General features: G+C 39.2%; 241 protein-coding genes, 1 riboswitch and 1 other annotated feature (2 of these 243 only partly in view). Of the genes, 14 read left to right on the top strand and 227 right to left on the bottom strand.

Features of this window, described 5'->3' with window-relative positions; translation table 11 throughout:
• From rseP to ACFX4R_RS17695, 73 genes are all read right to left on the bottom strand, one after another.
• Nucleotides 1–1,105 carry the 5' portion of an RIP metalloprotease RseP gene (rseP, locus tag ACFX4R_RS18055; protein WP_043976513.1) on the bottom strand. The gene continues 155 nt to the left of window position 1, outside the view, so only the first 1,105 of its 1,260 coding nucleotides appear in the window; the start codon lies at nt 1,103–1,105; its stop codon lies beyond the left edge, outside the window.
• Between the two features lie 78 nt (nt 1,106–1,183).
• Nucleotides 1,184–2,332 carry a 1-deoxy-D-xylulose-5-phosphate reductoisomerase gene (gene dxr, locus ACFX4R_RS18050; protein WP_162214901.1) on the bottom strand — a complete coding sequence of 383 codons (1,149 nt, stop codon included), beginning with the start codon at nt 2,330–2,332 and terminating at the stop codon, nt 1,184–1,186.
• 35 nt (nt 2,333–2,367) lie between these two features.
• Complete coding sequence (locus ACFX4R_RS18045) at nt 2,368–3,159, bottom strand: phosphatidate cytidylyltransferase (RefSeq protein ID WP_014458463.1); 792 nt, start codon at nt 3,157–3,159, stop codon at nt 2,368–2,370.
• A gap of 18 nt (nt 3,160–3,177) precedes the next feature.
• Entirely contained in the window at nt 3,178–3,960 is a 783-nt protein-coding gene (locus ACFX4R_RS18040) for an undecaprenyl pyrophosphate synthase (RefSeq protein ID WP_028410833.1), read from the bottom strand.
• 134 nt (nt 3,961–4,094) lie between these two features.
• Nucleotides 4,095–4,652 (bottom strand): ribosome recycling factor, encoded by a 558-nt coding sequence (gene frr, locus ACFX4R_RS18035; protein ID WP_013058847.1) that lies wholly within the window; start codon nt 4,650–4,652, stop codon nt 4,095–4,097.
• Nucleotides 4,653–4,654: 2 nt separating this feature from the next.
• Nucleotides 4,655–5,377, bottom strand: coding sequence for a UMP kinase (pyrH, locus tag ACFX4R_RS18030; protein ID WP_013058848.1), 723 nt, complete (start codon nt 5,375–5,377; stop codon nt 4,655–4,657).
• 76 nt (nt 5,378–5,453) lie between these two features.
• Nucleotides 5,454–6,335, bottom strand: a complete 882-nt coding sequence (gene tsf, locus ACFX4R_RS18025) for a translation elongation factor Ts (RefSeq protein WP_013058849.1) — start codon at nt 6,333–6,335, stop codon at nt 5,454–5,456.
• Nucleotides 6,336–6,442: 107 nt separating this feature from the next.
• Nucleotides 6,443–7,162 (bottom strand): 30S ribosomal protein S2, encoded by a 720-nt coding sequence (rpsB, locus tag ACFX4R_RS18020; protein WP_013058850.1) that lies wholly within the window; start codon nt 7,160–7,162, stop codon nt 6,443–6,445.
• Nucleotides 7,163–7,320: 158 nt separating this feature from the next.
• The gene (locus ACFX4R_RS18015; protein WP_043976509.1) at nt 7,321–7,848 is read right to left on the bottom strand and encodes a hypothetical protein; all 528 of its coding nucleotides are present in this window, start codon (nt 7,846–7,848) and stop codon (nt 7,321–7,323) included.
• A 15-nt stretch (nt 7,849–7,863) separates the two neighbouring features.
• Nucleotides 7,864–8,625: a FliA/WhiG family RNA polymerase sigma factor gene (locus tag ACFX4R_RS18010; protein ID WP_043976506.1), complete on the bottom strand. Its 762-nt coding sequence runs from the start codon at nt 8,623–8,625 to the stop codon at nt 7,864–7,866.
• Nucleotides 8,626–8,674: 49 nt separating this feature from the next.
• On the bottom strand, nt 8,675–9,169 hold the full coding sequence (locus ACFX4R_RS18005) for a chemotaxis protein CheD (RefSeq protein ID WP_016765382.1): 495 nt from the start codon (nt 9,167–9,169) through the stop codon (nt 8,675–8,677).
• Nucleotides 9,170–9,219: 50 nt separating this feature from the next.
• Nucleotides 9,220–9,648, bottom strand: coding sequence for a chemotaxis protein CheW (locus ACFX4R_RS18000; protein WP_323617738.1), 429 nt, complete (start codon nt 9,646–9,648; stop codon nt 9,220–9,222).
• A 30-nt stretch (nt 9,649–9,678) separates the two neighbouring features.
• Entirely contained in the window at nt 9,679–11,658 is a 1,980-nt protein-coding gene (locus ACFX4R_RS17995) for a chemotaxis protein CheA (RefSeq protein ID WP_165575839.1), read from the bottom strand.
• A gap of 14 nt (nt 11,659–11,672) precedes the next feature.
• Nucleotides 11,673–12,716: a protein-glutamate methylesterase/protein-glutamine glutaminase gene (locus tag ACFX4R_RS17990; protein ID WP_043976501.1), complete on the bottom strand. Its 1,044-nt coding sequence runs from the start codon at nt 12,714–12,716 to the stop codon at nt 11,673–11,675.
• Nucleotides 12,717–12,725: 9 nt separating this feature from the next.
• On the bottom strand, nt 12,726–13,595 hold the full coding sequence (locus ACFX4R_RS17985; RefSeq protein ID WP_322552398.1) for a MinD/ParA family protein: 870 nt from the start codon (nt 13,593–13,595) through the stop codon (nt 12,726–12,728).
• Nucleotides 13,588–14,685 carry a flagellar biosynthesis GTPase FlhF gene (flhF, locus tag ACFX4R_RS17980; RefSeq protein WP_377570024.1) on the bottom strand — a complete coding sequence of 366 codons (1,098 nt, stop codon included), beginning with the start codon at nt 14,683–14,685 and terminating at the stop codon, nt 13,588–13,590. The genes ACFX4R_RS17985 and flhF overlap by 8 nt, the downstream gene beginning before the upstream one ends.
• On the bottom strand, nt 14,685–16,721 hold the full coding sequence (gene flhA / locus ACFX4R_RS17975; RefSeq protein WP_377570022.1) for a flagellar biosynthesis protein FlhA: 2,037 nt from the start codon (nt 16,719–16,721) through the stop codon (nt 14,685–14,687). The genes flhF and flhA overlap by 1 nt, the downstream gene beginning before the upstream one ends.
• A 30-nt stretch (nt 16,722–16,751) precedes the next feature.
• A complete protein-coding gene (gene flhB, locus ACFX4R_RS17970; protein WP_043976493.1) occupies nt 16,752–17,834 on the bottom strand; it encodes a flagellar biosynthesis protein FlhB in 1,083 nt (360 codons plus the stop codon).
• Between the two features lie 2 nt (nt 17,835–17,836).
• Nucleotides 17,837–18,613 (bottom strand): flagellar biosynthetic protein FliR, encoded by a 777-nt coding sequence (fliR, locus tag ACFX4R_RS17965; protein WP_025750309.1) that lies wholly within the window; start codon nt 18,611–18,613, stop codon nt 17,837–17,839.
• A 2-nt stretch (nt 18,614–18,615) separates the two neighbouring features.
• Nucleotides 18,616–18,885, bottom strand: a complete 270-nt coding sequence (gene fliQ / locus ACFX4R_RS17960; RefSeq protein WP_016765390.1) for a flagellar biosynthesis protein FliQ — start codon at nt 18,883–18,885, stop codon at nt 18,616–18,618.
• A 10-nt stretch (nt 18,886–18,895) separates the two neighbouring features.
• Nucleotides 18,896–19,564 (bottom strand): flagellar type III secretion system pore protein FliP, encoded by a 669-nt coding sequence (fliP, locus tag ACFX4R_RS17955; RefSeq protein WP_013084783.1) that lies wholly within the window; start codon nt 19,562–19,564, stop codon nt 18,896–18,898.
• Complete coding sequence (locus ACFX4R_RS17950; protein ID WP_377570020.1) at nt 19,557–20,207, bottom strand: flagellar biosynthetic protein FliO; 651 nt, start codon at nt 20,205–20,207, stop codon at nt 19,557–19,559. Before ACFX4R_RS17950 ends, fliP begins: the two co-directional genes overlap by 8 nt.
• A gap of 63 nt (nt 20,208–20,270) precedes the next feature.
• A complete protein-coding gene (locus tag ACFX4R_RS17945; RefSeq protein ID WP_028410821.1) occupies nt 20,271–20,633 on the bottom strand; it encodes a response regulator in 363 nt (120 codons plus the stop codon).
• 21 nt (nt 20,634–20,654) lie between these two features.
• Nucleotides 20,655–21,785, bottom strand: a complete 1,131-nt coding sequence (gene fliY / locus ACFX4R_RS17940) for a flagellar motor switch phosphatase FliY (protein ID WP_377570018.1) — start codon at nt 21,783–21,785, stop codon at nt 20,655–20,657.
• A complete protein-coding gene (gene fliM / locus ACFX4R_RS17935) occupies nt 21,775–22,776 on the bottom strand; it encodes a flagellar motor switch protein FliM (protein WP_377570016.1) in 1,002 nt (333 codons plus the stop codon). Before fliM ends, fliY begins: the two co-directional genes overlap by 11 nt.
• A gap of 20 nt (nt 22,777–22,796) precedes the next feature.
• A complete protein-coding gene (gene fliL, locus ACFX4R_RS17930) occupies nt 22,797–23,228 on the bottom strand; it encodes a flagellar basal body-associated protein FliL (protein WP_377570014.1) in 432 nt (143 codons plus the stop codon).
• Nucleotides 23,229–23,231: 3 nt separating this feature from the next.
• Nucleotides 23,232–23,441: a flagellar FlbD family protein gene (locus ACFX4R_RS17925; RefSeq protein ID WP_025750317.1), complete on the bottom strand. Its 210-nt coding sequence runs from the start codon at nt 23,439–23,441 to the stop codon at nt 23,232–23,234.
• Nucleotides 23,442–23,476: 35 nt separating this feature from the next.
• Nucleotides 23,477–24,292 carry a flagellar basal body rod protein FlgG gene (flgG, locus tag ACFX4R_RS17920; protein WP_377570012.1) on the bottom strand — a complete coding sequence of 272 codons (816 nt, stop codon included), beginning with the start codon at nt 24,290–24,292 and terminating at the stop codon, nt 23,477–23,479.
• A gap of 25 nt (nt 24,293–24,317) precedes the next feature.
• Nucleotides 24,318–24,746: a flagellar hook assembly protein FlgD gene (gene flgD, locus ACFX4R_RS17915; RefSeq protein WP_162214908.1), complete on the bottom strand. Its 429-nt coding sequence runs from the start codon at nt 24,744–24,746 to the stop codon at nt 24,318–24,320.
• A 9-nt stretch (nt 24,747–24,755) separates the two neighbouring features.
• On the bottom strand, nt 24,756–27,263 hold the full coding sequence (locus tag ACFX4R_RS17910) for a flagellar hook-length control protein FliK (RefSeq protein ID WP_377570009.1): 2,508 nt from the start codon (nt 27,261–27,263) through the stop codon (nt 24,756–24,758).
• A gap of 17 nt (nt 27,264–27,280) precedes the next feature.
• A complete protein-coding gene (locus ACFX4R_RS17905; protein WP_162214910.1) occupies nt 27,281–27,898 on the bottom strand; it encodes a magnesium transporter MgtE N-terminal domain-containing protein in 618 nt (205 codons plus the stop codon).
• A 9-nt stretch (nt 27,899–27,907) separates the two neighbouring features.
• A complete protein-coding gene (gene fliJ / locus ACFX4R_RS17900; protein ID WP_013058874.1) occupies nt 27,908–28,351 on the bottom strand; it encodes a flagellar export protein FliJ in 444 nt (147 codons plus the stop codon).
• A gap of 2 nt (nt 28,352–28,353) precedes the next feature.
• Nucleotides 28,354–29,667, bottom strand: coding sequence for a flagellar protein export ATPase FliI (fliI, locus tag ACFX4R_RS17895; protein WP_377570006.1), 1,314 nt, complete (start codon nt 29,665–29,667; stop codon nt 28,354–28,356).
• Nucleotides 29,642–30,430, bottom strand: coding sequence for a flagellar assembly protein FliH (gene fliH, locus ACFX4R_RS17890; protein WP_043976479.1), 789 nt, complete (start codon nt 30,428–30,430; stop codon nt 29,642–29,644). Before fliH ends, fliI begins: the two co-directional genes overlap by 26 nt.
• Entirely contained in the window at nt 30,423–31,442 is a 1,020-nt protein-coding gene (gene fliG, locus ACFX4R_RS17885) for a flagellar motor switch protein FliG (RefSeq protein ID WP_025750326.1), read from the bottom strand. Before fliG ends, fliH begins: the two co-directional genes overlap by 8 nt.
• An 11-nt stretch (nt 31,443–31,453) precedes the next feature.
• Nucleotides 31,454–33,046 (bottom strand): flagellar basal-body MS-ring/collar protein FliF, encoded by a 1,593-nt coding sequence (fliF, locus tag ACFX4R_RS17880; protein ID WP_377570004.1) that lies wholly within the window; start codon nt 33,044–33,046, stop codon nt 31,454–31,456.
• A 49-nt stretch (nt 33,047–33,095) separates the two neighbouring features.
• Nucleotides 33,096–33,386, bottom strand: a complete 291-nt coding sequence (gene fliE / locus ACFX4R_RS17875; RefSeq protein ID WP_162214913.1) for a flagellar hook-basal body complex protein FliE — start codon at nt 33,384–33,386, stop codon at nt 33,096–33,098.
• Between the two features lie 12 nt (nt 33,387–33,398).
• Nucleotides 33,399–33,848: a flagellar basal body rod protein FlgC gene (gene flgC, locus ACFX4R_RS17870; RefSeq protein WP_280158678.1), complete on the bottom strand. Its 450-nt coding sequence runs from the start codon at nt 33,846–33,848 to the stop codon at nt 33,399–33,401.
• 2 nt (nt 33,849–33,850) lie between these two features.
• Nucleotides 33,851–34,240, bottom strand: a complete 390-nt coding sequence (flgB, locus tag ACFX4R_RS17865; protein WP_043976473.1) for a flagellar basal body rod protein FlgB — start codon at nt 34,238–34,240, stop codon at nt 33,851–33,853.
• Between the two features lie 441 nt (nt 34,241–34,681).
• On the bottom strand, nt 34,682–35,461 hold the full coding sequence (gene codY / locus ACFX4R_RS17860; protein ID WP_013058882.1) for a GTP-sensing pleiotropic transcriptional regulator CodY: 780 nt from the start codon (nt 35,459–35,461) through the stop codon (nt 34,682–34,684).
• Between the two features lie 28 nt (nt 35,462–35,489).
• The gene (gene hslU, locus ACFX4R_RS17855; RefSeq protein ID WP_013084801.1) at nt 35,490–36,890 is read right to left on the bottom strand and encodes an ATP-dependent protease ATPase subunit HslU; all 1,401 of its coding nucleotides are present in this window, start codon (nt 36,888–36,890) and stop codon (nt 35,490–35,492) included.
• A gap of 16 nt (nt 36,891–36,906) precedes the next feature.
• Nucleotides 36,907–37,449, bottom strand: a complete 543-nt coding sequence (gene hslV / locus ACFX4R_RS17850) for an ATP-dependent protease subunit HslV (RefSeq protein WP_013058884.1) — start codon at nt 37,447–37,449, stop codon at nt 36,907–36,909.
• Nucleotides 37,450–37,463: 14 nt separating this feature from the next.
• Nucleotides 37,464–38,366 carry a tyrosine recombinase XerC gene (gene xerC / locus ACFX4R_RS17845; RefSeq protein ID WP_014458427.1) on the bottom strand — a complete coding sequence of 301 codons (903 nt, stop codon included), beginning with the start codon at nt 38,364–38,366 and terminating at the stop codon, nt 37,464–37,466.
• 65 nt (nt 38,367–38,431) lie between these two features.
• A complete protein-coding gene (gene trmFO / locus ACFX4R_RS17840) occupies nt 38,432–39,736 on the bottom strand; it encodes an FADH(2)-oxidizing methylenetetrahydrofolate--tRNA-(uracil(54)-C(5))-methyltransferase TrmFO (protein ID WP_028410805.1) in 1,305 nt (434 codons plus the stop codon).
• A 206-nt stretch (nt 39,737–39,942) separates the two neighbouring features.
• On the bottom strand, nt 39,943–42,018 hold the full coding sequence (topA, locus tag ACFX4R_RS17835; protein ID WP_028410804.1) for a type I DNA topoisomerase: 2,076 nt from the start codon (nt 42,016–42,018) through the stop codon (nt 39,943–39,945).
• A gap of 154 nt (nt 42,019–42,172) precedes the next feature.
• Nucleotides 42,173–43,054, bottom strand: coding sequence for a DNA-processing protein DprA (dprA, locus tag ACFX4R_RS17830; protein WP_043976470.1), 882 nt, complete (start codon nt 43,052–43,054; stop codon nt 42,173–42,175).
• 63 nt (nt 43,055–43,117) lie between these two features.
• Nucleotides 43,118–44,020: a succinate--CoA ligase subunit alpha gene (gene sucD, locus ACFX4R_RS17825; protein WP_013058889.1), complete on the bottom strand. Its 903-nt coding sequence runs from the start codon at nt 44,018–44,020 to the stop codon at nt 43,118–43,120.
• Between the two features lie 18 nt (nt 44,021–44,038).
• Complete coding sequence (gene sucC, locus ACFX4R_RS17820) at nt 44,039–45,199, bottom strand: ADP-forming succinate--CoA ligase subunit beta (protein ID WP_013058890.1); 1,161 nt, start codon at nt 45,197–45,199, stop codon at nt 44,039–44,041.
• Nucleotides 45,200–45,568: 369 nt separating this feature from the next.
• Entirely contained in the window at nt 45,569–46,336 is a 768-nt protein-coding gene (locus ACFX4R_RS17815; RefSeq protein ID WP_043976467.1) for a ribonuclease HII, read from the bottom strand.
• A gap of 107 nt (nt 46,337–46,443) precedes the next feature.
• Nucleotides 46,444–47,310, bottom strand: a complete 867-nt coding sequence (gene ylqF, locus ACFX4R_RS17810) for a ribosome biogenesis GTPase YlqF (protein WP_028410801.1) — start codon at nt 47,308–47,310, stop codon at nt 46,444–46,446.
• Between the two features lie 21 nt (nt 47,311–47,331).
• Nucleotides 47,332–47,883, bottom strand: a complete 552-nt coding sequence (lepB, locus tag ACFX4R_RS17805; protein ID WP_013058893.1) for a signal peptidase I — start codon at nt 47,881–47,883, stop codon at nt 47,332–47,334.
• Nucleotides 47,884–48,063: 180 nt separating this feature from the next.
• The gene (gene rplS / locus ACFX4R_RS17800) at nt 48,064–48,408 is read right to left on the bottom strand and encodes a 50S ribosomal protein L19 (RefSeq protein WP_013084808.1); all 345 of its coding nucleotides are present in this window, start codon (nt 48,406–48,408) and stop codon (nt 48,064–48,066) included.
• Between the two features lie 161 nt (nt 48,409–48,569).
• Complete coding sequence (gene trmD, locus ACFX4R_RS17795; protein ID WP_097824512.1) at nt 48,570–49,310, bottom strand: tRNA (guanosine(37)-N1)-methyltransferase TrmD; 741 nt, start codon at nt 49,308–49,310, stop codon at nt 48,570–48,572.
• Nucleotides 49,310–49,822, bottom strand: a complete 513-nt coding sequence (gene rimM / locus ACFX4R_RS17790) for a ribosome maturation factor RimM (RefSeq protein ID WP_340446960.1) — start codon at nt 49,820–49,822, stop codon at nt 49,310–49,312. Before rimM ends, trmD begins: the two co-directional genes overlap by 1 nt.
• Before the next feature lie 12 nt (nt 49,823–49,834).
• Complete coding sequence (locus tag ACFX4R_RS17785) at nt 49,835–50,218, bottom strand: YlqD family protein (RefSeq protein ID WP_097824513.1); 384 nt, start codon at nt 50,216–50,218, stop codon at nt 49,835–49,837.
• A gap of 151 nt (nt 50,219–50,369) precedes the next feature.
• The gene (locus ACFX4R_RS17780) at nt 50,370–50,600 is read right to left on the bottom strand and encodes a KH domain-containing protein (RefSeq protein ID WP_013058898.1); all 231 of its coding nucleotides are present in this window, start codon (nt 50,598–50,600) and stop codon (nt 50,370–50,372) included.
• Between the two features lie 11 nt (nt 50,601–50,611).
• Nucleotides 50,612–50,884, bottom strand: coding sequence for a 30S ribosomal protein S16 (rpsP, locus tag ACFX4R_RS17775; protein WP_013058899.1), 273 nt, complete (start codon nt 50,882–50,884; stop codon nt 50,612–50,614).
• A gap of 136 nt (nt 50,885–51,020) precedes the next feature.
• On the bottom strand, nt 51,021–52,364 hold the full coding sequence (gene ffh / locus ACFX4R_RS17770; RefSeq protein WP_013058900.1) for a signal recognition particle protein: 1,344 nt from the start codon (nt 52,362–52,364) through the stop codon (nt 51,021–51,023).
• A gap of 12 nt (nt 52,365–52,376) precedes the next feature.
• Nucleotides 52,377–52,709: a putative DNA-binding protein gene (locus ACFX4R_RS17765; protein ID WP_025750337.1), complete on the bottom strand. Its 333-nt coding sequence runs from the start codon at nt 52,707–52,709 to the stop codon at nt 52,377–52,379.
• Between the two features lie 273 nt (nt 52,710–52,982).
• Nucleotides 52,983–53,981 (bottom strand): signal recognition particle-docking protein FtsY, encoded by a 999-nt coding sequence (gene ftsY, locus ACFX4R_RS17760; protein ID WP_013058902.1) that lies wholly within the window; start codon nt 53,979–53,981, stop codon nt 52,983–52,985.
• A 25-nt stretch (nt 53,982–54,006) separates the two neighbouring features.
• Nucleotides 54,007–57,567: a chromosome segregation protein SMC gene (smc, locus tag ACFX4R_RS17755; RefSeq protein WP_322552407.1), complete on the bottom strand. Its 3,561-nt coding sequence runs from the start codon at nt 57,565–57,567 to the stop codon at nt 54,007–54,009.
• 77 nt (nt 57,568–57,644) lie between these two features.
• Nucleotides 57,645–58,391 carry a ribonuclease III gene (rnc, locus tag ACFX4R_RS17750; protein WP_013058904.1) on the bottom strand — a complete coding sequence of 249 codons (747 nt, stop codon included), beginning with the start codon at nt 58,389–58,391 and terminating at the stop codon, nt 57,645–57,647.
• A gap of 181 nt (nt 58,392–58,572) precedes the next feature.
• Nucleotides 58,573–58,806: an acyl carrier protein gene (gene acpP, locus ACFX4R_RS17745; RefSeq protein WP_013058905.1), complete on the bottom strand. Its 234-nt coding sequence runs from the start codon at nt 58,804–58,806 to the stop codon at nt 58,573–58,575.
• Nucleotides 58,807–58,944: 138 nt separating this feature from the next.
• Nucleotides 58,945–59,685, bottom strand: a complete 741-nt coding sequence (gene fabG, locus ACFX4R_RS17740) for a 3-oxoacyl-[acyl-carrier-protein] reductase (protein WP_013058906.1) — start codon at nt 59,683–59,685, stop codon at nt 58,945–58,947.
• Nucleotide 59,686: 1 nt separating this feature from the next.
• Nucleotides 59,687–60,631 (bottom strand): ACP S-malonyltransferase, encoded by a 945-nt coding sequence (gene fabD / locus ACFX4R_RS17735; RefSeq protein WP_340446966.1) that lies wholly within the window; start codon nt 60,629–60,631, stop codon nt 59,687–59,689.
• Between the two features lie 3 nt (nt 60,632–60,634).
• Nucleotides 60,635–61,639: a phosphate acyltransferase PlsX gene (plsX, locus tag ACFX4R_RS17730; protein ID WP_028410795.1), complete on the bottom strand. Its 1,005-nt coding sequence runs from the start codon at nt 61,637–61,639 to the stop codon at nt 60,635–60,637.
• Nucleotides 61,640–61,659: 20 nt separating this feature from the next.
• Entirely contained in the window at nt 61,660–62,223 is a 564-nt protein-coding gene (fapR, locus tag ACFX4R_RS17725) for a transcription factor FapR (RefSeq protein WP_013058909.1), read from the bottom strand.
• Between the two features lie 501 nt (nt 62,224–62,724).
• Nucleotides 62,725–64,773 carry an ATP-dependent DNA helicase RecG gene (gene recG / locus ACFX4R_RS17720; RefSeq protein ID WP_025750343.1) on the bottom strand — a complete coding sequence of 683 codons (2,049 nt, stop codon included), beginning with the start codon at nt 64,771–64,773 and terminating at the stop codon, nt 62,725–62,727.
• Nucleotides 64,766–65,653, bottom strand: coding sequence for an L-serine ammonia-lyase, iron-sulfur-dependent, subunit alpha (gene sdaAA / locus ACFX4R_RS17715; protein WP_013084817.1), 888 nt, complete (start codon nt 65,651–65,653; stop codon nt 64,766–64,768). The genes recG and sdaAA overlap by 8 nt, the downstream gene beginning before the upstream one ends.
• Before the next feature lie 98 nt (nt 65,654–65,751).
• Nucleotides 65,752–66,414, bottom strand: coding sequence for an L-serine ammonia-lyase, iron-sulfur-dependent subunit beta (gene sdaAB, locus ACFX4R_RS17710; RefSeq protein ID WP_013058911.1), 663 nt, complete (start codon nt 66,412–66,414; stop codon nt 65,752–65,754).
• Nucleotides 66,415–66,626: 212 nt separating this feature from the next.
• Complete coding sequence (locus ACFX4R_RS17705; protein ID WP_016765419.1) at nt 66,627–67,655, bottom strand: PTS sugar transporter subunit IIC; 1,029 nt, start codon at nt 67,653–67,655, stop codon at nt 66,627–66,629.
• Between the two features lie 196 nt (nt 67,656–67,851).
• Nucleotides 67,852–69,519, bottom strand: a complete 1,668-nt coding sequence (locus ACFX4R_RS17700) for a DAK2 domain-containing protein (RefSeq protein ID WP_377570000.1) — start codon at nt 69,517–69,519, stop codon at nt 67,852–67,854.
• A gap of 16 nt (nt 69,520–69,535) precedes the next feature.
• Complete coding sequence (locus tag ACFX4R_RS17695; protein ID WP_013058913.1) at nt 69,536–69,898, bottom strand: Asp23/Gls24 family envelope stress response protein; 363 nt, start codon at nt 69,896–69,898, stop codon at nt 69,536–69,538.
• Between the two features lie 314 nt (nt 69,899–70,212).
• Here ACFX4R_RS17695 and rpmB point away from each other — a divergent pair, with 314 nt between their 5' ends.
• Entirely contained in the window at nt 70,213–70,401 is a 189-nt protein-coding gene (gene rpmB, locus ACFX4R_RS17690; protein WP_013058914.1) for a 50S ribosomal protein L28, read from the top strand.
• A gap of 57 nt (nt 70,402–70,458) precedes the next feature.
• Here the strand turns inward: rpmB and spoVM are convergent, their stop codons facing one another.
• The 17 genes from spoVM to ACFX4R_RS17605 all read right to left on the bottom strand — a co-directional run bounded on the left by spoVM (nt 70,459) and on the right by ACFX4R_RS17605 (nt 88,331).
• Nucleotides 70,459–70,539, bottom strand: coding sequence for a stage V sporulation protein SpoVM (spoVM, locus tag ACFX4R_RS17685; RefSeq protein WP_016765421.1), 81 nt, complete (start codon nt 70,537–70,539; stop codon nt 70,459–70,461).
• 79 nt (nt 70,540–70,618) lie between these two features.
• Nucleotides 70,619–71,266 carry a thiamine diphosphokinase gene (locus tag ACFX4R_RS17680; protein ID WP_043976450.1) on the bottom strand — a complete coding sequence of 216 codons (648 nt, stop codon included), beginning with the start codon at nt 71,264–71,266 and terminating at the stop codon, nt 70,619–70,621.
• 116 nt (nt 71,267–71,382) lie between these two features.
• Nucleotides 71,383–72,039 carry a ribulose-phosphate 3-epimerase gene (gene rpe, locus ACFX4R_RS17675; protein WP_013084822.1) on the bottom strand — a complete coding sequence of 219 codons (657 nt, stop codon included), beginning with the start codon at nt 72,037–72,039 and terminating at the stop codon, nt 71,383–71,385.
• 2 nt (nt 72,040–72,041) lie between these two features.
• Nucleotides 72,042–72,923, bottom strand: a complete 882-nt coding sequence (rsgA, locus tag ACFX4R_RS17670; protein ID WP_013084823.1) for a ribosome small subunit-dependent GTPase A — start codon at nt 72,921–72,923, stop codon at nt 72,042–72,044.
• Nucleotides 72,924–72,936: 13 nt separating this feature from the next.
• Nucleotides 72,937–74,982 carry a Stk1 family PASTA domain-containing Ser/Thr kinase gene (gene pknB / locus ACFX4R_RS17665; RefSeq protein ID WP_028410789.1) on the bottom strand — a complete coding sequence of 682 codons (2,046 nt, stop codon included), beginning with the start codon at nt 74,980–74,982 and terminating at the stop codon, nt 72,937–72,939.
• A gap of 5 nt (nt 74,983–74,987) precedes the next feature.
• On the bottom strand, nt 74,988–75,731 hold the full coding sequence (locus ACFX4R_RS17660) for a Stp1/IreP family PP2C-type Ser/Thr phosphatase (RefSeq protein ID WP_013084825.1): 744 nt from the start codon (nt 75,729–75,731) through the stop codon (nt 74,988–74,990).
• 4 nt (nt 75,732–75,735) lie between these two features.
• Entirely contained in the window at nt 75,736–76,827 is a 1,092-nt protein-coding gene (gene rlmN, locus ACFX4R_RS17655; protein ID WP_028410787.1) for a dual-specificity RNA methyltransferase RlmN, read from the bottom strand.
• 2 nt (nt 76,828–76,829) lie between these two features.
• Nucleotides 76,830–78,170: a 16S rRNA (cytosine(967)-C(5))-methyltransferase RsmB gene (rsmB, locus tag ACFX4R_RS17650; RefSeq protein WP_162214918.1), complete on the bottom strand. Its 1,341-nt coding sequence runs from the start codon at nt 78,168–78,170 to the stop codon at nt 76,830–76,832.
• Nucleotides 78,163–79,101: a methionyl-tRNA formyltransferase gene (gene fmt / locus ACFX4R_RS17645; protein ID WP_043976445.1), complete on the bottom strand. Its 939-nt coding sequence runs from the start codon at nt 79,099–79,101 to the stop codon at nt 78,163–78,165. The genes rsmB and fmt overlap by 8 nt, the downstream gene beginning before the upstream one ends.
• Nucleotides 79,102–79,111: 10 nt before the next feature.
• Nucleotides 79,112–79,585, bottom strand: coding sequence for a peptide deformylase (gene def / locus ACFX4R_RS17640; protein WP_013084828.1), 474 nt, complete (start codon nt 79,583–79,585; stop codon nt 79,112–79,114).
• Between the two features lie 70 nt (nt 79,586–79,655).
• A complete protein-coding gene (gene priA, locus ACFX4R_RS17635; protein WP_377569997.1) occupies nt 79,656–82,070 on the bottom strand; it encodes a primosomal protein N' in 2,415 nt (804 codons plus the stop codon).
• Nucleotides 82,067–83,284, bottom strand: a complete 1,218-nt coding sequence (coaBC, locus tag ACFX4R_RS17630) for a bifunctional phosphopantothenoylcysteine decarboxylase/phosphopantothenate--cysteine ligase CoaBC (protein WP_013058925.1) — start codon at nt 83,282–83,284, stop codon at nt 82,067–82,069. Before coaBC ends, priA begins: the two co-directional genes overlap by 4 nt.
• 180 nt (nt 83,285–83,464) lie before the next feature.
• Nucleotides 83,465–83,686 carry a DNA-directed RNA polymerase subunit omega gene (gene rpoZ, locus ACFX4R_RS17625; protein ID WP_013058926.1) on the bottom strand — a complete coding sequence of 74 codons (222 nt, stop codon included), beginning with the start codon at nt 83,684–83,686 and terminating at the stop codon, nt 83,465–83,467.
• A gap of 2 nt (nt 83,687–83,688) precedes the next feature.
• Nucleotides 83,689–84,303 (bottom strand): guanylate kinase, encoded by a 615-nt coding sequence (gmk, locus tag ACFX4R_RS17620; protein WP_013058927.1) that lies wholly within the window; start codon nt 84,301–84,303, stop codon nt 83,689–83,691.
• 13 nt (nt 84,304–84,316) lie between these two features.
• Complete coding sequence (locus ACFX4R_RS17615) at nt 84,317–84,577, bottom strand: DUF370 domain-containing protein (RefSeq protein WP_013084831.1); 261 nt, start codon at nt 84,575–84,577, stop codon at nt 84,317–84,319.
• Nucleotides 84,578–84,623: 46 nt separating this feature from the next.
• Complete coding sequence (locus tag ACFX4R_RS17610) at nt 84,624–85,499, bottom strand: YicC/YloC family endoribonuclease (protein WP_016765431.1); 876 nt, start codon at nt 85,497–85,499, stop codon at nt 84,624–84,626.
• A 153-nt stretch (nt 85,500–85,652) separates the two neighbouring features.
• On the bottom strand, nt 85,653–88,331 hold the full coding sequence (locus ACFX4R_RS17605) for a calcium-translocating P-type ATPase, SERCA-type (protein WP_043976440.1): 2,679 nt from the start codon (nt 88,329–88,331) through the stop codon (nt 85,653–85,655).
• Between the two features lie 141 nt (nt 88,332–88,472).
• On the opposite strand from ACFX4R_RS17605, the gene ACFX4R_RS17600 reads away from it, so the two are divergent.
• Nucleotides 88,473–90,185: an Rqc2 family fibronectin-binding protein gene (locus tag ACFX4R_RS17600; protein WP_043976438.1), complete on the top strand. Its 1,713-nt coding sequence runs from the start codon at nt 88,473–88,475 to the stop codon at nt 90,183–90,185.
• Nucleotides 90,186–90,234: 49 nt separating this feature from the next.
• On the opposite strand, the gene pyrE is transcribed toward ACFX4R_RS17600, so the two are convergent.
• The 42 genes from pyrE to ACFX4R_RS17390 form a co-directional block, all read right to left on the bottom strand.
• Nucleotides 90,235–90,873 (bottom strand): orotate phosphoribosyltransferase, encoded by a 639-nt coding sequence (gene pyrE / locus ACFX4R_RS17595; protein WP_013058931.1) that lies wholly within the window; start codon nt 90,871–90,873, stop codon nt 90,235–90,237.
• Complete coding sequence (gene pyrF / locus ACFX4R_RS17590; protein WP_013058932.1) at nt 90,870–91,592, bottom strand: orotidine-5'-phosphate decarboxylase; 723 nt, start codon at nt 91,590–91,592, stop codon at nt 90,870–90,872. The genes pyrE and pyrF overlap by 4 nt, the downstream gene beginning before the upstream one ends.
• Nucleotides 91,564–92,505, bottom strand: coding sequence for a dihydroorotate dehydrogenase (locus ACFX4R_RS17585; RefSeq protein ID WP_016765435.1), 942 nt, complete (start codon nt 92,503–92,505; stop codon nt 91,564–91,566). Before ACFX4R_RS17585 ends, pyrF begins: the two co-directional genes overlap by 29 nt.
• Nucleotides 92,502–93,275 carry a dihydroorotate dehydrogenase electron transfer subunit gene (locus tag ACFX4R_RS17580; RefSeq protein WP_013084838.1) on the bottom strand — a complete coding sequence of 258 codons (774 nt, stop codon included), beginning with the start codon at nt 93,273–93,275 and terminating at the stop codon, nt 92,502–92,504. The genes ACFX4R_RS17585 and ACFX4R_RS17580 overlap by 4 nt, the downstream gene beginning before the upstream one ends.
• Nucleotides 93,272–96,484: a carbamoyl-phosphate synthase large subunit gene (gene carB, locus ACFX4R_RS17575; protein WP_097824522.1), complete on the bottom strand. Its 3,213-nt coding sequence runs from the start codon at nt 96,482–96,484 to the stop codon at nt 93,272–93,274. Before carB ends, ACFX4R_RS17580 begins: the two co-directional genes overlap by 4 nt.
• On the bottom strand, nt 96,484–97,569 hold the full coding sequence (locus ACFX4R_RS17570) for a carbamoyl phosphate synthase small subunit (RefSeq protein WP_043976434.1): 1,086 nt from the start codon (nt 97,567–97,569) through the stop codon (nt 96,484–96,486). The genes carB and ACFX4R_RS17570 overlap by 1 nt, the downstream gene beginning before the upstream one ends.
• Nucleotides 97,554–98,843 (bottom strand): dihydroorotase, encoded by a 1,290-nt coding sequence (locus tag ACFX4R_RS17565; protein WP_043976431.1) that lies wholly within the window; start codon nt 98,841–98,843, stop codon nt 97,554–97,556. Before ACFX4R_RS17565 ends, ACFX4R_RS17570 begins: the two co-directional genes overlap by 16 nt.
• Nucleotides 98,806–99,744 (bottom strand): aspartate carbamoyltransferase catalytic subunit, encoded by a 939-nt coding sequence (locus ACFX4R_RS17560; protein ID WP_013058938.1) that lies wholly within the window; start codon nt 99,742–99,744, stop codon nt 98,806–98,808. Before ACFX4R_RS17560 ends, ACFX4R_RS17565 begins: the two co-directional genes overlap by 38 nt.
• A gap of 148 nt (nt 99,745–99,892) precedes the next feature.
• Nucleotides 99,893–101,200, bottom strand: coding sequence for a uracil-xanthine permease family protein (locus tag ACFX4R_RS17555; protein WP_043976427.1), 1,308 nt, complete (start codon nt 101,198–101,200; stop codon nt 99,893–99,895).
• Between the two features lie 156 nt (nt 101,201–101,356).
• Nucleotides 101,357–101,899, bottom strand: coding sequence for a bifunctional pyr operon transcriptional regulator/uracil phosphoribosyltransferase PyrR (pyrR, locus tag ACFX4R_RS17550; protein WP_013058940.1), 543 nt, complete (start codon nt 101,897–101,899; stop codon nt 101,357–101,359).
• A gap of 191 nt (nt 101,900–102,090) precedes the next feature.
• Nucleotides 102,091–103,005 (bottom strand): RluA family pseudouridine synthase, encoded by a 915-nt coding sequence (locus ACFX4R_RS17545; protein ID WP_013058941.1) that lies wholly within the window; start codon nt 103,003–103,005, stop codon nt 102,091–102,093.
• Nucleotides 103,002–103,469 (bottom strand): signal peptidase II, encoded by a 468-nt coding sequence (gene lspA, locus ACFX4R_RS17540; RefSeq protein WP_013084844.1) that lies wholly within the window; start codon nt 103,467–103,469, stop codon nt 103,002–103,004. The genes ACFX4R_RS17545 and lspA overlap by 4 nt, the downstream gene beginning before the upstream one ends.
• An 80-nt stretch (nt 103,470–103,549) precedes the next feature.
• Nucleotides 103,550–103,837, bottom strand: coding sequence for a conjugal transfer protein TraR (locus ACFX4R_RS17535; protein ID WP_013084845.1), 288 nt, complete (start codon nt 103,835–103,837; stop codon nt 103,550–103,552).
• Between the two features lie 170 nt (nt 103,838–104,007).
• Nucleotides 104,008–106,773, bottom strand: coding sequence for an isoleucine--tRNA ligase (gene ileS, locus ACFX4R_RS17530; protein ID WP_013058944.1), 2,766 nt, complete (start codon nt 106,771–106,773; stop codon nt 104,008–104,010).
• 71 nt (nt 106,774–106,844) lie between these two features.
• Nucleotides 106,845–107,065: a binding site (T-box leader), on the bottom strand.
• Nucleotides 107,066–107,134: 69 nt separating this feature from the next.
• A complete protein-coding gene (locus ACFX4R_RS17525; protein ID WP_013058945.1) occupies nt 107,135–107,629 on the bottom strand; it encodes a DivIVA domain-containing protein in 495 nt (164 codons plus the stop codon).
• Nucleotides 107,630–107,713: 84 nt separating this feature from the next.
• A complete protein-coding gene (locus ACFX4R_RS17520) occupies nt 107,714–108,487 on the bottom strand; it encodes a YlmH family RNA-binding protein (protein ID WP_043976422.1) in 774 nt (257 codons plus the stop codon).
• 51 nt (nt 108,488–108,538) lie between these two features.
• The gene (locus tag ACFX4R_RS17515) at nt 108,539–108,808 is read right to left on the bottom strand and encodes a YggT family protein (RefSeq protein WP_013058947.1); all 270 of its coding nucleotides are present in this window, start codon (nt 108,806–108,808) and stop codon (nt 108,539–108,541) included.
• A 3-nt stretch (nt 108,809–108,811) separates the two neighbouring features.
• Nucleotides 108,812–109,279 (bottom strand): cell division protein SepF, encoded by a 468-nt coding sequence (locus ACFX4R_RS17510; protein ID WP_028410770.1) that lies wholly within the window; start codon nt 109,277–109,279, stop codon nt 108,812–108,814.
• A gap of 16 nt (nt 109,280–109,295) precedes the next feature.
• Complete coding sequence (locus tag ACFX4R_RS17505) at nt 109,296–109,979, bottom strand: YggS family pyridoxal phosphate-dependent enzyme (protein ID WP_043976419.1); 684 nt, start codon at nt 109,977–109,979, stop codon at nt 109,296–109,298.
• A 7-nt stretch (nt 109,980–109,986) separates the two neighbouring features.
• Nucleotides 109,987–110,808 (bottom strand): peptidoglycan editing factor PgeF, encoded by an 822-nt coding sequence (pgeF, locus tag ACFX4R_RS17500; protein WP_097824528.1) that lies wholly within the window; start codon nt 110,806–110,808, stop codon nt 109,987–109,989.
• A gap of 74 nt (nt 110,809–110,882) precedes the next feature.
• Nucleotides 110,883–111,137: a YlmC/YmxH family sporulation protein gene (locus tag ACFX4R_RS17495; RefSeq protein WP_013058951.1), complete on the bottom strand. Its 255-nt coding sequence runs from the start codon at nt 111,135–111,137 to the stop codon at nt 110,883–110,885.
• A 348-nt stretch (nt 111,138–111,485) separates the two neighbouring features.
• Nucleotides 111,486–112,265, bottom strand: a complete 780-nt coding sequence (sigG, locus tag ACFX4R_RS17490; RefSeq protein WP_013058952.1) for an RNA polymerase sporulation sigma factor SigG — start codon at nt 112,263–112,265, stop codon at nt 111,486–111,488.
• A gap of 148 nt (nt 112,266–112,413) precedes the next feature.
• Entirely contained in the window at nt 112,414–113,133 is a 720-nt protein-coding gene (gene sigE / locus ACFX4R_RS17485) for an RNA polymerase sporulation sigma factor SigE (RefSeq protein WP_013058953.1), read from the bottom strand.
• Between the two features lie 30 nt (nt 113,134–113,163).
• A complete protein-coding gene (gene spoIIGA / locus ACFX4R_RS17480; RefSeq protein ID WP_013084851.1) occupies nt 113,164–114,087 on the bottom strand; it encodes a sigma-E processing peptidase SpoIIGA in 924 nt (307 codons plus the stop codon).
• A 276-nt stretch (nt 114,088–114,363) separates the two neighbouring features.
• A complete protein-coding gene (gene ftsZ, locus ACFX4R_RS17475) occupies nt 114,364–115,521 on the bottom strand; it encodes a cell division protein FtsZ (RefSeq protein WP_013058955.1) in 1,158 nt (385 codons plus the stop codon).
• Between the two features lie 41 nt (nt 115,522–115,562).
• Nucleotides 115,563–116,858, bottom strand: a complete 1,296-nt coding sequence (gene ftsA / locus ACFX4R_RS17470; protein WP_013058956.1) for a cell division protein FtsA — start codon at nt 116,856–116,858, stop codon at nt 115,563–115,565.
• 425 nt (nt 116,859–117,283) lie between these two features.
• On the bottom strand, nt 117,284–118,042 hold the full coding sequence (locus ACFX4R_RS17465) for a cell division protein FtsQ/DivIB (RefSeq protein ID WP_016765445.1): 759 nt from the start codon (nt 118,040–118,042) through the stop codon (nt 117,284–117,286).
• A gap of 153 nt (nt 118,043–118,195) precedes the next feature.
• Nucleotides 118,196–119,101 (bottom strand): UDP-N-acetylmuramate dehydrogenase, encoded by a 906-nt coding sequence (murB, locus tag ACFX4R_RS17460; RefSeq protein ID WP_043976414.1) that lies wholly within the window; start codon nt 119,099–119,101, stop codon nt 118,196–118,198.
• 540 nt (nt 119,102–119,641) lie between these two features.
• On the bottom strand, nt 119,642–120,742 hold the full coding sequence (gene spoVE, locus ACFX4R_RS17455; RefSeq protein WP_013058959.1) for a stage V sporulation protein E: 1,101 nt from the start codon (nt 120,740–120,742) through the stop codon (nt 119,642–119,644).
• Between the two features lie 61 nt (nt 120,743–120,803).
• A complete protein-coding gene (murD, locus tag ACFX4R_RS17450) occupies nt 120,804–122,153 on the bottom strand; it encodes a UDP-N-acetylmuramoyl-L-alanine--D-glutamate ligase (protein ID WP_043976413.1) in 1,350 nt (449 codons plus the stop codon).
• Complete coding sequence (gene mraY / locus ACFX4R_RS17445; protein ID WP_013058961.1) at nt 122,154–123,128, bottom strand: phospho-N-acetylmuramoyl-pentapeptide-transferase; 975 nt, start codon at nt 123,126–123,128, stop codon at nt 122,154–122,156. It abuts the gene before it with no gap.
• A gap of 61 nt (nt 123,129–123,189) precedes the next feature.
• Entirely contained in the window at nt 123,190–124,653 is a 1,464-nt protein-coding gene (locus ACFX4R_RS17440) for a UDP-N-acetylmuramoyl-L-alanyl-D-glutamate--2,6-diaminopimelate ligase (protein ID WP_043976716.1), read from the bottom strand.
• Between the two features lie 211 nt (nt 124,654–124,864).
• On the bottom strand, nt 124,865–126,781 hold the full coding sequence (locus ACFX4R_RS17435; protein ID WP_013084856.1) for a stage V sporulation protein D: 1,917 nt from the start codon (nt 126,779–126,781) through the stop codon (nt 124,865–124,867).
• A 69-nt stretch (nt 126,782–126,850) separates the two neighbouring features.
• Nucleotides 126,851–129,109 (bottom strand): penicillin-binding protein, encoded by a 2,259-nt coding sequence (locus tag ACFX4R_RS17430; RefSeq protein ID WP_016765447.1) that lies wholly within the window; start codon nt 129,107–129,109, stop codon nt 126,851–126,853.
• A 5-nt stretch (nt 129,110–129,114) separates the two neighbouring features.
• Nucleotides 129,115–129,474: a cell division protein FtsL gene (gene ftsL, locus ACFX4R_RS17425; protein WP_013058965.1), complete on the bottom strand. Its 360-nt coding sequence runs from the start codon at nt 129,472–129,474 to the stop codon at nt 129,115–129,117.
• A gap of 33 nt (nt 129,475–129,507) precedes the next feature.
• Nucleotides 129,508–130,443 (bottom strand): 16S rRNA (cytosine(1402)-N(4))-methyltransferase RsmH, encoded by a 936-nt coding sequence (rsmH, locus tag ACFX4R_RS17420; protein WP_013084858.1) that lies wholly within the window; start codon nt 130,441–130,443, stop codon nt 129,508–129,510.
• 334 nt (nt 130,444–130,777) lie between these two features.
• Nucleotides 130,778–132,403 (bottom strand): bacillithiol biosynthesis cysteine-adding enzyme BshC, encoded by a 1,626-nt coding sequence (bshC, locus tag ACFX4R_RS17415; RefSeq protein ID WP_034649136.1) that lies wholly within the window; start codon nt 132,401–132,403, stop codon nt 130,778–130,780.
• A 90-nt stretch (nt 132,404–132,493) separates the two neighbouring features.
• A complete protein-coding gene (locus ACFX4R_RS17410) occupies nt 132,494–132,877 on the bottom strand; it encodes a DUF3397 domain-containing protein (RefSeq protein WP_013058968.1) in 384 nt (127 codons plus the stop codon).
• A gap of 1 nt (nt 132,878) precedes the next feature.
• Nucleotides 132,879–133,760: a 2-dehydropantoate 2-reductase gene (locus tag ACFX4R_RS17405; RefSeq protein WP_043976715.1), complete on the bottom strand. Its 882-nt coding sequence runs from the start codon at nt 133,758–133,760 to the stop codon at nt 132,879–132,881.
• 158 nt (nt 133,761–133,918) lie between these two features.
• Nucleotides 133,919–135,460: an acyl-CoA carboxylase subunit beta gene (locus ACFX4R_RS17400; RefSeq protein ID WP_013084862.1), complete on the bottom strand. Its 1,542-nt coding sequence runs from the start codon at nt 135,458–135,460 to the stop codon at nt 133,919–133,921.
• Between the two features lie 19 nt (nt 135,461–135,479).
• Complete coding sequence (locus ACFX4R_RS17395; protein ID WP_013058971.1) at nt 135,480–135,692, bottom strand: biotin/lipoyl-containing protein; 213 nt, start codon at nt 135,690–135,692, stop codon at nt 135,480–135,482.
• The gene (locus ACFX4R_RS17390; RefSeq protein ID WP_043976412.1) at nt 135,689–137,041 is read right to left on the bottom strand and encodes an acetyl-CoA carboxylase biotin carboxylase subunit; all 1,353 of its coding nucleotides are present in this window, start codon (nt 137,039–137,041) and stop codon (nt 135,689–135,691) included. Before ACFX4R_RS17390 ends, ACFX4R_RS17395 begins: the two co-directional genes overlap by 4 nt.
• A gap of 313 nt (nt 137,042–137,354) precedes the next feature.
• On the opposite strand from ACFX4R_RS17390, the gene ACFX4R_RS17385 reads away from it, so the two are divergent.
• A complete protein-coding gene (locus tag ACFX4R_RS17385; protein ID WP_013058973.1) occupies nt 137,355–137,825 on the top strand; it encodes an N-acetyltransferase in 471 nt (156 codons plus the stop codon).
• Between the two features lie 81 nt (nt 137,826–137,906).
• Here the strand turns inward: ACFX4R_RS17385 and ACFX4R_RS17380 are convergent, their stop codons facing one another.
• The 4 genes from ACFX4R_RS17380 to ACFX4R_RS17365 all read right to left on the bottom strand — a co-directional run bounded on the left by ACFX4R_RS17380 (nt 137,907) and on the right by ACFX4R_RS17365 (nt 140,382).
• Entirely contained in the window at nt 137,907–138,509 is a 603-nt protein-coding gene (locus tag ACFX4R_RS17380; protein ID WP_013058974.1) for an RsfA family transcriptional regulator, read from the bottom strand.
• A gap of 178 nt (nt 138,510–138,687) precedes the next feature.
• Nucleotides 138,688–139,455: an enoyl-CoA hydratase/isomerase family protein gene (locus ACFX4R_RS17375; RefSeq protein ID WP_013084864.1), complete on the bottom strand. Its 768-nt coding sequence runs from the start codon at nt 139,453–139,455 to the stop codon at nt 138,688–138,690.
• 169 nt (nt 139,456–139,624) lie between these two features.
• Nucleotides 139,625–139,798, bottom strand: coding sequence for a 50S ribosomal protein L32 (gene rpmF / locus ACFX4R_RS17370; RefSeq protein ID WP_013058976.1), 174 nt, complete (start codon nt 139,796–139,798; stop codon nt 139,625–139,627).
• Nucleotides 139,799–139,863: 65 nt separating this feature from the next.
• The gene (locus tag ACFX4R_RS17365) at nt 139,864–140,382 is read right to left on the bottom strand and encodes a YceD family protein (protein WP_043976411.1); all 519 of its coding nucleotides are present in this window, start codon (nt 140,380–140,382) and stop codon (nt 139,864–139,866) included.
• A 179-nt stretch (nt 140,383–140,561) separates the two neighbouring features.
• On the opposite strand from ACFX4R_RS17365, the gene ACFX4R_RS17360 reads away from it, so the two are divergent.
• Complete coding sequence (locus ACFX4R_RS17360) at nt 140,562–141,761, top strand: nucleotidyltransferase (protein WP_043976410.1); 1,200 nt, start codon at nt 140,562–140,564, stop codon at nt 141,759–141,761.
• Nucleotides 141,762–141,788: 27 nt separating this feature from the next.
• Here ACFX4R_RS17360 and ACFX4R_RS17355 read toward each other — a convergent pair whose 3' ends face one another.
• Nucleotides 141,789–142,805, bottom strand: a complete 1,017-nt coding sequence (locus ACFX4R_RS17355; RefSeq protein ID WP_277813710.1) for a SepM family pheromone-processing serine protease — start codon at nt 142,803–142,805, stop codon at nt 141,789–141,791.
• The gene (locus ACFX4R_RS17350; protein WP_013058980.1) at nt 142,795–143,592 is read right to left on the bottom strand and encodes a patatin-like phospholipase family protein; all 798 of its coding nucleotides are present in this window, start codon (nt 143,590–143,592) and stop codon (nt 142,795–142,797) included. The genes ACFX4R_RS17355 and ACFX4R_RS17350 overlap by 11 nt, the downstream gene beginning before the upstream one ends.
• 466 nt (nt 143,593–144,058) lie before the next feature.
• Between ACFX4R_RS17350 and ylbJ the strand changes: the two genes are divergently transcribed.
• On the top strand, nt 144,059–145,270 hold the full coding sequence (gene ylbJ / locus ACFX4R_RS17345; protein ID WP_043976409.1) for a sporulation integral membrane protein YlbJ: 1,212 nt from the start codon (nt 144,059–144,061) through the stop codon (nt 145,268–145,270).
• A 55-nt stretch (nt 145,271–145,325) separates the two neighbouring features.
• Here ylbJ and coaD read toward each other — a convergent pair whose 3' ends face one another.
• Both coaD and rsmD read right to left on the bottom strand, forming a co-directional pair.
• Nucleotides 145,326–145,820, bottom strand: a complete 495-nt coding sequence (gene coaD, locus ACFX4R_RS17340; RefSeq protein ID WP_013058982.1) for a pantetheine-phosphate adenylyltransferase — start codon at nt 145,818–145,820, stop codon at nt 145,326–145,328.
• Nucleotides 145,821–145,855: 35 nt separating this feature from the next.
• Nucleotides 145,856–146,425: a 16S rRNA (guanine(966)-N(2))-methyltransferase RsmD gene (rsmD, locus tag ACFX4R_RS17335; protein WP_043976407.1), complete on the bottom strand. Its 570-nt coding sequence runs from the start codon at nt 146,423–146,425 to the stop codon at nt 145,856–145,858.
• Between the two features lie 611 nt (nt 146,426–147,036).
• On the opposite strand from rsmD, the gene ACFX4R_RS17330 reads away from it, so the two are divergent.
• On the top strand, nt 147,037–147,423 hold the full coding sequence (locus ACFX4R_RS17330; protein WP_013084871.1) for a DUF7147 family protein: 387 nt from the start codon (nt 147,037–147,039) through the stop codon (nt 147,421–147,423).
• Nucleotides 147,424–147,498: 75 nt separating this feature from the next.
• On the opposite strand, the gene ACFX4R_RS17325 is transcribed toward ACFX4R_RS17330, so the two are convergent.
• Nucleotides 147,499–147,774, bottom strand: a complete 276-nt coding sequence (locus ACFX4R_RS17325) for a YlbG family protein (protein ID WP_013058985.1) — start codon at nt 147,772–147,774, stop codon at nt 147,499–147,501.
• Between the two features lie 77 nt (nt 147,775–147,851).
• Here ACFX4R_RS17325 and ACFX4R_RS17320 point away from each other — a divergent pair, with 77 nt between their 5' ends.
• Entirely contained in the window at nt 147,852–148,166 is a 315-nt protein-coding gene (locus tag ACFX4R_RS17320) for a hypothetical protein (RefSeq protein ID WP_016765456.1), read from the top strand.
• A gap of 5 nt (nt 148,167–148,171) precedes the next feature.
• Here ACFX4R_RS17320 and ACFX4R_RS17315 read toward each other — a convergent pair whose 3' ends face one another.
• The 36 genes from ACFX4R_RS17315 to ACFX4R_RS17140 all read right to left on the bottom strand — a co-directional run bounded on the left by ACFX4R_RS17315 (nt 148,172) and on the right by ACFX4R_RS17140 (nt 180,081).
• Complete coding sequence (locus ACFX4R_RS17315) at nt 148,172–148,618, bottom strand: YlbF/YmcA family competence regulator (RefSeq protein ID WP_016765457.1); 447 nt, start codon at nt 148,616–148,618, stop codon at nt 148,172–148,174.
• Between the two features lie 100 nt (nt 148,619–148,718).
• Nucleotides 148,719–149,105: a carbohydrate-binding protein gene (locus ACFX4R_RS17310; RefSeq protein ID WP_013058987.1), complete on the bottom strand. Its 387-nt coding sequence runs from the start codon at nt 149,103–149,105 to the stop codon at nt 148,719–148,721.
• Nucleotides 149,106–149,204: 99 nt separating this feature from the next.
• Complete coding sequence (locus tag ACFX4R_RS17305; RefSeq protein ID WP_013058988.1) at nt 149,205–149,441, bottom strand: YlbE-like family protein; 237 nt, start codon at nt 149,439–149,441, stop codon at nt 149,205–149,207.
• A gap of 5 nt (nt 149,442–149,446) precedes the next feature.
• Entirely contained in the window at nt 149,447–149,857 is a 411-nt protein-coding gene (gene ylbD / locus ACFX4R_RS17300; RefSeq protein ID WP_013058989.1) for a YlbD family protein, read from the bottom strand.
• 82 nt (nt 149,858–149,939) lie between these two features.
• Complete coding sequence (lhaT, locus tag ACFX4R_RS17295; RefSeq protein ID WP_013058990.1) at nt 149,940–150,527, bottom strand: lipoprotein heptaprenylglyceryl N-acetyltransferase LhaT; 588 nt, start codon at nt 150,525–150,527, stop codon at nt 149,940–149,942.
• 133 nt (nt 150,528–150,660) lie between these two features.
• Complete coding sequence (locus ACFX4R_RS17290; protein ID WP_034649101.1) at nt 150,661–151,428, bottom strand: menaquinol-cytochrome c reductase cytochrome b/c subunit; 768 nt, start codon at nt 151,426–151,428, stop codon at nt 150,661–150,663.
• A 110-nt stretch (nt 151,429–151,538) separates the two neighbouring features.
• Nucleotides 151,539–152,213, bottom strand: coding sequence for a menaquinol-cytochrome c reductase cytochrome b subunit (qcrB, locus tag ACFX4R_RS17285; RefSeq protein ID WP_013058992.1), 675 nt, complete (start codon nt 152,211–152,213; stop codon nt 151,539–151,541).
• A 3-nt stretch (nt 152,214–152,216) separates the two neighbouring features.
• Nucleotides 152,217–152,717, bottom strand: a complete 501-nt coding sequence (locus ACFX4R_RS17280; RefSeq protein WP_013058993.1) for a QcrA and Rieske domain-containing protein — start codon at nt 152,715–152,717, stop codon at nt 152,217–152,219.
• 204 nt (nt 152,718–152,921) lie between these two features.
• Nucleotides 152,922–153,380: a YpiF family protein gene (locus ACFX4R_RS17275; protein ID WP_025750392.1), complete on the bottom strand. Its 459-nt coding sequence runs from the start codon at nt 153,378–153,380 to the stop codon at nt 152,922–152,924.
• Nucleotides 153,381–153,498: 118 nt separating this feature from the next.
• Nucleotides 153,499–154,044 (bottom strand): ReoY family proteolytic degradation factor, encoded by a 546-nt coding sequence (locus tag ACFX4R_RS17270; RefSeq protein WP_013058996.1) that lies wholly within the window; start codon nt 154,042–154,044, stop codon nt 153,499–153,501.
• 97 nt (nt 154,045–154,141) lie between these two features.
• The gene (locus ACFX4R_RS17265; protein WP_272911060.1) at nt 154,142–155,404 is read right to left on the bottom strand and encodes a tetratricopeptide repeat protein; all 1,263 of its coding nucleotides are present in this window, start codon (nt 155,402–155,404) and stop codon (nt 154,142–154,144) included.
• 253 nt (nt 155,405–155,657) lie between these two features.
• Nucleotides 155,658–156,947: a 3-phosphoshikimate 1-carboxyvinyltransferase gene (gene aroA, locus ACFX4R_RS17260; RefSeq protein WP_043976400.1), complete on the bottom strand. Its 1,290-nt coding sequence runs from the start codon at nt 156,945–156,947 to the stop codon at nt 155,658–155,660.
• 21 nt (nt 156,948–156,968) lie between these two features.
• Nucleotides 156,969–158,069 (bottom strand): prephenate dehydrogenase, encoded by a 1,101-nt coding sequence (locus tag ACFX4R_RS17255; RefSeq protein ID WP_043976398.1) that lies wholly within the window; start codon nt 158,067–158,069, stop codon nt 156,969–156,971.
• Between the two features lie 72 nt (nt 158,070–158,141).
• Nucleotides 158,142–159,245, bottom strand: coding sequence for a histidinol-phosphate transaminase (gene hisC / locus ACFX4R_RS17250; RefSeq protein WP_025750397.1), 1,104 nt, complete (start codon nt 159,243–159,245; stop codon nt 158,142–158,144).
• 4 nt (nt 159,246–159,249) lie between these two features.
• Complete coding sequence (gene trpA, locus ACFX4R_RS17245; protein ID WP_013084883.1) at nt 159,250–160,065, bottom strand: tryptophan synthase subunit alpha; 816 nt, start codon at nt 160,063–160,065, stop codon at nt 159,250–159,252.
• Entirely contained in the window at nt 160,052–161,266 is a 1,215-nt protein-coding gene (gene trpB / locus ACFX4R_RS17240; protein WP_013059002.1) for a tryptophan synthase subunit beta, read from the bottom strand. The genes trpA and trpB overlap by 14 nt, the downstream gene beginning before the upstream one ends.
• Complete coding sequence (locus tag ACFX4R_RS17235; protein ID WP_043976393.1) at nt 161,263–161,889, bottom strand: phosphoribosylanthranilate isomerase; 627 nt, start codon at nt 161,887–161,889, stop codon at nt 161,263–161,265. Before ACFX4R_RS17235 ends, trpB begins: the two co-directional genes overlap by 4 nt.
• Nucleotides 161,879–162,646 (bottom strand): indole-3-glycerol phosphate synthase TrpC, encoded by a 768-nt coding sequence (trpC, locus tag ACFX4R_RS17230; protein ID WP_013084885.1) that lies wholly within the window; start codon nt 162,644–162,646, stop codon nt 161,879–161,881. The genes ACFX4R_RS17235 and trpC overlap by 11 nt, the downstream gene beginning before the upstream one ends.
• A complete protein-coding gene (gene trpD / locus ACFX4R_RS17225; protein ID WP_043976390.1) occupies nt 162,636–163,661 on the bottom strand; it encodes an anthranilate phosphoribosyltransferase in 1,026 nt (341 codons plus the stop codon). The genes trpC and trpD overlap by 11 nt, the downstream gene beginning before the upstream one ends.
• Entirely contained in the window at nt 163,654–165,168 is a 1,515-nt protein-coding gene (gene trpE / locus ACFX4R_RS17220; protein ID WP_043976388.1) for an anthranilate synthase component I, read from the bottom strand. The genes trpD and trpE overlap by 8 nt, the downstream gene beginning before the upstream one ends.
• Nucleotides 165,169–165,451: 283 nt before the next feature.
• Nucleotides 165,452–166,534: a 3-dehydroquinate synthase gene (aroB, locus tag ACFX4R_RS17215; protein ID WP_043976386.1), complete on the bottom strand. Its 1,083-nt coding sequence runs from the start codon at nt 166,532–166,534 to the stop codon at nt 165,452–165,454.
• Entirely contained in the window at nt 166,534–167,706 is a 1,173-nt protein-coding gene (gene aroC / locus ACFX4R_RS17210; RefSeq protein ID WP_377569993.1) for a chorismate synthase, read from the bottom strand. The genes aroB and aroC overlap by 1 nt, the downstream gene beginning before the upstream one ends.
• 134 nt (nt 167,707–167,840) lie before the next feature.
• Nucleotides 167,841–168,623, bottom strand: a complete 783-nt coding sequence (locus ACFX4R_RS17205) for a CheR family methyltransferase (RefSeq protein WP_043976384.1) — start codon at nt 168,621–168,623, stop codon at nt 167,841–167,843.
• Nucleotides 168,624–168,833: 210 nt separating this feature from the next.
• Nucleotides 168,834–169,283, bottom strand: coding sequence for a nucleoside-diphosphate kinase (gene ndk, locus ACFX4R_RS17200; RefSeq protein WP_013059010.1), 450 nt, complete (start codon nt 169,281–169,283; stop codon nt 168,834–168,836).
• 115 nt (nt 169,284–169,398) lie between these two features.
• Nucleotides 169,399–170,364, bottom strand: coding sequence for a heptaprenyl diphosphate synthase component II (gene hepT, locus ACFX4R_RS17195; RefSeq protein ID WP_013084891.1), 966 nt, complete (start codon nt 170,362–170,364; stop codon nt 169,399–169,401).
• 81 nt (nt 170,365–170,445) lie between these two features.
• Entirely contained in the window at nt 170,446–171,150 is a 705-nt protein-coding gene (locus tag ACFX4R_RS17190) for a demethylmenaquinone methyltransferase (RefSeq protein WP_013059012.1), read from the bottom strand.
• A gap of 4 nt (nt 171,151–171,154) precedes the next feature.
• The gene (locus ACFX4R_RS17185) at nt 171,155–171,949 is read right to left on the bottom strand and encodes a heptaprenyl diphosphate synthase component 1 (RefSeq protein WP_014458346.1); all 795 of its coding nucleotides are present in this window, start codon (nt 171,947–171,949) and stop codon (nt 171,155–171,157) included.
• Nucleotides 171,950–172,227: 278 nt separating this feature from the next.
• Nucleotides 172,228–172,458: a trp RNA-binding attenuation protein MtrB gene (mtrB, locus tag ACFX4R_RS17180; RefSeq protein WP_013059014.1), complete on the bottom strand. Its 231-nt coding sequence runs from the start codon at nt 172,456–172,458 to the stop codon at nt 172,228–172,230.
• 25 nt (nt 172,459–172,483) lie between these two features.
• Nucleotides 172,484–173,050, bottom strand: coding sequence for a GTP cyclohydrolase I FolE (gene folE, locus ACFX4R_RS17175; protein WP_013059015.1), 567 nt, complete (start codon nt 173,048–173,050; stop codon nt 172,484–172,486).
• Nucleotides 173,051–173,198: 148 nt separating this feature from the next.
• Nucleotides 173,199–173,471 carry an HU family DNA-binding protein gene (locus tag ACFX4R_RS17170; RefSeq protein WP_013059016.1) on the bottom strand — a complete coding sequence of 91 codons (273 nt, stop codon included), beginning with the start codon at nt 173,469–173,471 and terminating at the stop codon, nt 173,199–173,201.
• 373 nt (nt 173,472–173,844) lie between these two features.
• A complete protein-coding gene (gene spoIVA / locus ACFX4R_RS17165) occupies nt 173,845–175,323 on the bottom strand; it encodes a stage IV sporulation protein A (protein WP_013059017.1) in 1,479 nt (492 codons plus the stop codon).
• A gap of 229 nt (nt 175,324–175,552) precedes the next feature.
• Nucleotides 175,553–176,275, bottom strand: a complete 723-nt coding sequence (locus tag ACFX4R_RS17160; protein WP_043976379.1) for a hypothetical protein — start codon at nt 176,273–176,275, stop codon at nt 175,553–175,555.
• A gap of 24 nt (nt 176,276–176,299) precedes the next feature.
• On the bottom strand, nt 176,300–176,503 hold the full coding sequence (locus ACFX4R_RS17155; RefSeq protein ID WP_165575821.1) for a DUF2768 domain-containing protein: 204 nt from the start codon (nt 176,501–176,503) through the stop codon (nt 176,300–176,302).
• 315 nt (nt 176,504–176,818) lie between these two features.
• Nucleotides 176,819–177,850 carry an NAD(P)H-dependent glycerol-3-phosphate dehydrogenase gene (locus ACFX4R_RS17150; RefSeq protein ID WP_013084894.1) on the bottom strand — a complete coding sequence of 344 codons (1,032 nt, stop codon included), beginning with the start codon at nt 177,848–177,850 and terminating at the stop codon, nt 176,819–176,821.
• 17 nt (nt 177,851–177,867) lie between these two features.
• Nucleotides 177,868–179,178: a ribosome biogenesis GTPase Der gene (gene der / locus ACFX4R_RS17145; protein ID WP_013059022.1), complete on the bottom strand. Its 1,311-nt coding sequence runs from the start codon at nt 179,176–179,178 to the stop codon at nt 177,868–177,870.
• 297 nt (nt 179,179–179,475) lie between these two features.
• A complete protein-coding gene (locus ACFX4R_RS17140; RefSeq protein WP_043976376.1) occupies nt 179,476–180,081 on the bottom strand; it encodes a YphA family membrane protein in 606 nt (201 codons plus the stop codon).
• A 120-nt stretch (nt 180,082–180,201) separates the two neighbouring features.
• Here ACFX4R_RS17140 and ACFX4R_RS17135 point away from each other — a divergent pair, with 120 nt between their 5' ends.
• Nucleotides 180,202–180,339, top strand: coding sequence for a YpzI family protein (locus ACFX4R_RS17135; RefSeq protein ID WP_013059024.1), 138 nt, complete (start codon nt 180,202–180,204; stop codon nt 180,337–180,339).
• 31 nt (nt 180,340–180,370) lie between these two features.
• Here the strand turns inward: ACFX4R_RS17135 and ACFX4R_RS17130 are convergent, their stop codons facing one another.
• The 10 genes from ACFX4R_RS17130 to prsW form a co-directional block, all read right to left on the bottom strand.
• Nucleotides 180,371–181,585, bottom strand: coding sequence for an MFS transporter (locus ACFX4R_RS17130; protein WP_043976374.1), 1,215 nt, complete (start codon nt 181,583–181,585; stop codon nt 180,371–180,373).
• A 175-nt stretch (nt 181,586–181,760) separates the two neighbouring features.
• Nucleotides 181,761–182,813 (bottom strand): type 2 isopentenyl-diphosphate Delta-isomerase, encoded by a 1,053-nt coding sequence (gene fni / locus ACFX4R_RS17125; protein WP_162214926.1) that lies wholly within the window; start codon nt 182,811–182,813, stop codon nt 181,761–181,763.
• Nucleotides 182,814–182,829: 16 nt separating this feature from the next.
• Nucleotides 182,830–183,966 (bottom strand): 30S ribosomal protein S1, encoded by a 1,137-nt coding sequence (gene rpsA, locus ACFX4R_RS17120; RefSeq protein ID WP_013059027.1) that lies wholly within the window; start codon nt 183,964–183,966, stop codon nt 182,830–182,832.
• 162 nt (nt 183,967–184,128) lie between these two features.
• On the bottom strand, nt 184,129–184,716 hold the full coding sequence (locus ACFX4R_RS17115) for a lysophospholipid acyltransferase family protein (protein ID WP_043976371.1): 588 nt from the start codon (nt 184,714–184,716) through the stop codon (nt 184,129–184,131).
• Entirely contained in the window at nt 184,713–185,387 is a 675-nt protein-coding gene (gene cmk / locus ACFX4R_RS17110; RefSeq protein WP_043976370.1) for a (d)CMP kinase, read from the bottom strand. Before cmk ends, ACFX4R_RS17115 begins: the two co-directional genes overlap by 4 nt.
• A gap of 162 nt (nt 185,388–185,549) precedes the next feature.
• On the bottom strand, nt 185,550–185,726 hold the full coding sequence (locus ACFX4R_RS17105) for a YpfB family protein (protein WP_013059030.1): 177 nt from the start codon (nt 185,724–185,726) through the stop codon (nt 185,550–185,552).
• Between the two features lie 69 nt (nt 185,727–185,795).
• Entirely contained in the window at nt 185,796–186,461 is a 666-nt protein-coding gene (locus ACFX4R_RS17100; RefSeq protein WP_034649061.1) for a flagellar brake protein, read from the bottom strand.
• Nucleotides 186,462–186,616: 155 nt separating this feature from the next.
• The gene (gene ypeB, locus ACFX4R_RS17095; RefSeq protein ID WP_043976368.1) at nt 186,617–187,966 is read right to left on the bottom strand and encodes a germination protein YpeB; all 1,350 of its coding nucleotides are present in this window, start codon (nt 187,964–187,966) and stop codon (nt 186,617–186,619) included.
• A 17-nt stretch (nt 187,967–187,983) separates the two neighbouring features.
• Entirely contained in the window at nt 187,984–188,916 is a 933-nt protein-coding gene (gene sleB, locus ACFX4R_RS17090; RefSeq protein ID WP_043976367.1) for a spore cortex-lytic enzyme, read from the bottom strand.
• A 145-nt stretch (nt 188,917–189,061) separates the two neighbouring features.
• Nucleotides 189,062–189,712, bottom strand: coding sequence for a glutamic-type intramembrane protease PrsW (gene prsW, locus ACFX4R_RS17085; protein WP_013059034.1), 651 nt, complete (start codon nt 189,710–189,712; stop codon nt 189,062–189,064).
• A gap of 198 nt (nt 189,713–189,910) precedes the next feature.
• Here prsW and ACFX4R_RS17080 point away from each other — a divergent pair, with 198 nt between their 5' ends.
• Nucleotides 189,911–190,882 carry an asparaginase gene (locus ACFX4R_RS17080; RefSeq protein WP_377569989.1) on the top strand — a complete coding sequence of 324 codons (972 nt, stop codon included), beginning with the start codon at nt 189,911–189,913 and terminating at the stop codon, nt 190,880–190,882.
• A gap of 19 nt (nt 190,883–190,901) precedes the next feature.
• Here ACFX4R_RS17080 and ACFX4R_RS17075 read toward each other — a convergent pair whose 3' ends face one another.
• From ACFX4R_RS17075 to ACFX4R_RS17030, 10 genes are all read right to left on the bottom strand, one after another.
• On the bottom strand, nt 190,902–191,873 hold the full coding sequence (locus ACFX4R_RS17075; protein WP_043976363.1) for a YpdA family putative bacillithiol disulfide reductase: 972 nt from the start codon (nt 191,871–191,873) through the stop codon (nt 190,902–190,904).
• Between the two features lie 124 nt (nt 191,874–191,997).
• On the bottom strand, nt 191,998–193,263 hold the full coding sequence (locus ACFX4R_RS17070; protein WP_370506064.1) for a Glu/Leu/Phe/Val family dehydrogenase: 1,266 nt from the start codon (nt 193,261–193,263) through the stop codon (nt 191,998–192,000).
• Nucleotides 193,264–193,620: 357 nt separating this feature from the next.
• A complete protein-coding gene (locus ACFX4R_RS17065; protein WP_043976361.1) occupies nt 193,621–194,223 on the bottom strand; it encodes a genetic competence negative regulator in 603 nt (200 codons plus the stop codon).
• Between the two features lie 127 nt (nt 194,224–194,350).
• Nucleotides 194,351–195,262 (bottom strand): MerR family transcriptional regulator, encoded by a 912-nt coding sequence (locus ACFX4R_RS17060; RefSeq protein WP_025750422.1) that lies wholly within the window; start codon nt 195,260–195,262, stop codon nt 194,351–194,353.
• Between the two features lie 107 nt (nt 195,263–195,369).
• Nucleotides 195,370–196,137 carry a metallophosphoesterase gene (locus ACFX4R_RS17055; protein WP_043976359.1) on the bottom strand — a complete coding sequence of 256 codons (768 nt, stop codon included), beginning with the start codon at nt 196,135–196,137 and terminating at the stop codon, nt 195,370–195,372.
• Between the two features lie 20 nt (nt 196,138–196,157).
• Complete coding sequence (locus tag ACFX4R_RS17050) at nt 196,158–196,532, bottom strand: hypothetical protein (protein WP_013084909.1); 375 nt, start codon at nt 196,530–196,532, stop codon at nt 196,158–196,160.
• 54 nt (nt 196,533–196,586) lie between these two features.
• Nucleotides 196,587–197,039: a DUF2663 family protein gene (locus ACFX4R_RS17045; RefSeq protein ID WP_043976356.1), complete on the bottom strand. Its 453-nt coding sequence runs from the start codon at nt 197,037–197,039 to the stop codon at nt 196,587–196,589.
• A 93-nt stretch (nt 197,040–197,132) separates the two neighbouring features.
• Entirely contained in the window at nt 197,133–197,738 is a 606-nt protein-coding gene (locus ACFX4R_RS17040) for a CPBP family intramembrane glutamic endopeptidase (protein WP_043976354.1), read from the bottom strand.
• Nucleotides 197,738–199,255, bottom strand: a complete 1,518-nt coding sequence (locus ACFX4R_RS17035) for a RecQ family ATP-dependent DNA helicase (protein ID WP_165575819.1) — start codon at nt 199,253–199,255, stop codon at nt 197,738–197,740. The genes ACFX4R_RS17040 and ACFX4R_RS17035 overlap by 1 nt, the downstream gene beginning before the upstream one ends.
• Before the next feature lie 23 nt (nt 199,256–199,278).
• The gene (locus ACFX4R_RS17030; RefSeq protein WP_043976350.1) at nt 199,279–200,328 is read right to left on the bottom strand and encodes a YpbB family protein; all 1,050 of its coding nucleotides are present in this window, start codon (nt 200,326–200,328) and stop codon (nt 199,279–199,281) included.
• Nucleotides 200,329–200,585: 257 nt separating this feature from the next.
• Between ACFX4R_RS17030 and ACFX4R_RS17025 the strand changes: the two genes are divergently transcribed.
• Nucleotides 200,586–200,834, top strand: a complete 249-nt coding sequence (locus tag ACFX4R_RS17025) for a ferredoxin (protein ID WP_013059046.1) — start codon at nt 200,586–200,588, stop codon at nt 200,832–200,834.
• Between the two features lie 78 nt (nt 200,835–200,912).
• Here the strand turns inward: ACFX4R_RS17025 and ACFX4R_RS17020 are convergent, their stop codons facing one another.
• Nucleotides 200,913–201,488 carry an ECF transporter S component gene (locus ACFX4R_RS17020; protein WP_043976348.1) on the bottom strand — a complete coding sequence of 192 codons (576 nt, stop codon included), beginning with the start codon at nt 201,486–201,488 and terminating at the stop codon, nt 200,913–200,915.
• Between the two features lie 154 nt (nt 201,489–201,642).
• Nucleotides 201,643–201,785, bottom strand: a riboswitch (FMN riboswitch).
• A 298-nt stretch (nt 201,786–202,083) separates the two neighbouring features.
• Between ACFX4R_RS17020 and serA the strand changes: the two genes are divergently transcribed.
• Nucleotides 202,084–203,658, top strand: coding sequence for a phosphoglycerate dehydrogenase (gene serA, locus ACFX4R_RS17015; protein ID WP_043976346.1), 1,575 nt, complete (start codon nt 202,084–202,086; stop codon nt 203,656–203,658).
• A gap of 31 nt (nt 203,659–203,689) precedes the next feature.
• Here the strand turns inward: serA and ACFX4R_RS17010 are convergent, their stop codons facing one another.
• The 12 genes from ACFX4R_RS17010 to ACFX4R_RS16955 all read right to left on the bottom strand — a co-directional run bounded on the left by ACFX4R_RS17010 (nt 203,690) and on the right by ACFX4R_RS16955 (nt 215,456).
• Entirely contained in the window at nt 203,690–204,379 is a 690-nt protein-coding gene (locus ACFX4R_RS17010; RefSeq protein ID WP_043976344.1) for a peptidoglycan DD-metalloendopeptidase family protein, read from the bottom strand.
• A 169-nt stretch (nt 204,380–204,548) separates the two neighbouring features.
• Nucleotides 204,549–206,321 carry an ATP-binding protein gene (locus ACFX4R_RS17005; protein WP_013084918.1) on the bottom strand — a complete coding sequence of 591 codons (1,773 nt, stop codon included), beginning with the start codon at nt 206,319–206,321 and terminating at the stop codon, nt 204,549–204,551.
• A complete protein-coding gene (locus tag ACFX4R_RS17000; protein ID WP_043976342.1) occupies nt 206,321–207,037 on the bottom strand; it encodes a response regulator transcription factor in 717 nt (238 codons plus the stop codon). Before ACFX4R_RS17000 ends, ACFX4R_RS17005 begins: the two co-directional genes overlap by 1 nt.
• 349 nt (nt 207,038–207,386) lie before the next feature.
• On the bottom strand, nt 207,387–208,565 hold the full coding sequence (ccsB, locus tag ACFX4R_RS16995; protein ID WP_025750430.1) for a c-type cytochrome biogenesis protein CcsB: 1,179 nt from the start codon (nt 208,563–208,565) through the stop codon (nt 207,387–207,389).
• Between the two features lie 11 nt (nt 208,566–208,576).
• The gene (gene resB / locus ACFX4R_RS16990) at nt 208,577–210,199 is read right to left on the bottom strand and encodes a cytochrome c biogenesis protein ResB (RefSeq protein ID WP_043976340.1); all 1,623 of its coding nucleotides are present in this window, start codon (nt 210,197–210,199) and stop codon (nt 208,577–208,579) included.
• 12 nt (nt 210,200–210,211) lie between these two features.
• Nucleotides 210,212–210,733: a thiol-disulfide oxidoreductase ResA gene (resA, locus tag ACFX4R_RS16985; RefSeq protein ID WP_013059054.1), complete on the bottom strand. Its 522-nt coding sequence runs from the start codon at nt 210,731–210,733 to the stop codon at nt 210,212–210,214.
• A gap of 197 nt (nt 210,734–210,930) precedes the next feature.
• A complete protein-coding gene (locus tag ACFX4R_RS16980; RefSeq protein WP_013059055.1) occupies nt 210,931–211,656 on the bottom strand; it encodes a pseudouridine synthase in 726 nt (241 codons plus the stop codon).
• Between the two features lie 86 nt (nt 211,657–211,742).
• Nucleotides 211,743–212,276 carry a spore maturation protein gene (locus ACFX4R_RS16975; RefSeq protein WP_013084923.1) on the bottom strand — a complete coding sequence of 178 codons (534 nt, stop codon included), beginning with the start codon at nt 212,274–212,276 and terminating at the stop codon, nt 211,743–211,745.
• Nucleotides 212,273–212,872, bottom strand: a complete 600-nt coding sequence (locus ACFX4R_RS16970) for a nucleoside recognition domain-containing protein (RefSeq protein ID WP_043976337.1) — start codon at nt 212,870–212,872, stop codon at nt 212,273–212,275. Before ACFX4R_RS16970 ends, ACFX4R_RS16975 begins: the two co-directional genes overlap by 4 nt.
• Nucleotides 212,865–214,013: a D-alanyl-D-alanine carboxypeptidase family protein gene (locus tag ACFX4R_RS16965; protein ID WP_043976335.1), complete on the bottom strand. Its 1,149-nt coding sequence runs from the start codon at nt 214,011–214,013 to the stop codon at nt 212,865–212,867. Before ACFX4R_RS16965 ends, ACFX4R_RS16970 begins: the two co-directional genes overlap by 8 nt.
• 118 nt (nt 214,014–214,131) lie before the next feature.
• Nucleotides 214,132–214,704: an SMC-Scp complex subunit ScpB gene (gene scpB / locus ACFX4R_RS16960; protein WP_162214932.1), complete on the bottom strand. Its 573-nt coding sequence runs from the start codon at nt 214,702–214,704 to the stop codon at nt 214,132–214,134.
• A complete protein-coding gene (locus tag ACFX4R_RS16955) occupies nt 214,701–215,456 on the bottom strand; it encodes a segregation/condensation protein A (RefSeq protein ID WP_080781556.1) in 756 nt (251 codons plus the stop codon). Before ACFX4R_RS16955 ends, scpB begins: the two co-directional genes overlap by 4 nt.
• Before the next feature lie 198 nt (nt 215,457–215,654).
• Between ACFX4R_RS16955 and ACFX4R_RS16950 the strand changes: the two genes are divergently transcribed.
• Both ACFX4R_RS16950 and ACFX4R_RS16945 read left to right on the top strand, forming a co-directional pair.
• Nucleotides 215,655–215,753, top strand: coding sequence for a YjcZ family sporulation protein (locus tag ACFX4R_RS16950; protein WP_170836726.1), 99 nt, complete (start codon nt 215,655–215,657; stop codon nt 215,751–215,753).
• A 132-nt stretch (nt 215,754–215,885) separates the two neighbouring features.
• Nucleotides 215,886–216,407, top strand: coding sequence for a DUF309 domain-containing protein (locus ACFX4R_RS16945; protein ID WP_043976333.1), 522 nt, complete (start codon nt 215,886–215,888; stop codon nt 216,405–216,407).
• 74 nt (nt 216,408–216,481) lie between these two features.
• Here the strand turns inward: ACFX4R_RS16945 and ACFX4R_RS16940 are convergent, their stop codons facing one another.
• Together ACFX4R_RS16940 and ACFX4R_RS16935 are read right to left on the bottom strand one after the other, a co-directional pair.
• On the bottom strand, nt 216,482–216,835 hold the full coding sequence (locus ACFX4R_RS16940) for a GNAT family N-acetyltransferase (RefSeq protein ID WP_013059063.1): 354 nt from the start codon (nt 216,833–216,835) through the stop codon (nt 216,482–216,484).
• Nucleotides 216,836–217,079: 244 nt separating this feature from the next.
• Complete coding sequence (locus ACFX4R_RS16935; protein WP_013059064.1) at nt 217,080–217,514, bottom strand: peptidylprolyl isomerase; 435 nt, start codon at nt 217,512–217,514, stop codon at nt 217,080–217,082.
• Between the two features lie 388 nt (nt 217,515–217,902).
• Here ACFX4R_RS16935 and ACFX4R_RS16930 point away from each other — a divergent pair, with 388 nt between their 5' ends.
• Nucleotides 217,903–218,778 carry a DUF1002 domain-containing protein gene (locus tag ACFX4R_RS16930; RefSeq protein ID WP_013059065.1) on the top strand — a complete coding sequence of 292 codons (876 nt, stop codon included), beginning with the start codon at nt 217,903–217,905 and terminating at the stop codon, nt 218,776–218,778.
• A 50-nt stretch (nt 218,779–218,828) separates the two neighbouring features.
• Here ACFX4R_RS16930 and lysA read toward each other — a convergent pair whose 3' ends face one another.
• The 15 genes from lysA to xerD form a co-directional block, all read right to left on the bottom strand.
• Entirely contained in the window at nt 218,829–220,148 is a 1,320-nt protein-coding gene (gene lysA / locus ACFX4R_RS16925) for a diaminopimelate decarboxylase (RefSeq protein WP_043976330.1), read from the bottom strand.
• A gap of 138 nt (nt 220,149–220,286) precedes the next feature.
• The gene (locus tag ACFX4R_RS16920; RefSeq protein ID WP_043976329.1) at nt 220,287–221,768 is read right to left on the bottom strand and encodes a spore germination protein; all 1,482 of its coding nucleotides are present in this window, start codon (nt 221,766–221,768) and stop codon (nt 220,287–220,289) included.
• Nucleotides 221,761–222,327 carry a stage V sporulation protein SpoVABEA gene (gene spoVAEA, locus ACFX4R_RS16915; protein ID WP_043976326.1) on the bottom strand — a complete coding sequence of 189 codons (567 nt, stop codon included), beginning with the start codon at nt 222,325–222,327 and terminating at the stop codon, nt 221,761–221,763. Before spoVAEA ends, ACFX4R_RS16920 begins: the two co-directional genes overlap by 8 nt.
• A gap of 6 nt (nt 222,328–222,333) precedes the next feature.
• Nucleotides 222,334–222,684 (bottom strand): stage V sporulation protein AE, encoded by a 351-nt coding sequence (gene spoVAE / locus ACFX4R_RS16910; protein WP_013059069.1) that lies wholly within the window; start codon nt 222,682–222,684, stop codon nt 222,334–222,336.
• A 3-nt stretch (nt 222,685–222,687) separates the two neighbouring features.
• Nucleotides 222,688–223,704: a stage V sporulation protein AD gene (spoVAD, locus tag ACFX4R_RS16905; protein ID WP_043976324.1), complete on the bottom strand. Its 1,017-nt coding sequence runs from the start codon at nt 223,702–223,704 to the stop codon at nt 222,688–222,690.
• Between the two features lie 13 nt (nt 223,705–223,717).
• On the bottom strand, nt 223,718–224,179 hold the full coding sequence (gene spoVAC, locus ACFX4R_RS16900) for a stage V sporulation protein AC (RefSeq protein WP_025750442.1): 462 nt from the start codon (nt 224,177–224,179) through the stop codon (nt 223,718–223,720).
• Nucleotides 224,180–224,197: 18 nt separating this feature from the next.
• Nucleotides 224,198–224,620 (bottom strand): stage V sporulation protein AB, encoded by a 423-nt coding sequence (locus tag ACFX4R_RS16895; protein ID WP_014458301.1) that lies wholly within the window; start codon nt 224,618–224,620, stop codon nt 224,198–224,200.
• Nucleotides 224,610–225,230, bottom strand: a complete 621-nt coding sequence (locus ACFX4R_RS16890; RefSeq protein WP_043976321.1) for a stage V sporulation protein AA — start codon at nt 225,228–225,230, stop codon at nt 224,610–224,612. Before ACFX4R_RS16890 ends, ACFX4R_RS16895 begins: the two co-directional genes overlap by 11 nt.
• A 161-nt stretch (nt 225,231–225,391) precedes the next feature.
• On the bottom strand, nt 225,392–226,153 hold the full coding sequence (sigF, locus tag ACFX4R_RS16885; RefSeq protein ID WP_013059074.1) for an RNA polymerase sporulation sigma factor SigF: 762 nt from the start codon (nt 226,151–226,153) through the stop codon (nt 225,392–225,394).
• A 12-nt stretch (nt 226,154–226,165) separates the two neighbouring features.
• Nucleotides 226,166–226,609 (bottom strand): anti-sigma F factor, encoded by a 444-nt coding sequence (gene spoIIAB / locus ACFX4R_RS16880; RefSeq protein ID WP_013084935.1) that lies wholly within the window; start codon nt 226,607–226,609, stop codon nt 226,166–226,168.
• The gene (gene spoIIAA / locus ACFX4R_RS16875) at nt 226,609–226,959 is read right to left on the bottom strand and encodes an anti-sigma F factor antagonist (RefSeq protein WP_013084936.1); all 351 of its coding nucleotides are present in this window, start codon (nt 226,957–226,959) and stop codon (nt 226,609–226,611) included. Before spoIIAA ends, spoIIAB begins: the two co-directional genes overlap by 1 nt.
• Before the next feature lie 102 nt (nt 226,960–227,061).
• Complete coding sequence (locus ACFX4R_RS16870) at nt 227,062–228,228, bottom strand: D-alanyl-D-alanine carboxypeptidase family protein (protein WP_377569985.1); 1,167 nt, start codon at nt 228,226–228,228, stop codon at nt 227,062–227,064.
• 116 nt (nt 228,229–228,344) lie between these two features.
• Nucleotides 228,345–229,175: a purine-nucleoside phosphorylase gene (locus ACFX4R_RS16865; protein WP_013084938.1), complete on the bottom strand. Its 831-nt coding sequence runs from the start codon at nt 229,173–229,175 to the stop codon at nt 228,345–228,347.
• A gap of 16 nt (nt 229,176–229,191) precedes the next feature.
• Nucleotides 229,192–230,373 (bottom strand): phosphopentomutase, encoded by a 1,182-nt coding sequence (gene deoB / locus ACFX4R_RS16860; protein WP_377569983.1) that lies wholly within the window; start codon nt 230,371–230,373, stop codon nt 229,192–229,194.
• A 197-nt stretch (nt 230,374–230,570) separates the two neighbouring features.
• Nucleotides 230,571–230,686, bottom strand: the final stretch of a protein-coding gene (gene xerD / locus ACFX4R_RS16855; RefSeq protein WP_013059080.1) for a site-specific tyrosine recombinase XerD. Its footprint extends 778 nt past the window's final position; only the last 116 of its 894 coding nucleotides appear in the window; the start codon falls outside the window, past its right edge; it ends in the stop codon at nt 230,571–230,573.

The raw sequence follows: 230,686 nt of genomic DNA, 5'->3' as shown, positions 1-230,686 counted from the left end.
CTAAAGCAGGAAGTGGAAGCAAATTGACAATCCCTAAGTTAATACTTAAAACGGCTGCCCATTTCATTAGATAATAAATGCCTGACTGTGCTACTTGATCGGTTGCTGCGTAAATACCTACAGGACCAGAAAGCATATCCAGTTTGAACTGTCCTGTCACAAGCTTCCCTAGACCCGTTAAGATTTCTTTCATCCACGTATATGTTTCAGTAGCTCCGTGCGTGATCGAACCAATGAATGACTTTTCAACCGGTGCATATACGCCAATTAGTCCAATTGTCTGTTCCCCAACTTTGCGACTTTCAGGTGTAATCGGAATATCTAGCGTTTTGCTGCCGCGCTGAACCGTGAATGTAATTTGCTGTTCAGGATGTTTTTGAATTACTTTTACGACATCATCCCACGTTGAAACACTTTGTCCATCAATTGCTTGAACTTTATCTCCTTGTTTAAGTCCCGCATCAACGGCTACTCCATCTGATGTTAATTTGCCCATCACAGGTTTGTCAACAACATATCCTTGAGAAATCCCAAGAACGATAAAAATAACAAAGGCTAATATAAAGTTCATTAGCGGACCAGCGAAAATGGCTAGCGCACGCTGACCAAGAGTTTTGGAAGCAAACTGACGGCTGTAAGGTGCAATTTGAATTTCTTCTCCGTCCATAACGAAGTAAGATTCTTCTGCTACCTCAAATTTTTGCAGACGTTCATCTTCACCTTCTTCATAACCTGAAATAAATAGATTATGCTCTAAGTCTGCTTGCTCTACCTCAATAACTTTTGCATTTGGATGCTGTTCCTTGTTGTTAATAATGACTTTATTTACTTTGCCTTCCTTATCAAACATGAGGCCCACCATTTGACCAGGCTTAACTTCGATCATTTCTGGGTCTTCTCCAGCCATTCGAACAAATCCACCTAGAGGCAGCAAACGAATGGTATAAACTGTTTCATCTCGTTTAAATGAAAAGATTTTGGGACCAAACCCAATGGCAAACTCACGGCATAAGATGCCTGCACGCTTTGCAAAAACTAAATGACCAAGCTCATGAAAGAATACAAGAGCTCCAAAAATGACGACAAACGCAATGACTGTGTTCAATGGGTATTACCCCCTTCATGTAATAGAGTCAAACCTCCACCCACCAGAGATAAGTGAGTGGCTTCTCTCGCACGCACATTATCGAGAGATGGCGGATCTAACAAACTCTCTTGCTTCTAAATCTACTTCTTTAATAGTAGATAAACAAGGTTTCTGTATTACAGTATGTTCATTCATTGCTTTTTCAATCACATCTTCAATTTGTAAAAATGTAATGTGACCATCTAAAAAGGCTTGAACAGCTTCTTCATTAGCTGCATTTAAAACAGTCGGAAGTGTTCCACCCGCTTTGCCAGCCTCAAATGCAAAAGCTAAACAGCGAAAACGCTCTTCATCCATTTTAGCAAAGTGAAGCTGACCAATATCCGCCAAACTTAAACGCTTGGTGTCAGGTAAAGACATGCGTTTTGGATACGTTAACGCGTATTGAATTGGCACGCGCATATCAGGCGTTCCAAGCTGGGCAATAACGCTTGTATCAGAATACTCTACCATAGAATGAATGATGCTTTCTTTATGTAACAATACATCAATTTTCTCATAGGGAAGATCAAAAAGCCAATGTGCTTCAATCACTTCTAATCCCTTATTCATCATCGTTGCCGAATCAATTGTAATTTTAGCTCCCATCGACCAGTTTGGATGATTTAACGCATCTTCAACCGTTACTCCCTGTAGTTCTGCTCTCGTTTTATCTCGAAAGCTCCCTCCAGAAGCCGTTAAAATTAAACGGTCTATTGCTTTTTGATCTTGCCCTTGCAAACTTTGAAAAATAGCTGAGTGCTCACTGTCTACCGGTAAAATATCAGCGCCATATTCCTTGGCTGCTTCCATGACAAGGTGACCAGCGGTAACAAGTGTCTCCTTATTTGCAATAGCAATCGTTTTTCTCATTTTGATTGCTTCTAGCGTAGGAGTCAACCCTACACTTCCAAGAACCGCATTTACTAAAACTTCTGTGGATGGATGAGTTGCCACTTCCACAAGCCCTTCTTCTCCATAAACAAATCGAATAGAAGGGAATTCTGCTTGCAGTGACAGACAATCTTCTTTCTTCATCACAGAAACAAGGGCTGGCTTACACTGCTGAATAATCTTTCTTGCTTCATTAATATTTCGACCTACAGAGATTGCTGAGAGCTCAAAATGCTCCGGATGCGCTCTAACAATATCAACGGTTTGAGTACCGATTGAACCTGTAGCTCCTAACAAGGAAATTTTCTTCAAGTATATTCACTCCTATTAAAACAAAGACATCTTTTTTATAGAGATAATAAAAAAGCTAAAATTGGCATGATGAACATTAAACTGTCAAAACGGTCTAAAATCCCACCATGACCCGGTAAAATTTTCCCTGAATCTTTTACGCCATAGTGACGTTTGAACGCTGATTGTACAAGATCACCCATCTGTCCAAATAACGATACGATAATACCAATTACAAGTAATTCAATCATAGTTTGATCAATATTTGCTAACAGCTTAAATACAATGGCTACTACAATAGCGCATACGACGCCACCAACAAAACCTTCAATTGTTTTATTGGGACTGATTTCCGGCCATAGCTTTCGTTTCCCCATTGCTCGTCCAATAAAATAAGCTCCGGAGTCCGTCGCCCAAATAATAAGAAAAGCAAAGAACAAATAAGCTAACCCGAACTCTTGACGAACCTCGATAAAATAATGAAAGCCAAAGCCAACATATACTGTCGTTAATAAAATAAACCCAACGTCATCGAAGGTAAATTTATTTTTAACTACAACCGTGTACATTAATAAAAGAAGGACAGCAGCAAGCGCTACTTCTATCTTATGTTCACTTAAGAATTGAAATGCAACATCTCTTCCATTTGGTAGTAAAAACACCCAGGTTAGCAATAAACTAATGATACTTGGAAAAGACATTGCTTTCAAATGTTTCATTTTTAAAAGCTCAATTACACCAACTGTTCCGATTACATACATGATAAGGGTAAAAGGTAACCCTCCAATTAAAACAATCGGCACAAATACCGCAAGTGCTACAATCGCGGTGATAATGCGCTGTTTCATCTTGTTTTCCACACCTTCTTATACACCACCAAAGCGGCGACCGCGCTTTTGAAACGCCTCGACTGCTTCGATTAAATGATTTTCTTTAAAATCTGGCCATAATACTTCTGTAAACCAAAACTCTGTGTAAGCTAGCTGCCAAAGCATAAAATTACTTAAGCGAAGCTCACCGCTTGTACGAATAAGCAAATCCGGATCTGGAAGGCTTTTGCTCATTAAATAGGAAGAAAATAAATTTTCTGAAATAGAAGAGGAAGCTACTTTTCCCTGTTCTACATCTTCTACCAATGACTGAATAGCGCCCATGATTTCGTGACGGCTACCGTAATTGAGCGCGAAGTTTAAAATCAGCCCTGTGTTATGCTTTGTTTTTTCAATTGCGTTATCCACGGCTCGAATCGTATGGGCAGGGAGCTCACTTTTATCCCCCATAATACGAACTTGCACATTTTTTTCAATTAGCTCAGGCAGAAAGGTTGTTAAAAATTCCTCTGGCAGTTTCATTAAAAACTCGACTTCAGTTTTGGGGCGCTTCCAATTTTCAGTGGAAAATGCATATAAAGTTAATACTTTAACACCTAATTCATTGGCCAATCTGGTCACATGACGCACTACCTTCATTCCTTCATGATGGCCCATCATGCGAGGAAGAGCTCGTTTTTGCGCCCAACGACCGTTCCCATCCATAATAATTGCAATATGCTCAGGAACAGGGTGCTGTTTCACTTGATCTTTTCGTTCTGACAAAGACAGTGTATTTAAATCTTGACTTTTCTTCCATGCTTGAAATTTTCTTAACATGCAAAGGTCCCCCGTTGTACGCTCTCACATAAACGTGTGGCTTATGTGAGTTTTTTCTTACTACACATTATTAACAAAAAAACCCCCTGTAAACAATAGAGGGTCTTTTACAATATATTTTACCTTGAAATGACTTAAACTGCCATAATTTCTTCTTCTTTATCTTTCGCCACTTTATCCACTTTTACGATATGATCATCCGTTAGCTTTTGAATGTCATCACTGTAGCCGCGTAAATCGTCTTCAGTAATTTCACCTTTTTTCTCTAACTTTTTAAAATCATCGTTTGCATCACGGCGTACGTTACGAACCGCAACTTTTGCTTCTTCAGCATATTTTTTCACCATTTTCACTAACTCACGACGACGCTCTTCCGTTAAAGCAGGAATCGATAAACGGATAATAGTTCCATCGCTTGTAGGTGTTAACCCTAAGTCGGATTTTAAAATAGCTTTTTCAACTTCACCAATTTGTGATTTGTCATAAGGCTGAATAACAAGCATACGAGCTTCAGGCACGCTTACTTGCGCCAATTGGTTAATTGGTGTTGGTGCACCGTAGTATTCTACCGTTACGCGGTCAAGAAGTGACGCGCTTGCACGCCCAGCACGAATTGATGCTAGTTCGCGGCTAAATGATTGAATTGCTTTTTCCATTCTTTCTTTTGCGTTTTGCAACACTTGTTTTGGCATGTTTATTTCCCCTTTACAATTGTTCCAATGTTTTCGCCTGTAACGGCACGTTTAATATTGCCTTCTTCCGTAATTGAAAAAACAATTAGCGGAATATCATTGTCCATACATAATGAAGAAGCTGTAGAATCCATAACAGCTAGTCCATCTTTTAAAACATCAATATACGTTAATGTTTCGTATTTTACAGCATCAGGTACAAGCTTAGGATCCGCATTATAAACGCCATCTACGTTGTTTTTAGCCATTAAGATCACGTCAGCTTCGATTTCAGCTGCACGCAAAGCTGCTGTTGTATCTGTAGAGAAATAAGGGTTTCCTGTACCCGCGGCGAAAATAACAACGCGTTTTTTCTCAAGATGACGAACAGCTTTTCTTCTAATATAAGGCTCTGCTACTTGTCTCATCTCGATAGAAGTCTGAACTCGTGTTTGCACACCGATGTTCTCTAAGCTATCTTGAAGGGCCAAAGAGTTCATTACTGTTGCTAGCATTCCCATATAATCAGCAGCGGCACGATCCATACCCATTTCACTGCCAATTTTACCACGCCAAATGTTTCCACCACCAACGACTACAGCAATTTCCACACCTAATTCATAAACGGCTTTTACTTGTTCAGCAACAGATTTGATGATGGACGGGTTAATACCAAAACCCTCTTCACCAGCTAATGCTTCTCCACTTAACTTTAATACGATACGATTATATTTTGCTTGACTCATGCTTACCTCCATCGTTAACGGTGAGATCTCTTTTGTAAAAAAGGGAACACACAGTGTTCCCTATACGGTCAAACCCTTACTTTTTAACTTGGTTCATTACTTCTTCAGCGAAGTTGTCTTGACGTTTCTCAATACCTTCTCCTACTTCAAAACGAACGAAGCTTTCAACAGTAGCGCCTTTGCTCTCAACGAACTGACGTACTTTTTGATCAGGATTTTTAACAAATGTTTGATCTAGTAAGCAAATATCTTCGAAGAATTTGCCAAGGCGACCTTCAACCATTTTTGCAACGATTTTTTCTGGTTTGCCTTCGTTTAATGCTTGTTGAGTTAATACTTCGCGCTCACGCTCAGTTTCTTCAGCAGAAACTTGGTCACGAGAGATGTATTTAGGGTTGATTGCAGCGATGTGCATAGCAACGTCTTTTGCAACAGCTTCTTCAGTTGTACCAGATAATACTGTTAACACACCGATACGTCCGCCAGCATGTAGGTAAGCACCGAATGCATCAGCATCAGTTTTTGTTGCTACAGCGAAACGACGTAGAGATAATTTTTCTCCGATTGTAGCGATTGCAGAGTTGATGTGTTCTTCAACAGTTGCACCGTTTTCCATTTTTTGAGTAGCAGCTTCAGCAGCGTCAGCTGGTTTGTTAGCTAAGATGTGAGCAGCTAATTCTTTTGTTAATTTTTGGAAACCTTCGTTTTTTGCAACGAAATCAGTTTCAGAGTTAACTTCTAAGATAACAGCTTCGTTACCTTGAGTTTCGATGTAAGTTAGACCTTCAGCAGCAATACGGTCTGATTTTTTAGCAGCTTTTGCAATACCTTTTTCACGTAAGAAATCGATTGCTTGCTCCATATCACCGTTAGTTTCAGTTAACGCTTTTTTACAATCCATCATACCAGCGCCAGTTTTTTCACGTAATTCTTTTACCATTTGAGCAGTAATTGCCATAATGTGTAGCCTCCTTGTTTGGGTATGTAATTAATGTATATAAATGGGTTAAATCTTTTCAAAAAAAGGTGATAAAAGGCTATTCCCTCTTATCACCTTTCACGGAATTAAGCAGTAGTTGTTTCAGTTTCAACTGCTGTTTCTTCACCTTGTTTAGCTTCTAGAATAGCATCAGCAACTTTAGAAGTTAAAAGTTTAACAGCACGAATTGCATCATCGTTTGCAGGGATTACATAATCAATTTCGTCTGGATCACAGTTAGTGTCTACGATACCAACGATTGGAATGTGTAATTTTTTAGCTTCCGCTACTGCAATACGCTCTTTACGAGGGTCAATGATGAATAATGCATCTGGAAGTTGTTTCATATCTTTAATGCCGCCTAAGAATTTTTCAAGACGCTCTAACTCTTTTTTAAGTTGAACTACTTCTTTCTTAGGTAGTACTTCGAAAGTACCGTCTTCTTGCATTTTTTCGATATCTTTTAAACGTTTGATACGTTTTTGGATAGTTGAGAAGTTAGTTAATGTACCACCTAACCAACGTTGGTTAACAAAGTACATACCAGCGCGAGCTGCTTCTTCTTTAACAGAATCTTGAGCTTGTTTTTTCGTACCTACGAATAAAACAGTACCGCCGTCTGCAGCTAATTCTTTAACGAATTTGTACGCTTCTTCTACTTTCTTAACTGTTTTTTGAAGATCGATAATGTAGATGCCGTTACGCTCAGTGAAGATATATTTCTTCATCTTTGGGTTCCAACGGCGAGTTTGGTGACCGAAATGTACACCAGCTTCTAGTAATTGTTTCATTGAAATTACTGACATGTGTTTTTCCTCCTAATGGTTTTAAGTCTCCTCCGCTCATTTCATCTTCAGCCGAAACTACAAAAAGTAGCACCATCAACCGAATCAACAAGCGTGTGTAATAACACCAAAAACAAATATAGCACACTCCTTTTTCACAAGCAAGCGTTTCATTAAGTTTATTGATGAAATTTCAATAATAATTTAATTTCAGTTTTCCCTCTGTGTAAATGTTTTGCAATTTCTTCAATTGTTAAACCTTTTCTCTTTAAATAAACAGAAAATTCTTTTATCTCTTCATCTGACAAATCTTGAATTTGGTCTGTAGTTAATTCATCAAAAGGTGTGCGTATATGCTTCTGATTTTCTTCTATAGAAAGAAGTTCATGCAGCGACTGGGACGGCTCACTTTTTAGATCCACCCTTTGAACAGGCACGTCTTCTTCATCTACCAAAGGTGATCTTACGCTGCTTTTTTCCGCTTCCGAAGAAAGCGAAGTGGAACGCTCTCGAAGCTGGCTTAAAAACTGCTCGTTTTGTTCTTGAAATTCAGCGAGATATGAACTCATCGCAGCTTCCATTTTATTTATATTTTGCTGGTGCAAGCGTTCAATCCTTTTCACTTTGGTCACTTGCATATATAAAAGAATAATGCAAAACAGTGATAGACCATGAATTAAAAAACTAACTGTGAGTAAAAAACCCATCCTTTTACCTCTTTGCTAAATTATTTTACTTAAACTCGTACGCATTTTAAACAGCGCTTTCGAATGAATTTGAGAAATACGTGAAGTAGATAGCCCTAACAGCTGTGCGATTTCTGTAAAAGTCAACTCTTCTTTATAGAATAATGAAACAACGAGCTGCTCTTTTTCATTTAGCTGCTCGATAACTTCAGCAAGCTCTTGATATCGTTCTTCGTTAATTAGCTCCTCTTCAGGAGAGAGCGTTTTTTCATCTTTAATCGTATATTTTTGTTCTCCATCTTCATACTCTTTCGGCTGTTCTTCCATTGACAACACGTTAGCCAAAAAGCCTTCATTCATCGTATGAACGACATCTGCTTCTGTCATGCCTACTTCTTTTGCAACCTCACTTGGTGCAACTCTGCGCAAGTACCTTTGTTCAAGTGCTTCTGTTGCTTGCTCAATCCTTTTCGTCTTTTCCCTTGCGCTTCTTGATAACCAATCTTCTTTACGAAGCCCGTCTATTATCGCCCCTCGAATTCGAAAAGACGCATATGTATCAAACTTTAAGTCTCTACCGTAATCAAACTTTTCCAAAGCATCGTAAAGACCGATTAACCCTAAACTACGAAGCTCTTCTTTATGAATATTCTTCGGCAGCCCCACGCTAATCCGCTGAACGTGATAGTTAACGAGCGGCATATACTTTTTAACAAGCATGTTTCCCGCATGTGAGTCTTTCGTCTCTATCCATTCCTGCCAAATTTTATGTTCTTCAACTTCTTGTATACTTTTCAAGGGTCTTTCAACTCCTTTTTATAGCGCTATTAAACGGTCAGAGCGCGCTTTATATCGTTTTTATCCCTTCGTTAATCGTACGAACCTTTAAAATAGCCGTTTGAGGATCAAATTCAATTGTGCGTCCGTTGTGTCCTCCTGTAGCTTTTGCTGCAATTTCTACACTGTTTCTATGCAGCTCTCTCTCTACTGCTTGAACATTTCGAAGGCCAATTCGCATGACATCATTTCTTGGTTCAAATTGAAACATCTGCGCGCCTCCTGCTATTTTTGCTTTTAACAATTTTCTATGTGCGCCTTGTTTAATCAACATATTTATCAAATCAAAAATGGCTGTATCTGCATATTTTGCTCTATTAAAAGGACATTTAGCTCCGCTTGAATCCGGAAGCATCACATGGGCGAGCCCAGCTACTGAGTGAATAGAGTCATAAACGACAACTCCTACACATGATCCTAATCCCGCTGTTCGAAGCACTGCGGGTGCATGTGTAACATTCATCTCGGCAATTCCTACCTTAATTACTTGTTTATCATCTCTCACGATTCTTCAACTCCTAGAACCTTCAGCGTGATATCCATTATTCGTTTGACTCACTGAAGGTGGTCTTCTAAAGAGAGCACTCTAGGTAAATTTAGAAGAACAATTAAACGGCTATCTACTTTAACGACTCCGTTTAAGTATTCTACAGCCGTTCCTTCAACTGTTTCAGGCACTGAAGCAATCGTTTTTTCATCAATATCCACTACATCATTTGCCGCATCGACAATCAAACCTGCTTCTACATCATTAAGACGAACCATAATAATACGTGTCAGCTCATGGTTAAGCTGTTCTTGCAAGTTAAAACGAGTGCGCAAATCAATAATCGGTGTAATAACACCGCGAAGGTTAATAACACCTTTTACATATTCTTTTACTCCAGGAACGCGTGTTATGTGCTGAATCTTTTCAATCGACTGCACTTCTTCTACTGAGATTCCGTACTCCTCGTCTCCTAATTGAAACACAATAATTTTCATGCCTTTCTCCCTTTCTTTTTACAGCATTTGTTATTTAATCAAAGCGTTGCAATCAATGATAAGTGCTACTTGTCCATCCCCTAAAATCGTGGCTCCTGAAATAGCAAACACACCCGGCAGATAATGACCTAGAGATTTTAAAACAATTTCCTGCTGACCGATAAAAGAATCAACAATTAGCCCAGCGGTCTTTTCTCCTTTTTTCACGATGACTACTGAATAACGATCACCTTGTACTGAGTTAGGCACAGTGAATAGTTCTTTTAAATCAAGAAGAGGAATAATGGCTCCTCGAAAGTCAATAACCTTTTGACCGTGTACATGCATGACCTCTTTGGGCTGAACAATAGCTGTTTCAATAATCGAAGAAAGCGGCAAGGCATAGCGCTCTTCACTCATTTGCACGAGTAAAGCAGAAATGATAGACAGAGTAAGCGGCAGTTGAATAGAAAAACGCGAACCGTATCCTTCGTTAGAATCGATCGTTACAGAACCCCCTAGCGATTCAATCGTGTTTTTCACGACATCTAAACCTACTCCTCGTCCGGAAACATCTGAAATTTGCTCAGCCGTCGAAAAGCCCGAAGCAAAAATGAGCTCGTACACTTGTTTATCCGTCAGCGTTTCAGCTGTTTTCCCATCAATAATTCCTCGATCCAACGCTTTTCGCAGTACCTTTTCACGATTGATGCCCGCCCCGTCATCTTCTAAATCAATAAAGACATGATTTCCGCTATGATAAGCTTTAAGGCGAATCGTTCCCTTTTCATTCTTTCCGTTCTCTAAGCGTGCTTGAGGCATTTCAATTCCGTGGTCAACGGCATTTCTTAATAAGTGAACAAGCGGATCTCCAATTTCATCAATGACGGTCCGGTCCAGCTCTGTATCAGCTCCGACAATTTGAAGTTCAATTTGTTTCCCTAAATCTTTTGAAAGCTGTCTCACCATACGGGGAAAACGATTAAAAACGGTTTCTACAGGCACCATACGCATATTTAAAATAATCGTTTGCAAGTCTCCCGAAATACGAGACATCCGCTCTACCGTTTCGTCTAATTCGCTATTATTCAATTCTTTTGATATTTGTTCTAACCTGCCTCTATCAATAACTAGTTCTTCAAACAAGTTCATGAGACTGTCCAAACGGTCAATATTAACTCGAATCGTCTTGTTATTTGAGGGCTGTCTTTTCTCTTCAACAGGCGATTTAGAAGGTGCTGACACAGTAACTTCCTGTATGGCTGCTGCTACTTCTGGTGAAACAAGCTCCTCCATTTCTGTCTCCTTTTTTACGGGGACCGCAGCAATTTTCACACTTTCTACTTCAGAGACTTCCATAATGCTCGCCTGCAGCTTTTCTTGTGATTCGTTTGTTACTAATATAACGATAAAAGATGATTCAAATTTTTCTTGTTCGATATCTTGAACAGTTGGCGCTGACTTAATGACGTCTCCTGCTTGCTCTAACACATCAAATACCATATAAGCGCGTGCAGCTTTTAATAAGCAGGTGCGTTCAAGCTGTACGGTTATTTCAAACGCGTTAAACCCTTGGTCTGCTGTTTGGCTGAGTAGCGTTTGTACTAATTCATCGTACTCAATGGAAGAAGCTGCATGCTGTGCTACGGGTTCCTCTGCTACAATACGCTGCAGCTTTTGAACAAGCAATTTGACATCAAGCTGACCATCGCCGCCTTCAGAAATAGATTGAACCATTATTTCTAGCGCATCGACTGATTCAAACAAAGCATCAAGAACTTCCGTATGAACGTCGAGTTGGTGATTTCGAACAGCATCTAACACGTTTTCCATTTTGTGAGTTAATTGTGCTAAATCATCAAATCCCATTGTTGCAGACATACCTTTTAACGTATGAGCAGACCGAAAAATTTCGTTTACATAGCCAAGATCATCGGTATTTTTTTCAAAACGCATTAGCTGGTCATTAACGTTTTGAAGATGTTCCCTGCTTTCTTCAATAAACACTTCTAGATATTGATTCATATCCATCGTAACTTTCCCTCCTATTTCTGTGCGTAGCGAGAAATAAAGCTTCCAACGTTTCGCAGCGGTTCAATATAATCAACAAGTTTTGTAGAAACGGCTGATTTGGGCATCCCATAAATGACAGCTGTTTCTTCCGATTCAGCCAATATAAGCGCGTCTTTATTTTTCTTTAAATCAATAACCCCTTCCGTTCCATCGGCACCCATTCCTGTCAACACAATAGCAAGTTTTTGATAACCTAAAATTTTACTAATCGACTGAAACAAACGATCCACTGAGGGGCGATGTCCCTTTACAGGTGAAGAAGTATCTAAACAAATGCTGAGCTGTCCTTTTTTCTCTACAACCGTCATATGAAAACCTCCAGGCGCAATATAAGCACATCCTGAGCGCACGATTTCATTGTCTTTTGCTTCCTTCACTTCAATAGCAGCTAGCTGATTTAGTCTAACCGCTAATGATTTTGTGAAATTTGGAGGCATATGCTGCACAATAAAAATAGGTGCGTTTATGTCTTTTGAAACAGTTGATAATACTTCTTGCAGCGCCCGCGGTCCTCCAGTAGAAGTGCCAATACAAATCATTTTGTTCACTTTCGTCCCCATCGGGAGGTTATATACACTGCTGTTTTGCACGTGCTGATGACTGCTTGAAGATATGTTGGCTTTACTAGCAAGCAATAGTTTAGAGATAAGCTCATCTTTCACTTTATGTAAGTCCAGCGAAATAGCTCCCGAAGGTTTAGCAACAAAATCAACTGCGCCGTACTGCATAGCGGTCAGCGTATTTTCAGCACCTTCTATTGTTGTACTCGATAACATGACAACAGGAAGGGGCTTCACACGCATGAGCTGTTTTAACATATCTAAGCCATTCATTTTGGGCATTTCAATATCAAGTGTCACAATGTCTGGCGACAGCTCGAGCGCTTTTTTTAACCCTTCTTCACCGTTGCGTGCGGTACCCACAACGTGAAAACGACTGTCACATGCTAAAAAATCGCCGATTAGTTTTCGCATAAATGCAGAATCATCTACAATAAGCACCTTTATTTCATTCACTCTAATTTCCTACCTTTCAAGAAAAAATCGTTTGAGGCGCCGAATAAACATTCCCTCGTTTTTAGCCGTTATCCTATTGTCTTGGGGAATAAGAATACTCACCATTTCTATTAGTGATATACTCGCTTTAGATGCTGGATTTTGAAGCAAAAAAGGCGTTTGGCGATTGACCGCTTTCTGAACAGCTTGATCGTTTGGTACAATACCTAATAGAGAAATAGATATGTTCAAAAACTGCTGAACAGCTTGGCTAAATCGTTCATACGTCTCATTTCCTTCTTTGTCAGAAAGCGTTTTGTTAATAATAAGACGAACCGGTGCTGATACAGAATAGGAAGCTGCTAGCTTAATAGCAGCGTAGGCATCTGTTATAGATGTAGGTTCTGGTGTTGTGACCACAATCATTTCATCTACAGCTTTTAAAAACTTAAGCACACTCTCTGACATGCCCGCTCCCATATCAAAAATCATATAATCATATTGATTTGTTAACGAATTCAATTCTTGTATTAAATGAGCAAGATCTGATGGAGACCATTCAAATACAGAGGAAATTCCTGTTCCACCAGCCACATAAGCTAAATTTTGAGGACCTTTTTTAACAATTTGCTGGATGGAAAGCTTTTTTTCTAGCAAATCGACCATCGTATATGAAGCAGTTTGCCCAATCAAAATATCAATATTTCCCATCCCTATATCCATATCAAAAAGAAGAACTCTTTGCTTTTGCTTCGTTAGCGCAAGAGATAAGTTTAATGATAGATTCGACTTTCCAACTCCTCCTTTTCCGCTTAACACGGCTAGTGTTTTACAATTCCTTAAAGAGCTTTGATGCTTCTTTAACACTTTTTCTCTTAAGACTGCTGCTTGATCATTCATCTTTACAATCTCCAAACACATCGTCAATAAACTCTTTTATTTTAAATGCCGAAACATCTTCTGGTACATCCTGCCCATTTGTTGTAAAAGCAGCCCGCTTGCCGCAATGATATAACATATTTAAAAGCGAGCCTTTACGGGTGGTTTCATCTTGCTTCGTAAAAATCAATTGATCAACAGGCAGACTAGCAAAACGTTCATATACAGCTTTCATATCTGATACTTTTGACGTTAGGGCTAAAACAAGAAACGTTTGCAACTCTTCTTGAAACGTAATAATTTTCTTTAAATCATTTACATATTGCTGTTCTAAAAAGTTACGGCCTGCTGTGTCAATAAAAATCACATCGTATGCTTCCGTTTCTAGCAAAGCTTTTTTAAAATCTGCTCCGTTATAACAAATCGTTAAAGGCGCATTCAAGATCGAAGCGTACGTCTTGAGCTGCTCAATCGCTGAAATTCTATACGTGTCAGTTGTAATAAATGCTATTTTTTGATTGTGTTCCAGGACACATTTTGCGGCCAATTTAGCAAGAGTTGTTGTTTTACCGACACCTGTTGGTCCTACTACACTTACATATTTTTTGAAAGGACCGCTCCATTCACTTGCTTTAAACTGATTGACAAACCAGCTCTTCGTCCACTCCATAAGTTGATTTGAGTTAGGGCGATGTAAGTAGTAGTACTCTAGCATAGGAGCCTCTATGCTTTTTAAAATAGCTTCGTCTATTTCTTGCAAACGCAAATAGGCAAACACATCCTCCACTGCTTCTGGATATGAACCTGAAGAAACCTTTGGCATTTGATTCATTTGTGAGACAAGAGTATTTAACTCACTGAGCTGCTGCTTCATAAAAGATTGATTATCTTCCATACTGGGTTCTGGCGGCGATGAATTCTTCTTTACGCTCCGCTTTTCTACGGAATCGACAGCTGCCAATACTTCTATCTTCGCCTTAGTAAATAAGCCAAGAAACCCTCCTGTTCGAATTTGTTTTGAATGTAAAATAACCGCTTCCTCACCTAAATCTGAACGAATGGCTTTCATAGCTTGCGGCATGGATGCTACTACGTATTTTTTTACTTTCATCAGATATCCACCACTCCAACACTTTGAACTTCAACATTTGCTTCTAGCTCGTTATATGATAAAACCGCCATATGGGGGAAATACCGCTCAGTGATTTGACGCACGTACATCCTCACCGCAGGAGAACATAACACAATTGGAGACTGTTCTTGAAAAGAAAGTGTTTCTGTTTGCTTGGCTATACTTTCCACGATAGCTTGTGAAACGTTAGGGTCTAGTGATAAATAATTCCCATGCTCCGTTTGTTGAACAGCTTCCGCCATCGTTTTTTCAACTTTTCCTGAAAGGGTAAGAACTCGAAGCAGACCTTCTTGGACCGTGTATTGACTGGTAATTTGTCTTGCGAGCCCTTGCCGGACATATTCAGTTAACAAATCGGTGTCTGACGTCATTTTTCCGTAGTCGGCCAGCACCTCAAAAATAATGGGTAAATTTCGAATTGAGACGTGTTCTTTTAAAAGCTTTGCCAGTACCCTTTGAATGTCTCCAACAGAAAGCGGATTAGGCGTTACTTCCTCAATTAAAATAGGATACGTTTCTTTTGTGTGATCAATTAGTTGCTTTGTCTCCTGCCTTCCAATCAGCTCATGCGCATACGATTTTATAACTTCTGTTATGTGCGTAGACACAACCGACGGCGGGTCAACAACGGTATACCCGAACATCTCAGCCTGCTCCTTCACCGACTCACTAATCCATTTTGCAGGCATCTTAAAAGCTGGCTCTAACGTATCAATTCCTTCAATCAAATCATCGTCCATTCCCGGACTGATTGCTAAATAGTGATCAAGCAGCAGCTCCCCTTTTGCCACTTCATTGCCCTTTATTTTAAGACAGTATTCGTTGGGCTGAAGCTGAATGTTATCTCTGATGCGAACAACCGGAATGACTAATCCTAGCTCAAGTGCCAGCTGTCGCCTAATCATCACAATTCGATCGAGCAGATCGCCTCCTTGATTCGTATCAGCAAGCGGAATTAATGCATACCCAAATTCAAATTCAATTGGATCAATGCTTAATAGATTGACAACACTCTCCGGACTTTTCATTTCATTGTCTTCCATCTCTTCTTCAGTAGGCGCCATTTCTTCACGAACCGCCTGATTCTTAGACCGAGATAAATAATAGCCTCCCACTCCTAACAAAATAGCAATAGGCATTGTAATAACATCATTAATTGGCGTAATTAAACCAAGAGCGGCAATCGTTCCTCCAGTAACATAAAGCATAACGGGAAAAGCAAACAGCTGCTGTGTAATATCTTCGCTCAAATTGCCTGTTGAAGCAGCTCTAGTGACGATAATACCTGTCGCTGTTGAAATCATAAGGGCTGGAATTTGACTCACTAACCCATCGCCTACTGTTAACAAAGTAAAGGTTTGGGATGCTTCAGTGATGGACATTCCCATTTGCAGCATGCCGATAATAATTCCAAACAAGATATTAATAAGGGTAATGACAATTCCTGCAATCGCATCACCTTTGACGAATTTACTAGCTCCATCCATTGCTCCGTAAAAATCTGCTTCGCGCTGAATTTTTTCACGGCGGTCAATTGCTTGCTTTTCTGAAATCATACCTGCATTTAAATCTGCATCAATGCTCATTTGTTTACCCGGCATCGCATCTAAGGTAAAGCGTGCGGCTACTTCAGAAACACGCTCCGCTCCTTTTGTAATAACGAGAAACTGAATGATAATTAAAATAATGAAGACAACAAAGCCCACTAACGGATTGCCTCCAATAACGAAGTGGCCAAATGTTTCCACCACTCCGCCTGCTTCTCCTGTTCCTAAGATTGAACGTGTTGTCGATACATTCAAACCTAATCGAAACAGCGTAAGAACCAGCAGCAAAGACGGAAATACCGATAGCTCTAAAGGTTCTTTCATATTCATGGAAACGAGCAGTACAAGCAGCGCAAGAGAAATGTTAATCATGATTAAAATACTTAATAACCATGAAGGCAACGGAATAACAAGCATAACGATAATGAGTACAACACCTATAACAACTGGCAGTTCTCTTGCAGACATTAATTTTTCTCTCCTTACAATAGCGTAACGTTACATTTTATTTTGAATGCGGTATACGTAAGCTAATATTTCAGCCACCGCTTTAAAAAATTCTTCGGGTACTGCATCTCCTACTTTAGTTTGGTCAAAAAGTGCTCTTGCCAGCGGGCGGTTCTCTACCATGGTGATTTCATGGCTTTTGGCGATTCCTTTAATCTTTTGAGCAATAAAATCTACGCCGCTGGCTACAACATAGGGAGCATCCATTTTTTCTTCATCATATTTTAAAGCAATGGCATAATGAGTGGGGTTTGTAATGATGACATCTGCTTTTGGAACTTCTTGCATCATGCGAGACATTGCCATTTCCCGCTGCTTTTGCTTTATTTTTGATTTGATTAGAGGATCCCCTTCAATGTTTTTATGCTCATCTTTGATATCTTGCTTTGACATTCGAATATTTTTCTCGAAATCAAACTTTTGGTACAAATAATCAAGCAGCGATAAAAATAAAAGCATAAGCGAGGCTGCAAGTCCCATTTGAAAAACAAGCTTAGACAGCACAACCAGCGAGTCCCCTATACTTTTTTGAGATAAATTTAATACATCTTCTATGTGAATCCATAAGATAAAAAACGTGACGGCTCCAATACACATAATTTTCAGCGTTGACTTGATTAGTTCTACCAGCGCTCTCATGGCAAAAATCCGTTTGGCTCCGCTAATAGGGTTAATCTTTTCTAACTTAGGCTGAAGAGCCTCCGTGGAAAAAAGAATACCCACCTGCATATAATTCGCTCCGAGCGCAGCAATAAAAGCTGCGAGCATAACAGGACCTGCTGCAAGGGCTATTGAAGGAAGAAGGTGCTTAAACATTGCAAATACGCGCTCTGCCGTCACTTCCTCAAGCATATACGTTTGAAAAGCTTCTCTTAACAACTTCATCATTTGCTGTAAAAACTGTTTGGCTCCAAACAAAAAATAAAGAAAAACCATTAAAAGGATGAGCGCAGTTGTAACGTCTTGACTTTTAGCTACCTGTCCTTTTTTTCTAGAGTCTTGCTTTTTTTTAGGTGTAGCTTTTTCCGTTTTTTCTCCCGCGAAAAATTGCAAATCAACTTTCACTAAAAACAAAGCTACACCCCTCCTAATATGCGGATCATCGCGCGCATCGCTTCTATCATTTGTTCAAATATGATTTGCATCATATAAAACATGCTCCCCATCACGACAATCAGCAAAATAAAGGCAACAATAATTTTTACCGGAAACCCCACTACGAAAATATTTAACTGCGGGACGGTTCTTGCGACAATTCCAAGCGCGATATCGACTAAAAATAATGAACCTACCAAAGGCAAAGACATTTGAACAGCTACTAAAAACATCGATGAAAAAACAGTTATGATGTGTGTAGCAAATGCTTGGCTTCCCACAGGGAAAGCTACTTTGTCTAACGGAATAATTAAATAACTATTATAGATGCCGTCTATTAATAAATGATGTCCATTGGTCGATAATAAAAATAGGAGAGCAAATACATATAAATATTGACCTAGTATCGGACTTTGCGCCCCTGTCTGCGGATCTATTACGTTGGCAATCGCAAACCCAACTTGAAAATCGATGAGACCTCCGGCAATTTGAATAGCCATAATAAATACATATGCAGTCAAACCAATAAACAACCCAACAGCACATTCTTTTACTACTAAAAGTACAAACTGTGCATCTAACGAAACGACGGGTAAATCAATTGTTGTCGCAATAATGACGGATAGCGAGGCAGACAAACCTACCTTATGAACTGCGGGAATCGTTTTGTATGAAAATAGCGGAACCGTAATAAAAAAAGATGTTACCCGCACTAGTACTAGTAAAAACGCGGGATAGGATAAGATCAACTGACTCATAGCTAGCCTACGTACCGATACAGATTTGAAAAAATTTCATATGTAAATGAAATCATTTTTGATAACATCCACGGACCAAAAAATACAATCCCTACTAAGACCGCTACAATCTTAGGAACAAAAGCAAGAGTTTGCTCTTGAATTTGGGTAGTTGCTTGAAAAATACTAATAATGAGCCCAACTACAAGGGCCAGCAGCAATAAAGGGCCAGATACAATTAAGATCGTATACACGCCTTTTTCTGCTAACGAAATGACAAATTCTCCATTCATTGTCTATCACCTATTGAAAACTTATTAATAATGATTTAACAACTAAATTCCAGCCGTCAACCAGTACAAATAGTAAAATTTTAAACGGGAGCGAAATCATAACGGGAGGAAGCATCATCATTCCCATAGACATCAGCACGCTTGCTATAATCATATCGATAATGAGAAAAGGAATAAAAATCATAAATCCAATTTGAAATGCTGTCTTTAGCTCACTGATTGCATAAGCCGGAACGAGCGCAGTTAAGGGAATATCTTGAACAGAGGATGGTTTATCTATATCCGCATATTCTAAAAAAAGAGCTAAATCTTTTTGTCTTGTATGAGCACTCATAAATTCTTTCATTGGTTCAGCTGCTTTTTCATAGGCTTGATTCAGCGTGATTTTTTCTTTTAAAAGCGGCTGCAGCGCCTGTTCATTTACCTGAGAAAAAGTTGGCGCCATAATAAAAAACGTTAAAAACAGCGATAAACCAACTAATATTTGATTAGGAGGCATTTGCTGTGTCCCGAGCGATGTACGTACAAATGACAGCACAATGACAATTCGTGTAAAGCAGGTCATCATAATTAAAATTCCAGGAGCTACCGAAAACACCGTCAGCAGCAACAAAAGCTGGACAGACGTGGAAATATTTGTAGGACTGCTCGAGTTAAAGAGATTCATCACTTCATTCATCGTTCTTTTTGTTCCTTTCTAACTCTTTCAGTACGTTTTGCCTTTTTATTTTCATTTCATTCATTTCATTCATTTCTCGCTGAAAAAGCTGCTGAAAAGAATGACTAGATTTCTCTTCTTTTTTAGAAGTCAATTTTTCTAAAAAAGACGGTAGTACGACTTTATATTCGCTCTCGTTTTTCTGTTGTTCCTCATACTGCGTGAGCAGCTGCTGTTTCTCTTGCCCTGTAATTTCTGAAAGAAGCTGCACATTTTCACCGACTCCGATGATAAAAAGCTGATTTCCAACTTTAACTACTTGTACAGATTTGCTGCTTCCAACATTTGTACCACCCAAGTTTTGTACTACTTTATTTTTTTGCAGCAGCCTCCCTTTTTTATTTACAAATTTTAAGAGCGCAAAAAGCAGCCCAATTACAAGTAAAAACGCGAATATCATCTTCACAATATCTCCAGCTGAAAGTGTAGGCGTCCCCTGGAGTTCAGTTTTTTCTTTTGAATCAGTACTCTCATTCTCTGAACACTTCTCCGTTTTTTCCAAACATTCTTTTACGGATGCAGATCCACTTTCTGCATAAACGATTTGATTTGATCCTGCTAATACGCTTATTAACAGCGCAGCAATTACGAACTTTCGCAGCAATGTCTGCCACCTCTTACTTCAACATAGTGTAAGATTAGCGGGAAAGCCCCGCCAATCTGTTGTTTATCCAATTGCTTTTGAAATTGCCTCTAATACTCGATCTGCTTGAAAAGGCTTAACGATAAAATCTTTTGCCCCTGCTTGAATCGCATCAATCACCATTGCCTGCTGGCCCATGGCTGAACACATGATCACCTTAGCATCGCTTTTTATGCTTTTAATTTCTTTTAAGGCCGTAATTCCATCCATTTCAGGCATCGTAATATCCATTGTGACAAGATCTGGTGCATGCTCTTTAAATAACTCCACAGCCTGCTGGCCGTCTGCCGCTTCCGCTACTACTTCATATCCATTTTTCGTTAAAATATCTTTGATCATCATGCGCATGAATGCAGCATCATCTACAATTAAAATTCGGTTTCCCATCTCTACTCCTCCTAAAAATCATTACTTTAGTTTGTTAATACGGTCTCTTTGACTAATAATATCGGTTACGCGAACGCCAAAATTCTCGTCAATGACGACCACTTCACCTTTTGCTATTAATTTGCTATTAATCAAGATATCTACTGGTTCGCCTGCTAGTTTATCAAGTTCAATGATTGCACCAGAAGATAATGCTAAAATCTCTTGAACCGTTCGCTTAGTCCTTCCAAGCTCCACGGTAACTTGAAGCGGGATATCAAGCAGCATGTCTAAATTTCGTGAATTCCCTTGAGGAGAAGACATGTGCTCGAGCTCTGAAAACGATGCGGGCTGAACATCAACTGGTACATGAACAGGTTCTGCCTGCTGTGTTTCTTCATGCTGTATGTATTCAGCTGCCGGCGGTTCTGTTTGCTTTTCGTTAAGATCTGATTCTTTTTCAATAGAAGCTGCCGTATCTTCTGCGCTTGGAACTAAGAGCTCTTCCACCAAGCTTTTGGCAAAAGATATCGATAAAAGCTGCATAATATTCGAATCGATTAATGTGCCTACCTTCAAATTAAAAGAGACCTTTACAAAGACGTCATCTTGGGGAATCAGCTCTGTGCCTTCCCCTTTTTGAATATTTAAAATATCCAAGCTCGGCGGAGAGATATCAATTTTCTTTTGAAATACCGTGGACATAGACGTCGCTGCTGAACCCATCATTTGATTCATCGCTTCCTGCACTGCACTCAGCTTAATTTCATCCATGATTTCCGTCGGATTCTCACCCGTTCCACCAAGCATCAAATCTGAAATAACAGCTGCATCTTCATGTTTAATAACTAACAAATTCGTACCAGAAAACCCTTCTGTATACTGAACTTGCACAGCGACATGAGGATTTGGAAATTCATTCGTCAGCTCTTCTTTATATACGAGCGATACAAACGGTGTGGTAATATCGACTTTTTGATTCAATAAAGCCGATAGCGCTGTTGCTGAACTGCCAAACGAAATATTTCCAATTTCGCCAAGCGCGTCTTTTTCCATTTCCGTAAAGTAATCGTCTACTTGACTTGACTTATTCGGCTCTGAAAACTCGTCAAGTGAAGAAGTTCCTTTTAACAACGCATCAATTTCATCTTGCGAAAGCATGTCATCGTTCATTCCTTTCGTTCCTCCTCTTAACATCATCTAGAATTTGCACAGCAACTTTCCGACTGACTTTTCCAGGCTGTGCAATAAATTTAGGTTGGTCTCCGACGTAAATAGTTAACGGATTATGAATGCTTGTTTGCAGTCGAATAACATCTCCTGCATCTAATGCTAGGAAATCTTCAATTGAAATATCCGCTTTTCCTAGCTCGGCTACAACCTGCAATTCCGCATCATTGATTTGTTCCTTTAGCTGCTCAACCTCTTGTACGTTAGGTTCTTTTTTCGAAGATTGCATCCAGTAATGAACGGACAGTTTGGACACAATCGGCTCAAGCGTAACGTGCGGAATACATAGATTGATCATGCCCGTTTCATCTCCAATTTGTACGTTTAATGAAATGACGATGACAATTTCATTTGGTGAAATTACCTGCAAAAACTGAGGATTCACTTCAAACTCTGATGTTTCAGGTTCAATTTCCGCAATAGAACTCCAAGCTTCTCTCATACTGTCTAACGTTTTCTCTAGCAAGTTTCGAATCAAGCTCATTTCAATTTCCGTTAAGTTACTAATTTTCCCACCGCTCTCGCCTTGTCCCCCGAGCAAGCGGTCAAGCATCGCATAGGCAATGTTCGGATTGACTTCCATAATGATATGCCCTTCTAAAGGAGGGACGGCTATCACATTTAAGATGGTTACTTTCGGAACAGAGCGAATGAACTCCTCATACGGAATTTGATCTACTGATACAACGGACACTTGTACAACGTTACGAAGCTGCGCCGAAAAGACATTGATGAGCATGCGCGCATAATTTTCATGAATTCGCGTCAAACTGCGAATCTGATCTTTTGAAAAACGCAGGGCGCGTTTAAAATCATATGTACGAATACGCTGTTTTTTATTTTCCTTTTTTAGCTCATCCGCATCCATCTCTCCGGTTGATAACGCGGATAATAGGGCATCAATTTCATTTTGTGATAATACATCCCCAGCCACTAGCTTCCCTCCCTTTATCTTTACTGCAACACTTTAGACGTTGTATAAATTTTAACAACATGTCCGTTTTCCATTAATTGATCAATTTGCTTTGCAATATCTGTTTCTAACGTGCTGAGTCCTTGCGTTCCTTCAAAATCTTGAGCACTCATATCTGAGAGCTTTTTGATAATAATGTCTCTTACTTGAAAATCTCTTTTTTGAAGCTCTGCCGCTGCTTTTTTACTATCCATTTGAATTTTAAAAGAGATGCTGATGTAGTTATTGCTTTTTAAATTTGTTTTAATATCCGTTACATCCACAGAAGCTTTAATCACATCGTCAATAGATGGACCTTTTTCAGTACCTGCCTGCTCTGTATACTTTAGCGTCACGATAACAGCAACGCTTCCTATTAAAGTAAGAGAAAGCATGATAATAATCATCTTACTAATTAGCTTATTTTTAAACACACTTTATTCCTCCGTCGTTTGCTGCAGCCCTAATACGTTAATTCGCTGATAATAGCTCGTCACTTTCTCATTCACTTCTTCAACTGAATCCTTTACCACCAGCTTTTTGTTATTCGTTAGCGTAATGGTCGTATCAGGAAATGCTTCAACCTGCTCGATGTAGAGTGCGTTTAACGTAAATGTTTTGCCGTTTAGCCTTGTTAAAGTGATCATAATTAACCGGAGTAATACCTACTCCTTCCTCCCGCCTATCGTTTTAGATTCACTAGCTCTTGCAGTATTTCATCGGATGTTGTAATAATTCTTGTGTTCGCTTGAAATCCGCGCTGTGCAACAATCATATCCGTGAATTCTTCCGATAAATCAACGTTGGACATTTCAAGAGCGCTTGAAATTAAAGTTCCTGTACCGCTGTTTCCAGGAGTAATGTTTGCAGGAGTTCCAACCAGCCCAGCATTTGGAGTATTAGCGAACAAATTTCCTCCTGCTTTTTGAAGCCCTTCATTATTAGCGAACTTTGCAAGCTTGATAGTCTGAGGATTCGGAAGCATAGTTCCGTTTAGACCAACAATATTAACAGTTCCATTTGCCCCAATGCTGTAGCTTTTAGCTGTAGTTGGATCAATTTTAATTCTTCCATTGTCATTATTACTAGTAGATTTTACAAACAACCCATCACCTGTCACTAGATAACCATCTTTATCTAAATAGAAGTTCCCCGCTCTTGTGTAATAGTCTGATATTCCATCATTTACAACAAAATAGCCGTCTCCAGAAATAGCTAAATCAAGTGGACGCCCCGTTGACTGAATGCTTCCTGCTGTTTGAACTGTATCAATTGTGCCAATTTGTGAACCTAACCCGACTTGTTTAGCGTTAACACCTCCACGGTTAGCTCCCGGTGCTGTTGCTCCTGCTACCTGCTGACTTACTAAATCTTGAAACGTTGTACGTCCTTTTTTATAGCCGTATGTATTAACGTTGGCAATGTTATTTCCTAGGACATCTAATTTAGTTTGAAAATTTTTCATGCCGCTGATTCCTGAGTACATCGAACGTAACATAAAATCACTCCTTAAATTTGGTTGGTTAACTGCTTACTTCTAAGATATCGTTTAGCGAAAGTACCGTATGATTTTCATCATTGATCCCAAACGATACCTCATTGTTTTTGACGGATGCTGTCGAAATGACTCCTTGCTTTTTATTTCCTTCCTCATCTAACCATGCAGCGGTTTTCCCAATTAATTCGCTTCCTTTTAAAATAGGAGAAGCCTGAGACTGCGTTACAAACGTATTGAGCGATGTGCTCATATTTGTCATTTGTTCAAGAGATGAAAACTGAGCCATTTGAGCAATAAAGTCTTTGTCTTGCATTGGATTCATTGGATCTTGATTTTGAAGCTGAGCAATCAAAAGCTTCAAAAAGTCATCTTTGCCAAGCGAGCTGTTTCCCGTTTGCTTCACTGGTGTGTCTCTATTGCTTAAATACAAGTCAGACGTAATTTCATTTGTCATTGTTATCACCTATACGTTGTAGTTAATGAGCGCTGCTTCAAAAGAAGATAGAAAGGAAGCCGATCCTTCCAATTGCTGTGAATCTTGATCTTCTTCTTCTTTTTTAAACGCTTCTTTTTCCTGTCTTTCTTTTTGCTGGTCGTTTTCATTGTTGTACGACACCGCTTGTTCCGACAGTAGCACATCGATTTTATCAATTGACACATGCTGAGACGCGAGACCGTGCCGCAAAGTTGAAAGGTTGGCGTCCAATAACTCTTTTGTTTTTGCTGACGATACGACAATTCGCGCAACCGTTTCACTGTCTTTTTGAAGCATTTCAATTGAAATCGCACCTAGCTGTTTTGGAAATAACTTAATGAAAAGCTTGGATGTTCCCTCTTCAGTACTGAACGAAGCTTTACTCCATATTTTTTCAAGCTCGTTTACCAAATTGCTAGACTGTTGATAGTCAGATTTTGCTTGCCCTAGATAAATAGAGAACTGCTGAAGCTTAGGCATTTCTCCACTTCCAAAGGATGATGGCTGATTCTCTACTGTCGCTCCGGTTGTGTTTGTATCTGCAGAACTTTCTGAAGATGTATGAACAGCGTCCACACCGACTTGATCAACGGATACATGCTGAGACGTGAGAGCTTGTCGTAATCTGAAAAGGCTGGCGTCTAACAGCTCTTTTGTTTTCGCTGACGATACAACTACTTGCGCAGTCGTTTTATGATCTTGTTGACGCACTTCAATTGAAATCGTACCTAGCTGCTCTGGCCATAACTTAATAGAAAGCTTAGATGCTCCCTCTTCAGCGCTGAGCGAAGCTTTACTCCATATTTTTTGCAGCTCGTTTACCAGATCATTAGACTGTTGATGATCTAATTTCACTTGCCTTAAATCAATAGAAAACTGCGGCACTTTTTCTTCTTTAGCAAAAGCGTTCATATCTTTTACAGAACTTTCTAGAGCTGCTTGAACAGCGACCACATCGACTTTATCAACCGATACATGCTGGGAAGTCAGAACTTGCCGTAAAGTCGCAAGATTGGCGTCTAACAGCTCTTTTGTTTTCGCCGACGATACAACCACTTGCGCAGTCGTTTCATTTTTTTGCTGAAGCACTTCAATTGAAATCGTACCTAGCTGTTTTGGAAATAACGTAATGAAAAGCTTGGATCTTCCCTTTTCAGCACTGAGCGAAGCTTTACTCCATATTTTTTGCAGCTTGTTTACCAGATCATTAGACTGTTGATGATCTAATTTCACTTGCCTTAAATCAATAGAAAACTGCGGCACTTTTTCTTCTTTAGCAAAAGCGTTCATATCTTTTACAGAACTTTCTAGAGCTGCTTGAACAGCGACCACATCGACTTTATCAACCGATACATGCTGGGAAGTCAGAACTTGCCGTAAAGTCGCAAGATTGGCGTCTAACAGCTCTTTTGTTTTCGCCGACGATACAACCACTTGCGTAATCGGTTCATTTTTTTGCTGAAGCACTTCAATTGAAATCGTCCCTAGCTGTTTTGGAAATAACGTAATGAAAAGCTTGGATCTTCCCTCTTCAGCACTGAGCGAAGCTTTACTCCATATTTTTTGCAGCTCATTTAACAGATTGTCAGACTGTTGATGATCAGATTTTACTTTCCCTAGATCAATAGAAAACTCTTGGATCTTGGGTACTTCTTTAGATCTGAAAGATGATGGATGATTTTCTAACGTCGCCCCGGCCGTGCTAGCAGTGAAAGAAATTTCACTATCTTTTTTTGAACTATCCCTATCCATACTTTCGTTACGTAAAACCACATCTTTTTTCCATGGAAGCTGATTCAAAAATGGCACTTTTTCCTCTTTATGAACAGCGTCCATATCTCTTACAGAACTTTTTGGGGCCGCATGAACAACGGCGAAGAAACCAGCTGAGCGCTTTTCATGTAAGGTATCGGTTAATACACGTGGTTGTTTATGAATTTTCTCTATTTTTTCAGCAGCAGCTTTCCGCAAACCCTCAAGCTGCGAATTCGAAAGGGTCACTGACTGCAGCTGCGGTTTTTGTAGTTCTTCCATGAGCTGAGCGAACTCCGTTTGAAACGCAGATGATGTATTTTTACAAATGGTCAACAAGGTAGAAATAGAAGACAAATATTGTTCTTGACTGTCTGTTTCAGATGAAACAGGTGCCAGCTGCATGTCTGTTAACACGTGCTGCAGCTTTAGAAGCGGCTGTTCCAAATCTAGACTACTTGGAATACTACTGATCATCTCAGCTAGATGTTCGTACAAGACAGACGGTTCATCTTCTTCATCTTCTGCTTCGCTTAACTGAATCGCCATTAATCCGACCGCCTTGAAGACGTCTCCATCTACCGCATGTTCATCGGATAATTTCTCCCCGCGCGTTAAAGGCTGCCCATCTAGTTGCTTAAGCTGCTGAACAACTTCTTCAAAAAAACCCTGAGTCTGAATAACAGCTGCTTTTTCATCGCAGTTTACCTTTGATGCAGCTGCTGGACGTAGTGAAATTTCCACTGTTTTCACCTCTGCTTTTATTCCTCAATCTGATCTGTTAACAATGTCGTATAGCGTGCAGCTACTTTCGGATCCATTTTTTCTAAGATTGCCGTTCTTGTACTCGCTTTGAACTGCTTAAGCATCGCGACCGCTTTGTCTTCTTTTAATTCGGCAAAGATGAGCGCTGCATTTTTAGGAGACATATTTTCATAAGTAGCAATGACATCTTTTTTTGCCAGCTGATTGTTCTTTTGTTTTTTCGCTTCATCATCGGCTTTTTCTTCCATATCGCGCATTTCAATTTTTAGTTCATCCATTTGACGATCTTTTGTAGCGATCGTTTTCTCATAAGCTGCGATTTGCTTTTCTTTCGTGCTCAGCTTCTTTTGAAGGCTCTCAACCTGCTTTTGTATTTCTTCATTGCTTTCTTGAATATTTTCATTTTTTTGCGACTGTTCACTTGATACAAACGGAATGGCGTGTGTAATACCTGAAACTTTATCATTTACATTAACGCCTAAAAGCGTCAGAACAATATAAGCCGCCAAGATGAGGAACACCGCTGGAATAAAGATTAAAAATAAAAACACTTGGCTTTTACTGTAAGACTTTTCTTCTTCGTACTCTTCTCTTAACTCTTTTTGATTAGCCATGTTTTCCACCTAATTCCTATGCAGCATATACTGCTGTAGCGACAGCTCATCCATTTGCTTCGCTTCTAACTGTTTTTCCGCGGTTATATAAGAATCGTAGTCTCTCTTTTTTAACTTTTCATACTTCTTTACTTCTATGTTCTTTTCTTCTAGCTTCAGTTTCTTTAAGTTCATTTGCTGTCTTGCAAACATGACCTCTTGTTGCAGCCTTTCAATCACTCGTTCGGCACTTGTTAAAAACTGCTGAAACGATGTAATTTCTAAAATAGAAAGCCCTTGCTTCATTTTGCCCGTATGCTGTTCAATCAGCGTTTCTTTTTCTTTTAGCTTTTTATAAAGCTTTTCACCCGCTGTTTCAAACTGCTGCAAGGATTGATTATATTGAGATAGCAGTTCATCCTTTTCATTTGACTTGATTGCCATTATTTTAGATAACCTAAATTCATATGCCATATTTACTCACCTTTCACAAACAGTTCACAGAGCTTTGTTACACTTGTTTCAAATGATGGATGTTCGTTCGTTTTTTGCTTTAAAAATGCATCAATGACAGGATGATAGTGGATGGCCTCATCAATGTAAGCAGAAGATCCTCTTTTATAGGCACCTATGTTAATTAAGTCTTCAGAATTAGCATAGGTAGCCATTAATGAACGCAGTTTTTCAGCTACTTCTTTGTGCCGTTCACTTACGATATGGTTCATCACGCGACTAACGCTTTTTAAGACATTGATGGCCGGATATTGACCTTTATTGGCCAGCTCCCGGTCTAGTACAATATGTCCGTCTATAATGCCTCGCACCGTATCCGAAATAGGTTCGTTCATATCATCACCGTCTACTAATACAGTGTAAAAAGCAGTAATAGATCCATGTTGATTAGTTCCTGTACGTTCAAGCAGCCTTGGCAAGCTAGCAAAAACAGATGGTGTATAACCTTTGGTAGTCGGAGGTTCACCTACGGCTAATCCAATTTCTCTTTGAGCCATTGCTACACGGGTAACAGAATCCATCATCATCATGACGCTCAGCCCCTCATCTCGAAAGTATTCAGCAATAGAAGTAGCTGTATATGCTGCTTTCATTCGAAGCAGAGCAGGCTGATCCGAGGTAGCAACTACTACAACGGAGCGCTTTAACCCTTCCTCTCCAAGATCTCGCTCAATAAACTCTCTAACTTCTCTTCCTCGCTCGCCTACAAGGGCAATGACATTGATATCTGCTTTTGTATTGCGTGCAATCATCCCGAGCAGCGTACTTTTCCCAACACCGCTTCCTGCAAAAATACCGATGCGCTGCCCTTGACCTACTGTTAGCAAACTATCAATCGTTCGTACCCCTACTTCAATTGGCTGTTCAATAGGCGGGCGCTCTAAGGGGTTAGGCGGGTCTTGGTCGGTTAAAACAAACGGCAGATATTGAGAAAGTTCAGACCCGTCTAAAGGGTTCCCTAGCGAATCAAGCACTTGACCTATTAACTCTTTTCCCACGCTTACCTGCAGAGGTTTTTCTGTCGTTTCCACTAGGCAGCCAGGTCCGATATATCGAACAGACGTATAAGGCATTAAAACGACGTGCTCACCGTTAAAACCAACAACTTCTGCACGAATTTTATCTCCTCGTTCACTAAGATGAATAAAGCAAACATCTCCTATTGACGTTCTAGGTCCTTTAGATTCAATCATCATTCCTACTACTCGGCTGACTTTCCCGTACCGTTTAAAAGAAGATATGCGCGGGATTTCATGAATGAGTTGTGCGACTTTCATGTTTACTCTCCTCTAACAAACGTTCTTTTAATTTTTTCTTCATTTCCGTTAACTGACTATCAAAAGAAGCAACAAGACGCCCATAAGAGGAGTCGATGACACAATCCATTTCCTGAAGATTTTCATCTGCATAAATAAATAGCCCGGTTTCTCCGTTCAACAAATCGAACAGTTCTCGTTTATGTTCACATACATATGCATATTTTTTCGGAGAAACAAAAAGCTGGATTTCTTTATGTTCTCTAACTTCTTTTAAAGACCTTGCAACAAGTGATAAAAATGATTCATCTCTTTGAAGCTGCTCATTTAAAATCGTTTCAGCTAGGGTGAAACCTAATTCAAAGATGATTTCTTCAGATTGATTTATATATTCGTAGTACTGATTCTTTGTTTCGTCAACAATGTTTCGCGACATGGCTAATACATGCTCATACTCTTGTTTTCCTTGAAGTAGCCCTTCTTCGTATCCTTCTTCATAGCCTCGCTTTTGTTCTTGTTGAAACAGCAGCACCTTCTCTTCTTCCCACTGCTTTTTCAAACGTTCAATTTCGTTTTGAACTTGTTTTCGGTAAGCGTCTGCCTCGGCCTTTATTATTTCAGCTTCACTGTGCGCTTGTTTAATAACATGCTGTGCATTTTCTTGCTGAAGATGCTCTTCTGTGGGCTCATCTTGTATCGGAAAACCAAACGGAATGACTTGAATGTGCTTCGCATTTTCGTCTGAAAGTTTGTTCGTATAAGTTGATTTAATGATATTAGACAATAATATCGTCTCCTCCACCTCGAGCTAGTACAATTTCACCAGCATCTTCTAAACGTCTAATTGCAGCAACGATACGTGACTGAGCTTCCTCTACATCTTTCAAACGCACAGGACCCATAAATTCCATTTCTTCTTTAAACGTTTCCACCATACGGCTAGACATATTTTTAAAAATAATAGATTTCACTTCTTCACTTGCTACTTTTAAGCTCAACAATAAATCATCATTTTCTACATCTCGTATCACACGCTGAATAGAACGGTTATCGAGCGTTACGATATCCTCAAATACAAACATTCGCTGTTTGATTTCTTCTGCTAATGCCGGATCTTGAATTTCAAGCGTATCAATAATAATTTTTTCAGTCGCTCGGTCTACTCCATTTAATACTTCAACTACTGCTTCTAAACCACCTGTTTGGGTATAGTCTTGGGTAACAGTAGCAGAAAGCTTTCTCTCTAAAATTTGCTCCACTTCATTAATGACTTCGGGAGACGTACTTCCCATCGTCGCAATCCGTCTTGCAATATCCGCTTGCCTTTCCTGAGGCAGTGATGATAAGATTTGTCCTGCCTGCGGCGGCTCTAAGTAAGATAAAATAAGGGCAATCGTCTGAGGATGCTCATGCTGAATGAAATTTAACAGCTGCATAGGATCAGCTTTTCTGGCAAAATCAAACGGACGAACTTGCAAAGAAGAAGTTAATCGATTGATAATCATCATAGCCTGCTCTGGTCCAAGTGCTTTTTCTAACACCTGTTTCGCATAGCTTACTCCTCCTTTTTCAAGGTAGTTTTGAGCAAGCGTTATTTGTTCAAACTCATGAAGCACAGCTTCTTTTAGAGACGGCTCTACTTTTCTCACTGAAGAAATTTCAAGCGTTAGTTGCTCAATTTCATCTTCACTGAGATGTTTATAGATAGAAGCTGATACATCCGGACCGAGAGAAATCAACAAAATTGCTGCTTTTTGCTTTCCAGTTAACTCATTTTTTTGCATAGCCTTTACCATTAGCTTTCCTCCTAATCCTCACTAATCCATGTTCGCAGCAGTTTTGCAAACTCTTCCGGGTCTTGCTTCGCTAACGTTTCAAGATTGCTTTTTGTTTGCTGTTCAGCACTTAAAACAGGAGCTTTTTGTGCCGCTTCATATGCTTCAAAAGTTTCCTCGTACTCTTCATCATATTCCTCTTCATCAAAGTCTTGACGTCTTTTCCTAACCAACAGCACAATAAGAACAACAATAATAAGCAGCAGTGCTCCTCCGGTTATATACATCCACAATGGAATCGAACTTGCTGTGTTGTCAGCTGTTTCTTGTCCATTAAACGGCTGAACGGAAACGGTAATCTTATCGCTGACCGCGTTATCCGAGAGGGCTTTCGTATTTGCGTCTTTTGAAATAGAAGTACGGACAATTGTACCTAACATTTTTTGAACGTCTGACCCAAGCGTATCGGAAACTTGTGATTTCCCTTTTGCATTGGACGGATCTATCATTACTTGAATGCCAAGATCTTGAATTTTGTATGGACTTTCGACGATTTCTTTATGAATTCTATTCACTTCATAATTAATTCGTTCTTCGTTTTTTTCGTAGTCTCCGTCTCCACTTGTTGTACTAGATGAGTAATTTGTTGTATCTTCTTCTCCTGTTCCAGCAACGCCTCCATCTTGAGCGTTTTTACCAGAAAATGTTTCATTAATTTTTTCAGCGCTAACGGCAATTCCTTGCATATTATCTTTATCAACAGGCTCTACTAGCTTTTCTTCGCGATTTTCCTGTGTAAAATCAAGATCTGCTGTAACAGAGACCATTACTTTGTCTTGACCGACCAGTCTTCCTAGCATTTGCTGTACTTGACGCTGAATATCTCGCTCAACTTCTTTTTTCGCTTCGTTCTGCGAAGCAAATGAGCTAGAAGCTGAATTCGTTTCGTTACCTTTTAAATCAAAGTACTCAAAATATTGGTTCATGATGACGATATTATCTGTAGGAAGGTTTGGCACACTTTTGGATACTAAATGATAAAGAGATTTAATTTGCTGATCATCAAATTTATAACCAGCCTTTGTATTAAGCACAATCGATGCTGATGCTTCTCCCTGCTTTTCATTCGCCCAGACGCTTTCATTGGGAAGGGTAATCATCACTTTTGCATCATTGACTCCTTGAATGTTTTTCATTAAGTTAGCCAATTCAGTTTGCATCGCATCGAGTTTTAACACATTAAATTCATTATCTGTCATACCAAAGCTCGCATTTTTCCCAAAAAACGAATAGTCGATACTTCCGCTATCAGGAATTCCCTGTGCAGCTAAATCAACTTTTAGCGAGTCAATGCTTTGTTCAGGTACCGAAATGGTTGTTCCGTTATCAGAGATTTCTGAAGGAACGCTTCTAGCATCAAGCTCTGCTTTGATTTGTCCTGTTTCTTGAGCCGATAGATTGCTATAAAGAGGGACAAATTTATCCTTGTTTAAAAAAACAGATGCTAAACTAATGACTAGAACAGCCGCAAGAGGAGCAGCGATAAGGGCTATTTTTTGTCCTTTTTTGCGGTTATTCCAAAAGACTTTCATCTTATCTCGATAAAGAGCTATTCTTTCATTCATGGTATTCCTCCGGTTATTACTATTTTCATTTTCTTTAATAACCGCTCAATTACATTTGCATTCTCATCATTTCCTGATAGGCTTCAACAGCTTTATTGCGTATTTCAAGAGCCGTTTGCATCGTAATACTTGCTTTTTGAGCAGTAATCATTACATCTTGGAGTTCGACGTTTTCTCCTTTAGCAAGCTTTTCAGTCGCTATATCCGAAGCGCGTTGAGTATTGTTTAACTCATTGATTGAGTCTTTTAAAAACGTTGAAAACTGTTGAGTTGTTTGTCCAGTGGTAGTAGAAGCTGCTGTTTTTGCTATGGCTATTTGATTGCTGATACCATTAATCATTTTATCGCTCCTTTATTTCCCAATTTCTAATACCTTTGTTAATATACTTTTGTTTGTATTAAAGACCGTCACGTTTGCTTCATAAGATCGAGTAGCACTAATTAAATCCGTCATTTCCTTTAAAGGATCTACGTTCGGCATCTGCACGTACCCTTGGTCATTCGCATCTGGATGCGTCGGGTTATATACTAAATTAAAAGGAGTATTATCTTCTACGATATCTGTGACTTTTACACCATTGTTTTGATTTTTATTGATTTCGGAGTGTAAGACGGACGAAAAAGAAGGCGAACGATCAGACTGCATGACAACCATTTTTCTTTTGTAAGGCTGCCACTCACCATTAACGTACGTCCCTCTTGTCGTTTCAGCATTCGCCATATTAGATGAAACAACGTCCATCCTTAAACGATTGGCAGTTAAAGCTGAAGATGTAATATTCATATTTTGAAAAATAGTCAAACTTATTTACCTCCTCTAATGACTGTTTGAAGAGAATTAAATTTTCCATTTAAACGATCTACTAGCGCCTCATAGTAAATTTGATTTTCAGCCATATCCGCCATCTCTTTATCCATATCCACATTGTTTCCATTTGCTTGATAGGAAGTGTTTCCTTGCTGGGTAATCACTCGCTGGGATGAACCGGAAAATGGGATATGTTTTGAATCAGTCTGATATGCTTCTAACTCGTTATGTAATAAATCTCGGAATTCACTCGTACGCGATACGGTTTTCGATTTATAATTTGGAGTATCAACATTTGCAATATTTTGTGCAATCGTCTGCTGCTTTTGTGACGCGTAGCTAATTCCATTTTCAATTGTTTGAAAAGTAGTTGAAAACAAACTCACTTCTTACACCTGCTTATCTATTCTATTTTTCTCAAAATGAGACAAATTTCGACTTTAGTACCATAGAACTTATTGTAAGAAAAACTTCATGCAATGTCTATCCTTTTTTAAGAACTTTTGGACTATAAACCAAAATTTTCATTCGTTTTCCAAGCATATTTTAACATCAATGCTATACTTTAGCTCTATTTTTTTAATTTAAAATCAAAATATATACCATAAGTCCTGAACAATATGTAATAAAAGTAACGATTTGTAATCAACTAGTATCTTTTTACTATTTAAAGATTCTATAATATAATTTTTAGATTTTTATATGAACTTTGTTAAAGATTTATAAAAATAGTGAACGAATCGTCTTAACCCACAGCGAATCTTTTTGTACTGAGAGCATACAAAAAAGCACACGGGCAAAGCCCGTGTGCTTTTTTGTTCATAAACTTAGTTAGATTTTAATTTTTCAAGCTCTACTAAGAATTTGTTGTTAAGAACTTTAATGTAAGTTCCTTTCATTCCTAAAGAACGTGATTCGATAACGCCAGCACTCTCTAATTTACGTAGCGCATTTACGATTACTGAACGTGTAATTCCAACGCGGTCAGCAATTTTACTTGCTACTAATAGTCCTTCATTTCCATTTAACTCTTCAAAGATGTGCTCAATAGCTTCTAACTCACTGTATGATAATGAGCTAATTGCCATTTGTACAACAGCTTTGCTACGTGCTTCTTCTTCAATTTCTTCTGCTTTTTCACGAAGAATTTCCATACCTACTACCGTTGCACCGTATTCAGCAAGGATTAAATCATCGTCTTCGAACTGACGGTCTAAACGAGATAATACAAGCGTACCTAGACGCTCTCCGCCTCCGATAATTGGAACGATTGTTGTTAGTCCTGCATCAAATAAGTCTTTATTTTCAACTGGGAAAGCTGTATATTGACTTTCAATGTTTAAGTTAGAAGATGTTTCTTGAATGTTAAATAAGCTTTGAGTATATTCTTCTGGGAACTGGCGTGCTTCTAACATATCTTTCATGCGCGCATTCTCAATTTGCTGTTTAACAGCGATTCCTAATAATTTACCGCGACGGCTTACTACGAATACGTTTGATTCGATCACTTCGCAAAGTGTTTCAGCCATTTCTTTAAAGTTTACTGGTTTACCAGCTGCTTTTTGTAGCATTGCATTAATCTTTCTAGTTTTCCCTAATAAATCCATTAGTACTCTTCCTCCTGCGATTTCAGTTCTATAAAATAAATTGACTCAAATCTTTGTTTTTAGCGATTTTTTCTAATTTTTCTTCCACGTACTGTGGAGTAATCACAATTTTCTCTAATGTTACTTCTGGTGCTTCAAACGATAAATCCTCTAGCAAACGTTCTAAAATCGTATGAAGCCTTCTTGCACCAATATTGTCTGTATCTTGATTTACCTGATATGCAATTTCTGCAATCTTACGTATAGCATCGTCAGAAAATTCAATTTGTATACCTTCAGTTTCCAATAAAGCCGCATATTGCTTTAATAACGCATTATCTGGCTCTACTAAAATGTTTATAAAATCTTCAACGGTTAGCTTCGTTAATTCAACGCGAATTGGGAATCGACCTTGCAATTCTGGAATTAAATCCGACGGTTTTGATACATGGAAAGCACCGGCTGCTACAAATAAAACATGATCAGTTTTGACTGCGCCATATTTTGTAACAATCGTTGACCCTTCTACAATTGGTAAAATATCTCGCTGTACGCCTTCACGTGAAACATCAGCGGAAGATGAATTACCACTTTTCTGAGCAATTTTATCAATTTCGTCAATGAAAATAATTCCGTATTGTTCTGCACGATTCACAGCTTCTTGCGTCACTTCATCCATATCAATCAATTTTTGCGCTTCTTCATTTGTTAATACTTTTCGTGCATCTTTAACAGTAAGTTTGCGCTTTTTTTGTTTTTTAGGCATAAAATTGCTTAAGGCATCCTGCATGTTCATGCCCATTTGTTCCATACCCGAACCTTGTAACATATCAAACATAGAAGGCTGTTGCTCTTCTACTTCAATTGTGACATAATGATTTTCAAGCTCTCCTAAAGCAAGCTGATGAGCAATCTGCTTGCGCTTCGTTGCAATATTCGTTTCCTCATCTTGATCAGGATCCGCATCGCTTGACTGTGTACCGTTTGAAAAAATCATTTCAAACGGATTTTTAAACGATTGCTGCTTCTTTTTACTTGGAACAAGAAGCTCTACTATCCGCTTGTTTGCATTTTCTTCTGCGCGATCACGCACGCCGTTCATTTTTTCTTCTTTCACAAGTCGAACTGACGTTTCCACTAAATCACGAACCATTGATTCTACATCGCGTCCTACATATCCAACTTCCGTAAATTTTGTTGCCTCAACCTTAATAAAAGGTGCACCGACAAGCTTAGCTAAGCGGCGTGCAATCTCGGTTTTACCCACACCTGTAGGACCAATCATTAAAATGTTTTTCGGCACAACTTCATCACGTAAAGATTCGTCTAACAGACCGCGTCGATAGCGATTTCGCAGCGCAACAGCGACCGCTTTCTTTGCCTTCGTTTGACCAATAATATACTGATCGAGCTTTTCTACAATTTGTCGAGGTGTTAAATGAGAATTCATAAAAAAATCCCCTTTCCTACAGTTCTTCTACAATAATATGATCATTTGTATAAACACATATCTCACTTGCTACATCTAAAGCTGCTTTTGCAATTTCTTTAGCTGTTAAATGTTCGCCTGCATGTTGTTTTAATGCACGTCCCGCTGATAAAGCATAATTTCCGCCTGATCCAATTGCTAAAATGCCGTCGTCCGGTTCAATAACTTCACCCGTTCCTGATACTAACAGTAAGTTATCTTTGTTCATAACAATAAGCATTGCTTCTAACTTTCGCAATACTTTGTCACTTCTCCATTGTTTAGCAAGCTCAACGGCTGCACGCTGAAGATTTCCGTTATACTCTTCAAGCTTCGTTTCAAATAATTCAAAAAGAGTGAATGCATCAGCTACTGAACCTGCAAAGCCGGCAAGAACTTGCCCTTGAAATAAACGTCTTACTTTTCGAGCAGTATGTTTCATAACAACAGCATTTCCGAACGTTACTTGTCCGTCCCCAGACATGGCACATTGACCGTTATGCTGAACCGCAAAAATCGTAGTAGCATGGAAAGTAGACAAATTAACTCCTCCTTTTATGCGCGAGGATGGTGATTCATATAAACTGCCTTTAAACGATCCTTCGTCACATGTGTGTATATTTGAGTGGTTGATAAATGTTCATGACCTAGCATTTCTTGAACTGTACGTAAATCTGCCCCTTCATTTAACATATGAGTCGCAAAAGTATGCCGCAAAACGTGTGGACTAATATGTATATTCTCAGCGGTCTTCTTTACTAACTGATCAATGACTAAGCGTATGCCTCGGTCTGTCAACGGTGTCCCCTTATAATTTAAAAAGAGCGAATGAGTATCAGAAGGAGCCTTTTTTAAAAGAAGCTTTCTTCCATTATCTATATATACTCTAAGAGCGTCCTTGGCATAACAGCCAAATGGCACGTACCGTTGTTTTTTCCCTTTGCCATATACGAGCAAAGTTTGAAGTGAAAAATCTATATCGCTAAGCTTAATAGATGCGCATTCACTCACTCGTATTCCGGTGGCATACAGCAATTCTAATAGAGACTGATTACGCTGCCCTAACGGAGTTGTTAAGTCATTCATTTGAAATAATTTCACAATCTCCTCTTCATACAGGAAGCGAGGATTTCGCTCCTCCTTTTTAGGAAGGGTAACGAGCGCAAATGGATTATCTTCTACTAATTCTTCTCTATTTAAGTAACGATAAAACGTTCTCAAACAAGAAATTTTGCGTGACATCGATCTTTTTGAATACTGCTTTTCATATAGGCGTGTTAAAAACAGCCTTGCATCAGCATATGTAACACTTTGTAGGTTTTGTATTTGCTCTTCCTGCATAAAAGACATGAAGATACCTATGTCTTTTTCATAGCAGTCAACTGTATATTTTGAATAGTTTTTCTCAATTTGTAAATATTCTAGAAAGGAATTTAATACATCTTTAACAAATTCCAATGTTATCACCTCACAAGGGCTACTAAATATTATCACAATTAAGTAGCCCTTGCAAACAATTTTGATTATTTTGTTGTAAAATTCTGAATAGTTTCCAATGCTCGTTTAGCAAGCGTTTCATTTCGTTCTTGTTTGTTTTTGATTCGCACTTCCAATTCTTTGAATAAGCCAAAGTTGGCATTCATCGGCTGGAAATTTTTTGCGTTTGTATGTGTGATATAGTGAGCCATACTGCCAATCGCCGTTTCCTGCGGCAATACAACCAATTCTTCACCAAGCACAAGTCGAGCTGCGTTCATTCCTGCCATTAATCCGCTCGCAGCTGATTCTACATATCCTTCTACTCCCGTCATTTGTCCAGCAAAGAATAAATCATCACGCTCACGATATTGATACGTAGGCTTTAACAATTTAGGAGAATTAATAAACGTATTTCTATGCATAACTCCGTAGCGTACTACTTCTGCATTTTCTAAACCTGGGATTAAGCTTAATACTTCTTTTTGTGCTCCCCATTTTAAGTGTGTTTGGAAACCTACGATATTATATAGTGTACCTGCTGCATCATCTTGACGAAGCTGAACAACTGCATAAGGTCGCTTTCCTGTTTTCGGATCTTCTAACCCAACTGGTTTCATGGGTCCAAAGAGCATTGTTTTTTCTCCGCGTGAGGCCATTACTTCAATTGGCATACATCCTTCAAAATAAATTTCTTTCTCAAATTCTTTTAAAGGAACCGTCTCTGCATTGATTAATGCTTCATGAAAACGCTGGAATTCTTCTTTTGTCATCGGACAGTTTAAATAGGCAGCTTCCCCTTTGTCATAGCGAGATTTAAGATATACTTTATCCATATCAATGCTGTCTTTTTCAATAATAGGTGCAGCCGCATCGTAAAAATATAAATAATCTTCACTTGTTAACGCGCGCAGCTGTTCTGATAAATCTTTTGACGTTAACGGACCTGTTGCAATAACAGTTGGCCCTTGTGGAATTTCCGTAATCTCTTCATTAACAACCGTTACGTTCGGATGGTTTTTAACACTTTCCGTCACACGAGCGGCAAATTCGTGACGATCAACAGCCAGTGCTCCACCTGCTGGAACCGCACACTCGTCTGCTGAACGAATAATTACAGAGTCTAATAATCGCATTTCTTCTTTTAAAACACCCACTGCATTTGTTAATGTATTTGCACGCAGTGAATTACTACATACTAATTCAGCAAATTTGTCCGTATGATGAGCAGGTGTTTGCTTCACTGGTCTCATCTCATAAAGACGGACTTTCAAACCGCGCTTTGCGATTTGCCAAGCCGCTTCACTTCCAGCAAGACCTGCTCCGATAACATTAATTACTTGTTCATTCATTGTAAATCCTCCAACTTCATTTCTATCTTTTCTATCATTTTCCTTATTCATTCACTTGTCTGTTCCTTTTTTAACGGGACAAAGAAAATGCGACATTACTCAATGTCGCTAATAACGTTTCCATTTTAGCACATGAAGCAATGTCGCCGCATCTTATATAACTGCTATTTTTAAATTTAAAGTGTGGGAATTCATCCCATTCTCTTTTACTGCTGAGCTTCCTCTTTATAATCACAACTTGTACAGACGACTTGAGTTCCTTTTTTCTGTTTCTTCTCCACAAGCAGGTTTTCACATTTCGGACATTTTCTTGCAATCGGCTTATCCCAAGATACGAAGTCACAGCCCGGGAATCGATCACAGCCATAAAATGTACGCTTTTTCTTCGATTTTCGCTCAACGATATTTCCTTCTTCACATTTCGGGCACTTCACGCCAATCTCTTTTACAATTGGCTTTGTGTTGCGGCAGTCAGGGAAATTAGAGCATGCCATAAATTTTCCGTAGCGTCCCATTTTGTATACCATAGGTGAACCGCATTCTCCGCAATCTTCTCCGGCAGGTTCATCTTTAATCTCCACTTCGCGCATTTCTTTTTCAGCATGTTCTAAGCGTTTTTCAAAATCACTGTAAAATTCGTCAATAACACGCACCCATTGAACATTACCATCTTCCACTTCATCCAAATCGTTTTCCATTTTAGCTGTAAACTCTACATCTAAAATTTCCGGGAAAAACTCCAATACAAGCTCTAGTACAATTTCTCCAAGTTCTGTTGGAACAAAACGCTTGTTATCGAGCGCTACGTACCCGCGCTTTTGAATCGTGTCAAGTGTTGGAGCATATGTAGACGGTCGGCCAATGCCTAGCTCTTCTAATGTCTTGACTAAACGAGCTTCAGTATATCTTGGCGGCGGCTGTGTGAAGTGCTGCTTTTCATCGATGTCTTTAGAATAAGCTACTTCTCCTTCTTCTAAGTCTGGAAGAAGATTTTCTTTTTCCTCCACTTGATCATCATTGCCTTCAACATACACTTTCATAAAGCCTGGAAATTTAACTTTGGAGCCGTTTGCTCTAAATGTTACGTCTCCATTTTTCAAATCTACAGCCATTGTATCCATAATTGCAGGTGCCATTTGACTAGCAACGAAGCGCTCCCATACTAGCTTATACAGTCGATACTGATCACGCGATAAGAACTCTTTTACCTCTCCTGGTTTACGAAGAGCTGAAGTTGGACGAATCGCTTCGTGGGCATCTTGCGCGTTCGAATTTTTCTTTTCTTTACGCTTTTCCGTTGCCACAAACTGATTTCCGTATGCGTTCGTAATGTAATCTCTAGCTTCCGTTTGAGCTGTTTCTGAAATACGAGTAGAATCGGTACGCATATACGTGATAAGACCTACTGTGCCTTCTTTTCCTAAATCAATTCCTTCATATAATTGCTGCGCAATCATCATTGTTTTTTTCGCTCGGAAGTTCAGTTTCCGCGCTGCCTCTTGCTGTAATGAAGACGTGGTAAAAGAAGGAGCCGCATTACGCTTTCGCTCACGTTTTGTTACTTTAGAAATTGAAAATTCATTTCCATCTAATTGTTTAACAATGTTGGTTACATCATTTTCATTCGATAGCTCTACTTTTTTTCCTTGATATTCGATCAACTGGCCTTCAAATTGGTCGTTCCCTTTTTGAAAAGTTGCTTTTACCGTCCAGTATTCTTCTGGGATAAACTTTGCAATTTCTTTTTCACGATCAATAATTAACCGCACTGCAATTGATTGAACCCTTCCGGCACTTAATCCTTTTTTCACTTTTTTCCACAGCAATGGACTGATGTTGTAGCCAACCAGCCTGTCAAGAATACGGCGTGCTTGTTGAGCATCTACTAAATCCATATTAATTGCTCGTGGATGTTTAAAAGATTCTTTAATCGCTTCTTTTGTAATCTCATTAAATACTACGCGGCAGTCCGATGCAATGTCTACATCCAAACTGTGCGCCAAGTGCCATGCAATCGCTTCTCCTTCACGGTCTGGATCGGCTGCTAGGTAAATCTTCTTTGCTTTTTTAGCCGCTGTTTTTAGTTCTTTTAAAACCGGGCCTTTCCCGCGAATTGTAATATATTTCGGATTGTAATCCTGTTCAATATCAATTCCCATTTGACTTTTAGGTAAATCGCGAACATGTCCCATCGATGCTTTTACTTTATATTTCTTTCCTAAATAACGTTCAATTGTTTTAGCCTTTGCAGGCGATTCTACAATTACTAGGTAGTCAGACATCTATTTGTTCCTCCTCAAGAGGTAGAATAAAATCTTCATTATTATTAAATATTTGGTTCTTGTTTGTCAAATGTCCAAAAGATAAGTCATACGATTTTACTACGTATCTCACTAGTATTTCATACCATGCAAGAATATGACTACTTTGAAACATTCATCTTATATACATCATTTCATCTGTAATATCAGCAGCGCTTTGCACAAGTTTTGCCCCTAATTGGATTAACTTATTCGTTCCACATGATGTTTCTTCAAAAATAGAACCCGGTATGGCAAATACTTCTCTTCCTTGCTGAAGCGCCTGGTCGGCGGTAATAAAAGATCCACTTCTTTCTTTTGCTTGCACCACCAACGTGCCTCCTGTTAATCCGCTAATGATTCTGTTTCTGCGAGGGAAAAACCATTTTGTCGGCTTCATAAACGGGGCATATTCAGAAAGCAGCAAATGATGCTGCGCAATTTCTCTTGCTAAATTTTGGTTTCCTCTTGGGTAAATATTATAAAACCCTCCGCCTAAAACTGCAATCGTTTTAGCTTTTTCAGCGATAGCCAGTTCATGAGCAGCCTGGTCAATCCCTAAGGCCAGTCCACTTACAACGACAAATTCTTCATGCAGCATCGGCTTAACAATATGAGTCAGAGCTGCAGTTCCATACGAAGTGGGGTTCCTTGTTCCTACAACGCTTAAGCTTGCCGTAGCGTGTAGGAGAGAAATCTTTCCTCTTGCAAATAATACCCAAGGCGGATCATAAATATGGCGCAAAAGTTCAGGATATTCATCATCTAGGATGGTGACACATTGAATATTCTCAGCGTCATATTTATCTAGAATATCTCGTATTGGAATAGTTTGCAAATCTTTTTTTATTTGATTAGCACGTTCAATCGAGAGAGTCAATAGTTTTTGAAGCTGTGATGGAGAGTACTCGTAGAGATTTTGTAATGAAGAATTCTGTTGAAGTAGCGTAAAAATTTGTTTCCAATTAACAGATGGACAATGTGCTAAATGAATTAATTTTTCCCGTAAATCAGACATTCTACAATCTCCTTTTTAAATGGACAAAATAGCCCCCAGTCAAAGGAGGCTATATGTCTTCTATTAATGAGTCTTACACTGCTCGTAAATGCCTTGTTCTTTTAACACTTTAATAAGTGTTTCTCCCATAACAGATGGTGTTTCAGCTACTTGGATACCGCACTCATTCATTGTTTTAATTTTTTCAGATGCTGTCCCTTTACCACCTGAAATAATAGCACCAGCATGGCCCATACGTTTTCCTGGAGGTGCTGTTTGACCGCCAATGAAGCCGACCACAGGTTTTGTCATGTTTGCTTTTACCCATTCTGCCGCTTCTTCTTCTGCCGTACCGCCGATTTCACCAATCATAATTACTGCATACGTATCTTCATCTTCATTAAACGCTTTTAATACATCGATAAAGTTCGTGCCGTTCACTGGGTCACCACCGATACCAACAGCTGTTGATTGGCCAATGCCAGCTTCAGAAAGTTGATGAACAGCTTCATATGTTAATGTACCAGAACGTGAAACTACACCTACATGACCTTTTTTGTGAATGTACCCTGGCATAATTCCAATTTTACATTCTTCCGGTGTAATAACCCCTGGGCAGTTAGGTCCCACAAGGCGCGTACGTTTTCCTTCCATATAACGCTTTACTTTTACCATATCTAATACTGGAATACCTTCCGTAATACAAATAACTAAATCTAAATCTGCGTCAACTGCTTCAATAATGGAGTCAGCTGCGAATGCTGGCGGAACATATACAACAGAAGCCGTTGCGCCTGTTTTTTCTTTTGCCTCGGCAACCGTATTAAATACCGGAACACCTTCTACTTCTAAGCCGCCTTTACCTGGTGTTACGCCACCAACAATTTTCGTTCCATATTCTAACATTTGCTGTGTATGAAAAAGGCCAACTCCGCCTGTAATTCCTTGTACAATTACTTTTGTATCTTGATTAATAAATACGCTCATTCCTATCCCCCAGCCTTTCTATTTCACTAGTGAAACGATTTTTTGTGCGCCGTCTGCCATAGATTCAGCAGCTGTGATATTTAAGCCTGATTTTTGTAAAATTTCTTTTCCAAGTTCAACGTTTGTTCCTTCTAAGCGAACAACTAATGGAAGGCTTAATCCAACTTGTTTCGTTGCTTCAACAACACCTGTTGCAATAACATCACATTTCATAATCCCGCCGAAAATATTAACGAAAATACCTTTTACATTTTGGTCAGATAAAATAATTTTGAATGCTTCTGTTACTTTTTCAGCAGTTGCGCCGCCCCCAACATCCAGGAAGTTAGCAGGGTCGCCTCCGTAATGTTTAATAATATCCATCGTTGCCATTGCTAAACCTGCACCGTTTACCATACAACCGATATTACCATCTAGTGAAATGTAGCTTAAGTCGTATTTAGATGCTTCAATTTCTTTAGCATCTTCCTCTTCAAGGTCACGATATTCAAGAATATCTTTTTGACGATACAGCGCATTTGAATCAAAGTTTAACTTCGCATCCAATGCCATAACGTCTCCGTCACCTGTTACAACTAGAGGATTAATCTCTGCAATTGAGCAGTCTTTTTCAACAAATACTGTATATAAACCTGTCATGAACTTAACTGCTTTTCCAACTAGTTCTTTTGGAATATTAATATTAAATGCAAGTCTGCGAGCTTGGAATGCTTGTAAACCAATCGCAGGATCCACATATTCTTTAAAGATTTTTTCAGGCGTTTTTTCCGCCACTTCTTCAATTTCAGTTCCACCTTCTTCAGAACCCATCAATACAACTTGAGACGTTGCACGATCAAGAACTAAACCGATGTAGTATTCTTTCTTAATATCGCATCCCTCTTCAACTAACAAGCGCTTAACTTCTTTTCCTTCAGGGCCTGTTTGGTGTGTTACGAGGGTCTTTCCTAAAATATCTTGTGCATATGTACGAACTTCATCTAAGTTTTTTGCTACTTTGACACCGCCCGCTTTACCGCGTCCACCAGCATGGATTTGTGCTTTCACCACTGATACTTGTGAACCTAATTCCTTTGCTGCTTCAACTGCTTCTTCAACAGTAAAAGCTACTCGACCGTTTGGTACTGCAACCCCATATTTTCTGAGTAGTTCTTTTCCTTGATACTCATGGATATTCATTTCCCATCCTCCTAACATAATCAACCACAAAACTATACTGCACAAAATAGACTGCGCTTTCATTGTATAAAAATAATTGTCTAATTGTCTACTATTCTAGTGAAAAATATTGAAATAATAAGAAAATTGATATTTTTATGGAGATAGTACTTAACCATACCTTATGAGGTCAATGAGACTCTGCGGACGTTAAACGTACGGTTGATCATGTAAATCAACCTTCACAACTGAAGCGAACTGAGAGGAAAATAATTTACGAACTTCACCCTCTGCAATATCTCCACTTAAATAGGCTATATTCTTTTTGAGCCTAAAATCCCGCATGTGAAACATGCGCTAAAAAGCAGAGATATGCTTGGGTATCATGTTCTAGTTTACTTGGTTTTTTATTGGTGCAAAAGATCGGCGGTGTTCTGGCAAAATTCCATATTGTTCGATTGCTTCTAAATGTTGTTTTGTTCCATATCCCATATGTTTTTCGAATCCGTATGCAGGATAGCGTTCACCAAGTTCTTTCATCATTCGATCTCGCGTCACTTTTGCAATAACAGAACTTGCAGCAATGGAAATGCTTGTAGCATCGCCTTTGATGATTGACTGCTGCGAAATAGGCACCGGCAGCTTCATCGCATCAATAAGCAGTTCATCAGGCTGAACAGCTAGAAGTTCAATTGCTTCAGTCATTGCCTTTTTTGTTGCTTCATAAATATTAATAGAATCAATGACCTCTGCGTCTATAATACCTATACCGATAGCGACAGCGCTTTTACAAATTTCTTCATAAAACGCTTCTCGCTTTGCTTCTGATAACTTCTTTGAATCCGTCAAACCAGGGAGAAAAAAATCCGGCGGCAAAATAACAGCAGCAGCTACTACCGGTCCTGCTAACGGTCCTCTTCCTACTTCATCTACTCCGGCAATATAGGTTGCTCCTTGATTGTATAATTCGTTTTCATATGCCATCATTTCATCAAACTGTTTCTTCAAGCGCTCAGCGGCTTCAAATTGCCTTTGTTTTTGAATAATAACCTGCTGCACACCTTTACGCTCATCTTGCGCATATGCCTTAAATAAAGCATCTTCCGGGCTTCTCACTTGCTTTAGTTCTTCTTTTATTTCCTTAATACTCTTTTTCATTAGTTCCACCTTCTTTATATCAACATTTCCATGCGGCACTTTTACATAAAAAACGCCTCATGCTAAAAAGGCAGAGGCGTTTTTTGTTTCAGTTCGCAATGTATTGCTTACAGCTGCTGTTCAGCTTCACTTGGATCATCAAATGTAAAGGTGCCAATTTTATCCGTTCGAATTTCTCGAAGAACAAGCTCAGCCGTTTTATCGTAATCCACCATGCCGCCACCCATTAAACAGCCGCGGCGCGACCCAATTGCATCAAAAAGCTCTACAATGTCTTCAGGGATTTCATTTAAATCATAACGCTGCTTTAATTGTTCTGGGTAATGGCTAGTTAAGAAGCGCAGCGCATAAACAGCAACATCTTGCATATTTAAAATGGTATCTTTAATAGCACCCGTTGTCGCAAGCTTATATCCAACTGTTTCATCTTCAAACTTAGGCCACAAAATACCTGGCGTATCAAGTAGCTCCAGCTCATTTCCTACCTTAATCCACTGCTGTGCTTGCGTCACACCTGGACGATCTCCGGTCTTGGCGATTTTTTTACTGGCAAGGCGATTAATCAGCGTGGATTTACCAACGTTAGGAATCCCTACAATCATCGCTCGAATAGCGCGGGGTTTTTTGACTCCTTTTGCGCGCATACGGTCAAACTTCTCTTGAAGAAGTTCTTTGGAAGACGAAACAATTTGTTTCATTCCTTTACCTGCTTGTGCGTCAATAGCTAAGGCATAAATACCTTGTGCTTTGTAATAATCTAGCCACTGCTGAGTAACGCGCGGATCAGCTTTGTCCACTTTATTCAGCAATACGATTCTCGGCTTGTTCACAATAATCTCATCAATCATTGGATTTCGCGATGATTGCGGAATGCGTGCATCAACCAGTTCGTATACAATATCAATCAATTTTAGCTTTTCAGTTACTTGTCTTCTGGCCTTGGCCATGTGGCCAGGAAACCATTGAATTGTCATATTTTACTCACCTTTTATATTTTACTTTGCAAAACGTGCTTCTTTAATCGGCCAGTATACGGCGCTCGTTTTACCAAGCACCTTGTCCATGCTCACAAAGCCAATCTGACGGCTGTCTTTACTGTAGCGTCGATTGTCTCCCATCACGAACAAATAGCCTTCTGGCACGGTCTTTTTACCCGTTACGTCTTCTAGTTTAAAATCTTCGGTTAAATTACCGTCAATCACTTCTTTTTTATACTGATCTAAATAGGGTTCTTTATAAGCTTTTCCATTTACATATAGCGTATCATTTCGATACTCAATATGATCACCCGGCAGTCCGATAATACGTTTTATGTAATCTTTTTCCGCTGTAGCATGAAAAACAATAATATCAAAGCGATCAGGATCACCAATCTTATAGGAGAACTTATTTACAATCATTCGATTTTGGTCATGCAGCGTAGGCATCATAGAAAGTCCATCTACTACAATCGGTGCAAACAAGAAATAGCGAATTACAACAGCTAACAGTACGGCAATGGCGATTGCTTTTATCCATTCCCACAGTTCATTTTTCTTTCGAGCCATCTTCAGTCCTCCAACTCTTATGTCATACCTTTATTTTAAACGATAATGTTTGAAACGCCTAATAAATAAATAGAATAAAAAAATGATGACTTGTACGTCTATTTTTTACTGTCAGAGAACGAATCGTTCTAAAAAAACATTTGAAAAAAGGAGCTTGTATAAACAAGCTCCCCTTTACTATTATCGAATTTCTTTAATACGCGCAGCTTTACCACGTAATTCACGTAGGTAATAAAGTTTCGCACGGCGTACTTTACCGCGGCGCATTACTTCGATTTTTGCAATTTTTGGCGTATGAAGTGGGAATGTACGCTCTACACCTACACCGTAAGAAATCTTACGTACTGTAAATGTTTCGCTGATACCACCGCCACGACGCTTAATAACAACACCTTCAAATACCTGAACACGTTCACGAGTACCCTCAACGATATTTACGTGTACACGTACAGTATCACCAGGACGGAACGTAGGAAGATCTGTTTTTAATTGTTCTTTTGTAATCTCTTCGATTAATTTTTGCATCGCGTGTTTCAACTCCTTCCAACAGACGCTCATACCAATGCTTTTCAATCATTGCAGCGGAACATCGTTATAGGTGACCAGACATCTGCCCAAGCCACAAAATCTATCTTAGCACACTCTTATACCGTATGCAACAGAGTTTATGCATAAATTTTATGGATTTATGAAAGCTGATTTTCTTCTTTTAATTGAGCTACTAGTTTCTTTTGCTCTTCTGTTAGCTCTATCTTTTCAAGCATATCCGGTCTTCGAAGCAGCGTGCGCTTTAAAGACTCTTTTTGGCGCCACTGTTCAATTTTTTTATGATTTCCTGACATAAGTACTTCAGGAACCGTTAAGCCTCTAAAATCAGCGGGACGCGTATAGTGGGGGTGCTCTAGTAAACCGGTACTGTGTGAGTCCTGTACAGCTGAATGATTATTGCCAAGCACATCGGGAAGCAGGCGAACAACGCTATCGATCACAACCATTGCACCAAGCTCTCCTCCAGTTAATACATAGTCACCAATTGAAATTTCATCAGTTACCAGCTGCTCACGAATTCGTTCATCATATCCTTCGTAATGACCGCAAATAAAAATTAAATGCTCTTCTGCTGCCAGCTCTTCTGCTTTTGCCTGTGTATAGCGTTCGCCCTGCGGACAAAGCAAAACTACCCGGGGCTTCTTGGCTGTTTCAGTCAGCTTTTCTACAGCGTCAAAAATAGGCTGAGGCGTCAATACCATTCCAGCACCTCCGCCGTAAGGATAATCGTCCACATTTTGATGTTTGTTCGTAGAATATTCTCGGAAATTAACTACATTCAGTTCAACCGCATTTTTTTCCTGTGCTTTTTTCAAAATTGATTCACCAAAAACACCGTCAAACATAGAAGGAAATAGCGACAGTACATCAATTTTCATTAGTCCAATAACCCTTCCATTACTGTAATAACAATCTCTTTTTCATCTATATCAATAGATTGTACAACGTCGTCGATGTAAGGAATAAGAACTTCTTTTCCGCCTTTTTTAACAACCCACACATCATTAGCTCCCGGCGTTAAAATTTCTTTGACCGTTCCTACCTCTACTCCGTCTTCTGTTTTTACTGTACAGCCAATAATTTCGTGGAAATAGAATTCACCTTCTTCTAAATCCGTTAGCTGCTCCTCAGGGATTTTTACTTCGCAGTTTTTATACTGCTCAACATCATTTACGTTTTGATAGCCTTCGAATGTAAGCAGATCAAAATTTTTATGCCTGCGGTGGCTTGCTACTGTTACTTCTACCGGCTCGCTTTGCTTTTCTTTGAAGATATAAAGTTTATTTCCTTTTTCATAACGCTCATCAGCAAAATCCGTAGTTGATACAATACGAACTTCTCCTTTTACACCATGGGTATTCACAATTTTTCCAACCTTAAACCATTTCATACTTCTTCACCTCTATCTAATCTCAACAACTTTGCTATCTTTTATAATAATTGTTTTACTTTCTTTTATCTTTTCCCAATCATCGCCGATTTCTACCTCTACCAAGGCATCCAGTTCCGTTTCAACGAGTTCGCTCCCTAAAGGAAGCTTTTCTAATTGCGTCAGCTGAAAGTTCAACACTTCAATTTTTTCAAGGCGAGCGGATTTTTCTTTTTCAAACTGACTATGTAATAAAGAAGAACCTTTATTGGCTTTTTCCATGTGCTTTAACTGAAATTTCAGCTGTTCCATTTCTTTTTCAAGCGCCTGCTTGCGATTTATAAAACGATTTTCAAGATCTTGTTTGCTTGCTTCAGTTAACACTTGTTTCACAACCACTTTTTGAATAATGTTCAAAACGTTCCCTCCGCTCTCAAGATAGTGACCTTGTGCTTTTTACATGCATATTGAAATAGCTGCTTCTTGCTCGCAAAAGACTTACTGTGATCAAAACGTTCATCTTATCATAACATAAAAAAAGGGCGAGGTTATCCCTCTCCCTTTTTGATTACTCTTGAATTTTCACATACACTTTTTTACCTTGCTGTGATGCTGCTGCATTCACAACAGTTCGAATCGCTTTTGCAACGCGGCCTTGTTTGCCGATTACTTTGCCGACATCTTCTTGGTGAACAGTAAGAATGTACGTCACTTGACGTTCATCTTCTTGTTCCTCCACTTTAACATCAGCTGGGTAATCAACAAGCGGCTTTACAATTGTTTCGATTAGTGATGTCATCTCGAGTGAAATTATTTTCCTAATTTAGCATTATGGAATTTTTCCATGATGCCTTCGTTAGAGAAAAGGTTACGAACTGTATCAGATGGTTTAGCACCATTTTGTAACCATTTAAGAGCTAGCTCTTCATCGATTTTAACTTCAGCTGGTTGAACTACAGGATTGTAAGTTCCAACTACTTCGATGTAACGTCCATCACGTGGTGAACGAGAGTCTGCTGCTACGATACGATAGAAAGGAGATTTTTTAGCTCCCATACGTTTTAAACGAATTTTTACTGCCATTTTATAAAGCACCTCCGAATATGTTTCAACAAGATAATATAATATCAAATAGGTAAAATGTTTGTAAAGGTTTTTTTCTTAACACTAGAAAAATATTTTATTTTCTTTGGTTTTTCAGTCCAAATCAAGCGTTTTATCATGAAAAGAATGGAAGTTTCATACCCTTTTTCTTGCCTTTTGACATATTTGTCATTTGTTTCATCATTTTTTTCATGTCTTCAAATTGTTTAAGCAAACGGTTGACTTCTTGTACAGAACGTCCGCTTCCTTTTGCAATACGCTTTCTTCGACTTGCATTAATGATTTCAGGGTTTGTTTTTTCCGCTTTCGTCATAGAACGAATAATTGCTTCTACATGATTAATTTGCTTTTCATCCACCTGCAGGTTTTTGAGCCCCTTTACTTTATTGGCGCCCGGAAGCATACCAATCAGCTCATCAAGCGGTCCCATTTGACGCACCTGAGCAAGTTGATCTAAAAAGTCATCAAATGTAAATGACTGCGTGCGCAGCTTAGCTTCAAGCTCTTTTGCTTTTTCAGCATCTACATTTGCCTGAGCCTTTTCGATAAGCGTCAGCACATCACCCATACCTAAGATACGGGAAGCCATACGCTCTGGATGGAATGCTTCAATAGCATCCATTTTTTCTCCAAGACCGACAAACTTAATTGGTGTATCGGTTACTGCACGAATAGAAAGCGCTGCACCACCGCGCGTATCGCCGTCTAGTTTCGTTAATACAACTCCAGTTAATCCTAATTGCTTATTAAAGCTATCCGCAACGTTTACTGCATCTTGACCCGTCATCGCATCGACAACAAGGAAAATTTCGTCTGGGTTAGAAAGCTCTTTAATCTGTTCTAACTCCTCCATTAAATTTTCATCAACATGCAAACGTCCCGCTGTATCAATTAATACATAATCGTGATGCTCTTCTTTCGCATGAGCAATAGCTTGTTTCGCAATCTCCACAGGACTTACTTGATCACCTAATGAAAAAACAGACATGCTAAGCTGTTTTCCTAGTGTTTCAAGCTGTTTAATAGCTGCCGGACGATAAATATCTGCTGCTACAAGCAATGGATTACGGTTATATTTTTTACGTAATAAATTGGCAAGTTTACCGGTTGTTGTTGTTTTACCTGCACCTTGAAGTCCAACCATCATAATTACAGTTGGAGCTTTTGGAGCTACTGCAATCTTGCTTTGCTCTCCGCCCATAAGTGCAGTTAATTCTTCTTGTACAACCTTAATAACTTGTTGTCCAGGCGTTAAGCTCTTAAGAACGTCTTGACCTACAGCACGTTCGCTTACGCGCTTAACAAAGTCTTTTACTACTTTAAAGTTTACATCGGCTTCTAAAAGGGCAAGTCTAACTTCACGCATCATTTCTTTAACATCAGCTTCGTTAACTTTTCCTTTTCCTTTTAACTTTTGCAGTGTGCTTTGCAAACGGTCGGCTAATCCTTCAAATGCCATATACGCCGCCCCCTAATCTAATTTCTCGAGCGAATCAAGAAGAGAAGAAAGCTTACTGTTCTTGTGTAAGTCGGCTGCAAGTTCGTCTTTCAGTTGTTGAACAATTGATTGACGCTCTTGAAACCGTTGAAATAACAATAGCTTTTCCTCATATTGTTCAAGCATTTGCTCTGTACGTTTTATATTATCATAAACTGCTTGACGACTCACATCAAATTCTTCCGCTATTTCACCGAGGGAATAATCATCCAAGTAATAAAGTGACATATAACTTCTTTGTTTGGGCGTCAACAGCGCCTGATAGAAGTCAAATAAGTAATTCATTCTTGTTGTTTTTTCGAGCATATGCACGCTCTTTTCAACCATCTGACCGCCCCCTTGTTAAGTGAAAAGCCTTTACATGTTATTAGTTTAACTAGGCGAGGTTTGAATGTCAAGTTTTTTCCTTAACACCTCACATTTTCCCACTTAAAAGAGATGGAGATATAACTAAATTACTTCAATTTAAAGAAGAATAAATATGAAACCTGCATCCACCCTGCTAATAAAAAAATCCGAACGATTAATCGTTCGGATCTCCCTTCAACTAAGATACTTATATCCCAGCCTCTTTTTAGATTACGCCTCTTTTTCTGTTTCTTCTTCTACAGCATTGGCAAATAACCCATAGATATATTGCTCCGTGTCAAACGGCTGAAGGTCGTCCACTTTTTCTCCAAGTCCAACGAATTTAACAGGAAGCTTCAGTTCGTTTCGAATGGCAAGAACAATTCCGCCTTTAGCCGTACCATCTAGTTTTGTTAACACAATTCCCGTCACGTTCGTTGCTTCTGAGAATGTTTTAGCCTGACTTAAAGCATTTTGACCCGTCGTCGCATCAAGTACAAGCAGTACCTCATGAGGAGCACCAGGAATTTCTCGTTCAATAACACGCTTTACTTTCTCTAATTCTTTCATTAAATTTACTTTATTTTGAAGGCGCCCTGCTGTATCACATAATAAAACATCTGCTTTTCGAGCCTTAGCTGACTGAACAGCGTCATACATGACAGCGGCAGGGTCAGAGCCTGCAGATTGCTTAATAACATCCACACCAACGCGTTCTCCCCATACTTCTAACTGCTCAATCGCACCGGCACGGAACGTATCTCCTGCTGCCATTACGACTTTTTTGCCTTCTTGTTTGAATTTATGCGCAATTTTTCCAATTGTTGTTGTTTTCCCAACGCCGTTTACCCCTACAAACAAAATCACCGTTAAATCATTTTGCTGCATATTCAGTTCACCAATCTGCTCTTCACCAGATTCATAAATATCAATTAATTTCTCAGAGATGACAGCCTGTACATCTTGAGGATCCTTAATATTACGGCGTTTCACTTCCGATTTTAAGTCATCAATTAAATCCAACACGGTAGCCACACCGACATCAGCACTAATTAAAATTTCTTCTAATTCCTCAAAAAACTCTTCGTCTACTTGACGATAGCGAGACACTAGATCATTCACGCGTTCTGAAAAAGAATTGCGCGTTTTTGATAGTCCATCTTTAAATTTTTGGGTAACAGAATCGGTTTGCATTGTAATTTTTTCTTTTAGTTTCTTAAAAAAGCTCATTCGTACCACCCTTTCATTCTATGAGTTAAACATATTGCTTTGATTCTTCTAAACGAACAGAGACTAATTTCGATACGCCAGATTCTTGCATTGTCACACCGTACAGTACATCAGCTTCTTCCATTGTACCTTTTCGGTGAGTAATAACAATGAACTGTGTTTGATTACTAAATTTGCGTAAATACGTAGCGAAGCGATGAACGTTTGCTTCATCAAGCGCTGCTTCCACCTCATCTAGCACACAAAACGGCACCGGACGTACCTTCAAAATAGAAAACAGGAGAGCAATGGCTGTTAACGAACGCTCGCCGCCTGACAGCAACCCTAGATTCTGCAGTTTTTTCCCAGGAGGCTGGGCAACAATTTCCACACCTGTATTTAATAAATCTTTCGGATCTGTTAATTTTAAATCCGCTTTTCCTCCTCCGAATAGGGAAGAGAACACTGTACCAAATTCATTGCGGATACGAGAGAACGTATCAGAAAAACGTTTCTTCATTTCCTCGTCCATTTCTTCAATCACTTGATACAGCGTATTTTTCGCTTCATCAAGGTCCGCTCGCTGCGTATTTAAAAATTCATAGCGCTCTGAAACGCGTTCGTATTGTTCAATAGAACCTAGGTTTACGGTTCCTAATTCATCAATTGCCAGCTTAATGAGCTTGATTTTTTTCCTTGCTTCTTGAATATCTAATGTTAAAGGATATTTTTCTTTTGCTGCTTCAAAGCTAATTTCGTACTCTTCTGTCAGCTGCTGCAGACGGCTGTCTAGCTCTACGTCAATTCGATTGATTTTGACTTCTTCATCTTTTAAAGCATCCGTAATTTGTTTGTACTGACGCTGCAGCTCTTTTACAATCCTCTCTTCGTCTTCAAGTTTATTCTGGGCTTTCAACCGCTCTGATCTGCAGTCATCCATTAATTGTAACGTTTCTGTCTTTTCTTTTATTCGCTCATGCGCCGCTTCTTCGAGCTGAAGTTCACCCGAGTCGTTGCTCGTGATTTCACTCGTTAAAAGAGAAAGGTCATCTGTAGCTTCAGACAAACGCTGAATGGTTTGATCAAGTTCAAAGCACACTCTTTCATATTTTTCTTGCTGATTTGCGAGGAACTGTTCTTTTTTCGCAAGAAGGACTTTTACTTCTGTAAGCTCATGTTGAACCGTTTCTTTAGACGTTTGCTGTGTATGCTTGCGTGCAGCTAACTCTTCAATGTTTTTCTCTAATACATTTGCCTGCTGCTGATTTCCTTGCAAACTTGTATGGAGCTCATCAATTCGAGCAGACAAGCTCGTCTGATCTTGTCTAAAGCTAGCAATATCATGATCGTACATGGTTAAGCGGTCATTCACTGCTTTTTCTTCGATGTCAATTTGCTTTACTTCTCGGTCAGATTCCTGCTCTTTGTCTTTCAAGCGTTCCACAAATGCCTGCTGTTTATTAATTTCCTGCTGAAGCTCCTCAATCTGTGACTTTTTATCTTTCACATCTTGCTCGAGCACAAGCGTCTTTTGTTCCATCTCTTCTATTTTTGCCGTAATGGCTTCCACTTCACGCTGACGGCCTAACAAAGAGTTAGACTTTTGCTTCATTGAACCGCCTGTCATCGAACCACCGGGGTTGACGACATCTCCTTTAACGGTCACAAAACGATAGCGGTGCTGCACAAGACGGGCAAGTTCATTTGCACCTTTTAAATCATTGACTACAATAACGGTTCCAAGCAAATTTTTAATAACTCGGTCGTAGGTAGCTTCGTACTTAACAAGAGATGAAGCGATTCCTACATACGCTTCATGGCTCTCTAGCATAGAAATAGTTTGAGCGGGAACATAACGGTCTTTTACAGACGTCAGTGGTAAAAACGTAGCTCTCCCGTAACCATTTTGTTTCAAAAAGCCAATTGCCTGGCGTGCACTTTGTTCGTCTTGAACGACAATATGCTGAGCTGCTCCTCCAAGGGCAATTTCAAGCGCTGTTTCATACTCTTTTGGCACATTAATTAGCTCAGCAATCGCGCCTTTGATACCTGCAAGCTTCTCATCACGCGCTTTTAATACTTCTTTTACACCGTGAAAATAACCTTCATAGTCTTCTTGCATCTCTTCCAGCATTTCTTTTCGTGATTTTGTCTGCTGTACGTACTGATAAGCTTGATAAAGAGTAGACTCTTGTTTGCGATAGGCTTGCCTTAATGACTCAAGCTTCTCTCCTTGCTGCTTATACACTTGTACAGCCTGCTGAAGCTCTTGACGAAACTGAGCAAGCCTTTTGATCGCCGCTTCTTTTCGCTGCGTTAATTCACGGCGCTGTTCTACGTATTGCTCGTTGGATTTTGTTAAACGCTGCTCTTTTTCAAACGTTTGCATTTTTTGCTGCTCTAAAAATGAAATTTCATTTCGGGCGGATGTTTGAGCGTTCGCTAATTCAAAATACTCGCTTTTCATCTGTTCAAGTTTTTCTTCTAGATTCTCGCTGTACTGCCTGAACAGCTGTTCCTGCTCAGTAAGCTTCAGACGTATCTCTTGTACTTCTTTTTGAGATTGCTCAAGATCTTTTCCTTCACTGTCTTTTGCTTTACTTAGCTCTTGATGCTTATGAGTATACTCTTTTACTAAACGTTCCAGCTGCTCTTTATTTTGAAAGGCATTTTTCTTACGCTCTTTTAATACTTCTTTTTTGCCTTCTAGCTTTTCTACTTCTTCACTTACATATAGTAGTTTTTTATGTAAAGAGTCTAGTTGTTCATCTATTTGCTGAATGTGTAAACGAAGGGTCTGGATTTCTCCTTCACGCGTGCGAATATTCGTCGCGAGAGATTCTTCAAGCTGCTCGTGCTGAGCCATTTCAGCTTTTAATTTTTCCCATTTCTGATGAAGATCTTCAACTTCAAATACCGTAACAGCCACATCAATGTGCTCTAATTCTTCTTTTTTCTGCAAATAATCTTTTGCAATAGACGATTGAATCTGTAAAGGCTCTAACTGGCCTTCAATTTCATGAAGAATATCTACCACTCGATTTAAATTTTCTTGCGTTTCGAGAAGTCGGAGCTCCGCTTTTCGTTTACGCGTTTTGTATTTTAATACACCTGCAGCTTCTTCAAAAATTTTACGGCGCTCGTCAGATTTACTGCTTAGTACTTCTTCTACTTTTCCTTGACTGATAATCGAAAAAGCTTCTCTTCCAAGTCCTGAATCCATAAATAAATCGACAATATCTTTCAAGCGGCACGGCTGGTTGTTAATAAAAAATTCACTGTCTCCTGAGCGGTACACGCGCCTTGTAATACTAACTTCATGGTAGTCAAGCGGGAGAAACTGGTCATCATTTTCCAACGTCAGCGTTACGTCAGCCACGTTTACCGCACGGCGTGATTCGCTTCCCGCAAAAATAATGTCCTCCATTTTCCCTCCACGAAGCGATTTGGCTGACTGTTCTCCAAGCACCCAGCGTATGGCATCCGTAATGTTGCTTTTTCCGCTTCCATTCGGTCCTACTACCGCCGTTACACCTGGCACAAAATCTATCGATACTTTTTCTGCAAACGATTTGAACCCTGCAATATCTAATCGTTTGAGGAACATAGAAATCCCCCCTCACACTTGTAATCTTTTCATAGCAAATCCCCCTTTATAACGAATACGTTAAGAGGGGGATCATTTTATTTCGTTTGACTCGCTCTAATTTTCGTAATAGCTACTTGAGCTGCTTTTTGCTCTGCTTCTTTTTTCGAACGGCCTACACCAACGCCGAGCTCTTCACCATTTAACGATACGCGAGATAAGAATTCGCGATTATGCGCTGGACCTTTTTCTTGCAAAACTTTGTATTCTAATTGTCCAACTCCATCACGTTGAATCACTTCTTGAAGCTGGCTTTTGAAATCCATCACATGAGAAAAAGCACCTTCATTAATTTTTGGAAAGACAACTTTTTTTAGAATCGTTACTACCGTATCAAGCCCTTGGTCTAAATAAAGAGCTCCGATAAATGCTTCAAACACATCGGCCAGTAAAGCCGGTCTAGATCGGCCGCCTGTCATCTCTTCACCTTTTCCAAGTAACACTAGTTTACCAAAATCCATTTCATTTGCAAAAGTAACAAGCGACGGTTCGCACACAACTGCTGCACGAAGCTTCGTTAACTCACCTTCACTCATCGTTGGATATTTTTTAAATAAAAATTGTGATACGGTTAGCTCTAATACGGCATCTCCTAAAAACTCAAGACGCTCGTTGTCTTCATACGGTCTTCTGCGATGCTCATTCACATAGGATGAATGTGTAAATGCTTGAAAAAGAAGCGCTTCATTTGTAAACTGAATACCAATTTCCTTTTGAAACTCTGCAAAATTTTGCTTGAATTTCACGTTCATCTTTCGATCTCGATTTGAATATTGTTTAGGCATAAAATACCTCCGCTTACCTGCTTCAATTGTTTCGTAGTTTTTCCCTAACATCTCTCATTATAAAACGAGGTATCCTAAAAGATACACTACCTTTTCAAAAAAAAGAGGTCTTTTTTTGAAATTCTTAAAAAGAAGAGAAAGCCCCGCTGTTTAACGGGGCTTTTCATACATATACTACAGATTAAATTTGGCTCTGTATGTAATTAACTGCATCTCCTACAGTTGAAATTTTTTCAGCTTCTTCGTCAGAAATTTCGATATCAAATTCCTCTTCAAGCTCCATTACAAATTCAACTACGTCTAGAGAGTCAGCACCTAAGTCTTCTTTGAAACTAGATTCTAGTTTCACTTCACTTTTGTCTACACCAAGACGATCAACAATGATTGTTGTTACGCGTTCTAGTACCTCTGCCATTGTTCTTCACCTCCCCTCAAGTCATTATAGATGATTTCCATCTAAAATACTATGGTTGAATAATAAAGTTTATCGGTCGCCTAGTAAACGTCCCTTTGTACTTTATCACCAAATTACACTTTTCGTAAAGTGCCTTTTTTACATCACCATTCCGCCGTCAACGTGAATCGTTTGACCCGTAATATAACGGCTTGCATCTGATGCTAAAAACGCAACTGCGTTCGCAACATCCTCAGGCTGGCCGAAGCTTGCAAGAGGGATTTGCTTTAACATTTCCGCCTGCACTTCTTCATTCAATTTATCCGTCATGTCTGTTGCAATGAAACCAGGAGCAACTGCATTCACTGTAATATTGCGGCTCGCTAATTCTTTGGCAGTTGTTTTTGTTAAACCAATCACGCCTGATTTTGCTGCTACATAATTTGCTTGTCCAGCATTACCGCTGACGCCGACAATTGATGAAATATTAATGATACGTCCTGCGCGCTGCTTCATCATTTGACGAGTAACTGCTTTTGTACACAAAAATACGCCTTTTAAGTTTGTATTAATAACATCATCCCATTCGTCTTCTTTCATACGCATAAGAAGATTATCACGTGTGATGCCCGCGTTGTTCACTAAAATATCTACTGAACCAAATGTAGAAATCGCTTCTTTTATCATTGCTTGTACAGAATCACTTTCTGCCACATTTGCTTGTACAGCAATTGCATCCGTTCCTAATCCTTTAATTTCATCCACAACTTCAAGAGCTTTCGCTTCGCTGCCAGAATAGTTTACAACTACTTTAGCACCAAGCTTTCCCAGCTCAATTGCAACGGCACGACCAATTCCGCGAGAAGCGCCTGTTACAACCGCAACTTTCCCTTGTAACATGTTATTCTCCCCCTTTTAGTGCGTCAATCGTTGATTTTAATGATGTAAGATCATTAACAGCATACACAGCCGCACGGCGATTTACTTTTTTCACAAGACCTGATAATACTTTTCCTGGTCCAATTTCAACAAATGTATCTACACCTTCTGCAAGAAGTGTTTCAACTGTTTCTTCCCATCTCACTGGAGAATACAGTTGTTCCACTAGCTTGTTTTGAATATCTTGACTGTCAGTAACCGGCTTTGCTGTTACGTTTGCTATGACTGGAACTTTCGCATCGCTAAAGCCCACTGTTTCCAGCGTATCACGTAGTTTTTCAGCGGCTGGCTTCATTAAACTAGAGTGGAACGGACCGCTTACCACTAGAGGAATCACACGTTTTGCACCTTTTTCTTTGGCAAGAGCTCCTGCTTTTTCTACGCCATTTACCGTACCTGAAATAACAATTTGACCCGGACAGTTAATATTTGCAAGCTGAACAGCGTCGCCTTCGCTTGTAACTTGAGCGGTAACGGCTTCTAGATCTTCCGCTGACATGCCAAGCACTGCTGCCATTGTACCTTGACCTGCTGGTACAGCTTCGTCCATATAGCGACCTCTTTTGTGAACAGCAACAACGGCATCTTTAAACGATAAAACCTCAGCAGCCACAAGCGCACTGTATTCTCCTAGACTGTGACCCGCAACAAAATCGGGTGTAATTCCGCTCGTTTTAAATGCTTCAAGCAGCATTGTACTCGTTGTTAAAAGAGCAGGTTGAGCGTGATAAGTTAAAGTCAATTCTTCTTGAGGCCCTTCAAAAATAATGTTTGAAAGACTGAACCCTAAAGCTTCGTCAGCTGTATGAATCAGCTTTTTCGCTTCCTCTGTTCCATCATATAAATCTTTTCCCATACCAACAGTTTGTGACCCTTGGCCTGGAAAGATAAAAGCAATTTTCCCCATTTCTTATCTCTCCTTTTCTTCATTAGCAGTTTGTTCGATGGCTTTTTGAATAGTGGAAGACACATTGTTTTCCACCATATTCACAGCTTGCTTAATCGCGCTAAATACTGCATTCGCATCCGACGAACCGTGCGCTTTGATAACAGGCGCATGCAATCCAAACAGCCCTGCGCCTCCATATTCACTGTAATCCATTTTCGCTTTTAACCCCTGCAGCTGAGGCTTTAGCACCGCTGCGGCTAACTTGCTTTTTAACGTGCTCATTAATTCTTGTTTAATCATAGAAAACAAAGAAAGCGCCGTTCCCTCAATGCTCTTAAGAGTCATATTCCCTGTAAAACCATCTGTTACAACCACATCCGCTACGCCGTTTAGCAAATCACGGGATTCCACGTTGCCTACAAAATTAAGATCAGCATTTTTTAGTAGCTGAAAGGCTTGCTTTGTTAAATCATTTCCTTTTTTATCCTCAGTTCCAATGTTCAGCAGTCCCACTCTAGGAGCTTGAATGCCGCGTACTTTTTCGGCATACACAGACCCCATCACAGCGTACTGGAGCAAATGTTCAGGCTTGGCATCAACGTTTGCACCAACGTCTAGCATTAAAAAGCCTTTTCCATCTAGTGTCGGAAGCGTCGGAGCAAGTGCTGGACGTTCAATGCCTTTGATGCGACCTACAATAAAAAGTCCCGCTGTCATTAACGCCCCTGTATTTCCTGCTGAAATACAAGCATCAGCACGACCTTCGGCTACTTCATTTGCCATTAATACCATAGATGCTTGTTTTTTACGGCGCACAGCTCGCACTGGCTCATCAGTTGCATCAATGGTTTCTTCTGTATGAATAATCGAAATACGATCTGAATTTGTTAAATATTTTTTTATTTCTGATTCGTTTCCAATTAACGTAATATGTAATTCTTTAAATTGAGCAGTAGCTTTTTCTACACCTTCAATAATGGCTTTCGGTGCATGATCTCCGCCCATTGCATCAATAGCTAGTTTCATGTTGCGTCTCATCCTTTTTATTATTTATCCTTTGTAGAACGATACATTTTAAAAGTGCCAGAGAACACTTGCTCTTGCCCTACATAGCTGTTTACCTCAACGGTGGTTCGCACTTCACTAGTTGACAGAACTTTCGCTTTTGCTATCACTCGTTCATGAAGCTTAACAGGGCGATGATAACGGATCGACGCATCTGCTGTGAGCGCTAGTTCGTTGTTAATAACAGCGACAGCTAACGAATTAGCTTGCGCAAAAAGGTGGTGACCACGAGCGATTTGATTACGCTGAAACACATGCTCTGTTTTCACATCAAAAATAGATATCGCTGATTGATCTAGTTCAATGTCGATAACTTCTCCAATTACTTCTTCAATCGGAAGCGAACGCACTTCCTCGTCTAGTTGTTTTGAAGCTACATGCTTAATACGTTCTCGCAGTTCAGGAATCGACAACTCTAGGCGGTCTAATCGAATTGTTTGAACGCTCACTGAAAAACGGTCTGCTAGTTCTTCATCCGTAATAAATGGGTTTTCTTCAATTGTCGTTTTTAATAGCTGCTGTCTTTCTTTTTTACTGCGCTTCATTGTCCACCATCCGAACTTTTAATACTAGGTACTAATAGCAGTATATAATCATTGCCTTCTAATTGCAACATTTTTCACATGCTGTATTCTGTGCATTGACGTCGTATTAATGGCCACCAGCGGCTAACTCTTTCACTCTAAGCCGCTTTTTATCTTTATAGACGAAAAGAGATTGAGACATAACTAGATCACTCCAATCTAAAGATGAACAAATGGGGTAAAGGAGCTCGTATAGATTGCTTGTTACACCGCTACGGATTTCCGTGCAAGACTTCGCTTTCCGCGGCCGACCGGTGATCCTCCTCGTCCCTTACGCTTCTGCGGGGTCTCATCTATTCCGCTTTCCCCGCAGAAGTGCCTTGCCCTTCACTTAACAGTTAGAAGCACCTATATCCCCGTCACATACATGAAATCTACGTTCATCATCACAATGAAAAAAATCCGAACGATTGATCGTTCGGATTTTCCTTCAACTAAACTACTTTGTTTCAGTCTCTTTTACTAATCAAATTTTTCTCCAGTCAATACGCCCGTTGCTTCTAATTGTATTCTCAGCAGTGCAAACTGATCTTCTGTCCAAAAGCTGTCGGAATTTACAAGCTTAGCAGCATCTTCTCGAGCTACTTCAAGCGCACGGTAATCGTGCACCATATCGGCTACTTTAAACTCAGGCATCCCGCTTTGTTTTCTTCCAAAGAAATCACCAGGTCCACGAAGCTCTAAGTCTCTTTCTGATAATACAAATCCATCGTTTGTTTCCGTCATAATGGTCATTCGTTCTTTTCCAACTTCTGATTTCGGATCCGCGAGCAGAATGCAATACGACTGTGCATCTCCTCGTCCTACGCGTCCTCTTAGCTGATGAAGCTGAGATAACCCAAAGCGCTCTGCATCATAAATGACCATCACGGTTGCATTCGGAACGTTCACTCCAACTTCTACAACCGTTGTTGATACTAAAATCTGCACGTCATTTACGCTAAATTGTTTCATCACTTCTTCTTTTTCATCAGGTGACAATCTTCCGTGCATGAGACCAACGCTTGCTTTTCCATTAAAATAGTGAGTGAGTGTTGCATGTACATCAATTGCATTTTGAACATCCAGCTTGTCCGATTCTTCAATCAATGGACAAATAACGTAAGCTTGTCTGCCGTCATGTATTTCTTTTTCAACAAAATGTAAAATACGTTCAAGCATATCATGTTTTACCCAGTATGTTTCAATTGCCTTACGTCCTGCTGGCATTTCATCAATAATGGACACATCCATTTCTCCAAACACCGTAATAGCAAGAGTTCTCGGAATAGGAGTCGCCGTCATAAACAGTACATCCGGACTCTCTCCTTTTTCACGTAAAACCCGGCGCTGCCCAACTCCAAAGCGGTGCTGTTCATCCGTAATGACGAGCCCTAAGCTATTATATATAACTTCATCTTGAATTAAGGCATGTGTACCTACTAATACATGAACATCTCCGTCTTTCACTCGCTGAAGCAGCTCTCTTCTTGCTTTTCCTTTAACAGACCCTGTTAGCAAGCCTACGCTGATTCCTACCTTTTCAAGCATCGCAGTCAATGACTCAGCATGCTGTTCAGCTAAAATTTCAGTCGGTACCATTAAAGCACCTTGATGCCCTGCTAAAACAGTGGCGTATAAAGCAACCGCTGCTACGACTGTTTTACCAGACCCTACATCACCTTGCAGCAAGCGATTCATGCGATAAGGCGATTTCATATCGTGCGTAATTTCGTTTACTACACGTTTTTGAGCGTTTGTTAACGGAAACGGCAGCAAGTTCGTGAAGTTTACCAGCTCAGTTGAATCAAATGCTTGCTTCATTCCAGGTGTTTCTTCTCTTTCGCGCTTTCTAAGCGCCTGCATTTTTAATTGAAAAAGTAGAAATTCTTCATAGACAAATCGACGTCTTGCTTGTTTTAAATCTTCATGATCACGAGGTAAGTGAATACTTCTAACCGCTTCTTCACGCGTTACTAGTTTGTATCTAGAACGAATAGAGGCCGGGAGCATATCCTGAATGCTGCTGCCATAATTCTTCAACGCAAGAGAGACGAACTTCCGCATTCCTTTGACCGTTAAGCTGCCTTTAACCGAGTAAACAGGCTCAATCGTTTGATTTTTAACAAACGGAGAAAATTGAAGCTCCTGCAAGTTAATCGTTTGCCGATGCTGATCCCATTTCCCCGTAACCGTAACAGTTTGATCGATTTCTAACTTTGATTTATAGTAAGGGCGATTAAAACAAGTAACCGTAATCAAATAGCGGTTTACTAGCAGCCGAAACGTAAGGCGCGAACGTTTTTTTCCGTAATACGTAAGCGAAGGGACGCTGTGAACCTTTCCTTCTACGGTGACCTTTTCGTCGTGCTTTGCTTCAGCCAAATCTTTTAGCTCATAATCTTCATAGCGGTATGGGAAATGTTCTAACAAGTCATGCACACTATGAATATGCATATCCTCTAATGCCTGTGCTGTTTCCTCTCCAATACCTTTAATGGTTTTAATTGAAATAGTTGTTAGTTCATTCACTTTTATTTAATGCAATACCAAAGATCTTCGCTTCAAGCTCGCGACCTGTTGGTGTTGCCGCTAAGCCTCCTTGTGCAGTTTCTCGTAATGCAACCGGCATTGTTTGACCAATTTTATACATAGCATCAATGACTTCATCACATGGAATACGACTTGTAATGCCTGCTAAGGCCATATCTGCTGCAATCATTGCATTCGCCGCTCCCATTGCGTTTCGTTTCACACATGGAACTTCTACTAGTCCCGCTACTGGGTCACATACTAATCCTAGCATATTTTTGAGAGTAATTGCCATTGCTTCAGCTGCCTGACTCGGTGTACCTCCTGCCATTTCAACAATTGCTGCCGCTGCCATACCTGAAGCTGAACCAACTTCTGCTTGACATCCGCCTGCTGCTCCTGAAATAGACGCATTATTGGCTACAACAAACCCAAAAGCACCTGATGTAAATAAAAATTCAATCATTTCTTTACGAGTTGGGTTTAGCTTATGCTGCACTGCAAACAGCGTTCCTGGCACTACCCCCGCAGATCCAGCAGTAGGCGTTGCACAGATTGTCCCCATTGCCGCATTTACCTCGTTTGTCGCTACAGCTTTGCTGACTGCATCTAAAATTAAATTTCCAGATAATGATTTTCCACTTTGAATATAGTTTTGAAGCAGCACTGCATCTCCACCTGTTAAACCTGTAACAGACTGTACCCCTTTTAAACCGCGTTCAACCGCTTCTTCCATAACCGTTAAGTTCCGGTCCATTTTTTCCATAATTTCTTCACGAGTAACTCCCGTGATATCTATTTCCTGTTGAATCATAATCTCTGCAATTTTTACATTTTGACTTTCTGCTAATTCTACTAGTTCTGCTACGTTTCGAAACATAGTAACCTCCGCTATCATTCTGTCTTATTTTCACTTTAGAACCATCTATAATCACCCGGCTTCAGTTATTCTCTCAAGCCGTTCCTATTCGCTCTATCCTACTCAACCATTCTTGTTACTTGAATAATGTGAGGCAATGTTTTTAACTCTTCAATTACATCATCTTCAATATTCGTATCCATTTCAATTGCCATGAGCGCTACTTCTCCGCGCTCTTTGCGAGATACTTCCATATGTCCGATATTAATTGAGTGTTTCATCAAAATATTCGTAACGGTCGCAATGGCACCAAATCGATCATTATGCACAACGAGAATAGCTGGATTCATGCCTGATAAATTTAACTCAAATCCGTTCAGCTCCGTAATTTGAATTTTTCCTCCGCCAATTGAAATTCCAACAACTTCAATTTCCTTTAATCCGTCGCTCATTTTGATGCGAGCAGTATTCGGATGATCTGTGATTGCCGCTTCCTCAACAAATGTGACGTCCATTCCTTCTTTTTTAGCTAAGTCCAAAGATTGCGGAATACGCTGGTCGAACGTATCAAAATCTAAAATACCGCCAATCAGCGCTACGTCTGTTCCGTGCCCTTTATACGTTTGAGCAAAAGAACCGTACAGTGAAACCACAACTTTTGTGGGCTGCTTGCCAAAAAGCGTTCGTGCAACGCGTCCAATACGCGCTGCACCAGCTGTATGTGAGCTAGATGGTCCAATCATTACCGGACCAATAATATCAAAGACAGATTTATATTTCATAAGGATTTTCCCCCTGCTATTTAGACATTGTTATTACTTATATGTTACTTGAGCTTTTGACTTTTTGGAAGCTTTGTTTCACGCTCTTAAAAAATTTAAAAATTCTCATTTTTATTAGGGACTCACGCACAAAAAAAGCGGTATATTTATCCATAAAAATAAGATAAGCACACCGCTTTTTTTGCTATATTATGCAGGAAAAGATGAATTACTTAAGCTGCTTCTTGCTCGGAAGCTACATCGTCTACTGTTTTAATTTTAAAGTTTTTAAAAACAACTGAACCTATAAACCCAGCTAATGCTCCCGCTAGTGCGCAAAGTACTGCACAAATTGTGACCTTCATAGGGTCATTAAACCCAAACATCACTGCAAGTCCTGCGATTGGCGTTGCCGTGCCTGCAGCATCATTTACCAATCCGAACAGAGCCACAACCACACCGGCTAGTGCACCTCCAACAAAGTTTGTAATGTAGATAGGAATCGGATTTGCTGAAATAATATTCGCTTGTGTTAAAGGTTCAACTGCAACTGAAATGGTTGTACGACGATCCCCAATTTTTAATCGATCAAACAGCACATAGTTCATGAAAGAAGAACCAAACACAGCAAGAGCTCCAATCGCCATAGGCAATCCCGTTAACCCTAGCATAGCCGTTAAAGCCATTGAGCTAAGCGGAGCCGTTGCTACTACTGTAATAACTCCCCCTAAAATAATTCCCATCAAAATAGGGCTAGCACTTGTTGTGTCTTTGATAATTCCTCCAATATTTAAAAGCGTCGCATCTACAATAGGTGAGAATGCATTACCAATTAATCTTGTTAAAGGTGCCGCAATTAAAATATTTCCTAATAAATCGAGACCAGCAGGTGCCTTTTTCTCAATAAATTTCACTACAAATGCCATGAGGTATCCCGCAAAAAATCCAGGGAGCAAGCCTAGACCTGAACACACCACCCCCATCATAAGAGCATATACAGGAGATACGCCTAACGCCAAAGCAACTAATGCTGCCGCCGCAACTCCTCCCATTCCTCCTGCAGCCTTTCCAACTTCACCCAAGAATGAAATACCTAGTAAATCTCCTCCTACATATGACTGAAAGGCCTCTACGAGAAACGCAGCTACCGCTCCGCTTGCCAGAGCCCCCATTGCTTTCATGCCATAAGGTGCCTTGTTGCTAAACAACCAAAATAAAAATAAAACTAATAATAATAAACCTGTTCCTTTTAAAATATCCACTGTTGTCTCTCCTCTCATGCTGTTTTCTTTCACATTTGACTTAATCAGTTTTCAAAACTACCATATAAACGGGTTCTTTTCAACTAATATACCTAACATACCGAACGATTACAACACTTAATAATAAAATAGTTCGTATTTATCTTAAAAAACACCAAAAAAGAAGCGCCCCTCGGGAGGGGTGCTTCTTTTTTGGTTATTCAATTGCAAAAATGTAAGAATATAAAGGTTGATCTCCTTTATGAAGCTCTACCTCAACTTCTTCAAACGTTTCTTCTACAAACGATGTTAGCGCTTCAGCTTCATCGTCTGAGACATCCTCTCCTTGAAGAATCGTAAGGATTTCCGCTTCGTCATCGATCATATAAGTCAATAGCTTTTTTGCTGCTTCTAATTTCTCTGAATCTTTTACAACGATTTTCTTTTCGGCAATACCCATAAAATCGCCTTTAGCTAATTCAAGACCATCAATATTTGTATCGCGAACTGCATACGTTACTTGTCCTGTTTTCACGTGCTGTAGAGCTTCTGTCATTACTTCCTCGTTTTCTTTTAAGCTTTGCTGAGGATTAAATGATAGCAGCGCTGTCATTCCTTGAGGAACCGTTTTAGACGGGACAACCGAAACGTGACTGCCGGCAACAGCAGCCGCTTGGTTAGCAGCCATCACAATATTTCCGTTATTAGGTAAAATCAGTACCTGTTCAGCATTTGTTTCTTCAATCGCTTTGACAATATCCTCCGTACTTGGATTCATTGTTTGTCCGCCTTCAATGACAACCGTTGCCCCAAGGCTCTTGAACAATTCAGCAATTCCTTTTCCCATTGACACAGTAACAATGCCAAAGGGCTGTTTTTCAGCATTTTTTACTGCAGGCTTTTCTTCACCTGAAACAATGGTGCTATGCTGTTCTCTCATGTTTTCAATCTTCATTTTAATTAAACTTCCGTACTGCTGCCCGTAGTTTAACACTTCTCCAGGATGCTCAGCGTGAATATGAACTTTCACAATTTCATCATCAGATACTACAAGCAATGAGTCGCCCCATTTACTTAAGTCTTGACGAAACGTTTCTTCAGAAAATGTTTTAGCTGCAGGCTTATCCTCTTCCAGCCTTACCATAAATTCTGTACAATAGCCAAATTCAATGTCTTCTGTATTCATATGGCTTTGTGCATGCTTATGATGCTCAGCATTTACGAGTTCATTCATCGAAGGAGCTGACATGGGTACACCCGGAAGTTTTTCACCTTTTAATTCAGCTAAAAACCCTTCATAAATTAAAACAAGCCCTTGACCTCCGCTATCCACTACGCCTACTTCTTTTAACACGGGTAAAAGATCTGGCGTGCGATCTAACGAAGCATTAGCTTCCTTAAGTACTTCTTCCATGAACAGAATCATATCAGATTGCTTTTTAGCAACAGCCGCTGCTTTTTTAGCAGTATCCTTAGCTACTGTTAAAATGGTTCCTTCGATTGGTTTCATAACAGCTTTATAAGCAGTTTCTACCCCAAGCTCAAGAGCTTCAGCAAACTCAACTGTTGTAATCGCTGACTTTTGCTCAACCGATTTCGCAAAACCGCGGAATAATTGAGATAAAATAACTCCTGAATTACCGCGCGCCCCCATCAATAAGCCCTTAGACAAAGCTTGACTCACTTGGCCGATGTGATCAGATAGTTTATTTTTTACTTCTTTAGCACCAGACGTAATCGATAAGTTCATATTTGTTCCAGTATCACCATCTGGTACAGGAAAAACGTTCAGCGCATCTACATAATCTGCATTGTTAGATAGATGCTGGGCTCCTTGAAGCACCATTTCTCTAAACCGCTTTCCGTCCAACGTTGTCATTGACACGAATCTTCCTCCTTAATTAAACGTTCGTTACACGAACACCCTGCACATAAATATTTACTGAATCAACCGTTAAACCAACCGTTTGTTCCAGTGTGTATTTTACTTTTGTTTGCACATTATGAGCAATTTCAGAAATTTTTGTTCCATAGCTTACGATAATGTACATGTCGATATGTACGTCATCCTCTTCTTGTCTTACCACAATACCTCGTGTAAAGTTTTCTTTGCGAAGAATTTCTGTAAGACCATCTTTAAGCTGATTTTTTGAAGCCATTCCCACAATCCCGTAACAATCAACAGCTGCTCCTCCAGCAATTGTTGCAATTACATCTGTAGAGATATCAATTTGACCATACTTCGTTTTCATTTCGATGGACATACTCGTTCCCCTTTCTACTTTCATAGGTTATAAATATTCTACTATAATCAATCTCGTTTTAAAAGAGGCGTCCAGCTTGTCCCTTTTAAAGATGACAGTATTAGGTATCAACTTGTCTTAAAATAAGTAATAGCCCAAGTTATACCTATTTCTACTCTCTATATTATTGAACATAGATTCATTTTATATGTCAAGGAAAATTTCTTGAAAGCTTTTCTCCAGAACTATTGCATTCTCTGTAAGGCTGTGATAAATTAATATAGTATTTCTCAAAACAGAATTGAGTAGTTTTTTTGGTGTTAGGAGGGAAAATCATGGCACGCAAATGTGTAGTAACTGGTAGAAAAGCTCGTTCAGGTAACGCACGTTCTCACGCAATGAACGCTACTAAGCGTAAATGGGGTGCTAACGTTCAAAAAGTACGTATCTTAGTGAACGGTAAACCAAAACGTGTGTACGTTTCAGCTAGAGCCCTTAAGTCTGGTAAAGTTCAACGCGTTTAATCTTTATAATGAAAAAGCACCATATTTTATGGTGCTTCTTTTATTATTCCGGCGTTGTTAATCTTTTTTGAACGAATTAAGCATGACCTTTACGATGCCACCTAAAAACTTTGGAAGTTTGATTGTATAGAATTTCATACTGTCCCTCCTAACCGTCTCCACACTTTATCTCCTTTTAAAGAAAGCCCTATGTCCTGCTCTCATTTTCCATGCTTCATCACAAGCAACGTTTATCATTGCTTCTTACCATCATTAATATGCCTTTTGTAAATGAAAAAGTACCTCTTTGTTGAATAAGTTCATTGCTAATACATAAAGTTGAGCCGAGTTCTACTTCATGCTTATTGAGCGGGTATTTGAAACCTTCTAGCGTAAGCTCTTTTACACCGCCTGCAAAAGGAACGAATGAAATATAGTGAAACTCCTTTAAACGATCAACATGATAAGTGCCTGGTTCAAACAATTGAATGATATTTTGATTGTCAATCATTTTTACATTCGCTTTCTCTTTTAACCCTTTATACAGGAGCTGAATGCTTCCAAACATGTGGTCAAGCCTTCCACCTGTTGCTCCAAAGATACAAATACTTTCCGGTTTTTGCCCTATTGCCCACTCAAAAGCAAGTTCCAAATCCGTTGCATCTTTTTCTGCAGGATACAATTCAACATCTTGTAATGCTTCTCTCACTAGCTTAAGCTGTGCCTTTGTAATGGAATCAAAATCTCCAAATGCTTTTACCGGCAAAATGTCTTGCTGAAGAAGAAGGAATACGCCGCGGTCTACTCCTACCCACTTTACATCGTTTGACTGGTGCAGGGGCGGCATATGTTCATCCGGTCCCCCTGCTAGAATATGAATTTTCATTATGTATATGCTCCTTTTCTATTAAAAAATGAACGAAATAAATATGTTTTCTTTATCCTAAGAGAAAAAGCTGCTGTGTACAAGTTCTACTCGTTGTACACAGCAGCTTTTATTACTTACGCTTGAACAGTTGTGCGAATTTGACTAATTGCGCCAGCTCGGTCTTCTTGGTTATAAATAGCTGAGCCAGCCACTAAGACATTTGCTCCTGCTTCCACACATTTTCTTGCTGTTTCTTCATTAATTCCTCCATCAACCTCTACTTCAATAGAAAGGTGACGAATTTCAATAAGCTGAGAGATTTGCTCAATTTTCGGCAGTACATTTGGAATGAAGTTTTGCCCTCCAAAGCCTGGGTTCACCGTCATTAATAAAATAAGATCGATATCTTCTAAGATATGCTTTACCACGTCAATTGGCGTTGCAGGATTTAAAGCAACGCCTGCTTTCATGCCGTGCTCTTTGATTAATTGAATGGTGCGGTGCAAATGAGTACACGCTTCAGCATGTACCGTTAAAATATCAGCACCTGCCTTTGCAAACATTGGAACGTATTGATCTGGGTTTTCAATCATTAAATGCACATCTAAGGGCAGTGTTGTGACAGGGCGTACAGCCTCAACGATAAGCGGTCCAATTGTAATATTAGGAACAAAATGGCCATCCATAACGTCGATATGGATGTAGTCTGCTCCACCTGCTTCAACTTCACGAATTTCTTCAGCAAGCTTTGAAAAATTGGCAGATAAAATGGAAGGTGCGATTTTTGTCATTTTTAATACCTCGGCTTTCTTTGCTTAATTTCCTCAATAAATTGCAAGTAATGTTCGTAGCGATAACTCGGAATTTCTTTTTGTTCGTATGCTTCTTTCACCGCACATTTTGGTTCTTTCACATGCAAACAACCTCGAAATTTACACTGTTCACTCAAACGCGACATTTCAGGAAAACAATGGGTTAACTCTTCTACTTCTAACGTTAAAAATTCCAGTGAGCTAAAACCTGGCGTATCGGCTACTAAACCTTCACCAAACGAAATCAGTTCTACATGACGTGTTGTATGCTTTCCTCTTCCAAGTGACATTGAAATATCATTTGTCTTTAACTCAAGCTCTGGTTTAAGTGTATTTAACAGTGAAGATTTACCTACACCTGACTGTCCGGCAATAACCGTTACGCGATCTTCAAATAACGGCTGAATTTGTTCCATGCCTTTTTCTGTGACTGTCGACGTTAAAATGACCTCATATCCTATTTTACGATATTCTTCGGCATATTGCTCGATTTCTTGCTTTTGCTGCTGTGATAAAAGATCTACTTTTGAAATACAAATAATAGGTTCAATATGATTAGACTCCACTAACACTAAAAATCGGTCAAGAAGCATCGTGCTAAAATCAGGTTCAATCGCTGAAAAAACAAGCAGCGCCTGATCAACATTTGAAATTGGGGGACGAACTAATTCATTTTTACGTTCTTTAATTTCAAGTATATATCCTTCAAGCTTATTTTCTGCCTGAAATACTACATTGTCACCGACTAAAGGCGTTACTTTCTTTTTACGAAAAACACCTCGTCCTCGACATTGCGTTACTTGTCCGTCATGAAGAACATAATAAAATCCGCTAAGGGATTTAATAATTCTTCCTTCTGGCATAACCTCACTCCTATCACTCTGGATATTCAACGTCTTTTTCTTCAATAACTTCCCCGTCTCGGACAATTTTATAAGACGCTTTTTCATTTTCATCAACTAAAACATCGAACGATTCTTTTGTTGTTTCAGTAATCGTTAGTTCTTTAGCAGGAACGGACATATCGTTATCTGCATCTTCGATATAAATTTGTACTTTTTGCGGCTTTGGCTTTTCCTCTTCTGTTCCGGTGGCATCGCCTGTTTCCGTTGCGTCGCCTTGTTCCGTGCTTGCTTCGGTGTCAGTTTCTTCTTTATACGGAATAGTCACGTCCACTGACACCGTTTGAGGAGCTTTTGGCTCCTTGCCCATTGAGACTGTAATGGTGAGCTTATCACCTTGCTCGATACTCTGCTCCGCTGCAGGCTTTTGAGACATCACAAGACCTTTTTCAACAGTGTCGGAATACGCTGTTTTTACATCCACTTCAATATCTTCATCTGATGCATAATCTTTTACGCTTTTTTCCGTCCAGCCCGAGAAATCTTTTAATGTAATCTTCGGCGGCCCCTTACTTACCCATAGCGTAACCGTTGTATCCTCCGGCACGACTTGTTCGGTTTCTTTAGGGGTCTGATCTGTAATATTGCCTTTTGGTTCTGTGCTTTCAACTTCGATGGATTGGATATCTTTATAATTCTGCTTTTCTAACAGACTTTTTACTTCCGTAAAGCTTCTTCCAATGTACCGGTTAAATGCTTCTTTTTTCTTTCCTGTACTTCGATAAATAATGACATTAGATCCTTCTTTGATAACATCTCCCGCTTCTGGCATCGTTTTAACCACGTCGCCTTCTTCCACCTCATTATCAGATATATCTTTAGGATTCTTCACTTTAAAGCCTAAAGAAACTAAATCGGTTACTGCTGATTCATAATCTTGATTATGTAAATCAGGAACCTTTACGTCTTTTGGCAGTAACAAAGCCGGAATAAATGTAACGGCGGCTACGCTAGCAGCTGCCAGCAGCAAAAAAATTAAAACAAGCGTTACAATCAGCTTGCTTTTGCCTTTTTTCTTTTTCTTCTTTTTTTTCTTCGGCTTTAACTCTTCTTCCTCTTGTTCTTCGCGCTCTAAGTGAGGCGGTTTTCTCACAGGCACGTGCGTTTCTTCGGATTCAACAAAATCCTCCTTAATAACTGGAATGGCTTTTGTCACTTCTTCATCATCAGGCACCGTAAACCTTTGTTCATTATAACGATTTGGATGAACAGCAGACTGTAAATCCGCTTCGAGTTCTTCGACGGAACTGTATCGGTAAAATGGATCTTTAGTTGTTGCTTTTAATACAACATTCTCCACGCTTTGAGGGATAGATGGATTCCATCTTTTAGGAGAAGGTGTTTCTGTCTGTAAATGTTTTAATGCAATTGACACAGCCGATTCCCCAGAAAAAGGGACTCGACCCGTTAGCAATTCAAATAGGACGATGCCAAGCGAATAAATATCAGAACGCTTATTCGCAAGCCCTCCCCTTGCCTGTTCAGGAGATAAATAATGAACAGAGCCCAAAACAGAATTAGTATGCGTAATGGTTGTAGAACTTAGTGCTACGGCAATGCCGAAGTCAGTAACTTTAATGGTATCATCATGATCAATTAAAATATTTTGAGGCTTAATATCCCGGTGAATAATTCCGTACTGATGAGCATGGGCAATAGCTGATGTAATCTGCGTCATAATATGTATGGCTTTATCAAGAGATAGTGGTGATTCTTGCAGAATGTATTGCTTTAATGTCATACCCGGTACATATTCCATGATGATATAGTAAATATCTTCTTCTTCTCCAACATCATAAATACTGACAATATTAGGATGAGCAATACTCGTAGCAGATTGTGCTTCTCGATGGAAACGCTTTATAAACGCATCGTCACTTGCAAAGTCTAAACGAAGCACTTTAATTGCCACATCACGATCCAAAATCATGTCGCGACCTAAATAGACGTTTGCCATTCCGCCTCCACCAATTACTTGCAATACCTTATAACGGTCGTTTAGCCGTCTACCTATTAGCAACACTCTCACCCACTTTCAGATGTAAAGTCCACAATTGCAAGTGTAATATTGTCTTCTCCACCAAGCTCATTTGCTAATTGAATCAGGCTCGTACCCTTTTCGTGAAGTGATGAACTTGTTGATAACGTTTCGTTCAGCTTTTGTTCCGTTACCTTATTTGTCAGTCCATCTGAACATAATAATAATCGATCTTCTTTTTCCACTTCAATTGTTTTTACATCTAAACTAACATTTTCTTCGGTACCTAGTGCTCGCAATAAGATATTTTTTCGTGGATGATGCTCAGCATCTTCTTTTGTGATTTGACCATTTTTTACGAGTTCATTCACAAGAGAATGATCTTCTGTTACTTGTTGAAATCCATATTCATTGGAAATATAGCATCTGCTGTCTCCTATATTACCAATCGCACAAAACGTATCGGCGCATAAAGCAAGTACAACTGTTGTACCCATCCCTTTACACTCTTCATGCTCCTGAGCATACTGATAAATATCTTGATTAATTTGCGAAACATGCGTACGAATCCACTGCGTCGCCTCATCAGGAGACGTTACTTTGTCCGCTTCTTCCCACGCTGTTTGCAATTTTTGAACCGCCATCTCACTGGCGACGTCGCCAGCTCGATGACCTCCCATACCATCAGCCACAATTGCAAGCAGCTGATTGTGTTGGTTCAAAAATACCCCTCCGTTATCTTCATTGTGTTGTCTAACTCTCCCTCGGTCTGTCATGAAGACAGTTGCCATACAATCACCTCGTCTCTTCTTTACGCTCCTTCGCACGTAATTGGCCACAAGCTGCATCGATATCATGACCTTGCTCACGTCGAATAGTCACGTTAACGCCACGCTTTTTAAGCGTACGTTCAAATGCAAAAATCTGTTCACGCGGTGTACGAACATAATCACGCTCAGGCACATAGTTTACCGGAATCAAGTTCACGTGGCATTTCACGTCTTTAATTAAATCCGCTAATTCCTCCGCATGCTCTACTTGATCGTTTACGCCTCCGAATAGACCATACTCAAAGCTAATACGTCTTCCCGTTTTATCCGTATAATATTTAATGGCTTCCATCAAATCAGGAAGTTTGTACGCACGGTTAATCGGCATTAAGCGTGAGCGGATGTCATTGTTTGGAGCGTGAAGTGAAATCGCAAAATTGATTTGCATTTTTTCATCAGCAAACTTATAGATTTTCGGAATGATTCCACTTGTCGATACTGTGATATGACGTGCACCAATATTTAATCCATCATCACTGTTAATTGTTTTTAAGAAGCGCATCATTTCATCATAGTTATCAAATGGCTCCCCAATACCCATAATTACGACAGAGCTCACGCGTTCTCCTTGTTCATCTAGCGCTTTTTGTACTTTTACTACTTGCGCTACGATTTCTCCAGCTTCTAAGTTACGCTTTAAACCTCCAAGAGTAGACGCACAGAATGTACAGCCGATGCGACAGCCAACTTGAGTTGTTACACAGACAGAATTTCCGTATTCATGACGCATAAGCACCGTTTCAATCGTATAACCGTCATGGAGTTCGAATAAAAACTTCATCGTGCCGTCCCCAGACGTTTGCTGAACAACTGTTTTTAATGTCGTTAATGCAAATTTGTCTTTTAATTGTTCACGTAATCCTTTAGATAAGTTTGACATATCGTCAAAGTCCGTTACGCGTTTAATATATAACCAGTCAAAAATTTGTTTAGCACGGAACTTCTTATCTCCGTGTTCCACTAACCAATTTTCTAGGTCGTGCATTTCTAATGAATAAATAGATGGTTTTTGCGCTTTTTCTTCTGCTTTTGCTTTTCTTTTAGCTACTTCTTCCATTTTTACACCTTCTTCTGTAAACATGCAATATAAAACCCATCGCTTTGTGCATCTGGCAGCAATTGAATTTCACCATGTTTTACGTTTTGTTTAAGCTTTTGCGGCATGCGTGCAGCAAGCGTTTCATCTTTTTGAAAATCAGCATGATCTGCTAAAAATGCTGCTACAACATCCCCATTTTCATCCCGGTCAATTGTACATGTACTATATACAAGGGTCCCACCTTTTTTTAATAAAGGCGCAACCGCATTTAAAATATCTTGTTGAATACGCGCCAGCTGCTTTACATCTTGCTCAGTTTTTGTATATTTCAAATCAGGTTTACGTCTCATTACACCAAAACCTGAGCACGGAGCATCTACTAAGATGCGGTCAAACATTTCTTTATCAAACTGTTCGCCTGCTTTGCGGCTGTCTTGAACCGTCGGCTCAATATTGGTAAGATGCAGACGCTCTGCCTGCTGGGCAATCAGCTTTACTTTATGGTCATGAATGTCCAAGGAAATAACTTTACCACTGTTTCTAAGCTGCTCTGCAATATGAGTTGATTTTCCTCCCGGTGCAGCACAGCTATCTAAAATTAGCTCTTCTGTCTCTGCACCGAGCGCATGAGCCACTAACATAGAGCTTTCATCTTGAACGGTAAACATTCCTTCACGAAATGCTTGTGTATGAGCTGCATTTCCTTTTTGAACTTCTAGCGCTTCTTCTACAAAATGGCCTGGTTCTACAACAATACCTTCTTTTTCTAGCGCTTCTTTTACTTCATTTTGCGTAAAGCGTGCACTGTTTACTCGGATTGTTTGTTTAGGGGCCATTAAATTAGCTAAACAGATTCCGCGTGTTTTGTCCAATCCATATTGTTCCACCCAGCGTTTTACAAGCCACAATGGATGACTCGTTTCAATTGCCAACCGCTCCACAGGATTTTGTATTTCCTCTAAAGAAGGCGTGCCGCTGCGCTGAATATTTCGTAAAACGCCGTTTACCATTGAGGCAATTCCTTTGTGACCCCGTTTTTTGGCAATTTCTACTGCTTCATGAAGGATTGCCCGGTCAGGCACTCGGTCTAAATATACCATTTGGTAAAGTGATAAACGAAGCAGCACTCGCACCCAAGGCTGAAGCTTTTTTGGATTTTTCAAGAAAGGCGCTAACCCGTAATCTAACGTATCACGTCTTTGAATCGTTCCATACACAATTTCCGTTAACAGTCCTGCATCTTTTCCTTGAATACCCCGTTTTTGTATGCTGTTATTTAACAATAGATTGCTGAATGCCTGATTTTTTTCAATAGCTAGTAAAATATCTAAAGCTATGTCTCGAACGTTGTACTTACTCATTGACATCCCCTAATACTGTTCCGACTTCAACGGATGTACCTCGTAGATACTGCGCTGCATCCATACGTTTTTTTCCAGACGGCTGAAGTTCCGTCACTTTAATAGCTGTTTCATTTCCAGTTGCTACTATAAATCCGTCCTCTTCAAGTGATAAAACGGTACCCGGTTTGCCTGATGCGGATACTTTTTCTCCCCACCAAATTTTCATGACCTGACCGTCTGCTGTTGTATAAGCAACGGGCCAAGGGTGAAGGCCGCGGATATGGTTATAAATTTCTTCTCCTGTACGGGCCCAATCAATTTTCTCTTGTTCACGCTTAATGTTAGAAGCAAATGTCGCTTCGTCATCGTTTTGTTTAACCGGCGTAATTTCACCTTTTACAAGAGAAGGAATGGTTTCTGAAAGCAATTTTGCACCAGCAGCGCTGAGTTTATCATGAAGTGTGCCAACGTGATCACGTTCTTCAATCGGAACTTCTACCTGTGTTAAGATATCACCTGCATCTAATTTTTCTACCATATACATAATTGTAACACCAGTTTTCGGCTTACCTTGTAGAATTGAATAATGAATCGGCGCGCCTCCGCGCAGTTCAGGTAACAGAGAAGCATGCACGTTAATACAGCCGTATTTAGGCGCTTCTAAAATAGGGGTTGGTAAAATTTGACCAAAAGCCGCTGTTACAATTAGGTCAGGCTCATACGCTAACACTTGCTGATATTCTTCTTCTAAACGAATCTTTTCTGGCTGCAGTACAGGTATTTCATGCTTTAACGCCTCAACTTTTACAGGAGGAGGTGTTAATACGCGCTTGCGTCCTTTTGGTCGGTCCGGCTGTGTAACCACTGCGACCACTTCATATCCATCTTTAAGTAATGTTTGTAAAACCGGCACTGAAAAATCCGGCGTTCCCATAAATACGACTTTCATCGTGTAAAACCTACCCTTCTAGTTCATCCTCTTCGTAATACTTTGTCACTTTTTCCGTGAACAATACACCGTGTAAATGATCAATTTCATGCTGAATTGCTCGTGCTAAAAAACCTTTTGCTTCTATAAAATAAGGTTTTCCTTTACGGTTTTGCGCACGTACTTTCACATAATCAGCTCGAGCCACGTCACCAAAAAGGCCCGGAAAACTTAGGCAGCCTTCTGGACCGATTTGTTCGCCTCGTTGCTCAATAATTACCGGATTAATTAGCTCAATTTTACCGTGTCGATCATCCACGTCTACCACTGCCACTTGCTGCAGAACTCCTACTTGAGGAGCAGCTAGACCCACACCGTCTGCTTCAAGCATTAAATCATACATGCCGTTTAGTAATTTCGCTAATTTATTATCAAAGTTTTTAACGACTTCACATTCTTGTTCAAGTACTTCATTAGGATGGTAAACAAGCTTAAGCTTAGCCAAATAGGCACCTCCTTTATTCTTTCTATTTATATCCAAAAAGCTTCTTCTTTAACGCCATCAAGACGACTAGTTACATCATCGAGTATGGATTCAAATCAATAGTGATCGTTAAATTTTCCTTCTGCATTTCCGCTTGATAACGTTCTAATATATATTTCAACAGCGGAATCAGGCTTGGTTCCAGCTTGTATTTTAACATGCATTGATAGCGATATCTATCTTTTATCTTAGCAATCGGAGATGCGACTGGCCCTAAGATCGTTGTTTGCGGCGAAAGTTTCTGACGCAGATACTGCGAAACTTTGTCTGTAACAGACACCACTTTTGCAATATTTTCATGAGATACCGTTACAAGCGCCAAGTAAAAGAAAGGGGGATATTTGTGCATTTTACGAATTTCCATCTCGTGCTTATAAAACGAATCGTAATCATGCTGACTCGCAAGTTGAATGCTGTAGTGTTCAGGCGTGTACGTTTGAATCACTACTTCTCCTGGAAGTTTGTGGCGTCCTGCTCTTCCGCTTACTTGTGTTAAAAGCTGAAACGTTTTTTCAGATGCACGAAAGTCAGGTAAATTCAGCATCGTATCTGCTGTTAAAACGCCTACAAGCGTGACGTTTGGAAAGTCCAGTCCTTTCGCAATCATCTGCGTCCCTAGTAAAATTTGCGCTTCTCCACTTGCAAACTTGTTCAGGAGCTTTTCATGGGCGCCTTTTCGGCTTGTCGTATCAACATCCATTCGAACAACTCTAGCCTCGGGCAGCACTTTTGTTAATTCTTCTTCCACTTTTTGTGTACCAGACCCGAAAAAGCGGATATGTTCGCTGTGGCATTCTGGGCACTCAGTGTGCACATGTTCTTCGTGTCCGCAATAATGGCATTTTAATTTATTTTGATAGCGGTGATACGTTAGTGAAATTTCACAGTGCTCACATGTCGGAACGTAACCGCAGTCTCTGCACATAACAAAAGAAGAATGACCTCTTTTATTTAAAAATAAAACGATTTGCTCCCCTTTTTCCAAACGGTCTTTCATCTTTTCAAACAGCATAGTTGAAAACATAGAGCGGTTGCCGCTGCGAAGCTCTTCTCTCATATCAACGATATCCACCGAAGGCATTGATGACTTATTCATTCTTTGCTTTAACGTCAGTAGCTTATACACACCTTTTTGCGCTCTTGCAAAGGACTCAAGCGTTGGTGTTGCACTTCCTAAAATGACTGGACACTGATGATGCTGCCCTCGGTAAATAGCTACATCCCTTGCATGATAACGGGGGTTTTCTTCTTGTTTATAACTCGTCTCATGTTCTTCATCGATAATAAGAAGGCCCAAATTTTCAAATGGAGCAAATACAGCAGAGCGGGCCCCTACTACAACGGATACTTCTTTTCGCTGAATTTTTCGCCATTCATCGTATTTTTCCCCAGTAGACAAGCCGCTATGAAGTACAGCAACTTTTGAGCCGAATCGCTCTTTAAACCGCTTGACCATCTGAGGGGTAAGTGAAATCTCCGGAACAAGCATAATCGCTTCTTTCCCTTTTTTTAGCACTTGATCAATTGATTGGAGATACACTTCTGTTTTTCCGCTTCCGGTTACTCCGTACATTAAAAACACATCGTGAAGATTTTCTTCGATGTCCTGCAGAATCGGTGCAATTGCCTCAGCTTGTTCATCGGTCAATTGAAATGGCTTTGATGGTGTAAAGTATCGATCTTGATAAGGATCACGGTATATTTCAATTTCCGTTTCCGCTAAGAGTCCTTTGTTAATCAGCGCTTTTATAGGAGCGGAGGTAATCTGCAAATCTTCCGCTATTTCTTTTATGGCTACTTCTTCATTTCGATTCAGCATAAAAGACAGCACTTGTTTTTGCTTTTCTGCCTGCTTATTTAACTCGCTCATAAACTGGTGAATTTCTTCAAGGCTTTGATTCAGTTTTACGCCTTTTGCCGTTTTTTTGTTTCCTTTGTTTTTCACGACGTAGACGACTTCAATTAGACCTTTTTGAATATCACGGTGAAAAGCAGGAGCAGCGGCTGTTTTTTCTACTTCACTCCACTTCAGCGAGGATCTTGACTGAAAAAACGGCTTTACTTGCTCATGAAGCTGTTCGTATGCCTCTTTTGAAAGGAGTGACAGTTCTTTATCATATTTTGCTTTCATCGCCGCAGGCAGCATGACTTGAAAAGCCGATATCATAAAACAAAGCGTTTTTTCGGTTAGCCAGTGCCCAATCTCTAACAGTTCGGGAGTCAGAACCGGCGTTAAATCAAGCAGGTCAGCGATTGGTTTAACGCGCTTAACTTCAGCCTCTTCTTTAAGAGCCACCACAAACCCTTGAACTTTTCTAGGACCAAACGGAACGACAACTCGCATACCCGGAACAATAATTCCTTTCCATTTGTCGGGAATAGCGTAGTCAAAAGCTCGATCTGTTTGCTTAGCAGCCACGTCCACAATTACACTAGCTACACTCATTTTTTCAGCCCTTCTAACATTTCCTTCACTTCTTTTAACACCTCGGTAGCTACATCGTGTTTTGAAAGAATGGGAAGTTCTTTAGACTCTCCGCTTCGCTTATAGAGCGTTACAATATTTGTGTCCGTCCCAAAACCTGCTCCTTCTGTCGTCACGTTATTGGCTACAATCATATCCAAGTTTTTAGATGCAAGTTTCTTTTGTGCATATTCATCCACTTGTTCTGTTTCTGCTGCAAAGCCGACTAAAAGCTGGTGTTCTTTTCGCTCTCCAAGCGTGCGTAAAATATCTGTTGTTCTCTCTAGCTCTAGTACTGCTTCACCAGGCTGCTTTTTCATCTTTTGATCAAACACATGCTTTGGTCGGTAATCTGCCACTGCGGCTGATTTAATGACAACATCTGCTTCATGATAGCGCTGCATAACAGCTTCAAGCATCTGCTGCGCACTTTCAATTTGAACAACCTGCACTCCTTTTGGATACTCTAAATTCGTCGGTCCCGTTACAAGTGTTACCGATGCGCCTAATTTAGCAGCTTGTTCTGCAAGGGCATAGCCCATTTTCCCAGTAGATCGATTGGTGAAAAATCGGACGGGATCAATGCGTTCTACCGTAGGTCCTGCTGTAACCAATACATTCACACCTTCAAGGATCTTTTGTGTATGTGATGCTTGTGAAAAATAAGATCCGATTAGTGAAACAATTGTTTCTGGCTCTTCAAGACGACCTTTTCCTACATAACCGCATGCCAAATACCCTTCTCCAGGTTCTACAAAAGAGTAACCAAATGATGAAAGAGTGCTCATATTTTTTTTAACAGCTGGATGATCGTACATATGAACATTCATTGCAGGTGCAATCCACACAGGTGCAGTAGCAGCCAGCAGCGTTGTGGAAATCATATCATCTGCAAGACCATTTGCTATTTTCCCTATCATATTTGCCGTAGCAGGAGCTACTAAAATTAAATCAGGCCAGTCTGCTAAATCAATATGTGCAATTACAGATGGATCTTTTTCATCAAACGTATCTGTATAAACTGGGTTTCGAGACAGAGCTTGAAACGTAAGCGGCGTTACGAACTCGCATGCTGAAGCAGTCATCATTACTTTAACTTCCGCTCCCGCTTGTACTAATTTACTTGTTAAAGCTGCGGCTTTATATACGGCGATTCCGCCGCTAACACATAATAAAATTCGTTTTCCCTTCATCATTATGCCCCCATCTATTTATCCCGCTCAACCAGCATCCGCTTGTTTACTCGGGTAACTATCTAAAGCTTTTCAATTCAATTATTATACCATTTTTGTAGTGAGACATTCACTATCCTGCTTGAACACAGATAAAAGCATCAAAAAAATAACAACCTATAAAGTAGGTTGTTATTTTTTCACTTACTGATGTTTAGAATCTTCTTCTGCTACACCTTGCTTATAGCTTAATTGTTCAGCATTAATTTCTTCTAAAGCACAGCCTACAAACTTATAAGAAACCGGCTTTTCAATCGGCGTATCATTGTGAAGCTGTAATTGACGTGCACGTTTTGCAGCTACTGTCACAAGCGTGTACTTAGAATCTAATTTTTCCATTAGGGAATCAATTGATGGATAAAGCATGTTTATTCTACCTCCAGCATTCTTTTATAGCGCGCAGAAATACGATCACGACGGCAGTGTTCAGCCGTTACGATAGCACGGATGCGAGCACAAGCATTTTCTACTTTGTCATTTTCTACAACATAATCGTAGGCGTCCATAAGTTCAATTTCTTCTTTTGCCACGCGCATACGGTTATTGATTAAATCTTCTGTTTCAGTACCGCGGTTTACGATACGACTTTTAAGCTCTGATAAACTCGGCGGTGCCAAGAAGATGAACAAACCTTCTGGAAATGCTTCTTTCACTTGAAGAGCACCTTGCACTTCAATTTCTAGAAATACGTCTTTTCCTTCAGATAACGTTTGTTCTACATAATCAACCGGGGTACCGTAGTAGTTACCTACGTATTCAGCCCACTCTAATAATTTCTTGTTTTCAATCATGCGCTCAAACTCTTCGCGTGGTTTGAAGAAATAGTCAACGCCGTCTACTTCACCTTCGCGGGGCTTTCTTGTTGTTGCAGAGATAGAATACTGCAATTTAATGTCTTCTTGCTCAAACAATGCTTTTCGTACCGTTCCTTTTCCAACACCTGATGGTCCGGAAAGAACAATTAATAAACCTCTTTCAATCATCGGTTCAAGTGACCTACCCTTCTAATAATTCTTCTTTGTTTATAAGTCGCTGTGACACAGTTTCTGGCTGTACAGGAGCTAAAATAACATGATCGCTATCCATAACAATAACAGATCGTGTTTTACGTCCTTGCGTTGCATCTATTAAAGAGCCTCGATCTTTTGCATCTTGAATAATGCGTTTGATTGGAGCTGATTCAGGATGAACGACAGAGATTATACGATTAGAAGAAATAAAATTTCCAAATCCAACGTTCACTAATTTACCGCTCATAAGAAGCCTCCTGCTATACCAATATAATCTTTATCTTACACGAAGGCTATTCAATATTTTGAACCTGCTCTTTTATGCGTTCTAATTGTGCTTTCATACTAATAACATACTGAGCAATAGTACCATTGTTTGCCTTCGCACCGATTGTATTCATTTCACGATTCAGCTCTTGAACAAGAAAATCCAGCTTGCGTCCTACTGAATCAGGTGTATTTAACGCTTGAATAAATTGTGAAACATGACTTTGAATTCGCGTAAGTTCTTCGCTAATATCTGCTTTTTCAGCAAAAATAGCTACTTCAGTCAGCACTCGCTGCTCATCGAAAGTACCTTCTAAATAGTCGCTCAGCTTTCTTTTAATACGCTCGCGATATTGTTCAGCAACTTCAGGAGCAAGCTGTGTAATTTTTTCGCGAATGTCTTGAATGTCCTGTAAGTACCCCATTAAATCGTGATACAGCTCTGATCCCTCTCGTTTCCGCATATCCACTAACTGATGCACAGCAGCTTCAACGGCTTCAAAGATTGCACCATGAATACTCGTCTGATCAGCTTCTTCTTCATAAGTTGTCATCACTTCAGGCATGTGTAAAATGTCTTGAATTTGAACAGATTGGGACAGCCCATGCTTTTCTTTTACTTGCTGCAACGCATGCATGTATTCATCAAGCAGCTGCCAATCCGTCTGCAGTTTCTTTTTTGCCATTTCTTCACCTGAAATAGTAACAAATACTTCTACTCTACCACGTTTTATGTATGTTTGAACGATTTTTTTTATTTTATCTTCAATTTCAATTAATTGTCTTGGCATACGAATAACAATTTCACAAAAACGATGATTAACAGACTTCATTTCGACTGTTACTGATCGATTTTCCACTTCCGCTTTTCCGCGGCCAAAACCAGTCATACTTTTTATCATTATCATCACATCCACTATGTACATCTTACATAAAAAGTATCATAAAAGAAAGTGTTAGCAAAAAAAAGAAATCTCTCTTCTTTATTCAACCTGTAAAGGCTGCCTTCATGAGTTTTCTCATTTAGGACAGCCTGTATTAAAGTATAGCACAATTTATGAAGGTTTTCTTGTTAAAAGTGAACCGGCAAGTAAAAAAGTTGGAAGACTTGCAAGTCCTAAAATAACGAGCCATTCCCGCGGTGCAATGGCCATTGTATGGAAAATAGGCTGCAGGGGCGGATAGTAGATAGCCACCAGCATAAGGATAATAGATGAAATAACGGCTCCTACAAGATATAAGTTCTGAAATGGATTGCGATCAAAGATTGATTTTTCACTTCGGCAGTCAAATACGTGAATAAGCTGTGCCATAACAAGCGTGGCAAATGCAATCGTCTGAGCATACTGCAGACGATCTGGGTCATTGTCGTAGACAATCATGAATGCAGCAAGTGTAGCAGCTCCAATTAAAAATCCGCGGCTGACTACTTTCCACCCTAATCCTCTTGCAAAAATACCTTCGCGCGGATGCCTTGGATGGCGCTTCATCACGTTGTCCTCCGGCTGGTCTAAGCCAAGAGCCATCGCAGGCAAACCGTCTGTTACTAAGTTTACCCATAGTATTTGAATTGGCACTAGCGGAAGCGGAAGTGCTAAAATCATCGCAAAGAGCATAACTAAGATTTCTCCTACATTTGATGCAAGCAAGTAACGAATAAACTTTCGAATATTTTCATAGATGTTTCGTCCTTCTTTGATCGCTGATTTAATAGTAGCAAAATTATCATCAAGCAAAACGAGTGAAGACGCTTCTTTTGCTACGTCTGTCCCGGTGATGCCCATCGCGATGCCTATGTCTGCTGCTTTAATAGCCGGTGCATCATTTACGCCGTCGCCCGTCATAGCTACAATGTGATCTTTTGCTTGAAGAGCTTTAACAATTTTAAGTTTATGTTCAGGCGATACCCTGGCATATACGTAAACATCATCCACTACTTCTTCTAGCTCTTCCTGCGTCATTTTGGATAAATCCGTTCCTTCCAAGACTTGACCGTTTTTCGGTAAAATGCCTAACTGTTTTGCAATCGCCTGTGCTGTAATGACGTGGTCACCTGTAATCATAACGGTTTTGATTCCTGCGTCTCGGCATTCTTTGACCGCTTGCTTGACTTCTGGTCTTGGCGGATCAATCATTCCTTGAAGCCCGAGGAAAGTAAGGTCTTTTTCCGCTTCGTTCTCTGTATGAACGCTCTCATGGTCTCCTAACGGCCGATAAGCAATCGCAATGGTTCGAAGCGCTTGGCTAGCTAACTGATCAATTGCTCCTTTTACTTCATTATGAACCGTTACCGACAGCGTTTGTTGTCTGCTTTCCCACAAAATATTTTTGCTGTTTACAAGCAGCACATCAGGAGCACCTTTTGTTATGACATAGCGCTTATGAGATGCGTCTTCAATGACTACACTCATCATTTTACGCGTTGAATCAAATGGAAACTCTTCAATAATGGTAAACTGCTTTTGAATGTTTTCTTTTGTCAGCCCCGCTTTCATCGCGGCCACAAGCAAAGCCGCTTCAGTAGGATCCCCGTCGATGACATATTCTTTATCTTTTCTCGAAATGGACGTTTGATTGCAAAGCAGACCAAACACCAAAAGCTGCTGAAGCGGTTTTTCACTCCGTGTATCAACTTCTCTTTCCTCTCGCGAAAATACGCCCGTAGGTTCATACCCTGTCCCTGATACCCTCCACGTCATTCCTCCTGACCAGAGGTGAGTAACCGTCATTTTATTTTGCGTTAATGTGCCCGTTTTGTCTGAGCAAATGACTGATGCGCATCCTAGTGTTTCAACAGCAGGAAGTTTGCGAACAATGGATCTTTGCTTAATCATGCGCTGTACACCAAGAGATAGCGCCACGGTTACGATGGCAGGAAGACCTTCGGGTATGGCAGCAACAGCTAAGGAAACTCCCGCTAAGAACATACTGTATAAATCATGACCTTGCAGCACACCAATCCCGACAACTAATACAGTAAGTGCAAGAGCTACAACGATTAAAATTTTACCTAATTGCTCTAACTTCCGTTGAAGAGGAGTAATCATGGCTTCAGCATTTTGAAGCAAATCAGCAATTTGTCCCATCGCTGTTTTCATTCCAATCCCTACAACGATACCTGTTCCGCTTCCTCGCGTCACAAGCGTACCCATAAACGCCATATTGTCCTGATCTCCAAGCGGCACTTCATCTCCTGGCAAAGCTTTTATTTGCTTGGCAACAGGCAAAGACTCTCCCGTAAGCGCTGATTCTTCAATTTCTAGACTTTTGGCTTCCATAATTCGAAGGTCAGCCCCGATACGGTCTCCGCTCGAAAACTTTACAACGTCTCCTACTACCAGCTCTTTAGATGGTAACTTAACCCATTTTCCTTCACGCATAGCTGCTACTTGAGGAGCAGAAAGCTCTTTTAATGCATGAAGAGATTTCTCAGCTTTTCTTTCTTGAAAAAAACCTAGAAATCCATTAATTACTACAATGGCAATAATAGCAACCGCATCGATGTATTCGCCTAAAAGCCCTGAAATAAGCGTGGCAGCTAGTAAAACCAGTACCATAAAATCTTTAAACTGCTCTAGAAACACAAGAATGGCCGGTTTTTTCTCTCCTTCAGTCAATTCATTAAATCCTTGCTGCTGCTGACGTGCTTTTACTTCTTTGTGTGTAAGACCATGCTGTCTGTCTGTTTTTGTTACTTCTACTATTGCTTTTTCACCTAATTCATACCATTTCATTGCATCTTTTCACACCCTTTTATTTGTAAATGCACCTATTAGATTGTTACAATCTTATATCGTATGCTTATTCAGACTCGTCCTAAAAAATGCTATACTTTTCTATAGGACAATTTTCAATTACTTAAGGATGTGAGCACTATGTCATTTGATGGTATTTTTACATATGGCATTTTACAAGAATTATCTGAGACCTTGGTTTCAGGACGAATTTCAAAAATATATCAGCCGTTTCCAAACGAGTTGATTTTACAAGTACGCGCTAAAGGTGAAAACCGCAAACTTTTAATCTCAGCTCACCCTAACTATTCACGCGTTCATTTTACAAATGAGCCCTATGAAAATCCATCTGAGCCTCCTATGTTTTGTATGCTTCTTCGCAAACATTTAGAAGGCAGCATTATTGAACAAGTGTATCAGCTTGGATTGGACCGCATTTTAGTCATTGAAACAAAAGGACGAAATGAAATTGGCGACGTGACGTACAAGCAGCTTATTATTGAAATCATGGGAAGACATAGTAATGTTGTGCTTGTAGATAAAGAAAAACAAACGATTATCGACAGCATTAAACACGTTCCAATGGCCTTGAACAGGCACCGTACGCTTCTACCCGGAGCACCTTACGTACTGCCTCCTAGCCAAGATAAGCTTCATCCATTTGAAGCCGATGAAGAAACCGTGGCTAAAAAAATTGATTTTAATAGCGGAAAGTTAGCCACCCAGCTAGTGCAAACCTTCTCGGGGCTTTCTCCTTTAATTGCAAATGAAGTGGTGTTTCGCTCTGGCTTAGCAAATCGTTCTACCCTTCCAAAATCATTCGTCGAAACGATGACGCTGATCAAAGAAGGTCAGTTTACACCGACTCTGACAACCGTTAATCAAAAAGACTACTTTTATTTACTGGAATTAACGCATTTAGAGGGTACGAAAAAAACGTATGCAACCATCAGCGAGCTTCTTGACCGCTATTACTACGGGAAAGCAGAGCGAGATCGTGTAAAGCAGCAAGCGCATGATTTAGTACAGTTTATTTCTACCGAGAAAAAGAAAAATGAGAAAAAAATAAAAAAACTTGAGCAAACGCTGCAAAATGCAGAAAAAGCATCTGATTATCAGCTAGCCGGTGAACTCCTTACCGCAAATTTACACCTTGTCAAAAAAGGAGATGCGAAAGTGGATGTTATTAATTATTATGATGAAAATAGCGGTACACTTACGATTTCATTAGATCCGCAAAAATCACCGTCTCAAAATGCTCAAAGCTATTTCACAAAGTATCAAAAAGCGAAAAATTCCGTTTCGATTGTAATCGAACAAATTGAAAAAGCAAACGAAGAAGTACAGTATTTTGAATCACTTATTCAGCAAATGGATACTGCTACTCACAAAGACATTGCAGAGATTCGTGAAGAGCTTGTGGAAGAAGGATATTTGCGCAACCGTCAGCAAAAACAAGCGAAAAAACAAAAAAACACTACGCCTACACTTGAACAATACGTTTCAAGCGACGGCACGACGATTTTAGTTGGAAAAAACAATAAGCAAAATGAGTATTTAACAAATCGCCTTGCTGCTCGTGATGACGTTTGGTTTCATACGAAAGATATACCGGGTTCTCACGTTGTTATCCGCAGCCAAGAGCCTTCAGAAGAAACAATTTTAGAAGCGGCTCATCTTGCTGCTTACTTTAGTAAAGCTAAAAATTCAAGTTCGGTACCCGTGGACTATACAAAAATTCGCCACGTAAAAAAACCAAGCGGTGCCAAGCCTGGTTTTGTGACGTACGATAACCAGCAAACGGTGTACGTAACGCCTAGCGAAGAACTTGTACTGAAGCTGCGTCAGTCATAATAAAAACCCCCTTTCTATATAGAAAGGGGGTTTTTATTATAGACCTAGTTTAGTTCATCCATGAAGGGTCTGAAGGGTTTTCACGCCATTTAAATAGCTTGTCCATCGCTTCTTCTTCAATGTATCCCGCTTCGTTTGCCGCTTCTACTAGCGTAGAGTAGTCTGTTAGCGAATAAACCTGAAGTTCTTTTTCTTTAAACAGCTGACGCGCTTTTTCCAGCTCATATGTAAAGATAGACACAACTCCAAGCACTTCACACCCCTGCGCTTTTAATGCATCGACTGCGGTAAACACACTTCCGCCAGTTGAAATCAAATCTTCAATCACAACTACTTTTTGACCTTTTGTTACTTTTCCTTCGATTTGATTTCCTTGGCCATGTTCTTTTGCTTTGCTTCGCACATAGCACATTGGAAGCTCTAGCGCTTCACTTACCCATGCTGCATGAGGGATACCAGCTGTAGCGGTACCGGCAATCACTTCTGCATTGGCAAAATACGTTTTAATTAAATGCTGCAGACCTTTTGCAATTTCTTTTCGCACTTTCGGGTAGCTAAGCGTTAGACGGTTGTCACAATAAATAGGTGACTTAATTCCAGAGGCCCACGTAAACGGCTCGTTTGGTTGAAGGCTTACTGCCTCAATATCAATTAATTGTTTTGCAATTTCTTTTCGTAGTTTTGTCATCGCGTAATACGCTCCCCTTTCCACTGCTGTAACATCTCATAATATGCTTTAAGCGGGTCTTTTGCTTTAGTAATAGAACGTCCAACGACAATGGCACTTGAGCCATATTCTCTCGCTAGCTGAGGTGTTGCCACACGGACTTGGTCATCTACTGAATCTGTGCCCATACGAATACCCGGCGTTACGGTCAAAAAGTCCTCTCCCGCTGCTTTTCGAATCGAAGGGACTTCATGAGTAGAACATACAACGCCGTCAAGTCCGCTTTTTTTAGCAAGCGCTGCATAATGCGTAACCACTTCTTGCATCGAATGTGTAATGAGCTGCTGCTCTTTTAGCATTTCATCAGATGTACTCGTTAGCTGAGTAACCGCAATACAATCCGGGCGCTTTTTGCCGGCAGCGGTTCCTAAGTCAAGTCCTTCAACGGCTGCTTGCATCATGTTCATTCCGCCCGCTGCGTGAACGTTAACCAAATCCACTTCAAGAGAAGCTAAAGACTTCATCCCTTGCTTTACTGTATTGGGAATATCATGAAGCTTTAAGTCTAAAAAGATTTGGTGGTTTTGCTCTTTTAATGCAGAAATAATGGATAACCCTTCTTTATAAAACAGTTCCATGCCTACTTTCACAAACAATGACTCTTGTTGAAAAGGCATTAAAAACTGCTGTACATCGTTAATTGATGAAAAATCAAGAGCAATGATTAACGGTTGCTTCACGCTTTTTCCAGCTCCTTCCAATACATTCTGAAACATGCTCGTATCCTAATGATGTTAATAGCCTTGGCAGTTCGTCAATGATGGTTGGACATACATACGGGTCAACAAAGTTTGCTGTACCAACCGCCACTGCACTTGCACCTGCATATAGGAACTCGAGTGCATCTTCAGCAGTTGTCACTCCGCCCATACCGATAATTGGAATGTTCACTTTTTGACTCACTTCATATACCATTCGAATCGCTACCGGTTTAATAGATGGGCCTGACAGTCCGCCTGTGCCGTTCGCTAAAACCGGCTGAGCTGTTTTCAAATCCAGACGCATCCCGAGAAGCGTATTGATCATCGTTAAGCCATCCGCACCGGCTTCTTCAACAGCCATTGCCATGTCTACAATATTGGATACGTTTGGTGATAGTTTAACATAAACTGGAACATTTGAAACATCTTTTACTGCTTTCGTTAAACGAGCAGCAATGACAGGATCTACGCCAAACGCAATTCCGCCTTCTTTTACGTTAGGACATGAAATATTCAATTCAAGTGCTTTTACATTTGATACGGTTGAAATTTCTTTTGCCACGTGCACATATTCTTCAATTGAAGCACCGGCTACGTTCGCGATAATCGGCACGTCATATTGCTGAAGCCAAACGAGCTCTTCGTTCATTACTTTTTCTAACCCAGGATTTTGTAATCCAATCGCATTTAACATTCCTGCAGATGTTTCCGCTACGCGAGGAGTTGGATTGCCAAAACGAGTGTCCGCAGTAGTCGCTTTAATCATAATGGCTCCAAGTGCATCAAGTGAATAAAATTGAGCATACTCACGCCCAAATCCAAAACAGCCGGATGCGGGCATAATTGGATTTTTCAAATCTAATCCTGGCAATGTCGTTTTTAGCATACTCATAGAAGCACCTCCCCTGCTTGAAAGACGGGACCGTCGCTGCAGATTTTTTTATACGCCGTAGAATCTTCACTTTCTCTGCATACACATGCAAAACAAGCACCGATTCCACAGCCCATTCTTTCTTCTAAAGAAATGTAAAGCGGCTTGTTTGTATAATTATTTTCTAGTGCTTTTAACATCGGAGTTGGACCGCATGAAAACATAACGTCATATGAAAACTGCTGCTCGTCAATCACCGTTGTGACAAAACCTTTTGTTCCGTAAGAGCCGTCTACCGTTGCAATATATGTTTCTCCTAAAGCTAAAAACTCTCGCTCGTAAAATACGTCTGCTTTTGATTGAAAGCCTAAGACGTGAATAACCTGCACGCCTTTTTCACGAAGTCTTTTTGAAAGCTCATAGAGCGGAGGCACTCCAATGCCTCCCCCTACTAATAAAGCCGTTTGACCTGACTCTATCGCTTCCAATGGAAAACCGTGGCCAAGCGGACCTAACACGTCGATCGACTGTCCGGCTTGTTTTTCAGCAAGCAGCGATGTTCCCGCCCCTTCTGCACGGTAAATCATCGTAAATTGTTCGTGCGTTTGGTCAATTTCTGCAATACTGATTGGTCTGCGAAGCAGCGGCAAATAGTCGTTGTTGACGCGGATATGCACAAACTGCCCCGGCTCATTCATGAAACGAACAAGCTCGCCTTGAAGGGTTAATTCATATACATTGTGTGTTAACGGTCGCTGACTGACGACTTGCATCATTTCATGTTTGATCATACGGTTGTCACCTCTTTAGTTGGACGAACTTTTTTCATTGGTGTTGTATGGAAGCTGATCGTTTCAAGCACTCGTAAAATCGCTTCTGCTGTATCAAGTGATGTTAAGCAAGGTACACCATTTTCAACTGCTTCACGGCGAATTTTAAATCCGTCACGCGCAGGCTGTTTTCCTTTTGTTAGCGTGTTGATGACAAGCTGCGCTTCACCTTTTCGTATCACATCTAAAAGATTGTGATCTTCATGATGAATTTTATTTACTACTTTTACGCGAATGTCTTCTTTTGTAAACGTTGAAGCTGTTCCTTCCGTTGCAATCACCTGGTAGCCGATGTTAGCAAAACGCTTCGCAAGCGCTGTTGCCTCTTCTTTGTCTTTATCCGCTACTGTCATAAGTACTGAACCGTATGGCTTAATGGACATACCTGACGCAATTAGTCCTTTATATAATGCTTTTTCGTACGTTGAATCTTGCCCCATTACTTCTCCAGTAGATTTCATTTCAGGTCCAAGCGTAATATCTACGCGACGCAGCTTTGCAAATGAGAAGACCGGCACTTTTACGTAGACGCCTTCTTCTTCAGGGTGCATGCCTGATTCATAACCAAGCTCTCGCAAACTTGTTCCTAAAATAACTTTTGTTGCGACATTCGCCATCGGAATACGCGTAATTTTACTTAAGAACGGCACCGTACGGCTTGAACGAGGATTTACTTCAAGAACAAACACTTCTCCTTTTGATAAGACGAACTGAATGTTGAGCAGTCCAATAATGTTTAAGCCTTTTGCAATGCGTGTTGTGTAATCAATGATTGTATCTTTTACATCCTGTGACAGAGTTTGCGGTGGATATACAGCAATGGAGTCACCTGAGTGTACACCGGCGCGCTCTACATGTTCCATAATCCCTGGAATAACCACTGTTTCACCGTCTGAAATGGCATCGACTTCAATTTCTTTTCCAGTTAAGTAGCGGTCGATTAACACAGGGTGATCAGCGTGTACTTTTACCGCGTGTTTCATATAGTGAAGCAGTTCTTCTTCTTTATATACAATTTCCATTGCGCGTCCGCCTAGTACATATGAAGGTCGTACAAGCACCGGATAACCAATTTCTTTTGCCACAACCACTGCTTCTTCTACGGATGTAACCGTCTTTCCAAGCGGCTGAGGTACTTCTAAACGTGCTAGCGTCGCTTCGAATTTTTTACGATCTTCCGCTGCGTCTAAGCTTTCAAGCGACGTTCCTAAAATCTTGACCCCTCTTGCTTCTAGCTCGTCTGCTAAGTTGATTGCTGTTTGACCACCGAACTGTACAACCACACCTTCTGGTTTTTCTAAATCGATGATATGCATCACATCTTCAATCGTCAGCGGCTCGAAGTATAATTTATCTGAAATACTGAAGTCAGTTGATACTGTTTCTGGATTGTTATTGACAATAATCGCCTCGTATCCAGCTTCTTTAATCGCCCACACGGAGTGAACTGTTGCATAGTCAAACTCAATTCCTTGCCCGATGCGGATTGGTCCTGACCCTAACACTACAACGCTTTTACGATCTGTAACAATCGATTCGTTTTCATCTTCAAACGTGCCGTAGAAATATGGTGTTGTAGATTCAAATTCAGCTGCACATGTATCTACCGTTTTGTACACTGGCATCACGCCATTTTGTTTGCGGAAGTCATATACTTCACGCTCTGTTTGATTCCATAGCTTAGCAATCGTGCAGTCTGCAAATCCCATTTCTTTTGCTTCCTGTAAAACTTCTACGTTATGAATCTCTTCTTTTAACACATTTTCAAAAGCAATCACTTTTTCAAGTTTTACTAAGAAGAAGAGATCGATTTTGCTCCACTCGTGAATTTGCTGAATCGTTACGCCACGGCGAATCGCTTCTGCGATGTAGAATAATCGCTCATCACCAGCTTTGCGAATACGTTTTTCAATAATTGCATCATCAAATTCATGCGCATCTTTCAGCTCTAAGTGATGAACGTTTGACTCTAGTGAGCGTACGGCTTTTAAAATTGACTCTTCGAACGTGCGGCCAATTGCCATTACTTCACCTGTTGCTTTCATCTGTGTACCTAGTTTACGATTAGCTGATTCAAATTTATCAAACGGCCAGCGTGGAATTTTAGATACGATGTAATCTAGTGCCGGTTCGAAACATGCGTATGTCTTCCCAGTTACCGGGTTCATCATTTCATCTAATGTTAAGCCTACCGCAATTTTTGCTGCTAATTTTGCAATTGGATACCCTGTTGCTTTTGATGCTAAAGCCGATGAGCGGCTTACGCGAGGGTTTACTTCAATTACGTAATACTGGAAGCTTTCTGGATCTAGTGCTAGCTGAACGTTACATCCGCCTTCGATTTTAAGCGCTCGGATAATTGTTAGTGACGCATTTCTAAGCAGCTGATACTCACGGTCGCTTAGCGTTTGGCTTGGTGCTACAACAATTGAATCTCCCGTATGAATACCGACCGGATCAAAGTTTTCCATATTACATACTACAATCGCATTATCGTTTGCATCGCGCATTACTTCATATTCAATTTCTTTAAAGCCTGCAATGCTTTTCTCAAGTAAGCACTGTGTTACAGGACTGTGTTTTAATCCACTTGTTACAATTTCAATCAACTCTTGCTCGTTGTTACAAATTCCGCCTCCCGTACCGCCAAGCGTATAAGCAGGACGCACGATTACCGGATAGTTTACTTGTTCAACAAACGCATACGCTTCGTCTAGCGAATGAATGATTTCACTTGCTGGGACAGGCTGATTTAGTTCATTCATTAGTGAACGGAACTGCTCACGGTCTTCAGCTTGTTCAATCGCCGATAATTTTGTCCCGAGAATTTCTACATTAAATTCTTCTAAAATACCCGTTTCGTGTAATTCTACCGCTAAGTTCAATCCCGTTTGACCGCCAAGCGTTGGAAGCAGTGCATCAGGGCGTTCTTTACGAATAATTGAGCTTACAAATTCAACCGTTAGAGGTTCAATATATACTTTATCTGCCATTTCTGAGTCTGTCATGATTGTTGCAGGATTGGAATTCACAAGAATAACTTTGTATCCTTCTTCTTTTAGCGCAATACACGCTTGCGCTCCTGCATAGTCAAACTCTGCCGCCTGTCCGATGACGATTGGTCCTGATCCGATTACGAGAATTGTGTTAATATCTTGACGTTTTGGCATTAGCAATTACCTACTTTCTGATTGTTTTTCATAAGATTCATAAATTCGTTGAACAATCCGTTTGCATCTTCAGGTCCCGGTGATGCTTCAGGGTGATATTGAACCGTGAATGCCGGATATTCTTTATGCTTTACTCCTTCAACTGTTCCATCGTTAAGCGCAACGTGCGTCACTTCTAATGGCGTGTTGACAAGAGATGGCTCACATACTGTATAGCCGTGGTTTTGAGATGTAAGAGCTACTTTATTGGTTTTTAGATCCTTTACAGGATGGTTGGATCCACGATGACCAAATTTCATTTTTTCTGTATCTGCTCCGCATGCTAGCGCAAACAGCTGATGTCCTAAACAAATTCCGAAAAGAGGAACCTTTCCTAAAACCCCTTGAATCATCTCGATTGCTTCAGGTACGTCTTTTGGGTCTCCAGGTCCGTTGCTCAACATGATGCCATCTGGATTTAATTGAAGAATTTCTTGCGCAGTTACGTTATAAGGAACCACAATCACGTCGCATTGACGAGCTGTTAATTCACGTAAAATTCCGTGTTTCATTCCAAAGTCAACGAGTACCACTTTTTTACCTCTGCCTGGGCTTGGATAAGGCTTCACTGTTGATACTTTTTTAACTGAATCAGTCGGAAGTTCATGATTTTGAAGCTGTGCTACCACTTCTTCTACATTGACTTCCATGTTGCACACGCGTCCGCGAAGCGCACCGTGCTGACGAATTTTTCTCGTTAATTTTCTCGTGTCGATTCCAGCCAATCCTGGAATATCTTTTTGTTTTAAAAATTCATCTACTGATAGTTCGCTTCTGAAGTTTGAAGGAGCATCACAAATTTCTTTTACAATCAAACCGTGTACAGCTGGTTCAATCGACTCAAAGTCATCGCGGTTAATACCGTAGTTTCCGATTAAAGGATATGTTAATGTCACAATTTGTGCACAGTATGATGGATCAGATAGAATTTCTTGATATCCTGTCATTCCCGTGTTGAAAACAACTTCTCCTGTCATTTCTTTGTCGCTGCCGAATCCTTTTCCGATAAATACTGTTCCATCTTCTAAAATTAGTTGACGTTGCATGCTTTAACATCCTCCCATACTCGTTTACCTTCTACTAATGTCATTACCGGCCAACCTTTGCATACCCAGTTAGCAAACGGCGTATTTTTACCTTTTGATACAAATTCTTCTGGATTAATTGCTTTTTCCGTTTCAAGATCAATGATAGTTAAATCTGCTGTTTTCCCTACTTCGATGGTGCCATAGGGAAGGTTGAACGTGTCAGCAGGCTTGTTTGTTAAATATGATACTAGCTGCTCTAGCGTCATTACTTCTTTTAATACTAAGTTTGTATAAAGAAGCGGGAAAGCTGTTTCAAGTCCCACAATCCCAAACGGCGCAAGCTCCATGCCTTCTGCTTTTTCGTCCGCTGTGTGCGGTGCATGATCAGTGGCGATAAAATCAAGCGTTCCATCTAATAAAGCTTCAATTAATGCCTGTTGATCATCTTTTCCTCGAAGCGGCGGATTCATTTTAAAGTTTGAATCAAGCCCAGGGATGTCTTCCTCATTTAGCAGTAAATGATGAGGCGTTACTTCTGCGGTTACGCGAATGCCTGCTTTTTTTGCATCCCGAATGGCGCGAATGGATTCTTTTGTACTTACGTGACACACATGGTAGTGACAGTTTGCTGCTTCAGCAAGCAGTACATCTCGTGCAATTTGAACGGCTTCACAGATAGAAGGAATACCGTTTAGTCCATGTTCTTTTGCAAATTTTCCGTCGTGGACGCAGCCTTTGTTGATTAAATCATTATCTTCACAGTGTGCAACGATTGCTTTATTTAATGAAGCGGCTTTCTTCATCGCTTCTAGCATCATTCCTGTTGACTGAACGCCTACTCCATCATCTGTAAAAGCAAATGCGCCCGCTTCTTTTAAGCCTTCAAAGTCCGTTAGTTCTTTTCCTAATTGGCGAGTGGTAATCGATGCGTATGGCAATACGCGAACATGTGCTGTTTCTTCAATACGCTTGTTTACCCACTCCATTTGTTCAACAGTATCCGGAACTGGACGCGTGTTTGGCATTGCAGCAATTGCTGTAAAACCGCCCTTTGCCGCTGCTAGAGTACCCGTTTCAATCGTTTCTTTCTTTTCTCCCCCTGGCTCGCGCAAGTGAACGTGGACATCGATTAAACCCGGTGATAAGAAGTTCCCGCCTGCATCAATGACTTCTTCATTCTCCACGTCGATGTGTGAAGCTATTTCAGCAATTACACCATTTTCAATTTTCAGTTCGACTTGTTCAATTTTTCCTTCATTTAACCATGTAGCATTTTTGATAATTGTTGTCATTATTAAGTCCCCTTTCAATTGGTTGTAGCGCTCTTGCTAATACTGCCATGCGAATGTACACGCCATTTTGCATTTGTTTAAAAATTCTTGATCGTTCACATTCAACGAGCTCATCTGCAATTTCGACTCCTCTGTTTACAGGAGCTGGATGAAGGATAATGCTATGTGATTTCATTTTCCGCTCTCGTTCAACGGTTAATCCGAAGCGGCTGTGGTAGTTCTGTGCAAGCTCTGAAGTGTTCTCTTCATGCCTTTCAAATTGAATACGCAGCAGCATCACAACATCGACCGTTTCGATTGCTTCATCGATATCAAGATATGTACCGTGTCTGTTCTCTTCATCTTTCCATTCTTCAGGTCCCGCAAAATATACGGTCGCCCCTAGTTTTGTCAGCATTTCAGCATTCGATCTCGCTACGCGGCTATGTCGCAAATCTCCGACTATTGCGACTTTTAATCCTTTAAACGAGCCGAACTCTTGGCGAATCGTCAGTAGATCAAGCAGACATTGAGTTGGATGCTGACCGCATCCGTCTCCTGCATTAATGATGGGAATCGATACTTTTTCCTGCAGTGCTTCATAATAACGATCTTGCGGGTGGCGAATAACAACTGATTGAACGCCGATTGAAGCTAATGTTTCAATCGTGTCATAAAGCGTTTCTCCTTTTTGGACGCTTGAAGTTGTTACTTCAAACGGAATTGTTGTTAATCCTAGCTGCTGTTCTGCCATTTCAAAGCTGCATCGAGTACGCGTGCTCGCTTCAAAAAATAAGTTGGCAACAAACATTTTCTCTTCCGGTTTCCATCCTTGTTTATTCGTTCGATAGTTTTCAGCGCTGTCTAAAATCTCTAGAATTTCATTTGTTTCTAGTGTTGAGACTGTCACTAAATGTTTCATATCGATTCCCTCCATTTTTGCTTTCCTCGCATTTCTTTATAAAAAACACCCTTTCTAACTTAGAAAGGGTGTAAGAAAACAAGCTTCGTCTATAACGCGCTTTTCACACACCCTTAGAAACCTCTCTGGATTTCAATTAAAAGGCGTTCTATGAAATTTTTCGTGCTGACGTTTCTTGAACGTTTTCTGCTTCTTTTATCTTCTCTTTCGGCAGAACTAGATTCAGCAGAACTCCCATGATAGCAGACAGTGCCATGCTATCAATCTTTACATGTTCTGAGATATCTAAGTGTGCTCCTCCGATTCCTAATACTAAGATAATCGAAGCAATCATTAAGTTTCGTTTTGATCCAAGGTCTACCTTTGCATCCACCATCATTCGCAAGCCCGATGAAGCAATGATTCCGAATAAGAGAATCGAAATCCCGCCCATGACCGGCGTTGGTATACTTGAAATAAGAGCGTTGATTTTTCCGACAAACCCGAACAAAATCGCGAAGACTGCTGCTCCTGCTATCACAAATACGCTAAGCACCTTTGTGATGGCTAACACTCCGATGTTCTCACCGTATGTTGTATTTGGCGGTCCGCCGATCAGCGCAGCAAGCATAGTTGCTACTCCGTCTCCTAAAATCGATCTGTGCAGCCCTGGCTTTTCAATATAGTTTCGATCCACAATCTTATTTAAGACGAGAATGTGTCCGATATGTTCTGAGAGTGTTACGACTGCTACAGGTACCATGATAAGCACAATCCCTAATGAAATGGACGGCGTGTATGTGACGAACGGCACGTAGAAGTGAGGTACTTCAATCCACTCTGCTTTCACTACCTTTGAAAAGTCTACCAATCCTTGTGTATAAGCGAAGATGTATCCGCCGATAATTCCCATCAGTACCGGAATCAGGCTGATAATGTTTTTAAAGAAGATTGAGCAAGCAACTGTTATCGCTAGTGTCACAAGCGCAACCATCAGGTAAGTTAAGCTGTAATTTCCTTTTGCATCGTTCATAGCCATGCCTACTGCTGTATTAGCCAGTCCTAAGCCTATAACCATAATAACTGGTCCTACTACAACCGGAGGAAGCAGCTTCATAATCCAATTGATTCCTGTTCCTTTTATAATCAAAGCAACAATTCCATAAACAAGTCCGGCTAAGAAACAACCAACCATCGTTTCTTCAGGCCCAAACGAAGCTTTGGCGAAAATGATTGGCGTGATGAACGCGAACGATGAACCAAGATAAGAAGGAATTTGACCTCTTGTAATGAGCAGGAAAGCAAGCGTTCCTACCCCGCTTGAAATCAAAGCAATTGCCGGGCTGAACCCAACTAGGAACGGCACTAACACCGTCGACCCAAACATTGCAAACAAATGCTGCAGACTCAATGTTAACCAATTTATTGCTTTTGGTTTATCATGTATATCAAGTACAAAATCTCGTTGTTGACTCATATGTTTTTCCTCCTATCACTATTAAAAAACCTCTTTACGCAGAGGCAAAGAGGTTTTCAGCATACAAGGAAGACGCTATACCGCAGTATAGTTTTCCTTGTATAGTGACCCCCCTTTTGCAGCCTCACGGGACTACCATTTAAAAGGGTATATAATTTATTTTTCGTAAATAGACACGTGGTCTTTTTCGTCTACTTCCATTAAATGCACCGCAATTTTTTCACTTTTAGCTGTCGGTACGTTTTTGCCAACGTAGTCTGCTCGAATCGGCAGCTCGCGGTGCCCTCTATCCACTAAGACAGCCAGCTGAATGAGTTCAGGTCGGCCGATATCAATCAGTGCATCAAGTGCTGCTCGAACCGTACGGCCCGTATATAACACATCGTCTACTAAGATGACGTTCTTATTTGCAATATCTGTCGGAATATCTGATCCTTTTACAAGAGGCTCATCATTGCTTGTCACTTTCGATAAATCATCTCGGTAAAGCGTGATGTCTAGTTCTCCGACTGGCAATGTATTTCCTTCAATTTGTGCAATTCGTTCTGCTAAACGTTTTGCGATATAAATACCTCGCGTTTTAATCCCCACTAGCACACAATTTTCGATTCCTTTATTCTTTTCAATAATCTCATGTGCAATTCGAGTTAAAGCGCGGCGAATAGCCTGTTCGTCAAGTACGGTAGCTTTTACGTTCACTGTTTTTCACCTCAAGTTGTTGACATAAAAAAATCCTCTTGCCTTGAGGCAAGAGGATTTGGTTTTAGACATATTTCTTCAAAAAGGCTATAAATATGCCTTTTCTGCACCGTTTCCTTCTCAGCCTCTCTGGACTGTTCTTAAAGGTTCTTATTAAGTTAATACAAGTATGCCATCACTTATGGCAGTTGTCAACTTCTTTTTTCAATAAGCTCTAGCATCTCATTAAACTCTTTTGGAGCCGGTGCTTCAAATTCCATATATTCATTTGTACGAGGGTGAATAAAGCCTAATACACCTGCATGAAGCGCTTGTCCGTCAATCGGAAGCGTTTTTTTCGGTCCGTACTTCGGATCCCCGGCAAGCGGAAAGCCAATATACTTCATATGAACGCGAATTTGGTGTGTTCGCCCCGTTTCTAGCTTACATTCGACTAGTGAAAAATCTTTAAAGCGCTGCAATACAGTAAAGTGTGTCACTGCATCACGACTGTTTTCATCAGTTACCGTCATGCTTTGACGATCTTGCTTATCTCGGCCGATTGGCGCATCAATTGTACCGTGATCGTGCGCAATTACTCCGTGAACGATAGCTTTATAACGACGCGTTACTGTTTTAGCTACAAGCTGACTAACTAGTGATTCATGAGCTAAATCATTTTTTGCAACCATAAGTAAACCGGATGTATCTTTATCAATTCGATGAACGATACCAGGGCGCATAACGCCGTTAATACCCGATAAATCTTTACAGTGAGCCATTAGGCCGTTTACAAGCGTGCCGCTATGATGACCAGGAGCTGGATGTACAACCATGCCGCGAGGTTTATTTACAACAAGCACATCTTGATCTTCATAATAAATATCTAAATCCATTTCTTCCGCTACCACATCAAGCTCTTCTAATTCCGGCACTTCGATAATAATAGCGTCTCCTGTTTTACATTTATAGTTTCCTTTAACGGTTTTATCGTTCACTTTTGCGTGACCTTCTTTAATCCATTGCTGCACTTGTGAACGTGACCATTCTGCATTTACAGTCGAAAGTACTTTATCAATACGTTCTCCCGCTTGTTCTTCATTTATAACTGTTTCAATTACATTCATTCTTTGTGCTCCTTCTTCATTTTCCCTTCAAACAGCGTCATAATAAACATGATGATTACTCCGACGACAAGTGCCGAATCAGCTACGTTAAAAATCGGAAAATCATACGTAAAGATGTATGTATTTACGAAATCAACTACTTCTTTACGGACCACTCGATCAATAAAGTTTCCAATGGCGCCGCCTAACATTAATGCTAGCGCAATACCGAACCATTTATCTTGTTTTTTGAGCTTTTGAATATAAATTATTAAACCGACTACCACAACCACCGTAATGAGATAAAAGAACCACATCTGTCCTTGTAAAATCCCCCACGCGGCTCCTCTGTTACGATGAGAGGTAATGTAAAGAAAGTTTTCAATTACGGTGATGCTTTGTCCATAATACATTTCTTTTACAATCATCCATTTTGTTACCTGATCAATAAGTATAACAGCTAAAGCGATAAGATAATAAAACACAAACGTTTTCCTCCCGCAATAAAATCAAACGAATCCATACTAAAGCATTTTAGCACATAATTCATTTTTTTTCTCGCTTCTCACCATAAAACAAATAAATCTTCATTTGTGCGGGCCGTCGGCATTACTTTTAATTTATGAATAGACATCACTTCGCCAGTTAGTTCATCAATTCCGAACGCACCAACGTCAAGCTTTGCTAACGCGTGTTCTACATCTTTTAAATCGGCTTTAATCATTTCTATTACGTAACGTTCCTTTTCATCTATATAACCAGATTGTTCTGTAGCATATCTCAATAGGCGATCTTGTAATTCTTCTTTAATAAGAGCTAATTCCTGTCCAATGGAAAGATAATTTTCATACATTCAAACGCCTCCTGTGCTGATAAGATGAAGTATTAATGATGTTAGGTTTACCGAGTTTTCCATCGAATCTACAACACAAGTTTTTCCTAAGGCTTTAAATGCTTTATACCATTGTATTTGGGAATTTCGTACAGCAAAAAACACGCCCAAAAAGGACGTGTTTTTGTTAATTACTGCTGAACGTAGTGATTTTTTACAACATCCGCACAGCGTGTACATAAAGTCGGGTGATCTTGATCTTCGCCAACTGTTGGTGATACAACCCAGCAGCGCTCACACTTCTCACCTTCTGCTTTACTTACAACAATTGAAGCATAGCTGAATTTTTGTGCTTCAGCAGGTGCTTCACCTTCTGCTACCTCAAGATCTGAAACGATGAAGAGTTGACCTACATTTTCAGAAATAGATGCTAACAGTTCTTTCGTATCTGCTGTTGGATACAGCGTTAATTTTGCTTCTAAAGACTTACCGATTACTTTTTCATTACGAGCCTGTTCTAGCGCTTTTAATACTTCATCACGAAGCTCCATGAATGCATCCCATTTCTCTACTAATTGATCTGCTCCTTCGATTTCTTGAACCTCTGGCATATCAACTAGCTGCACGCTTTCTTCCGTTACATTTGGAATGTGAACCCATACTTCGTCTGCTGTATGAGAAAGAATTGGAGACACTAATTTCGTTAACGATAATAACGTTTCATAAAGGACCGTTTGAATGCTGCGGCGCTCTACATTATTTTCTGCTTCGATGTACAATACATCTTTTGCAAAGTCTAAGTAGAATGAACTCATATCAATTGTACAGAAATTATGCACTGCGTGATAAATGCTTGAGAATTCATATGAATCATAAGATTTTTTCACTTTATCAATTAATTTGTTCAGCTTCACAAGCATGTAGCGGTCTACTTCACGAAGGTCTTCAACAGCTACAGCATCAGTTGTTGGATTAAAGTCCGCTAAGTTTCCTAGTAAGAAACGGAACGTGTTGCGGATTTTACGATATACTTCTGCTACTTGTTTTAAAATGTTATCAGATACACGAACATCAGCTTGGTAATCTACAGAAGCTACCCATAAACGTAAAATATCTGCACCTAGTTGTTTCATTACTTTTTCTGGAATTACAACGTTTCCTAATGACTTACTCATTTTGCGACCTTCACCGTCTAAAGCAAATCCATGGCTAAGTACCCCTTTATAAGGTGCTTCACCCGTTACAGCTACGCTTGTAGAAAGACTTGAATTAAACCAGCCGCGGTATTGGTCAGAACCTTCTAAATACAAATCAGCCGGACGCTGTAAGTCTTCACGTTCTTCAAGAACAGCTTGATGTGAAGAACCAGAGTCAAACCATACGTCCATGATGTCTGTTTCTTTTGTGAAGCGGCCATTTGGGCTTCCTTCATGAGTAAAGCCTTCCGGAAGCAAGTCTTTTGCTTCACGCTCAAACCATACGTTTGATCCATGTTCTCTAAATAGATTTGATACGTGTTCAATTGTTTCATCCGTAATGATTGGCTCATCATTTTCAGCATAAAATACCGGAATCGGAACGCCCCATGCACGTTGACGAGAAATACACCAGTCTCCGCGGTCACGCACCATGTTATAAAGTCGCGTTTCACCCCAAGTAGGCACCCATTTTGTTTTTTCTACTGCTTTTAATAAATCTTCACGGAAATCTTTAATAGACGCAAACCACTGTGCCGTTGCACGGAAAATTGTTGGTTTCTTTGTACGCCAGTCATGTGGGTATGAGTGGGTAATGAAACTTAATTTTAACAGCGCGCCTTCTTCTTCTAGTTTGTCTGTAATCGGCTTATTCGCTTTATCATAGAATAACCCTTCAAATCCTGGTGCTTCATTCGTCATATGACCCTTACTGTCGACTGGACAAAGAACTTCCAAACCGTATTTTTGACCAACGATAAAGTCGTCTTCCCCGTGTCCCGGTGCTGTATGAACACACCCAGTACCAGCATCCGTTGTTACGTGATCGCCAAGAACAACTAATGAATCACGCTTGTAGATTGGATGCTCAGCTACTACACGCTCAAGTTCTGAACCTTTTACCGTACGAAGCGTCTTATAGTCAGCCCATTCAATTTCTTTAGCAACTGTTTCAATCAGTTCAGTTGCCACTACATATTTTGCTCCATCTGCTTCAACTACGCTGTACTGAAGCTCAGGATTGACAGCAATCCCTTGGTTAGCTGGCATTGTCCATGGTGTTGTCGTCCAAATGATGAATTTTTCATCTTGTTCAAGCACACCTTTACCATCTTTTACGTTAAATGCTACGTAAATAGAAGCTGAACGTTTGTCATAGTACTCAATTTCCGCTTCTGCTAAAGCAGATTCACTTGAAGGGGACCAGTACACTGGTTTTAACCCTTTGTAGATGTAGCCTTTTTTCGCCATGTCACCAAACACTTTGATTTGCTGCGCTTCGTACTGGGGCTGAAGCGTTACATATGGATTATCCCAATCTCCGCGTACACCTAAACGCTTGAACTGCTCACGCTGGCCGTTTACTTGTTCCCAAGCATACTGTTCGCAAAGCTTACGGAACTCAGCTACCGTCATTTCTTTGCGGTTTACTTTTTTATTTTTTGTTAAAGCTGTTTCAATTGGCAAACCGTGTGTATCCCAGCCTGGTACATAAGGTGCACAGAAGCCTGACATCGACTTATAGCGAACGATAAAATCTTTTAAAATTTTATTTAATGCATGTCCCATGTGAATATCGCCATTCGCATATGGAGGTCCATCATGCAGGACAAATAGCGGACGGCCTTCCGTACGTTTTTGTACTTTTTCATAAATATTCATTTCAGCCCACTGTTCTTGCATTTTAGGCTCGCGGTTTGGTAAATTTCCACGCATTGGAAATTCAGTTTTTGGCATCAATAATGTATCTTTATATTCCATGTTTTACCCTCCAAAAAAAAACGTAAATTTCATATCTTTTTGTACCATAACAAAAAGACCTCCTCATCCCAAAAAGGGACGAGAAGGCCTCCCGCGGTACCACCCTAGTAGATTTGCTGCACGCAAATCCTCTTTGCATTCGTAACGTGAATAAACCGCCACTGCTTACTATCATCAGTTCAGCAATGGTACTCTAGGGTGATTTTCACTTTTTTGTTTGTTATCGAGCTCACACCATCCTCGATTCGCTTTGACAAACTAAAAAAGCTACTGTCCCTGTCTCCGTACTGTTTGATATGAAATTTCATCTGTTACCAAATTATATGACAACAAAACGTGAGAAGTCAAGATGATGTCTTGACTAGTCAATTTTTTCTTCTAGCGCTGGCATCTCATAATCCATCAACTGATCCCAGTCGTCGCTGTTTAACATTTCAAGCTGTGCTTCGATTAACATTTTGAAACGAGTTCTAAATACTTTAGACTGCTTTTTCGTCTCCTCAATGTCCATCGCAATTTTACGAGACTTAGACAATGCTTCATTAATAATACGGTCCGCATTTTTTTCTGCTTCTTTTATAATGAGCTTCGCTTCTTTTTCAGCGTTTCGCTTCACATCTTCCGCTGCTTCTTGAGCAATTAAAATTGATTTATTTAATGTTTCTTCGATGTTAGTAAAATGTCCAAGACGATCTGTTAATTCAGATACTCTTCCTTCTAACTCCTTTTTATCACGCATGACTAGCTCATAGTCTTTAATTACTTGGTCAAGAAACTCATTTACTTCATCTTCATCATATCCGCGAAACCCGCGATTAAACTCTTTGTTATGAATATCCAAAGGGGTTAAAGGCATCTAGGCCACCTCCGTGTTGTCTCATTACATCATTAGTAATGGTTTATTCGACATATTTTTAAAATTTCCTGCTAGTAGATTTCTTTATTTCTGCTTTCCTACAACAATTCGCCATTTTTCTTTTTTAGTTTTTCCTTCAAGTGAAACGATACGACTTCTGCCGTGACCACGAAGCGACAAAATATCACCTTCATGACATTCAAAAGAAGGCTGTTCAATGACTTTAAAATTTACTTTTACCGCTCCATTTGCAATAAACGGCTGGACTTTTTGTCTTGATAAATTGTGAATGGTCGACAGCAAAACATCAAGCCTCATTGAAGAAACTGTATAAACGTGTTCAATCAGCTCTTCTTTTACCACATGCAGCTGCTCTCTTTGAATAGAAGAAAGTGAAACTTTGGCTTTTCCAATTGATGTTAAATTCATCTCAATATAAGAAGAAATTTCCTCTGCAGCTACAAGCTGAATATCGTCTCCCGCGACCAAAATATCTCCAAATTTTGAACGGCGCAGTCCTAAGGACATCGCCGAACCAAGAACTTGAGGATGTTCAATTGTCACAAACTTTTTAGGATAATTGAGCTCGTACATATGCAACTGAAAATCTTCGCTTTGAGGTACATAGTAATCCGGATATAGCAGCGCGCGCTTGCGTTCAGCAAACGGTTGTCCACCATCAAATGAAACTTGAACCTCTCCTTCAGTCCCGACAATAGCTGTCACAATCTGCTGCTCTCTTGGATCTAAAAAGTCCGTTAATTTTGGGCTGTATTGATGTAGGACATCTTCTTTCCACTGAAGAACCTGGTCAATAAATCCATGTTCTTCTTGCCTAAAATGTTCATAAATAGACATATTATTACTCCTACTATTGGTATGTAAAAAAGGAATCCAGCGATTCCTTTTTTAAATAAAACCTACCACATTATTAAGTGAATACACGCCTCTTTCAGCAAATCGCAATAAAAAGATTGCAACAAGAGGTGAAATATCAATCATGCCAATAGGCGGAATGATTTTACGAAAAGGCTCTAAGTAAGGCTCACAAATACTGCCAAGCAGCTGACCAAACTTAGACGCCCTTACATCGGGTACCCAAGACATCAAAATGTAAATAATCAGTGCCCATGAGTAAAGCCCAATTAATTTTCCAAGAATCCCAAAAACGATGTCCAAAAACTACCACCTCTTTACGTTTGTTGTATCGTGTTCCCCCATCATATCTGAAATGCTTCCGCTTACGTCTACATTATCAGGTGTACATAAAAAGATGTCGGTTCCAATTTTTTGAATGTCCCCGCCTAAAGCATAAACTGTACCACTTAAAAAGTCGACAATTCTCACTGCTTGATCTCGTTGAATGCGCTGTAAATTCACAACTACGACTTTACGATTTTTTAAATGATCCGTAATTTCTTGTGCTTCGGCATAGACGCGAGGTTCGCAAAGCATCATTTTTGATGATTTTTGAACGCTTTGCAAGCTAATCACATTTTGCTGCTGATTCGGCTGCTGACTAGCTTTCGCTGCTGGTCTCGACTGCTGTACGGGCTCTTCTACCGACTCTTCTTGTTCGTAATGTTCTTCTACATATTCAGTATCGTCATCAAGAGCAAAAAAACTTCTAAAGCGATTTTTCATACTCATCTTGAATTACACCTCCTTAACGTTCATTCCCAACTAACGTGGTTCCTAGTCGAATAAATGTTGCTCCTTCTTCAATTGCAATTGCATAATCGTTTGACATTCCCATTGATAGCTCTGTACACGGTGCATATGGCAAGTTTAGTTCTTGTATGCGACTCTGCAATTTTTTTAGACCTTGAAAACAGCTGCGAAGCGTAGACTCGTCATCTGTGTGAGGAGCCATGGTCATCAATCCGACCACTTGAATATTTGTAAATTCTTCAAGGGATTTAATAAATGGAATTACGTCTTCTACAGCAAGGCCATGCTTGGATTGTTCTTCGGCAACATTAACTTGTACAAAACATTTTATACGATGCCCTGAGCGTTTATCAATTTCTTTTGCTAAAGATACTCGGTCTAGTGAATGAATATAGTCAACTTTATCAATCACATTTTTTACTTTTCTTGTTTGTAAGCTTCCGATAAAATGCCAGGTCGCTTTCTCACCGATTGATTCATACTTTTCTAGAAGACCTTCATCCCTGTTTTCTCCAAGATGTAAAATGCCTGCATCCACTGCTTCTGCTGCTCGTTTTGTGGAAACGTATTTTGTTACAGCAATCAGCTCTACATCTTCTCGATTTCGATTAACTTTTTTACACGCTTCAGCAATTGTTTGTTGAACTGCTTCTAGATTTTCACTTACGCTAGCTGTCACTATGTAATTACTCCTCCTTAAAGCCTATGAAGTTAAACATGCGTCCTGTTTTCCCTTGGTCGCGGCGATGTGAGAAGAACAGGTCATCTTCACAGCTTGTACAATACGACGATGTTAAAATTCGTTCCGGCAATACGCCTGCGTTTTGAATCAGCAGCTTATTGACTTTTTTTAAATTAAGCGCGTATTGTCCAGGGCTTACTTCTTGATATCCATTTTGGCCAACTACTTCGTTTACTTGTGTAATGACGCGGTTATCGACAACATAACAGCAATCTTCAATCGAAGGGCCAATCGCCACGTAAATATCTTCAACCGGAACATTTTCTTGCTCTACCCAACGTCGAATCATATTTCCTGCAATATCTTTCACTGTTCCCTTCCACCCGGCATGAGCTAGACCAACTAAATGGTGATCAGGCGCATAGAAGTACAGCGGAACACAATCTGCATAACATAAAGCTAACAAAATATCAGATTCATTTGTATAAATGCCATCCGTTGCTTTTATGCCCTCTTCATACTTGTAGAGTCCTTTTGCACAGTCGGCTTTTGTTACTTTTTGAACAGTTGCTTCATGTACTTGTTCAGCACATACAAAGCTTTCAAAAGACATGTCTAGTTCGGCTGCTAAAATTTTTCTATTTGTAATAACATCTTCTACGTTATCGTTTACGTGAAGCCCTAGGTTAAAAGAAGCAAATGGAGGTTTACTCACGCCACCATTTTTTGTGGTGAAACCAGCAACAAGCATATCATTCTTTTCTACCCAAGGGCTCAGCCACATAAACGACTCGTGATGGCTTTTTTTTAATGGCTCAGGATTCATGTATGTGACACATCCCTTGTTTCATTTCTTCTCACATATTGTACCACAGATTGCTAGGTGCTGTTGACAAAAAACTAATTCTCTTCAGGCTGAAATGCGTCTTTATAACGTACTAAAATGACATCAGAACCAATTTTCACAATATTTTTCCACGGAATCACAATTTCATCATCTTTTCCAAAGAAGCCCAATACACGAGAGCCTCCGATAATGACGGCCTGTATTTTTCCCGTTGTTAAGTCAATATCAATATCCCCTACATTTCCAAGTTTTTTGCCATCAGCTACATTCACTACATCTTTCAGCTGGAATTCTGAAATCTTTAACATGCTCTCTCCTCCTATAGCCAACTTTATTCCTTAGCCTATATATATTTTCAAATTTTCATTTCATGAAGGAAAAGCTTATTTTTTCTCTGCCATTCTCGTTCTATAGGCATTTTGTCCACTAATTACACAGCTTTTCATCAAGAGACATTCTCAACGAGTAGCTAGAAGTCCTCACAGCAATAGGAAACCGGATATGAATATCTTTTGGTCATGTATTATACATTGATACATACAAAATAAGCATCGTGTCTGTTTTTATAGACACGATGCTTATTAAGTTGAACATCAAATAAAGTGAATGGTATTAATTGTATGAACGCGAGCAGCTGCCAGTTTAGATAGCTTTTGTTAACTTTGAATATTTTTATTCATCTGTTTAATAGCAGCTTTTTCTAAACGAGAAACCTGAGCTTGAGAAATACCAATTTCTTCAGCAACTTCCATCTGTGTTTTACCTTGAAAGAAGCGCTTTCGTAAAATTAGTTTTTCTCGCTCGTTCAATCTTCTCATACCTTCTTGCAAAGCAATTTCTTCAATCCAAGTTGAATCACGGTTGCGTTCATCGCTTAGCTGATCCATGACATAGATTGGGTCTCCACCATCATTGTAAATAGGTTCAAATAGAGAAACCGGATCTTGGATAGCATCTAAAGCAAACACAATTTCTTCATGCGGCACTTCTAGGACTTTTGAAATTTCCTCAGCTGTAGGTTCCTTGGATGTTTCACTCATAAGCCTTTCACGAACTTGAAGAGCTTTATAAGCAATATCACGAAGGGAACGAGAAACACGGATTGGATTATTGTCACGTAAATAGCGGCGAATTTCCCCTATAATCATTGGGACAGCATATGTAGAAAACTTCACGTTTTGACTTAAATCAAAATTGTCAATGGATTTCATTAATCCAATACATCCAACCTGAAATAAGTCATCAACAAATTCTCCACGATTGTTAAAACGTTGAATCACGCTGAGTACGAGACGTAAATTTCCGCTTACTAGCTTTTCTCTTGCTGTTCCATCTCCAGCCTGCATTTGTTTAAACAACTTTCGCATTTCTTCATTTTTTAATACGGGAAGTTTCGAAGTATCTACTCCACAAATTTCTACTTTATTTCTTGTCAACTCTTTCCCTCCTAACAGGAGATGATGTTCTGAATTCAGTATCTCCTCCGAAGGAAAAAATATGCACTTTTACAATTCTGACAATTCCACGCTAAAAAAGCTGATTGTATAAGATGCTTCTCAGCCCTTATACAATCAGCTTTTTTACTTAAACCATTTTATTAAATTCTTTTCGCAGCCGTTTAATAATTCGTTTTTCAAGCCTTGAAATATAAGACTGAGAAATGCCTAGCATATCAGCTACATCTTTTTGCGTTTTTTCTTCTCCGCCGGCTAGCCCAAAGCGCAGCTCCATAATTTGCTTTTCACGATCATTTAATTGGTGCAGTGCTTTCAACAAAAGTTTTCGATCCACGTTCGCTTCTAGGTCTTTTGTGATGATATCTTCTTCGGTTCCCATCACGTCAGATAATAGCAGTTCGTTTCCATCCCAATCAATATTTAACGGCTCATCAAATGAAACTTCAGATCGAATTTTATTGTTGCGGCGCAAATACATTAAAATTTCATTTTCAATACAGCGAGAGGCGTACGTCGCTAGCTTAATTTTCTTTTCAGGATTAAATGTGTTTACTGCTTTAATTAAACCGATGGTGCCGATGCTAATTAAATCCTCAATATTGATTCCCGTATTTTCAAACTTGCGGGCAATATAAACAACCAGTCGCAAATTACGCTCAATCAACAGTGAACGTGCTGCTTCATCTCCTGATGGAAGTTTTTTCAGGAGTACTTCTTCTTCATCTTTTGTTAAAGGCGGTGGAAGAGCTTCACTTCCTCCTATATAGTACACTTCATCTGTTTTTAGCTTAAGTTTAATTAATAATTTGTACCACCATAATTGAAATCGAATTCGATATGTAGCCATTCTGTATCCTCCTTTATTTGTTCACACCTTTTACGATGCGGAACTTACTTCTCCAATAACAATGAGCTTCGGATGAACAATACATTCATATTGCTTCTCCACTGAAAGCGTTGTATGACTAATACCTACTAATACTTTTGTGACTTCAATCGTATTGGACTGATGCACCAGCCTTACCATATCTGGCTTTAGAGCAAGAAGGAGCTGATTGGCTTGGCCCACGCTTCGATAAGGGACAAAGCGGACTTTTGAATACCACTCTTGATCAATATCTTCGCTGTGTGAAAAGGATTGGACATTTTTGCTTAATTCCATTAAGCCTTCAGGCAATATTTCTTTTAAAGAATCTGCTGTAACAATCATAACCGGGGTTTTCGTCAGCGGATCTACAAGCTGGTTTCCACTATCAATAAGTCCTTTCATCGACAGAGTCTGTTCGTTTAAAATAACTTCCACATCTACCAGCTGATCAAATGTAATGTTTTTCATTCGCAAATCATCAACTCGTGCTTTTGAAAAATAAGATAATAGCGGAAAACCGATAAGAACAAATATCCAGCTAATAGGATCACCAAACTGTGGAGATTTTGTATCAACCATTTGATTAAGAACAAGAAACTGATCTTGAAATAAAAAGTGAACGCCCATTAATCCTCCACCAACAACAAAGGTTGCAAAATAAAACGTTAATAAATTCTCAAAGAAAAAGCGCAGTCGTTTATAACCAAACGTCATCAATACCATAAAAAAAGAGAATAAAATTTTAATGGCAGGGTGAACCATAAGATGAGAAAAAGGCGTAAACATAAGAAGGACAATTAATGAACCGATAAAGCCGCCAAGCAAAAGCCGCCACCACTTGTAATTCCGTTTAAGTACAACTGCACATAACATTAGTAAAATCGTATCTAACCCAAAATTCAGCATCCATATTAAATCTAAATAGATTGGCAATGTTTATAACCTCTCCATTCTTTCTGAATTTTTCTGTTAAAAATTAGTATATAGTACATCCTATTAGAAAGTCTGTCAGTTCATGCCGAGAAACAAGCAGTATTTTTGAGGAAATCATTCGATATTTGTCACACCACTTTTAGAAAGAAAACATAAACCCTTTAAAGGCATCATATTGACCATGTCGAATGTTTTTTATATTCTTTTTGAGTTTTCTAGATTCATTGCATAAAAAAAGACCTCTGTATAAAACAGAGGTCTTGGTTTTTTATTTTCTTAGCGTCTACGATTACGGTTTCGTAAGAATGTTGGAATATCTAGCGCATCTTCAGACTGTGGCTGAGATGGACGCGTATATTCTTGCTGTACAGGTTCTTCACGCTTTACTTCACGCTTCGGCTGTGGAGCCGGCTGCTGTGTCGATTGCTGCATGCGATTCGCCGATAACGAAGGACGACCTGGTTTTGGCTGTGATAAATCTTGGTCACTAAAGCCAGTTGCAATAACTGTAACAACAATCTCGTCTTTTAGGTTTTCGTTAATAACAGATCCAAAGATCATGTTCACTTCTTGGTCAGAAGCCGAAGCAACGATATCTGCAGCTTCTTGTACTTCGTAAAGACTTAGGTTTGTACCGCCTGTGATGTTCATTAATACACCTTGAGCTCCATCGATAGATGTTTCAAGAAGTGGACTTGAAATAGCTTTTTTAGCCGCTTCAGCAGCGCGGTTTTCACCAGTTGCAATACCGATACCCATAAGTGCAGATCCTTTGTTAGACATAATTGTTTTCACGTCAGCGAAGTCTAAGTTAATTAATCCAGGAACTGCGATTAAATCTGAAATACCTTGCACACCTTGTCGCAATACGTTATCCGCTTCACGGAACGCTTCTAGCATTGGCGTGTTTTTATCAACGATTTCCAATAAGCGATCATTTGGAATAACAATCAGCGTGTCCACTGCTTCTTTCATTGACGCAATGCCGCCTGCCGCTTGAGTAGAACGCTTACGACCTTCGAACGTAAACGGACGAGTAACAACACCTACCGTTAGTGCTCCTAGCTCACGAGCAATTTGGGCAATGACTGGAGCTGCACCAGTTCCAGTTCCTCCACCCATACCAGCCGTTACGAAAACCATATCTGCACCTTTTAGGGCTTCTTGGATTTGTTCCTTACTTTCTTCGGCTGCTTTTTTACCAACCTCTGGATTAGCACCTGCACCTAATCCTCTTGTTAATTTAGCGCCGATTTGCATTTTTGTTTCAGCTTTTGATAAATTTAATGCTTGTGCATCTGTATTAACTGCAATAAATTCTACACCTTGGACGCCATGTTCAATCATTCGGTTAACCGCGTTGTTACCGCCGCCTCCGACACCGATTACTTTAATCGTCGCTAATTGGTCTACACTTGTATCAAACTCCAACATGATAGTTCCTCCTAATTCTTCGAAATTACCAATCCGTAACGTTAATCAAAGAAGTATCCAAAAAACTTCTTCATTAAATTTTGGTCATTTTTCTTTTTCGGCTGCTCGGCTGATTGTTGCGGCTGCTGTGGTTTCGGGCTAGGTTTGATCATTTCTTGCTCAATCGGCTCTTCTTCCACAACTGGCGCTCCAATTTCCCGGCCTTGTATTTTAGCATTTTTGTATGCAAATTTTATTAATCCTACGCCTGTTGTATAATGCGGCTCACGTACTCCAATATAATCAGGCACTGCTATGCGCACGTTATTCTTTAAAATCACTTGAGCTAGCTCAAGAATACCAGGCATCGCTACTACTCCGCCTGTTAAAACAAATCCTCCTGGAATATCTTTGTATCCTAGGCGATTTACCTCTTGCGTAATCATATCTAAAATCTCTTCTAGTCTAGCTTCAATAATATCAGAGATTTCGAGCTGATTAAACTGCTGATGCTGATCGCTTCCAATAATCGGTACACTAAATACTTCTTCTTCAGAAGCATGATCGTAGAAAGCATGTCCATGCTTTATCTTAATATTTTCCGCATCTTCAGTCGATGTGCGAAGGCCAATCGATAAATCCTTGGTAATGTGCTCTCCGCCAACAGCTAGTACATTTGTTACTTTCAAATGTCCTTGGTCAAAGATCGCAACCGTTGTTGAACCTCCACCGATATCTACCAGTGCGACACCTAAGTTTTTTTCATCACGAGATAATGCAATTGAACCAGCGGCTAGAGGCTGTAAACAAATATCACTGATTTCTAAACCAGCTCTTTCTACACAGCGTAATAAGTTATGTAAAACCGTTCTAGATCCCGTTATGATTGTGCCTTCCATTTCTAAACGTACCCCAATCATACCTCTAGGATCATTAATACCTTCTAAGCCATCTACAATAAATTGCTTTGGAATAACATCAATGATTTCACGATCTGGCGGGATAGACATGACTTGAGCAGCATCAATTACTCGATGAATATCTTCGTTTGTAATTTCACGATTCTCGCTTGACACGGCTACTACTCCGTGACAATCCTGTAAAAATACATGATTTCCGCTTATGCCCACTACAACCTTTTTAATTGTAATACCTACCATTCGTTCAGCTTGTTCTACTGCTTTTCTAATAGATTGAACTGTTGCATCTATATCAACGATAGAACCTTTTTTTAGTCCGTGTGATTTAACATTCCCTACACCAATGATATTCAATGAATCGTTACTCATCTCTCCGATGATTACTTTCACACTGGATGTACCGATGTCTAAACTAACGTATATTTCATTGCTGTTCATTCTTTGGCACCTCCTTTTTCTTTCTGCACATGTCATCTTAATAAATTAAGAAGAACAACAATATTAATTTTTTATTATATGAAAATATTCAACAAATACATCTGTTTCCCTTTTGTAAAATCAATTTTTTTCAAGTTTTTCACAGACTTTATCTCTTTCAAAGAACAAAACGTTCTGGTTTTGACTTTTTTTTAGATTTAAGCCTAAAATTCACTGAAAAAAGCTATTTAACTACAAGTCTACACTAAGATGTACACTGAGAAAAGCGAAACTTACCTAGAACAAATATTACATTTCCATTTCACAGCAACGGAGAAGAAAATCATATGTATGCAGAATACTTGCATGTGATTATACAATGTACGAGGGCTAGTTTGCCAGTCTCAACTCATCTATTTCCTTTAATTAACACTTATAAAAAATAATTACTGCTTGCTCTTTTTATAAGGTTTAAATGCATATCCTTCTTCTAAATCAATAATACCTTTTTGATCATCACTTAATTTACTTGCAATAGCTGGGTAATGAACAATTTTATCAGAGAAGTTGCTAATTTTCCCGCTTACTTCACGCGTATCATTCATAAACACCTCGATGTGAAGAGGTTCTGATTTTGTCGGCGCGTAGTAAATCTCAGAAATAGCCCCTTTTATGCTTTTAGGCGTTTTAGCTAATTCTTGAACCATGCTTTGTATAGCGTCTCCGTCTTTCCAGTCAATTAGCAGCGGAGCGTCGGATGACACTTTCTTAGCACTTACTTCTTTTAGAACTTTTCCATTTTCATTCACAGGGAAATATTTATTCCCCGAGGTTACATATGCAATTCTTGCGTACTCTTTTACGTCGATTACGACCTTATTAGGAAATGTTTTGTGAATGACAGCTTCCTTTACCTCAGGGTTTTTTTCGACTTTTTCTTGAATTTGATCAGCATCAGCTTTCCAGTAGCTGGTTTTTTTGGACAGACCACTCGCTTTGACAATATCCTTATCACTTACATGTTTATTCCCTTGTACTTCAATGTTAGAAACATTACTCAGAGAAGATTGAGAATATACAATAAATAAAATAAGGATGAAAAAGAGTGATAAATACAAAATCAGCCGTCTATTTGCTTTTTGCTTTCGCTGTTCTTGCAGCTTCGGTACCCGATCTTCTAAAACAATTAACTTACCTTTTTCCATTTTTTTCACCCTTATCCATTTGAGAAAATAAACGAGGAATTACCATCTATTTATTTCCAATCTTTGCTTCATGAGAATATCCCCATTATAGCATAGAATAAACACATAAAAGCTACCTTTTCACGCATAACCATACAGCCACGGGCTGGGTAATTAGCGACCAATAATCTCAACTTCTGTATGAATATCAATATCGAATTTCTGTTTAATTGTTTTCTTAACATGAGCAATTAAATTCAGCACATCTGAAGCCGTTGCATCTCCTGTGTTGACAATGAAGTTCGCATGCTGTTCACTAATTTGCGCTCCGCCTACTGAAAAACCTTTTAAGTTGGACTTTTCAATTAAGTCTCCTGCATAATTTGGAAGCGGATTTCTAAAAATACTGCCTGCACAAGGGAAATTCCAAGGCTGTGTTTCACGGCGATAGTCTTTATTTTTCTGCATGACCGCCACAATATCATCTTTCGTTCCCTTTTTCAAACGCAGCACGGCTTCTACACATACTCCGGGACGGTCTTTTTGTAGAATTGAATGACGATACGAAAATTGAAGCTCTTCATTTGTCAGCCACTCAAGAGTGCCATCTTCAAATAAAATCAGCGCTTTTTCGACTACATGAGACATATCAGAACCATGGGCACCTGCATTCATATAAACAGCGCCTCCCACAGATCCAGGAATTCCACTTGAAAACTCCAGCCCAGACAGGCCTTGTTTTGTAATAACTGTTGCAAGCTTGATGCTAGGGTATCCCCCACCTACAGTAACCGTCTCTCCATCTACTGTTAAATCATCTAATCCGGCTCCGAGCTTAATGACCACACCTTCAATTCCCTTATCAGAAACAAGAAGATTAGATCCTCGACCAATCGCTCTCCATTTCACGCCATGTTTTTTAATAATATCCATTGTAACTTTTAAGTGATCAACAGAATCAGGTTCTACAAGCACATCTGCTGGACCACCAATTTTCATTGTTGTATGTTTTGCTAGCGGTTCATTTTCACGAACCTTTCCAATATTCGCTTCGACTAACTCTTTTACTAACGCTTCCATAAGAACCTCCTAAAACCCTCTTTGCTGTTATAAAACTTTCATGTCAATGCGCCCTTACTTCTAATGCATAAGAATAATAAGAACAGATTCATAACTAAGCAGCAGCACCTTGTAAGATACCTTTTTTCTACCAAGGCACTCTATTCTGTTGTCAATTTCATCATTTTTATTTATCGTATGACATTCACCCATAGAATGTACGTTCATCTGCTATATAAAGTAATTTTGATTGTTTTTTTATCGTTTTTCATTTAGAAGTTAAACACATGCTGACAGTCATAAAAAAACGCTACGCTCATAAGTGCACATACGTTCACCTACTCACTAAGATAAAACATTTAACCTTACACATCATACCATAGTTGGACTCAAAATTGGTTATCACAACATTACATTTTAAAAACATTTCATACAAAAATATCATCTACCTGTAAAAAATCGAAAATAAACCGCCAACAAAATCCGGCGTGCACTTGGATTTAAGATGACGGTTTACTTCAGTAGACCATTGCCTACTTGACATTATACAATTTTTTTTAATTAATAGCGAGAATATCTACTAACATTTAACAAAACTCCAACTGCTGCCAGCATGAGCGTCAGCGATGATCCACCGTAACTTAAAAATGGAAGCGTAATTCCCGTAACAGGCATAAGACCTGTTACCACGCCTATATTAATCATGACTTGAATCGCAACCATTGAAATAATTCCTAAGGCTAAAAACGTTCCGTAAAGATCAGGAGCTCCGAGCGCTACTTTAATTCCTCTCCAAAGCAATAAGCTAAACAAAAGCAAAACAAGCGTTCCCCCGATGAAACCGAGCTCTTCTGCCAGAATAGCAAAAATAAAATCAGTTTGAGGCTCCGGCAAATAAAAGAACTTTTGTCTACTTTGCCCTAACCCTAATCCAAGCAATCCCCCTGGCCCAATTGCATAAAGAGATTGAATGATTTGAAACCCGCTTCCAAGCGGATCTTCCCAAGGATTTAAAAATGAAGTGATACGTTTAATCCGATAAGGAGCCGATAAAACAAGCCCTACAAAACCGGCAACGCCAAGCAACCCAAGACCTGCAAAGTGACTTACTTTTGCTCCTGAAACAAAAATCATGACTAAACAAGTTCCAACAAGCACCGTTCCCGTTCCTAAATCCGGCTGCATCATAATAATGCCAAACGGTAAGAAAACCAGTAATAACGCCGGTAACATGCCTTTTCTAAAAGATGTAATTTTCTTCTGGTTTTCTGATAAATATTTCGCTAAAAATATAATCATAGCAAACTTCATAAATTCTGAAGGCTGAATCGAAAACGCTCCAACTCCTATCCAACTTTGCGACCCATTCCGTACTAGCCCTACTCCCGGAATCAATACAAGTACCAGCATAACAAAGCAAATGATTACAATTGGCTTCGCCCACGTACGCCACATCCAATAATCAATATTCATGATGACAAACATCGCGCATACTCCAAGCCCTGCAAATAAGAGCTGGCGTTTAGCAAAGAAAAAAGAATCATTAAACTTGTATGTAGCCCATACCGCACTTGCGCTGTATACCATGATAAGGCCGATGGTTAGCAAGGAAAGCGTAACGATTATGAGAAAAAAATCTGGGGTAGACCTTTTTGTCGACACTGTCACACACCTCTAAAAATAGATTAGGGCTAGTGTATTTTCTAGGTGTTTAGACAAGCCCTTATTTCAGTTTATGCACAGATTCAATAAAGATGTCACCACGTTCTTCAAAAGTTTTAAATTGATCCCAGCTTGCACAAGCAGGAGATAATAAAATAACATCTTCTTCATCTGAACAAGCATATGCTTCTGAAACTGCTTGTTTAACATTATCGACACGTTTTACAATTTGTATTCCCGCTTCTTTTGCTACGCGTTCAATTTTAGGAGCCGTTTCACCAAATGTAATCACAGCTTTCACATTTTTAAACTCTTCTTTTAAATCATCAAACTCATTGCCGCGATCGAGTCCACCTGCAAGTAGAATCGTCGGCTGCGAAAAAGCGGAAAGAGCTACTTTTGTAGCAAGCATATTCGTAGCTTTAGAGTCATTATAAAACTTACGTTTGTTGATTGTCGTGACATATTGAACGCGATGTTTAACACCAGCAAACGTTGTGAGCACGCGGTAGATAGCTTCATTTGAACAGCCGTACAGCTTCACAACGGATACAGCTGCTAAAATGTTTTCTTGATTATGTTTGCCTGGCAGCACCACATCTTTTAAGGACATCACTTCTTCATCTTTAAAGAAAATCGTTTCGTTTTTAATATACGCTCCTTCTGTCGTTTGAGCTGTAACAGAAAAAGGTACTTTTGTCGCTTTAACATCTGCACTAGCTTTCATCACTAGCTCATCATCCGCATTAATAACGGCAAAGTCTTCACTTGTTTGATTGTTAAAGAGATTTGCTTTCGCTTTGATATATTCCTCTTTTGTGCCATGATAGTCTAAGTGAGCATCAAACAAATTCAATAATAAAGAGATTCTCGGACGGAATTTTTCAATTCCCATCAGCTGAAAAGAAGAAAGCTCCGTTACAATTACATTGTCCTTTGTTGCTTTTTGCGCCACTTCACAAGCTACTGTTCCAATATTTCCAGCAATCAGCGGCTGCTTTTGATCTTCTTCTAACATTTTATAAATTAGCGTTGTTGTTGTTGTCTTCCCATTGCTTCCCGTAATTCCGATAAAAGGCGCTTCGCTAATTTCATAAGCCAATTCTACCTCTGTTAAAATCGGAATATTTCGCTTTAATGCTTCTTGCAATAGAACATTTGAATACGGAATCCCAGGGTTTTTTACAATAACATCCGCTTTGTCTAAAAGCTCAAGCGGATGATGTCCACAGACAACTTCAATGCCCGTTTTTTCTAATTCCTGTGCTGCTACGTTCTCTTCGTACGGTTTTTGATCATTAACGACTACTTTAGCACCAAGCTGTTTAACTAACTGAGCAGCTGCTAAACCGCTCTTGGCTAATCCTAAAATAAGTACTTGTTTACCTTGATACGTATTGACTGATTTCATTTAAATCCACACCTCGATATAAATTCCAAGCATTGCAAATAATAGTCCTACAGCCCAAAAAGTCATAACTACGCGCCATTCCGACCAGCCGCTTAGCTCGTAATGGTGATGAAGCGGACTCATTTTAAACACACGTTTTCCTGTTGTTTTGAAAGATGCGACTTGAATAATAACAGATAGTGTTTCAATAACAAACACACCACCGATAATAACAAGCAAGAATTCCATTTTCATTAAGACAGCCACCGTAGCGATAGCTCCTCCTAGCGCTAAAGAACCCGTATCTCCCATAAATACTTTTGCAGGATGGGCATTAAAAACTAAAAATCCTAACACAGCTCCTACTACAGCAACTGAGAAAATAGATAGTTCAAACTGCTCTGCATTCCAAGCAAGAACTGCAAATGCACCAAAAGCAATCGCACTTGTACCAGATACAAGTCCGTCTAATCCATCCGTCAAGTTAACCGCGTTTGAAAAACCAACAAGCCAGATGATGAGGAAAACAACATAAAACCAACCTAAATCAATTGGGTCTTTAATTCCAGGAATCGTCACTTCAGTTGAGAACTCAAACTGTCTTGCAATAAAGTAAAAAATAATTGAAATGACAACCTGACCTAAAAACTTTTGTTTAGATGTTAATCCAAGGTTACGCTTTAACACTACTTTTATAAAATCATCTAAAAATCCTAATAAACCAAATCCGATTGTGACAAATAATAATAGAAACGTCTTATATGTAAGTTCTGCATACTGATTGACCATAATAAGAGTTGCCACAATAATAGATAATAAAATCATGATACCGCCCATTGTAGGTGTACCTGATTTTTTCTGGTGAGATTTCGGGCCTTCATCACGAATACTTTGACCAAACTTTAATCTTCTTAAGAAGGGAATAAAAATCGGCGACAATACAACCGTAATCAAAAAGGCTACGCCGATTGTCAATAAAATTGATTGTTCTAGCACGATGTTCCCTCCTTAACTTCCAACTCATTCCGACTCATTTTGTTCTCTACCCATTTCATTACTACTTTCGCTCCTCAATCATTTTGCGTGCTACTTCTCGATCGTCAAAATCGAATACTTTTTTACCAATAATTTGATAGGTCTCGTGCCCTTTTCCAGCAATGACAATAACATCATCTGCATGCGCTGTTTCCACTGCATAGCGAATAGCTTCTGCACGATCAGCAATCGTCACATAGTTATCTGTATCCAAACCTTCTTCCATATCTTTTAAAATAGCCAATGGATCTTCACTTCGTGGATTATCAGATGTCAAAATAGCTTGTGTACTGTATTCAGCTGCAATTCGAGCCATGATTGGTCGTTTTGTACGATCTCGATCTCCGCCACAACCAACAATAACATATATATTGCGTTTTGCGAATTCTTTTACAGTTTTTAACACGTTCTCTAAGCTGTCCGGCGTGTGGGCATAATCAACGATAACCGTAAAATCTTGCTCCGCATCAACCACTTCAAAACGCCCAGATACGCCTTCTAACACTTTTATTTCCTCGACAATAACTGACAGAGGGATACCTGATACTAAACATGAAGCCGTAGCCGCTAATACGTTGTAGACGCTGAATTTCCCAATAAGCTTCATCTCTACACGAACCGTTTCTGTCGGTGTTGTCAAGTCGAACGTTGTGCCGCTGTTTGTAATTTGAATATTGGTTGCACGAATATCACTTTCACGGTCAATACCATAGGTAATCACTGTAGCGGCCGTGTTTTTAATATATTCCTCGGTTGCCGCATCATCAGCATTAAGAACAGCAAATTTAGGACGATTATGGTTATAAGCGTTTCCTAACTGTGCAAATAGCAACCCTTTCGCACGACGATAATCTTCCATTGTATGATGATAATCCAGGTGATCTTGCGTTAAGTTACTAAATACCGCAACATCAAAGTCGCACCCGTGTACGCGTCCTAAGTCAAGTGCATGAGATGATACTTCCATCATCGCTACTTCTACATTCTCCTCCACCATTTGGTGAAATGTTTTTTGGAGCGTCAGCGATTCAGGCGTTGTGTTTTTCACATCATAAGACGTATCACCAATACGAATTTCAATCGTTCCAATTAGACCCGTCTTTTTATGTTGTGATTTAAAGATATGCTCAATTAAATGTGTAATCGTTGTTTTTCCATTTGTGCCTGTTACACCAATTAAATGCATTTTTTGTGTAGGCTGATTGTAGAAAGCATCCGCTAGCACTGCCATTGCTCGTTTTGTACTCTTCACGCGTACAACAGGCACTTCTACATCCACAGGCTTTTCTGCTAAGATTGCTACTGCCCCTTTTTCCACAGCCATCTGTGCAAAGTTATGACCATCAACTGTATAGCCGTCTATACAAATGAACAATGCTCCGGGCTTAACTTCTCTTGAATCCATTTCAATTGACGTAATATCAATATTCTGTTCAGGAAGCTGAACAAAATCATGTAAATGTGTTAGTAGTTCTCGTAAATCCATTCCTACCATGTCCTCTCTATTTGTAAAGTGAAACGTTTGTTATAAGACGCTATGGCAACTATTCTTCTTTTTCTAGCACCTAACCTATTACATTTTACAGAAAAAGAAGCCCGGAGGGAACACCCCCAAGGCTTATTTGTTGATTTCATGTTCACACGCAGAGTAACCTGCTGATTATCATGCAAGGAAGAATAATGGTTTATAGAGATTTTTATTTTCCCATATAAATTCTAACCGTTTCGCCTTCTTTAACTTTCGTTCCGGCTGCAGGAGACTGCTTGACCACTTTATCTCCTTCGCCACTCACATCTAATTTTAAATTAAGTAGCTGTTCTTGTAACTCTTTTTTTGACATTCCTACGACATTTGGTACTTTTATCATTGGTGTGTCCAGCCACGTTAACTCTTTTTCAATTTGTCCTTTACGCGGTTTAACGTCCATCACACGCAAGCTGTCTTCAATCATTTTACCTACAATCGGAGCTGCTACAACTCCACCAAATTGAATGGTGCCTTTTGGATTATCAACCGCAACATACACGACAATTTCAGGGTTATCTGCTGGTGCAACACCGATAAAAGAAACGATGTGATTATTTTTTAAATACTTTCCATTTTGAGCTTTCTGCGCCGTACCCGTCTTTCCTCCAACGCGGTACCCTTCCACAAAAGCTCCTTTTCCGCTTCCTTGTGCTACTACACTTTCAAGAGCAAAACGCACTTGCTTAGACGTTTCCTCGGAAATAACTTTTCGCTTAGCAACCGGCTTATGACTGCTTACAACTTTTCCGGTAGTTGGATCCACCCACTCTTTTGCAATATAAGGTTCATAAAGCGTTCCACCGTTTACGGCTGCGGAAACAGCAGCTACTTGTTGAATAGGCGTAACAGCAACCCCTTGCCCAAAAGCTGTTGTAGCTTGTTCAACCGGCCCTACGCGCTCAAGCGGGAACAAAATCCCTTTTGCTTCCCCTTGTAAATCAATACCTGTTTTTTGACCAAAGCCAAATTCTTTAATGTATTTGAACAATTTTTCTTTTCCTAAACGTTCCCCAAGCTCCACAAAACCAGGGTTACATGAGTTTTGTACAACTTCTAAAAAAGACTGCTGTCCATGTCCGCCTTTTTTCCAGCAGCGAAGTCTCGCTCCGCCAACTTCCGCGGCTCCATCGTCGTAAAATTGATCTTTTAGTAAATCCACTTTCTTTTCTTCAAGAGCAGCTGCCAGTGTAATAATCTTAAACGTCGATCCGGGCTCATATACGCTCCAGATTGGAAGATTGCGATTATACACCTCAGGCTTCACATTTTTAAAATCCGTAGGATCAAAGCCCGGACGACTAGACATACCTAAAATTTCACCGTTTTTAGGATTCATGGCAATGGCAATCATACCATCTGGATTATAAGCTGTCTGAGCATTATCCAACTCACGCTCCATGATCGTTTGCACACGTGAATCGATGGTCAATCTCAAATCCAGCCCGTCCACAGGTGCTGTGTAGTCATCGGCTATATTGGGCATCTTTTTACCTTTAGCATCCGAATACAATTTAACTGAACCTTTTTGTCCTTTTAGCTCTTTATCATAATATAATTCAAGGCCTGTTAACCCTTGATTATCTACTCCCGCAAAGCCTAATACATGCGACAAATAACTTCCAAACGGATAGTACCGCTTCGAATCCTCAGCTATATATACGCCTTTTAAATTTAAATTTCGCACTTCATTTGCTTTCGCATGTGAAATTTTTCTTCCTTCAGGACGCAAATACACGCTAGAAGAAGCTTTTGTTATTTGCTCATATACTTTTTCTTTTGATGCTCCCAGCACTTTTGCTAACTTTTCAGCCGTAACAGCTGGATTTTCAACTTGTCTTGGCATAACTAAAACGGTCGGTGCACTTTTATTTGTAGCAAGTGCCACATCATTGCGATCTAGTATCTTTCCTCTTTCAGGTTCAAAAGGAATATTCCGACTCCATAAGTCTTTGGCTTTTTCAGTTAGCGTATCCCCAGTCAGCAACTGTACATATCCAAGCCTTGTATCAATAATCAAAAACACAATAAAACCGACAAACAAAACAATGGCTAGCCTTTTACGAACTGTGACTCCTGATACCCGCATATATTAGAACCTCCTCTGAATCGGCTCGTTCCAATATATGCTTGTACAGGATTCACTAGAACTTAATTTCTAGTCAAGTTGCTTATCGTCTTTTTTACTATCAGACTCACTTTTTTCCGTTTCTTTTAACTTATTTAACGTACTTGAAAATTCTTTAGGCGTTTCAAGTTCTACTTTCAGGTAGGTTCCTGCTTTTAACGGATCGCCTGCCTTAATACTTTGACTTACAACATAACCATTTTCAAGTGCGCTAGGTCGAACGTTGACAAATTCACTAAAGCGTATAACATCACGATGTGAAAAACCTGTTAAATCAGGCATTGTGGCTTTTCCATTTGTCTTAATAAACACGCGTTGACCAGTGACAATGGTATCAGAAGTCGGTGATTGGCTTTCTACCGTATCTCCTTTACCTATTACAACAGGAACAAGTCCTTTTTGTTTTAAGTCTTTCACGGCACTATCAACTGATTCGTTAACGTAAGACTTAAGCGTAATTTCTGAATCTACTTTTTTATCTTCTGTTTTCTTTCCGTCTTCGTCTGTTTTTTCAGGCTCCACCCCTAAGTACTGCAGGCTGTTTTTCATCACCGGATTAAATACGGCTGTAAGCGGCGCAGTACCTGTCTCTTGAGGCGTAAGAGTTGGATTTTTAACGGCTACATAGACAAGCAGCTTTGGATCTTTAGCAGGTGCAAAGCCCATAAAGGAAATGAAATTTTTCCCGTGTCCATGCAAGTAGCCTCCGGTAGGACCAGGAATTTGAGCTGTTCCCGTCTTTCCAGCGACATCGTATCCTTCAATCGCGTAAGGTTTCCCTGTTCCGTCATCAGAAGAAACAACGGTTTCTAAAATATCTAGCGTTTCGTTCGCTGCTTTTTTAGAAATAGGTTGTCCTACTACGGTAGGTTTTGTTTTCTTAATCGTTTTCTTATTTGTTTCATCGACTACTTGTTTAATCACGTAAGGCTTCATCATTTTTCCGTCATTTGCAATCGCAGTAGCCGCTTGAATTTCTTGAATAGGCGTAAAAGCGGACGCCTGTCCAAATGCAGTAGTTACGCGGTCTCTCGGGTACTTCGTCACTAACTTGCTAGAAGCTTCGTTTGGCAAGTCAATTCCCGTTTTATCCATAAAGCCAAACTTGTCCAAGTATTTATACAAACGGTCGGTGCCCAATTTTTCGTTGGCTAAAATGGCTACCGCTACATTTGAAGACCTTTGAATTCCTTCATTAAATGTAATAGCTCCCCAGCCGACTCCGCCGTTGTGATCGTTAATCGGAACGCTGTTTTTCGTTACTTTATAAGATCCCGACTGATAGCGGTCTTCGCCGTTATAGACCCCTGCATCAATCGCGGCTGCTAGCGTAAAGATTTTCATCGTTGAACCAAGTTCATAGCTGTTTTCAACAAACGGATTACGATAAGACGTGATATCACGAATATTTGGGTCAAATGAAGGACGATTTGACATCGCCAAAATTTCACCGGTTTTCGGATTTACTACCGTTGCCATTAGCTCTTCTGGTTTATATTCTTTAGCAGCAGCTGTCATTGCATCCTCTAAAAACGTTTGAATTTTTTCATCAATTGTAAGCGTGACACTGTCTCCATTTTTCGGAGCTACAATTGACTCTTTTGGATCCGGAAGCTTAATTCCATTTTTAGCAGCTTCGTATTTTACATATCCATCTTCTTCAGAAAGCTGCTTATCAAATACTTTTTCAATTCCCATTTTCCCTACGATTTTACCCGTATCATCTTTTTGTGCGTATCCTAAAATACTTGAGGCGAATACACCGTTTGGATAGAAGCGCTTCGAATCGCGTAAAAACGTGATCCCTGGGAGATTTAGTTTTTCAATTTTTTGCTTTAGCACGTTATCAATGTCACGTCCGCCTGGGCCAAGTTCGACTTGGAAGGTACCACGTTTAATTCCTCTCGTTAACATGCTGTCAATTTTCGATTCGTCCATCTTTAATAATGGGGCTAATTTTTCAGCCGTTTTTTCTGGGTCTACTACGTGCTGCGGGTGATCTTTGTCTTTTGTTTGTTTTTTATCTAAGATCGCCACAACCGTATAAGCACCCGTGTCTTGGGCGATTGCTTCTCCGTTTCGATCGTAAATCGTACCGCGCTGTCCTTCAATTTTAGACGTTCGCGTATGCTGTTTTTGTGCAATTTCGGCTAAAGCTTCTCCGTCTGCTTTGCCCGTCGCTTGGATGTAAAAGAACCTGATGGCTAATACAAAAAAGAGCAATGCAAATATTAAAATTAATATTGCTGCTCCTGTACTAATATTGCTATTTTTTCTTGGCGTAGTCATCGCAATTAATCGTTAACGACTTTTACGTTATTTTCATTCAATTTTAGTCCAAGTTCTTTTGCTTTTGTCCAAATACGATCGTATGCACTTAACTCTGTTACCTGTAATTTTAACTCATTGTTTTTTGCCTCTTGCTTGTCAATCTTTCCATCGAGTGATTGCACTTCTTCACTGATGCTATAAAGCGAAGATTGATTTGAAATGATTTGCACAGACCCAAACAGCATGAGTGCGACAAATCCAGAATACACAATTTTTTCACCAACCGTAATTTTTCTTTTTGTCTTTCGAACAACTTGACGTACCGTCTTTTGCTGCTTCTGCTGCTGATCTTGCTCTCTTACTTTGTATGCTACATTGTTCATTCTCGTCCCCTCCTCTTTGATAAAACCCTTTAATTACACTAATTTCTCAACAATTCGAAGCTTTGCCGAACGCGCGCGCTTATTTTCTTCTATCTCTTCTTCTGAAGGTAAAATAGGTTTTCTTGTAATAACTTTCATTTTAGGTTTAAATTCTTCTGGAATAATCGGCAGTCCATGCGGAAGCTGCGGAACCGTGCTTGCATTTTTAAACGCCACTTTACAAATTCGATCTTCAAGTGAGTGGAAGGTAATAACACTTACACGTCCACCTTTTTTGATCACATCCATAGCCTGTTCAATTGCATCTTCAAATACTTGAAGCTCATCATTTACAGCAATTCGAATAGCCTGGAAAATTCGTTTCGCCGGATGTCCACCCGTTCGTCTAGCTGGCGCTGGAATACCATCTTTAATAAGATCAACCAGCTCTAGCGTTGTTTCAATTGGTTTAGACTCTCGATATGCTTCAATCTTGCGGGCAATTTGTTTTGAAAACTTTTCTTCTCCGTATTGGAAAAAGATTTTCACAAGTTTTTCATAAGGCCATTCATTTACTACGTTGTACGCAGAAAACATTGAGTTTTGATCCATGCGCATATCAAGCGGGGCATCATGATGAAAGCTGAACCCTCGCTCTGGTGTATCCAACTGAGGAGACGAGACTCCGAGGTCAAATAATACTCCGTCTACTTCTTCAATTCCGTGTTCCATTAGCTGCTCTTTTAAATAGCGAAAATTACTTTTGATTAGAATAACTCTGTCTAGATACGGGGCCAATTTCTCTTTTGCATTTGCAAGAGCGACATCGTCTTGATCAAACGCAATTAATTTCCCTTTTTCTGATAGCTGTTTTACGATATATTCACTATGACCTGCTCCGCCAAGCGTGCAGTCGACATATACTCCATCCGGCTTAATATTTAAGCCTTCCGCTGCTTCTTTAAGCAAAACAGTTGTGTGATTAAACATTATGACACCTACTTCTTTCTAAACTACTTAGTTATGTATACAAAAAGCAAAAAACGGTGTTTTTCTTTGATATATATACACGTTTATATTATATATCAAAGTTCAACATTATTTCAGCTATTTATATAAGAATTAAGTAGAATTTTGTCTTTTTGTCACAAATAGTGTCATTTTGTTAAAGGTAGGACATATTCGTAGAATAAAATGTAAGGAATATAAGGTTTTTTTGCACAATTAGAAATAAATACCTTATAAGGATTCAATTGGTTAACATTCACCTTGTAGACTTTTTCTCTTTTCCAAAATAAAAATCCTGCTTTTCAGCAGGATTTTATTAGACATAACAGACTTTTAACTGGTGATTTAATTCGACTTCAGCACTTAGTAAATCTGACACAAATTGCATACCATAACCATTTAAATAATACATAATATTCCACATTCGTTCTTGTGGAGCATTGTAGGGACGAAGAGCAAGTTCAATTTGAGCATATTTTGAATGCTTCACATCGTGCTTAATTAGCTGTTTGGATTCGACAATCTTTTGAATGGTTTCAAACTGCTTTTGAATAATCGCTCGATTTTTAAGCATGACTTCATCAAATGTTTTGTCTTCTTTTTGAATATTTTCACGAAGAGTTTTATGAATTTTTTCGAAATCTTCTTTCGCTTTTTCAAAATACATTTCGTATGGGTTGTGAACTTCTGTCTTAAGCCAGTGCTCCCTCTCTGCATCTACACCTTCGTTCACTACGTTCGAAAGGTCTAACTGAAGTTCATCCATATACTTCTCGATATGTCTTTCTACGATTGCATAGGATAACCTAGGGACCACGGGAGGCATTTTAAAGCTAAATAAAGAAAATGCTTTTTCAAGCTCTGCCCAATACGCTACTTCCCCCGGACCTGCAATAAACGCAAGGGTAGGAAGTAAGTACTCCTGCATAAGAGGTCTAGTCACAACGTTGTTACTAAGAAGCTCAGGCGTTTGTTTAGCAATTTGAACCAGCTCTTCTTTAGACAGCGCGAGTTCATTTTGCTTTCCAACAAACTGCTCTTGTTCTGCATCTCTTTCTAAAAGTACTCTGTTTTCATTGTGTGAATAAAAGAGATGAGCCGTTTCTTCTCCCACTTCAATCATTCGTCCGTATTGTTTTTGAATCTCAGTTTGCTGTTCCATAACGGCTGACGATAATTTGTCATTTTGTTCAATTAACGTCACAAAGAAAGAAGATTCAATGCTGCGCACTTCTTTAGAAGCTGCATCCATTAAAATAAGACCTGACTCTGCGAACATTGTGGTAACCAAATGAGCAAAGAAATCGACATAGGTACGTGATTTATCTAACGCTTCTAAAACAAAGTGTAATACCTGGTTTGTATGGGCCGTTTCATTAAACGTTTGAAATACATCACGAACCCAGCTTCTACAGGCCTCATGGTCTAGTTCAATTTGAGAAACCATTTGCTTTTTCTTTAAAGAATGCTTTAGCGTTTTCTTTAAAAGCTGGTTTTTATGCTCTGTGTATACATGGTTGATCTCAGCAAAATCATGATCTTCTCCAGCAATCCAAAATACCGGAAGCACGGGCACGTTTAAAGCTTCCTCTTGTTGTTTAGCTAGGAGCACAATTGAAATCACTTTATGAATGGTGTACAAAGGACCGGTAAGCAGCCCCGCTTGCTGACCTCCAACGACCACTACGCTGTTAGGATCTTTTAGCTTTTCAATATTTTCAATCGTCTTAGAAGATGCTCCGTAGCGCTTATTAAAATCAAGCAGATACTCAGCAAGCTGTTCTCTTGGATAAGACTGCTTTTGAACATCCGCTAAACGTTTTTCATATACGTCTTTTTCGTGTATATTATAATGAAAAAAGGAAAGTGCTTGCTTTTCACCTTTTATGTAATCGTTCGTTAGTTTGTTTCCCGCCTTTAAAGAGACGTCTGTAATCTCCATGAAAGAACTTCCTTTCTTTTCCTAATACTTATATTCTCTACATATAGCTTCATTATCCATAATGTAACTGCCCACGTCTAGTAACATGCTTTACAGAGAGGAAATACGAAAAGCGATTCCACCTATATTTAATACAATATGTGCAATAAGAAACAAAACAAAATTCATCCGAAAGAACCCTTTCGCGATAAGCTTCATTTCTAAGTCATGTTTGACTTTCCAATGTACAAACATCATAATCATTGCTACAACTAAAAGGACTAACGCAATCAACCACAAAAAAGAGTGCCCGAAAATTTCCACAGCTGCATAATGCACGGACAAAATAAGAAAAACCGTAGTAATGTACGTTGCAATGTGGACAGATTTCCTTTTATTTTTCGTCAGTTTGCGTAAAAGCATGTATAGAATAAAAAAACCAACGAGCGGCAGAGTGACAAACGTCGCAAAAACTCCAGCAATAAAACTTCCCATGTTAATCACCCTTTTCTTCTTCGATTCCTTTTATTGACCCATATAAAAAGTCAACAATAGGCGTCGACGTTCTTTTTTCAGCAGCTTGTGTTTGAATATAGCCTAAAATAGCATCAATTTCTGTTTGCCGCCCCTTCTGTATATCTTTTAGCATAGAAGATTGATTTGTACTCGTGCGCGAACAAACCCCCAGCGCATTTTCCCAATAATTAAAAGCTGAATCCAGTTTTAACACAGCGGCAATCTCTTCAAACAATAGACGCATCGTTTTATAAAAGTAGCCGTTATGAATCAGCTGCCCATTTTTTACCCCATACAGCGCCGTAAGAGGATTGATGAGCGCATTTACAACTAATTTCTTCACCAGCATCGCATACCAATCTGTTTCAATCACCCAAGGAAAATTCACAATTGGCAAGATAGACTCCATTTCTCCTCTGTATGAAGCAATACGGGTTGTTCCTATTCCTGTATGATGGACGCTATCCATATTTGTACGCATTGCCCCGTGTTCAACTGTACCCAAATAGAGAGTGCTCTGCGGGAGATTTTTAAGAATTTCAATATGGCTCATACCGTTTTGGATAAACAAAAGGGGAGTATGTATAGTAAGGGTTTTGATAAAAGGAATAATCTCTTTTAAATGATACTGTTTTACAGTAATAATGATTAAATCTGCTTCTTTTATGTTTTTTTCCAGAGGGATAGCACTCACTTTTTTAGTGTGATGTTCCCCTTGTCTATGTAAGGTAATTCCATTATCGTTAATACACTTTGCTTGAGTTTTTGTTTTCGTATACAAGGTTACATCATAACAATCTGATAAATACGCGCTAAACAACAGACCTAATGATCCGCCTCCAATAATACCTATAGTTTTCATCGTATTTTTTGTTCCTCTTTCCATTATTGAGTTTCATTTTAGCAAAAAAATGCTTTGAATTAAATGCATTCTTAAAATTTTACCTATTCATATAGCCCGTGTGATTAAAAATCACCGGGCTTATTGTAAATTATTTAGAGTGATCCCGTTTTTTTCTATTATACGGGATACACCGGATGTTTACGACGGCTAAAGGTCACATTCTTTGTTTCATATAATCGAAAGCGGTCAATTAAAGTTCGACGCAGTTCGTTAGCAGGAACGATGTCGTCAATAATAAGTTCAGAAGCCAGCGTATAGATATCGATGTGTTCTTTATACTCCTGCTGTTTCTGTTTAACAAACATAAACCGCTCTTTCGGATCTTCAATTTCATTAATTTTATTAGAATAGACGGCATTTACTGCCGCTTCAGGACCCATTACGGCAATTTGAGCAGTAGGTAATGCAAGGCAGCAATCCGGTTCAAAAGCTGGACCAGCCATAGCGTAAAGCCCTGCGCCATAAGCTTTGCGCATGACCACGGAAATTTTAGGAACTGTAGCTGAACTCATCGCTGCAATCAATTTTGCACCATGTCTAATGATGCCTGCTCTTTCTACTTTGGTTCCAATCATAAATCCAGGTACATCCGCTAAAAATAGCAAAGGAATATGGAAGGCATCGCACAGTTGAATAAATTTTGCTCCTTTATCTGCTGAATCTACAAACAGCACTCCTCCTTTGACCTTCGGCTGATTGGCAATAATCCCTACTACTTTTCCATCTATTCGTGCAAGCCCTGTTACCAATTCGGCGGCAAACAGTTTTTTCACTTCAAAGAAGCTCCCTTCGTCAATAAGGGTATCAATTGCTTCATAGATATCAAATGGAACATTTTGATTCTCCGGAATTAGTTCTACTAAATCCTTTGTCTGCTTAGGCTCTTTAGCTTTTTGTACTTTAGGCTTCTCTTGATAGTTTTGTGGAAAGTAGGTTAAATAAGATTTGGCATAGGAAATAGCTTCTTCTTCAGAATAAGCTAACACATCTCCACATCCGCTAACGCTGCAGTGCATATGTGCTCCTCCCATTTCTTCTAGCGTAACCTTTTCTCCAATAACAGCTTCGGCCATACGCGGCGAACCTAAGTACATAGAAGCGTTTCCATCTACCATCACAACAATATCACAAAATGCAGGGATATATGCTCCTCCAGCTGCTGACGGACCGAAGAGCAAACAAATTTGAGGAATGACGCCGGAAAGTTTTACTTGATTGTGAAAGATCCGTCCAGCTCCTCGGCGGTTTGGAAACATATCTAATTGATCCGTAATACGCGCTCCTGCAGAATCCACTAGGTAGAGCAAAGGCACATGCAGTTTTTCTGCTACTTCTTGAATCCGAATAATTTTCTCTACTGTTCTGGCCCCCCAAGACCCTGCTTTTACAGTAGAGTCATTAGCCATTACACAAACCGTTTCACCGTTTACTTTCCCAATTGCAGTTACAACACCGTCTGCCGGCAATCCTTCAGCTTTATTATTTGCAAACATGCCGTCTTCTTCATATTTCCCGTCATCAAATAAAAGGGCTAAACGATCTCTTACAAAAAGCTTCTGTTGTTTTGCAAGTTTCTCTTTGTACTTCTCCGCGTTGCCACGCTCTACTTTTTGACGATTTTCATCATATTTTTTCTGAGATTCACCTGTATGTATCATGATATCTCTCCTTTATGAGTTATGAAATAGTCACCAAAACGTCGCCTTCGTTCACAAAATCCCCCACGGCTATATGGACAGTCTCTGCAATACCAGCTTGATCGCTTTCAATAGGAATTTCCATTTTCATAGATTCTAATACAACAACAACTTCTCCTTTGGCTACACTTGCACCTTGCTGAACAAACACATTAAATACCATGCCTGCCATTGTCGCTTTGATTTCACTCATTGTGGTGCTCCTCCTTTATTTAATACGGTTGATAATAACGATGTGTTATAGGTGCCTTTTTCATATAACTCTTCATTTAACAACTGCTTAAATAGAGGAATATTCGTTTTGATTCCCTCTACAACAGCTTCTGTAAAATATGATTTAGCTAGTTCAATTGCATTTGAACGCGTACGACCAGTAATAATAACTTTTGCAATCATTGGATCGTAAAAAGGTGTAACCGCATTCATATCACTGTAGCCGCTGTCTACGCGCGCATAGGTTCGCTCCGGCAAGTGATAACCCGTAATTTTTCCCGGAGCCGGTAAAAAAGTAAACGGATCTTCTGCATAAATTCGAAATTCAATGGCATAGTTATTTGCTGCTATTTCCTCTTGCACACGTGGAAGCTTTTCTCCGCGCGCAGCTAAGATCTGCCACTTAACTAAATCGACCCCTGCAATTTGCTCGGTGATCGGATGCTCAACTTGCAGCCGTGTGTTCATTTCAAGAAAATAAAAATTTTCGTCTTCATCCACAATAAACTCCACCGTACCTGCATTATAATATCCGATTGCTTTAGCCGCTTGAACGGCTTGGTTTTGCATGGCTTGTCGCGTACTTTCTTTTAAAGAAAGCGCAGGGGCTTCTTCAATCACTTTTTGATTTCTTCTTTGTACGGAACAATCGCGTTCAAAAAGATGAACGACATTACCATGCTGATCTCCAAACACCTGTACTTCGATATGTTTTGCGTTTGTGATAAGCTTTTCAATAAACATTCCTTCTTGACCAAAATATGCTTTTGCTCTTGCTTTTGTGGAGGCATACACTTGTTTTACTGCTTCTTCGTTATCGCAGCGCACCATCCCAATTCCGCCGCCGCCTCCGCTTGCTTTTAACATAACGGGATATCCAATTAGACTCGCTACTTTACAAGCCTCTTCAACTGACGTCACATCGCCTTCGCTGCCGGGGACAACAGGTACACCCGCTTCTTTCATCGCGGCACGAGCAGCAATTTTGTCGCCCATCATCGAAATGATTTCGGGAGAAGGACCGATAAAACAAAAACCTTCATCAATCGCTCTTTTAGCAAATGCATTATTTTCCGATAAAAATCCATACCCAGGATGAATGGCATCTACTTTTTCTTCATGACTAATTCGCAGCAATTCTTCTACATTCAAATATGACTTTTGCACAGGAGGCTCTCCAATTCGACGTGCTTTTGTAGCTGCTTGAACATAAGGAAGCTCTGCATCTGCATCGGAATAGACAGCCACCGTTTCAATGCCCATTTGTTTGCATGTATGAATAATACGAAGAGCAATTTCTCCTCGATTTGCAATCAGTATTTTTTTCACCTTTCTCTCCCCTTTCCTCAAATTTCTACTTTCCCCCATATAATTCTACAATAATTTTAAAACTCCTCTACAAATTTTGAAAACGCTTTCTATTTGAATCTCACTTTCCTTTTGCTTCCTTTCTAAAAAGTGATGCTTATAGTAATGTATTCTTCGTATTTAACTGAAAGAATTCATTTTTCCTCATGCGCATTGAATATTCGTTCACCGATCACGAAAACAGAATATTTTGTATTTTTGTTATATAATATTAGATGAACGAACCAAGCCAGTTCGTTTATCTAGCAAGGAGACATAACAAGGGGGATATGGGATGAATTACGAAGTGAAGCATTTAAAAATTAATTTTAAAACGCTAGAAGAGTTCAAGAAATTCAAAGAATATGGCATTCAAGAACTTTCAATGCTAGAAGAATTACATGCCAAAATTTCCGATAATGAAATAAATTCTCCGTTTTACGGTATTTATTTTGGAAATAGCTTAGTGGCTCGGATGAGTCTCTATAAGCGAAACAAACAGTACGATCAATATTTCGAGCCGCCTCAAACGTATATTGAAGTGTGGAAACTCGAAGTGCTCAGCGATTTTCAGCGCAAAGGATTGGGTCAAACGCTCGTTGAATACGCCAAATCCTTTCAATTACCTATCAAAACAAGCCCACGAGTAAAATCGAGTGATTTTTGGTCAAAAATGGGGTTCGTACCTGTAACATATGATATCGATCGTGATTTAGGAGAAAACCCTCTTATTTGGCTACCAAACGGTGTAAGCGAACAAAAATAAACAGCTGATTTCCAGCTGTTTATTTTATATCTATATGGTATATATGATCAACATGAAGTAGGGAGCATTCAAACTGTCGCTTTACTTTTGAACTTTTTCTAGATTTAAATTTTTATCCACTTGAAATTTCACTTTTCTACTTTTTTCATCCTCTTTTAATACAACCATTTTACGAGCCCTCTCCATAATTTCAATAAGAGCTTTATAGTCATCTTCCACAATTAACAAGTTGTTTTGCAAAGCTTTTTTTTCTTTTTCCAAAATCGTTACTTTCTCTTGTAAACGCTCAATCTTTTGCTGCAGTTCTTCATTAGCTTCGAGAAGCTCTGACGAGTGCCTTTGCCCTTGATCTACATTTTCTAAATATTTAATTACCTCATTAAGCGAAATATGTTTCTCTGCTTCCATATATGATAAGCGTGCAGGCTGCTCGTCATCTTTTGAAACAGTTCTTGCTTTTAATTCTTTTCTCTGTTTTTTCGCAAGATCAATACCAGTCTTGTATTGTTTGCGCACAAAAGAATTCCAGCGGAAGCCACAAGCTGCTGATGTTCGTGTAAGTTTCTTCCCCACTTCTTCAAATGCAGCTAGCTGAGTGCCACCTTCACGTATATGACGCAGTACAATTTCTGCGAGTAATAAATCTTCATCATGAGTCCATGCATCTTGACGAGAAGAAGTCATTTTTCTATCCCTCCTTATCCGTACTTATTAAATGAATATGCACCTACTAGATAAGATAGACTATTGTTCCTCTTCTCAATCAAGAAAATCTTTCATATACTTTGAAGCAAAATGGGAAACCCGTGATTCTTTCATCTTTCGCTTATTAACTATATTGCTATGGAAATGCAGTTCATAACTATGTTTTTTTAACGATGACCTTTTGAACCGCTTCTTCATGCTCAGGCGACTCCCACAATATCGAGCAGCGATGAATTTCTTGTTCCATCCGATTCCAAACCCGGCTTTGCTCCCATTTCTCAATAGCGATTTCTTTGTAAGCTTGCAATACCTGGGTCGGTTTATGAGTGATAGGGGCTAACCACTCCTCACACCTCATAGTTAGTTCTTTAAACGACGTGACATAGGAAAGAAATCCAATTTGCTTTGCTCGTTCTACTCCATACAGCTGAGCACTGTAGATCATTTCCATCGCTTCTTGATAACGCAGCTTTTCAAGAAGAATGGTTCCTCCTCCCCAGCCTGTTGTAATTCCTAAATTCCCTTGAATAAAGCCCATTTCGCTATGTGTTGCACTTATACGGAAGTCACATGCAATCGCAAGTTCACATCCTCCTCCAACCGATGTTCCATTCAAAAGGGCAACTGTGGGTTTTGGGAGTGTTAAAATCTCATAAAGAATTTTCCCCATTTTCGTTAACATTTGAGACGCCTCTTTCGAAGTCTTTAGCTCATGAAATACGCTTAAATCTCCTCCACTGCAAAATGCATCTGAACCAGCCCCTGTAATTACGAAAGCTTTTACTAACTGATCATGTTTCACATAATCTACAGCTTGCTGCAGTTCATTCATAACATCATAATCAATAGCATTACGCTTTTCAGGACGATTAATCACAAACGTAGCAATGCCTTGGCTTGTAGTAAACAGCTCGCTTTTTTTCATGCTTTTTCCTCCTTATAGACAAGGTATGAATCCTTTTACAACAGTAATTGTTTATTTAAAAAGAGTTCTTGTTCTATAAGAAAAATCCTTCTCTCCCAAAGGGTAGAGAAGGAAAAAAGGCAAAAAAAATAAAAGACCCTTTAAGAGGGTCTTTTATTTAAATAAGCAATTATTTGCTTACTACGTCATTTCCTTTGTAAGTACCACAAGCTTTACATACGCGGTGTGATAGTTTCATTTCACCACAATTTGGGCACTCTACCATACCAGGAACTTGTAATTTAAAGTGCGTACGACGCGTTCTTTTCTTCATTTTAGATGTTCTTCTAAAAGGTACAGCCATTATTCCCACCTCCTTAAAAGAATTTTAAAATCATATGAAGGCCCGAAAGCCGGATCTTCGCATTTTTATTTCTTTTTGTCTTTAAAGAAATTTTCGAGTACGGCTAAGCGGGGATCTACTTTTTCCTGCTTTTCTTCTTCGGTAACAACTTCCCAGTCTTTTCCTGACTGTGGAGCTGCTCCTGCCGCTTGCTGATTTTCACTAAATACCTGCAGAGGAATTTCAACAATAATTAACTCTTGAATCAAAGGTTGTAAATCAACCGTTTCTCCCTCTACAATGCGTACTTCAGCATCTTCTTCATAATCAGCATTCACATTCAATAAAAACGTTTCAGTTGCGTTAATTTCAAACGGATACGGAACGTCAACTAATGTACGAGCACAAGGCAACGTCATTTTTCCTGAAATTTCAAGGTGAAACGTTACTTTCGAAGAACTAATGTCGGCTCTTCCTTTCACGTTTACATCTGACATTCTACGAATTTGAGGATCAGCATTCATAAACTCTTTGCCGTCAATCACTTCGTCAAATGTTAGACCTTTATTTTGCAACTGATACAATTGATGTATTGTCCATTTCATTGTTAATCACCTCAAGGCAACAAAGGTTATTATAGCTTTCACAAGATTATTTGTCAATATTTTTTCTTTACACTATAATGTACTTAAATATGCTTTTTTGTAAAAATTTCTTACTTTCATAAAAAAATGTTTTTAAAACAAAGAGCTAGACTAAAAATAATAAATTAAAAGGAGACATTATGCAAGCAGTTGGAATAATTGTCGAATATAATCCTTTTCATAACGGACACGCTTATCATTTGCAGCAAGCGAAACAACAAACCGGAGCAGATTGTGTGATTGCTGTGATGAGCGGGCACTTTTTGCAGCGCGGAGAGCCTGCTCTTGTATCAAAATGGTCCCGCACAAGAATGGCTTTAGCGGCTGGTGCAGACTTAGTCTTTGAATTACCCTATGCTTTTTCTACTCAAAAAGCTGAAACATTCGCAGGCGGCGCTATTTCTATTTTAGAATCCCTTCGCGCTGACTTTGTATGCTTTGGCAGCGAAAATGGCAATATTGACTCATTTACCCGCACCGCTGATTTGCTCGAAGCTCATGAATCAGAACTATCCGCTTTAATTCAACAAGAGATAAAAAAAGGGAACAGTTATCCAAAAGCAGCTTCCAATGCTTTCTTACAGCTTTTCACGGAGGCTCCTATTGATCTATCTCAGCCAAATAATGTGCTTGGAATGAGCTATGTAGCTGCCATTAAAAAACAGCATGCATCTATTAAACCATATACAATCACTCGAATTCAATCACATTATCACGATGATTCCCTGTCTTCCTCTTTTATTTCAAGTGCTACAAGCATACGTAAAGCTATTTTTGACAGCAGCAGCCATGGGGACCTGAGCAAGCACATGCCAGTTAGTACAGCAAATGAATTAGCAGCTTACAAGCAAGCACACGGACAGTTACATCATTGGGAGCATTATTTCCCATTTTTGAAATACAAATTATTAACTACTCCGCTTTATGACTTACAGCGTATTTATGAAATAGAAGAAGGTATTGAACATCGGCTCCTATCTTATATTTCTTCAGCTACTTCATTTGAAGATTTTTTAACAAATGTTAAAACGAAGCGATATACGAGAACCCGTTTACAGCGCATGTGCGTTCACCTTTTAACCAATACAACAAAAAGTGAGATGCAACAAGCTGATCCTTATATTCGCTTATTGGGAATGTCAAAGACAGGACAAGGCTATTTAAAAACGATTAAGAAAAAGCTGTCCCTTCCTATTGTATCCACTGTATCGCAATGTAAACTAAAAGAAATTGATACCGATATTAAAGCGACACATGTTTATAGTATGCCGTTTCAAGAGCCTCTGCGCTCTCAATTTATGAAACAAGAATACACGCAGCCTCCTATCATTTGGCCATAAAAAAATCGTCTGCAAGAGACGATTTTTTTATGGTTTCAGCTTTTCCAAATACGTTACGGCGTCCGAAAATGAATCTACGGGTACAATTTTCATATCACTGTCTATTTTTTTAGCTGTCTTCACTGCTTCTCGATAGTTAGAGCTCGCAGCCCCTTTTTCATTTGGTGCAAAGAAAATCTCTGCTCCTTCTTTATCTGCGGCTACAATTTTTTGCGAAATACCTCCGATTGGTCCTACCTCTCCTTTATCATTGATAGTCCCTGTACCTGCAACGCGATGGCCTTTTGTCATGTCCTCTTTAACAAGCTGATTATAAATTTCAAGCGAGAACATCAGTCCAGCTGAAGGCCCTCCTATTTTTTCAGTATCAATATGTATATCGGGCTTAACTTTTAGTTCTTGGTTCGTTTCTAAGGCAATTCCTAGGCCTACTCGTTTCGGCTCGTCAGGGAATGCTTTAACTTTTAGAGTATGTTTGCTTTCTTTGCCATCTCTTTTTACATAAATTGATACTGAATCTCCTGCTTTTTTAGTCGATACGTAGTTGATTAAGTCCTCAGCAGTTTGAATTTTTTCCCCGTCTACTTTCGTTACTACATCTCCAACATGAAGTTTTCCATGTGCAGGCATATTTTCTACGACATATGTAACATATACGCCTTTATTGAGATAGGAAACGCTCTTTCCAGCTGCTTCGTATGCTACTGAAATAGCGGCATTTTTTGATGTATCCATCATATGTAATTGCCTTGTCGAGTAATCTTCATCGCTTTCACCTTGCTGCAAAATTTGCTTTGTAGGGAAAATTTCATGAAAGTCCTGTATTTTCGCAAGACCATATGAAAGAGGAGTTGCTCTGCCCATTCTTACAGTTGTCAGCATAAACGTCCCTTTTTCATGGTATCCATCTTCTACCTTAATAATAGGCGCAAGTTCTTCTGCCATTCCAGGCTTTGTAATGTAGTACGGCAAAGGATAAAAACAAAGCATTGCCACCACTGCAATAACAGCCAAATATACCAAAATTCTAATTCTAGATTTCACTTTTTTTGTTCTCCTTCCAATGATCAATTGCTTGTAGGATAGAAGGCAACTGCTCATGTGCTGCTTGTTCACCAATTGAAATCATTTCTTGAATGTTTGTAAACGCTCTGGAACTAAAAGTATCGAGATTAGGACGAATCATAATGTCTGAAGCAATGGTCCGATGAGCTACTAGCTCATCTTGCAAAATATCTAAACTTTGCATAATGACATCAAAAATAGAGCTGATTTCTGCATTCACTTTCGCTTTTGATACATCGACTCCAATAACAATATCAGATCCCATTTCTTTTACAACCGATACAGGAATACGGTCCACTACCCCGCCGTCTACAAGCAATCGTCCATCAATTACTTCGGGAGCAAAGATTCCTGGAATTGAAATACTTGCTCTCACCGCTTCAGCGATAGGTCCTTTCTTAAACACCACTTTCTCTCCTGTTTTCAAATCTGTCGCTACAATGGCAAACGGTATAGACAGCTGTTCAATGGTTCTATTTTGCGTAAAGGTGCGAACCAACGATTTCACTCTGTTTCCCGTAATAAATCCCATTTTAGGCACGGTAAAATCCAAATAATACTTTCGTTTGAACGTTAGCGCCATTTTATAAAGAGTTGCTAGTTCAATACCTGACGCATATAGTGCACCAACTAAAGCTCCCATGCTGCTGCCAGCTAGAAAATCAATAGGAATGTTATTTTCTGTTAGCGTTTTGATTACTCCTAAATGTGCAAAACCTCTAGCTCCACCTGAGCCTAACGCAACTCCTATTTTTGGGCTTTCCACTTTACCTGCCCCCTCGTTTTACCTTATAGACTTCTAAAAATGTAAAAACATTTGATGAGCTTCTCTATCATTGTTGCCCTGTATTCGGTAGGACTATTCTTCATTTTCTATTTGTTCATTTAGTATGAAGCTAAAGATATGTTTTGCTCAATACACGGTGGTTATTAAGCATTATACTATACTGAAGGTTGTTTTAAGAAATTCTTTCTCTTCGCTTGCTGCGTATACGTTTTTTTACTCCTTGACTATCCTAGAAGTGCATTGATTTATGTATATGAATTGTATTTCCAAATGTGACAAGACGCCTTTTTATTCAGTATGAATTTATTTTCTCCTTACTCATAGGCATAAAGTCGATGCATAGCTTCGTATATTGATATATAGAAGAACTTGTACATTTGCCTAAAACTCCTCATTTCATTCATATCAAGATGACATGAGCTTAGAAAAGGAGATGAATCGTTCGTTGAATAAATCAATGGTGAAAACACTTCTGCTCGGGACGAGCGTAACGCTTCTCGCTATTGCGCTTATTGTATATCCAAAAGAAGCGCTAGAAGGTTCAGTAAGAGGTCTCAACACATGGTGGAAGGTCGTCTTTCCTTCTCTGCTGCCCTTTTTTATTGTTTCAGAAATGCTTATTGGGTTTGGCGTAGTGAAGTTCATTGGGATCTTATTAGAGCCGTTTATGAGGCCTTTATTCCGAGTACCTGGAGTAGGGGGTTTTGCTTTAGCAATGGGCATGGCTTCTGGGTTTCCTTCAGGAGCAAAAATCACTTCCCGGCTGCGTCAAGAAAAGCAGCTAACAGCTATAGAAGCTGAAAGACTCGTATCATTTACTAACTCATCTAACCCTATTTTTATTTTTGGAGCTGTGGCAGTTGGCTTTTTTCACAATCCAGCTGTCGGTATCATATTAGCTCTCTCTCATTACATAGGGAATATTTGTGTAGGACTGGTAATGCGTTTTTATGGATCAGCAAAACCGAAAGGACAAGTAACTCAAAAACCTTCTTTATCGTTAGCTTTTCATGAAATGCATAAAACGCGTTTAAAAGATAAGCGTCCTATCGGGAAGCTTCTAGGAGATGCGGTTACTTCTGCTGTTCAATCTCTCTTAATGATTGGCGGTTTTATCATTTTATTTTCTGTATTAAACAAACTTTTATATGTTACTCATATTACGGCCGTTTTAAGCAGCGGTCTAGCTTATTTATTTTCCCTTTGTCATATAGGGACTGAACTGAGCCTTCCTTTTATTTCAGGGCTTTTTGAAATCACGCTAGGAAGCCGTCTAGCAAGTGAAGCGCCAGACACGCTGCTGTTTCATCAAATTATCATCGTTAGCTTTGTATTAGGCTTCAGCGGTTTCTCCGTTCAAGCACAAGTGGCTAGTATACTCGCCGAAACAGATATTCGATTTTTCCCGTTTTTTATTGCACGCATTTTTCACGGCTGTTTTGCGGTAGTATTCACTATTTTTCTATGGGGTCCTCTTCGAGAATCCATTACTACTTTTCAAGCATCTGAAGGAGCACTGCCGGTTTCTTCTCACTTGGAGTCCGTTACGATTCTATCGCAGTGGCTAAACGTGTACGGTCCGCTCTTAACGATTTTTACGCTGTGCTGCTATATTTATATATATTCAAAACGAACGTTTCTTCATCGTTCCCAGTAAAAAAAGAACGCGACGTTTTCTTATCGGCAAAGAAAACGTCACGTTCTTTTTTATCTTATTTTTGAGACAGCTGTTCAAATTTTTCCGCAAGCGCTTCTCTAACAGGGGGAGGAACTAATTCAGAAATATTCCCGCCATATTTAGCTACTTCTTTTACAATACTAGAACTTAAAAACGAGTATTGATTATTTGTCATCATAAATAACGTTTCGATTTCTTTATCTAATACGCGATTTACAGATGTGATTTGCATTTCGTACTCAAAATCCGATACTGCACGTAAACCTCTTAAAATGGTCTTTGCCTGCTTTTCTTTTGCATATTCCATTAATAATCCACTATACGACTCTACTACCACATTAGGAAGTGATTTTGTTACTTCTTTCAGCAAAGCTACTCGCTCTTCCCCTGTAAATAAAGGACTTTTTGAAGAGTTATTTAAAACAACCACATAAATCGTATCAAATACATTTGCGCCTCGTTTAATAATATCAAAATGTCCATTTGTAACTGGATCAAAGCTTCCTGGACAAACAGCTATACTGCCCATACGTATCCCCTTTCTACATCTAACAGCTCATTGATTTAGTCAACTGATTCTTCTTTTTTGTATGTATAAATAGAAACACCAATGATACCGTACGTTTCGCTTTTTATTTTTTCAAATAAACCAATCTCATCATCTAACTGTACATCATGAGAATGCTCCGCTACAATAATTCCTGTTTTTGCTAGAAGATTTTCTTCACTTACCGTTTCGATAAGCGCTTTCAACTTTTGTGCTTTATACGGTGGATCAAGCAAAAGTAAATCGACAATCAGCTCCCTTTTCTTTATCGCTTTCAGTGCACGTTCTGCATCATTTCGATACACTTCAGCGCGGTCTTCTAACCGGCAAGATGCTAAGTTTGCTTTAATCGTCTGAATCGCTTTGCCATCTCGATCCACAAAAATGACTTTATCTATTCCTCGGCTTAGAGCTTCAATTCCCAAGCCACCGCTTCCACCGAACAAATCAAGAGCTGTTCCACCTTCAAAAAACGGTCCAATCATATTAAAAATAGCTTCTTTCACCTTATCTGTTGTAGGGCGGGTTGAGTATCCTGGAACCGCCTTTAACGCATGGCCTTTATATAAACCTGCTACTACTCTCATCCTTATCACTACCTTACTTTTACTTCCTTATTCTTCATTATCCTAACATATTTTGAATTACAAAGACTAGCAAAAATCCTCAATTTATTCAATGCTGTATACATTCTATGCAGTAACCAGCAGCTTGCTTTTATGCTGGACTTTTACGGCCGTGTCCTTAGATACACTGATTCTTTTCTAAAAGATACACCTATGAAGATCATTCGGCATTTCGTTCATAGAAGAATTCCTTTACTTTAATATGTCATAACAAACGTAAATTTACCCTTTTTCTCTGTTATGTTATCAGTCTTTTATGTATTAAAAAGTGAATTTCACAAGACAGGTATATGAACGTTTAAAACGGACATACTGACTAGTAACAACATCATCTAACCGATGTTGTTGCCAACCGCGGAGAAGACTTACGTTTCCCCATAAGTTCTTCCTCCGGTTTCTCCTCTCCCTTTGCCTTCATCAAGGTGCTTGTAATCGCAGAGGTGATTACACCCCTTTATTGAAGGGCCCTACAATGAGTAGTTGTAGGGATTTTTTTATTTACTCTTAAAATATTCAGTGATACATTAAACTACGTGAGTTTGCTTTTTTAATACATAAAGGGGGAAAGACATATGATTCAGCGTTTTATTGAGCTCGGAGAAGGGTATTCAGATATTTATGAGCTGTTAGAGATTGTCAAAAGCAACAAACACCGTCTTGCTCATCTTATTATGCTGCGAACAGTAAAAGAAGATCGACAAGTAGCTTCTTTTGTCGCTGTCTTGCATCCAACAGCTGAAGGGAATTTCCAACCGCTTTACGTTTGCCGAGAAGGAATTGTTTTAAAACAAAACGACAGCAAGCGCGTTGAGTTATTTAAACGAGCTGCTGAGGAAGCGGGAAAAGAAATTGTGGTACTCGATGTCAAACCATCTACTACATTTCCAGAAACAGCACTCTACTATCAGCACCTTATTGGCATTTTGCGAATGAACCGCTTTATTCCGCCAATGCAATAATCTCATCCCTGCCTATTCGTTTACTAAGGGCAAGTAAAATAAAAAAAAGGAATGTAAATAACATTCCTTTTTTGTTTAAATTCCTATCTTATAGTCATATTCCTTCGCCTTATCCGGCTTTGAATTTTCGAATTCTGTTTTTAAAAACGGCCGATAAGAAGGATCTACTTTCTTCACAAAAGGTAGAGACTGAAGTTTATGGATTGTTTTTTCAATGCCATCTTGGTTGCAATATAAGACAACATACTTTAATTCTTTAGATACGTAATGTACATTTCCGTACTTTCGCAATGCTTTTGCTTGCTTAACAGAATGCACATACGCCACAATTCCTTGACGTTCAACAAACATATTTAGTTCCCCTTTTGCATACGTTATATTGGTTTTCTTTATCATAAATTCTTTTATATGAAGTAGGTGCTTTATGTATGAATTTAGATGATATCTGGATGCTCTTTCTTACTCATTTTAACGAGCAGAGAGCTATTGAACAAGTCATTTTCAAAAAAATCACAAATATACCCTTTTTGTATATAAACACATCAATTAAGCGTAGAAAAATAGATGAGCTTCTAGAAGCTTCATCTATTTTTGCTACATCCAATACAAATGCTACGTGGCGCTCAACTTTTGTCAGAAGTCAGCATCTTACTTATGTTTATCAGCATAGGTTTTACGTTCCACAGCGTAAAATGGCCTGCTGCGGAAATTCCTGTGCTGATTGCGTTCGATTTATACAGTGAACGGCTTATGCGCTGCACCCACAGCTTCCACCAGATCCGCAGCCACCGCCGCAGCTGCTTCCCGTATCAAAAAACGGATTTCCCGTTGGTACTTTCACATGCTCTGAAACAGCTTGACCAAGGATAACGCTAATTTCATCAAGCAGCTTTTGTAATTCACTTTCTGCTTTTTTGAACGCAGCGATTGTCGCGTGTAAATCAACTTGACGCTTTACATCACGTACTTGTCTCGTAATGGTTTTATAATCAGGATGATATTTTCCAAATCGCTGAACATCCTCATACTGTTCCTTTATTTTCACAAATTCAGCAATTAATGCCTGTGCATGTGAATCTTTATTTAATCTATATAAACATTGACGATAGTTCTCGGCTACGTCTGATTGTAACACCATGTTCGCTACGTGATCAGACTCATCGAGTAATTCAACAGTTCTCATTGTTGTCAGCATGGCTGTGCACCTCCGTTTTTATCTTATCACGTTTTGGATCTAAAGAAAAAGAACTTGCTAAAACAGCTTACACTGATTTACTACAAGTTCTACTTTTTAACTATATAATTTCAACCGTAAAGGTATTCCTCACTTGATAACTTTCTTCTTTAGATTTCATCAGTTCAATCGTAACAGTATGAGATCCTTTTGGAAGATCACTTAAAACAAAGGCTGCTTGCTTCATTTCTTTAAATGGTTTTCCATCTACTTTGATTTGAAGGAATCCACTCTCTGTTGAAAATGAAAACCCGCTTAGAATACATTCGACGTATACGTTTTGTCCTTTCACATGCTGGTGTACCATCAGTGAAGGTTTTGTATTCATTGCACCAAACGTTTCAGCTGCCCGCGGCTGAGAGGAAATTTTAGTTTCAGGTTTTGGTTTATCATGGTTGCATCCTAGCAGAGAAACTACACATAAGGCCGTCGTTAATAGTAAGCGCATAATACCATTCCTTTATCATTCGTTTCTCCATAGTGTTTACAAACTCTTTGTTTTTACTCATGACGTGCAAAAATCTCTGCATCGCTATGTATGCAGAGATCATTGATTTTTCATGGACTGAAACATATGAAACATCATGTTTGCCATTTGAATCGAATTCGAAAACTTTTCGACTTTATGAGGAATCGTTTGTTTGTAGTAGTGCTTAGATTCTAATTCAAATTTCTCCAGTTCTTCAGGATTTCTAGATAAACGCCGGTACCACATTGGCTGTTCACGAACGAAGTCGTTGAGTTTAGGACGAGACTGCATATACTCGTATATATCTTTTCTCATTGCGTTTAATCTTTCCTAAAGCCAAATGGATTCCCTGGCCCGGAAGCTGCTCCTCCACCAGATGGCTTAGATGGCTGAAATTGCTGCAGTACTTGTTGAATATTGGAAATAGCTGAATTTACATTTGTGATATGATTTTGCATTTGATTCAAGTCCATGTTTTTCAGCGAGGATACGATTGTACCCATGATATCTTTTTTCTCCTCTGTTGCAGCAGCTGGTTCAGCCTTTGCACTTTCTTCTGAACGATATGCCTCCCACATTGGATCTTCTGCACCGAATAAATACCAATCTTCATAAAGCTCTTTCCACGTTTTTTGCTGCTTTCGAACCTGTTCTACTAATTTGGGATGTGATTTTACAAATTGTTTAAATTCCACAACGGACGGATGAAGCTCTCGTTTGGTTTCCTTCACAGTCACTCACCTCATACTTAAATATAGCCTACTATATCTTAGAAAAAGAGAGCTCGTTTCGTGCGCCTATTTCAAAATTTTTTTATAGCTGTTTTTTTGAAGAAGCACGAACTGTGAACCAGTATGTAATGAAAATAGATAAAATGCTTAGCCAAAATGTAAAATAACCAATTTCAGACATATACGCATTGAGCATGCTGTATCTTGGCATCATAGAAAAAACGTAATCAATGATATCATTATGTACAGCCCATACAGCGGCAACAGCTACATGCCATAATTTAATGCGGTAAAACGGTACGTACAAAAGCCCTTGAAAAGCCATTGCTGCATGAGAAGCCATTAACATAAGCATCATCCAATCAATGTATCCTGTTAACACATAGACCAATACATTCATTACGACGGCCCAAATCCCGTATTTAAACAGCGTGATCATTGCTAAAGCTTCAAACAGTGAAAAATGCTTTCCAAGTAAAAGACCGATAAGTACAATAACAAAAAACAAGCTTGCCGTTGGACTATCAGGCACAAATAATAAAAACTTCTTAGGTGTTTCCGCTAATTGACTTCCATACCAAATATATCCGTAGATTGTTCCTAGTATATTCACAATCAGCAAAAGCGTTAAAAAACGCTTATCTTTTAAGGTATACCATAACCAAGCCATTTAGAAAGTCTCCTTTACATTTAATCTCTTCTTTATTATGTACAGTTTTTGAACAATAGCAAGCACCTATCTCATTGATGTAAAACACAGCATTAAATAAATTCAAAAAAACCAGCCCTTTGGCTGGTTTTCATTATTCTTTTCCTAAGTTGCCGACAAACTCCGAGAGCGTTTTCAATTCTTTATCTGAACCTTTGAAAACACCTTTTGGCATATTGCCTCTACCATTTTTTGCGATCTTGGCGATTTCCTCAGGAGATAAATCAATTCCTGTTAAAGCCGGAGCCGCAGGACCTCCCTGTAAGTTATCACCATGACAGGTTAAGCACGTTTGCTTTTGCATGATTTTGTAGCCTTCTGAATTTTTGTCAATCGCTACTTCTTCTCTAATTTTCCCTTGCTCTTCACGCGCTTTCCAGTCCACCTGTGTCGCTGACTGCCACGTTAGGAAATAGACTGCTGCTATAGCCAAAAGCATGAATCCTGTTGCAAACGGCCTCTTAGCTGGTCTTCTTTCTGGTCCTCGATCAATGAACGGAGCAAGCATTAATGCGCCAAATGCAATCCCTGGAATAATAAATGCACCTATAATATTATATGGACCAGAAGCAAATGAATATTTAAGCAATTGATATAGGAACAAAAAATACCAGTCAGGAAGAGGCAAGTACCCCGTATCAGTCGGATCGGCAATACGTTCAAGAGGAGATGGATGAGCGATGGTTAAACATAGATAACCGATTAAAAAAACTGCCCCTACCATCCATTCTTTTAGTAAAAAGTTTGGCCAGAATGCTTCTGTTTTCCCTGGAAATTCAGAGTAATCTTTTGGAATATTGGGTTTTCGTTCTGCAGGAACACGTGAATCTCCAACAAACTTCATCCCTTTACCACGATGCATGTTCTCCCTCCTTTTTCTCACTGTTCTAGTGAAAGTACTAACAACGGAGTATGTGCTTGATGCATATGATGACTAGTGTGATTGAATACTTGAATAAAGCGTATAAAATTTTATAGTGGTCCTGAAATTCCTTGTTTACGAATCATTAAGAAGTGGGCACCCATTAAGCCAAGTAGGGCTCCGGGTAAAAAGAATACGTGAATGGCGAAAAAGCGAGTTAGTGTTTGAGCACCAACGATGTCTGGATGTCCTGAGAGTAACGTCTTCACTTGCTGGCCTATAATTGGTGTGGATTCAGCAATTTGCAAACCTACTTTCGTTGCAAAGAGCGCTTTCATATCCCACGGCAACAAATAACCTGTAAAACCTAAACCTAACATAACAAAGAAAATTAACACACCCACAATCCAGTTTAACTCGCGGGGTTTTTTGTATGCTCCTTGGAAGAAAACACGAAGTGTATGTAAAAACATCATGACGATAACCAAACTTGCTCCCCAGTGATGCATACCTCGAACAATTTGTCCGAAAGCGACTTCATTTTGCAGATAATAAACGGATTCCCATGCATTTTTTATATCTGGTACATAATACATAGTTAAAAACATGCCTGATAAAATTTGAATAACGGTAACAAAAAACGTTAATCCACCAAAACAATACACAAATGCTGAAAAGTGATGTGCAGGATTTACGTGCTCTGGCACTTCATGATCGGCCACATCTCGCCATAAAGGAGTAATATCTAGCCGTTCATCCACCCAGTCATAGATTTTATTCAACATTTTCTATGCCCCTCCTTGTGGTTTGGCTTTTCCTAGATATAACGTACCGCCTTTTACTTTTTGAACGTATACATCTAACGGTCCCATCGGTGGTGTCCCCGGTACATTTTTACCGCTTTTTTCATACATTCCCCCATGACAAGGACAGTAGAAACGGTGTGGATAGTTTTTGTCACCAGCCCAGTTAACCGTACAGCCTAAATGCTTACAAATTGGTGACAGCGCGACGATTTCACCTTTATCAGTTTTGTACACCCAAGCCGATCTTGGCTCTTCTGATTTATGCCACGCATCCACTTGCTTGATTTTAAAATCGACACGTTTCGGCTCTTTTGTAATGTCTTTAACCTGCGCCACAGCTACTAAATCCTGACCCGCTTCTTTTTCTAAAATTGGATCTACTGCAAAGCGCACCATTGGCATTAACATTCCAGCAGCCATGAATCCCCCTACACCAGTGAGCGTATAGTTTAAAAACTGTCGTCTTGATACCCGATCACCCATGCTTTTCCCCCCTTTAAAAAAGTTCAGTCCAGAGAATTTTGGACACATGATGGACCATTCTATTAAACTAGGACATAATCATGATATATTAATATTTCTGGAAGGTCAATACAATAAAAACCTAAAACATGGAAATAACCTTTATTTTTCTAAATTTTTTGTCATTATTTTGTTTGCGCTTCCATTGCTTATTCTACAGTATTTTTAAACACTCCATTTCTCTACAAAAATCGGTAAGAGCTGTTGAACTTGTTCATGTATGAGCGTATACTTATGCGACTCATCTATATGCTCAAGCGGTAAAGCAGGTATCCAAATGCAGTACGCCCCTATTTCTTTTTCAAACTGCAGCCAGTCTCGGTCGCTAGTAAGCACAAAAAGATGTTTGACTTCATTGTCATTTATATGCTCATTCCAACGAAGTAATGTTTCATAAACAGCAGCTACTCCATCTTTTTTTAAGTATGTAAAACTAGGTGTTAAAATCACTCTTCCTTTAAATTGCCTCTCTAACTCTTCAGTAAGAGCAGTCGTATATTCACTCATAGATGCAGTAAGCTTTAAATCTTCTCCGAAATCAATCGGAATGAGTGGAACCAATACAGTATCAACATAACTTTTGGATTGTAAGTACACATCCATTTCCTTGGCCTGAAGCTTCAACTTCCTTCTCCTCTCAGCAAGCCCGCTAAAGCTTGTCTTATTTATTTTCCAAAATGAATAAGGAAATAAAAAAAAGAGATTGACCTTTTTCTAAGAAGCTAGCCAATCCCTCAGTTATCTACTGTACATAATGGTTATTTAAATATTCGCTTAAGCGCTGAAATTCCTCTTTATCGTTTTCATCTAATGCTTTATCAATTAGTTCCATGATTTTTGATCGCTGAAACTTCTGAATAGATTCTTCCAATATTTGCTCAGCTAATACTCTGTCTTTTTCATTTGTTTGATTAGCTTTTGGCATATACGGATTGTCTTCCAGTACAGCCACATATTGAGGCGATGAATACAACGATCGGAAGTTTAATTGAATATAAATGTCTTCTTCTCGATTCAAACGAATATCATGAAATGATTTTTCTGCATCGGTTGTCATGATATTTTCTTTATAAAAACGAAATGGAGGGTCTTCCACACAGTGCGTAGACATCACCATCCCGCGAGGACAAAACTGTGCTTGCTCAACGAAGTGAACTCGTTTCATCAATTGATCATGGCTCATCAAATAATTTAAAATCCATACACATTCTCTTCGCTTCAGCTGATAATTCGTTAAAAACCAGCGAACAAATTCTTTTTTCTCGTTGACAGTAACAGGGGTCGTCATATTCTCACTTCCCTCCTCTGTGTTTAAACTCTCAGTTAAAACACCTTTTACAGTTATTTATTCCACACGGCAGCAATAAAATCCTCTGAACTATTATTTATTCTTCTAATTGAAATAATATGTCTTGAATTTCATCTACTGTTGGATCCATTGCTAATAAGGCTTGGAAAATCCCCTTCGCTTTCGAGCGCTGTCCTTCTTCTAATAAGAAGTAGCCATACTCTTCTAAAAACGCATACTCTTCTTTAAAAACAGTGTATGCAGATTCGTAGTATTTTAGCGCTTCTTCATAATTTTCTAATTCTTGGTGAGCTTTTGCTAAATCCCATTCAAAATGAGGGTCATGCTCATTATATTCTTTGGCGTGCTCTATATTCTCTACTACATCTTCATATCTCTCTTGACTCATATAAAGTTTAGAGAGAGTTAAAATGGCTTCAATATACCCTGGATCTAGTGCAATCGCTTGTTGAAATGCCGATTCAGCGTCTTCTTCTAGACCGCGCTTTAATGCTATCTTCCCTTTAAAAAAGTAAAGTTCTTTTTGAAATTCATCCTGCGCAATACCTTCGTTAACAGCCACCGCAGCCTCTTCTAGCATCTCTTCATGTTCATATGATTTTGCTAAATATAAATAAAGAGAATGGTACTCACGGTCTAGCTCTTTTAGTTCTGTGAACTTTTCAATAGCGGTCTGATAATGACCTGCTTGATACGCTGAAATCGCATATTCAAATAGTGTGTTAATCTCAAGCTTATCTTTTAGCGCTTGATCAAAGTAAGGAAGCGCTTCTTCAAACTGGCCGATACCTGCTAAACTTTCAGCTAATCGCTGACGAAGATCCGTGCCGTTAAATTCTTTTTCTGTTTTTAGCAGCGTTTGATAAAAAGGAATCGCCTTTTGATAAATTCCTTGACTGCTGTAAAATTCACCGAGCCCAAAATCTATAACCGGCTCATTTGGAAGCATTTTTTTTGCTTCCATTAACTTTTGCTCACTTACTTCACTAAGGCCTTGCATTTGATATAAGTCAGCTACAAGAAGCAGAGCTGGCACGTAGTTATCATCTTCGCTGCTAATTTGATTTAAAATATGAATCGCTTCTTCTTCTTCTTCTAAATCGATAAGCATTTCAGCTTTTAATAAATACAGCTCGCCTTCTTCTGGGTATTTAGCGATGAGCTCGTCTATTAAAGGCAGCGCATCATTTACTAGTCCCCACTCTTGAAGCTGTTCAGCCATTAAAAATTTTTCTTCGTCTGTAGCTTTATCTTTCAATTCATGAATAAGGGCAAGACCTTTTTCAATTTCATTGGATTCTACGTAACCTATCGCGCGGTCTAGTTCTTTCACACACAATTCTCCTTTATTATTACATTCACTTTTTATATACAAATAAAACGAATTAATTTTCTATTTTTTCCAAACCGAAGCAAGAACACATGCTTCTATACACCATGATAAAATAGTTTGAGCGTTTGTTCAACAAATCAATTTGAATACGCTTACATTTTTCGGATGAAAATCCGAACGAGTTTGATTCTCTATCAAGAATATCAATTCATCGTTCCGATTTTCCTTCAACCAAAATGCGCTTGTTCCAGCCTCTTTCTTATTCGCTTAGTTTATCAAGATCTTCAAAGAAAGTAGGATAGGAGACGTGAATAGCTTCACTTCTCATTAGTGTTACCTCTCCCGTTGCAATGGCTGCTGCGACCGCAAGCATCATTCCAATTCGATGATCTCCATAACTGTCTACTTCACCGCTTTTTAGAGCCGTCTTGCCTTCAATGATGAGGCCATCAGCTGTTGGAGTAACAGAGGCACCGAGCTTGCTTAACTCCGTTGCAACCGTATCGATACGGTTCGTTTCTTTTACTTTTAATTCTTCGGCATCTTTAATAACTGTTTTCCCATTCGCCTGAGTCGCCAAAAGAGCGATCACTGGAATTTCATCAATTAAACGAGGAATTAAATCCCCCCCAATTTCAATCCCTTTCAACTGAGACGTTTCAATCGTCAAATCGCCAATAGGCTCTCCATTTTGAATACGTTCATTAGAAATTGTAAGGCGTGCACCCATTTGCTGAAGCACATCAATAATACCTGTTCTTGTAGGATTGAGTCCGACGTTTTTCAAAACGATTCGGCTGTTTGGAACAATGGCTCCTGCAACAAGAAAGAACGCAGCTGAAGAAATGTCACCAGGTACGTATACATCCGTTCCGCGCAGAGATTGTCCTCCTTCAATGCTTACAGTCGTTCCATCTACCTCTACGTCTACTCCAAAGGCGCGAAGCATACGCTCTGTATGGTCCCGTGATGTAAAAGGCTCGGTTACTTTTGTTGTGCCTTCCGCATGAAGTCCCGCTAGTAAAATCGCTGATTTTACTTGTGCACTTGCTACAGGAGAATGGTAATGAATTGCTTTTAAAGCCCCTCCTCGAGTGGATAAAGGCGTATATTGGCCGTGCTCACGCCCATCAATCTTTGCACCCATAGAGCGCAGGGGCACCGTAACGCGGCTCATAGGACGCTTGGCAATCGACTCATCTCCAATTAGAGACGTATGAAATGGCACACCTGCAAGAATCCCAAGCATTAAACGAGTAGTCGTTCCTGAATTTCCTACATCTAAGATGGAAGCAGGTTCACTTAACCCTTCGATACCTTTACCTTCCACTTCGACATACTCGTCTTCTCTTTTAATCGATACGCCCATCTTTTCAAAACACGAAATCGTACTTAAGCAATCTTCCCCTGCTAAAAAATGATTAATCGTTGTTTTCCCTTCTGCCATCGCTCCGAACATCACAGCTCTGTGAGAAATCGATTTATCTCCAGGAATAGAAATTTCTCCTTGGAGAGATGAAAGATTAGTTTTTAATTGTTTTCCACTCATTTCATTCACACCTTTCGTATATTAAGAAATAAACGTCTGATATTGATGCTGATGGAGACACGCTCTTGCCCGCTTTCTATCTTCCTCTGTTTGAAAGCTCAAACGTAATACTCCGTATATGTCTTCTCGTGTTTCTAAAATTCGAATGTTTGTAATACTGATTTCATCTTCTGCTAAATAACCCGTTACTTCTGAAATAATCCCCGGATAGTCAGGAACATCCACATAGAGATCATAAAAGGATGGAATCGCTCCTTTGGTTCGTACAGGAAGCTGATCTCTAAATTGTTTTGCTTGTGAAAAATATGTATAGATATCGTTCGCGTCTTTTCGTTCGATCATATTTCGCACGTCGTTCATTTCTTCAAGCCAGTGGTCAAACATTGAAAGAAGCGCATCCTGGTTATGAAGCAAGATATCTCTCCACATCGCTGGACTGCTTGAAGCAATACGTGTAATATCACGAAACCCTCCAGCTGCAAGCTGCGAAACTAGCTGGTTGTCTTGTTGGTAATATTCTGCTTGATGAACAAGGCTTGCAGCAATAATATGAGGAAAATGGCTGATGACACCCGCTAATTTATCATGTTCTTTTGGTGACATCACAATAATTTTGGCTTTTGTACCACTTAGCAATTCCTTTAAACTGCCTAAAGCCTCCGAAGAAGTAGAAGATGAAGGTGTTAATACATACATTGCATTTTCAAACAAATGAGCTTTAGAAGCAGCTACTCCGCTTTTATGAGACCCTGCCATTGGGTGACCGCCGATAAACTCAATACCTTTAGCAATAAGGGCTTCCGCTGTTTTCACGACCTCTTCTTTTGTACTTCCTACGTCTGTGACGATAACAGACTGTTTAAGCGTAAAATGTTCTAACTGTTTTAGCACTTCCGCTGCTTGAGTGACCGGAATGGCAATAACAATATAATCCGCTTGCTCCGCGCCTTGTTGTAAAGAAGAAGCCGCTTGGTCAATTACACCTAGGGTTTTGGCGAGCTCCAGCTGCTCTTGATTAATGTCAAAACCTATTACATCAAGATGATGATGCGTCTTTTTTATATTAAGTGCCAGCGATCCTCCAATTAACCCCAAACCTATAACAAAAACATTTTCTTTCACTTTCCTTCACCTCATTGTACATATGAAGATGAGAGTGTGAAATCACACTCTCATCTTTTACTATATTAGGTATTAAGCTTTCGCTGCTGCTTGGTTAACAAACTGCTGAAGCAATTCAATAATTTGTTCATTTTGTTCTTTTGTTCCCACTGTAATACGAACGGAAGTTGGGAAGCCTAATGCATTCCCTGAACGAACAATAAATCCGCGTTGCAATAAAAATTGAAACACTTCATCGCCTTGACGACCAAAATCGATTAGAACAAAATTAGTGAAAGACGGATAATAGTTTAAGCCATTCTTATCACAGAAAGCATAGTATTGCTGCAAACCTTCTTCATTTTTCTTTTTACACTCTTCAATGAACGCTTGGTCTTCAAGAGCAACAATTGCTGCTTTTTGAGCCATGCGGCTTGTATTAAAAGGTTCACGAGCCGGCTCAATTTTTTGTAGCAATGATTCGTTTGCAATACCGTAACCAATGCGCAAAGAAGCTAAGCCGTATGCTTTTGAAAATGTGCGAAGTACAATTAAGTTTTCGTATTCATTCAAAAACTCTACCGTATCCGGATAGTCGGCTTGATCTGCTGCATACTCAAAATAGGCTTCATCCATAACGATTAATGTATGCTTAGGAACTTGTTTCATAAAAGAAATTAACTCATCGCCCTTCACATACGTTCCCGTTGGGTTATTAGGACTGCATACCCACACAATTGTCGTATTTTCATCAATTGCACGAAGCATAGCATCTAAATCATGATCTCCGCCGCGCAGCGGTACTTCACGAATTTCTGCACCTTCAATTACGGCATTGTGCTTATATTGAGGAAATGACGGCGTCGGCATGACAGTATTTGTATCAGCCGATAGCAAAGCTCGGCAAATAATTTGAATGACTTCATCAGACCCATTTCCAAAAATCAGCTGATCTTGCTCTACGCCTACGTGCTTTGCTACTGCTGCACGCAGTTCAGCTGCATAGCCGTCTGGATAAAGCGCCATATTTTCGATTTCTGCAGCAATCGCCTCTTTTACTAAAGCAGAACTGCCGTAAGGATTTTCATTAGATGCTAATTTTACAACGCGATCTAAATTAAATTCACGCTTTACTTCTTCAATTGGCTTACCTGGTTTATATGGAGATAAAGTTAGTAATTGTTCTTTTACCTTCAACGTGTTACACCTCGCATTTTTGTATAGGCGAAACGATGGATGCAACATACTCCTCGATTTGATTTAATCCGTCCCGGCGTGTATCCTTATTTAAAAGAACTTGTTCAAGCTGGCCAATTTTATTAACAATTGCACTTCCAATTACAATGCCGTCGCTATGTTCCTTTAACACCTCTACTTGTTCACTTGTTGAAATCCCAAAACCGACGGCAACCGGTATAGAAGCTGCTGCTTTCACATCTTCTAAAAAGGTGCCAATATCAGCTGGCAACGTAGAGCGAACCCCAGTAACGCCTAAAGACGACACGCAGTATAAGAAGCCTGTTGCATCTGCAGCGATTTTTTGGATACGCTCTTTAGATGTAGGAGCAACCATTGAAATGTACGCAACTTCATTTTCAGCGGCAAGCTCTCGGATACGGCCACTCTCTTCGTACGGTAAATCCGGAATTAGCACTCCATCTATTTCATTTTCTCGCATTAACGCGAAAAAGGATTCTAAACCTAATTGTAACACAGGATTAAAATAGGTAAAGAGAATTACCGGTATTTTCACACCTTTTTTTCTCATCACCGATACAAGCTTAATGGCTTTTGAAATAGACATGCCGCCAGATAAAGCTCTTTTAGATGCCTCTTGAATAATTGGACCATCTGCTAAAGGGTCAGAATATGGTACGCCCAGTTCTAAAATAGAAGCACCTTGCTTTTGCAAAGACAAAGCAATTTCCACCGTTGCATCTTCATGAGGATCTCCTGCTGTAATAAATGGAATAAACAATGTTTCATGTTTAGGTAGTCTCGCTTCAAACGTATTCATGTTCTTCTTCCTTCCCTTCTAGCAAGTTTACTAATGTATGAACGTCCTTATCTCCTCGACCTGACAAGCAAATTAAAATGGTTTCTTCTTTCGTCATGCTTTTAGCCAGTTCAAATGCTTTTGCCAGCGCATGGGCGGACTCAATAGCCGGGATGATTCCCTCTGTTTTCGCCAGCAGCTGAAGAGCTTCGATTGACTCATCATCCGTTACACTTTCATATTCTACTCGTCCAATAGATGAAAGGTGAGAATGCTCTGGACCGATACCTGGATAATCCAAACCTGCTGAAATAGAATAAGGTTCTGTAATCTGACCATTTTCATCTTGAAGTAAATACGTGAGCGTTCCGTGAATAACACCTTTTGTGCCTTTAGCCATTTTAGCAGCATGGAGGGCTGTATTTAGTCCTTTCCCTCCTGCTTCTACGCCGATCAAGCGTACATTTTCCTCTTTAATAAAATCATAAAACATTCCGATTGCATTACTGCCGCCTCCGACGCATGCCACGACAGCATTCGGAAGTTTGCCTTCTACCGCTGTAAACTGTTCTTTTGCTTCTTCTCCAATAATTTTTTGGAAATCTCGAACCATTTTAGGATAAGGGTGCGGTCCAATAGCCGAACCAATTAAGTAAAAATGATCTTCACAATGTTGAACCCAGTAGCGAATCGCTTCATTTGTTGCATCTTTTAGCGTTTTTGTTCCAGAAGTTGCAGGAATGACTTCCGCTCCTAGAAGCTTCATGCGAAAGACATTCAATGCCTGACGTTCAATATCTTCTTCTCCCATGAATACTTTACATTCCATTCCGAACTTTGCAGCTACTGTAGCTGTGGCTACCCCATGCTGACCCGCTCCTGTTTCAGCAATAATTTTTGTTTTTCCCATACGTTTAGCAAGTAAAATCTGTCCAATGGCATTATTGATTTTGTGAGCACCCGTATGATTTAAGTCTTCACGTTTTAAATAAATTTTTGCCCCGCCGAGCGTTTCGGTAATATTATCAGCATATGTTAAAGCCGTTGGTCGCCCAGAGTAGTTAACAAGTAAGGATAGATACTCATCTTTAAATGCCGGATCTTTCATTGCTTGATTCAAAGCTGCTTCTACTTCTTCAAGTGGCTTCATTAATGTTTCAGGTACGTATTTTCCGCCAAATTCACCAAAGCGGCCAAATTCATCAGGATGATTGTATGTCATAGTATGATCTTCCTTTCAATCTCTATAATTTTTGTATAGTCCTTCGTTCCATTTGTTTCAATACCGCCAGAAATATCAATCGCCCCAGGCTTGTAGGGTAACAAGTTCTCAATGTTACAAGCATTGATTCCTCCAGCAATAAAGCATTTTTTACCTAACCTTTGGGCAGCTGATTCATACTGAGGAACGAAACTCCAATCAAAAGCGACGCCCGTTCCTCCAAATTGTTCTTTAACCTTGCTATCAATTACATACCCGTCAGCCTCTTCATATACATGCATTTGCTGCACCGTTTCTTTATTGTGAGGGAGCGCTTTCCACACTTCATATCCACGCTGCTTTAACCGACGTACGTCCGCAGCTGTTTCTTGCCCGTGGCACTGAATTACATCTAAATTTGTTACGGAGGCAATTTCAATTATTTGATCTACCGGTGTATTAACAAATACCCCTACTAGCGAGACTTGTTTTTTTATTTCATCCGTTACAAACTCATTTACTCGTTCAGGCTTTACATATCGTTTACTTCTAGGATAGAAAATAAAGCCAATGTGAGTAGCAGCCGACTTTTCGATTAAAGCTATATCTTGTTTTGATCGAATACCACAGTACTTAATGAGCATATTCACTTTCCCCAAACAGCTTTTCAATCGCTTTGGTTTGATTATCCTGCCTCATAAGCGATTCCCCTACTAAAATAGCTTTTGCTCCCGCTTCTTTTACGTAGGAAACATCATCGTATAAGTAAATTCCGCTTTCACTCACTAACAGCTGATTTTTCGGAACATGCTTGGCAATTTCTTTGGTCTGCTGCACGCTGGTTTCAAACGTGTGAAGATTTCGATTATTAATGCCAATAATCTTCGGGGTAAATACAGCTAGCAGCTTTTCAAGCGTTTCTAGAGAATGCACTTCTACTAAACAATCTAACTCTTTTTCAGCAGCTTGAAGATAAAGCTCTTGCAATTTTAATGGTTCAAGTGCTTCTCCAATGAGTAAAATAGCGTCAGCACCGATTCTTGCACTTTCTTCCACTTGAATGGAATCAATGATGAAATCCTTGCGAAGCACAGGGATAGAGACATGCTGTTTAATGTCACTTAAAAACGTTCGATTCCCTTGAAAATAGTGCTGATCTGTTAACACAGACAAAGCATCTGCTTTCCCTTTCTCGTAGGCTTTAGCAATTTCCACAGGCTGAAAATTCTCTTTTATTAATCCTTTGGAAGGAGAAGCTTTTTTCACTTCTGCAATAAGAGCCAGCTCTCGATTCGGATTTGATAAAGCGTCTAAAAATGATCGTTTTGCAACATTTTGCTGTTCGGGTAACTGTAGGTTTTGAATTTCTTCTTTTTTTGTTTCAATAATTTTATTGAGCATGTTCAACCACCTTTTTCGATTTCAATCGTTGTAATTGTGTGTATGCAGCACCTGATTCAATTGTTTCTAAAGCTACAGCTACTCCTTCTTCAAAAGTAGAAACATTTCCGCTAACGTAAATAGCTGCAGCAGAGTTTAATACGACTGCGTTTTTAGCAGTTACATTGCTTTTATTTAAAAATAGCGATTCAATAAGCTCGGCACTCGATTTCGCATCTTCTACCACTAAGTCTTCAAGCTTCCCTCTCTGTAAGTGTACATCCTCTGGTGCAAGCGTATATTCTGTAATGACATTGCCCTGTACTTCTACAACATCCGTTACATCCGTGGCACTGATTTCATCTAAACCGTCTCTGCCCGCAACCAGAAGGACGTGGTTAGCTCCCAGTACAACAAGCGCTTCTGCTAATTTTCGTGCAAGCTCAATGGAATAAACGCCAATTACTTGCTTTGTGCAGTTAGTAGGGTTTGCTAATGGACCTAATGCATTAAAAACCGTTCTAAATCCTAATTCCTTTCGAGTAGCAGCAACATGTTTCATAGCAGGGTGATAAAGCGGCGCAAATAAAAAGGACATATTGAGGTCAGCCACCGCATTTTTCACTTCTTTTTCATTTCCTTGAATCCATATATCCAGATGTTCTAACACGTCGGCACTCCCGCTTTTAGAAGATACGGCTCGGTTCCCATGTTTCGCAACCTTTACTCCCGCAGCAGATGCCACAATCGCACTAGCCGTTGAGATATTAAACGTAGAGGCCCCGTCTCCTCCGGTACCGCATGTATCTACTACGTTTAATTCTTCTAGAGAAATAGCATTCATATTATTTTTCATACCTCGGATAAAACCAACAATTTCATCGACGGTTTCTCCTCGATACGTTAAGATGGTTAGCACGCTAGCAATTTGAGCTGCCGGGACTTTACCGTTCATAATATCATTCATAATTTTTTCTGCTTCTTCCGCTGAAAGTGACTCACCGCGCAAACACTTTTTTAACAATTCCTTAAACATATACATCCTCCTTTTTATCGTAGATGTCTTGGGCTAATTGAATTGTTTTGATTAAAGCGCTAGCTTTATTGCGGGTTTCTTTCCACTCAAGCTCCGGTTTTGAGTCAGCAACCACTCCTGCTCCAGCCTGGATATAAGCGGTCTGGTCTTTCAAAAGAATGGTCCGAATCGCAATGCACGAATCAATGTTTCCATCAAATCCGAGATATGCTACGGTTCCTGCATATACATTTCGCGCAACTGGTTCAATTTCATTTAAGATTTGCATCGCTCGCACTTTTGGAGCGCCAGACACGGTACCCGCTGGAAATGCAGAAAGCAGCGCATCAATGGGATGTACTTTTTCGTCAAGGCGCCCTGTCACTTTAGAAATCAAGTGCATGACGTGCGAAAAGTTAACCTGCTGCATTAATACTGGTGTTTGGACACTTCCATACTGTGCAACTCGGCCGATGTCATTTCTTGCTAAGTCCACGAGCATATAGTGTTCTGCCCGCTCTTTTTCATCGTTAATTAAGTCTTCGTATAAGCGCGCATCTTCTTCTGCATCCCTGCCACGTCTTCTCGTTCCTGCAATCGGATGAATTTCTAAATGGCCGTTTTCAATTTGAATCAACCGCTCAGGAGAACTTCCAATTAGCTCCACGCCTTTTACTTTCACGTAAAATAAATAAGGAGACGGATTAACTAATCGCAATACTCTGTAAATATCAAATCCAGCTACGGTCGTATCAATTTGAAATCTCTGCGACAATACGGCCTGAAAAACATCTCCGCTTTTAATGTATTCCTTAATTTTTTCCACATCTTGCACAAATTTATCTTTTTGGTATGACGATGTTACGCCTTCAAAGCTAACTTCGCGCTGCTCGCTTTCAAACATCATTGGCTTTTCTTTCACCGTCTGCGCTATTCTTTCAACATATCTATTGATCTCTGCTAAAGCTTCACCGTATTTTTCTTTTTTCTGCTGCTCTTTGTCTTGCTCATTAAGCTGAATGTAGTGAATCACCATAAGCTCTTTTGTTTGATGATTGTAAGCAAGCATCGTTTGACAATAGATAAAGTGAAAAGTAGGCATGTTCAAATCATTTTGGGCATGTACGTTCACTTTTTCAATTTGCGATACTGCGTCGTAGCTGATAAACCCTACTGCTCCTCCTTTAAAAGGAAGTGCAAGGTCTGGTACTTTCACTTTCAGCTCTTGCTGAATTTTACAAAACACCTCTTTAAAGCTATCTCCTTGCAGCATAGGCTGAAGCTGCTTATTTTTTGCTAGATAGGTTCCTTTTTCTTCCTCAACATACAAAAATGGATTTAAGCCAATAAAAGAATAATTGGACCATGGTGATGATTCATCATTACTTTCAAGCAAATATACAGCTTCATCTTTTACTTGTTGAAAAAGATCAACAGGTGTCATGCTATCGATAAATATTTTTTTTATAATTGGAATGGTTAAATACTCTGTAGAGTCTTCTAAAAAAGAAGTATACGTGTTCGTCATATCTTTCAATCCTCCATTTCATGGAGAATGAGAATAGATGAGGTTATATAAAAGAGGATATAATAAATAAACCCAAAGACACATCAAAAATGGGCCTTTGGGTATACGAATGGTAAAATTCACTCAACTAAACTCTGCTCAACTGTCTCATTCTCGTCTACCCTAATCTCAACTAAACTGTCTATTGTTTTCTCATAACTAAAATCTCTAAACTAACTTGTTACCAATTGTAGTACGTTTCAAATCCATTTGTCAACTACTATCTACTTGGCTTTAGACGAAACTAAGCTTTAAGCTCTTCATTCAGCAGTTTAAGAATCACTTCATCTTCTACTTGTTGAACAAAAGGTTTGCCTATGCCTTCAAGCAGTACCATGTGAACATTGCTTGATTTAGACTTCTTGTCCGCTTTCATTCTTACGAGCAGTTTTTCAGCTGAAAGATGGTTTGGGACAGACGTCTTGTAGCCAAATTTTTCAAACCATTTCGCAATGTCGTCCACAGAGAACTGACTTTTTTCAAGAACATTGCTGACTTTCATAGCAAACAGCATACCAATCGCTACGCCTTCTCCGTGACTGATTTGTCCATAGCCGCACTCCGCTTCGATCGCATGCCCTAGCGTATGTCCAAAGTTCAGGTGAGCGCGAACGCCAGCTTCTGTCTCATCTTCTTTTACAACAGATGCTTTGACTAAAATACCGTTTTGAATAGCATAAATTAATTTTTCATCTTGTAAATCAGTCAGCGATTGTATATTTTGCTGAAGCCATTTATAAAATGCTTCATCGTGAATAAAAGCGTGTTTAATCACTTCTGCAAAACCGGAACGCCATTCTCTTTCGGGAAGCGTTTTAAGAAGATCAATATCATAAACAACCGCTTCAGGCTGATAAAAAGCACCAATCATATTTTTTCCAAGCTCATGATTAATGGCTACTTTACCGCCTACAGCACTATCGTGAGCAAGAAGCGTCGTTGGCACTTGAATAAAAGAAATTCCTCTCATATAAGTAGCGGCTACAAATCCAGCTAAATCGCCTACTACTCCTCCCCCAAAAGCAATAACGAGCGCATTGCGGTCAAGCTGCTGTTCGAGCGCAAATGTCTGACAATCGTAGTAATGTTGAAATGACTTTGCATGTTCACCGCTTGGCACTACGTATTTAGCCACTTTAAATTTTGTCTCAATCGCTTTTACAGCCGCTTCTCCATAATATGAATCTACAGCTGAATCGGTGATGATTAACACGGACGACAGATTAGGTTTTACACTCTCGATAATAGAAGGCAGCTTTTCAATTAATCCATTTCCTAAATAAAGAGGGTATGTTTTGGATAAAGTTTGAATATCAATTTGCAACATTAAAACTCCCTCGCATGTGCACGCATTTTCTCAATATTTTCAGCAATTAAATCAATTCGGTCTTGTCCAAACTGTTCGATTAGCGCATCAGCCAATTCCCAAGCTACAACGGCTTCTGCTACAACGCTTGCCGCCGGCACAGCGCAGCTGTCTGAACGTTCGATGCTTGCCTCGAAGGCTTCTTTTGTTTCAATATCAACACTTTTTAACGGCTTGTAAAGCGTTGGAATAGGCTTCATTACTCCGCGTACTACAATTGGCATACCTGTTGTCATGCCGCCTTCAAAGCCGCCTAAGTTGTTTGTTTTACGGGTATACCCGTTCTTTTCATCCCATAGAATTTCGTCATGAACTTCGCTTCCTGGTCTGCGAGCCGCTTCAAATCCAATCCCAAACTCAACGCCTTTAAATGCATTAATGCTCATAACAGCTGCAGCAATCTTCGCATCTAATTTACGATCGTAATGAACATAGCTGCCTACTCCTGCTGGCACGCCTTCAATAATAACTTCTACTACGCCTCCGATAGAGTCGCCATTTTTCTTAGCATCATCGATTGCTTGCATCATGTCCTTCTCAACAGCTGAGTCAAAACATCTTACTGGAGAAGCTTCAGTGACTTCTTGCAGTTCCTCTAAGCTTTTGTATTGAGGCGGATTTGCCTGTACGCCGCCAATTTCTAATACATGTCCAGCTACGGAAAGCCCGAACTGAGCAAGGATTTGACGAGCGACAGCACCTGCTGCTACCCTCACAGTTGTTTCGCGAGCTGAAGAACGTTCTAATACATTTCTCATATCGCGATGACCATATTTAATAGCGCCGTTTAAATCGGCATGCCCTGGTCTTGGTCTTGAGATTTTGCGCTTTACTTCTTCTGATTCTTCTTCAGAAATTGGCTCGATGCCCATAATTTTTGTCCAGTGTTTCCAGTCGTTATTTTCTACCGCTAACGTAATAGGAGATCCTAGCGTATAGCCGTGGCGGACACCGCTTAAAATTTCCGCTTGATCTTTTTCAATTTGCATACGTCTTCCGCGACCATGACCTTTTTGTCTTCGCGCTAAATCTGTATTGATGTCTTCGGCTGTTAAAGGAAGCCCTGCCGGAACACCCTCTAAAATAGTAGTCAATTGTGGACCATGTGATTCTCCTGCTGTTAAATATCGCATAATCGTACCTCCGCTTAATATGTATTATTCGTCAGAATTTTTCCATTTTTAAATATGACTATACCATACTATAACATAAGAATGTACAAAAAGTTTCACCTCAGCTTTTAAGAAACCGCTTCAGGTTGTCTCGATTAAATGGTCTTTACTTTTCTGTAAAAAAACGTATCAGCCGTTTCAAATCCATACTTTTGGGGAGTAAAAACCTGTTCTGTGCTACCTACAAATAAGATGCCGCCAGGTGCTAAAGCTCTGCTAAATTTTTCATATAAAGCATGCTTTGCTTCATCTGTAAAATAAATAAGCACATTTCGACAAACAATCAAGTCAACGTTTTTTGGAAAAGAGTCTGACAGTAAGTTATGTTTCTGAAAAACAACTGTTTTTTTGATTTTTTCATCTAATAAGTAGCCGGTTCCTCTTTGTTGAAAGTACTTATTTTTCATCGAAACAGGCATCTCCTGAAGTGAACGTTCATCATAAAAGCCTATTTTTGCTTTTTCTATCACTTTTTCATCCAAATCAGTCGCTAATATAGAAATACGCGAAAGAGGAAAAAATGTTGATAAAACCATCGCTAGTGTATATGGCTCTTCCCCTGTTGAACAGGCAGCGCTCCACACTTTCAGGTCTGTTTTTCCTTTTACAAGAGCCGGTAAAATTTTTTGCTCCAATATATCCCACCGCTGATAGTTACGATAAAACTCTGACACGTTAATCGTCATCCGATCTAAAAACTCCTCAAGCAGTTCGCTGTTACTGCTCATTGCTCGATAATATTCAAAAAAACTAGAAAAACCTTTTTTTTCATACAGGGAGGTGAGGCGGCGTTTCATTTGAGACTGCTTATATAGTGATAAATCAATGCCTGTTTTTATTTTTATTTTCTCCACAAACGCGTCGTATTCATCTATCATTTTTAACTCTCCTTTCTCATTTCTATACGTTTATGTTAGACGTATAAGGAAATAAAACCTTTATATACGCTTAGCTTCTTATTAATATATCGGAATACATTGTGAAAATGTTTATGTAGAGTGATATTCGCAATCAATAGCCTAGAACCTATGTATAAACACAATAAAAAAGACGAATGAAAATTCATTCGTCTTCTTGCGCTATCTAAATTAGTAAATCCAAGCGTCTGCGTCTTTTTTATAGAAAGTCAGCTCTTCACTTTCAAAGAATAAGCTGATTTCACGCTCCGCACTTTCTGGTGAATCTGAGCCGTGAATAATATTCTTATCGACAATCAGTCCATAATCACCTCGAATAGTTCCAGGAAGCGCTTCTTGAGGGTTAGTTTTCCCCACCATTTGACGTGATACTGAAATCACGTTTTCACCTTCCCATACCATAGCAAAAACTGGACCTGATGTGATAAATTTCACTAACTCACCGAAGAAAGGTTTCTCTTTATGTTCACCGTAGTGTGTTTCAGCTAATTCCTGCGAAATATGCATAAGCTTAGCTCCAACTAGTTGAAAACCTTTTTTCTCAAAGCGAGAAATAACCTCACCAATAATGCTTCTTTGTACCCCGTCTGGTTTGACCATTAAAAACGTTTTTTGTATCATTTTACTCTCCACCCCTGAAGTTCATGATATGTAAACAAGTTTTGAAAGCGCAATCACACCTCATGAAGATATTAACATTGTTTCGAGCAGTTTACAACTTATGAAAGTAAATAAATCAAAATTTCCGTTTTCCAATGTACTTCGCAATTTGATGCAGCGTTTTTTTCGCCTTGTTTGGCGGCAGCTCTTCTAAAATGCTCATCGCTTTTTGCAGATAACGATCGCTCATCTCAAATGAACGTTCAATGGCGTTAGAAGATTTAATATCAGAAATAATTTCATTGATCAGCTCTTGCTCATATTCCCTCTCGAAAAGCTGTTCTACTTTATCTCGAAACTCAGCATTTTCAATGGCATACAAAACTGGCAGCGTAATATTTCCTTGCAGTAAGTCGCTGCCAACTGGTTTCCCAAGCTGTTCTTCTGATGAGATAAAATCTAAAATGTCATCGGTAATTTGAAATGACATTCCCACGTAATATCCAAACCAAAATAAACGTTTATGTATATCTTCAGGAGCTCCCGCTGCAATTGCGCCTAACTGACAGCTTGCAGCAATTAGCAGTGCCGTTTTACGTTTAATTCTACGCAGATACACGCGTAAGTTTTGGTTTAGGTTGTATTTGTCCTTAATCTGTTCAATTTCACCGAGCGTTAATTCCACCATCGTATTAGATAAAATTTTATGTGCTTCCACATCTTTAACCTCACTCATAACTTCAAGCGCACGAGCAAAGATGTAATCCCCTGTATACATAGCAATACGATTGTCCCATTTTGCCTTAATTGTTGGTTTTCCGCGTCGCTTATCAGCGTCATCAATAACATCATCATGAACAAGAGACGCCATGTGAATCAGCTCAAGCGCTACTGCCACGTGTTTGATTTGGTCGATGTTGTAATGCCCAAATTTAGCTGCCAACAAAACAAATACAGGGCGAATTCGTTTCCCCCCTGCTTGTAAAAGGTGAAGAGAAGCATCTGTGATAAGTGTTTCATCGGTATGAACAGTTTGTTCAAGTTCTTTCTCAATAAGGGTAATATCCGTATTCAAAAAAGCGTACATCATTTTTAGTTTCATTGGACTCACCTTGCATTATATATTCATTCTTTACTCCTTATCCTACAGGCTGTTGCACCTGTAGGACAAGCTTTTTCTCTTTTATCGTTTGTACCCTAGATGCATCGCTGCTACTCCACCTGTATAAGATTTCACTTCAACATCTGTCAAACCGGCTTCACGGAACATATCAGCCAATTGCTTTTGACCTGGAAAGTCCCTTGCTGACTCTTGAAGCCATGAATATTCATCATAGCTTTTAGCGACCATCTTTCCAAGCGCAGGCATAATATACTTAAAGTAAAGCAAGTACATTTGTCGGTAACCGATCATCGTGGGCTGAGACGTTTCAAGGCAAACCACTTTTCCGCCAGGTTTCACGACGCGCTGCATTTCCTTTAACACTTGAAGGTAATCGGGCACGTTGCGCAGTCCGAATCCAATCGTTACATAGTCAAATGAATTATCTTCAAAAGGAAGTTCCATTGCATTGCCATGTAGTAAGGTAATATTTGAAAAAGGTGAGTTTTTTACTTTCTCTTCACCAATCTTTAGCATATTTTGACTAAAATCCAGGCCAACTGCCTCTCCTGTTTCTCCAACTGCTTCAGCCATAGCTAGCGTCCAATCCGCAGTTCCGCAACAAACATCTAAAGCTTTTGTTCCTTTTTGAACATTCATTCGCTTCATCGTATCTTTGCGCCATGCCTTATGACGCTGAAAACTAATAACAGAATTCATTTGATCATAATTTTTGTATATTTTTTCAAATACGCCATGGACACGCTGTTCTTTTGATTGCTGCATATCTCTATCCTTCTCCTACGACATTTTTCAGCACTTCTAAGCTAGATGTAAGTTCATCTAAGTGCTCTCTTAAAAACTCATTCATCACAAATTCACTTCGTAAGTATCCTCTAACAATGTTTACAGACTGTTGAGTATACGAATAAAGGTATTCTTTTATTTGTTCTTGATTCATACCAATTTGTTTGCAATAGTTTAGCAAGAGAGTAGGCTCTTTATGCTGTAATGACTTTAATTGCTTTAATATCCCGTTCAAATACGCTGCATGTTTTAAAAGTTCTTTCCACTCTTCACGTTCAAAATAGTCACATAAGCATCTTACAAACGATGATTCTGCTGCTAAAAAACTATTCATAACGTCGTGTGGATTAGTAGAGCGATTGTTATAAATGTGTATCTTAGCGATATTAATTTCTTTAATAGCAGATGCTATAACTTTCATTAAATTCAGCTGGTTGCTTTGAGCTAAATAGTAATAGTACAGGCCGCTGTAATAATCTCCGGCCAAAACTACCAGCTGCCGCTCATGCAGCTTTCCTTCATTTCCGCTAACATTTTGAGTGGAGACTAGATCGTGGGTATCAAGTGCGGTTTGAACGAGCATCACAGATAGCACAGAGCTGTTCTTTTTTTCTTCTTCCATTGAGAGAGTATCTAAGAACGAACACATGTACAGTAATCTATTTTCATCAATACGCGGATGATGAATATATTTTTTTACATATGGATGACTTAATTCAACATGAAGCTGTTCTTTCATGTTGGCCACAATATCATAGATGGTTTTTACGCTCATCATCCTTGTCTCCCTTTCCATCACTATTTGTTTAAAGTTCTTTTAACTCCAAATCGATAGTGTCAATTATAACATAATTACATTATAAAATATCCTTTAAATTCTTTTGAAGCTTTTTCACGGTTTAAATCATTTAGCTGCTCATCCGCTTGAACACCGTTCATCTACATACCATCTGGATTTCTTAGACAGTAATTTAAGATATTGCTTTTAGTTTCACCATGTTTTTCCTGTTCTTATTCATTTATTTTAAATATAAATAAAAGCAGGAAAATCCCTGCTTATTTTTTCGTATCGGATTCAATTTCTCCGTGAACAGTCTGAATGACGGCTTTGCCACGAATTTTAATTGCGGATGTATGCTCAGTAAACTGCGCAATCATTACTTCGCCTTTATCTAGTTTTTCTGAATGATGAAATCGCGTATCTGCTCCTCGCGTTAAGCCAATTACGTTAACTCCATCTTCGACCGCTTTAATGACAATATACTCCGGCGTTCCTTTTTGTGTCATATTCTCTTCTCCTTCATCATCCACATTATGATTTAATCAGTGATAAAACTTCAGCTCTAGAACTTGCATCGTGTTCTAATACTCCGCGTACAGCAGAAGTGATTGTCATAGCTCCAGGCTTTTTAATGCCTCGCATGGTCATACACATGTGCTCTGCTTCCACTACTACCATTACCCCGTGCGGCTCTAATGTTTCTACAATAGAATCCGCCACTGTAGATGTAATTCTCTCCTGAAGCTGAGGACGTTTTGCAACAGCTTCTACTGCTCTTGCCAGCTTACTTAAACCGGTCACTCGTCCGCCTTTTGGAATATACGCAACATGAGCTTTTCCATAAAAAGGAACTAAGTGGTGTTCACACATAGAGTAAAAAGGAATATCTTTTACAAGCACTAGCTCTTCATGATCTTCTCCAAAAACTGTTTTAAAATGTTCTTTTGGATCTTCATTCAACCCGGAAAAGACTTCCTCATACATTTTAGCTACTCGCTTTGGTGTATCTAATAATCCTTCACGGTTTGGATCTTCGCCAATTGCTTCTAAAATTAGTCTCACGGCTTGTTCGATCTGTGGTTTATTTACAGATGACATGTTGTTGCCCTCCAATTCGTTGCATTACGACTTTATGAAAAAAATTCTAGCATATGTATATACCAAAGGCAAAAAAGAAAGGTCGCAAATGTGCGACCTTTCAAAGCTCTTCATCAACGGCTATGAATAAAGCCATTTTATGTAGATATTATTTTACAGCATCTTTAAGAGCTTTACCTGGTTTGAATGCAGGAACTTTGCTAGCAGGAATTTCGATTTCTTCGCCAGTTTGTGGATTGCGTCCTTTACGAGCAGCACGTTCACGTACTTCGAAGTTACCAAAACCGATAAGTTGAACTTTGTCCTCAGCTTTTAAAGCTTCTAAAATTGTATCGAAAACAGCATCAACTGCTTTTGTAGCATCCTTTTTTGAAAGCTCACTTGCTTCTGCAACAGCATTAATTAATTCTGTCTTGTTCATGCCATTCACCTCCTCCCAAAATCGGATCATATAATAACTAAAAACCTTGTTAGAAAAGGAATCTAGTAATTCGTTATATCTCATTCTTTAACAAAACAAATGGATATTATACATAACCTATGTATCGACAAGCCTAATCATAAACGATTGAACTAAATAATTCAATGTTTTTCATTCATCTGCCGTATGTATGTAGTGAAAACAGTATGATCGATCGATTTCTGTTAAAAGATTAACATATTGAACAAGGCATAGCAAGCAGAAAATAACGCAGGAATAGGATAACCACGCGATCTATCACAATATATGTAAAGTTTTGTATGATCTATCCAAAAAGAAGAGGCTCCTTTATGAGGAGCCTAACGTTACATGCTTATAGAATAATCGCGATTAAACCTCCGGATCCTTCGTTAATAATCCGTTCTAGCGTTTCTTTTAACTTATATCGTGCATTTTCAGGCATCAGCGACAGCTTTCCTTGAATCCCTTCTCTTACGATTGAACTTAGAGAGCGGCCAAATATATCTGAATTCCAAATTGAAAGCGGATCATCTTCAAAGTCTTGCATCAAATAACGAACTAATTCTTCGCTTTGCTTCTCCGTTCCGATAATCGGCGCAAATTCTGATTCTACATCCACTTTAATCATGTGTATTGAAGGCGCCACTGCTTTTAAACGAACTCCAAAACGCGATCCTTGGCGAATAATTTCAGGCTCATCAAGGCTCATATCCGAAAGCGAAGGTGCAGCTACACCATAACCCGTTTGTTTAACCATACGAAGGGCATCAGAGACTTGATCATACTCGGTTTTTGCATGCACAAAATCTTGCATTAACTGCAGCAAATGATCTCTTCCGCGAATTTCTACTCCCACGATTTCTTTCAAAATCTGGTCGTATAAGTCATCTGGAGCATATAAGTCAATTTCAGCAATTCCCTGCCCCATCTCAATTCCGGCTAATCGAGCCTGATCGATAAACTCAAACTGGCTAAATTGCTCTACTACCCGTTCAACGTCTCTCAGCCTCTTAATATCTTTTACCGTTTCTTTAACGGCTTCTTGATAGCTTTCACGCAGCCAATGTTTATCTTTTAAAACCATTACCCAGCTTGGTAGATTAACGTTGACTTCTAATACAGGGAACTCGTAGAGTGCTTCTCTTAATACGTTCATCACATCAGTATCGCGCATGCTTTCCACACTCATCGCTAATACTGGAATATCATATTTTTCATTAAGCTTTGCACGAAGCTTTTCTGTATCAGGATGATATGGCTGTACGGTATTAATAACCATGATAAATGGTTTGCCTACTTCTTTTAGTTCATTAATGACGCGCTCTTCTGCTTCCACGTAATCTTGACGAGGTATATCTCCAATTGAGCCATCTGTTGTAATGACGACACCAATCGTTGAGTGTTCTTGAATTACCTTTCTCGTTCCAATTTCAGCCGCTTCGTGAAATGGAATTGGTTCTTCATACCAAGGTGTATTGATCATTCGAGGTCCGTTTTCATCTTCGTACCCTTTAGCGCCTGGCACCGTATATCCTACACAATCTACTAACCGTATGTTAACTTCTAGCCCGTCATCTACCAAAACATTAACTGCTTGATTCGGTACGAATTTCGGCTCAGTTGTCATAATCGTTTTTCCAGCTGCACTTTGTGGTAGTTCATCTTGTGTGCGAGCTCTTTCTGCCTCGTTCTCGATGTGAGGCAGGACCACCAGCTCCATAAATTTTTTAATAAATGTAGATTTTCCTGTTCGAACTGCTCCCACCACACCTAAATATATATCGCCTCCTGTACGTTCAGCGATATCTTTAAATACATCCACCTTTTCCAAAAGATCCCCTCCGATCTATGAGTTCATGGAATATGACATCCATTGCGAGAGTAAATTAGGACACTATATAGTTATGACGTTGTCCTATTAAAATATGACTTTTGATAGAAAAATTTATGATTTTTTTCATGCACATGCTGACTTAGTCATTCTGATTATCATTATTGGTGTACAAGAAAGAGAAAACCCCTTCTCTCTGAATATTATTCAAGGAGAAGGGGTTCATGACTTATTTTTTTAAAAATATTGGTTCATTCTTATCGTTGACTGTATAAGGAAGAGAGTAAGCAGGTACAAAATCACTGTTTTCCACAAGGAGCTTTCGTATATCTTCACCAGGTTTGTAGGAGCTTTTATGCTTTTGAATGGCATCATACAAATCAGGACGATAATCTACAAATACATCTCCCTGTCCATTAACAATTAAAGAAAGACTATTCCCTGTATATGGGCTAGTAACGACAGGAGGCTCTTTCATATTCAATTTTTTATAATTAATAGAGAATACGCCGGGAGCGATGACCTCTTTAAACGGTACGTACCCTTTATGATTTTGACGGTATATATTCAAATGTACGTTAACATCTTGAATCGTATCCGCCATTCGTAAGTCTAATAATTTAACCGTGGGCTTTGTTTCTGCATCCACAAGTACGTACGCAAATATCCCTCCGCTTTCATACGAATTACCAGGTGCGTCTTGCATGTATCTAGGAACAATTTTCGTAAAGTCAATCGGATATTTTTGATAAATCGGCGTGTCCATATCTTTCGTTTTTATTGGCAATAAGCCTCCGCTTTCTTGTTTAAATTGATCAACCGCCGTTTGCACGGAAGCAACTTGATCTTTATAAGGAACTTGATTTTGAGACATTCTTTCTGCCGGGTACAAACAACCGGATAATACCAAAATGGTTAACCCAACAATAGACGTTAGCATGAATTTTTTCATTTTCCTCACCCTACCATATGTACATTAAGCATCTGTCGGCCCGCTGAATACAACAATTACCATAATAAGACCTGCTACAATCATAAGCGAATAGGCAATGAGAGCGAGTACAATTTTACCAATGCGGTTCGTAATTTTATAACGACTAAAGTAAATAGAAAATACCGAAATAAACATAAATACAATGGAGCCCAATGAAATCCACATCTTTAACAAACCTGGCGACAAACTGCATCCACTCCTTTTTTCACCGTTATTATAACATAAGGACTTATAGTTAAGATGGATATTGATAGAACTTTCTAAATTAACTATTTATTTACCTTCCAGTGATTCACGCTCTATAGTAATTACTTTCCTATTAAATTGACAAATTCCTGCTTATTCACATAAAAAAAATCGAAGCGAAGGGGGCTCTTCGCTTCGATCATAACTAAATATTCCCATACTAACAGTTCTACTCATCTTTATTTACACGTTATTTTATGCAAGTAAATGATTTTGGGTATCACTAATTGCCTATTTTTTCATATTTCTTTGCACTTAATTTAATTTTTCTCCTAAAACATTCGCTAAATCTTCCATTTCATGTGTTTTAGTACGAGACATAAGCGCGTCTACTGCATCCTTTGCCTTCACATCATTAAACAGTACATTATATAAAGCATCAGCAATCGGCATTTTTACGTCATATTTTTGAGATAGCTGGTAAGCTGCTTTCGTCGTGCGTACACCTTCTACAACCATTCCCATATTTTCTAATACTTCGTCTAAATTTTTGCCTTTTCCAAGAAGATTACCAGCGCGCCAATTTCGAGAATGAACGCTTGTACACGTTACAATCAAGTCTCCGATCCCGGTTAAACCTGAGAACGTCAGAGGATTGGCACCAAGCACAGTACCTAAACGAGCGATTTCAGCCAAGCCACGAGTCATAAGAGCGGCCTTCGCATTGTCACCATATCCAAGTCCATCCGTAATACCAGCAGCAAGAGCAATAATATTTTTTAACGCTCCCCCAATTTCCACACCAATCACATCAGGATTTGTATAAACACGGAAGTACTGCTGATTATTAAATAAATCCTGCACTTTTTCTGCTGCTTGTATATTTGTTGAAGCTGACGTCACAGTTGTGGGCTGCCTTCTACTTACTTCTTCAGCATGACTCGGACCTGATAAGACAACAATGTCTTTTGTATCAATTTCTTGTTGAATCATTTGAGATATACGTAAAAGAGAATCCGGTTCAATCCCTTTACTTACGTGAACAATTGTAAATAGTTCATCGGTAAGGGATTTTAGCTGCTGCAACACTTCACGAATGGCCTTCGTTGGAACAGCTAAAATAAGGGTTTCAACACCTTCTATTGCCTTTTCTAATGACGTAAAACCTTTAATCTGATGAGGAAGCTCTACACCAGGCAAATATTTTTCATTCTTATGCGTCTCGTTGATTTGATCAATGACTTGTTGTCTATGTCCCCAAATGCGAACATCGTGTCCATTTTCCGCCAATACGAAAGCTAATGCAGTTCCCCAGCTTCCTGCTCCTAGTACAGCTATTCTTTCCACGCCGATCACATCCTCTGTTATTTTCTTGGTCTTGCAATAATTTTAATTGGAGTTCCTTCAAATCCAAAAGCTTCACGAAGCTTATTTTCTAAGAAACGTTTATATGAAAAATGCATTAGCTCAGGATCATTTACAAACACAACAAAAGTTGGCGGCTTGATTGCTACTTGAGTTGTGTAATAGATTTTCAAGCGGTTGCCGTTGTGAGTAGGCGTAGGGTTCATTGCTACTGCATCCATAATCACATCATTTAAAATGCTTGTTTCTACACGCACCGCATGGCTTTCGCTTGCAAGATCAATCATTGGCAATAGCGTATGCGTACGTTTTTTCGTTTTGGCTGAAAGGAATACAATTGGAGCATATGTTAAGAACTGAAAATGCTCACGTATATTCTCTTCAAATTTTTTCATTGTTTTTTCATCTTTTTCTACTGTATCCCATTTGTTCACAACGATGACAACAGCTTTTCCAGCTTCTTGTGCATAGCCAGCAATTTTCTTATCTTGTTCAATAATACCCTCTTCAGCATTTAATACAACTAAGACAACATCTGAGCGTTCAATTGCCTTTAATGCGCGCAGTACGCTGTATTTTTCAGTACTCTCGTACACTTTTCCACGCTTTCTCATTCCAGCTGTATCAATAACAACATATTCTTGATCTTCTTTTGTAAACTTTGTATCAATGGCATCGCGTGTCGTGCCGGCAAGATCACTGACAATAACACGGTCTTCACCTAGAAGAGCATTAACTAATGAAGATTTCCCTACGTTAGGACGACCAATCAATGAAAATTTAATGACGTCTTCTCCATAATCTTCGTCTTTTTCTTTTGGAAAGTGCTTAGCTGCCTCGTCTAGCAGGTCACCTAAACCTAAACCATGCGTTCCTGAGATTGGGAACGGTTCTCCATATCCTAGTGCGTAGAAATCATAGATTAATTCTCTCATTTCAGGATTATCTACTTTATTAACAGCTAGGACAACGGGCTTTTTCGATTTGTATAAAATTTTCGCCACTTCTTCATCAGCTGCAGTAATTCCATCGCGTCCATTCACTAGAAAAATGATTACGTCCGCTTCATCAATTGCAATTTCTGCCTGCTGTTTGATCTGTTCTAAAAATGGCTCATCTCCAATATCAATACCGCCGGTATCAATAATGTTAAAGTCCACATTCAGCCACTCACCTGAACTATAGATACGATCACGAGTTACACCCGGAATATCTTCTACAATAGATACTCGCTCTCCTACAATTCGGTTGAAAATTGTTGATTTTCCTACGTTGGGACGACCAACAATCGCAATAATTGGTTTTGGCATACGATTCTTCCCTTTCCTTGATCTTTTTTATGTATCGGCAACCAGTCTTTAATCGACTAAAGGTATTTATCTACATGTACAAATAAATAAGATCATTCTTTTTTCAAAAATTGAGGCCATGCAGCGTGGCATGACCTCTACTAATCGATCATAAGCGATAAAGCAGGCTTTTTATCAGCTCTATTTTACACCAGGCTGATTAACTGCCTATCCGCTGAATAAGCATTACTCTTTCAATCAAACAATTTTATCAAAAATCACCGGTAACAACAATATAATTTTACGAAATCTCTTCTTCTATTTGTAAGTACTTTGCTTTTGCCTGTGAGACTTCAGCACGTACAAATCTAAATAAGCAGAGAAATAAACCAGCATCTCCCAAATAAACATAGCTCCTACTGCTGTTGCTAAAACGTCGAGTGTCCGAAGAGACCCTACTTCATAAGATGCAATATCTCGAATGACAACTGCGTATAAAAAATCTCCTCCAACTACACCTAAAATGATCGCTGCGAATCTTTTTTCAGCATCTTTAATCACCATAAAGCAAATATATAAGATAAGTCCAGTCAAAATCCACTTACGATCAATAAAAATCCATACAGGATCATAGAGCTCAAGTAAACAAAAACCAGCATAGGCAATTATTATAATGCCGCATACAATAACATAATATAACTGCTGAAACCTGCTGTAGCCTGAAGCATAAACACACGCTACCCCCACTAAAAACAAAGCGGTGTAGCTAAATGAAAACTGAGCCATATGCATGTTCATTCCGCTTAGGAGTATACTGATTAATATAATGGCTGCTACCTTCCAACGTCTAGGTGTTTTGGGCATAAGAAAAGTCGCAACAATCCATCCCATCCACGAAAGCCAATAAAAGAAAATTCCGTCCACTGAATATGGCACCTCCTCTACCTGTCATCAGTATGTATCAATTTGGTAAAACTTAATCGGAGTTTTAGAATAGAACCCCTTATTTTGGACAACCTATCAGAAAAAAGGAGGGAATCTAAAATGGGAAAAGATCGTCAAGAGAAAAAATTAAAAGAATCAAAACGAGTTGAATCTGACCGTGATCAAGGACTTCACTATCCGGGAGCAACTAGCTTGCAAAGTCCTGAAGAAGCACGCGAGTTAAATGAGCATAAATAAAAAAATGCGCTGACTAAGTCAGCGCATTTTTTTATTTTAAAACTGGATGTGAAACAGGATAGGAACGTTCTTTCTTTCCAGTAAACAAAAAGAGAACTCCTCCCACTAACAATAGTGCTCCTGACAAATAAAACCCGAATTCCATACTTCCAAGTTTATCTGCAAAATATCCGGTAATGTAAGGTGCAAAGATCGATGACAGCATGCCGCTGAAGTTGAAAAAACCGTACACTTTAGAGTACATGGACGATGGAGTAATATCCGCCATATACGAAATCAAAATCGGATCTAATGCTAATTTACCTATCAAACCGTACACAATTAAGCCGATTAATAGCCAAGAATAACCCTCTGTATAGGGAATAAAAAATTGACACAAAGCGCCCGCTACTGACAAACTCACAATTAATGCTTTTTTATTTGCAATTCGATCAGATATATACCCAAAGAAGATTGCTCCTGGAATAGACGCCCAAGGTACTAAAGATGCTATGATGCCTGTTTGAGACCCTTCTAAGCCTCGCGAGTGCTGCAAATAATAAGGAAGCCAAGTCAGCATCCCAAAAAATCCGTAAAGAGAGCAGAAGATTAAAATGTATACGAAAATATGATTTTTTGTAAATAATACTTTTAGCGACTGCTTTGTTTCTTTATTTAGCGAATTTTTTTCTTGATCCCTTTGCTTATCTTTTACAAAGAAAGCTATTAAAATAGCTATTACTATAGTTGGAATAGCAAATAAGTAAAAAGTAAACTGCCAGTCTTTTTCTAACGTATATGTAATGTATGTAGAACCGATAAAACCAAGTGATATACCAAAAGCCATTCCACTATTAATGAGCGCCGACACTAAACCTCGGTATCGTTCAGATGTGATGCTTGAAGAAACTCCGTATTGTGAACCATAATACGTTCCTTCTCCAAGTCCTGTCAGCGCCCGCATAAGTAAGAACATACCGAAAGTAGTTGTAAGTCCTGTAAAAAATGTGGCAACTCCAAACAAGATGTATCCAGCTACTAAGATCTTAACTCGACCAAATCGATCTGCCAAAAAACCCGTTGGAATTTGCATAGCTGCATACGCTGCAAAAAATACGGTAGACATTAGCCCAAGTTCAGCTTTATTAAGATCCCACTGCGCACCGATATCTCCCATAACCGGAGATAAAATATTACGATCTGCATACATGAAAACCCAGCCTAAAAAGAAAAGAAAAATTGTAAATACAGGATGTCCCTTTTTCATTACGCCACCTCTTTTTTCTGATTTTTCTGTCTATTTTACTTATTATAAGGGGCTAACGTTTGGGATTTCATGCTTTTTGTCACTTCTTCTGCCAACATTTTTTGTTTTTTTTAATGAAAACGCGATCATTCATCTTTAAAGAAATAAAAAAGCACGCAGTCAACTGCATGCTTTTTTATGATCTGTTATTAAATGTTTCTATAGATACATTTCGCTGAGTCAGCCAGCTATGGGTATCCCCTGTAATAACTAGAGGCATTTGCTGAAGCTTAGCAATAGAAGTTGCTCCTAGCGCAGCCATGATGAACATTAACTCCTCATGCATCTCGGCTATCTCTTCTACAACTGCTTCTAAACCAGACTTCATTAAAATGGATAAAAAATATCCTGCCATTCCCGTTGCAGAAGCTCCTAACGCAATAGACTTAGCAATATCCATAGAGGTTTGAATACCTCCCGAACCAATAATGGATATACCTTCTACGTGCTGAGATACTTCTGCTAAAGAAGCTGCTGTAGAAATTCCCCAATCATTAAAGAAGTGAAAATGTTTTGCTCGTCTTTCATTTTCGATTTTCGAAAAATTGGTACCACCGTACCCACCAATATCAACGATTTCAACACCAACATCTTTAAGTTTTTGCACTGCTTGAGCGCTCATCCCAAAACCTACTTCTTTGACAATTACAGGAACGGTTACTTCTCGGACAATGCGTTCAATACGACGTAATGCATCGGTGAAATCACGATCTCCCTCCGGCATGACCAGTTCTTGTATAACATTTAAATGAATTTGAAGTCCATTTGCTTCAAGCATATCAACTGCTTTTTTAGCTTGTTCAACTGTAGCTTCACTGCCTAGGTTGGCAAAAATAATTCCGTTAGGGTTTTCTTGACGCACTACTCTGTATGATTGTTCTTCCTTTTCATCTTTAATCGCAGCCATCTGCGATCCAACGGCCATTGCTAATTGACCATGATGAGCAATTTGAGCAAACGAACGGTTAATCCGTTCCGTTTCTTGTCCGCCACCGCCCGTCATAGCATTTATAAAAATTGGCGAACTTAACAAAAGTTCGCCAATTTTTGTATCAATATGAACATCGTGCACGCCAGTATTTGGCAAGCTATTATGAACGAAGCGAATATCATCTAGCCCGTGCAGCCGATGCTGTCCCGTTTGAATCGCATGATGAATGTGATCAATTTTACGTTTTGCTCTGCTCACAAATCATCACCATTACTTATCTTAATTTTTTTAATTGATCCCCAATCATATCACCTAATTGGAAACCTTTTGACTCTTCTTGTAATTCATAGTCACCGTAATCTTCTTGTTCTTCTTCCTCAAGATCACGAATGCTTAACGAAACGCGTCGTTCTTGTTCATTCACATCAAGTACTTTCACCGTCACTTTTTCGCCTTCAGAAAGCACTTCATGCGGTGTCCCGATATGCTTATGGGAAATTTGAGAAATGTGTACAAGTCCTTCTACTCCAGGTAGAACTTCCACAAAAGCTCCAAAAGATACAAGTCTTTTAACGGTTCCATCTACTACATCACCTTGGCGAAGCTTCGTAGAAATGTTGGACCATGGACCTTCTAACGTATCTTTAATAGATAATGAAACACGCCCCGTTGATTTGTCAACAGACAATACTTTGACTTTCACAGCATCTCCCTCAGCTACTACGTCTGAAGGTTTTTCTACACGCGTATGTGAAAGCTGAGAAATGTGCACTAACCCATCTACTCCGCCTACATCTACAAACGCTCCAAAGTCTGTTAAGCGCTGAACGGTTCCTTCTAAAACCTGACCTTCTTTTAATGACTCAAGAACATTTTCTTTTTGTTGTACAAGCTCTTCTTCTACAACTGCACGATGCGAAAGGATCACGCGATTTTTTTCTTTATCTAATTCCACTACTTTGACCGTAAGAGTTTGATCTTGATACTCTGCAAAATCATCAACGAAATGAGTTTCAACAAGAGAAGCTGGAATGAACCCTCTCACACCAATATCTACTACTAATCCGCCTTTGACAATTTCTTTGACTACCGCTTCAAACACTTCACCTGAAGAAAGTTTTGCTTCTAAACCATCCCATGCTTTTTCAGCATCTACAGCCCGTTTAGATAGCACAAGCAAATCGTCTTCCACTTTAATTACTTTCGCTTCGACTTCGGCACCTTCTTGGATTACATCGCCTGCTTTTTCAATATGTAAGCTCGCTAATTCACTAATTGGAATAATACCGTCTAGTTTGCTGTTAGGTACATCTACATACACTTGCTTTTCTTCTACTTTTGTAATAGTACCTTTTACTGTTTCTCCTACTTCTAATGACGTTACCTCTACTTGATTCATATCTTCTGTCATCGTCTTTTCCTCCTCCAATATCCATCTACAATATGTATTCCCTTGTAAGAGTTCTTCACTCTTTTAGCTCATCATTATTGTATATAGCTCTGTATAGAAAAAACTCTCTTTGTTACTAACTTCTAATAAATAGAATCTTTTGTCAAGTCATAAGGTTACAAACTATTGATATTTTTCAATTAATTCACCAATGCTTTTCATAATAACTTCGGTCACTTCGTCGGCTGGTGCTTTTCGTTCGCGAAGCTCATCCATCTGAATTGGCGGTCCGTACACTACTTTTAACCTTGCAAAACGCTTATATGGACCAATAACAGCACAAGGCACAACAGCTGCTTTTGAACGCAAAGCAAAAAAGCCTACTCCAGCCATCCCTTTTCCTAATTTCCCATCTTTACTTCTTGTTCCTTCGGGAAACAATCCAAGCACTTTTCCTTCTTTTAAAATCTTTAACCCCTGGCGCAAAGCTTCACGATCTGCCATCCCGCGCTTTACAGGGAATGTTTCTAACTTTGGCAGAACCGTCTTCAGAAAAGGTGCTTTAAACAGCTCTGCTTTTGCCATAAACGAAATAGGCCTTGGACATGTCACACCTACAGTAGGCGGATCTAAGTTGTCAATATGATTTGAACAAAGCAAAACTCCGCCTTCTGAAGGGATATTTTCTGCACCGATTACTTCATAACGATAAACTGGTGTTAAAATGCCTTTTACAATGGCACGTGCAAACATATAAAAGCTCAAAATCATCCAATCCTTTCTTTTGTAATAGAAAGTATTTTTTCTACAACTCCTTCAATCGATAAAGAAGTTGTATCGATTTCAATTGCATCTTCAGCTTTTTTAAGAGGTGCTACTTCGCGCTCAGAATCCAGCTTGTCTCTGCGGGCAATTTCTTCTTTTAAACGCTCTAAATTTGATTCAAAACCTTTTTTTATGTTTTCGTCATGGCGTCGCTGTGCTCTTTCATCCACAGACGCTAATAAAAAGATTTTAACTTCTGCGTGAGGAAGCACGTGTGTACCGATATCACGTCCGTCCATTACAACGCCTCCATCTTTAGCAAGGCCCTGCTGTCTCGCTACCATCTCTTCACGAACTGCACGATGTTTCGCTACGATGGATACAGAGTTAGTTACTTCTGCTGAACGAATTTCACCTGTAACATTCTGCCCATTTAAGATGACTACCTGTCCCGATTCAGACGGCTTTAAATCGATGACTGTTTCGTTAAGTAAATGCAATAGCTCTTCTTCATTTTGCAAATCTACCTGGTTTTTCTGTGCTTGATACGTTAGAGCACGATACATCGCTCCTGTATCAACATAAATATATGATAAGGTTTCTGCTATAATCTTTGCCACTGTACTTTTCCCAGCAGCTGCAGGACCGTCAATCGCGATTGAAATTTGTTTTTCCATAAGTGCCTCCCTTAATTTCAAAACAGGAACAAACCACTTTCATCTTTTATACAATGAGCCATTTTATATGAAGCGTTTATAAACGAAAAAAAGAGCAGGGGGTCTTCTCCTGCCTGGTGTTCACTGCATGTTTCTTTCCTAGTTATTCTACCATACGTCCGACTACTGGTCGAATGTTTCAATAATTTTATTAAAATTATTTTTGCTAACTCCCTCATACTGAATAACCTTTGAGAAATATGTACTGTGACTGCTAGATAGTAAAATACATTGGGCAATTATTAAAAACACAAATTGAATAACCACTAATTTAATTAAAATTCGTTCTATTCGATTCACCTTTTTTCTCCTTTTGTAAGAAGTAATACCTTTGCTTACAGTTTAGGAAAGAGAAGTTTTTTTTATACGCTAAAGAAGACCTTTTCTTCTTAGGTCGAGCTGACGCTTTAAGGTATAACGAATCATCATTTCTTTCGTTTGTTTTTCCATGTCCATAAATTTAATAGATAGCTGACCTACTTTACAAGAAGTCGGGGCGGTAATTCGTACAACTTCCCCTTTTAATTCAAGATGCTGCAAAGCTCCCTCACGATTAGGAAGACTTAATCGTACAACAACCGAATCTTTCTCATTAAAAAGCAGCGAGTGATGGAAGGAGCCGGCTATTCCACCTGCACTGATGTTTTTAGTCATGATTTCCATTACATCCTGCTGTTCTTGTTCACTTTCTATCACCGCCTTCACTGTAAGAGGCACACGAAAAAAATTTCTTCTTTGGATAGATTTTAACTTTTTATCGCCCGGGTAAAAGAGCTTCACAACAGGCATGCCTTTTATTTCACGCCCTGTTACTTCAGTTGGAAAGGTATATACATTTTGATCATATCCAATAAACGTAGCAAGCAATTTTGTACCTTTTAGTAAAAAAGCACTTCGCTGCGTTTCTTCATTTAGCGGATAGCTAATATAAATCACGTCTTCCGTAAACTCAACTACTTTACATCGATATGTTTGTTGTAATGTAGACTCTCTATGCCCGCTCTCTAACGTCAACCTCATTCCCGCTTTTATCATCTTCTCTCTCCTTTAGTCCCACTATATACACTTTTTCCCTTTATTCAAACATAGTCAAATATGTTTATTTTGTAAATATAAATTAGTCATTTAGACTCAATAAAATATTAAAAAACACAAAAACCGGTGTCTATAGACACCGGTTTTTATCAACTTTACACTTCATTATATAAAGGTTCTGAGTTTTGCAGTTTTTCGACTTTTTCTTCAAAACCCGTATCGGCATTGATAAAGATTCGATACGTATCATTTTTTATTGTCCCTAAAAACTCATAGCATAGCACTTCTTCGTTTAAATCATTCGTAATAATTGCTACACGGTCTTCCATCACTTTTACATTCGAGTTCAGCTTGGTTTTTGCCTGTTCTTTGGAAATTTTAGGTTTGGGAATATCTCTTGTACGATGTTTTAATAAGAAGTCTTTAGCTGAGAAACCAATCACAGATCCATCTTCTAAAGACATTTTCATTTTAACTGAATCCGGATAAATCCGAACTCCACTTTCCGTTTGCTCTACGAATGTAAAGACTCCCATATTATCATATTGAGCGCTTTCAGCCATTACTAGGCTTTCAAAACGATGATCTTTTAAAAACTTAGTCGCTTTGTTCATAGCATCGTTTAAACTAATATTTTGTTTTTTAATATCTCGATCTTCGAGCACCCAAAGCGGATATCCACCTTTTTGTGTAATATCCATATACGTCTCTTGTTTAGTCTTTGGATCTGTAATGGTTAAGCTGTACACTTCATAATCAGCGTCTTTTCCGCTCTTTACAATATGAATTTGTTCATTTCCTTTTAAATTCAAAAACGAACGCGCCACTTGTTTTGCCACATCTTCACTAACTTCTCTACCTTTTAATTGGTGAAAAGCGTTTTTTTCCTGCTCATTCGTTGCATTCATAACGCCTAAATCTGTTTCGGCAAAAGAATCCATACTTTTTTCAACGGTTTTTAATCCGTCAATAATTGTATTGTCCCCTTGCTTTTCTTTTGTCGCTAAGGCTAACTCAACATCCATCCAGCGCAAGTTATTATCAATGACCAGATGCTGTACTTGGCGCATTTCATTTTGAATTTCGCCTGACTGATCATAAAGCGCATTTAACGTTTTATACTCTTTATCTGTTAAGGGTGATTTGCTTAAATCCCTTACCGCCACTTTGTACGTAAAGTCACCAACATCTGAAAGAAACTCTTCTGTTTTATTGAAAGGTAACAGCGATAAAGGCAGCTGTCCTACATCGTTATGAGCTTCAGAAGTTAAACGCCATACTTCTGCAAGCGCGGGCGAAAGCTGATCTCTCGAACTCATGGCGAGCGTGCCACCGATTTTATCATTTAATAAATCTATCCGATATGACAAATCATGAAATGCTCGTTGATACGTATTCTCCGCTTGAAGCAGTACAGCATCTTTTTCTTGATGTTCGCTGTACCCCCAATACCCTACACCTACAACACCAATAGCTAATAATACAATTAAAATTGTTCGAATCATGTTTCCTTCACCTCTCTTTATCGACAGAAAATGTGTTTCCCGATTTGCTTAATTTGAGGACGTGACCAAATCCATGCGCTTGTTGCTGTATCCGGATTAAAGTAATAAATAGCATTCCCAGTAGGATCCCATCCGTTAATCGCATCCATAACCGCTTTTTTAGATGTTGGATTGGGTTCAAGCCAGATTTGTCCATCTGCTACGGCAGTAAATGCACGCGGTTCAAAAATAACTCCAGCAACTGTATTTGGAAATGACGGACTGTTAACTCGGTTCAAAATAACGGCCGCTACGGCTACTTGGCCATTATATGGTTCACCCCGTGCTTCACCATGCACGGCATTTGCCATGAGCTGAATATCATTTTGTGAAAAGCCGCTTGGTACATTCACCGCTGTTGGCTTTTGTGCTTTTTCTTTCTGCTGTTCAGAATTTCCTTTAGACGTATTACGCTGCGGCTGACTGGCAGGTTTTTTTGCTTGAGAAGATCCGCTTTGTGCTTTTTGCTGACCATTGTTCCCCCTGCTTTTCCCACTGCTACCGCTTCCTTTAGACTGTTGATCAAGAGGCTGACCGCCATAGTGCGTAAACTTATTCCCTTTTCTAATTTGATTTTTCACATAGTTTTCGTGATATTTTGTTGCGTTGGCTAATTTAATCTTTGTTTGCCAGCCTGCTAAACCGTCAATCTTTTTAATGCCAAATTCATATTGAAAGTTGCGCAGTGCCCAGTATGTGCTCCATCCAAATACACCGTCAATTTTCCCATTGTAATAACCTAAATACTGAAGTCTCGACTGCAGCTCAATAACGTCATCTCCAACTGCTCCGTGTTGAATGACTTGATTTGAAAACGCGTGAGCGGCCTTTGGACTCACAACGGACGCTGCAATAAATGAACATATGCATATGAGACATGCATACTTTTTAAAACATCGAAATGATAACATGACAAAACCTCCTACATCGTATGTAACTGATAAGATGATAGGAGTATTTTTTGTAAAGGTTGTTTTTTTATACAAGATGCGCAAAATTTACCGAAATGAAAAAACTCAGCTCGTAAATCTCTCAAAAAAGATTTACAAGCTGAGCCTAGACAATCGATGGCTGTTTGGCCTTTTTTACTTTTCTTAACGCCAGCCACCATAAATAAATCATAAATGGAATAATAATAAATACCCAATGATCCATTGTTTTTAGAATATAATCATATGTTCCATGTAAAATGAGCGGCGCAAATACGGAGTACAGCGTCCACTTCGTTTTTTCCTTTCCTTCAGAAAACTTTGCTTTCCCTAAATAATACCCCATAATGACGCCGAATAAAGCATGACTAGATACGGGTAAAAAGGCTCTTCCTAGCGCTGATTCTAAACCATTTGCAAATAAATATAAAATATTTTCAACGGTAGCAAAACCTAATGAAACAGCTGCCCCGTAAACAATTCCATCATAATGCTCATCAAATTCCACATGCTGATAAATCGTGAAATATAAAATGAACCATTTGAAAAATTCTTCTAAAAAGCTTGTCGTAAAAAATGCTTGAAGAAAAGGTGATTGAAAAACGTGTTCTTCACCAAATACATATTGAATAAACATAATTGGCAAAACAAGCATTGCTCCAAAAATAAATGTTTTTAATACCATTGAAATAGGCTCAGTTTCATATTCATCTTTCAAATAAAAAAAACTTAACAATGCCAATCCTGGCGCAATGCCTGCAGATACAATCGCCAACATAAATAGCGCCTCATCTCCTCTATTTTTTTTAATAGTAACATGTTATCTTTAGGATGAAAATCTCCGTCTATAATGTCCTTATCTTTATATGTAAATGCTCACATAACTTGCTGTCGATTTACAAAGCCTAACAAAGACCTTAAACAAGTATACCAAAAAATGTATCATACTTATATGAAAAATTGAAAGGAGCTCTTTATGAAAACTGTTTATATTCTTCACACCGGCGGCACAATCTCTATGAAAGAAGACATGGCAACTGGATCAGTAACACCAGATATTCAAAATCCGCTTCACCGGTCAACATCATCTGTTTCAGGTATGGCCAATGTAATCGTAGAAGAAGCATTTCATCTGCCTTCTCCTCACATTACTCCTAAGGAAATGCTTATACTTTCAAAAAAAATACGCGATAAAATTAATGAAGGCAAAATTGATGCAGTCGTGCTAACCCACGGTACGGACACGCTGGAAGAAACCGCTTATTTTTTAGATTTAACAGTGCATACAGATATTCCAATTGTCTTAACTGGAGCCATGAGATCAAGCAATGAAATTGGTTCAGACGGTCCTTATAATTTTATATCTGCGGTTCGGGTGGCTATTAGTGACGGTGCAAAAGGAAAAGGTGTCTTAGTTGTGATGAACGATGAAATTCATACCGCTGAAAATGTGACCAAGACCCACACAAGCAACGTGGCGACATTTCAAAGCCCTCAGTACGGGCCAATAGGATTAATCACAAAACGCGGCGTATCTTTTCACCACATGCCTACAGAACACGAATTTTATCCTGTCAATGAGATAGATAAACAAATCACTTTATTAAAATCTTATGCAGGAATGGACGACCATTTATTTCAAGCAGTGGCTTCAATGAATGTTGATGGACTTGTAATTGAAGCCCTCGGCCAAGGAAATCTACCTCCTCTCACAATTCCAGGCATTCAATTGCTTTTAGAGCGAAAGATACCCATCGTGCTCGTTTCCCGCTGTTTTAATGGAATTGCTCAAGATGTATATGGATATGAAGGCGGCGGCAAGCAGTTGAAAGAGATGGGCGTTATTTTTTCAAATGGCTTAAATGGTCCTAAAGCACGCATTAAACTGTTAGTTGCTCTCCAAGTAACAACGAATCATGATGAACTGCAGCAGCTATTTAATCATTAGTAAAACAACGCATAGAAGCCTATGCGTTGTTTTTGTTGATAATATGAGAAGCAATTGATTTTCCATGAAAACGTCCATTTTCGATAAAAATCTCATTAGCATTGTTTCCTGCAGCAATCACACCAGCGATATAAATTCCTTCCACGTTTGTTTCCATGGTCTCTTCGTTAAAAGAAGGGCTGCCTGTTTCATCATCTAATTCCACACCCATTTTTGTTAAGAACGAATGATCAGGATGATACCCAGTCATCGCAAAAACGAAATCGTTACTAATCGTAGATTCTTTCCCTTCCTGTTCATATGTTACCGTTTCATCCGTTATCTTTGTTACATGAGCATTAAAATGCATCCTAATTGTCCCATTTCGAACCAGAGCCTCAAATTCAGGCAATATCCAAGGTTTTACGCTAGGTGAGTAATCTGAGCCACGATAAATAACCGTCACCCTTGCATCACACTTCACCAATTCCAGAGCTGCATCGACGCTAGAGTTTTTTCCGCCTATAACGACTACATCTTTATCAAAGTACGGATGCGCTTCTTTAAAATAATGAAATACCTTTGATAAATCTTCACCAGGCACATTCATATAATTAGGATGATCGTAATAGCCTGTAGCTATAATGACATTCTCCGCTTCATATGTCTCTTTAGATGTTGTGACAATAAATTGGTTTTCCGCTTGTTTGTCTACTTGCAAGACACGTTCAAACGGCTGAATTCGAACTTGTCTGCGCTTCACCACTTCTCGATAGTAAGCAAGAGCTTGGTTGCGCACAGGCTTACGATTTTCGGTAATAAAAGGGACATCCCCAATTTCTAGTTTTTCACTCGAACTAAAAAACGTTTGGTGGGTCGGATAGTTATAAATGGCATTCACAATGTTCCCTTTTTCAATTACAAGGGCATCAATACCTGTATGTTGAAGCTCGATAGCTGCTGAAAGGCCGCATGGTCCTCCGCCAACAATAATTACTTTTTCTTTCTTCATGCCTGTCACTCCTTCAGTTGTAAACGCACCTTTTTTTTATTTTAACGCAGTGTAAAACAAAAAAATCTCCTCATTAATGATAGGAGATTTTTTCTATTTACGCAATTGTTCTGCTGTTCTGTTTTTAAATCCAGCCTCTGAAACGAGAGCCTTCTGCCATTTTTCTTACGCCTATCATATAAGCAGCTAGACGCATGTCGACTTTTCGAGTTGTAGAGGTTTCGTAGATGTTATTAAATGATTTAACCATTACTTTTTCAAGCTTTTCTTCTACTTCTTCTTCCGTCCAATAATAACCTTGGTTATTTTGCACCCATTCAAAATAAGAGACTGTTACACCGCCGGCACTTGCCAAAACGTCTGGAACTAATAAAATTCCTCTCTCTGACAAAATGCGCGTTGCTTCAAGAGTTGTTGGTCCATTTGCTGCTTCTACTACAATACTCGCTTGAATGTTATGGGCGTTTTCTTCTGTAATTTGATTTTCAATCGCAGCTGGAACTAGGATGTCACAGTCAAGTTCAAGCAGCTCTTTGTTGCTGATTGTATTATTGAATAATTTTGTTACTGTACCAAAGCTATCGCGTCGATCTAATAAATAATCAATGTCTAAACCGTTAGGGTCATGCAGCGCTCCGTACGCATCGGATATCCCTACAATTTTAGCGCCAGCGTCGTGCATGAACTTAGCTAAAAAGCTCCCTGCATTTCCAAACCCTTGTACTACTACCCGTGCACCTTGTAATTCAATGCCTCGTTTTTTCGCTGCTTCACGAATACAAATAGTTACTCCTTTTGCAGTCGCTGTTTCACGGCCGTGCGAACCACCTAAGACAAGGGGCTTTCCAGTAATAAAGCCCGGTGAGTTAAATTCATCAATCCGGCTGTATTCATCCATCATCCAAGCCATAATTTGTGAATTTGTAAACACATCCGGCGCTGGAATATCCTTTGTTGGTCCAACAATTTGGCTAATCGCACGAACATATCCGCGGCTTAAACGCTCTAATTCTCCAAAAGACATATTTCGAGGATCACAAACAATTCCACCTTTTCCTCCACCGTAAGGAAGGTCAACGATTCCACATTTTAAACTCATCCATATAGATAGAGCTTTTACTTCTTTTTCAGTTACGTTTGGGTGAAAACGAATTCCGCCTTTCGTAGGACCAACTGCATCGTTATGCTGCGCTCGGTGACCTGTAAAAATCTTAACTGATCCGTCATCCATACGAACAGGAATTTTTACTGTCATCATTCGTAATGGCTCTTTTAATAGTTCATACACTTCATCAGGATAGCCTAGTTTTTCTAACGCTTTATGTATCACTGTTTGTGTAGATTTTAAAACATCATGCTTCTCTTCTTGACTATTTTTACTGTCTTGCATCTTGTCGGCTACCATCTGTAAACCTCCTAAAATGTATCGAAAATTATTCGTTTTTAATTGAATGGTGCTTCTTTCATGACATAGTATACACCCTTAGTTTTACATTGCAAAGGAAAATATCGAACTTTTAGTATTTTTTGTGTTCTTCTAAGAAAACGCTTCCAATAACTTTACAAGGTATGCTACAATGTTTTAAGTCTGCCTCTTTTCTAGTATGCTTTAATTGTCTAAAAAAAATAAAAAACACCCGGTGATAAAGAGCACTTTCAACAACTTTTTGCAAGCTGAAAGTGCAGCCACTCTTATTTTAATAAAAGTGCTTTATCCTTCACGGGTGTAATTATTTCAATTAAACAATTAAGAAAAGACAGAATTAATATACTCCAAAGCTCTCTTTTCTACTAACATTTTTCCATATTCATTTACGCGGTGCTTTGTAATTGTAGAGGGATTTCCATACTCCGCCAAAACCGCAATCATATTCCCAACTTCAGCCGGTGACAGCATGTGATAATCCAACAGCACGTAAAAACGTTTTTCAAATGAATAGAGCACGCTATCCGTATCGTAAAAGTTTGACATGCGCTTGGTCAGCTGAATGACATCTTCAAATGAATCAAACTCAAAAAACATGTCTTCGCTTTCATCTAGCATGACCTGCATTTCAATGAAGTCCTCGAACTCGTCTTCATCGAACTCACCGTAGCTGGTTTCTTCTTCATACTGCTTCGTCACAAATACAACCATTCCCTGTGCTTGAAGTGAAAAAACTTCTACCGAAAGAGAATTTGTAGGTTCAAAGTTCAGTTCTTGAGAAGCTTGCTCTATCATCTCACGAAAAAGCTGTTTTACTTTGAATGTATCTGTCCATAGATCTTCTTTTGTTAACCCTCTTTCTTGTAAATCATCGTAGGTCAAAAAAACTTTTAGCTTATTATAGTTTAATCGTTCAAGCCTCATTAGCGTCCCTCCCCGCTTGCACTCATAACCACATGGTTCGATAATGCAGTATATGTATTTTTTGGAAAACGGTTCGTGATGTTTACTTACGAGTTTACAGGTTTATGATAGGAAAGACAAGCTATTCTCAATCAATTTCTGCTAATTTTTTTGTTAGCCAGCTGTTCCACTCTTCTTTTGTATTTCCTAAAATAAACGGCTGGGCCTCGCCTTTTCTTTTGCTATCTAAACCATCAAACACATAACCGCCTAACCCTACTTTGAGATGCGGGAATTTCTTTATCATTTGGTTCGTCAAGTTTAGTGTTTTCTCGGCATTTTCCATCATTGTGCATGACATAAATAAAAACGTTGGGTCTACTTCTTTAACAATTAACTCAACATCTTTATCTTCAATGCTGCTTCCTAAATAAATAACCTCAAACCCTTTACGGCGTAAAAATAGCGTAAAGACTAAGAGTCCCACTTCATGTGTCTCATTAGGTCCGCATACAGCAATCGCTTTAGGCAATAAGCCATTTGAAGGCAGCGAATAAAAAATCATGCTGATACGCGTTTTTAATACTTGAGTCGTATAATGCTCATGAGCACTTGTAATTTGCCCTTTTTCCCACATATCTCCAACCGTCACGAGTAGAGAACCCAAAATATCAATAACCACTTTTTCTACCGAATACAGGCTAAAAGCATGATTAATTAAATCCTGTGCTTTTCCTTCTTCAAAAGATAAAAGCATCGTTAACAGCTCATCCCTAATTTTTTGAGGGGAATCTACTTCTCCTTCTTCTTCAAACGTTCCTACTGTACTGCTTTCCGTTTCTAATAACGAAACCGCTTGACTGATGGTAAAACCTCCGCTCACTTTTTCCGTGAGCCATTTTAATTTCCGCAAATCTTCCTCTGTATATAACCGATGCCCCGAATCGTTGCGGACAGGATTTAAAATTTGATAACGTCGTTCCCATGCACGCAAAGTTCCCGGCTGGATTCCGACCATATTTGAGATGGCTTTAATATTATACTTCCCTTCGTGAGCCATACGTAACCTCCAACTACTCTTCGTGAACTGTATCTATTAATTGAATTATAGGATAAGTTATCCTGTGTGTAAAATTTGTATATGCTATGTAAAGAGTTTGTTCAAGGCTATTCTTTCCTTTTTAAAGTGATATAATGCGTTTGGGCTCTAGCTTGTAAACGGAGAGGCAAAGAGGTTGTACCATATCCGTTACTGATAAAAAGAGGAATCTTTCTTTTTTCTTTCAGCCCTCCTAATTCATACATACCCAAATTAAATAAGCGTATCTGTCCCCCGTGTGTATGCCCGCTCAAAATTAAATCTACTTTTGATTCTTCATCTACATAATAGATAACATCAGGATTATGGCTTAGAAGAATGGTAAGCTGTTCAGGTTCAATGGAAGAAACGGCTCGCTTTAGATTGATCTGACCTTCTGATAAATCATCTACCCCCGCAAAGTGGCAGGTAGTACCACATTTAGAAACGGCAAAGGCATGCTCATTTTTAAGGGCAATAACTCCTTCATCTTTAAGCATCTGCTTCAATTGCATCTGACTTACTTCGTAATCATTATTTCCCCACACAAAATAGACGGGTCCTAGCGTTTTAAGCTGTTGAATATTTTGACGAGCCCGCACTAAAGGGACTCCTCCTTCTACTAAATCACCGCCTATGATCACAAAATCTACTTCGCCCGGTATTTTTTCCAACAGCTTCGACGAAACTGTTCGCTTATGTATATCCGATATAAAAAACAGGCGCAAAGGCTGCTGATTTTCAGGAAATCTTGATAAATGAATCGTTCTTTTTTCAACATACGTACGATGGGCTTCTGAAAACATAAAGATCAGCAAGCCTATGCCTAACGCTAAAACAATTAAAAGAATAACCATATATTCTCCTTCTTTTCATTTTATACCCGATGTGTTTCCTTTAAAGAAGAAAGGGCATAAATTATCGCAATTGTTAACAAACCTACTACTTGATAAAGTGCAATTGCACTTAACGATAAAATTCCTATCACACATAGACATGAAACAAGGTATTCATGCCATTTTACCTTATAGCCTTTTAGAAGCAACCGACTTTGCAGAAACACTTTACGAACTGCCGCCGACAGACAAAAAAGAGCCGTGAAAAATAAGATTATAACACTAAACACATCTAACGGATGTAAAATCATTTGAATAAGTAAATAGGTTAACGAAGCTTTTGAGCCTACAGCCGTTAAACTGCTGATATAATAACTGCATAACCACGCAGCCAGCAAGTTAAACCAATCCCTCACAAAAAAACCCCCTTCACTAAACTTCTATGTAAAAAGAGGCTTTTTCATGCGATTCTATTTGTTTTCATGATATAAATTAATTCCATAGGTTGACTGCATCCAGCGGAACGTTTCTTTTCGGTGCTCCCATGTTTCAGGCGTCGCCCATAGCTCTTTGCTTCTTTTAATAATCTCACAGCGCAAATCTTGAAAAGTCTTTTCTGCTTTCTCGCTTTTTTTCTGCAGCTGTACAGTATAAAAGTAAAGTGAGACGGTAAGCAATAGAAACATCAAATGTCCCATGTTGCCTAACAAAAATGAAAAAAATTCGCTAAACGTCGTAAAAAAACCGCTTTGAAATATGAAAAAAAAGTAGCTAATAACAGCCGTTGCACTGGATAAAAACAAAATATTCCATTTTTTCTCTTTAGCTTTCAGCTTATTGACTGTCTCTTTTCTTTTAATAACGCTAGCTAATATATATTGAAGTGTTTCATCGTTTTCAAAGTCTATCACTTTGTTTTCCATTATTCCACCCCCCCTCGTATGCTAGTACAACATATGAGGGAACATAAAAGATTATGTGGGTAGTATTGAAAATAATGGCTGTTTCCTTAACCTTTACTGCATTAATTCTTCTGGCTGTGCAGATTCCCCTTTTGATTTTCGTATCTGCAGGCCCAATAAAAAATCAATGAGAAAATGAGTAAAAATCGTGACATACAAATTTTCAGTCCACCAAAAAAGCAACCCTATTAAAAAGCTTAAAAACACAACCGAAATAAAAAGAAACCACTTTTTTAAATATCGAATGTGAACCAGTGCAAATACAATACTCGCCCAAAAGAGGCCAAACTGAACTTGTATAACCCCTCGAAATAATATTTCTTCTGAACATGCAACAATTAGGCAAATAAGGATCAGATGAGAAACAGAACGATTAGCAAATAAACGTTCATTGATCCCTCCGTCATCGTATAAATGCTCAGGTACGCATTTCATTAGAAGTATATCTCCTCCTACTACCAAGAGAGCTGTTCCTCCCCCGTACAATAAAATAGAAGACCAATCCAGCTGAAAAAACTGCAAAAAGGAATTCCACGAATCGAATGTAAAAAAACCGATGCCTAAAGCAATGAAGCAGATGAGCAGCTGTGTTACATATAAATTTTTAACTAGCTCTGCATCTGTCATGGATGAAATAAGCTCTTGCTGTGATTTTGCCATTATATCTCTCCTTGACGAAGCAAACGAGCTAATTCTAATTCCCAGCCTTGAAATGTCCATTGCTCCTGCTCACCATTTGTTTTTTTATAGTTTTCTAAATCCAAGCCGCAGCAATCGCAACAATTCTCAAACTCTGATTTTCCCGTTTCATCGAAATAGCCAAGCAGCACGTGACGACGGCATTCTTTTGTCTCAATAAACCCCTTCATCGCACGATACTTGTCATGTTTGTTTCGAAGACGTTTATTTACAGCTACAACAATCGTTTCATGCAGCGATGCAGGAATTTTCCAGGGTTCAACATGTTCATTTTTCACTACATTTTCTCTGTACAAATAATAACGAATAAATCGCCAATGTGTTTCTTGAACACCCACTGTATAAAGAAAGTGAGACTCTACTTGTTTTAAAGGAATGGCCTGATCATGGTTTCGTAAATACGACAAGCAGTATAAGATAGTATCTGAAGAAGGAAGCTCAATTTCAAGTAAAGAATGAGCAAAATCATCGTCTCCTTCAGCATAAAGCAAGATCGCAATACTGTTTCGCTGATCGCGTCCACTTCTTCCAATTTCCTGTACATATGCTTCTAGCTGCGTAGGTGTATGAAAATGAATAACAAAGCGAACATTCGATTTGTTAACCCCCATTCCAAATGCACTTGTGCAGCAAATGATATCAAGCTGATTTTCTAAAAATTGCTGTTGAACAAGCATTCTTTCATTCGGTTCCATTCCCCCATGGTAATACTGCACTCGCTGTATCCCATTTTCCTTTAGAAGCTGTGTTAACGCTTCTGTCCAAGATCGGCTGGAACAATAGATAATTCCCGGACCTTGCAGTTCACTAACGTACATCAGTAATTTCTCTTTTTTTTCTTCAATACTTGCAACAAAATCAACTTTCATCGCAATATTACTTCGATTCATGGAATAGATGTGCTCGTTGACAGCAGGAAGCGATAAGTAGCGCTTAATATCTTCCACTACTTCCCTAGTCGCAGTTCCCGTTAGTGCTAGACATAGTGGACTGCCAAGTTCCTTCCATATCTCTCCTAGCTGTAGATAATCTAAACGAAAATCATGTCCCCACTGAGAAATACAATGCGCCTCGTCCACAACAAAAAGGCCTACCTTTGCCTGCTTTAATGCTTCTACTACAACAGCATTTTGCAAAATTTCAGGAGATGCATAAATAAAACGATAAAAAGCTAAATTTTTTAGCGCTCGTTGTTTTTCTTCTTGTTGTAGGAAACTATTTAAGGCAATAACTCGCTTTTCTCCGCTTGCCTTTAGTTGTTGAACTTGATCTTCCATCAGTGAAATTAAAGGAGATACAATCAGCACCGGTCGGTTCAACAAATAAGCTGGGAGCTGATAGCACAATGATTTTCCTGTTCCTGTAGGAAGAACCGCTAACACATTATGACCGGTTAAAATATCTTGAATAATCTCTTTTTGTCCTAGTCGAAATTGGCTATAGCCAAATTGTTTCTGTAGAAGTTGTTCTATCTTCACATCAAACACCACTTTTTTTAGTATCAGGTAAAATGTTTTGCTAATACGAGACGAATCTGAAAATAGGTAACGTCGTCTTTTACTTCTTCTTTTATCATCTTTAATTTATTTGTACGCAAACCTTCAAAGGCTGAGATAATTTTTTCCTGCTGCTTAGGCGATACGTATGCATCGATTGAAAAAGATGGAACAAACAGAGCTAATTCTGCAATATGGTCTTCAATTGTACTTTCTTTTAAACGCCTTATATAAGCAATTTCTTCAAGCGTCTTGCCTTTTTGAAGCCAGCTATACGTTTTTAACGTCGAGCTTGTCAAAGGCAATTCTAAATATAGATCACGTAAAAAAGAAGACAGTACATGAAAGCTTTCATTATTTTTACTTACTTTTTCAATGATATGGTGAATAACCCCTAAAAGTTGAATATGAACATAATGCTCATCGAGTTCATATTGATATGCTAACTGATTTTTTGTAAAGCCTACTCTTTGGTATCCAGTCAGCTGCAAAACAAAAAGAGACGCGTCCCGTTCCGTGCAGCCTTTCAAGCACGTTCGGAGCTCTTCGAATAGCTCGGCGGCTAACTCTTGACGCGTTTGCTTTTGAGACATAATATACGTTTTGACCCATTGAATGACCTCAGCATTTTTGGAAATGGGTAAAAACCCTTTTTGAAAATACTGTAGGTTTGATAAGGTCTGAATGAACAAAGTGATTCTTGCTAAAAATAATTGAGTACTGCTTGCGAATTTCCATCCGTCTAAAGCTGGATGAAAGGGTCGAGCCGTCAGTTCATCTTCAAGGCGTGCTTGTCCCTTATCTGTCATCACATACTTTTGATTTTCAGTTTCTTCAATATACTGCTGTTCTTTTAAATATGCAACGCAGGTTTCAAAAGACCGTTTATCTAAGTAAACAAATGACTGAAAAAGAAACGAAATTCCAAAAATTTTTCCGTCTTGAATCGTTTGAGCTGACTTTTTACCTGTTAATAAATGATAAATACCATAGGCGGTTCGCTCACCTTTTAACTGTTTTATACAAAATAAAATGCTAACTTGAATATAATTCAAAGGTGTCAACTTCCTTTCTCATTCATTGTACCAAAAGTGACCAATAGCATGTGAGATAAAGGCTTTTTAGCTCTTTCCTTTATGTATTAAAACGTTTGGGTAAGTGAAGAAACCTTGATTTGATAAGCATTCTCAGTGACTTTTCTATTGAAAAGTTTTATAAATCATTTTACAATGAATAAGGAGAAATTTCACTCTTGATTCGCGAAGAGATTATATAATGAGAAATTTTCGAACACTTTACAGGAGGTCTTGTTATGCCAAAATATACAATTGTTGATAAAGATACTTGCATCGCATGCGGCGCTTGCGGAGCAGCAGCACCAGACATTTATGATTATGATGATGAAGGTATTGCATTCGTAACACTAGATGATAACCAAGGTGTAGTAGAAATTCCAGAAGATCTAGAAGATGATATGATGGATGCAATGGAAGGCTGCCCTACGGATTCAATTCGCGTAGCGGATGAAAAATTCGAAGGCGATGCTAATAAATTCGAATAAGTATTGAGCAAACCTGTAGTGTACATGCTGCAGGTTTTTTTATATATAAAAATCGCTCTCCCCGGGAGAGCGATTGAATTAAACAGCAATGCGACGCGTGATCCATTGCTTCATTTTTGAAAACAATAAGACAAAGATAACCCCTGTTGCTGCTCCTTTTATTAAGTTAAACGGCAAAATACCTGCAACGATATATTGACGTGCTTGTTCACTAGACATTTCTGGCGATTGCAAGAAGATTGTATACGCTGGTAAGAAGACATAATAATTTAAGACAGCCATGAGTACCGTCATTACCACCGTACCCGTAACCAAACCTATCGTTACGCCTTTAGCCGTTTTAAATCGGTTGAACATGTATGATACAGGAAGAATGAACAGTAAACCAGCCACAAAGTTAGCCACTTGACCAACTGGAACCCCTGTAGCACTTCCTTGAATTAAATAATTCAATAAATTTTTTATTCCTTCTACTATAACAGCAGCCATCGGTCCAAATACAAGTGCTGCTACGAGTGCAGGAATTTCGCTAAAATCAATTGTTAAAAACGGAGGTAATCCAGGAATTGGAAAATTAATCATCATTAAAATATATGCAATACTACTTAACATTCCTAGTATGACCAGCTTTTGAGTTTTCTTACTTTGTTGCATCTTGCCTCTCTCCTTCTTTGTGATCCACTCTTCAAAGAAGAAAGGTTCAACTTTATATCCCCACGCAAAAACCTCCCAACAAATGATTCGTTGAGAGGAGACATGGCAGGCATATTTAATAAACGTTCATCACATTAAGTTTTGAACGCTGAACCTCCACCTTCTCCCATCCAGACTGTACTGTCGGCTTTGGAATTTCACCAAATCTGCTCGTATGTATTACATATAAGCTCGCGGGCTCAAAACAATTTGTTTTTTACCGCCGGTCGGGAATTTCACCCTGCCCCGAAGATAGACCAATATTTAATTATGAATTTATTATATGTTATCTCGAATTAAAAGTAAATAAAGAAGTTTTTTAATTCCTATTAAATTGATGTATTTTATGAACTTCATTACTGTTTTATATGTAAAATAAGGAAATAAGTGCATAACCAACAGCATTATGACATATTTATAGTTTCAATTTTACGTTTATAATTGTGTATTTGATAACTAATCGTAAAGTTTGAAAAATATAATTGACAGAATTTTTTTAACATGGTAAATTATCAAATATTTGATGATAGTAAAATCCAAGGGAGATGTTCACGTCATGTATAATGTATTAGTAGCTGATTCAATTAGCAATGAAGGTCTTGCTCCACTACTTGAAGCTCCTCATGTGAATCTTACGCGAAAAAAAGTTGAAGAAGTTGAGAATGATTTGCATACGTACGATGCGCTTTTAGTACGGAGTGCTACGACGGTTACAGAGGATTTGCTGGCAAAAATGCCGAATTTAAAAATTGTTGCTCGCGCTGGAGTAGGTGTCGATAATATTGATATTGAAGCCTCAACCAAACGAGGGGTTGTCGTTATTAACGCGCCGAACGGAAATACCATTTCAACGGCGGAACATACATTTGCTATGATGGCTAGCTTGTTTCGGCATATTCCCCAAGGAAATGCTTCAGTCAAAGCGCGCGAATGGAACCGCTCAGCATTTGTTGGAACAGAGCTTAACCGCAAACACCTGGGCATTATCGGATTTGGACGAATTGGCTCAGAGCTTGCCAAACGCGCAAAAGCCTTCAATATGAGCGTGCACGTTTACGATCCTTTTTTAACCTCTTCCCGAGCTGAAAAGCTAGGCGTAGAACTATTATCCCTGGATGAATTACTAGCAGCAGCGGATGTTATTACGGTGCACACTCCGCTTACCAAAGAAACAAAGGGATTGCTCAATCATGACACGTTAGCCAAAACAAAGAAGGGCGTGTTTTTATTAAACTGCGCACGCGGCGGGATCATTGATGAAAAAGCCTTAGTTCATTATTTAGAAATTGGCCATGTTCAAGGTGCAGCTATTGACGTATTTGAAGTTGAGCCGCCGATTGATAACCCTTTGTTACATTTTGATCAAGTTATTACAACCCCCCATTTAGGAGCTTCTACAAAAGAAGCCCAGCTTAACGTTGCTGAAGACGTGGCACATGACGTTTTGCGTTTTCTAGAAGGTAATCCTGTAAGCTCATCCATTAATTTACCGACGCTTTCTAAAGAAGTTTTTGAAAAAATTCAGCCGTTTACGAGCCTTACTAAACAAATAGGAGCTATTTTATCTCAATGCATGCGAGAACCTGTTCAGCATATCTCTATCTCCTACGGAGGTACAGTGACGGATTTGGAAACCACTTATATTACACGGAGCTTATTATCAGGCTTTTTGACTCATCGTATCGACTCACCTGTTAACGAAGTCAATGCTTCTATGATTGCCAAAGAACGGGGAATTACATTTGGTGAAAAAACATCGGAAGATACGCAAGGATATTCCAATATGATTGACGTTACCGTAACAGGCGAACAGCGTACATTTACCATTACGGGCACCTATATAGCAGGGTATGGACCTCGAATTGTTAATATTGATTCGTTTGATATTGATTTTTATCCGGAAGGACATCTTCTTTATATCCGTCACAGTGATCAGCCCGGAGTTATTGGAAATGTAGGGAAAGTACTTGGAGATTTACGTATTAACATTGCTACCATGCAAGTGGGCCGTAAGCAAAAAGGCGGAGAAGCCATTATGATGCTTACGTTTGATAAACTTTTAGATGATTCTGTCATCTCTTCGTTAAAACAAACAAGCGAAATTGTGACCATACAGCGTATTGAATTGTGACATTGAAAAAAAGAGCCTGAGCGGCTCTTTTTTATGGACTTATTTTTAACACTTGTCCTGCATTTAACATCGTATTTTCTAAATGATTCCACTTTCTTAGCTGATCCATATCTACTTCATATTTGACTGCGAGCTCAGATAATGTATCTCCTTGATGGATAAGAATACAGTTATCAGAAGTCTGATGTAACTGCTGAAAAACCGTGGCAGCTAAATCGCTTTTTACGTATGCCGATAGTTTTTGCTTGTCCAATTTGGCAAGTGGGTTTACTGCATTGGTTTTATCCGGATTCCAACTTCCTTGATGAACTTCAAAATGCAAATGCGCACCTGAAGAGCGCCCTGTATTGCCAACTCGTCCAATGTTTTGACCAGCAGCTACACGATTTCCTTCTGCAACAAAACGTTCCTCTAGATGAGCATAAACCGTTTCATATCCATTTGTTTGTTTGATAAAAACAACCTGTCCATATGTATTTGAATAATAAGAGCGGCTCACCACTCCTTTTGCAACAGCATACACCTGTGTACCAACAGGTGCTGCTATATCAATTCCAAAGTGTTTGGCGTGACGTGAACCAAATATATCAGTTAAGACTCCTTCAACCGGCCACTCCCACTGCTTCTCTTCTGCTTTTACCATTTGCCCGCCCAAAAATAAAAGACCTATACACAATCCCATTACTAATACAACCAATATTCTTCTTAACACGTCAATCATGAAGAAAGAACCTCCTATGTAGATCATTGCACACAAAACATACTATATGCCAATTCCTTCTCTTTTAGACTTTTTTATAGAAAAAATAAAGAGATGTGATTCTCCACTGAATCACATCTCTTTGTTATTCTTATTATTTCAGCCGAACAAACTGTTATTTAGCATGTGTTTACTTTGGCAGTTTGATAAAGAAAGTTGTTCCTTCATTTAATTCACTTTCAACCGCAATGATCCCTTGATGTGCCTCCACGATATTTTTGGCGATTGCAAGCCCAAGACCAGTTCCTGACTTCCCTCTCGTTCTGGCTTTATCCGCTTTATAAAATCGTTCAAATACAAATGGAAGATCTTCTTTCGGAATGCCTGCTCCTGTATCTTGAACAGAAAGATGGATTTCGGATTGACTTTTATCAAGATGCAGCTTTACTTCTCCGTAGTCATCCGTATGACGAATAGCATTATCAATTAAGTTTGTCAGCACTTGTTCCATACGGTCTGAATCAATCATCGCTTCAAATTCATCTTCTACTTTTCCATTAAGAGACAATTTAATATGTTTTTCTTTAGCTAACCCTTGAAACTTACGCAAAACACGTTCTGTAAATTCAACCATTGCTACAGATTCTAAGTGAAGCTGCACATGTCCCGCTTCCATTCGCGCCAAATCTAAAAGTTCATTTACAAGCCGGCCCATACGGAGTGATTCATCATAAATCACCTGTGCAATTTCTTTCTTTTCTTCATCCGTACTTGCAATATCGTCAATAATAGCTTCACTATAACCTTGAAGCATAGAAATAGGTGTACGCAATTCATGAGACACGTTTGCAATAAAATCTTTTCTCGATTTATCAAGTTTACGCTCTTCAGACATATCCCGTAGTACGGCTACAGCACCTCGAATTTTCGTTTGATTATAGAGCGGTGACATTAAAATGACCCACGTTTTCCCTTGAATTTTCAATTCTGCACTTCGCTCCGTTTCAGTCTCTACTACCGTTTGAAACAAATGGACAACGTTTGCTGGAAGCTCAGGCACCTGCTGATTGTTGACATCCTGCTCGTAATACCAAGTCTGAAGAAAATGCTCAGCTGGGGGATTGGTAATTAAAATCGATCCGTCTCTACTAAACGTAATAACACCGTCTGCCATACTGCTTAAAATACTTGAAAGCTGCTCTTTTTCCTGATTAAGCGCATTGAGGTTAAACTTTAACTGCCTGCCCATTTGATTAAAAGCAATCGCTAACTCTCCAATTTCATCGTGAGTTAAAATAGGTACTTTTGTATCAAAGTTGCCTTTTGTTACTTCAAATGCCGCCTGCCTCATTTTTCTAAGAGGCGCTGTAATTCGAGTGGATAAGAAAAAAGCAAAGATAGTAGTTAAAATAATAGCAATACCTGCAGCCAATAAAATGAACTTAGTCGTATATTGAGCGGGTTCTTCAATTTCAGAAAGAGATTGATACAAATAAACGCCGCCTGTCGGTTTGTTATCTTTCATTAAAGGTACACCGACAACAAACATTAAAGGTTCATCACTCGTGTCTTTCTTTGTGGTCATGTACATTTTTTCCCGTATTACTTTACCTTTTTCAACCACTTGATTTAGCTGATCGTTTTGTTTAACAATGGCCGAAATAGCTTTCTTATTTTCTTTATCAGGATGTGTGGAATGCCAATAAAAATCTTTGTCTTGAACAATAACTACACTTGCTTGGTCTGCAAGTTCACGAGCAATGGATAGTCCTAGTTTTTCATCGTCCGTTTCCTGCACAATGGTAGAGATTTTAGCAGCCGTTTTAGTTAAACGGTTTTCTGCATCTACAACATGATAATTTTCAAAAAACTGAAGCAATAAAATAGTCAAAATAAATAAAACAAGCGTGACGAGCAATAGGATAGTAAACCATAGTTTACCAACTACACTTCTCCAAAACATCAGTTATTTTCAACCTCAAATTTATACCCTACTCCCCATACGGTTACAATCATTTTCGCCGCTTGGGACGATACACGATTTAACTTTTCACGCAAACGCTTGACGTGCGTATCTACCGTACGAAGATCTCCAAAGAAATCATAATGCCATACTTCACGCAGCAGCTGCTCTCTGTCATATACTTTATCTGGCGTTTTTGCGAGATAGCATAATAATTCATATTCTTTTGGAGTTAAGTTAACTTCTTTTCCCTCTGCTGTAACGCGATGTGCATCATTATCAATCGTTAAGTGATCAAAGACAATAAGATTTTTCACGCTCGTTTCTGGTTGAATAAACGTTGCTTGAGAAGAACGTCGAAGCAGTGCTTTTACGCGAAGAACCACTTCTCTTGGGCTAAACGGCTTAACGATATAATCATCTGTACCTACTTCAAACCCTTGGACTCTGTTTACTTCTTCCCCTTTAGCTGTAAGCATGATAATAGGAGTTGCTTTTTTCTCCCGAATTTGTTTACAAACCTCAATACCATCTATGCCGGGCATCATTAAATCTAATACAATCAAATCATAATCTATGTGTAACGCTTTTTCGATTGCTTCATGCCCATCGGCTGCTTCTTCAATGATGTATCCTTCTTTTTCTAAGTACATTTTTAACAATCGTCTAATGCGATCTTCATCGTCTACTAGCAGTAACCTTTGTTCGTTTTGCATGTATTTTCAACCTCCTAGTCTTAGTGTACAAAAAAAAACCGGCGAGTTCTACTTATGATACCCAAACAATGTGACAATTCGTGAACACCTTTACGAAAAACAGCTTTTTTTACCAAAAAGAGGCTGAGACGCAACGAAATCCATGCAATCTACAGCTGAATAAATAAAATAAAGAAGCTAGTAGGGATCGCTTGCTCCACGGCTATAAGCACCTACATACACGAAACTTGCGTTCACCATCTCAATGAAAAAAGCCGAACGAATGAGATTCTCCATCAAGAATCTCATTCGTTCGGATCTTCCTTCAACTAAAATATCTTTGTTTCAGCCTCTATTCTATTTTTAAAGGTTACGCATATGAATGTAAACCTGCAATAATTAGGTTCACAGCCACTAAGTTGAACATAATGATGGCAAATCCGCCAACTGCAAGCCAAGCTGATTTTTCACCGTGCCACCCTTTAGACAGCCGAAGATGAAGAAAAGCAGCGTAAAATAAAAATGTGATCAGCGCCCACACCTCTTTAGGGTCCCACCCCCAAAAGCGCGTCCAGGCCATCTGAGCCCAAATCATAGCAAAAATAAGTGCTCCTAGTGTAAAAATAGGAAACCCAATTGCCACTGCTCTGTAGCTTACTTCATCAAGCAAGTCGCTGTTTACCTGCTTCACAAGCGGCTGCAGCGCGGCTCCAATTCGCTTCCGTAAAATGAAACGAATCAGCCAATATAAGACAAAGCCGCCGCCTAACGACCAAATAACCGTATTTAATTTTTTAGCATTGATAATAGCGGGCATATCAATAAGCGGCTGTATATCGTTCCCGGCTGTCCACTCACTTTGATGCGGCCCCACTAGCGGAACCATATGATATACGACTTGCTCCTGTTCTCCACTTTTATTAATCCAATTAAATGATGACTCGTAGTGAGCCGCATTAAAAGCCAGCGTCACCGCTACAAACCCAAGCGTACTAATAAGCGTATACAGGATGAATTCCAGCCAAAATGCTTTTTTATTTCGCTTGGATTGGTCAATCGTTTTGATTAAATAAATCAATCCTGCAACAAAGCTAATGGAAAGCACGGCTTCACCCGTAGCTGCGGTTGTAACGTGAATATGCAGCCAATTCGTTTGAAGAGCCGGTATCAGCGGCGTAATTTCAGTTGGAAACATGCTTGCATAAGCAATGATCAAAAGAGCCACCGGCAATGCAAACAATCCAAGCATGCTAAGACGATAAATAAAGTAAATAACAATAAATGCGCCAACAAGCATCATGCCAAAAAACGTCGTAAATTCAAATAAATTACTAACAGGAGCGTGGCCTGATGCAATCCACCTTGTAATAAAGTAGCCAATCTGTGCAATAAAGCCGATGATGGTAACCGCAATTCCAAACGTTGCCCACTTTGTTTTCTTTTGAGCTGCTCGCTTATCTCGAATAGCTCCTCCGAAAAAAAAGGTTGCAACTAAATAAGCAATAAACGCCACATACAGTAAATTACTACTTATACTCGCGTAATCCATGCTTTTTCCTCCTATTTTGTTTCTTTATCATTTTGGTCCTTCAGCTGTGTAAGGGATGTTGATTCTAATAAACCATTTAGTTCTTTTTTTAGCCCATACCAGTTTTTATTTGTATGTGCGGCCAACCATATCTCATTATTGACTTTTTGAATCCACATGCGGCGATGATTCCAATACATCCCTTGAACCACACCAATCATAAAGATGGCTCCGCCAATTCCTAAAAACCAAAGCGTATAGTCTCTGCGAACGGTTAATCCCGTTACATTTTTCGTTTCCACACCAGCAAAGGTCATTTTATAATCGTTATTTCCTAGCGGCTCCAAGTTCTCTCTAATTCCAACAAAAGCAACTTCCCCTTTTTTATGCTGAGGGGTAATCATTTTAAATACAAAAGCGGGATTGTTAGGCACTCTGGTCTTTGTATTTGGATTTCCTTCATCATCAAAGAAAAAGTCTGGAAAGTAACTCATGAGCTTGACTTTATATCCGTTTTTTAAATCATATGTTTCTTTTGGATTATGTAAATCTACTGTAAGTGAACCAACGTTTCTATTTGCATTTTTATCTGTTAAATGGAAAGACATAGAGCTAAACTCATTTAACTTGAAGTCCACTTGGTACATGGCATATCCTTCAAACTTAAGCGGCTGATTCACACGAATCTCTGAATCTTTTATTTTCTTTAATTTTGGATCTGCTCCTGGTATAAGCTTTCCTTCGCGCTTATACAAACTAACATCCGCTTCATATTTTTTGGCCACTTTATTATTCCCTGCACGATCAATTGCTTCTTGAAACACGGCGCTTTCGCTATCTTTATCATACGTTTCAACAGTAAAACGATGGTTTTTCAAAAAATACTCTCCGTTCGTCCCGGGAATAACTTTTGTTTCACCTTCACGGATCCAAAGAACTTCATCTATATACATACCTGGTACAAACCTAAGCATAGCACCTAGTAAAAAGATAATGAGACCGATATGATTAACGTATGGACCCCATCTTGAGAAGCGTCCTTTTTCAGCCAGCAGATTGCCGTTTTCTTCACGAATAGAGTATCTTCTTTTTTTAAGCATACTTTTTACATGTTCATAATCTTGATCCGTCCACGATGATGAAGTGCTATATAAACGCTGTCTTTTTAAGAAGTTTGGATGTTTTGTTACACTCTGCCTTTTTAGAGCTCGGTACAAAGGCACTACTCGATCTAAACTGCAAATGACTAACGACATTCCTAAAGCAGCAATTAAAAGCAAGTACCACCACGATTCGTAGAGATGATGAAAACCTAACTTATAATAAAGCTCTCCTGTCCATCCATATTCCTTTTGGTAATACTCATCTGCTGTCACATTAGGAGGTATGTAAGCTTCTTGAGGATAAATGGTTCCGACTGCAGACGCAACAAGCGTCACAATAATGATCCAAATACCTACTTTTACAGAAGAGAAAAAGTTCCATATTTTATCGATAACTGTTTTATTGTACGTTTGCGATCGCCTTGCGCTTCCTTCATAACGCATATCTACTAATTTATCAGTTGTTTCTTCTGCAATCGGCTTACCACAGGCTTCACACAAAATCGTACCATGCGGGTTAACGTGTCCACATTCACATTTTACGTGTTTCATTGTCAACACTCCCTATGGTTTAATTTCTTCCATATATTCTTTTATTTTAGATTCTTCCAATCCCCCAATAAAACTGTCTACAATCTTTCCGTTTTTATCAATTAAAAATGTAGTCGGCAGAGGATCTATTCCGTATGCACCCAACACTTGTGAATCTTTATCCATCAAAATCGGAAAAGATAGCTCATACTGTTTAGCAAATTGCTCTACTGCTATATTCGTTTCTGCAACGTTAACAGCTAGAATTTCGACACCTTGCTTTTTATATGATGCATACTGCTTTTCCATAGCCGGCATCTCTTGTTTACAGGGCTTGCACCATGTTCCCCAAAAATTCAAAAAAACTCCTTTGCCTTTGTAATCTGATAGCTGATGAGTTTCTCCATTAACATCTCTTAATATAAAGTCAGGTGCCTTATCTCCTACTGATACCTTTTGTTTATCAGCAAAAAATTGAGCATAAAGGGTATATCCAACCGCGCACAGCAAAACTGCCAATATAACTGTTCGAATAATCAAGCGCTTTTTTTTCATGGCACGAACTCCTTTTAACCGCTTTCAATACGCTTTTTTCTACCATTATATCATTTTTGTGGTAGTGGCTTTCCAATAATATTTCGACGTTTCTGTGAAGTCTTCCTCTCATTCTACAAGTTCGACATTTTTTCGAAAAACCTTGCTTGTTTTTCTAATTCACGACATTTTTCATAAAAAAAACAGGTAAGTGAAAATTACTTACCTGTTTGAGACATTGAATATAATTGTTTGACTTCATGCGCTGTAAGCTCACGAGCTTCTCCTGCATTTAATCCGCGTAAATCTAAAGGTCCGTAGCGTTCACGTTTTAATTTTAAGACAGAATGCCCAATTGCATCGAACATGCGACGTACTTGACGATTTTTCCCTTCATGAATCGTCAATTCCACAATCGCCGTCTGCTTACTTTTATCAATAGAAAGAACTTTTGCACGAGCTGGTGCTGTTTTTCCGTCCTCTAGCATCACACCGCGCTGCAGCTGTCTGATTTTTTCACGACTTGGAATTCCTTTAATTTTAGCTACATACACTTTGTCCACTTCAAATTTAGGGTGCATTAGCTGATTAGCAAATTCACCGTCGTTTGTTAAAAGAAGTAAACCCGACGTATCATAGTCTAGACGTCCAATTGGATAAATTCTTTCTTCTACATGTGGAAAGAAGTCAACGACTGTTTTTCTTCCCTTGTCGTCGTTAGCAGCTGAAATTACGCCTCTTGGTTTGTATAACATAAAATAAACGGGCGCTTCGCTTTCTACAGGCACTTCGTCTACTTCAATTTTATCGTTAGGACCTACTTTCGTGCCCAATTCTCTTACAACTTTTCCATTTACTTTCACTCGGCCTTGGCCGATTAATTCTTCAGCTTTACGTCTTGATGCTACACCTGCGTGAGCAATCACTTTTTGTAATCGTTCCATTAACACTTCACCTCTTGTAACATCTTACTTGTTTACGAAGTAATACACAAGTGTATTTGCCACTCAGAGGTAGAATTTTCGATTTCTTACCGGCCAAACACAAGGATTACAATGACAACTGAGGCAATAATTCCTACCAAATCTGCCAGTAAACCAACCTTCAGCGCATCTCCCATTTTTTTAATGCCAACCGCTCCGAAATAAACCGTTAAAATATAAAATGTGGTATCTGTACTTCCCTGCATGGTCGATGCCAAACGACCGATAAAAGAATCAGGTCCGTATGTAGAAATTAGATCCGTCGTGATACCAAGAGCAGCCGTTCCAGATATCGGTTTGATAAGAGCTAAAGGTACAATTTCAGCCGGAACGCCGACTGCTTGCAGCATAGGTTTTAAAACAGATAAGAAAAAATCAAGCGCTCCTGAAGCTCGAAAAATAGAGATGCTCACTAACATGCCGACTAAGTAAGGAATGATGGAAAAAGCAATTTGTAATCCGTCTTTCCCTCCCTCTACAAACTTTTCATACGTAGGAATTTTTTTATAGGTTCCATAAAGTAAAATGCATCCTACAATAAGAGGAATAAACATCAATGATACTTGATTAAGCATAGTCATTTTCGTTTTCCTCCTTTTCGTGTACGTCGATAATAAAAGAAGCGATCAATGATGATAGCTCCTATCGTAGCTACAACAGTTGCTAAAAGCGTGGTACCGACAATTTCAGTAGGATTAGCCGAGTTATACGTAATCCGAATGGCAATAACTGTGGTTGGTATAAGTGTTAAACTGGTTGTGTTAAGTGCTAAAAGTGTGATCATAGAACGGCTTGCTTCGTCTCTATCGCCGTTTAGCTTTTTAAGCTGCTCCATCGCTTTAATGCCAAGAGGAGTTGCCGCATTCCCGAGCCCAAACATATTCGCCATCATATTGGACAATATGTACCCTAAGGCCGGATGATCTTTTGGAACATCAGGGAAAAGTCTTGTAATGATGGGTCGAAACAGTTTCGCTAACTTGTCGAGAAGCCCTGCACTTTGAGCAATATTCATCATCCCTAACCAAAAGACCAGCACGCTGATTAACCCAATGCTGATGGTCACTGCTTCGCCTGCTCCTTGAAAAATTGCTTTGTTTACATCACCAATTTTTCCATTTATAATCGCAAAAACAATTCCGATAATGGTCAGCAGCATCCAAATAACATTAACCATCTGTTTTGGCTCCAGACTGAATAAACATTAATCGCTTCACTTTATCAAAAAAACCTTTTTGCTGCTCGGACTGCTTTTCGAAATAAATTGGAACACTGTCAATCGTCTCTCCACTTCTATAAATATCGAGCTTTCCTACCACATTTGGAACTTCCCCTGTTTCTTTCCACTGCTTTTTAGGCTGAATTAACGTTGTTTTTACTTCTACAGAGCTTTGCTCTTTCTTTGTGAGCGGATAGACGACATTTCGTTTAATATACAGCTGATCTTTATAAAAAGAATCCTTTATATCTGCCAACTCGCCTTTTGCAGCTAAACTGGTCATATCATATTTATCAAATGCATTTTCATACATGGAAATGTGATCGTTCCAATCATCTGGGGCATTGATCGTTACGGCGATTAAATCCATTCCATCTTTTGTAGCAGTTGTCACAAGCGTTCGTTTTGCTAATTTTGTATACCCTGTTTTTCCGCCAGTACAGTATGCATATAGTGTTGTCAGCAGTTTATTTTTGTTTTTCCACACTCGATCCCATTTCTCTTCAGGATGCTTCATTCGATAGACTTTTGTTCCTGAAATCTCTTTGAAAATTTTATTATTCATTGCATAGCGCATGAGCAGAGCCATATCGTGCGCGGTTGAGCGATGATTTTCATGGTCGTCTAACCCATGCGGATTTTGAAATGTTGTATTTGTCATGCCAATTTCTTCTGCTTTTTTATTCATCAAATAAACAAATCCATCTTCGCTTCCTCCAACGGCTTCTGCGATAGCTACAGCAGCATCATTACCTGAACGAAGCATCAAGCCATATACTAAATCTTTTAATTTTATTTTTTCACCTTCAACTAAATACACAGAAGAACCTTCAACACCAACTGCGCTGTGGCTCACGGTAACTGTTTTATTTATTTTGCCAGATTCAATCGCCAGTATTGCTGTCATAATTTTTGTAATGCTAGCAATTCGGCTAACTTGATCTGCATTTTTAGCATATAACACTCTCCCTGATTTCTGTTCCATCAAAATAGCACTATGAGCACTTACGCTCCCTGCTGCAGATGATATGGAAGGCCAACCGCTGAGACATAGCAATACAATAAATAGATAGATGATACTTTTTTTGCTTCTTTTCATGTCATCCCCGTCCCTCTACCTGTTTGTACAAGTTTATGCTCGTCTTTTTTGGTTATGAATGAAAAGATTTGTCCATACAAAAAAGAACATAGAAAAAACTCTATGTTCTTTTACATTTTCACTTCATTTCTTGAAACGATTGAAAAAACAAGTCTGCTTCTTGATCGGTTCCTTCTTGTAATAAATCTTCTGGAAGCGGCGGCAGCTCTTCGATACTTTTAAGGCCAAAATAGCCTAAAAATTCTTTTGTCGTTCCGTATAAGATGGCCCGCCCTGCGCCTTCCGCTCGTCCCACTTCCTTTAATAAAACTTTTCCAATTAAAGTTTGAAGAGGTCTTTCCGTTTTCACTCCGCGAATCTCTTCGATTTCAGCTCTTGTAATTGGCTGCTTATACGCTACAATAGCTAACGTTTCAAGCGCTGCTTGTGATAATGATTGATTAGCGGGAGCTTCTACGAGCTTCTCAATATATGGTGCATAGTCTTTTTTTGTGACAAGCTGATAGGCCCCTCCTATTTCAACAAGTGTAACTCCTCTGAACTTACACTCTTGCTCTAAGCTCTCCAAAGCACTTTGAATGTCTTCATGAGGCTTTTCTATAATCTCAGCTAACCGGCTAATGGATAGACCTTCATCACCAGAAACAAAAAGTAAGCTCTCAATAATAGCCTGTAGATTATTCGTTGTCATTCCTCTTCATTCCTTTCTCGATACGATACATAAAGCTCGTCTAGATTGTGCTGCTGTTCCACAACGATTTCATTTTCTTTCATTAATTCCAGCACAGCTAAAAACGTTACAACAATATGATCACGCTCTTGATAAGGAAACAGCTGATAAAAACTTTTTTTCCCTTTAAAGACTTTTAATTCATTCACAATTTCACTCATGCGCTTGTCAATTGGAATGTCTTGCCTTGCTATTTTTGTCTGCATAGGCTTTTTATTTTGCTTTCGTTTCATCAACTTTTGAAAAGCACTTAGCATATCATACAGTGATATATCCAATCCTTCATCCTGAGGCTGCGTACGTTCTTCTGCATTTATTTGCACATTACTTGGAGGTTTTGTATACACATGACTTTGGTCTTCTTCCAGCTTTTGAAGCTCTACAGCCGCTTCTTTAAACTTTCGATATTCAATTAAGCGCTGCATCAATTCTTCACGCGGATCTTCTTCATCGACCATTTCAATTTCATCCATATCTTCTTCATACGTAGGCAGAAGCATTTTACTTTTAATTTGAAGCAAAGTTGCTGCCATGACTAGATATTCACTGGCAACGTCTAGCTGAAGCTCATTCATTGTATGTATAAACATCATATATTGCTCAGTAATTGTCGCTACTGGGATATCGTAAATATCAATTTCAAATCGGTTAATCAAATGCAGAAGAAGATCTAAAGGTCCTTCAAACGCATCTACTTTTACACTATACTCCACTTTTATCTCACCAACACTTTTCAATTGCTTATCATTTCTGCTACTTTATATAACGTTACTATCATTAGTATAGAGGATTATAGACACATGTCCAATACAAATTAACGTAAAAATAGGTCATTTGCCCATACAAAAAGTTTAAACATACATATGATGTCAAGGTAATAAGATTTTGAAATGGCTGAAGGAGGAACTCGCATGGGTGAAAAATCTTGTGGATACGGTAGCGGTTTCGCTTTAATTGTTGTACTGTTTATTTTATTAATTATTGTTGGTTGTTCTTGCTTACGCTTCTAACCACACATATTGAATAAAAACAAACGTGTTCGCCATACCTTGAGCACGTTTGTCTCTTTAAAGGCACCGCGCTGATGAATAGCTAATTTTTGTGATACACTACATATAGAGCCTTACCAGGAGGGAACAAGATTGTATTCACAAGCCTATATTGATTATTTAGTTCATTTTCATGGCGACCGGGATTACTTTGAATGTCATGAACTGCTAGAAGAACACTGGAAAAAAGACCAAAGAGGACACCGCAATATTATTTGGGTTGGCCTTATTCAAATTGCTGTTTCACTCTATCATCATCGACGCCAAAATTTCGCTGGAGCCAAAAGAACGATGCAAAAGGCGCTGGCAATTTTAACGAAGGAAGAAGAAAATATTGCACAGCTTGGACTTAATTATCCTTCACTGCTTAAACTTCTTCGCAAACAATTAGCTTTAATCGATACCTATCAGCCATATAAAAGTATTAACTTGCCCATTGAAGATCCAGCATTATTACGAGCTTGCAAACAAAGAAGCACTGATAAACAGCTTGTCTGGTTATCAGCTTCTAATCTGCAAAATGATGCGATTGTTCATCGTCACAGCACGCGAGATCGGTCAGATGTGATTGCGGAAAGACAAGCGAACTTATTGGCAAAACAAAACAACAGGTAGCTTCTAGCTACCTGTTGTTTTATGATGACTAAGATGTGAAAGAAGCTTTCACACCTTACCTAATCATGCTTTTTTTATTCATCCGCCTGACACTTTTCATAAAACGGAGCGATGATTTCACTCGGCTTAATTTGTGCAGTCGTATACATTTCTTTAAGAGCTTTAATCATTTTTTTGCCAATGCCCTGTTGGCGGTGTGAAGGGTTTACACTGACGTGTTGAACCTCAATCAAACTTTTATCGAGCATGGAAATGCCAACAATCCCAATAATATCTTCTTCTTGCTTCCAAAGATACAGCTGCCAATGTTCGTTTTGCTCATATTCTTTCATCGTTTGTTGAAGTTTTTTTAAATCTTTTTCCGTAGGTACAAACGATAGAAGACCCATGGCAATTTTTTCATAGTTTCGTTTATAGCGAATAAGCATACGATTCTCCCTCGTCCTCAAACTTTCCTACAAATTAATGCGCTGCGTTTTTTACTGCTTTTATCATACAAAATTTATAAGTAAATAGCAATATTACACAAAAGCTTGTCCTATGTCATGCGTGTATGAGAAACCTAATCTATTACGCTTTTTGAGCTGTTGCGCGAAGAAAAAACGCCGTAACCCCCTGTAAAAGGTTGTTATGACGTTTTATCAGCTAATATCCATTTATAGCAGTATGCTCTTATTCTTCCCAGACTTTTACTTCTTTCATTACGTCGCCATTTTTCATTTTTAACACTGTATCAAGTCCTTCTGTTACTTTTCCAAATACAGTGTGAACACCGTTCAAATGAGGCTGTGGCTCATGAACAAGAAAGAACTGACTGCCGCCTGTGTCTTTACCAGCATGTGCCATTGATAGAGAACCCGCTTCATGTTTGTGAGGGTTTCCTTCTGTTTCACATTTAATTGAGTAGCCAGGGCCGCCAGCACCTGTACCAGTTGGGTCTCCTCCTTGAGAAACAAATCCAGGGATAACGCGGTGGAACGTTACGCCGTTGTAGAATCCTTCATTAGCTAACTTTTCAAAGTTTTCTACTGTTCCTGGTGCTTCGTTAGGAAATAAATCGATTAGAATTTTTTCGCCATTTTCCATTAGAATACTTGCTTTTTTCATATAAATGACCTCCAATATATGTATTAGTACCGCTATAGGCTCTGTTTTTCCTATCAAAGCGGCAAAACGTAAAAGTTGTAAGTGCCACCTAGAGTAGAACACTTACATTTATAAACTCACTCTATTCTACTACAAACAAGCTCATGAATTCAATGAATGCACTTCTTCACTTTCTTCTCGTAGGGATCTAAATAAAAAATAGTAGTTGTGAGATGAAACTTTTTATAGTATCATCCGTCTAATACAGTGACAGAGATACATAGATTTCATTTCATATAGAAATCTACGCCTCTAGACTGATTTATGGGAAAATGATGAATTGACTCTGTTACTTCAGACCTGCCCGTATTATAATAGGGCAAGTATGGGATTAAAGGAGGAAAAAGGTTTGAAATTAACGATAAAAGCAATGATGGTGACATTAGGTCTTCTTCTATTCCTAACCGCACCCTTAAAAAGTTTTGCAGATGCTGCTCCGGGCGATGTTATTATTACATTAGGTCAGGACTTAACCAGCTCTCAGAAGCAGCAGGTATTAAATGACCTTGATGCACCAAGCAATGCTCAAACAGTAACCGTGACAAACCAAGAAGAGCATGAATATTTAGGTGACTTTATTCCAAAGGCTACTATTGGATCTCGTGCTATTTCATCTTCTAGTATTACCCTTGGTTCAAAAGATTCAGGTTTAAGCGTATCAACTCAAAATATTAATGGTATTACAGACGACATGTATATTAATGCTTTGATGACCGCCGGCGTTAAAGATGCAAAAATCCAGATTACCGCTCCATTTGAAGTATCTGGTACAGCTGCTTTAACAGGTATTATGAAAGCATATGAAGTTCAAACAGATCAAAAAATCCCAGAAGAAGTAAAAAAAGCAGCCAATGAAGAGATGGTCCAGACATCTGAGCTTGGTGAAAAAATCGGTAAAGAAAAAGCAGCGCAGTTTATGGCAACGATTAAAGAAGAAATTGCCAAAGAAAATCCTCAAACAAAGGACGATTTACGCACGTTAATTCAGCGAGTGGCTGATGATTTAGGTATTAAATTAACAGATTCAGAGCTTAATACACTTGTTGATTTTTTCAATCGTTTAAAAGATATGAACATCGATTGGAATCAAGTAAAAGACCAACTTTCCGCGACAAAGGAAAAAGTAACAACATTTCTTCAGTCAGAAGAAGGCCAATCATTTCTTGATAAATTAAAGCAATTCTTTGTTGATATTATTAATGCTATTAAATCGTTATTCTCATAAAAAAAAGAGCCTCTTGAACAAGAGGCTCTTTTTTTTACGTTAATCACTCGTTACTTTTTTACCGTCACCTTGTATTTCACGTCATTTTTTACAATGTCTTCATACGTTTCGCGTTTTACGACTAGCTGTGCTTCTCCATCTTCCACGAACACGACAGCTGGCTTTGGCAACCGGTTATAGTGACTTGCCATAGAATAACCGTATGCCCCTGTACAAAACATCGCTAATAAATCATCTGGGTTTGCTTTTGGAAGGTGTACATCCCACATCAGCATATCCCCCGATTCGCAGCACTTACCCGCAATAGATACAAGCTCATCACTCTCATCATTCATTCGATTGGCAATGACCGCTTCATATTTCGCTTGATACAGCGCAGGACGGATATTGTCGTTCATTCCTCCATCAATGGCTACATATTCACGTACATTAGGTACATGCTTACGAGAACCAATTGAATACAGAGTCGTTCCAGCATCTCCTACAAGAGAGCGGCCAGGCTCAATCCAAATTTCAGGGATTTCTACCTCTAACTGTTTAGACTGCTTTTTGACCTCTTCTATAATAACTTCCACATACTGCGAAACAGGAATAGGCTGATCTTCTTCCGTATAACGAATGCCAAAGCCGCCGCCTAAATTTAATACTTGCGGAACAAATTCTATACGTTGTTTCCACTCTTTCATTTTTGCAAAAAGCTTTTGAGTCGCCATAATAAATCCGGTTGTTTCAAAAATTTGAGATCCTATATGACAGTGAATACCTAAAAGTTCTAGCCCCTTGCTATCTTGCACAAGACGCACAGCTTCGTCTGCTTGACCGTTTTGAAGATCAAACCCGAACTTCGAGTCTTCCTGCCCTGTCAAGATATAATCATGTGTATGAGCTTCAATTCCGGGTGTTAATCTGAGAAGAACAGGCATCTTTTTTTGATACTGTTCCGTTATTTCCTGAAGCAATGCAATTTCATAAAAATTATCAACTACAATGCATCCTACATCTTCTTTGATGGCCATTTCTAGTTCTGCTCGGCTTTTATTGTTTCCATGAAAATGAATCCGTTCTTTCGGAAAGTCAGCTGCTAAAGCCGTATACAGTTCTCCTCCCGAAACAACGTCTAACGAAAGACCTTCTTCATGAACGACTTGGACCATGGCAATTGTAGAAAAAGCTTTGCTTGCATAAGCGACCTGTGCTTTTACCCCATACTTTTCAAATGTTTCTTTAAACCCTCTAGCACGCTGCCGAATTAAAGCCACGTCATATACGTAAAGGGGCGTCCCAAAATTTGATGCTAATTCAACCGTATCAACTCCACCAATTTCAAGATGACCCTGTTTATTTATGCGACTTGTTCCGTGTAAAAACATGTTTAGACCCCGTTCCTGTGTATAGTGTAAAAAAGACAGTTAACGGCAATTCGCTGCTAACTGTCTAAATATTTATTATTTTCCATATTTAAAACAAATCTATCACATCTTCATACAGGTTTCAACCACATATTTTGTTTAAGGTTTTGCAGGCTGGCGGTCTTTGTCCTGCGGATGTACAATACTAGGACGCGGATTTGCTCCAGGAACCGGTGTACGAATAATAATCTGCCATAAAGCCTGCGGGTTGAATGGAAGAAACGGCCACAAATAAGGCGTATTCAACGATTTTAATCGCGCCATATAGAGAATGATACACGTTGTTGCAATAAGAAACCCTGGAGTATGAAAGGCCGCCACAAAAATTAACAGAAACAATCGCAGCATTTTATTTGCTACTGCTAACTCATAGCTTGGCGTTGCGAATGAACCAATTGCTGCAATAGCCACATACAAAATAACCTCCGGAACAAAGAGACCTACATCAATAGCAATTTGCCCAATAAGCGCAGCGGCAATCAAGCCCATCGCCGTGGCGAGCGGCGTCGGCGTATGAATGGCCGCCATCCTCAGAAATTCAATCCCAAAATCAGCTAGGAAAATTTGAACAACAGTTGGAATATTTGTTGCTTCGTTTGGTCCAATAAACTGCAATTTTGACGGCAGCAAGTCTGGCTCAAGTACAAATAACAGCCATAGCGGTAATAAGAAAAGAGAAGCAAGAATTCCTAAAAACCGTATCCAGCGGATAAACGTACCGACAGAAGGAGCCTGCCTGTATTCTTCTGCATGCTGCACGTGATGAAACAGCGTAGTTGGCGTAATAATAACGCTTGGAGACGTATCGGTAATAATGATCACATGCCCTTCTAGTACATGAGCTGCTGCTGTGTCCGGACGTTCTGTATAGCGTACCATTGGAAAAGGATTAATTCCTTGTTTGACTAAAAACTCTTCAATTGATTTGTCAGCCATCGGCAAACCATCTATATCAATTGCTTCCAGTTCATCTTTTATCAGTTTAACCAGCCCTGGATCAGCTACGCCATTTATGTACCCAATCGCTACGTCCAGTTTTGATCGTTCGCCTACCTTCATAATTTCAAAACGAAATCTTCCGTCACGAATTCTTCTTCTTGTTAACGCTGTATTGATAATGATGTTTTCAGTGTATCCATCTCGTGCTCCGCGAATCACTTTCTCTGTATCCGCTTCTTCAGGGGATCTGCCAGGATATGTACGCACATCGACTTCAAAGCCAACTTCTTCACCGTCAATTAAAACGAATAGCAGTCCTGATAAAACCGACACCATTCCATCATCCAGCGTCTTTAAAGGCTTGACTTGCTGATGAATAAGACGGTTTTCAACAATATCCTTTAGCTTTGCTCGTTCAACTTCATTATCATTAATTTGAACGAGCACTTTTGTAATTTCAATAATAAATGAACTATCGCACAGTCCTGTTACATAGTAAACATGAACTTCTCGATCCAGAATAAGTAGTTTACGCACGCCCACATCAAAGCTTGTATTCATACTAGCGTTTTCTTTGAACCACTGATCGTTTTTTTGTACTTTCGAAAAAATAGCTGTTTTCTGCTCTGCTAGCTTATCCAAACGAACCGCTCCTTTCTAAAATAAGTCTTGCTGCTTTTTCTGTAATAGGACATCCCAGTTTAACATCATCCATCCTAGCCATTTTGCCGATATCCCCTATTCCTACGACTAAGGGAATATCGAGCTGATCCAAGCAGTAAACTGTATCTCCATTAATTCGTCCGACTTCTAACTCTTGAATTCCGCTTTTATCCACGCCGTAATGCGATATTTCTCCAAAACGATCAATGGTTACATCCACTCTTGTCCATTCGCTTTGATGAGTACGTGACGCGACAGCGATCACTCCAAGAACTTCTACTTGAGGATGCTTTGCTACATGAAGCAAAGCAATTTCCCCAGGTCCTTCCTCTAAGAAACCGCTATCGTCAAACATTACAAAAACAGGGTCATATGGTGCTTGAAGAATTAAATCTACCGTTTGACTACCTGTTAACGTAGTAGGGTTTCCATATGACCTGGAAATGCATCTGCCACCAACCGCTTTAGCTACATGCTCAATTGCTTTGCGTGCATATTCATCCCCATCAGTTACAATAATGACCCTTCTTTTTTCCATAATCTTTTATCCTTTCGGTTTAAAGATTAACGCGATAATAAAAGCAAATAAAATAGCTGCTGAAATTCCAGCTGAGGTAAGTTCAAAAATCCCAATCCCAATCCCGATAAATCCATGGTCATCCGCTTGCTTCATCGCTCCGTGCAGCAAAGAATGACCAAAGCTTGTAATTGGAACCGTCGCTCCAGCGCCAGCAAATTCAATTAACTTATCATAAAGACCAAATCCATCTAAAATCGCTCCTGCAACTACAAACGAACTCATGACGTGTGCTGGAGTAAGCTTAGCAAGATCAAGCAGCAGCTGCCCAATAACGCAAATGATTCCTCCTACAGCAAAAGCTATTACATACTCCATTGATCATCCCCCCTCCCCAATATGTTCTAAGACGACGCCATGAGCAATTGTTGGAATTGACTCTTTTTGCTGAATCATCGTTGGACTTAAAAGAGCTCCTGTTGCCACCATAAACACTTTCTTTAAGTTTCCTGATTTTAATTCATTTAAAATATGCCCATACGTGACAATAGCGGAGCAGCCGCAGCCGCTTCCTCCTGCAAATACATTTTGATCAGGGCGATATACCATTAATCCGCAATCATTATGATTGGTTGATATATCGTAGCCTTCGTCCTTGAGCAGCTGTTTTAAGATTGGACTTCCTACACCTGATAAATCTCCTGTTAAAATAAGATCATACTCGCTTGGAGCAATGTTTAAGTCTTCCAAATGTCTTTGAATGGTATCTGCAGCAGCTGGTGCCATAGCAGAACCCATGTCGTTTGCATTTTTAATCCCGTAATCCATTACCCGACCAATCGTTGCAGACGTGAGACGCACAATACCTTTTTCTTTCGAGACCAGCGCTGCCCCTGCTCCCGTAATGGTTGCCGTTGCTGTATCTGGTTTTTGTCCTCCGTACTCCGTAGGATTTCGAAATTGGCGTTCAGCCGTTGCGTTATGACTGCTCGCTGATGCAATAACACGATTAGCAAACCCTGCATCTACAAGAGCTGCTCCCGTTGCGAGCGTTTCCATTGATGTGGAGCAAGCGCCAAACATGCATAGAAATGGAATTTGGTTATGTCGGGCTACAAAATTAGCCGTTACGTTTTGATTTAATAAATCTCCAGCCAAAAACAAATCAACGTCTTCATAAGATAAATTTATTTTTTGCAAGCAGGAATCAATAGACTCCGTCATAAGCCTTCTTTCAGCTAGCTCCCAGTTGTCTTCTTCACAGTGCAAATCTTTATGTGTAATATCAAATGTTTCTCCTAACGGTCCATCTGCTTCTTTTGGTCCTACAGCTGTTCCTGTGGCATTAATATAAATAGGGTTTTCATAAACCCACGTTTGCTTTCCAGTTTTTCTCATAATCCCCCTCTTTTCATAGCAAATAAGTTTTAAAAAGGTAGCGAATGATTCCTACAACGTAAGCCGAAACCGTTCCAAATACAATGACGTTTCCAGCCAGTTTGAACATGTTCGTCGCAATTCCAAGAACAATCCCTTCACTTCGATGTTCAAGCGCTGCACTCGTCATGGAATTGGCAAAACCCGTAACAGGAACAGCTGAACCTGCACCTGCGAATTGACCAATACGATCGTATATCCCAAACCCGGTTAAAAGCGCAGATATTAAAATAAGGGTTGCAACGGTAGGATTACCTGCATTTTTTTCATTAAAGTCAAAAAATGCAATATAGAAATTTTGAATTGCCTGGCCTAATGTACAAATGATTCCCCCTACCAAAAAGGCTTTTAGGCAATTTGCCACATATGAAGGTTTAGGCTGAAATGGTTTAATGCTTTCTTGATAGTTATCTTTTAATTTTTGATTATTTGCCATGTTACATACATCCTTTTCTTATTGATTAACAAAATAAATCCAATGAAATAATGATCCGCATACTTTGCCTAGTACAATGGCCATTAACAATAAAATAAGCTTGCCTTCCATCCCTATTCGTTTCGTTAACGTCGGCAATACATTAAGCACTTCTGTTAACGCTGCTGCCAGCATCCCAATAAAAATACCGCTCGTTAGACCTATGATCATAATAAGCACCGCAGGAAACTGCCACGTGTATTGATGAAGACTGCACCACCCGCCTGTAACAGCACCACCCACCACTCCCCATTCATATGCTTGAATATATTTCATGGTTTTGGTCAGCTGCATCAAACGCGGAATAATGCCCAGCACCGTTAAAAATGCTACAAACCCAGCACCTGCAGCCAGTCCTCCCGCAAGTCCAATTACAATGGTCATCACAATGTTAATGATCATCAATTTTTTTCATACTTTCTTTATTCTCGTGCATAATGACGTATTGATCTAAGTCTTGCTGGTAATTAAACATTTCGACTTCGAGAGGACTAGGCTCTTCATTAATTCGTTTTCTAAAGACATGGTTAAAAAACAGAATCATTCCTAGGCCTAAACCGATAGAGTAAGGTACTTGAATCAGCAAAGGCTGCTTATCTCTCAGACCGGTCAGCATATAGAACAATTTTTGATGGACTTGTCTCATACTCACATCTTCGTGAAAGTTCATAATTGCCAAAGCAGCTCCGATGAAGAGAAGAAACCAAACAGCTAGAAAAAACAAAAAGGAATATTGTTTCTTTTTATACACGACCTCTACAATCGTTTGAGCGGGTCCAATCGTCTGAATGTCTAAATGCGGATACCGAGAGGCAACTTTTTCAATTACCTTCATTAAATCAACAATGATAATATTTCGATCACTCATACTTACTTGATATACAACTAGCTTTTCAATTTGCTTTTGAACAGAATCTCCTGCTATAACCATTGCTAATTGTCCAATATTTACAGCTTCATCAGGTTTTACTTGAATACGATGTCTCATTTTAAGATAAAGAACGTTTTCCATTCATATCACACCTTACGATTCATTATCTCCCTGTACGTGTAGTATGGATTTTCTTAAATTTTCTAATTCACGTTTCTGAACAGACCATTAATTACCAAATAAAAAAAGCAATCCGTTTCACTATTCTTCTTTGAATAGCAAAACGGATTGCTTCTTAAGTATTACGTATCATTCATATGCAGCTTCATTTGTTTTAAGATTTTCTTCTCAAGCCTCGATACCTGAACTTGAGAAATTCCCAGCCTTGCGGCCACTTCGGACTGAGTTTGATCTTTGTAATACCTCAAATAGACAATGAGCTTTTCACGCTCATCAAGTTCTTCAATTGCTTCTTTTAAGGCAATTTTATCAAACCACTTCGCTTCCGTATGATCAGCAATTTGGTCAAGAAGGGTAATTGGATCTCCATCATTTTCATAGACGGTCTCGTGAATAGACGAAGGAGCACGATTAGCTTCTTGAGCTAGCACTACTTCTTCAGGAGTGAGATCCAAATGTTCTGCAACCTCAGCGACTGTAGGGACGCGTCCAAGTAATTTGGAAAGCTCGTCTTTTGCCTTACGTATTTTATTGCTCATTTCTTTCAGAGAACGGCTAACTTTTACCGTGCCATCATCACGAATAAATCGCTGAATTTCACCAATAATCATTGGAACAGCATATGTTGAAAATTTAACATCATACGATAAGTCAAATTTATCAACGGACTTTAATAGCCCTATGCACCCAATTTGAAATAAATCATCGGGCTCATAACCACGGTTAATAAAACGTTGAACAACCGACCAAACGAGCCGCATATTTTTTTGGACAATTGTATCTCGTGCAATTTGATCACCTTGCTGACTGCGCTTGATGAGGTCTTTAACTTCATGATCCTTTAAATACGGTTCGTTTTTATTTTTTTTGACCTCCACATCCATTGGCAAGTCTCCTTAATTACATAGCGCTTTACTATTTGTTAAGTGCTTTTTTAAATATAAGGTCGTACCTTCTAATACAGTAGACTCCACTCGAATTTCGTCCATAAAGTTTTCCATTATGGTGAAACCCATTCCAGAACGTTCTAGATCTGGTTTGGTTGTGTATAAAGGCTGCTTGGCTTCATCCACGTTATCGATACCAATTCCTTCATCACGAATCATCAGCTCGACTACACCGTCTTCATGAAGCGTCACAGAAATATATACCACACCATCCGGATTGCTTTCGTAGCCGTGAATAATAGCATTTGTTACTGCTTCAGATACGACTGTTTTAATTTCTGTTAACTCATCCATTGTTGGATCTAACTGCGTAATAAATGATGCTACCGTGACGCGGGCAAACGATTCATTTTGACTAAGCGCGGAAAATTGGAGGTTCATTTGATTTTTCATTATGCCACCCCCAATTTTTGAAGCGCGTTTTCTTCATTAGGTTCAAAACGAATAATTTTAAATAAGCCTGACATATTAAACAAACGTTCTACGGCGGGAGAAATAGCGCATACAACCATTTCCCCGCCGTTATTATGAACCTGTTTGTATCTCCCTAAAATAACCCCCAAGCCAGAGCTGTCCATAAAGGTTAAATGCTGTAAATTTAAAATCAAATGGCTGATAGATTCCTTCTCTATCGCTTCGGTGATTTTGCTTCTTAGCTCTTCTGCCGTATGATGATCTAATTCTCCTGTTAATCGAACCAACAAGACATCTTGTTTGAATTCCAATTCAATCGAAAGACTCACTATACAAACCTCCTCGGAAATCTTATAGTCAGTCTTTCGCTGCCGACAGAATAGAATCCTTCTCACCGACAAAACTAGTTCTATTTCGTCACATTTAGCTGTTTAAGATGTTTGAGAGAAAATAGAGAATGTACGTTTGAATATCTTCCACCAAGAAGCAGCATCAATATCTTCTCTTGCAAGAAGCGGTGAAGAACTAACTACTTTGTTATCCTTCTTAATGGTCAACATTCCAATTTTGTCGCCTTTTTGAATAGGCGCATTTAGCTTCTCGTTCATTTTCACTTCTGTTTTAACGTCTTTGGCTGCATTTCCTTTTTTCAATAAAACAGAAATAGGCTCGGACGTAACAGCTGTTACCTGATCTTCGCTACCCTTGTTTACATCTATCTTGGTAATAACGTCTCCTTTTTTGTATAAAGGCTTCGTTGTATATTGACTGAATGCGTAGTCTAACATTTTGGTTACTTGATTATTGCGATCTTTTGGCGTGCTTGCACCGAATACAACCGCTAACACACGCATATTTCCCTTTTTAGCGGTAGCTGTCAGGCAATACTTAGCTTGACCTGTAAATCCGGTTTTGAGTCCATCAACGCCGGGATAAAACTTTACTAAGCGATTTGTATTTACTAACCAAAACTTCTTATCTGTATCCGTGCGCAAATAAGCTTCGTATTTACTTGTATAGTTAATAATTTTTTCATACTTTAGCAGCTCTCTGCCCATCATGGCCATATCATGAGCTGTACTATAGTGATTTTCTACAGGCAGGCCTGTCGGATTTTGAAATTTTGTATGAGTCAAACCAAGCTCTTTGGCTTTTTGGTTCATCTTTGCTACAAATTTTTCTTCTGATCCAGCTAAATATTCAGCCATTGCCATAGAAGCATCGTTACCGGAACCTATCGCAATCCCTTTTAGCAAATCATTTACCGTCATTTCTTCTCCGGGCTCTAAAAAGATTTGTGAGCCTCCCATTGAAGCGGCATATTCACTTGCCCGCACTTTATCTTTTAAGGTAATTTTCCCTTTATCCAAAGCCTCCATAATTAAAATCATTGTCATAATTTTAGTCATACTGGCAGGGGGAAGTTCTTGATTACTATTTTTTTCGTATAGAATTTTTCCTGTATCCCGTTCAATTAAAATAGCTGACCTAGCACTGTCAGCAAGCTCGGAATTCTTTTTTTCTGCGGCTAAAACAGGTTGCGTCATAAGTGGAAATAAAAATATGACAACGAGTAACTTTACAATAGTTCGCTTCATCTCCACAAACCTCCATTCTTTATACAACCTATTTTTTCCAAGGTATAATCGATTTATACTAAGGGAAATAAAAAAAGCATCGAGAAATTCTCGATGCTTGAAGTCATATTTTCTTCTTATTTTTGATAAGCTGGAAGCTGCTTTACTACTTCTTTTACAAGCGATAAAAACTGCTGTTTTACTTTTTCAGTCGTTTCAATTACTTCTTCATGATTTAACGGCTGATCTAAAATACCAGCTGCCATATTAGAAATACAAGAAATACCTAGCACTTTCATACCTGCATGGCGTGCCACAATAACTTCTGGCACTGTAGACATACCGACCGCGTCTCCCCCGATAATGCGAAGCATACGCACTTCAGCAGGCGTTTCATATGTTGGACCTGTATTTCCTACATATACACCTTCTTGTAAGGCGATATTTAAATCAGCTCCTACCTTCTTCGCTAATTGACGAAGATCCTTGCAGTAAGCAGTTGACATATCCGGGAACCTTACTCCGAAATCAGAGTCATTAGGTCCAATCAAAGGATTGGTTCCAAAATTATTAATATGATCAGAAATAATCATTAAGTCTCCTGGATTAAAGGATTCGTTTACTCCGCCCGCTGCATTCGTTACAATCAACGTTTCTACACCGATTTCTTTCATTACGCGCACTGGAAATGTTACTTTATCAAGGGCGTACCCTTCATAAAAGTGAAAACGTCCTTGCATAGCTACAACCGGTACGTCATGAATAGTACCTATTACTAATTGACCTGCATGACCTTCAACTGTTGAAACCGGGAACTCAGGAATGTCGTTATAAGGAATTTTTACCGCGCCTTCAATTTCGTCGGCTAATACCCCTAGTCCAGAGCCTAAAATAAGCCCAATTGTTGGTGTAACAGCTGATTGATTTTTAATATATGCTGCTGCTTTTTCAATATATTCTTTTTTCATACTCCATTCCCCCTGCTTAATTCAACTCTTTTAAAAAACTTTTTCCATGCTTAGGCATTGCTACGCCAAAATTTTCTGCTACCGTTGCGCCAATATCCGCAAACGTTTGACGAATAGAAAGTTCTTTTCCTTCTTGCATGCCTTTATTGTACACAAGAAGCGGCACGTATTCACGCGTATGGTCTGTCCCATGATGAACAGGGTCATTTCCATGATCCGCTGTAATAATCAATAAATCATCTTCTTTTAATAAATCAAATACTTCTTCTAAGCGTGCATCATATTCTTCAAGTGCTTGCCCATATCCTTGTGGATCGCGGCGATGACCATAGAGAGCATCAAAATCAACTAAATTTAAGAAGCTTAAGCCTGTGAAGTCCATGTTTAATGTATCAACTAGCTTATCCATGCCGTCCATATTCGATTTGGTACGAAGAGATTTTGTTACCCCTTCTCCGTCGTAAATATCAGAAATTTTACCGATAGCAATAACATCGATGTCATTGTCTTTTAATTCATTCATTACTGTACGTCCAAAAGGCTTTAATGCATAGTCATGACGATTGGATGTACGTGTAAAGTTACCTGGTTCACCTAAAAACGGGCGAGCGATAACACGTCCAATCATATATGGATCATCAAGCGTTAATTCACGAGCAATCTCACAAATTTTGTACAATTCATCAATTGGAACAATTTCTTCATGAGCAGCAATTTGCAAAACAGAATCTGCTGATGTATAGACGATTAAGTCACCTGTTTCCATATGCTGTTTTCCTAGCTCATCCAAAATTTCTGTACCAGACGCTGGTTTGTTCCCAATGATTTTTCGACCTGTTTTTTCTTCTAATTGTGAAATCAGCTCTTCTGGAAATCCATCTGGAAATACATTAAAAGGCGTATCAATATCGAGGCCCATAATTTCCCAATGACCTGTCATTGTATCTTTTCCTGCAGAAGCTTCCTGCATTTTTGTATAGTAAGCCAACGGTTTTTCGGCTTTATCGATTCCTTTAATTTCACGGATATTACTTAGGCCAAGCTTAGCCATATTAGGCATACGAAGACCGTTGCAGTGCTCTGCAATATGACCAAACGTATCCGCACCTTTATCATTGTATTTTTCAGCATCCGGTGATTCACCGATACCCACTGAATCCATGACAATTAAAAATACGCGTTTATATGTATGCGCCATTTTATTCCCTCCAAATATCAATTTATTTATTCTCTATAAAATTCCCGTTTGGAAATAATTTAACCATCTTCTCTTATTGGTCAGAAGTCTGACCTCTCTATTAGTATAGACGCTTTTTATTTTTTTGTACACATGAATGAAAGTGTTTTCAATCAAAAAAACCAATGTCTATGAACTCATTGGACATTGGAATCTTCCTACGCTCGCGGATGAAACTGATTGTATACATCTTTTAAACGTGCTTTTGTAACATGTGTATAAATTTGAGTGGTCGAAATATCCGCATGCCCGAGCATTTCTTGAACGGCTCTCA

Origin of the sequence: Priestia sp. YIM B13490, assembly GCF_042787735.1 — a bacterium.
Lineage (GTDB): Bacteria > Bacillota > Bacilli > Bacillales > Bacillaceae_H > Priestia > Priestia megaterium.
The sequence above is the reverse complement of the archived record's forward strand: the minus strand, read 5'-3'. Positions and strand labels throughout refer to the sequence as shown.

Coding starts and splice junctions, on each gene's coding strand:
- ACFX4R_RS16975 (WP_013084923.1), bottom strand. CDS start 212,276: ATGACTATGCTTAATCAAGTATCATTGATGTTTATTCCTCTTATTGTA.
- ACFX4R_RS17905 (WP_162214910.1), bottom strand. CDS start 27,898: ATGGCTAATCAAAAAGAGTTAAGAGAAGAGTACGAAGAAGAAAAGTCT.
- ACFX4R_RS16965 (WP_043976335.1), bottom strand. CDS start 214,013: ATGAAAAGAAGCAAAAAAAGTATCATCTATCTATTTATTGTATTGCTA.
- ACFX4R_RS16890 (WP_043976321.1), bottom strand. CDS start 225,230: ATGGAAAACGTTCTTTATCTTAAAATGAGACATCGTATTCAAGTAAAA.
- spoVAD (WP_043976324.1), bottom strand. CDS start 223,704: ATGAGAAAAACTGGAAAGCAAACGTGGGTTTATGAAAACCCTATTTAT.
- ACFX4R_RS17325 (WP_013058985.1), bottom strand. CDS start 147,774: ATGTTTGTTGAACGTCAAGGAATTGTGGCGTATGTGCATTCTGTTAAG.
- trmFO (WP_028410805.1), bottom strand. CDS start 39,736: ATGAATGAACAAGTAATTAATGTTATCGGAGCAGGTCTTGCTGGAAGT.
- hslU (WP_013084801.1), bottom strand. CDS start 36,890: ATGAATTCTCATTTAACACCTCGACAAATTGTAGAAAAGCTCGATCAG.
- flhA (WP_377570022.1), bottom strand. CDS start 16,721: ATGTCTGCAAGAGAACTGCCAGTTGTTATAGGTGTTGTACTCATTATC.
- ACFX4R_RS17130 (WP_043976374.1), bottom strand. CDS start 181,585: ATGAAAAAGGGACATCCTGTATTTACAATTTTTCTTTTCTTTTTAGGC.
- spoIIAB (WP_013084935.1), bottom strand. CDS start 226,609: ATGAAAAATCAAATGAACCTCCAATTTTCCGCGCTTAGTCAAAATGAA.
- ACFX4R_RS16895 (WP_014458301.1), bottom strand. CDS start 224,620: ATGATCATTAACATTGTGATGACCATTGTAATTGGACTTGCGGGAGGA.
- rpoZ (WP_013058926.1), bottom strand. CDS start 83,686: ATGCTTTATCCATCAATTGATTCCCTAATGGAAAAATTAGATTCTAAG.
- ACFX4R_RS17045 (WP_043976356.1), bottom strand. CDS start 197,039: ATGGAAAACAAAGTGATAGACTTTGAAAACGATGAAACACTTCAATAT.
- ACFX4R_RS17235 (WP_043976393.1), bottom strand. CDS start 161,889: ATGCTCATTAAGTACTGTGGTATTCGATCAAAACAAGATATAGCTTTA.
- ACFX4R_RS17680 (WP_043976450.1), bottom strand. CDS start 71,266: ATGAAAATTCATATTCTAGCAGGGGGACCGGATGAACATATGCCGCCC.
- ACFX4R_RS17040 (WP_043976354.1), bottom strand. CDS start 197,738: ATGGCAAAATCACAGCAAGAGCTTATTTCATCCATGACAGATGCAGAG.
- mtrB (WP_013059014.1), bottom strand. CDS start 172,458: ATGACACAAAAAGGAACGCCGGAGTATATTGTCATTAAAGCGGTCGAA.
- ACFX4R_RS16970 (WP_043976337.1), bottom strand. CDS start 212,872: ATGGTTAATGTTATTTGGATGCTGCTGACCATTATCGGAATTGTTTTT.
- coaBC (WP_013058925.1), bottom strand. CDS start 83,284: ATGATGAAGGGAAAACGAATTTTATTATGTGTTAGCGGCGGAATCGCC.
- ftsL (WP_013058965.1), bottom strand. CDS start 129,474: ATGAACAATGTAGCATACAAAGTAAGAGAGCAAGATCAGCAGCAGAAG.
- fabG (WP_013058906.1), bottom strand. CDS start 59,685: ATGTTACAAGGGAAAGTTGCGGTTGTAACAGGCGCTTCTCGCGGAATT.
- ACFX4R_RS16950 (WP_170836726.1), top strand. CDS start 215,655: ATGGGTGAAAAATCTTGTGGATACGGTAGCGGTTTCGCTTTAATTGTT.
- ACFX4R_RS17565 (WP_043976431.1), bottom strand. CDS start 98,843: ATGACAACAATTATCAAAAATGCTACATGGTTAAATGAAGGAAAAATT.
- ACFX4R_RS17360 (WP_043976410.1), top strand. CDS start 140,562: ATGCAAGCAGTTGGAATAATTGTCGAATATAATCCTTTTCATAACGGA.
- ACFX4R_RS18040 (WP_028410833.1), bottom strand. CDS start 3,960: ATGTTAAGAAAATTTCAAGCATGGAAGAAAAGTCAAGATTTAAATACA.
- topA (WP_028410804.1), bottom strand. CDS start 42,018: ATGTCTGACTACCTAGTAATTGTAGAATCGCCTGCAAAGGCTAAAACA.
- qcrB (WP_013058992.1), bottom strand. CDS start 152,213: ATGTTGAATAAAATCTATGACTGGGTGGATGAACGGCTAGATATTACT.
- lysA (WP_043976330.1), bottom strand. CDS start 220,148: ATGTTTTTACACGGAACAAGTCGCATAAATAAACAGGGTCATCTTGAA.
- der (WP_013059022.1), bottom strand. CDS start 179,178: ATGCCAAAACCAATTATTGCGATTGTTGGTCGTCCCAACGTAGGAAAA.
- ACFX4R_RS17025 (WP_013059046.1), top strand. CDS start 200,586: ATGCCAAAATATACAATTGTTGATAAAGATACTTGCATCGCATGCGGC.
- fliI (WP_377570006.1), bottom strand. CDS start 29,667: ATGAAAGTCGCACAACTCATTCATGAAATCCCGCGCATATCTTCTTTT.
- ACFX4R_RS16935 (WP_013059064.1), bottom strand. CDS start 217,514: ATGAAAAAAGCAAGTATTCTAATGGAAAATGGCGAAAAAATTCTAATC.
- ACFX4R_RS17020 (WP_043976348.1), bottom strand. CDS start 201,488: ATGCAACAAAGTAAGAAAACTCAAAAGCTGGTCATACTAGGAATGTTA.
- ACFX4R_RS16870 (WP_377569985.1), bottom strand. CDS start 228,228: ATGAAGCGAACTATTGTAAAGTTACTCGTTGTCATATTTTTATTTCCA.
- ACFX4R_RS18000 (WP_323617738.1), bottom strand. CDS start 9,648: ATGAAAATTATTGTGTTTCAATTAGGAGACGAGGAGTACGGAATCTCA.
- ACFX4R_RS17560 (WP_013058938.1), bottom strand. CDS start 99,744: ATGAAACATTTAGTGACAGTCTCAACACTAGAAACAAATGAAATTCTA.
- ACFX4R_RS17520 (WP_043976422.1), bottom strand. CDS start 108,487: ATGTCTATTTATGAACATTTTAGGCAAGAAGAACATGGATTTATTGAC.
- ACFX4R_RS17070 (WP_370506064.1), bottom strand. CDS start 193,263: ATGCAAGACAGTAAAAATAGTCAAGAAGAGAAGCATGATGTTTTAAAA.
- sleB (WP_043976367.1), bottom strand. CDS start 188,916: ATGTTATCATTTCGATGTTTTAAAAAGTATGCATGTCTCATATGCATA.
- ACFX4R_RS17135 (WP_013059024.1), top strand. CDS start 180,202: ATGGGAAAAGATCGTCAAGAGAAAAAATTAAAAGAATCAAAACGAGTT.
- ACFX4R_RS17115 (WP_043976371.1), bottom strand. CDS start 184,716: ATGATTTTGAGCTTTTATATGTTTGCACGTGCCATTGTAAAAGGCATT.
- ACFX4R_RS17765 (WP_025750337.1), bottom strand. CDS start 52,709: ATGCTCGAAAAAACAACAAGAATGAATTACTTATTTGACTTCTATCAG.
- ftsZ (WP_013058955.1), bottom strand. CDS start 115,521: ATGTTGGAGTTTGATACAAGTGTAGACCAATTAGCGACGATTAAAGTA.
- pyrH (WP_013058848.1), bottom strand. CDS start 5,377: ATGAGTCAAGCAAAATATAATCGTATCGTATTAAAGTTAAGTGGAGAA.
- ACFX4R_RS17525 (WP_013058945.1), bottom strand. CDS start 107,629: ATGCCTTTAACCCCTTTGGATATTCATAACAAAGAGTTTAATCGCGGG.
- ACFX4R_RS17405 (WP_043976715.1), bottom strand. CDS start 133,760: ATGAAAACTATAGGTATTATTGGAGGCGGATCATTAGGTCTGTTGTTT.
- rpsP (WP_013058899.1), bottom strand. CDS start 50,884: ATGGCAGTAAAAATTCGTTTAAAACGTATGGGAGCTAAAAAATCTCCT.
- scpB (WP_162214932.1), bottom strand. CDS start 214,704: ATGACAACGAATAATCTACAGGCTATTATTGAGAGCTTACTTTTTGTT.
- murD (WP_043976413.1), bottom strand. CDS start 122,153: ATGAAATCAGTCAATACGTATCAAGGTAAACAAGTACTTATTTTAGGA.
- ACFX4R_RS17615 (WP_013084831.1), bottom strand. CDS start 84,577: ATGAGCGGTAAATTAGTGAACGTTGGATTTGGAAATTTTATTTCTTCT.
- pgeF (WP_097824528.1), bottom strand. CDS start 110,808: ATGAATCCTGAGCCATTAAAAAAAAGCCATCACGAGTCGTTTATGTGG.
- fliE (WP_162214913.1), bottom strand. CDS start 33,386: ATGATTAATGGTATCAGCAATCAAATAGCCATAGCAAAAACAGCAGCT.
- ACFX4R_RS17435 (WP_013084856.1), bottom strand. CDS start 126,781: ATGCGGGTATCAGGAGTCACAGTTCGTAAAAGGCTAGCCATTGTTTTG.
- rnc (WP_013058904.1), bottom strand. CDS start 58,391: ATGCCTAAACAATATTCAAATCGAGATCGAAAGATGAACGTGAAATTC.
- ACFX4R_RS17000 (WP_043976342.1), bottom strand. CDS start 207,037: ATGCAAAACGAACAAAGGTTACTGCTAGTAGACGATGAAGATCGCATT.
- aroA (WP_043976400.1), bottom strand. CDS start 156,947: ATGAGTGGAAAACAATTAAAAACTAATCTTTCATCTCTCCAAGGAGAA.
- rlmN (WP_028410787.1), bottom strand. CDS start 76,827: ATGGAAGAAGTAGCTAAAAGAAAAGCAAAAGCAGAAGAAAAAGCGCAA.
- ACFX4R_RS17580 (WP_013084838.1), bottom strand. CDS start 93,275: ATGATCAAACATGAAATGATGCAAGTCGTCAGTCAGCGACCGTTAACA.
- spoVAE (WP_013059069.1), bottom strand. CDS start 222,684: ATGGAGTATGTAATAGCTTTTGCTGTAGGAGGAATCATTTGCGTTATT.
- ACFX4R_RS17465 (WP_016765445.1), bottom strand. CDS start 118,042: ATGGAAAAAGGTAAGTTAATTGTTTTAGAAGATCGGGTACCGAAGCTG.
- spoVAEA (WP_043976326.1), bottom strand. CDS start 222,327: ATGGAAAAAAGAAGGGTCATTATTGTAACTGATGGGGATGAATATGCA.
- ACFX4R_RS17055 (WP_043976359.1), bottom strand. CDS start 196,137: ATGGTTATTCTTTTAATTGTTTTAGCGTTAGGCATAGGCTTGCTGATC.
- ACFX4R_RS17430 (WP_016765447.1), bottom strand. CDS start 129,109: ATGACTACGCCAAGAAAAAATAGCAATATTAGTACAGGAGCAGCAATA.
- fliP (WP_013084783.1), bottom strand. CDS start 19,564: ATGAATGAAGTGATGAATCTCTTTAACTCGAGCAGTCCTACAAATATT.
- ACFX4R_RS17080 (WP_377569989.1), top strand. CDS start 189,911: ATGAAAACTGTTTATATTCTTCACACCGGCGGCACAATCTCTATGAAA.
- rsgA (WP_013084823.1), bottom strand. CDS start 72,923: ATGCCAGAAGGAAGAATTATTAAATCCCTTAGCGGATTTTATTATGTT.
- trmD (WP_097824512.1), bottom strand. CDS start 49,310: ATGAAAATTGATGTACTGTCGCTATTTCCTTCTATGTTTGACGGTGTT.
- ACFX4R_RS17545 (WP_013058941.1), bottom strand. CDS start 103,005: ATGAATGTAATTGAAACAGTTATAAATGAAGAACAAGCGGGAGAACGT.
- ACFX4R_RS17330 (WP_013084871.1), top strand. CDS start 147,037: ATGATTCAGCGTTTTATTGAGCTCGGAGAAGGGTATTCAGATATTTAT.
- ACFX4R_RS17585 (WP_016765435.1), bottom strand. CDS start 92,505: ATGAGTATGCTAAAAACGACATTGCCAGGATTAGATTTGAAAAATCCA.
- frr (WP_013058847.1), bottom strand. CDS start 4,652: ATGCCAAAACAAGTGTTGCAAAACGCAAAAGAAAGAATGGAAAAAGCA.
- codY (WP_013058882.1), bottom strand. CDS start 35,461: ATGGATTTATTAGGGAAAACTAGAAAGATTAATGCAATGCTACAAAAA.
- carB (WP_097824522.1), bottom strand. CDS start 96,484: ATGCCAAAACGTCAAGATATTAACACAATTCTCGTAATCGGATCAGGA.
- deoB (WP_377569983.1), bottom strand. CDS start 230,373: ATGGCGCATACATATAAACGCGTATTTTTAATTGTCATGGATTCAGTG.
- tsf (WP_013058849.1), bottom strand. CDS start 6,335: ATGGCAATTACTGCTCAAATGGTAAAAGAATTACGTGAAAAAACTGGC.
- ACFX4R_RS17205 (WP_043976384.1), bottom strand. CDS start 168,623: ATGATAGATGAATACGACGCGTTTGTGGAGAAAATAAAAATAAAAACA.
- ftsY (WP_013058902.1), bottom strand. CDS start 53,981: ATGAGCTTTTTTAAGAAACTAAAAGAAAAAATTACAATGCAAACCGAT.
- sucC (WP_013058890.1), bottom strand. CDS start 45,199: ATGAATATCCATGAGTATCAAGGAAAAGAACTACTCAGAAAATATGGG.
- sucD (WP_013058889.1), bottom strand. CDS start 44,020: ATGAGCGTATTTATTAATCAAGATACAAAAGTAATTGTACAAGGAATT.
- ACFX4R_RS17440 (WP_043976716.1), bottom strand. CDS start 124,653: ATGGATTTACGAGAACTACTAACACATTTACATGATTTTGTTCAGCTT.
- rplS (WP_013084808.1), bottom strand. CDS start 48,408: ATGCAAAAATTAATCGAAGAGATTACAAAAGAACAATTAAAAACAGAT.
- fapR (WP_013058909.1), bottom strand. CDS start 62,223: ATGAAGCGCAGTAAAAAAGAAAGACAGCAGCTATTAAAAACGACAATT.
- fmt (WP_043976445.1), bottom strand. CDS start 79,101: ATGAAAGTCGTATTTATGGGAACGCCGGATTTTTCAGTGCCGGTTTTA.
- ACFX4R_RS17290 (WP_034649101.1), bottom strand. CDS start 151,428: ATGCATCGTGGTAAAGGGATGAAGTTTGTTGGAGATTCACGTGTTCCT.
- ACFX4R_RS17780 (WP_013058898.1), bottom strand. CDS start 50,600: ATGACATCACTAATCGAAACAATTGTAAAGCCGCTTGTTGATTACCCA.
- ACFX4R_RS17385 (WP_013058973.1), top strand. CDS start 137,355: ATGAATTACGAAGTGAAGCATTTAAAAATTAATTTTAAAACGCTAGAA.
- ACFX4R_RS17310 (WP_013058987.1), bottom strand. CDS start 149,105: ATGCGCTTACTATTAACGACGGCCTTATGTGTAGTTTCTCTGCTAGGA.
- ACFX4R_RS17060 (WP_025750422.1), bottom strand. CDS start 195,262: ATGGCTCACGAAGGGAAGTATAATATTAAAGCCATCTCAAATATGGTC.
- coaD (WP_013058982.1), bottom strand. CDS start 145,820: ATGGGCAGTATAGCTGTTTGTCCAGGAAGCTTTGATCCAGTTACAAAT.
- pyrE (WP_013058931.1), bottom strand. CDS start 90,873: ATGACAAAACTACGAAAAGAAATTGCAAAACAATTAATTGATATTGAG.
- bshC (WP_034649136.1), bottom strand. CDS start 132,403: ATGGAGATTACAGACGTCTCTTTAAAGGCGGGAAACAAACTAACGAAC.
- ACFX4R_RS17495 (WP_013058951.1), bottom strand. CDS start 111,137: ATGTTAAAGATTTCAGAATTCCAGCTGAAAGATGTAGTGAATGTAGCT.
- aroB (WP_043976386.1), bottom strand. CDS start 166,534: ATGTTGCAAATTGATATTCAAACTTTATCCAAAACATACCCTCTTTAT.
- ACFX4R_RS17190 (WP_013059012.1), bottom strand. CDS start 171,150: ATGCAGCAATCAAAAGAACAGCGTGTCCATGGCGTATTTGAAAAAATA.
- fliY (WP_377570018.1), bottom strand. CDS start 21,785: ATGAACGATGACATGCTTTCGCAAGATGAAATTGATGCGTTGTTAAAA.
- ACFX4R_RS17305 (WP_013058988.1), bottom strand. CDS start 149,441: ATGAGAAAAGATATATACGAGTATATGCAGTCTCGTCCTAAACTCAAC.
- trpE (WP_043976388.1), bottom strand. CDS start 165,168: ATGACGAACACGTATACTTCTTTTTTAGAAGACTCTACAGAGTATTTA.
- dprA (WP_043976470.1), bottom strand. CDS start 43,054: ATGTCTGATTTACGGGAAAAATTAATTCATTTAGCACATTGTCCATCT.
- ACFX4R_RS17600 (WP_043976438.1), top strand. CDS start 88,473: ATGTCATTTGATGGTATTTTTACATATGGCATTTTACAAGAATTATCT.
- ACFX4R_RS17535 (WP_013084845.1), bottom strand. CDS start 103,837: ATGTATGAAAATTATCTTTCCATTGGACAGGAATTAGCTCTTATTAAA.
- trpB (WP_013059002.1), bottom strand. CDS start 161,266: ATGACATACAATCATCCTGATGAATTTGGCCGCTTTGGTGAATTTGGC.
- rsmB (WP_162214918.1), bottom strand. CDS start 78,170: ATGAGTAAGTACAACGTTCGAGACATAGCTTTAGATATTTTACTAGCT.
- ACFX4R_RS17065 (WP_043976361.1), bottom strand. CDS start 194,223: ATGAGGCTTGAACGATTAAACTATAATAAGCTAAAAGTTTTTTTGACC.
- ACFX4R_RS17320 (WP_016765456.1), top strand. CDS start 147,852: ATGAATTTAGATGATATCTGGATGCTCTTTCTTACTCATTTTAACGAG.
- trpC (WP_013084885.1), bottom strand. CDS start 162,646: ATGCTCAATAAAATTATTGAAACAAAAAAAGAAGAAATTCAAAACCTA.
- ACFX4R_RS18015 (WP_043976509.1), bottom strand. CDS start 7,848: ATGGGTTTTTTACTCACAGTTAGTTTTTTAATTCATGGTCTATCACTG.
- ACFX4R_RS17280 (WP_013058993.1), bottom strand. CDS start 152,717: ATGGGTGATCGGGTATCAAGACGACAGTTTTTAAACTATACGCTCACT.
- ffh (WP_013058900.1), bottom strand. CDS start 52,364: ATGGCATTTGAAGGATTAGCCGACCGTTTGCAAAGCACACTGCAAAAG.
- ACFX4R_RS16940 (WP_013059063.1), bottom strand. CDS start 216,835: ATGCTTATTCGCTATAAACGAAACTATGAAAAAATTGCCATGGGTCTT.
- ACFX4R_RS17410 (WP_013058968.1), bottom strand. CDS start 132,877: ATGGGAAGTTTTATTGCTGGAGTTTTTGCGACGTTTGTCACTCTGCCG.
- fabD (WP_340446966.1), bottom strand. CDS start 60,631: ATGGGGAAAATTGCTTTTATCTTTCCAGGCCAAGGGTCACAAACTGTT.
- spoVM (WP_016765421.1), bottom strand. CDS start 70,539: ATGAAATTCTATACAATCAAACTTCCAAAGTTTTTAGGTGGCATCGTA.
- ACFX4R_RS17660 (WP_013084825.1), bottom strand. CDS start 75,731: ATGGCAACTGTCTTCATGACAGACCGAGGGAGAGTTAGACAACACAAT.
- ftsA (WP_013058956.1), bottom strand. CDS start 116,858: ATGAACAGCAATGAAATATACGTTAGTTTAGACATCGGTACATCCAGT.
- ACFX4R_RS17610 (WP_016765431.1), bottom strand. CDS start 85,499: ATGATAAAAAGTATGACTGGTTTTGGCCGCGGAAAAGCGGAAGTGGAA.
- ACFX4R_RS17270 (WP_013058996.1), bottom strand. CDS start 154,044: ATGACGACCCCTGTTACTGTCAACGAGAAAAAAGAATTTGTTCGCTGG.
- acpP (WP_013058905.1), bottom strand. CDS start 58,806: ATGGCAGAGGTACTAGAACGCGTAACAACAATCATTGTTGATCGTCTT.
- ACFX4R_RS17925 (WP_025750317.1), bottom strand. CDS start 23,441: ATGATCACTTTAACAAGGCTAAACGGCAAAACATTTACGTTAAACGCA.
- ACFX4R_RS17985 (WP_322552398.1), bottom strand. CDS start 13,595: ATGAATGATCAAGCAGCAGTCTTAAGAGAAAAAGTGTTAAAGAAGCAT.
- ACFX4R_RS17160 (WP_043976379.1), bottom strand. CDS start 176,275: ATGAAAAAATTCATGCTAACGTCTATTGTTGGGTTAACCATTTTGGTA.
- ACFX4R_RS17010 (WP_043976344.1), bottom strand. CDS start 204,379: ATGATTGACGTGTTAAGAAGAATATTGGTTGTATTAGTAATGGGATTG.
- rimM (WP_340446960.1), bottom strand. CDS start 49,822: ATGAAATGGTTTAAGGTTGGAAAAATTGTGAATACCCATGGTGTAAAA.
- rpmB (WP_013058914.1), top strand. CDS start 70,213: ATGGCACGCAAATGTGTAGTAACTGGTAGAAAAGCTCGTTCAGGTAAC.
- lhaT (WP_013058990.1), bottom strand. CDS start 150,527: ATGGCTTGGTTATGGTATACCTTAAAAGATAAGCGTTTTTTAACGCTT.
- prsW (WP_013059034.1), bottom strand. CDS start 189,712: ATGTTGGCGATTGTATCTGCAGGCATTGCGCCAGGATTGGCATTGTTA.
- rpmF (WP_013058976.1), bottom strand. CDS start 139,798: ATGGCTGTACCTTTTAGAAGAACATCTAAAATGAAGAAAAGAACGCGT.
- ACFX4R_RS17695 (WP_013058913.1), bottom strand. CDS start 69,898: ATGTCCATCGAAATGAAAACGAAGTATGGTCAAATTGATATCTCTACA.
- sdaAB (WP_013058911.1), bottom strand. CDS start 66,414: ATGAAATATAAATCTGTCTTTGATATTATTGGTCCGGTAATGATTGGA.
- fliF (WP_377570004.1), bottom strand. CDS start 33,046: ATGAATGAAAGAATAGCTCTTTATCGAGATAAGATGAAAGTCTTTTGG.
- flgG (WP_377570012.1), bottom strand. CDS start 24,292: ATGTTACGTTCGATGTACTCAGGAATCAGCGGCATGAAAAATTTTCAA.
- fliR (WP_025750309.1), bottom strand. CDS start 18,613: ATGAGTCAGTTGATCTTATCCTATCCCGCGTTTTTACTAGTACTAGTG.
- fliJ (WP_013058874.1), bottom strand. CDS start 28,351: ATGGCATATGAATTTAGGTTATCTAAAATAATGGCAATCAAGTCAAAT.
- flgD (WP_162214908.1), bottom strand. CDS start 24,746: ATGACAAATGAAATTACGTCTGACTTGTATTTAAGCAATAGAGACACA.
- ACFX4R_RS17945 (WP_028410821.1), bottom strand. CDS start 20,633: ATGGGAAACCGAATTTTAATTGTAGATGATGCTGCATTCATGCGCATG.
- ACFX4R_RS17510 (WP_028410770.1), bottom strand. CDS start 109,279: ATGAGTATGAAAAATCGCTTTAGAAGTTTTTTTGCTCTTGATGACGAT.
- serA (WP_043976346.1), top strand. CDS start 202,084: ATGTATAATGTATTAGTAGCTGATTCAATTAGCAATGAAGGTCTTGCT.
- lepB (WP_013058893.1), bottom strand. CDS start 47,883: ATGGCTCGAAAGAAAAATGAACTGTGGGAATGGATAAAAGCAATCGCC.
- ACFX4R_RS17380 (WP_013058974.1), bottom strand. CDS start 138,509: ATGACTTCTTCTCGTCAAGATGCATGGACTCATGATGAAGATTTATTA.
- ACFX4R_RS17075 (WP_043976363.1), bottom strand. CDS start 191,873: ATGAAGAAAGAAAAAGTAATTATTGTTGGCGGAGGACCATGCGGCCTT.
- murB (WP_043976414.1), bottom strand. CDS start 119,101: ATGGAAGCGTTAGTAAAAGAGTTAGTCGAAGCGAATATTGGAAAGGTT.
- ACFX4R_RS18045 (WP_014458463.1), bottom strand. CDS start 3,159: ATGAAACAGCGCATTATCACCGCGATTGTAGCACTTGCGGTATTTGTG.
- plsX (WP_028410795.1), bottom strand. CDS start 61,639: ATGAAACTAGCTATTGATGCAATGGGCGGAGATCATGCACCGAAAGCC.
- ACFX4R_RS17005 (WP_013084918.1), bottom strand. CDS start 206,321: ATGTTTTGGAGAAGTGTAGTTGGTAAACTATGGTTTACTATCCTATTG.
- ndk (WP_013059010.1), bottom strand. CDS start 169,283: ATGATACAAAAAACGTTTTTAATGGTCAAACCAGACGGGGTACAAAGA.
- ACFX4R_RS17315 (WP_016765457.1), bottom strand. CDS start 148,618: ATGCTGACAACAATGAGAACTGTTGAATTACTCGATGAGTCTGATCAC.
- resA (WP_013059054.1), bottom strand. CDS start 210,733: ATGAAAAAAAAGCGCTTGATTATTCGAACAGTTATATTGGCAGTTTTG.
- gmk (WP_013058927.1), bottom strand. CDS start 84,303: ATGATTGAAAGAGGTTTATTAATTGTTCTTTCCGGACCATCAGGTGTT.
- smc (WP_322552407.1), bottom strand. CDS start 57,567: ATGTTCCTCAAACGATTAGATATTGCAGGGTTCAAATCGTTTGCAGAA.
- ACFX4R_RS17185 (WP_014458346.1), bottom strand. CDS start 171,949: ATGATGAGCGTAAAAACCATCTATGATATTGTGGCCAACATGAAAGAA.
- sigF (WP_013059074.1), bottom strand. CDS start 226,153: ATGGATGTGGAGGTCAAAAAAAATAAAAACGAACCGTATTTAAAGGAT.
- fliG (WP_025750326.1), bottom strand. CDS start 31,442: ATGGTAAAGGCTATGCAAAAAAATGAGTTAACTGGAAAGCAAAAAGCA.
- trpD (WP_043976390.1), bottom strand. CDS start 163,661: ATGTTTAAGGAATTGTTAAAAAAGTGTTTGCGCGGTGAGTCACTTTCA.
- ACFX4R_RS17100 (WP_034649061.1), bottom strand. CDS start 186,461: ATGATAAAAGCGGGAATGAGGTTGACGTTAGAGAGCGGGCATAGAGAG.
- ACFX4R_RS17570 (WP_043976434.1), bottom strand. CDS start 97,569: ATGCAACGTCAACTAATTTTAGAAGATGGAACAGTATTTATCGGAAAA.
- resB (WP_043976340.1), bottom strand. CDS start 210,199: ATGAAACACGTAAAATGTGAATGTGGACACGTTAACCCGCATGGTACG.
- ACFX4R_RS17995 (WP_165575839.1), bottom strand. CDS start 11,658: ATGGATATGAATCAATATCTAGAAGTGTTTATTGAAGAAAGCAGGGAA.
- ileS (WP_013058944.1), bottom strand. CDS start 106,773: ATGGAATATAAAGATACATTATTGATGCCAAAAACTGAATTTCCAATG.
- rsmD (WP_043976407.1), bottom strand. CDS start 146,425: ATGAGAGTAGTAGCAGGTTTATATAAAGGCCATGCGTTAAAGGCGGTT.
- rsmH (WP_013084858.1), bottom strand. CDS start 130,443: ATGTTTAATCACACAACTGTTTTGCTTAAAGAAGCAGCGGAAGGCTTA.
- ACFX4R_RS17605 (WP_043976440.1), bottom strand. CDS start 88,331: ATGAAATGGTATGAATTAGGTGAAAAAGCAATAGTAGAAGTAACAAAA.
- rpsB (WP_013058850.1), bottom strand. CDS start 7,162: ATGTCAGTAATTTCAATGAAACAATTACTAGAAGCTGGTGTACATTTC.
- hepT (WP_013084891.1), bottom strand. CDS start 170,364: ATGAAACTAAAAATGATGTACGCTTTTTTGAATACGGATATTACCCTT.
- sigE (WP_013058953.1), bottom strand. CDS start 113,133: ATGGCTACATATCGAATTCGATTTCAATTATGGTGGTACAAATTATTA.
- ACFX4R_RS17375 (WP_013084864.1), bottom strand. CDS start 139,455: ATGAAAAAAAGCGAGCTGTTTACTACAAGCCAAGGCATTGCTACGTTT.
- ACFX4R_RS17365 (WP_043976411.1), bottom strand. CDS start 140,382: ATGAAATGGACAATACATCAATTGTATCAGTTGCAAAATAAAGGTCTA.
- ACFX4R_RS16865 (WP_013084938.1), bottom strand. CDS start 229,175: ATGAAAAAAGAATATATTGAAAAAGCAGCAGCATATATTAAAAATCAA.
- spoVAC (WP_025750442.1), bottom strand. CDS start 224,179: ATGGCAAATAATCAAAAATTAAAAGATAACTATCAAGAAAGCATTAAA.
- ACFX4R_RS17395 (WP_013058971.1), bottom strand. CDS start 135,692: ATGAGTGAAATCAAAGCGACAATGGCAGGCATGGTATTTAATGTGTTT.
- cmk (WP_043976370.1), bottom strand. CDS start 185,387: ATGGAAAAACAAATTTCAATCGCGATTGACGGTCCTGCAGCTGCTGGG.
- sdaAA (WP_013084817.1), bottom strand. CDS start 65,653: ATGTTTCGAAACGTAGCAGAACTAGTAGAATTAGCAGAAAGTCAAAAT.
- ACFX4R_RS17815 (WP_043976467.1), bottom strand. CDS start 46,336: ATGAAAAAGAGTATTAAGGAAATAAAAGAAGAACTAAAGCAAGTGAGA.
- priA (WP_377569997.1), bottom strand. CDS start 82,070: ATGAGTGTAGCTAGTGTAATTGTGGACGTGGCTGCTAAGCAAACAGAT.
- ACFX4R_RS17400 (WP_013084862.1), bottom strand. CDS start 135,460: ATGATACATACAGGTGAATCTCAGAAAAAATATGATGAAAATCGTCAA.
- fliQ (WP_016765390.1), bottom strand. CDS start 18,885: ATGAATGGAGAATTTGTCATTTCGTTAGCAGAAAAAGGCGTGTATACG.
- ACFX4R_RS17170 (WP_013059016.1), bottom strand. CDS start 173,471: ATGAACAAGACAGAATTAATTAATGCTGTTGCAGAAGCAAGTGAGCTT.
- flhF (WP_377570024.1), bottom strand. CDS start 14,685: ATGAAAGTAAAAAAATACGTAGTAGCATCCATGCCGCAAGCTATGAAA.
- rpe (WP_013084822.1), bottom strand. CDS start 72,039: ATGACAAAAATCGCACCTTCCATTTTATCTGCCAATTTTTCAAAGCTT.
- ACFX4R_RS17555 (WP_043976427.1), bottom strand. CDS start 101,200: ATGAGTCAACAACGAGATTTTGTACTTGATATACATGATAAACCAAAA.
- ACFX4R_RS16980 (WP_013059055.1), bottom strand. CDS start 211,656: ATGGAACGATTACAAAAAGTGATTGCTCACGCAGGTGTAGCATCAAGA.
- aroC (WP_377569993.1), bottom strand. CDS start 167,706: ATGCGATATTTAACAGCAGGAGAATCACATGGTCCACAATTGACTACT.
- ccsB (WP_025750430.1), bottom strand. CDS start 208,565: ATGGATTACGCGAGTATAAGTAGTAATTTACTGTATGTGGCGTTTATT.
- trpA (WP_013084883.1), bottom strand. CDS start 160,065: ATGAATACGTTTGAAGCGAGACTACCTAAACATGAAACATTGTTTATT.
- rpsA (WP_013059027.1), bottom strand. CDS start 183,966: ATGACAGAAGATATGAATCAAGTAGAGGTAACGTCATTAGAAGTAGGA.
- ylqF (WP_028410801.1), bottom strand. CDS start 47,310: ATGACAATTCAATGGTTTCCTGGCCACATGGCCAAGGCCAGAAGACAA.
- ypeB (WP_043976368.1), bottom strand. CDS start 187,966: ATGATTCGAACAATTTTAATTGTATTATTAGCTATTGGTGTTGTAGGT.
- folE (WP_013059015.1), bottom strand. CDS start 173,050: ATGTCATCTGTAAATAAACCACAGATCGAACAAGCCGTGAGACTAATT.